The sequence below is a fragment of the Paracoccus sp. J39 genome (assembly GCF_000518925.1).
GTDB lineage: Bacteria > Pseudomonadota > Alphaproteobacteria > Rhodobacterales > Rhodobacteraceae > Paracoccus.
On the sequence record NZ_JAEN01000010.1, the window covers coordinates 1 to 161,948 of the forward strand.

Annotated in this window: 157 protein-coding genes, 2 tRNA genes and 4 pseudogenes; 79 read left to right on the forward strand and 84 right to left on the reverse strand. The window is 68.4% G+C overall.

Translation table 11 applies throughout. The features are described from left to right. From L632_RS0111090 to L632_RS24315, 4 genes and pseudogenes are all read left to right on the forward strand, one after another. Positions 1-297 (forward strand): annotated as a pseudogene (locus tag L632_RS0111090) (hypothetical protein); the annotation flags it as partial. Positions 298-473: 176 nt separating this feature from the next. After that, positions 474-1,340 carry a hypothetical protein gene (locus L632_RS23510; protein ID WP_156933640.1) on the forward strand — a complete coding sequence of 289 codons (867 nt, stop codon included), beginning with the start codon at positions 474-476 and terminating at the stop codon, positions 1,338-1,340. Continuing rightward, positions 1,340-1,633 (forward strand): hypothetical protein, encoded by a 294-nt coding sequence (locus L632_RS24310; protein WP_156933641.1) that lies wholly within the window; start codon positions 1,340-1,342, stop codon positions 1,631-1,633. Before L632_RS23510 ends, L632_RS24310 begins: the two co-directional genes overlap by 1 nt. A gap of 10 nt (positions 1,634-1,643) precedes the next feature. Beyond that, positions 1,644-1,982 carry a hypothetical protein gene (locus L632_RS24315; RefSeq protein ID WP_156933642.1) on the forward strand — a complete coding sequence of 113 codons (339 nt, stop codon included), beginning with the start codon at positions 1,644-1,646 and terminating at the stop codon, positions 1,980-1,982. A gap of 59 nt (positions 1,983-2,041) precedes the next feature. Here the strand turns inward: L632_RS24315 and L632_RS24320 are convergent, their stop codons facing one another. Then, positions 2,042-2,590 carry a hypothetical protein gene (locus tag L632_RS24320; RefSeq protein ID WP_156933643.1) on the reverse strand — a complete coding sequence of 183 codons (549 nt, stop codon included), beginning with the start codon at positions 2,588-2,590 and terminating at the stop codon, positions 2,042-2,044. Positions 2,591-2,593: 3 nt separating this feature from the next. Continuing rightward, entirely contained in the window at positions 2,594-3,118 is a 525-nt protein-coding gene (locus L632_RS24325) for a hypothetical protein (RefSeq protein ID WP_156933644.1), read from the reverse strand. Positions 3,119-3,393: 275 nt separating this feature from the next. Between L632_RS24325 and L632_RS0111105 the strand changes: the two genes are divergently transcribed. Next, positions 3,394-3,798: a hypothetical protein gene (locus L632_RS0111105; protein ID WP_028716813.1), complete on the forward strand. Its 405-nt coding sequence runs from the start codon at positions 3,394-3,396 to the stop codon at positions 3,796-3,798. Positions 3,799-3,862: 64 nt separating this feature from the next. On the opposite strand, the gene L632_RS0111110 is transcribed toward L632_RS0111105, so the two are convergent. From L632_RS0111110 to L632_RS23840, 4 genes are all read right to left on the reverse strand, one after another. After that, positions 3,863-4,234: an H-NS family nucleoid-associated regulatory protein gene (locus tag L632_RS0111110; protein ID WP_051476434.1), complete on the reverse strand. Its 372-nt coding sequence runs from the start codon at positions 4,232-4,234 to the stop codon at positions 3,863-3,865. Between the two features lie 17 nt (positions 4,235-4,251). Continuing rightward, positions 4,252-4,587 carry a DUF3768 domain-containing protein gene (locus L632_RS0111115; RefSeq protein WP_028716815.1) on the reverse strand — a complete coding sequence of 112 codons (336 nt, stop codon included), beginning with the start codon at positions 4,585-4,587 and terminating at the stop codon, positions 4,252-4,254. Beyond that, positions 4,584-4,790, reverse strand: coding sequence for a hypothetical protein (locus L632_RS0111120; protein ID WP_156933645.1), 207 nt, complete (start codon positions 4,788-4,790; stop codon positions 4,584-4,586). Before L632_RS0111120 ends, L632_RS0111115 begins: the two co-directional genes overlap by 4 nt. Positions 4,791-4,891: 101 nt before the next feature. Beyond that, the gene (locus L632_RS23840) at positions 4,892-6,568 is read right to left on the reverse strand and encodes a recombinase family protein (RefSeq protein WP_084648093.1); all 1,677 of its coding nucleotides are present in this window, start codon (positions 6,566-6,568) and stop codon (positions 4,892-4,894) included. A gap of 54 nt (positions 6,569-6,622) precedes the next feature. Between L632_RS23840 and L632_RS22545 the strand changes: the two are divergent. After that, positions 6,623-7,510 (forward strand): annotated as a pseudogene (locus tag L632_RS22545) (YifB family Mg chelatase-like AAA ATPase); the annotation flags it as partial. 586 nt (positions 7,511-8,096) lie between these two features. On the opposite strand, the gene gshB reads toward L632_RS22545, so the two are convergent. The 3 genes from gshB to rsmI all read right to left on the reverse strand — a co-directional run bounded on the left by gshB (position 8,097) and on the right by rsmI (position 10,434). Beyond that, positions 8,097-9,047 carry a glutathione synthase gene (gene gshB / locus L632_RS0111135; protein ID WP_028716817.1) on the reverse strand — a complete coding sequence of 317 codons (951 nt, stop codon included), beginning with the start codon at positions 9,045-9,047 and terminating at the stop codon, positions 8,097-8,099. Positions 9,048-9,115: 68 nt separating this feature from the next. Continuing rightward, a complete protein-coding gene (locus L632_RS0111140; protein ID WP_051416179.1) occupies positions 9,116-9,529 on the reverse strand; it encodes a YraN family protein in 414 nt (137 codons plus the stop codon). After that, positions 9,526-10,434 carry a 16S rRNA (cytidine(1402)-2'-O)-methyltransferase gene (gene rsmI, locus L632_RS0111145; RefSeq protein ID WP_084648094.1) on the reverse strand — a complete coding sequence of 303 codons (909 nt, stop codon included), beginning with the start codon at positions 10,432-10,434 and terminating at the stop codon, positions 9,526-9,528. Before rsmI ends, L632_RS0111140 begins: the two co-directional genes overlap by 4 nt. A 102-nt stretch (positions 10,435-10,536) precedes the next feature. On the opposite strand from rsmI, the gene L632_RS0111150 reads away from it, so the two are divergent. The 3 genes from L632_RS0111150 to murJ are packed head-to-tail and all read left to right on the forward strand — an operon-like array spanning position 10,537 to position 16,107. Next, a complete protein-coding gene (locus L632_RS0111150) occupies positions 10,537-11,739 on the forward strand; it encodes a penicillin-binding protein activator (RefSeq protein WP_036698062.1) in 1,203 nt (400 codons plus the stop codon). A 2-nt stretch (positions 11,740-11,741) separates the two neighbouring features. Next, positions 11,742-14,552 carry a [protein-PII] uridylyltransferase gene (locus L632_RS0111155; RefSeq protein ID WP_028712387.1) on the forward strand — a complete coding sequence of 937 codons (2,811 nt, stop codon included), beginning with the start codon at positions 11,742-11,744 and terminating at the stop codon, positions 14,550-14,552. A 10-nt stretch (positions 14,553-14,562) separates the two neighbouring features. Beyond that, entirely contained in the window at positions 14,563-16,107 is a 1,545-nt protein-coding gene (gene murJ, locus L632_RS0111160; protein WP_028712386.1) for a murein biosynthesis integral membrane protein MurJ, read from the forward strand. Here murJ and L632_RS0111165 read toward each other — a convergent pair. Next, complete coding sequence (locus L632_RS0111165; RefSeq protein WP_028712385.1) at positions 16,098-16,811, reverse strand: rhomboid family intramembrane serine protease; 714 nt, start codon at positions 16,809-16,811, stop codon at positions 16,098-16,100. The genes murJ and L632_RS0111165 overlap by 10 nt on opposite strands. 108 nt (positions 16,812-16,919) lie before the next feature. Between L632_RS0111165 and trpS the strand changes: the two genes are divergently transcribed. Both trpS and bmt read left to right on the forward strand, forming a co-directional pair. After that, the gene (gene trpS, locus L632_RS0111170; RefSeq protein WP_028712384.1) at positions 16,920-17,939 is read left to right on the forward strand and encodes a tryptophan--tRNA ligase; all 1,020 of its coding nucleotides are present in this window, start codon (positions 16,920-16,922) and stop codon (positions 17,937-17,939) included. Between the two features lie 78 nt (positions 17,940-18,017). Continuing rightward, positions 18,018-18,977, forward strand: coding sequence for a betaine--homocysteine S-methyltransferase (gene bmt, locus L632_RS0111175; protein ID WP_028712383.1), 960 nt, complete (start codon positions 18,018-18,020; stop codon positions 18,975-18,977). On the opposite strand, the gene L632_RS0111180 is transcribed toward bmt, so the two are convergent. Beyond that, on the reverse strand, positions 18,978-20,060 hold the full coding sequence (locus tag L632_RS0111180; RefSeq protein ID WP_028716819.1) for a PA0069 family radical SAM protein: 1,083 nt from the start codon (positions 20,058-20,060) through the stop codon (positions 18,978-18,980). Positions 20,061-20,213: 153 nt separating this feature from the next. Here L632_RS0111180 and L632_RS24640 point away from each other — a divergent pair, with 153 nt between their 5' ends. After that, complete coding sequence (locus L632_RS24640; RefSeq protein ID WP_198019324.1) at positions 20,214-20,378, forward strand: hypothetical protein; 165 nt, start codon at positions 20,214-20,216, stop codon at positions 20,376-20,378. A gap of 83 nt (positions 20,379-20,461) precedes the next feature. Here the strand turns inward: L632_RS24640 and L632_RS0111190 are convergent, their stop codons facing one another. The 3 genes from L632_RS0111190 to L632_RS0111200 form a co-directional block, all read right to left on the reverse strand. After that, the gene (locus L632_RS0111190) at positions 20,462-20,698 is read right to left on the reverse strand and encodes a hypothetical protein (RefSeq protein WP_028712381.1); all 237 of its coding nucleotides are present in this window, start codon (positions 20,696-20,698) and stop codon (positions 20,462-20,464) included. Positions 20,699-20,972: 274 nt separating this feature from the next. Further along, the gene (locus tag L632_RS0111195; protein ID WP_028712380.1) at positions 20,973-21,569 is read right to left on the reverse strand and encodes an HNH endonuclease; all 597 of its coding nucleotides are present in this window, start codon (positions 21,567-21,569) and stop codon (positions 20,973-20,975) included. Between the two features lie 134 nt (positions 21,570-21,703). Beyond that, positions 21,704-22,024, reverse strand: coding sequence for a multidrug efflux SMR transporter (locus L632_RS0111200; protein WP_028712379.1), 321 nt, complete (start codon positions 22,022-22,024; stop codon positions 21,704-21,706). 96 nt (positions 22,025-22,120) lie between these two features. Here L632_RS0111200 and L632_RS0111205 point away from each other — a divergent pair, with 96 nt between their 5' ends. Further along, positions 22,121-22,540: a VOC family protein gene (locus L632_RS0111205; protein ID WP_028712378.1), complete on the forward strand. Its 420-nt coding sequence runs from the start codon at positions 22,121-22,123 to the stop codon at positions 22,538-22,540. 201 nt (positions 22,541-22,741) lie between these two features. Here the strand turns inward: L632_RS0111205 and L632_RS0111215 are convergent, their stop codons facing one another. The 3 genes from L632_RS0111215 to L632_RS0111225 are packed head-to-tail and all read right to left on the reverse strand — an operon-like array spanning position 22,742 to position 24,666. Beyond that, positions 22,742-23,401 carry an alpha/beta hydrolase gene (locus tag L632_RS0111215; RefSeq protein WP_028712377.1) on the reverse strand — a complete coding sequence of 220 codons (660 nt, stop codon included), beginning with the start codon at positions 23,399-23,401 and terminating at the stop codon, positions 22,742-22,744. Positions 23,402-23,410: 9 nt separating this feature from the next. Then, entirely contained in the window at positions 23,411-24,034 is a 624-nt protein-coding gene (locus L632_RS0111220) for a DNA-3-methyladenine glycosylase (protein ID WP_028712376.1), read from the reverse strand. Further along, positions 24,034-24,666, reverse strand: coding sequence for a GntR family transcriptional regulator (locus L632_RS0111225; RefSeq protein WP_028712375.1), 633 nt, complete (start codon positions 24,664-24,666; stop codon positions 24,034-24,036). Before L632_RS0111225 ends, L632_RS0111220 begins: the two co-directional genes overlap by 1 nt. 65 nt (positions 24,667-24,731) lie before the next feature. Here L632_RS0111225 and L632_RS22555 point away from each other — a divergent pair, with 65 nt between their 5' ends. The 6 genes from L632_RS22555 to purF all read left to right on the forward strand — a co-directional run bounded on the left by L632_RS22555 (position 24,732) and on the right by purF (position 30,664). Next, the gene (locus tag L632_RS22555; RefSeq protein WP_028712374.1) at positions 24,732-25,418 is read left to right on the forward strand and encodes a pyrimidine 5'-nucleotidase; all 687 of its coding nucleotides are present in this window, start codon (positions 24,732-24,734) and stop codon (positions 25,416-25,418) included. A 41-nt stretch (positions 25,419-25,459) separates the two neighbouring features. Further along, positions 25,460-25,669, forward strand: a complete 210-nt coding sequence (locus L632_RS0111235) for a hypothetical protein (RefSeq protein WP_028712373.1) — start codon at positions 25,460-25,462, stop codon at positions 25,667-25,669. A 13-nt stretch (positions 25,670-25,682) separates the two neighbouring features. Beyond that, positions 25,683-26,873 carry a UbiH/UbiF family hydroxylase gene (locus tag L632_RS0111240; RefSeq protein WP_028716820.1) on the forward strand — a complete coding sequence of 397 codons (1,191 nt, stop codon included), beginning with the start codon at positions 25,683-25,685 and terminating at the stop codon, positions 26,871-26,873. A 146-nt stretch (positions 26,874-27,019) separates the two neighbouring features. Beyond that, positions 27,020-28,384: a DNA repair protein RadA gene (radA, locus tag L632_RS0111245; RefSeq protein WP_028716821.1), complete on the forward strand. Its 1,365-nt coding sequence runs from the start codon at positions 27,020-27,022 to the stop codon at positions 28,382-28,384. A 42-nt stretch (positions 28,385-28,426) separates the two neighbouring features. Next, on the forward strand, positions 28,427-29,032 hold the full coding sequence (locus L632_RS0111250; protein WP_028712370.1) for a CvpA family protein: 606 nt from the start codon (positions 28,427-28,429) through the stop codon (positions 29,030-29,032). 135 nt (positions 29,033-29,167) lie between these two features. Then, on the forward strand, positions 29,168-30,664 hold the full coding sequence (purF, locus tag L632_RS0111255; RefSeq protein WP_156929443.1) for an amidophosphoribosyltransferase: 1,497 nt from the start codon (positions 29,168-29,170) through the stop codon (positions 30,662-30,664). Between the two features lie 87 nt (positions 30,665-30,751). On the opposite strand, the gene L632_RS0111260 is transcribed toward purF, so the two are convergent. Genes L632_RS0111260 through gmk form a run of 3 tightly spaced genes read right to left on the reverse strand, consistent with a single transcriptional unit; the run spans position 30,752 to position 32,957 of the window. After that, a complete protein-coding gene (locus tag L632_RS0111260; RefSeq protein WP_028712368.1) occupies positions 30,752-31,804 on the reverse strand; it encodes an ATP-binding protein in 1,053 nt (350 codons plus the stop codon). Then, positions 31,801-32,328, reverse strand: a complete 528-nt coding sequence (locus L632_RS0111265; protein ID WP_028716822.1) for a gamma carbonic anhydrase family protein — start codon at positions 32,326-32,328, stop codon at positions 31,801-31,803. The genes L632_RS0111260 and L632_RS0111265 overlap by 4 nt, the downstream gene beginning before the upstream one ends. Continuing rightward, complete coding sequence (gene gmk, locus L632_RS0111270; protein WP_028712366.1) at positions 32,325-32,957, reverse strand: guanylate kinase; 633 nt, start codon at positions 32,955-32,957, stop codon at positions 32,325-32,327. The genes L632_RS0111265 and gmk overlap by 4 nt, the downstream gene beginning before the upstream one ends. Positions 32,958-33,143: 186 nt before the next feature. On the opposite strand from gmk, the gene L632_RS0111275 reads away from it, so the two are divergent. After that, positions 33,144-33,920: a PAS domain-containing protein gene (locus L632_RS0111275; RefSeq protein WP_028712365.1), complete on the forward strand. Its 777-nt coding sequence runs from the start codon at positions 33,144-33,146 to the stop codon at positions 33,918-33,920. A 333-nt stretch (positions 33,921-34,253) separates the two neighbouring features. Here the strand turns inward: L632_RS0111275 and L632_RS0111285 are convergent, their stop codons facing one another. Then, the gene (locus tag L632_RS0111285; protein WP_036698095.1) at positions 34,254-35,660 is read right to left on the reverse strand and encodes a class II 3-deoxy-7-phosphoheptulonate synthase; all 1,407 of its coding nucleotides are present in this window, start codon (positions 35,658-35,660) and stop codon (positions 34,254-34,256) included. 117 nt (positions 35,661-35,777) lie between these two features. On the opposite strand from L632_RS0111285, the gene L632_RS0111290 reads away from it, so the two are divergent. From L632_RS0111290 to L632_RS0111315, 6 genes are all read left to right on the forward strand, one after another. Then, positions 35,778-36,791, forward strand: a complete 1,014-nt coding sequence (locus L632_RS0111290) for a GlxA family transcriptional regulator (RefSeq protein ID WP_051416178.1) — start codon at positions 35,778-35,780, stop codon at positions 36,789-36,791. 125 nt (positions 36,792-36,916) lie between these two features. After that, a complete protein-coding gene (locus L632_RS0111295) occupies positions 36,917-38,101 on the forward strand; it encodes an ABC transporter substrate-binding protein (RefSeq protein WP_028712362.1) in 1,185 nt (394 codons plus the stop codon). A gap of 102 nt (positions 38,102-38,203) precedes the next feature. Further along, on the forward strand, positions 38,204-39,082 hold the full coding sequence (locus L632_RS0111300) for an ABC transporter ATP-binding protein (protein WP_036698098.1): 879 nt from the start codon (positions 38,204-38,206) through the stop codon (positions 39,080-39,082). After that, the gene (locus L632_RS0111305; protein ID WP_028712360.1) at positions 39,082-39,792 is read left to right on the forward strand and encodes an ABC transporter ATP-binding protein; all 711 of its coding nucleotides are present in this window, start codon (positions 39,082-39,084) and stop codon (positions 39,790-39,792) included. The genes L632_RS0111300 and L632_RS0111305 overlap by 1 nt, the downstream gene beginning before the upstream one ends. A gap of 2 nt (positions 39,793-39,794) precedes the next feature. Next, the gene (locus tag L632_RS0111310; RefSeq protein WP_028712359.1) at positions 39,795-40,796 is read left to right on the forward strand and encodes a branched-chain amino acid ABC transporter permease; all 1,002 of its coding nucleotides are present in this window, start codon (positions 39,795-39,797) and stop codon (positions 40,794-40,796) included. 15 nt (positions 40,797-40,811) lie between these two features. Beyond that, entirely contained in the window at positions 40,812-42,152 is a 1,341-nt protein-coding gene (locus L632_RS0111315; RefSeq protein WP_028716824.1) for a branched-chain amino acid ABC transporter permease, read from the forward strand. Between the two features lie 81 nt (positions 42,153-42,233). Here L632_RS0111315 and purN read toward each other — a convergent pair whose 3' ends face one another. Then, entirely contained in the window at positions 42,234-42,830 is a 597-nt protein-coding gene (purN, locus tag L632_RS0111320) for a phosphoribosylglycinamide formyltransferase (protein WP_028712357.1), read from the reverse strand. Next, on the reverse strand, positions 42,827-43,873 hold the full coding sequence (purM, locus tag L632_RS0111325; RefSeq protein WP_028712356.1) for a phosphoribosylformylglycinamidine cyclo-ligase: 1,047 nt from the start codon (positions 43,871-43,873) through the stop codon (positions 42,827-42,829). Before purM ends, purN begins: the two co-directional genes overlap by 4 nt. Before the next feature lie 216 nt (positions 43,874-44,089). Between purM and L632_RS0111335 the strand changes: the two genes are divergently transcribed. Further along, on the forward strand, positions 44,090-45,655 hold the full coding sequence (locus tag L632_RS0111335; protein WP_232220968.1) for an SARP family transcriptional regulator: 1,566 nt from the start codon (positions 44,090-44,092) through the stop codon (positions 45,653-45,655). 5 nt (positions 45,656-45,660) lie between these two features. Here L632_RS0111335 and L632_RS0111340 read toward each other — a convergent pair whose 3' ends face one another. From L632_RS0111340 to bhcR, 3 genes are all read right to left on the reverse strand, one after another. Continuing rightward, the gene (locus L632_RS0111340) at positions 45,661-46,413 is read right to left on the reverse strand and encodes a pentapeptide repeat-containing protein (protein WP_028712354.1); all 753 of its coding nucleotides are present in this window, start codon (positions 46,411-46,413) and stop codon (positions 45,661-45,663) included. A gap of 86 nt (positions 46,414-46,499) precedes the next feature. Beyond that, the gene (locus L632_RS0111345; protein ID WP_084637795.1) at positions 46,500-48,173 is read right to left on the reverse strand and encodes a DUF6345 domain-containing protein; all 1,674 of its coding nucleotides are present in this window, start codon (positions 48,171-48,173) and stop codon (positions 46,500-46,502) included. 200 nt (positions 48,174-48,373) lie between these two features. After that, a complete protein-coding gene (gene bhcR / locus L632_RS0111350; protein ID WP_028712352.1) occupies positions 48,374-49,204 on the reverse strand; it encodes an HTH-type transcriptional regulator BhcR in 831 nt (276 codons plus the stop codon). Positions 49,205-49,388: 184 nt separating this feature from the next. Here bhcR and bhcA point away from each other — a divergent pair, with 184 nt between their 5' ends. The 9 genes from bhcA to L632_RS22560 all read left to right on the forward strand — a co-directional run bounded on the left by bhcA (position 49,389) and on the right by L632_RS22560 (position 59,189). Beyond that, complete coding sequence (gene bhcA, locus L632_RS0111355) at positions 49,389-50,579, forward strand: L-aspartate--glyoxylate aminotransferase BhcA (RefSeq protein WP_028716825.1); 1,191 nt, start codon at positions 49,389-49,391, stop codon at positions 50,577-50,579. A 2-nt stretch (positions 50,580-50,581) separates the two neighbouring features. Further along, positions 50,582-51,541, forward strand: a complete 960-nt coding sequence (gene bhcB / locus L632_RS0111360) for a beta-hydroxyaspartate dehydratase BhcB (protein WP_028712350.1) — start codon at positions 50,582-50,584, stop codon at positions 51,539-51,541. Positions 51,542-51,562: 21 nt separating this feature from the next. Continuing rightward, on the forward strand, positions 51,563-52,726 hold the full coding sequence (gene bhcC, locus L632_RS0111365) for a 3-hydroxy-D-aspartate aldolase BhcC (RefSeq protein ID WP_024844790.1): 1,164 nt from the start codon (positions 51,563-51,565) through the stop codon (positions 52,724-52,726). Then, entirely contained in the window at positions 52,726-53,688 is a 963-nt protein-coding gene (gene bhcD / locus L632_RS0111370) for an iminosuccinate reductase BhcD (protein WP_028712349.1), read from the forward strand. The genes bhcC and bhcD overlap by 1 nt, the downstream gene beginning before the upstream one ends. A gap of 41 nt (positions 53,689-53,729) precedes the next feature. Further along, positions 53,730-55,211 carry a nucleobase:cation symporter-2 family protein gene (locus L632_RS0111375; protein ID WP_028716826.1) on the forward strand — a complete coding sequence of 494 codons (1,482 nt, stop codon included), beginning with the start codon at positions 53,730-53,732 and terminating at the stop codon, positions 55,209-55,211. Beyond that, positions 55,211-56,554 (forward strand): 8-oxoguanine deaminase, encoded by a 1,344-nt coding sequence (locus L632_RS0111380; RefSeq protein WP_028712347.1) that lies wholly within the window; start codon positions 55,211-55,213, stop codon positions 56,552-56,554. The genes L632_RS0111375 and L632_RS0111380 overlap by 1 nt, the downstream gene beginning before the upstream one ends. Positions 56,555-56,570: 16 nt before the next feature. Further along, positions 56,571-56,921 carry a hydroxyisourate hydrolase gene (gene uraH, locus L632_RS0111385; protein ID WP_028712346.1) on the forward strand — a complete coding sequence of 117 codons (351 nt, stop codon included), beginning with the start codon at positions 56,571-56,573 and terminating at the stop codon, positions 56,919-56,921. Between the two features lie 205 nt (positions 56,922-57,126). After that, a complete protein-coding gene (locus L632_RS0111390) occupies positions 57,127-58,374 on the forward strand; it encodes a urate hydroxylase PuuD (protein ID WP_028712345.1) in 1,248 nt (415 codons plus the stop codon). Between the two features lie 77 nt (positions 58,375-58,451). Then, positions 58,452-59,189: a class I SAM-dependent methyltransferase gene (locus L632_RS22560; RefSeq protein WP_028712344.1), complete on the forward strand. Its 738-nt coding sequence runs from the start codon at positions 58,452-58,454 to the stop codon at positions 59,187-59,189. Here the strand turns inward: L632_RS22560 and L632_RS0111400 are convergent. After that, the gene (locus tag L632_RS0111400; protein WP_028716827.1) at positions 59,155-60,051 is read right to left on the reverse strand and encodes a LysR family transcriptional regulator; all 897 of its coding nucleotides are present in this window, start codon (positions 60,049-60,051) and stop codon (positions 59,155-59,157) included. The two genes, L632_RS22560 and L632_RS0111400, sit on opposite strands and share 35 nt — an antisense overlap. A gap of 118 nt (positions 60,052-60,169) precedes the next feature. Here L632_RS0111400 and xdhA point away from each other — a divergent pair, with 118 nt between their 5' ends. From xdhA to guaD, 4 genes are read left to right on the forward strand one after another with little or no spacing between them, the layout of a single operon-like run. Beyond that, the gene (gene xdhA, locus L632_RS0111405) at positions 60,170-61,615 is read left to right on the forward strand and encodes a xanthine dehydrogenase small subunit (RefSeq protein ID WP_028712342.1); all 1,446 of its coding nucleotides are present in this window, start codon (positions 60,170-60,172) and stop codon (positions 61,613-61,615) included. After that, a complete protein-coding gene (xdhB, locus tag L632_RS0111410; RefSeq protein WP_028716828.1) occupies positions 61,612-63,924 on the forward strand; it encodes a xanthine dehydrogenase molybdopterin binding subunit in 2,313 nt (770 codons plus the stop codon). The genes xdhA and xdhB overlap by 4 nt, the downstream gene beginning before the upstream one ends. Continuing rightward, complete coding sequence (gene xdhC, locus L632_RS0111415) at positions 63,921-64,664, forward strand: xanthine dehydrogenase accessory protein XdhC (protein ID WP_028716829.1); 744 nt, start codon at positions 63,921-63,923, stop codon at positions 64,662-64,664. The genes xdhB and xdhC overlap by 4 nt, the downstream gene beginning before the upstream one ends. Next, on the forward strand, positions 64,652-65,929 hold the full coding sequence (gene guaD / locus L632_RS0111420; protein ID WP_028712339.1) for a guanine deaminase: 1,278 nt from the start codon (positions 64,652-64,654) through the stop codon (positions 65,927-65,929). Before xdhC ends, guaD begins: the two co-directional genes overlap by 13 nt. 230 nt (positions 65,930-66,159) lie before the next feature. On the opposite strand, the gene L632_RS24330 is transcribed toward guaD, so the two are convergent. Next, entirely contained in the window at positions 66,160-66,324 is a 165-nt protein-coding gene (locus L632_RS24330) for a hypothetical protein (protein ID WP_232215674.1), read from the reverse strand. A 146-nt stretch (positions 66,325-66,470) separates the two neighbouring features. Here L632_RS24330 and L632_RS22565 point away from each other — a divergent pair, with 146 nt between their 5' ends. From L632_RS22565 to L632_RS23845, 4 genes and pseudogenes are all read left to right on the forward strand, one after another. Then, positions 66,471-66,905 (forward strand): hypothetical protein, encoded by a 435-nt coding sequence (locus tag L632_RS22565; protein WP_156929438.1) that lies wholly within the window; start codon positions 66,471-66,473, stop codon positions 66,903-66,905. Between the two features lie 56 nt (positions 66,906-66,961). Continuing rightward, positions 66,962-67,468 (forward strand): copper chaperone PCu(A)C, encoded by a 507-nt coding sequence (locus tag L632_RS22570; protein WP_051416176.1) that lies wholly within the window; start codon positions 66,962-66,964, stop codon positions 67,466-67,468. A 61-nt stretch (positions 67,469-67,529) separates the two neighbouring features. Then, positions 67,530-68,879 carry a PepSY domain-containing protein gene (locus tag L632_RS0111440; RefSeq protein ID WP_028712337.1) on the forward strand — a complete coding sequence of 450 codons (1,350 nt, stop codon included), beginning with the start codon at positions 67,530-67,532 and terminating at the stop codon, positions 68,877-68,879. 308 nt (positions 68,880-69,187) lie between these two features. Continuing rightward, positions 69,188-69,522 (forward strand): annotated as a pseudogene (locus L632_RS23845) (transposase); the annotation flags it as partial. 12 nt (positions 69,523-69,534) lie between these two features. Here L632_RS23845 and L632_RS0111445 read toward each other — a convergent pair. Next, entirely contained in the window at positions 69,535-70,392 is an 858-nt protein-coding gene (locus L632_RS0111445; protein ID WP_028712336.1) for a DUF2189 domain-containing protein, read from the reverse strand. 230 nt (positions 70,393-70,622) lie between these two features. Next, complete coding sequence (locus L632_RS0111450; RefSeq protein WP_156929437.1) at positions 70,623-70,790, reverse strand: hypothetical protein; 168 nt, start codon at positions 70,788-70,790, stop codon at positions 70,623-70,625. Positions 70,791-70,963: 173 nt separating this feature from the next. On the opposite strand from L632_RS0111450, the gene L632_RS24335 reads away from it, so the two are divergent. Further along, the gene (locus L632_RS24335; RefSeq protein WP_156929436.1) at positions 70,964-71,233 is read left to right on the forward strand and encodes a hypothetical protein; all 270 of its coding nucleotides are present in this window, start codon (positions 70,964-70,966) and stop codon (positions 71,231-71,233) included. 201 nt (positions 71,234-71,434) lie between these two features. On the opposite strand, the gene yjfF is transcribed toward L632_RS24335, so the two are convergent. Genes yjfF through araD1 form a run of 8 tightly spaced genes read right to left on the reverse strand, consistent with a single transcriptional unit; the run spans position 71,435 to position 81,146 of the window. Beyond that, on the reverse strand, positions 71,435-72,409 hold the full coding sequence (yjfF, locus tag L632_RS0111455) for a galactofuranose ABC transporter, permease protein YjfF (RefSeq protein WP_028716830.1): 975 nt from the start codon (positions 72,407-72,409) through the stop codon (positions 71,435-71,437). Further along, positions 72,406-73,425, reverse strand: a complete 1,020-nt coding sequence (locus tag L632_RS0111460; protein ID WP_028716831.1) for an ABC transporter permease — start codon at positions 73,423-73,425, stop codon at positions 72,406-72,408. The genes yjfF and L632_RS0111460 overlap by 4 nt, the downstream gene beginning before the upstream one ends. Then, complete coding sequence (locus tag L632_RS0111465) at positions 73,422-74,918, reverse strand: sugar ABC transporter ATP-binding protein (RefSeq protein ID WP_028716832.1); 1,497 nt, start codon at positions 74,916-74,918, stop codon at positions 73,422-73,424. Before L632_RS0111465 ends, L632_RS0111460 begins: the two co-directional genes overlap by 4 nt. 56 nt (positions 74,919-74,974) lie before the next feature. After that, a complete protein-coding gene (gene ytfQ / locus L632_RS0111470; RefSeq protein ID WP_028716833.1) occupies positions 74,975-75,937 on the reverse strand; it encodes a galactofuranose ABC transporter, galactofuranose-binding protein YtfQ in 963 nt (320 codons plus the stop codon). A 41-nt stretch (positions 75,938-75,978) separates the two neighbouring features. Beyond that, positions 75,979-77,487, reverse strand: a complete 1,509-nt coding sequence (locus L632_RS0111475; protein WP_028716834.1) for an aldehyde dehydrogenase (NADP(+)) — start codon at positions 77,485-77,487, stop codon at positions 75,979-75,981. A gap of 10 nt (positions 77,488-77,497) precedes the next feature. Continuing rightward, on the reverse strand, positions 77,498-78,409 hold the full coding sequence (locus L632_RS0111480; RefSeq protein WP_028716835.1) for a Gfo/Idh/MocA family protein: 912 nt from the start codon (positions 78,407-78,409) through the stop codon (positions 77,498-77,500). Then, on the reverse strand, positions 78,409-80,157 hold the full coding sequence (gene araD / locus L632_RS0111485) for an L-arabinonate dehydratase (RefSeq protein ID WP_028712328.1): 1,749 nt from the start codon (positions 80,155-80,157) through the stop codon (positions 78,409-78,411). Before araD ends, L632_RS0111480 begins: the two co-directional genes overlap by 1 nt. Further along, positions 80,157-81,146, reverse strand: coding sequence for an AraD1 family protein (araD1, locus tag L632_RS0111490; RefSeq protein ID WP_028712327.1), 990 nt, complete (start codon positions 81,144-81,146; stop codon positions 80,157-80,159). Before araD1 ends, araD begins: the two co-directional genes overlap by 1 nt. A 145-nt stretch (positions 81,147-81,291) precedes the next feature. On the opposite strand from araD1, the gene L632_RS0111495 reads away from it, so the two are divergent. Further along, positions 81,292-82,245, forward strand: coding sequence for a LysR family transcriptional regulator (locus L632_RS0111495; RefSeq protein WP_028712326.1), 954 nt, complete (start codon positions 81,292-81,294; stop codon positions 82,243-82,245). Between the two features lie 86 nt (positions 82,246-82,331). Here L632_RS0111495 and L632_RS0111500 read toward each other — a convergent pair whose 3' ends face one another. Next, on the reverse strand, positions 82,332-83,720 hold the full coding sequence (locus tag L632_RS0111500; RefSeq protein ID WP_028712325.1) for an L-cystine transporter: 1,389 nt from the start codon (positions 83,718-83,720) through the stop codon (positions 82,332-82,334). 328 nt (positions 83,721-84,048) lie between these two features. Between L632_RS0111500 and L632_RS0111505 the strand changes: the two genes are divergently transcribed. The 6 genes from L632_RS0111505 (at position 84,049) to L632_RS0111530 (ending at position 89,075) form a co-directional block, all read left to right on the forward strand. Then, entirely contained in the window at positions 84,049-84,714 is a 666-nt protein-coding gene (locus L632_RS0111505) for an ankyrin repeat domain-containing protein (RefSeq protein ID WP_028712324.1), read from the forward strand. An 11-nt stretch (positions 84,715-84,725) separates the two neighbouring features. Further along, positions 84,726-85,199 carry a nucleoside deaminase gene (locus L632_RS0111510; protein ID WP_028712323.1) on the forward strand — a complete coding sequence of 158 codons (474 nt, stop codon included), beginning with the start codon at positions 84,726-84,728 and terminating at the stop codon, positions 85,197-85,199. A gap of 2 nt (positions 85,200-85,201) precedes the next feature. After that, positions 85,202-86,419 (forward strand): MFS transporter, encoded by a 1,218-nt coding sequence (locus L632_RS22575; protein WP_036698104.1) that lies wholly within the window; start codon positions 85,202-85,204, stop codon positions 86,417-86,419. Positions 86,420-86,446: 27 nt separating this feature from the next. Beyond that, on the forward strand, positions 86,447-86,872 hold the full coding sequence (locus tag L632_RS0111520) for a heme-binding protein (protein ID WP_028712321.1): 426 nt from the start codon (positions 86,447-86,449) through the stop codon (positions 86,870-86,872). A gap of 160 nt (positions 86,873-87,032) precedes the next feature. Further along, complete coding sequence (locus tag L632_RS0111525; RefSeq protein ID WP_028716837.1) at positions 87,033-87,770, forward strand: sulfite exporter TauE/SafE family protein; 738 nt, start codon at positions 87,033-87,035, stop codon at positions 87,768-87,770. Between the two features lie 66 nt (positions 87,771-87,836). Beyond that, complete coding sequence (locus L632_RS0111530) at positions 87,837-89,075, forward strand: Hsp70 family protein (protein WP_028712319.1); 1,239 nt, start codon at positions 87,837-87,839, stop codon at positions 89,073-89,075. 7 nt (positions 89,076-89,082) lie between these two features. Here L632_RS0111530 and L632_RS0111535 read toward each other — a convergent pair whose 3' ends face one another. The 3 genes from L632_RS0111535 to L632_RS0111545 all read right to left on the reverse strand — a co-directional run bounded on the left by L632_RS0111535 (position 89,083) and on the right by L632_RS0111545 (position 92,871). Further along, a complete protein-coding gene (locus L632_RS0111535) occupies positions 89,083-91,215 on the reverse strand; it encodes a DEAD/DEAH box helicase (protein ID WP_036698106.1) in 2,133 nt (710 codons plus the stop codon). A 147-nt stretch (positions 91,216-91,362) separates the two neighbouring features. Continuing rightward, positions 91,363-91,923, reverse strand: a complete 561-nt coding sequence (locus L632_RS0111540) for a DinB family protein (protein ID WP_028716838.1) — start codon at positions 91,921-91,923, stop codon at positions 91,363-91,365. A gap of 51 nt (positions 91,924-91,974) precedes the next feature. Next, entirely contained in the window at positions 91,975-92,871 is an 897-nt protein-coding gene (locus L632_RS0111545; RefSeq protein ID WP_051476437.1) for a LysR family transcriptional regulator, read from the reverse strand. A gap of 181 nt (positions 92,872-93,052) precedes the next feature. On the opposite strand from L632_RS0111545, the gene L632_RS0111550 reads away from it, so the two are divergent. Continuing rightward, a complete protein-coding gene (locus L632_RS0111550) occupies positions 93,053-94,372 on the forward strand; it encodes a C4-dicarboxylate transporter DctA (protein ID WP_028712315.1) in 1,320 nt (439 codons plus the stop codon). A 102-nt stretch (positions 94,373-94,474) separates the two neighbouring features. On the opposite strand, the gene L632_RS0111555 is transcribed toward L632_RS0111550, so the two are convergent. Continuing rightward, a complete protein-coding gene (locus L632_RS0111555) occupies positions 94,475-95,377 on the reverse strand; it encodes a LysR family transcriptional regulator (RefSeq protein ID WP_028712314.1) in 903 nt (300 codons plus the stop codon). A 102-nt stretch (positions 95,378-95,479) separates the two neighbouring features. Here L632_RS0111555 and L632_RS0111560 point away from each other — a divergent pair, with 102 nt between their 5' ends. Together L632_RS0111560 and L632_RS0111565 are read left to right on the forward strand one after the other, a co-directional pair. Then, positions 95,480-96,499, forward strand: a complete 1,020-nt coding sequence (locus tag L632_RS0111560; RefSeq protein WP_028712313.1) for a YeiH family protein — start codon at positions 95,480-95,482, stop codon at positions 96,497-96,499. A 60-nt stretch (positions 96,500-96,559) separates the two neighbouring features. Continuing rightward, a complete protein-coding gene (locus L632_RS0111565) occupies positions 96,560-97,384 on the forward strand; it encodes a DUF6635 family protein (RefSeq protein ID WP_028712312.1) in 825 nt (274 codons plus the stop codon). A gap of 233 nt (positions 97,385-97,617) precedes the next feature. On the opposite strand, the gene L632_RS0111570 is transcribed toward L632_RS0111565, so the two are convergent. Further along, positions 97,618-98,982 carry an NCS2 family permease gene (locus L632_RS0111570; RefSeq protein WP_198019322.1) on the reverse strand — a complete coding sequence of 455 codons (1,365 nt, stop codon included), beginning with the start codon at positions 98,980-98,982 and terminating at the stop codon, positions 97,618-97,620. 219 nt (positions 98,983-99,201) lie between these two features. Here L632_RS0111570 and puuE point away from each other — a divergent pair, with 219 nt between their 5' ends. Both puuE and L632_RS0111580 read left to right on the forward strand, forming a co-directional pair. Continuing rightward, entirely contained in the window at positions 99,202-100,614 is a 1,413-nt protein-coding gene (gene puuE / locus L632_RS0111575; RefSeq protein ID WP_028712310.1) for an allantoinase PuuE, read from the forward strand. 87 nt (positions 100,615-100,701) lie between these two features. Beyond that, positions 100,702-101,529: a bifunctional allantoicase/(S)-ureidoglycine aminohydrolase gene (locus L632_RS0111580; protein ID WP_028712309.1), complete on the forward strand. Its 828-nt coding sequence runs from the start codon at positions 100,702-100,704 to the stop codon at positions 101,527-101,529. A 76-nt stretch (positions 101,530-101,605) separates the two neighbouring features. Here L632_RS0111580 and alkB read toward each other — a convergent pair whose 3' ends face one another. Next, complete coding sequence (gene alkB, locus L632_RS0111585; RefSeq protein ID WP_232220969.1) at positions 101,606-102,262, reverse strand: DNA oxidative demethylase AlkB; 657 nt, start codon at positions 102,260-102,262, stop codon at positions 101,606-101,608. A 66-nt stretch (positions 102,263-102,328) separates the two neighbouring features. Here alkB and L632_RS0111590 point away from each other — a divergent pair, with 66 nt between their 5' ends. Continuing rightward, the gene (locus tag L632_RS0111590) at positions 102,329-102,946 is read left to right on the forward strand and encodes a DsbA family protein (RefSeq protein ID WP_028712307.1); all 618 of its coding nucleotides are present in this window, start codon (positions 102,329-102,331) and stop codon (positions 102,944-102,946) included. 16 nt (positions 102,947-102,962) lie between these two features. Here L632_RS0111590 and trpB read toward each other — a convergent pair whose 3' ends face one another. The 10 genes from trpB to L632_RS0111640 all read right to left on the reverse strand — a co-directional run bounded on the left by trpB (position 102,963) and on the right by L632_RS0111640 (position 110,435). After that, entirely contained in the window at positions 102,963-104,195 is a 1,233-nt protein-coding gene (gene trpB / locus L632_RS0111595) for a tryptophan synthase subunit beta (RefSeq protein ID WP_028712306.1), read from the reverse strand. Positions 104,196-104,248: 53 nt separating this feature from the next. Further along, positions 104,249-104,701: a GNAT family N-acetyltransferase gene (locus tag L632_RS0111600; RefSeq protein WP_028716840.1), complete on the reverse strand. Its 453-nt coding sequence runs from the start codon at positions 104,699-104,701 to the stop codon at positions 104,249-104,251. Further along, the gene (locus L632_RS0111605) at positions 104,698-105,345 is read right to left on the reverse strand and encodes a phosphoribosylanthranilate isomerase (protein WP_028716841.1); all 648 of its coding nucleotides are present in this window, start codon (positions 105,343-105,345) and stop codon (positions 104,698-104,700) included. Before L632_RS0111605 ends, L632_RS0111600 begins: the two co-directional genes overlap by 4 nt. 4 nt (positions 105,346-105,349) lie before the next feature. Beyond that, positions 105,350-105,751 carry a LapA family protein gene (locus L632_RS0111610; protein ID WP_028716842.1) on the reverse strand — a complete coding sequence of 134 codons (402 nt, stop codon included), beginning with the start codon at positions 105,749-105,751 and terminating at the stop codon, positions 105,350-105,352. A 36-nt stretch (positions 105,752-105,787) separates the two neighbouring features. Beyond that, positions 105,788-106,075: an integration host factor subunit beta gene (gene ihfB / locus L632_RS0111615; RefSeq protein WP_028712302.1), complete on the reverse strand. Its 288-nt coding sequence runs from the start codon at positions 106,073-106,075 to the stop codon at positions 105,788-105,790. Positions 106,076-106,273: 198 nt separating this feature from the next. Then, a complete protein-coding gene (gene rpsA / locus L632_RS0111620) occupies positions 106,274-107,953 on the reverse strand; it encodes a 30S ribosomal protein S1 (RefSeq protein ID WP_028712301.1) in 1,680 nt (559 codons plus the stop codon). A 163-nt stretch (positions 107,954-108,116) separates the two neighbouring features. Continuing rightward, a complete protein-coding gene (locus L632_RS0111625) occupies positions 108,117-109,196 on the reverse strand; it encodes a nitronate monooxygenase family protein (protein WP_028712300.1) in 1,080 nt (359 codons plus the stop codon). Next, on the reverse strand, positions 109,193-109,864 hold the full coding sequence (locus tag L632_RS0111630; RefSeq protein WP_084648096.1) for a d(CMP) kinase: 672 nt from the start codon (positions 109,862-109,864) through the stop codon (positions 109,193-109,195). The genes L632_RS0111625 and L632_RS0111630 overlap by 4 nt, the downstream gene beginning before the upstream one ends. A 74-nt stretch (positions 109,865-109,938) precedes the next feature. Next, positions 109,939-110,014: transfer RNA gene (locus L632_RS0111635), tRNA-Thr, on the reverse strand. Between the two features lie 55 nt (positions 110,015-110,069). Continuing rightward, on the reverse strand, positions 110,070-110,435 hold the full coding sequence (locus L632_RS0111640; protein ID WP_028712298.1) for a response regulator: 366 nt from the start codon (positions 110,433-110,435) through the stop codon (positions 110,070-110,072). A 314-nt stretch (positions 110,436-110,749) separates the two neighbouring features. Here L632_RS0111640 and rpsB point away from each other — a divergent pair, with 314 nt between their 5' ends. Then, positions 110,750-111,535 carry a 30S ribosomal protein S2 gene (rpsB, locus tag L632_RS0111645; RefSeq protein ID WP_084637792.1) on the forward strand — a complete coding sequence of 262 codons (786 nt, stop codon included), beginning with the start codon at positions 110,750-110,752 and terminating at the stop codon, positions 111,533-111,535. Between the two features lie 110 nt (positions 111,536-111,645). Next, positions 111,646-112,557, forward strand: a complete 912-nt coding sequence (gene tsf, locus L632_RS0111650; RefSeq protein WP_028712296.1) for a translation elongation factor Ts — start codon at positions 111,646-111,648, stop codon at positions 112,555-112,557. Positions 112,558-112,646: 89 nt separating this feature from the next. On the opposite strand, the gene L632_RS22580 is transcribed toward tsf, so the two are convergent. Further along, positions 112,647-113,528: a LuxR family transcriptional regulator gene (locus L632_RS22580; RefSeq protein ID WP_084648097.1), complete on the reverse strand. Its 882-nt coding sequence runs from the start codon at positions 113,526-113,528 to the stop codon at positions 112,647-112,649. 316 nt (positions 113,529-113,844) lie between these two features. Here L632_RS22580 and L632_RS0111660 point away from each other — a divergent pair, with 316 nt between their 5' ends. Next, positions 113,845-114,720: a hypothetical protein gene (locus L632_RS0111660; RefSeq protein WP_028716843.1), complete on the forward strand. Its 876-nt coding sequence runs from the start codon at positions 113,845-113,847 to the stop codon at positions 114,718-114,720. Between the two features lie 67 nt (positions 114,721-114,787). Here L632_RS0111660 and L632_RS0111665 read toward each other — a convergent pair whose 3' ends face one another. Next, on the reverse strand, positions 114,788-115,039 hold the full coding sequence (locus L632_RS0111665; protein ID WP_028712294.1) for a DUF2312 domain-containing protein: 252 nt from the start codon (positions 115,037-115,039) through the stop codon (positions 114,788-114,790). Between the two features lie 93 nt (positions 115,040-115,132). Here L632_RS0111665 and L632_RS0111670 point away from each other — a divergent pair, with 93 nt between their 5' ends. The 5 genes and pseudogenes from L632_RS0111670 (at position 115,133) to L632_RS0111695 (ending at position 119,302) form a co-directional block, all read left to right on the forward strand. Then, positions 115,133-115,360 carry a hypothetical protein gene (locus L632_RS0111670; RefSeq protein WP_028716844.1) on the forward strand — a complete coding sequence of 76 codons (228 nt, stop codon included), beginning with the start codon at positions 115,133-115,135 and terminating at the stop codon, positions 115,358-115,360. A 1-nt stretch (position 115,361) separates the two neighbouring features. Continuing rightward, positions 115,362-115,811, forward strand: coding sequence for a D-aminoacyl-tRNA deacylase (dtd, locus tag L632_RS0111675; RefSeq protein WP_028716845.1), 450 nt, complete (start codon positions 115,362-115,364; stop codon positions 115,809-115,811). Positions 115,812-116,032: 221 nt separating this feature from the next. Next, entirely contained in the window at positions 116,033-117,436 is a 1,404-nt protein-coding gene (locus L632_RS0111680) for a DEAD/DEAH box helicase (protein ID WP_230377370.1), read from the forward strand. An 83-nt stretch (positions 117,437-117,519) separates the two neighbouring features. Then, positions 117,520-118,097, forward strand: a pseudogene (locus L632_RS22585) (thymidine kinase). Continuing rightward, on the forward strand, positions 118,094-119,302 hold the full coding sequence (locus L632_RS0111695) for a cytochrome b/b6 domain-containing protein (protein WP_028712289.1): 1,209 nt from the start codon (positions 118,094-118,096) through the stop codon (positions 119,300-119,302). Before L632_RS22585 ends, L632_RS0111695 begins: the two are co-directional and overlap by 4 nt. Before the next feature lie 124 nt (positions 119,303-119,426). Here L632_RS0111695 and ndk read toward each other — a convergent pair whose 3' ends face one another. After that, a complete protein-coding gene (ndk, locus tag L632_RS0111700) occupies positions 119,427-119,849 on the reverse strand; it encodes a nucleoside-diphosphate kinase (protein ID WP_028712288.1) in 423 nt (140 codons plus the stop codon). Positions 119,850-120,014: 165 nt separating this feature from the next. On the opposite strand from ndk, the gene L632_RS0111705 reads away from it, so the two are divergent. The 4 genes from L632_RS0111705 (at position 120,015) to L632_RS0111720 (ending at position 123,661) form a co-directional block, all read left to right on the forward strand. Next, entirely contained in the window at positions 120,015-121,862 is a 1,848-nt protein-coding gene (locus L632_RS0111705) for an ABC-F family ATP-binding cassette domain-containing protein (RefSeq protein ID WP_028716847.1), read from the forward strand. A gap of 101 nt (positions 121,863-121,963) precedes the next feature. Continuing rightward, positions 121,964-122,692 (forward strand): MipA/OmpV family protein, encoded by a 729-nt coding sequence (locus L632_RS0111710; RefSeq protein ID WP_028712286.1) that lies wholly within the window; start codon positions 121,964-121,966, stop codon positions 122,690-122,692. Between the two features lie 64 nt (positions 122,693-122,756). Then, a complete protein-coding gene (locus L632_RS0111715) occupies positions 122,757-123,116 on the forward strand; it encodes an SUF system Fe-S cluster assembly protein (RefSeq protein ID WP_024845409.1) in 360 nt (119 codons plus the stop codon). Continuing rightward, positions 123,113-123,661, forward strand: a complete 549-nt coding sequence (locus tag L632_RS0111720) for a sugar O-acetyltransferase (protein ID WP_028712285.1) — start codon at positions 123,113-123,115, stop codon at positions 123,659-123,661. Before L632_RS0111715 ends, L632_RS0111720 begins: the two co-directional genes overlap by 4 nt. A gap of 9 nt (positions 123,662-123,670) precedes the next feature. Here the strand turns inward: L632_RS0111720 and L632_RS0111725 are convergent, their stop codons facing one another. Beyond that, positions 123,671-124,231, reverse strand: a complete 561-nt coding sequence (locus L632_RS0111725; protein ID WP_036698116.1) for a histidine phosphatase family protein — start codon at positions 124,229-124,231, stop codon at positions 123,671-123,673. Beyond that, positions 124,231-125,091 (reverse strand): oxygen-dependent coproporphyrinogen oxidase, encoded by an 861-nt coding sequence (gene hemF, locus L632_RS0111730; RefSeq protein WP_028712283.1) that lies wholly within the window; start codon positions 125,089-125,091, stop codon positions 124,231-124,233. Before hemF ends, L632_RS0111725 begins: the two co-directional genes overlap by 1 nt. A gap of 80 nt (positions 125,092-125,171) precedes the next feature. Between hemF and L632_RS25110 the strand changes: the two genes are divergently transcribed. Further along, on the forward strand, positions 125,172-125,588 hold the full coding sequence (locus L632_RS25110; RefSeq protein ID WP_028712282.1) for a hypothetical protein: 417 nt from the start codon (positions 125,172-125,174) through the stop codon (positions 125,586-125,588). Here the strand turns inward: L632_RS25110 and L632_RS0111740 are convergent. From L632_RS0111740 to clpS, 3 genes are read right to left on the reverse strand one after another with little or no spacing between them, the layout of a single operon-like run. Continuing rightward, complete coding sequence (locus tag L632_RS0111740) at positions 125,585-126,394, reverse strand: SDR family NAD(P)-dependent oxidoreductase (RefSeq protein WP_028712281.1); 810 nt, start codon at positions 126,392-126,394, stop codon at positions 125,585-125,587. The two genes, L632_RS25110 and L632_RS0111740, sit on opposite strands and share 4 nt — an antisense overlap. Continuing rightward, a complete protein-coding gene (locus L632_RS0111745; protein ID WP_028712280.1) occupies positions 126,391-127,407 on the reverse strand; it encodes a class I SAM-dependent methyltransferase in 1,017 nt (338 codons plus the stop codon). Before L632_RS0111745 ends, L632_RS0111740 begins: the two co-directional genes overlap by 4 nt. A 3-nt stretch (positions 127,408-127,410) precedes the next feature. Beyond that, entirely contained in the window at positions 127,411-127,728 is a 318-nt protein-coding gene (clpS, locus tag L632_RS0111750) for an ATP-dependent Clp protease adapter ClpS (protein ID WP_028712279.1), read from the reverse strand. A gap of 283 nt (positions 127,729-128,011) precedes the next feature. Between clpS and L632_RS0111755 the strand changes: the two genes are divergently transcribed. Continuing rightward, positions 128,012-129,646 (forward strand): D-alanyl-D-alanine carboxypeptidase family protein, encoded by a 1,635-nt coding sequence (locus L632_RS0111755; protein ID WP_232220970.1) that lies wholly within the window; start codon positions 128,012-128,014, stop codon positions 129,644-129,646. Positions 129,647-129,815: 169 nt separating this feature from the next. Here the strand turns inward: L632_RS0111755 and L632_RS0111760 are convergent, their stop codons facing one another. Next, complete coding sequence (locus tag L632_RS0111760; RefSeq protein ID WP_028712277.1) at positions 129,816-130,274, reverse strand: Lrp/AsnC family transcriptional regulator; 459 nt, start codon at positions 130,272-130,274, stop codon at positions 129,816-129,818. Further along, a complete protein-coding gene (locus tag L632_RS0111765) occupies positions 130,271-130,726 on the reverse strand; it encodes an Lrp/AsnC family transcriptional regulator (protein WP_028712276.1) in 456 nt (151 codons plus the stop codon). The genes L632_RS0111760 and L632_RS0111765 overlap by 4 nt, the downstream gene beginning before the upstream one ends. A 127-nt stretch (positions 130,727-130,853) precedes the next feature. Here L632_RS0111765 and ilvC point away from each other — a divergent pair, with 127 nt between their 5' ends. After that, on the forward strand, positions 130,854-131,876 hold the full coding sequence (ilvC, locus tag L632_RS0111770) for a ketol-acid reductoisomerase (protein ID WP_028712275.1): 1,023 nt from the start codon (positions 130,854-130,856) through the stop codon (positions 131,874-131,876). Between the two features lie 800 nt (positions 131,877-132,676). Next, complete coding sequence (locus tag L632_RS0111780) at positions 132,677-134,242, forward strand: CHAD domain-containing protein (RefSeq protein ID WP_232215671.1); 1,566 nt, start codon at positions 132,677-132,679, stop codon at positions 134,240-134,242. Positions 134,243-134,251: 9 nt separating this feature from the next. Here the strand turns inward: L632_RS0111780 and L632_RS0111785 are convergent, their stop codons facing one another. The 9 genes from L632_RS0111785 to L632_RS0111825 all read right to left on the reverse strand — a co-directional run bounded on the left by L632_RS0111785 (position 134,252) and on the right by L632_RS0111825 (position 144,742). Further along, positions 134,252-136,504, reverse strand: a complete 2,253-nt coding sequence (locus L632_RS0111785) for a DNA/RNA non-specific endonuclease (protein WP_028716849.1) — start codon at positions 136,502-136,504, stop codon at positions 134,252-134,254. A 139-nt stretch (positions 136,505-136,643) separates the two neighbouring features. After that, positions 136,644-138,275 carry an acyl-CoA dehydrogenase family protein gene (locus tag L632_RS0111790; RefSeq protein ID WP_028712271.1) on the reverse strand — a complete coding sequence of 544 codons (1,632 nt, stop codon included), beginning with the start codon at positions 138,273-138,275 and terminating at the stop codon, positions 136,644-136,646. A 199-nt stretch (positions 138,276-138,474) separates the two neighbouring features. Next, on the reverse strand, positions 138,475-140,328 hold the full coding sequence (ftsH, locus tag L632_RS0111795; protein WP_028716850.1) for an ATP-dependent zinc metalloprotease FtsH: 1,854 nt from the start codon (positions 140,326-140,328) through the stop codon (positions 138,475-138,477). A gap of 20 nt (positions 140,329-140,348) precedes the next feature. After that, on the reverse strand, positions 140,349-141,725 hold the full coding sequence (locus tag L632_RS0111800) for a DegQ family serine endoprotease (RefSeq protein WP_028716851.1): 1,377 nt from the start codon (positions 141,723-141,725) through the stop codon (positions 140,349-140,351). Positions 141,726-141,823: 98 nt separating this feature from the next. Then, complete coding sequence (locus L632_RS0111805) at positions 141,824-142,189, reverse strand: SPW repeat protein (protein ID WP_028716852.1); 366 nt, start codon at positions 142,187-142,189, stop codon at positions 141,824-141,826. A 102-nt stretch (positions 142,190-142,291) separates the two neighbouring features. Continuing rightward, on the reverse strand, positions 142,292-142,795 hold the full coding sequence (locus tag L632_RS0111810) for an Hsp20/alpha crystallin family protein (protein WP_017998448.1): 504 nt from the start codon (positions 142,793-142,795) through the stop codon (positions 142,292-142,294). Positions 142,796-142,878: 83 nt separating this feature from the next. Further along, on the reverse strand, positions 142,879-143,355 hold the full coding sequence (locus tag L632_RS0111815; protein ID WP_028710893.1) for an Hsp20 family protein: 477 nt from the start codon (positions 143,353-143,355) through the stop codon (positions 142,879-142,881). Positions 143,356-143,780: 425 nt separating this feature from the next. Beyond that, positions 143,781-144,245: a hypothetical protein gene (locus L632_RS0111820; RefSeq protein WP_028713314.1), complete on the reverse strand. Its 465-nt coding sequence runs from the start codon at positions 144,243-144,245 to the stop codon at positions 143,781-143,783. A 420-nt stretch (positions 144,246-144,665) separates the two neighbouring features. Beyond that, positions 144,666-144,742, reverse strand: a tRNA-Arg gene (locus L632_RS0111825). Between the two features lie 97 nt (positions 144,743-144,839). On the opposite strand from L632_RS0111825, the gene L632_RS0111830 reads away from it, so the two are divergent. After that, a complete protein-coding gene (locus tag L632_RS0111830; protein ID WP_028713313.1) occupies positions 144,840-145,859 on the forward strand; it encodes a LacI family DNA-binding transcriptional regulator in 1,020 nt (339 codons plus the stop codon). Between the two features lie 170 nt (positions 145,860-146,029). On the opposite strand, the gene map is transcribed toward L632_RS0111830, so the two are convergent. Beyond that, positions 146,030-146,833: a type I methionyl aminopeptidase gene (gene map, locus L632_RS0111835; protein ID WP_028713312.1), complete on the reverse strand. Its 804-nt coding sequence runs from the start codon at positions 146,831-146,833 to the stop codon at positions 146,030-146,032. Between the two features lie 115 nt (positions 146,834-146,948). Here map and L632_RS0111840 point away from each other — a divergent pair, with 115 nt between their 5' ends. Next, positions 146,949-147,689 (forward strand): molybdopterin-binding protein, encoded by a 741-nt coding sequence (locus L632_RS0111840; RefSeq protein WP_028713311.1) that lies wholly within the window; start codon positions 146,949-146,951, stop codon positions 147,687-147,689. Further along, positions 147,686-148,405 (forward strand): GNAT family N-acetyltransferase, encoded by a 720-nt coding sequence (locus L632_RS0111845; protein WP_028713310.1) that lies wholly within the window; start codon positions 147,686-147,688, stop codon positions 148,403-148,405. Before L632_RS0111840 ends, L632_RS0111845 begins: the two co-directional genes overlap by 4 nt. Positions 148,406-148,438: 33 nt before the next feature. Here L632_RS0111845 and L632_RS0111850 read toward each other — a convergent pair whose 3' ends face one another. The 5 genes from L632_RS0111850 to cls form a co-directional block, all read right to left on the reverse strand. After that, positions 148,439-148,825 (reverse strand): hypothetical protein, encoded by a 387-nt coding sequence (locus L632_RS0111850; protein WP_028716853.1) that lies wholly within the window; start codon positions 148,823-148,825, stop codon positions 148,439-148,441. 14 nt (positions 148,826-148,839) lie between these two features. Further along, on the reverse strand, positions 148,840-149,625 hold the full coding sequence (locus L632_RS0111855; RefSeq protein ID WP_028713308.1) for a DUF6478 family protein: 786 nt from the start codon (positions 149,623-149,625) through the stop codon (positions 148,840-148,842). A gap of 11 nt (positions 149,626-149,636) precedes the next feature. After that, the gene (gene ilvD / locus L632_RS0111860; RefSeq protein ID WP_028713307.1) at positions 149,637-151,370 is read right to left on the reverse strand and encodes a dihydroxy-acid dehydratase; all 1,734 of its coding nucleotides are present in this window, start codon (positions 151,368-151,370) and stop codon (positions 149,637-149,639) included. An 86-nt stretch (positions 151,371-151,456) separates the two neighbouring features. Beyond that, the gene (locus L632_RS0111865; RefSeq protein WP_028713306.1) at positions 151,457-151,780 is read right to left on the reverse strand and encodes a 4a-hydroxytetrahydrobiopterin dehydratase; all 324 of its coding nucleotides are present in this window, start codon (positions 151,778-151,780) and stop codon (positions 151,457-151,459) included. An 11-nt stretch (positions 151,781-151,791) separates the two neighbouring features. Then, positions 151,792-153,195 carry a cardiolipin synthase gene (gene cls / locus L632_RS0111870; protein WP_232215698.1) on the reverse strand — a complete coding sequence of 468 codons (1,404 nt, stop codon included), beginning with the start codon at positions 153,193-153,195 and terminating at the stop codon, positions 151,792-151,794. Between the two features lie 112 nt (positions 153,196-153,307). Here cls and accD point away from each other — a divergent pair, with 112 nt between their 5' ends. Beyond that, positions 153,308-154,240 carry an acetyl-CoA carboxylase, carboxyltransferase subunit beta gene (accD, locus tag L632_RS0111875; RefSeq protein WP_028713304.1) on the forward strand — a complete coding sequence of 311 codons (933 nt, stop codon included), beginning with the start codon at positions 153,308-153,310 and terminating at the stop codon, positions 154,238-154,240. Between the two features lie 16 nt (positions 154,241-154,256). Continuing rightward, on the forward strand, positions 154,257-155,525 hold the full coding sequence (locus L632_RS0111880) for a folylpolyglutamate synthase/dihydrofolate synthase family protein (RefSeq protein WP_084637840.1): 1,269 nt from the start codon (positions 154,257-154,259) through the stop codon (positions 155,523-155,525). 241 nt (positions 155,526-155,766) lie between these two features. Here the strand turns inward: L632_RS0111880 and zapE are convergent, their stop codons facing one another. The 4 genes from zapE to L632_RS0111900 form a co-directional block, all read right to left on the reverse strand. Beyond that, positions 155,767-156,867, reverse strand: coding sequence for a cell division protein ZapE (gene zapE / locus L632_RS0111885; RefSeq protein WP_028713302.1), 1,101 nt, complete (start codon positions 156,865-156,867; stop codon positions 155,767-155,769). A gap of 71 nt (positions 156,868-156,938) precedes the next feature. Continuing rightward, positions 156,939-157,544 (reverse strand): DUF6778 family protein, encoded by a 606-nt coding sequence (locus L632_RS0111890; protein WP_028713301.1) that lies wholly within the window; start codon positions 157,542-157,544, stop codon positions 156,939-156,941. Between the two features lie 283 nt (positions 157,545-157,827). Further along, positions 157,828-159,138 carry an MFS transporter gene (locus L632_RS0111895; RefSeq protein ID WP_028716854.1) on the reverse strand — a complete coding sequence of 437 codons (1,311 nt, stop codon included), beginning with the start codon at positions 159,136-159,138 and terminating at the stop codon, positions 157,828-157,830. Between the two features lie 167 nt (positions 159,139-159,305). Next, entirely contained in the window at positions 159,306-160,559 is a 1,254-nt protein-coding gene (locus L632_RS0111900; protein ID WP_028713299.1) for a hypothetical protein, read from the reverse strand. Positions 160,560-161,948: the final 1,389 nt, after the last annotated feature.

The window sequence follows — 161,948 nt, forward strand, 5'->3', positions numbered from 1 at the left end:
GGGTTAACCAGAGCCCCTGTGACATGGGGAGAGGTGATGGCGGCGATTGCCTATACCGTGGCCTTCGACGGGGTCGAGGCGCGGCTGGTCGAGGTGCAATGCTCGGTTTCGCCGGGCCTGCCGGGATTCGGCATCGTCGGCCTGCCCGACAAATCGGTCAGCGATGACTACGCGCGGACCCTGACCGCCGCAATCGCCCGCCCCGCTGCGCGAGATGAAAGCTCCGCGCGTCGGGCGATTGCTCAACCTGCGCCAATTGGCGTAAACACTAACCGGGCTCCGGTCGCGGCTGGATGAAAGTTCAGGGGCAGGTCACGGAATCCAAGACTAAGCCATGCGCCGTATGCGGTGAACTATTCACCTACAAACGTTCGACAGCGAAAACATGCAGCGACCGTTGCCGAGACGTGGCATTCCGCGCGAGGAAGAACAAGGATGTTCCACAGCATCTCGTCTGCCAAGCAACGAATGTCGTGTTTGACCGCAACACCAAGGGGCGTCCTCGCAAGTATCGCGATGCAGAAACCCAGATCGATCACAAGCGCAAGGTACATCGGGATCGCATCACGCAGGTCAGCCGGTTCCTAGAAGCATGCAACATCACACTTTTCAAAGCCGATATTCGCCAAGGGTTTGCTCTGTTCTACGCAGTCTACGATATCGCCGTGCATTGTTATGCCGCCTCCCCTGAATCGATCCTTTGCGTTCGTGAAATGGTCGAAGACGCGGGCATTGATATCGGCAAGATAAACATCGTTTCCTTGATCCGTAGCGTGATCACCGATCCGGCAAGCCTGTTCCCAGAACGTCAGATCACGTTCGGCAAAGACGAAGACCGATACTTCAATACATGGGCGGAAGCAAAGAAGTTCCAAGGGATCATGAGCGAGGCGAGAAAGCTCAACAAGGCGCGCTTTGTCGATAATGACTGGTCGAATGGAACGCTGGCCGAGATGATCAACGCCTACTGCATCCGCGTTCATGGCGTGAACTCGTACACGGTTGCGCGTCGTATCCGCCAAGGCGGTGTTGTCCCGTTGCTAGTCGGGAGCGTCGATGAGGCCATTGATGAGGTTTACGCTTCGATCATGTGCAAAAACTGGTCTGGCAAGGTCTACCATCGCGGCATCGCAGGAAAATTCCGCGTCCGCTGCGGCGTCGAGCTTGGCCCCGGCAGCCAGCTTTTCAAGCGCAACAGCTATTCGCCGATCATGGCAGAAGATCCCAATGTCAAGATCGACGGCATGATCGATTTGGCGGCCCTAGAGCAGATCAGACGCATGGACGCGATGCCCTTTACGCTTGAACCCGAGACATCCCCTGTGCGGGCTGCTGCGTGATGCCTAAGCATGTGTTTCGAGGGTCCGCTGACGACTTCCAGATTATGTTCCGGAATGTGCGCGGCAAATGGTCCAATGGGTCGAGCGTCAGCTTCCGTGCCGTGGACGGCGGTATCGTGAACTGGTGGCCATCAACTGGCACCGTGAACTTTCAAGGCAAGGAGCCGAGCCGAAGCCGTCTAGAAGCGGTGTTCACCAATGCACCTGAAAAGCCGGTCAAGGTCTCGGTCGTGAAGAAACCGTCAGTTGACCTGGACAAGTTCATTGCCGGTCACTTCGATACTTCGGTATGAGGCGCGATCCATGAACGCACTTCAACTAAGGAAACTGAAAGGCCAGCAGGACAAGATCGAGAACAAGGGTCAACGCGATCAGCATGTGATTGATTTCTACGCAATCAAACGCACTGCAAAACACGAAAGCATTCGCGTGACCATATCTGCTCCCGAACTGGTTGCGTTGCTGCAAGACCCCACAGCATCATTGACGGCGATCAAATCTGTTCTGCATGGTCATGGGGAGTTAGTCGCGGAGACTTTCGACATCAAAGGACGAAATCTCTTATTGGCATCAACCGGCGAGGCGTTCGAACCGTCGAACGTGGAAGCGAGGCGATGCATCAAGCGACTGCTCAAAGCATGAAATGAAAAAGCCCGGTCACGAAACCGGGCTTCGTCGTCATTGCGCAGCGGATCAGTTGATCATTCGGCAGACTTGTCGGCTTCTATGCGAACCAGTGGAAGCGAACTTTTCTCACCTGTCATGGTGAATTTCCCAAACATTTCTTTTCGAAGATCGCTGAGCCAAGGAGCAGCCCTGCCCGTACCATATTTGTATTCTTCTTCCGTTTCCGGGTTCTTGTAGACGCCACCCTTGACTAACTTCAATCCAGCGGCTTCGAACTCCGCAGTTGTTATCGTCGTGGTACTGGCCTGTTTCGAACGAGTTTTCTTAGCCGAACCTTTAGCCGGAAATGAAACGTCACGCTCGTCACTGAACTCTGGGAACACTTCAGCGATATCGACCTCCGCGTCCTTCAGTTCGTTTTCAATCTCCTCTCGAACGCTCTGCACTTCGCCCGAAGGCTTCGGTCTCCGCTCAGGCCATACGTCGAAGACGTCCAAATTCTTTTCTTTGAGCAACGTCATGACTTTTTCGACAGTCGGTCTGATCTTCTCCATCCGCTCCATCTCTGCTTGGAGTCGATCTAGGTCTCGTTGCTTCTTCGCCTTGAGTTCTGCAAAGCTCATTGTTCACCCTCGTTTCGTGATGTTGAAAATTGAAACCGACAAGGCAATTCTTTGGTTGCCAGTGCCTGCTTTGTCTAGTGCGAAATCGGGAAGCGAGTCGATGCTAGGCTCCGTGCCTTCTTCGAACCTGCTCTTCCAGTCGACAACGGCGAAGTAGTGAATGTTGTATGGGTTCACTAAGTTGCTCTTTGCCATCGCGAGAGATTGCGCCTTAGCCCAAGTCATCCACTTCGTCAGCGGCTTCCAGTTCTGTAGATAGTCAACCTCGTAGACAAGGCATGTGGCAGTTGGCGGCTTCTTATCTGCCGGGCGATTGTAAAGATACGGGTCTTTCCGATGTTGCTTGAGCAGCTTCTCGTTTTCTTTGCGTTGGGCGCGGGTGAAAATGCTATCATCGACAAGACCGAACTCGTTTTCGACGCCTTCATGAAGCTTCGGAGCGGGCTTGATGCCAATGATCCTCCTCGGCTCTGGTTTGGTGGGGGTTGGCCCCCATTGGTTAGATTCGAACTCATAGTCATCGTTCACGTGGCAACCTCCGTCATGCTGGCAACCGATAGCATGGGAAGCTGGCATGTAAAGATGCCGATTCGGATGATCTCGACTATCGTAGAACGTGAATCGGGGTTTAGCGCATAAATGCAACACGATTTTCGTTATTGTTTTCAGCAACTTGGACGAGAATCGAGCCGTTTTATTTGAATCAAAGCAGCAGACTGTCAGACCTACTTGCGGGCAATAACTTTCGATATTTATTGTTCGTTCAGCAGCAAAGACGCTGCGGATTAACAAAGGAAATTGAAATGGAAATTTTGGATCGCGTAATCGAAAAACTTGATGAACTGTCCCACGACAGGGATGTGCTAAAGGCGCTGTGGAACGGCGGTTCGGTCGGAAAGATGGTTGAACAGAGTATCATCGCACAGGTGAATGATCACGTCGAAGAAAACAGCCGTTGGTTCGACAAATGGGAATTTCTTAGCGCGGAAATCAGCCCGCGGGCGATTGAATGTGGAATGCTTAAAGCAAGATATCAGTATTACGATCCAGAACGCGGCCTGATTGTCGATGTAACCTTCACCACTCGTGAGAGCTATCGTGCGGCACTTGAAGACATGACGAAGATGTCGTGGGAGGAACTGGTGACATCCGACGAAGATTGGGACGACCTGATGAACGCAGCTTGGAAGCCACGCTCGGCCGCCTAACACCCGACTCGACAGAAGATGAGAAAGCCCCGGTTGCGACACCGGGGCTTCTTGCGTTCTGGGGTCAGGCCAGCTTGATCGTATCCAGATCACCGCCGGCATCGACAAAGGCCGTGACCCAACCCGGACGTTTTCCCCTGCCCGTCCACTCGTTGCCCTTGTCGTCGCGATACTTGATGACCTTCTCGGCCTTGGGCTTTGCCTCGGCTCCTGCCCGGCCCTGTGCTTCGACAGCGAACAGTTCGTGCGCGTCGAACCCCGCTGCCTCGATCAATGCCAGCGCATCCGCTTTTGCCTTGGACCTCGCCTCGGCCTCGGTGAGCCGCAGTGCCTCCGTGACGTTTGCCGCTAGGATGACAAGCTGCGCACGGGTGTAGCCGTCAATCAGTTCGTCGACGGTCGGGGCAATCTTGTTCGGTTCGGTTTTCGTGTTCATGATATGTTCTCCAAAAATCAATATTCGGACGACAGCATGATCGTCAGGACGCGGGTTGTCTGTTCGGGGTCGGATGGGTCTTCGGAGCCGTATTTCAGGTCGTTGTCGAAATAATCGATCTTCCAGAAAATCTTGGTCTGCCGGATCGTCAGAAACCCCATGTCGTGCTCTTGGTAGGGGTCGTTATCCTTGTTGAAGGTGTCGTAGGCTCTGACCGCTGCAACGGCGTCTGCGGCAAGCTGTGGGTCTGCTGCGAGGCCAGACGTGAGCATCACCCTGTTCTTCGGGCCGGGAAGCCAGATGTTGCGCCGCAACTCGTCATTCAGCCCTGCGATCTTCTCAGCGCGGTTCATGCCAGCACCTTGGACATCACCCGGCGCATGCGTTCCATGCCGAACTCTTCAAACGGATCGACAACACGACCGCTGACGAATGCGACCACTTTGGGTTCGCCCTTCGGCTCCAATGTGATGCCGTCAAATTCGAGGTCTTGTTCGATGCGCAGGGTTACGGATTTCCCGTCTATGCGCACCAGCTTCCGCGTCACGTCTTTCATCATGTTCTCCTTGTGTTCCCACAAAGCGAACATAACTTCGGCAGGAGACGCTCGCTAGCATCGGGAGCGTTCAAGTAGTTGTTTTTGAATACTTTTCTGGCTTAGCTGACGATCTCTTCGCCTCGGTCAACATGATACCTAGTCTCAAGCGTCTGGGTGTTCATCTGCAACGTCTGCAAGATCTTCGTCGGATCGGCCCGGTCCACGAGTACAACTTGAATGTCACGGTTCCTCAGCTTGACGCTGAACGATGGGTTCTTGTCGATGGCAGCAGCAACGTCAGCATCCACCCAATCTGGTATCTGTGGCCCGTCTGACTTGATGTCGATCCTTTCGACGAGTGACCGGATTCGATCAGCAAGGGCAAACCTGTTCCCCTCCCCGTTCTGGAACATGCCGATCAGACGGTTCAGTTCCTCGTCGGATACATCTGAACCATTGGCTTGCAGTTGATCCAAGTATGCCTGCCGTGCATCGATTTCTTCTTGAATCTTCTTGTTCTCAGTCGCTAACGCATTCGCCCGTTCCAGCATCATCGTTGCCAGTGCGGGATTCGCTTCAAGTTGCTCGAAGTAGGTTTCGATCTTCTTGGTATTCGACTGGACAGCTTCTTGCCGCGCTCTGATCTCGTCACGCAATTTCTTTGCTTCGTCCGCAACCTTGACGCCCCCGACAAGTGATCGAAGGTCCAAATCCCGCACGAACGTCAAGAAGACCGTTTCGAACTTGGGATAACTCCACGTCCGATTCACGCAGCCCATTCCGTTCTGGCTGTTCGCGCATACGAGATAGCGACCGCCTTTCGGCTCTGGCCCTTTGTCCAGATATCGCATCGTAGCCCCGCAGTATGCGCATTTGGCTAAGCCCGAGAACAGGTTCGAGTAGTTCTTGCCTCTGCGCCCTGCTGCCCCTTGCCTGCGTGATCGCGTCGCAGCTTGTGCAAGGTTGAACGTCACTTCGTCGATGATCTGCGGATAGTAGTTCGGAACAGGATCACCCTCAGGAATGCGCTTCCCATCAACCTTTCGATGCGGCTGATACTCGCCAAGGACAGCACGAGAGCCTAGGATTTTCTTGATCGTCGATTCAGCCCAGTAAGACGTTCTGCCATAGGTCGGAATCTTCTCGCGATTGAAATCTGACGTGATGACCCGAGTGCCCTTGCCGCCAATGCACTCTGCGAAAATGCGTTTGACCGTCAGGACATGAGCATCGATCAGAATGAAATGCGTCCGATCAGATGAAAGCTTCATCCAGTTCGGGCACATCACCGTCAGCTTCTTTTCAGAGGCATTGGCCTTCTTGTTTTTCCATGCGGCCCCGACCCTTTCGGACTTGCGCAATGACTCTTCATGGGCGCGATACATAACGGACAATGAAATGATGAGGTCCGCGAAGTTGCCCGAGTTATCCTTGGAGTAGACCCGACCATCACTGACAGTTACGACATTGATGCCTGCATTGACCACCGATTGTAATTGGCCGAAAGCGGTCCCGACATCTTGACGTGACAATCGGTCCAAGGCTTCGACGAGTAGATATGACCCTGTCTCGATCCTGCCTGACTTCACTGCCTCAAGGAACGTCGCGAGCGCCCCTTCCTTGGCATGTTGTCCCTTGAACGCTGATATGCCTGCGTCCGTCAGATGGAAGTCCGAGACAAGTTCCAGCCCATGTTCTAGGGCATATCTGGCGGAAGCCTCCTGCTGCCGACGCAAGCTGTCGCCGGTCGTTTGGGCGTCCGAAGACCAGCGGACGTAGCTGTATGCCTTGGGCATGGCGTCTCCTGTGTTCAGTCTACATGTGCTTAACTAAACTGAAATTTTATGCCACACAACTTGCTGATGGTCGGCCCGCCCGGAGCCAGCAAGTCCATGCTGGCGACCCGCCTGCCCGGCATCCTGCCGCCGCTGACCCCGCCCGAGGCGCTGGAGACCTCGATCATCCATTCCGTCGCCGGGCTCCTGGCCGAGGGCGGGATTTCGCGCATGGCGCCCTTCCGCCAGCCGCATCACACTGCCTCGATGGCGGCGATGGTGGGCGGCGGCCGCAATGCCCGGCCCGGCCAGGCCAGCCTGGCGCATAATGGCGTGCTGTTTCTCGACGAGTTGCCGGAATTCGAGCGCCGGGTCATCGACGCCCTGCGCGAGCCGATCGAGACCGGCGAGATCCACGTCTCGCGCGCCAATGCCCATATCCGCTACCCGGCGCGCTTCCTGCTGGTCGCCGCCGCCAATCCCTGCCGCTGCGGCGAGATCGCCGACGCTGCGCGCGCCTGTTCCAAGGCGCCGCGCTGCGGATCGGACTATCTGGGCCGGGTCTCGGGGCCGATGATGGACCGCTTCGACCTGCGCATCGAGGTGCCGCAGGTCGCCATCGAGGACCTGGGCCTGCCAGCGACCGGCGAGAGCTCGGCCAGCGTCGCCGAGCGGGTCGCCGCCGCCCGGATGCTCCAGACCGAACGTTTCACCGGCCATCCGTCGGCGCGGGTGAACGCCGACGCCTCGGGCCGTCTGCTCGAGGAGATCGCGCCGCTCGACAGCGAATGCCGGTCGCTGCTGGCCCTGGCGGCCGAGCGGCTGGGCCTGACGCCGCGCGGCTACCACCGCATCCTGCGCAGCGCGAGGACCATTGCCGACCTGGACCGCTCCCCGGCGATCCGCCAGCCGCACCTGGCCGAGGCGCTGTCCTACCGCCTGCCCTTCGGCCGGCCGGATTGAGGGCGTGCCCGCCGGTTCTTCAGGGGCCGGTCGGAGGCCACACGTCTTGTGGCAGAATTCTGGCTACCGATCTGCCTGGGCGATATGACCACCATATCCTCGACCTCCAGATTTTCACTCGCCTGCAGAGGTGTGAGGGCCCGGATTCTTTCGCAGGATGCATTATGCGGAGCCGAGATCTGCGCCAGGCGAACAAGCGCCTTCGTCCGGCGCCTGCCTCGATCACGCCCCTTGCTCCCGTGGCGCGAGGGGATCCACCTCGCCAAGGCGAAACTCTCGACCGCCGGTCGAGGTGATGAAGCCGTTCATAAAATACCGGAAGCACCGCGATACGCACCGAATGTCGCTACCGGTGGAAAAGCGGCCGCTATTTCCCGATGGCCTGACAGCACGGCACTGATCCGCATCCGCATATTGTCAACCGGTGCTGCTGTCTCGCCATCCTGCAGCCGGGAAATATCAGCGCCCCCGGAAGGTGCCGGGAATGCTGCGAAAAGGCCCAGCCACGGAACATTGGCAATCGAGACCTCACCTGCCCGATAGTCCCATCCGCCGCACGCCTTGTCTGCCCGGACGAACCCGGAGGTCAGCCTCGCTCCGCCAGCCGGCGCTCGACCGCCTCCCAGATCAGCGCCGCGGCGTTGACGCCATCGAACCGCTCGAGTTCCTGGATGCCGGTGGGCGAGGTCACGTTGATCTCGGTCAGCCAACCGTCGATCACGTCGATTCCGGTAAAGATCAGCCCCTTCTCGCGCAGGACCGGGCCGATCCGGGCGCAGATCTCGTATTCCCGCTCGGTCAGGCCGATCTTCTCGGGACGGCCGCCGACATGCATGTTGGAGCGCGCCTCGCCCGCGGCCGGGACGCGGTTGATTGCGCCGACCGGCTCGCCATCGACCAGGATGATGCGCTTGTCGCCCCTGACCACCGCGGGCAGGTATTTCTGCGCGATGATCGGCTCGCGGCTGTTGGCCAGGAAGGTTTCGACCAGCGAGGACAGGTTCGGATCGTCGGGCCGCATGTGAAAGATGCCGACCCCGCCATTGCCGTAGAGCGGCTTGAGAATGAAATCGCCATGCCGCTCGCGAAAGGCGCGGATCTGCGCCAGGTCGCGGGTGATCAGCGTCGGTGGCGTCAGCTCGGGAAAATCCAGCACCAGCAGCTTCTCGGGACTGTTGCGCACCCAGAACGGATCGTTGACCACATAGGTCGAGGGATGCAATCGATCCAGCAGGTGGGTGGTGGTGATGTAGCCCATGTCGAAGGGCGGGTCCTGCCGCAGCCAGACCACGTCGAATTCCGACAGGTCGACATCGGCCCAGTCGCCGAAGGTCACGTGATTGCCCGGCTCTCGCCGCAGCGTGACGGGGCGGCCCCGGGCCAGGATCCTGCCCTCGCTATAGCTCAGCCGGTCGGCGGTGTACTGGAACAGCCGGTGCCCCCTCGCCTCGGCCTCGAGCCCCAGCCGGAAGGTGCTGTCACCGTCGATCGAGACCTGCTCGATCGGGTCCATCTGCAGGGCCACGTAAAGACTCATGCCATCATCCCCAGCCTGTTTCGAGCGATCTTGTCGCGCGCGCGGGCCGGGTTTGCAAGCCGCAGCGGTCAGTTCATGCCAAAGGCATTCTCGATGATCTCGACCCGGCCGAGCTGGTCGACCAGCGCGGCATCGAAACGCATCGCGGTCAGCAGGCCCGCGGGCAGGCGCCCGCAATATTCCAGCGCAGCCTGGCAGATCCGGGCGATCTGCCGGCGGCTGATCCGTTCGGCCGCCCGGTCGTGACAATGCGACTTCTTGACCTCGACAAAGGCATATTCCTCATCCTTGCGCAGGATCAAGTCGATTTCGCCGCCCCGGCCGCGCCAACGCTCGGCCAGCACCTCATAGCCGCGCCGGCGATATTCCCGCGCCACCGATTCCTCGGCGAAACGGCCCGCGGCACAGGCGACGGCCCCCCGCCGCGCCCTGACGCCGATGGCCGGAACAGGCGTTCCCTCGGAGATTCTTTCGAACTTCATTCCCGTTCCCTCTTCATCTCCACCGCCAGCGCATAGACCTCGCGCCGGGGCAGACCGAACCGCGCAGCAACCTCTGCCGCCGCCTCTTTCACGGACAGCGTGCCCAGCAGCCCGTCCAGAGCCACGCGCAAGCTGCCCTCATCCGCGACGACGGGTTCGGGACGCCCGAACAGCACCACGACCTCGCCGCGCAATCCTTCCGCAGGGATTCTTTCGACCAGCTCCGCCGCGCTGCCACGCATCACCTCTTCGAACTTCTTGGTCAGTTCCCTGCAGATCACCGTAGACCGATTCGCCTCAGTCTCGCACAAGTTCTCCAACAGTTGCTTAACGCGCCTCGGGCTTTCGAAGGCGATCACCGTCGCGTCGACCTTTTGCCAGCTCTCGATCCATTTCCGGCGCGCGCCGCCGGCGGCCGGGGGAAAGCCGACGAACAGGAAGCGGTCGCTGGGCAGGCCCGAGACCGACAGCGCCGCCAGCGCCGCCGACGGCCCGGGCATCGCGCGAACCGCAAACCCGGCCTCGGCGGCGTCCCGCGCCAGGCGGTAGCCCGGATCGGCGACCAGCGGCGTGCCGGCATCCGAGGCATAGGCCACGCTCTTCCCCTCGCCCAGCGCCGCGAGGATCGCCGGGCATGCCCGGTCGGCATTGTGGTCGTGATAGGCGACGAGCCGCCGGCCGCGCAGCGCGATGCCGTGAATATCCAGCAGATGCCGCAGGTTGCGGGTATCCTCGGCCGCCAGCACATCGGCCGTGTTCAGCACGTCGAGCGCCCGCAGGGTGATGTCGCGCGCCGCCCCGATCGGGGTCGCGACCAGGTAGAGGCCCGGCTCGGGCGCGGCGGCCGAGACGGTCAGGGAAAGCGGCCGCGCGCCCGTCCCGGTTGTGCTGGCGCTGTCCTCCATCGCGGGTCCCTTTCTCTCTGCCGGGCAAGTTGCCATGTCCGGAATATGCCAATAACCTGCCCCCATCAAACCCCCAGCCTCGATCCAACAGGGAATCACGCCATGACCGTCCTGAAAACGATCCGCGGCGCCTTCGACCTGCGCCGTCCGCTGGCGCGCGTCGGAGCTGTCCTTGCCGCCGTGACGCTTGCCGCCTGCCAGCCCATCGAGATGGGGGCCTCGGGCCCGCAGACCGGCCAGAGCATCGACCCGTCGCAGCCGGTGCCGGTGGCGCTGCTGGTGCCGGGGGGCACGGGCAGCGCGGATCTGGACTGGCTGGCGCGCTCGCTGACCAATTCGGCCAGGATGGCGGCCGCAGATGCGCGCGGCGCGACCATCGACCTGCGGATCTACAATGCCGGCTCGGAGCCCGGCACGGCCGTCGCCATGGCCAACCAGGCGGTGGCCGAGGGTGCCAAGATCATCCTGGGCCCGCTTTTCGCCGACAGCGCCAATGCGGTCGGCAATGCCATGGCGCCGCAGGGCGTCAACGTGCTGTCCTTCTCGAACAACACCGACATCGCCGGCGGCAATGTCTTCGTGCTGGGCAACACCTTCGACAACGTCGCCGACCGGCTGGTCAAATACGGCGTCAGGAACGGCAAGCGCCGCATCCTGATGGTGGCCGAGGACGACACTGCCGGCCAGGTCGGCGCCCGCGCCATCCAGCGCGCCATCCAGCGCAACGGCGCCACCCTGGTCGGCACCGCCGTGCATCCGCTATCCAAGCAGGGCATCGACGGCATCGTGCCGAATGTCGCCCAGGCGGCGCTGTCGGGCAATGTCGACGCGGTCTTCCTGACCGCGAACCAGGGCGCGGTGCTGCCCTATCTGACCGACAGGCTGGCCGATGCCGGCGTCACCTCGGCCTCGGTGCAGATGATGGGGCTGACGCGCTGGGACCAGCCCTCGGCCCGGCTGCAGCTGCGCGGCGTGCAGGGCGGCTGGTTCGCCATTCCCGACACCACGCTCAAGGCGCAGTTCGACCAGCGCTACCGCGCCGCCCATGGCGAGACCCCGCACGAGCTGGGCTCGCTGGCCTATGACGGGGTCGCGGCCATCGCGGCGCTGGTGCGGGCGGGCAAGCGCAATGCGCTGACCACCTCGGGCCTGACGCAGAGCGCGGGCTTCGCCGGGGTCTCGGGCGCCTTCCGTCTCAAGCGGGACGGCACCAACGAACGCGCCCTGGCGGTGGCCACGGTGCGGGGCAACCAGGTGGTGGTGCTGGATCCGGCGCCGCGCAGCTTCGGCGGCTTCGGGTTCTGATCTTGAGCGCCAGGGACACCGACACCTTGCCGCAAAGCGCCCCGGCCCTGCCCGGGGCGCATTCGCTGTTCGCCCCCGAAAGCTTCCTGCCCGCGCTGACCGGCGCGCTGGCGGATATCGCCGAGCCGCGCGAGATCCGCGCCCGCACCGTCGCCATCCTGTCCCAGGCGCGCGCGGCCGCCATGGAGGACATCGCGGCCGGCTTCATGTCCCACCCCCGCGCCGCGCGCGAGACGGTGCGCGCCATCGCCAGCCTGACCGACGCCGTCGTGCTGGCGATCCATCACGTCGCGACCACCATCCTGCACCCGCTGCTCAACCCCACCGATGCCGAGCGGCTGGCGGTGCTGGCCATCGGCGGCTATGGCCGGGCCGAGATGGCGCCGCAATCCGACGTGGACCTGCTGTTCCTGACGCCGTGGAAGGTCAGCGGCTGGGCGGAAAGCGTCGTCGAATCCATGCTCTACATGCTGTGGGACCTGAAGCTGAAGATCGGCCAGTCCACGCGCTCGGTCGATGACTGCCTGCGGCTGGGCGCCGGCGACATCACCATCCGCACCAGCCTGCTGGAGCATCGGCTGATCTGCGGGCACGCCACCGCCGCCGAAACCCTGCGCGACCGGCTCTGGTCCGAGCTGTTCGACAAGACCGTCCCCCAGTTCATCGAGGCGAAGCTGGCCGAACGCGCCGAGCGCCACCGCCGCCAGGGCGGGCAGCGCTATGTGCTGGAGCCCAACGTCAAGGAGGGCAAGGGCGGCCTGCGCGACCTGCAGACCCTCTACTGGATCGCCAAATACATCCATCGCGTCGACCGCGCCGTGGAACTAGTCGATCTGGGCTTCTTCACCCGCGACGAGCACCTGACCTTCTGGCAGGCCGAGGATTTCCTTTGGGCCGTGCGCTGCCACCTGCACCTGATCGCCGGCCGGCCGCAGGACCAGCTGACCTTCGACATGCAGGTCGAGGTGGCCAAGCGCATGGGCTATCGCGACCTCGGCGGCCGCCGCGCGGTCGAGATCTTCATGCAGGACTATTTCCTGCACGCCACCAAGGTCGGCGAGCTGACCCGGGTGTTCCTGGTCGCGCTGGAGGCAAGGCACCTTTACAAGGCGCCGATCATGAACCGGCTGTTCCAGCGCCGCCGCCGCGTCCGGGCCGGCTTTCGCGTGGATCGCGGGCGGCTGACCTATGCCGACGAGAAGCAGTTCCTGTCCGATCCGCTGAACATCCTGCGGCTCTTCGAGGAGGCGCTGCGGACCGGCATCCTGATCCATCCCGACGCCATGCGCGCCGTCGCGGCCAATCTGGAGATGATCGACGACCGCATGCGCTCGGACCCCGAGGCGGTGCGCATCTTCCTCGACCTGCTGCTGAAGCACGGCAACCCGGAACGCTCGCTGCGCCGGATGAACGAATTGGGCGTGCTGGCCGCCTTCATCCCGGAATTCGCTCCGGTGGTGGCGATGATGCAGTTCAACGTCTATCACCATTACACGGTGGACGAGCACCTGATCCAATGCGTCGCCGCCCTGGCCGCCATCGAGCGCGGCGAGGATGCCGAGGACCTGCCGGTGGTCAGCAAGATCATGCGGGGCAAGGTGAACCGCCGGGTGATCTACCTTGCCGTGCTGCTGCACGACATCGGCAAGGGCCGGGCCGAGGACCATTCGATCCTGGGCGCGCGGCTGGCGCGGCGCATCTGCACCCGCTTCGGCCTGCCGGCGGACGAGATCGAGACCATCGAATGGCTGATCCGCAACCACCTGCTGATGTCGGACGTGGCGCAGAAACGCGACATCGCCGATCCGCGCACGCTGCGCGACTTTGCGAAGGCGGTGAAGACCACCCGGCGGCTGGACATGCTGCTGGTGCTGACCGTCTGCGACATCCGCGGCGTCGGCCCCGGCACCTGGAACAACTGGAAGGCGATGCTGCTGCGCAAGCTGCACCAGGAAACCAAGGCGGCGCTGGAAAACGGCCTAGAGGAGCTGAACCGCGACAAGCGCACCGGCGAGGCCAAGCGCTCGCTGCGCCACCTGCTGACCGCCAAGGGCTGGGAGCCGAAGGCGATCAAGGCCGAGCTGGGCCGGCATTACGACAATTACTGGCCGGGCCTGCCGACCGAGACGCAATATGTCTTTGCCGAGATGCTGAAGGATCTGGGCGATGACGAGATCCGCACCGACCTGCATCCCGACACCGACCGCGACGCCACCCGCGCCGCCTTCGTGCTGGCCGACCATCCCGGCATCTTCTCGCGCATGGCCGGGGCGCTGGCGCTGGTCGGGGCGAACATCGTCGATGCCCGCACCTATACCACCAAGGACGGTTTCGCGACGGCGGTGTTCTGGCTGCAGGATGCCGACGGCCATCCCTATGCCGCCGACCGGCTGCCGCGCCTGCACACCATGATCCAGCGCACGCTGAAGGGCGAGATCGTCGCGCGCGAGGCGCTGGCCGGCCGCGACAAGCCCCGCAAGCGCGACAGCGCCTTCCGCTTCCCGACGCATATCACCTTCGACAACGAGGGCAGCGACGTCTACACCGTCATCGAGGTCGATACCCGCGACCGTCCCGGCCTGCTCTACGACCTGACGCGCACCCTGGCCGACAACCATATCCAGATCGCCAGCGCGGTGATCGCCACCTTCGGCGCGCAGGTGGTGGACACCTTCTATGTCAAGGACATGTTCGGGCTGAAGCTGCACCAGGCCGGCCGCCGCGAGTCGCTGGAGAAGAAGCTGCGCCAGGCGATCAAGGACGGGGCCGAGCGCGCCGAACGCGCCGGGCGGCCGCTGGGCGGGACGTTCTGAGGGACCGAAGATGCAACCGATCAGACTAATCCGGGGCTTCCTCTCGGTAGGGGCGTGGACTTTGGCCAGCCGCGTCGTGGGCTTCGTCCGCGACGTGATGATCGCCGCCTATCTCGGCACCGGCCCGGTGGCGCAGGCCTATATCGTCGCCTTCACCCTGCCCAACATGTTCCGCCGCTTCTTCGCCGAGGGCGCCTTCAACACCGCCTTCGTGCCGATGTTCGCCAAGCGGCTGGAAAGCGGCGAGAACCCGCGCGGCTTTGCCGAGGAGGCCTTTTCGGGGCTGTTCTCGGTGGTGCTGGTCGTCTCGCTGATCGCGCATCTGGCCATGCCCTGGCTGGTGCTGATGCAGGCCGCGGGCTTCCAGGGCGACGAGCGTTTCGAGCTGGCGGTGATCTATGGCCGCATCTGCTTTCCCTATATCCTGTTCATCTCGCTGACGGCGCTGCTTTCGGGGCTGCTGAACGCCGGCGGGCGCTTCATGGCCGCGGCCGCCGCGCCGGTGCTGATGAACTTCGTCCTGATCGCCGCCATGCTGCTGGCCGACTGGCGGGGCTGGGACATGGGGCTGGCCATGGCCTGGTCCACCCCGGTCTCGGGCATCGCGCAGCTCTTCACCGTCTGGTGGGCGGCAAAGCGCATGGGCTTTCCGCTGCGCCTGCGCCTGCCGCGGCTGACGCCGGACATGCGGCGCCTGCTGGCCGTGGCCGCCCCCGCGGTGCTGGCGGGCGGCGTGGTGCAGGTCAACCTGCTGGTCGGGCGGCAGGTCGGCTCGTTCTTCGACGGCGCCATCGCCTGGCTGACCAATGCCGACCGGCTGTATCAGCTACCGCTGGGGGTGGTGGGCATCGCCATCGGCATCGTGCTCTTGCCCGACATCTCGCGCCGGCTGAAATCCGGCGATACCGGCGGCGGCAGGCACGCCTATAACCGCGCCGCCGAATTCGCGCTGTTCCTGACCGTGCCGGCCGCCGTGGCGCTGGTGGTGATGGCCTATCCGCTGATCTCGGTGCTGTTCCGGCGCGGCGCCTTCCTGAGCGCCGATGTCGGGCCGACCGCCGTGGCGCTGGCGATCTACGGGCTCGGCCTGCCGGCCTTCGTGCTGCAAAAGGTGCTGCAGCCGCTGTATTTCGCCCGCGAGGACACCCGCACCCCGTTCCGCTTCGCGGTCTGGTCCATGGTGGTCAATGCAGTGGTGGCGCTGGGGCTGGCGCCCTTCATCGGCTTTTCCGCCGCCGCATGGGGCACCACCGTCGCCGGCTGGACCATGGCGGCGCAGCTCTGGCGCGGCACGAAAGCCTTTGGCGAGGCGGCCGAGCTCGACGACCGCTTCCGCCACCGCCTGCCCCGCATCTGCGCGGCATCCGCGGTCATGGGCGCGGTGATCTGGGGCCTGATGCTGGCCTTGGGCGACACGCTGGAGCAGCCCGGGACGCGCTATCTGGCGCTGGCCGCGCTGGTCCTGGGCGGCATGGCGGCCTATGGCGCGGCGGCGCTGGTGCTGGGCGCGTTCCGGCCCTCGGACCTGCGTGCGGGCTTGCGGCGTCAGCGCTGACGGATCTGGCGCATCACGCGCCCGATCCCGCCCGGCACCAGCACGAAGGACAGAAGGAAGCCGCAGCAGAAGCCGGCGATCTCGGCGATCCAGGTCAGGCTGCCGTCCTGGAACAGGATGCCGAAGACCAGCTGGAAGGCCAGCAGCATGCCGATCAGGGTGAAGGCGCGCAGGCGGTTCGCGTTCTCCTGCCCCAGCCGCGTCCAGAGCAGGAAGGTGAAGGCACCGACGAAGCCGTAGACCGCCGGATAGCCGCCGATCAGCGCCTGGAACCGGAACTGCGGCAGAAGCCCCGCCGCCAGCGTATAGACCAGCGCCCCCCCGATGGCCGAGCCGAAGAACAGCGCCGCGACCGCCCAAGGCCGGAACTGGTTCGCGATCAGGTTCCCCAGCGCCAGCGTGAAGACGATGACGAACAGCGCATGGGTCAGCGACAGATGCACGAAGGAATAGGTCAGGATGCGCCAGCTCTGGTCCAGCAGGAACACCTTCATCTGCCACAGCCGCAGCACGAATTCGGGGATATAGGCGGTGCGCTCGACCGCGATCTGCCGCATGGCAAGGCCGGCACCCTGCCCGCCGCCGCCGATGAAGCCCATCTGCGCCAGGCCGAACACCGCCTCGCAGGCGATCATCGGCAGGGCGATCATCCAGACCACGGCGGGCACGGGGTTCAGCGGCGATTCATCGTAACCGGGTCGCATCAAGGCTCCTTTCCAGTGGGCTGTTGCGCAAGCCCTCCTTGCGGGCGGTTGCGCCCGACCGGGGCAAGAGGTAAGCCAGCCACCGGGATTTTCCAAGCAGGTAGTGCCATGACCACGAGCTTCGCCAAGCGCATCTTTTCCGGCATCCAGCCCTCGGGCGGGCTGACGCTGGGCAACTATCTGGGCGCGCTGAAACGCTTTGCGGACTATCAGGGCAAGGGGGCCGAGACGATCTATTGCGTCGTGGACCTGCACGCGATCACCGTCTGGCAGGAGCCCGAGAAGCTCAGGCACAACACCCGCGAGGTCGCGGCGGCTTTCATGGCCTCGGGCGTCGATCCCGAGGTCTCGATCCTGTTCAACCAGAGCCAGGTTTCGCAGCATGCGGAGCTCGCCTGGCTGTTCAACACCGTGGCGCGGGTGGGCTGGATGTATCGGATGACCCAGTTCAAGGACAAGGCCGGCAAGAACAGCGAGAATTCCAGCCTCGGCCTTCTGGCCTATCCGTCGCTGATGGCCGCCGACATCCTGGCCTATCACGCCACCGCCGTGCCGGTGGGCGAGGACCAGAAGCAGCATCTGGAGCTGACCCGCGACATCGCCGCCAAGTTCAACCACGATTACGGCGTGGACTTCTTCCCGATCACCGAGCCGATGATCGAGGGCGCGGCCACCCGCGTCATGTCCCTGCGCGACGGCTCCAAGAAGATGTCGAAATCCGATCCCTCGGATGCCAGCCGCATCAACCTGACCGACGATGCCGACGCCATCGCGCAAAAGATCCGCAAGGCGCGCACCGATGCCGACCCGCTGCCGGGATCGATGGACGGCCTGAAGGACCGGCCCGAGGCGAAGAACCTGGTCAACATCTATGCCGCGCTGACCGGCGAGAGCGGCGAGCAGGTGCTGGCGCGGTTCGAGGGCCAGGGCTTTGGCGCCTTCAAGCCCGCGCTGGCCGAGGTGGCAGTCGAAGCCCTGGCGCCGATCACCCGGCGGATGACCGAGTTCATGGCCGACCCGGCCGAGATCGACCGCATCCTCGGCCGCGGCGCCGACCAGGCGCAGGCCATCGCCCAACCGATCGTCGAGCGCACCAAGGACATCATGGGCATGATCCGCTCGCGCTGAGCGGGCCGCAAATGTCCCAATGACTTCCCGGCAGGATGGGCTATGATTCCCCGATCCTGCCGCAGAACGGGAAAGACCATGCCTGACCAGCTGTCGAGGATGCTCGGCGAACGCCCTTGGCTCCTGGCCGACGGGGCGACGGGAACCAATCTCTACAACATGGGGCTGGCGCCGGGACAGGCGCCGGACCTGTGGTGCGAAACCCATCCCGACAAGGTGCGCGAGCTGCACCGGCAGATGATCGCCTCGGGCGCCGACATCATCCTGACCAACAGCTTCGGCGCCAATGCCAGCCGGCTACGGCTGGCCAAGGCCGAGGCCCGCGTCGCCGCGCTGAACCGCGCGGCCGCCCGCCTGGCGCGCGAGGCTGCGGCCGGGACCGGCCGCGCGGTGATCGTCGCCGGCTCGATGGGCCCCATCGGCGAGATCATGGCGCCGATGGGCCGGCTGACCGAGGCCGAGGCGACCGCCATGTTCACCGAACAGGCGCAGGCGCTGAAGGAAGGCGGCGCGGACATCCTGTGGATCGAGACGATCAGCGCCGCCGAGGAGATGCGCGCCGCCTCCAAGGCCGCGCAGGCGGTCGGCATGCCCTGGTGCGGCATGATGAGCTTTGAGCCGGGCGGGCGCAGCATGATGGGGGTGACGCCGCCGCAACTCGCCGCGCTGATCGACCGGCTGCCCTATCCGCCGCTGGCCTATGGCGCGAATTGCGGCACCGGCCCGGCCGAGCTGCTGATGGCGGTGGCGGGTTTCGCCGCCTCGGGCAACGAACGGCCGCTGATCGCCAAGCCGAATGCCGGCGTGCCGCGCTATCAGGACGGCGGGCTGATCTATGACGCGACGCCCGGGGTCATGGCGGAATTCGCCGTGCTGGCCCGCGATCTGGGCGTGCGCGTCATCGGCGGCTGCTGCGGCACCACGCCCGAGCATCTGGCCGCCATGCGCGACGCGCTGGTCGCCGCGCCGCGCGGGCCGCGCCCCTCGCCCGAGCGCATCTCGGCCCGCATCGCCGAAGCCATGGGGCCGGGCGAGTAATCAGAACAGCGACAGCTGGTCCCCCGTCCGGGGCGGCGGGCCGAAGCGGCTGCAATCCAGCACCTCGGCCTCGCGCACCAGCCCCAGCCGCTTGCGGGCCAGCCGGAAGCGCTGGTGCAGCAGCTCGGCCTCGGGCCCCTCGCCGCGCATGCGCTTGCCGAAGCGCGGGTCGTTGTCGCGCCCGCCGCGCATCGCCTGCACCCGCGCCATGACATGCCTCGCCTTGCCGGGATGGTGCCGCTCCAGCCAGTCGCGGAACAGCGGCGCCACCTCCAGCGGCAGGCGGATCGGGATCATGCTGGCGGCGCTGGCCCCGGCATCGCGGGCGGCCTGCATGATGCGCTCCATCTCGTGCTCGGTCAGCACCGGGATCACCGGCGCCACCATGACCCGCACCGGCACGCCGGCCTCGGCCAGCACCCGGATCATCCGCAGCCGGGTCGAGGGCGCGGGCGCCCGCGGCTCCATCTGCCGCGCCAGTTCGGCATCCAGCGTGGTGATCGAGACGCCGGCCATCACCTGCCCCTTGGCCGCCATCGCCCCCAGCAGGTCGACATCGCGCATCACCGTGGCGCCGCGCGTCACCAGGCTCAGCGGATGGTTCCAGTCATGCAGCACCTGCAGGCAGCCGCGCATGATGCCCAGCTTGGCCTCGACGGGCTGGTAGGGGTCGGTATTGGTGCCGAAGGCGATGGGCGCCACCGCATAGCCGCGCCGGCCGATCTCGGCTTCCAGCAATTCGGGAGCGTTGGGCTTGGCGGTGATGCGCGTCTCGAAATCCAGCCCCGGCGACAGGCCCAGATAGGCGTGGCTCGGCCGGGCGAAGCAATAGATGCAGCCGTGCTCGCAGCCGCGATAGGGGTTGATCGAGCGGTCGAAGGAGATATCGGGCGAGGTGTTGCGGGTGATGATCGAGCGCGCCCGCTCCTGCGCGACCTCGGTGCGCAGCAGGCTCTGCTCTTCGGGGATGTCCCAGCCGTCTTCCTCGCGCTCGGCCCGATAGGGCTCGAAGCGCGCGGCAGGGCGCGAGTCGGCGCCGCGGGCGCGCAGGATCTCGTCGGGGTTCCGGGGTGGCAGGCTCATGCCGCCAGGCTAGAACATTTAGCGAACATTTTCCAGATCGCGCAGACGATGCCCCGGCCCGGCCCGATTCATCGGCAACAGCATGCGCAAAACCGCGGCGGGGCCTTTTCCAGCCACGCCGCCGGGACCATATTGAAGGCAACGGAGGATGACATGCCGCTGCCGCATTTCCTGATCCTGATTCTCGCCGTGATCCTGGCCGCAGGGCTGACGATCTGGGCGGCAAGCGCCGTTGGCATCCCGCTGTTCGCGCTGGGTCTTCTGGCGCTTCTGGCCGCCGCGATCGCGCATCTGACGACGCGCGATCACCGAAGCTAGATTCTCCCGCATCCGGCCCGCAAGGTGCGGGCGGCCTGGCGGAAACGGACGGGCGGCATCATCGCCGCCCGACCCGGACTGTCTCAGGCGGCTGCGTCGCCCGGTTTCTCGGCACTGTCCTTGACCGCCGACATGGCCGCTTCCTCCGTCCATGCCCGTCCGCCGGCAGCCGGATCGTGCAACAGGCTCCAGGCCCAGGCGGCGACGCCGGGCACTTGCGGATCGTGGCGGATACGCCCGACCGGCACCTCATTGCGGCAGATCGTCCAGTCGCCAGAGACAGGCTTTCCCTCAACCACGGTCTGAATACGCGTCCACATACGAGATCCTTTCTTGTCTTTCGTGATCGCCCTGCAGGGCCGCCTGTCAGCGGCGGCCATGCGCGCGGACGATAGTCGCTGCGCCGGGCGAAGGGCGGCCCGCCGCATACAGGTCTGGATGTCATCACGCAAACCTGACGGCTTCTTTACCCGGCATTGCCGGCGACTGCAACGATCCGCTGTCATTGTCGTGGCGCGGGCCGGCAATCGCGGGCCCCCCGCCCAGGCTCTGGCGCGAAAAACGCCTGGAAAAGCAGCGTCATGCGCGACCGCGCTAATCCGCGATCAGCTCGGTATCCCAATACAGGAAATCCATCCAGCTTTCGTGCAGATGGTTCGGCGGGAAGCGCCGGCCGATGGCGTGCATCTCTTCGGGCGTGGGTCGGCGCGGCGGGCGGCGCAGCCTCAGGCCCGAATGCTTCAGCGATTTGTTCGCCTTTTTCAGGTTGCAGGGCGAGCAGGCGGCGACGACATTTTCCCAGCTGGTGCCACCCCCGCGCGAGCGCGGCACGACATGGTCGAAGGTCAGCTCGCCCTTGGCGCCGCAATACTGGCAGCAGAATTCGTCCCGCAGAAAAAGATTGAAGCGCGTGAAGGCCACGCGCTTCTGGGGTTTGACGTAATCCTTCAGCACCACGACCGAGGGGATGCGTATGGCGTGGCGCTGGCTTCGCACCACCTCGTCGTATTCGGCGATGATCTGGACCCGGTCCAGGAACACCGCCTTGATCGCCTCCTGCCAGGGCCACAATGACAGCGGGTAGTAGCTGAGCGGCCTGAAATCGGCGTTGAGCACCAGCGCGGGGTGGTGGCGCAAGCAGGACGGCTCGCGCACGAATTGCGTTCGGAATTCGCCATGGTCGTCCAGCATCGGCCCTCGCTTCGCCTTGTCCGGGACGGGTCAGAACATGGCACCGACTATATATCGCGGCTCCGGGCTGACAAGTCCCTGAATATATGCCTGGCGCTCAAATAACCGGGCGGCGTGACAAGGGCGTGACACGTTCAATGCGGCGAGGCGATTTTCATCAGCACCAGCCCGGCGACGATCAGCACCGCCGCGACAAGGCGCAGGGCGTCGGCCGATTCGCCCAGCAGCGCCATCCCCAGCACGAAGGTGCCGACCGCGCCGATGCCCGTCCAGATGACATAGGCGGTGCCCAGCGGAAGCACCTTCATCGACAGCGACAGGAACCAGACGCTGGCCACCATGGCGACCAGGGTGATGGCGGTCGGCCAGGGCCGGGTGAACCCCTCGGACAGTTTCATGGCGAAGGCCCAGACCACTTCGAGTAACCCTGCCACACCCAGATAGATCCATGCCATGCCGCGCCTCCTGTCCTGCAGGCAAGCTGTCGCGCGGGGCGGGGGCAAGGTCAAGCCGGGCTGGCCTGCCTGGCCGATTGCTGGCAGGATGGCGGCATGACCACGCCGCCCAAACTGATCGGCACGCTGGAATCGGCGCTTTACGCCGAGGATCTGGACGAGGCCGCCCGCTTCTGGACCGAAACCATCGGCCTGTCCGAAATCGCCCGCGTCCCCGACCGGCACGTCTTCTTCCGCTGCGGCGCGCAGGTGCTGCTGGTGTTTCGCTCCAGCGCGACCCGGATTCCGCCCAAGCCCGACGCCCGCCTGCCCGTGCCGCCGCATGGCGCCGAGGGGCCGGGGCATTTCTGCATGGCCGCAGAGCCCGGCCTGTTCGACGCCTGGCGCGCGCATCTGGAAGCATCGGGGGTCGAGATCGAGGCGGATTTCATCTGGCCGCAAGGCGGCCGCTCGCTCTATTTCCGCGATCCCGCCGGGAATTCGATCGAGATAGCCGATCCCGCGATCTGGGACTGATCGCGGGCCGGGCGGTCAGCGCCGGGCGCGCACCGCGGCATGTTGCGGCTGACGGGCGAGACGCAGGGCCAGCATGCCGGTCGGAATCAGGGCGATCGCAGTCATCCAGATCAGGGTCATGGGGCCTCTCCTCGTCTCTGTGTCTCTTTAAAAAACGTAGGGGCTGCCGCAGGTTTCGCAAGAGGCCAATCGATCAAACCCTCACGGTTTGGCGGCAAACCGCTCTTTCAGGAAGGCCAGCGCCACGGACAGCCCGTCGGGAGAGATGCCGTGCCCGGTATTCTTCATCACATGGCCGTAGACGGTGAAGCCGGCCTTCTGCAGCGCCTCGCCGGCGATTCCCATGCTTTCGAAGGGCACCGTCGGATCCTGATCGCCATGCACCAGCAGGATCGGCGGCCGGACCCGCGCCTTGTCCAGGTTCTCAGTGTCCAGCAACCGGCCCGAGAAGCCCACGACGCCGGCGATCTCGGCGTCGCGCTGCGGGGCCACGGCCAGCGCCATCATCGTGCCCTGCGAGAAGCCGACCAGCGCCAGCCTGTCCGGCGTCAGCCCCTCATCCGCCAGAACCTTGTCGAGGAAGGCATTGATGTCCTTGAAGGATTGCTCGGCCGAGCTGCGGGCCTGCTCTTCGCTGGAGCCGTCCATCCACGGGATCGGAAACCATTGATAGCCCATCGGGTTGTTCAGGCAGGGCTCGGGCGCGTCCGGGGAATAGAAGGCGGTGCCCGGCAGATGCGGCGCCAGCGGATCGGCCAGGCCCAGCAGGTCGGCCCCGTCGGCGCCGTAGCCATGCAGAAAGACCACCACCGAATCGGGTTTCTGCGGGCCTTTGCGTTCGGATTTCAGTTCGCGCAGCATCTCGTCCCCCTAACGGACGCCCTCGCGCCCCTTTGCGGCCCGGTAATAGGCCCAGAGTGCCCGGGCCGCAACCGCGCGCCAGGGCCGCCAGGGTTCGGCCAGCGCCGTCAGCGCAGCGGGGCCGGGCCGCTCGGGCAAGCCGTAGAGCAGCCGCGCCGCCTCGGCCAGCGCCAGGTCGCCGGCGGCAAAGGCATCGGCGCGGCCGAGCGCGAATTTCAGATAGATCTCGGCGGTCCAGCGGCCGATTCCCGGCAGGGCGGTCAGCCGGGCGATCACTTCCTCGTCGGGCAGGGTCCGCAAGCCCGGCCAGTCGACCCCGGCCGCGACGATGCCGCGCAGGTAGCGGATCTTCGGCCGCGACAGTCCGGCGGCGCGCAGCGTCTCGTCCTCTGCCGCGGCGATCCCGGCCTCGTCGGCCAGCCCCGCCTCGGCCATGCGCGCGCCGATGGCCGCCGCCGCCCGGGTCGAGATCTGCTGCGAGACCAGCGCGTCGCGGATCGCCGGAAAACCCTCGGGCCAGCGCCGCATCGGCAGGGGCAGCAGCGCCGGCAGTTCCCGCGCCCAGACCGGGCAGACCCGGACCAGATGCGCCGCGCCTTCCTCCAGATCGGCGGGGGCGCGGATCTCGCGCATCATTCCTCCTCGTCGGCCAGCCGCGCCTCTTCCTTCAGCCGGGTCTCGAAGGCCATCGAGATATGGTGCCGCAGCGCCTGTTCCGCCGCCGCCCCGTCATGGGCGGCGATGGCGTCGACGATGGCCTGATGCTCGTCCAGCGTCACCACGTCGCGGCCCTGCGCGGCCAGGCTGGTGCGCGCCATCAAGGCCATGCTGCGATGCACCAGGTCCAGCTGCTGCACCAGATAGCGGTTGTGCGAGGCCAGGTGAATCTGGTGGTGAAAGCGGCGGTTCGCCCGCGCCAGGGCCTGCGGGTCGCCCAGGATGGCGCGGTCGTCCTCGACCATGCCGGCCAGCACGCGCACCTCCTCGGGCGTGGCGTGGCGGGCGGCCAGCCGGGCGGCCAGCGCCTCGAGCTCGGCGCGCACGGTGTAAAGCTCGGCCAGCTGGTTGTGGTCCAGCGTGGCGACGATCAGGCTGCGCCCGTCGCGCTTGAGCATGGACTGGGTTTCCAGCCGCTGCAAAGCCTCGCGGACCGGGGTGCGCGAGACGCCGAAACGCTCGGCCAGCTCGGATTCGACCAGCCGGTCGCCGGGGCGATAGATGCCGTTGTCGATGGCGGAAAGGATCAGGGAATAGGCGTCTTTCATGGCGGGCACGATCCCCGCTTGGAACGGCGATTGCAAGCGCCATGCCGCGGGTTTAGGCAGGCGCCATGGATTTTCGTCATGTCTCCACCTGGATCTTCGATCTGGACAACACGCTTTATGCGCCCGAGGTCAGGCTTTTCGCCCAGATCGAGCGGCGCATGACCGCCTATGTCATGCGCGAATTGCGCGTGACCGAGGCGGAGGCCAGCCGGCTGCGCCGCCATTACTGGCGGACGCACGGCACGACGCTGGCCGGGTTGATGGCCGAGCATGGCATCGACCCGCTGCCCTATCTGCGCGACGTCCATGACATCGACTTCACGGTCCTGACCCCGGACCCGGAACTGGCGGCGCTGATCGCCGCCCTGCCCGGCCGCAAGATCGTGCATACCAATGCCGACAGCGCCTATGCGACGCGGGTGCTGGAACATCGCGGGCTGATGGTCTTCGACGCGATCCACGGCGTCGAGGAAGCGGGCTTCCACCCCAAGCCGGATGCGCGCTCTTATGCCGCAGTTCTGGCCGCCGAGGGGTTCGAACCTGCCGGCGCCGCCATGTTCGAGGACGACCCCAGGAACCTCGCCATCCCGCATGAGCTTGGAATGCGGACGATTCTGGTCGGTCCGGGCCGCCACGGCCCGGACGAGCTTGCCGGGGACCAGGACCACGGGCCGCATGTGCATTACCGCACCGGCGACCTGGCCGCCTTCCTGCGCGGGCTTGCCGGAACCGACGGGCCGGTTAAGACTTGAGCTTCCGCCCGACAGGAAAACCGCAAGCCGAGGAACGCGCCATGTCCCAACCGCTCACCCCCGCCGAAGCCGCCGCCCAGGACCGGGCCGAGGCGCGCACCGCGAGAAGCCTTTTCACCTTCGCGCTGCTGGCCGTGGTGCTCTCGGTGGTGGTCCTGGTGCTCTGGGGCCTGCCGGGGCTCAGCCTGATCGCGCTGGCCGCGACGGCGCTGGTCTTCGCCATGCTCGCCGCCTATGCGGCCGGGTTCTAGGCCGGCCCCGACCATGCAGATCGACGATACCGAGGTCCTCGTCTCCGGCGGCGGCATCGCCGGGCTGATCGCGGCCGCCGCCTTCGGCAGCGCCGGGCATCGGGTGGTCTGCGTCGACCCCGCCCCGCCGGTGACCGACGAGGCGGCTGAGGGCTCGGACCTGCGCAGCACCGCCTTCCTGCGCCCCTCGATCGCCGTGCTGCAGGCGGCCGGGCTGTGGGACCGCCTTTCCCCGCATGCCACGGCGCTGCAGGTGATGCGGATCATCGACGCCGGCGGGAAGCTGCCGCAGGCGCGGCTGGCCCGTGACTTCGACGCCGCCGAGATCTCGGACCAGCCCTTCGGCTGGAACCTGCCCAACTGGCTTTTGAAGCGCGAGATCTCGGCCCGCCTCGCCGGGCTGCAGAATGTCCGCTTCCTGCCCGGCACCGGCACGGCGGGGCTGCTGGCCCGCGACAGCGAGGCACTGGCGACGCTGACCGATGGCCGCCGCATCCGCGCGAAGCTGGTGATCGGCGCCGACGGCCGCAACTCGCCAGTCCGCGAATCGCTCGGCATCGGCACCCGCACGCTGCGCTACGGCCAGAAGGCGCTGGCCTTCGCCGTCACCCATGACCGCCCGCACGACAACGTCTCGACCGAAATCCACCGCTCGGGCGGCCCCTTCACGCTGGTGCCGCTGCCCGGCCGGGACGGCAAGCCCAGTTCGGCCGTGGTCTGGATGGAGCGCGGCCCGGAAACTGCCCGGCTGCGCGCCCTGCCCCGCGAGGATTTCGAGGCCGAGCTGAACCGCCGCTCGGCCGGGGTGCTGGGCCGCCTGACCCAGGCGACGCGGCTGACGGAATGGCCGATCATCAGCCAGATCGCCGACCGCTTCACCGGCCCGCGCACGGCGCTGATCGCCGAGGCCGCGCATGTGGTGCCGCCCATCGGCGCGCAGGGGCTGAACATGAGCCTTGCCGATCTCGCCGCCCTGCTCGATCTCTCGGCGGAGGACCCGGGCAGCGCGGAATCGCTCGCCGCCTATGAGCGCCGCCGCCGTCCCGAGGCGCTGGCCCGGCTGTTCGGCATCGACGCGCTGAACCGCGCCAGCATAATCTCGGCCCGGCCGCTGCGCGACCTGCGCGCCGCCGCCCTGGGCGGGCTCTACGCCGTGGCCCCGGTCCGCCGCTTCATGATGCGGGCCGGCCTGGGTGTCAGCTGAGCGGCTTTCTCTGTTTTCCAAATACCCATCTTGCAGCCCAGCCCGGCGCCCGAGTTGATGGAACCGCCGCAGGGGTATTTCAGAAACAGAGAAAGCCCGTCCGGCGCCCCATGGCATCCCCCGCCGCGATCTGCCACATATCCCGCATGGCCAAACCGATCACCGCCTTCACCTGCACCGCCTGCGGCGCCAGCCATCGCAAATGGGCCGGCCGGTGCGACGCCTGCGGCGCCTGGAACACCATCGTCGAGGAAGCGCCGCTTTCCCAGGGCCCCGGGCGCGGCCTCGGCACGCTCAAGGGCAAGCCGATCCCGCTTTCGGGCCTCGCCACGCAGGAGGCGCCGCCGCCGCGCGCCACCTCGGGCATCGCCGAGTTCGATCGGGTGCTGGGCGGCGGGCTGGTGCCCGGCTCGGCGATCCTGGTCGGCGGCGATCCGGGCATCGGCAAGTCCACGCTGCTCTTGCAGGCCGCCGCCGCCTTCGCCCGCGCCGGCCAGCAGGCGATCTATGTCTCGGGCGAGGAAGCCAGCGCCCAGGTCCGGCTGCGCGCGCAGCGCCTGGGCCTCGGCGACGCACCCGTCCGCCTGGGGGCCGAGACCGCCTTGCGCGACATCCTGACCACGCTCGACGCCGAACGGCCGGACGTCGCGGTGATCGACTCGATCCAGACGCTCTGGTCCGACCGGATCGAGGCGGCGCCCGGCTCGGTCGCGCAGGTCCGCGCCGCCGCGCATGAGCTCGTCACCTTCGCCAAGCGCCGCGGCACCGCGGTCATCCTGGTCGGCCATGTCACCAAGGAGGGCCAGATCGCCGGCCCGCGCGTCGTCGAGCACATGGTCGACACCGTGCTGTATTTCGAGGGCGAGCGCGGCCACCAGTTCCGCATCCTGCGCGCCCACAAGAACCGTTTCGGTCCGGCCGACGAGATCGGCGTCTTCGAGATGACCGGCGGCGGGCTCTCCGAAGTCGCCAATCCCTCGGCGCTGTTTCTGTCCGAACGCGGCGAGGCCAGCGCCGGCTCGGCCGTCTTCGCCGGCATCGAGGGCACCCGCCCGGTGCTGACCGAGGTGCAGGCCCTCGTCGCCCCCTCGACATTGGCAAGTCCCCGCCGAACCGTGGTCGGACTCGATGGCGGCCGGGTCTCGACCATCCTCGCCGTGCTCGAGGCGCGCTGTGCCGTTCCCTTCGCCGGCCTTGACGTTTTTCTCAATGTTGCCGGGGGGATGCGCGTCGCCGAGCCTGCAGCCGACCTCGCCATCGCCGCCGCGCTGCTCAGCGCGCGCGAGGACTTCGCGCTGCCGCCCGAAGCCGTGCTTTTCGGCGAGATCAGCCTTTCCGGCGCGTTACGGCCGGTCGCGCAGGCGGAAAACAGGTTGAAAGAGGCGCAGAAACTTGGTTTTTCACGGGCGATCCTGCCGGCGGCCACCAAGGTCGAGGGCATGGCCGCGATGCGGATCGACCGCATCGCGGATCTGACAAGTTTCGTGGGCGAGACATTCGGCGCCGGATGAACTCGTCCCAAGACGCGGGCAATGCCGCGAAAGGGCGTGAAAATGGACGGATTCACCATCATCGACGGCATCGTCGCGGCCGTGATCATCCTCTCGGCGATCCTGGCCTATGCGCGCGGCTTCGTGCGCGAATCGCTGGCGATCCTGGGCTGGATCGGCGCGGCGGTGCTGGCCTTCATCTTCGCGCCGACGGTGCGGCCGATGGTGGCGCAGGTGCCGGGGCTGAACAAGTTCCTGGCCGACAGCTGCGAGCTGGCCACCATCGCCGGCTTCGCCACGGTCTTCGCGCTGGCGCTGGTGCTGTTCTCGATCATCACGCCGCTGTTTTCCTCGGTCGTGCAGCGTTCCGCGCTTGGCGGCGTCGACCAGGGCATGGGGTTCCTGTTCGGCGTGGCGCGCGGCATCCTGCTCGTCGCCATCGCCTTCATCGTCTATGACCGGGTGATGGCCACCCAGCCCGTCGCGGTGGTGGAAAACTCGCGCTCGGCCCAGGTGTTCGAGCGCATGCGCGGCCAGATGGACCAGCAGATCCCGCAGGACGCCCCCGGCTGGGTGGTCAGCCGCTACGAGCAGCTGGTGCGCAGCTGCGGGCCCGTGGGCCAGCCGGTCGATGCCGCGACTCCCGTCCCCGCCACGCCGGCGAACTAGGGCGATATGGCTCTTTTGTGACATAAAATGCGCCCCGCGATGGCGGTGGGGCGTGACTTCGCCGGCCTGACACCCTAGATTGGCGTCGAACGTCCCCTATACCCAGCCCCGGAATAGCCCCAAGAGTCGGTGATGATGCAGCCATTCCTTGCCCATCCCTTCGATTCCGACCGCCTGCACGAAGAATGCGGCGTGTTCGGCGTGATCGGAGTGACGGATGCCGCCAATTTCGTCGCCCTCGGGCTGCACGCCCTGCAGCATCGCGGACAGGAGGCCGGCGGTATCGTCAGCCACGATGCCGAGCAGGGCTTCAACAGCGCCCACCGCTTCGGCTATGTGCGCGACAACTTCACCAAGCAAAGCCTGATGGAGACGCTGCCCGGCTCGCTCGCCATCGGCCATGTGCGCTATTCCACCGCCGGCACCAAGGCGGCGACGGCGATCCGCGACGTGCAGCCCTTCTTCGGCGAATTCGCCATGGGCGGCTGCGCCATCGCCCATAACGGCAACATCACCAACGCCATGGCGCTGCGCCGCGAACTGATCGAGCGCGGCTCGATCTTCCAGTCCAGCAGCGACAGCGAATGCATCATCCACCTGATGGCGCGGTCCATCCAGCGCAACATCCCCGAGCGGATGAAGGACGCGCTGCGCCGGGTCGAGGGCGCCTTTTCGGTCATCGCCATGACCCGCACCAAGCTGATCGGCGTGCGCGACCCCCTGGGCGTGCGGCCGCTGGTGCTGGGCAGGCTGGGCGACGAGGGTTTCGTGCTGGCCTCGGAAACCTGCGCGCTCGACATCATCGGCGCCGAGTTCCTGCGCGAGATCGAGCCGGGCGAGATGGTGGTGATCTCGAAGGGCGAGGTCGAAAGCTCGCGCCCCTTCGGCCCCTCCAAGGGCCGGTTCTGCATCTTCGAGCATGTCTATTTCTCGCGCCCCGATTCGATCATCGGCGGCCGCTCGGTCTATGAGACCCGGCGCCAGATCGGCGTGGAACTGGCGCGCGAGGCCCCGGTCGAGGCCGACCTGGTCTGCCCGGTGCCCGACAGCGGCACCCCCGCCGCCATCGGCTATGCGCATGAAAGCGGCATCCCCTTCGGCATGGGCATCATCCGCAACCAGTATATGGGCCGGACCTTCATCGAGCCGACCGAGCAGATCCGCAACATGGGCGTGCGGCTGAAGCTCAACGTCAACCGGGCGCTGGTCAAGGGCAAGCGCGTGGTGCTGGTGGACGATTCCGTGGTGCGCGGCACGACCAGCCGCAAGATCAAGGACATGATCCTGGACGCCGGCGCGGCCGAGGTGCATTTCCGCATCGCCAGCCCGCCCACCGCCTGGCCCTGCTTCTACGGCGTGGACACGCCCGACCGCGACAAGCTGCTGGCCGCGCAGATGTCCGAGGAAGAGATGCGCGAATGGATCGGCGTCGACAGCCTGGCCTTCGTGTCGCTGGACGGGCTCTATCGCGCCGTGGGCGAGGCAGAGGGCCGCAACAAGTCCTGTCCGCAATATTGCGACGCCTGCTTCTCGGGCGAATATCCGGTGGCGCCCTTCGACCAGCTGGAACGCGGCTTCCGCATGAAATCCGACGGCAACCCGGCGCCGGTCACCGGCCACGCGGCAGAGTGATCCGCGCGCGGCGCTGAAGCCGGGCAGAAAAAAGCCGGGGGTTAGATGCCCCCGGCTTTTTTTCACCCCCGCCCCCGCCTGGCCGGTTCAGATGCGGCCGATCTGCTCGGGCAGGATGACGGTGAAGCGGCTGCCCTGCCCGCGCTCGCTCTCGATGCGCAGCCGGCCGCGATGCCGGTTCACGATATGCTTGACGATGGCAAGGCCCAGCCCGGTGCCGCCCTGCTCGCGCGAGCGGTGGGTATCCACGCGATAGAACCGTTCGGTCAGCCGCGGCAGATGCTGGGGATCGATGCCCTCGCCCCGGTCGGCGACGCAGACCGACCAGGCCGGGCCGCGCAGCACCGGCTCATGCGCCAGACGCTCCAGCGTCACCGTGACGACGCCGCCCGCGCCGCCATATTTCACCGCGTTCTCGATCAGGTTGTGGAACACCTGCACCAGCTGGTCGGCATCGCCCGGCACCGGCACCTTCCCGCCGGCGCCCTGCAGGTCCAGCTGCACCCCGGCCGCGGTGGCGGCAGGGGTCAGCGTCGCAACCACGCCGCCAAGCAGCGCCGCCAGATCGAGGCTCTGCGCCGGCCGGCGGCGCTCGTCCTGTTCGACCCGGCTCAGCGACAGGAGGTCGGCAACCAGCCGGTTCATCCGCCCCGCCTCGCGCTCCATGATGTCGAGAAAGCGGGCGCGCGCCGCGGGATCGTTGCGGGCCGGGCCGCGCAGCGTCTCGATGAAGCCCATCAGCGCGGTCAGCGGTGTGCGCAGCTCGTGGCTGACATTGGCGACGAAATCACGGCGCATCTGCTCGGTCTCCTCGTCGCGCGAACGGTCCTCGATCGCCACCGTGGCGCCGTTGAGCCCGGGCGCCCGCAGCGCCGTCACCGTCACCTCGCAGAACACCCGCCGGTCGGCGGCGCCCAGCGTGGCGGTCAGCGGCGCCCGGTCCTGCCCGGCCAGCACCGCGTCCAGCGCGGCATTGACCTCGGGGTGGCGCAGCACGGTGACGAAGGGCCGCCCGCCCGGCACCGTGCCCAGCAGCGCCTCGGCCGCCTCGTTGGCGCCGATGATGCGCGCATGGCCGTCCACCACCAGCATCGGCACCGGCACGCCGCGAAGCAGCGCATGCAGCCGCGCCTCGATCATTCCGGGAGGGCCTGGGTCAATCCCCGGCGGAAGCGGGCGGCGTTGCGGCTGTAGCCCTCGGCCGATTTCAGCAGCTGCGCCCGCGCCGCCTCGTCCAGTTCGCGCACGATCTTGCCCGGCGCGCCCATGACCAGAGAGCCGGGCGGGATCACCTTGTTCTCGGCGATCAGCGCCCCGGCGCCGATCAGCGAACCGGCGCCGATTCGCGCCCCGTTCAGGATGATCGCGCCCATGCCGATCAGTGCCCCGTCCTCGATGGTGCAGCCGTGCAGGATGGCGCGGTGGCCGATGGTGCAATCGGCGCCGATGGTCAGCGGATAGCCCAGGTCAGTATGGCAGACCGTCAGGTCCTGCACGTTCGTGTTGCGGCCGACGTGGATCTCCTCGTTGTCGCCGCGCAGCACGGCGCCGAACCAGACGCTGGCCCCCGGCTCCAGCACCACCTTGCCCATCAGCTGCGCATCCGGCGCCACCCAGGCGTCCCCGGCGATTTGCGGCGCGATGCCGTCCAGTTCCCAGATCATGCGCTTTCCTCCTCCATGAGCGCGCGGACGAAGGGACCAAGGCCGACCTGCCGGGCGCGGCGCATCCGCTCGGCCCGCAGGATGGTCTTCAGCGCCTCGGCGCTTCGGTCCAGATCGTCGTTGACGATGACGTAGTCGTATTCCGCCCAATGGCTGATCTCGTCGCGGCTCTTGCGCATCCGGCCGGCGATCACCTCGGGCGCGTCCTGCTGGCGCGCGACCAGCCGGCGCTCCAGCTCGGCCAGGCTGGGCGGCAGCACGAAGATCGAGATGACATGCGCGCCAAGGGACGAGGCGCGGATCTGCTGGCCGCCCTGCCAGTCCACGTCGAAAAGCGTGTCGCGACCGGCCCGCATCGCCTCTTCCACCGGGCCGCGCGGCGTGCCGTAGAAATTGCCGAAGACCTCGGCATGTTCCAGCATCTCGCCCGCCTCGACCATGGCGCGGAACTGCGCTGGGGTGCGGAAATAATAGTGCTCGCCCTCGATCTCGCCCGGGCGCGGGCTGCGGGTCGTGGCCGAGACGGAAAAGCGCAGATCGGGGTCCCAGTCCATCAGCCGCCGCGCCAGCGTCGACTTGCCCGCCCCCGAGGGCGAGGACAGGATGACCAGAAGTCCGTTGCGTTCCATCTGCATGCCCTTGCCCCTGCCGTTCCAGCGCCGCCTGAATGGCCTTGCCCGCCAGCCGGGTCAAGCCCCGGGGGAAGCGCCGGGGTTTTTAACCATCGGTAAAGAAATCGCTCGGCAGCGGGAAGCGAAAGGATTAGATTTCCGCCAAGGGTTTGTTGCACGGGTAAGCAGGTAAGGCCGGAACGGATGGCGAAGGACCACGGACAGGACGAGGATTGCGCACGGAAATCCGGCCTGCCCGGGCTTCGGCCCGGCAAGCTTCTGCATCTTGCCGATTACGAGCCGGTCCAGCCCGAACGCATCCTGGGCGAGCTGCGCGGCTATTGGGAAGGGCTGCGCCAGGGCCGCGCCATTCCCGACCGCGCCGATATCGAGCCGCGCGGCATCCGCCGGGCGCTGGACTATGCCTTCATCCTTGAACGCATCGCCCCGGGCGCGGCGCGCTTTCGTCTGGCCGGGCGCCATCTGATCGACCTGATGGGGATGGAGGTGCGCGGCATGCCGCTTTGCGCCTTTCTGAACACAAGTTCGCGCGGGCGGCTGTCGGATGTGCTGGAAAGCGTGTTCCGCGGCCCGCAGATCGCCGAGATGACGCTGGAATCGCCGGCCGGCTACGGCCGCCCGGCGCTGGAGGGGCGGCTGCTGCTCCTGCCGCTGCGCTCGGATCTCGGGGACGTGACGCGGGCGCTTGGCTGCCTGATCGCGCAGGGCCGGTTCGGCGAGGCGCCGCGCCGCTTCGACCTGCTCTCGGATCAGGAATTTCCGGTCATTCCCGGCGCCCGGGTGCTGGAGCCCTCGCCGTCGCGGGCGGGCTTTGCCGAGCCCCCCGCGCCCTGGAGCGGGATTTGCGCATCCAGCCCCTCCGATCCGCCTCCCGATCCGGCCACGCCCGAAGAGCGCCGCGCCCGTTTCCGCATCGTCAGCAGCACCGAGCCGCCGAAGCCGCGCGGACGCCGCTTCTGAACCTTGTTCCTCGGCAGCGGAGAGGCGGGACGCATAGGGTTCCGGACCCGCCGCTTGGGGCGGAGCGGCCGCATGACCCCGCCGCCGCTATCCCCTTTGATCGGGCCCATGTCGCTGCGGCCCTGCCTGCCCCTTCCCGCTGTCCCGAAAACCGTCTCCGGCGGCAAGCGCCCGCAGCCCTGCGGCATGGCGCCGGCCCTTCCGGCGGGGCGCTTCGCCGCCCGTGCCGAAGCGGGATGCCTGCCGCGCACGGGGCAACGCCGCGCCTGAACACCGCGCATGAAAAAGGCGGCGAGGCCGTGGCCCGCCGCCCGTTTCGCCTTTGCCGGCGGATCAGCTCGCCTTGGCGTGCCTGGAACCGTTGACGCGGCGATTGCGCAGTTCTTCGGCCACGAGGAAGGCCAGCTCCAGCGACTGGCTGGCATTCAGACGCGGATCGCAGGCGGTGTGATAGCGGTCCGACAGGTCCTCGTCGGTCACGGCGCGCACGCCGCCGGTGCATTCGGTCACGTCCTTGCCGGTCATCTCGAAATGCACGCCGCCGGGGATGGTGCCCTCGGCGCGATGGACGGCAAAGAACTCGCGCACCTCGCGCAGCACCGAATCGAAGGGCCGGGTCTTGTAGCCCGAGGCCGACTTGATGGTGTTGCCGTGCATCGGGTCGCAGGACCAGACGACATTCGCGCCCTCTTCCTGCACCGCCTTGATCAGGCGCGGCAGGTGGTCGCCGACCGAGCCGGCGCCGAAGCGGGCGATCAGCGTCAGCCGGCCGGCCTCGTTTTCCGGGTTCAGCTTGGCGATCAGCGCCTTGAGATCGCTGTCGGTGATCGAGGGGCCGCATTTCAGCCCGATCGGGTTCTGCACGCCGCGGCAGAATTCGACATGCGCGCCGTCGACCTGGCGGGTGCGGTCGCCGATCCAGATCATGTGGCCCGAGCCGGCGACCGGCAGGCCGGTGGTCGAATCGATGCGGGCCAGCGCCTCTTCGTATTCCAGCAGCAGCGCCTCGTGGCTAGTGTAGAAATCCACCTTGCCGAGGTCATGCGCGGTTTCCGAGGTCACGCCGGCGGCGGCCATGAAGGCCATGGCGTCGCTGATCCGGTCGGCGATGTCGCGATAGCGCGCGGCTTCCTCGCCGCCGGTGAAGTCGCTGATCCAGTTCTGCACCCGGTGGATGTCGGCATAGCCGCCGGTCGAGAAGGCGCGCAGCAGGTTCAGCGAGGCCGCGGCCTGGGTATAGGCCGAAAGCATGCGCTGCGGGTCGGGGATGCGCGCCTTGGGCGTGAAATCGAAGCCGTTGATGATGTCGCCGCGATAGATCGGCAGCTCCTGCTCGCCGATCTTTTCGGTCGGGGCCGAGCGCGGCTTGGCGAACTGGCCCGCCATGCGGCCGACCTTGACCACCGGCAGCTGCGCGCCCCAGGTCAGCACCACGGCCATCTGCAGCATGACCTTGAAGGTGTCGCGGATGTTGTCGGCCGAAAATTCGGCAAAGCTTTCGGCGCAGTCGCCGCCCTGCAGCAGGAAGGCGCGGCCGGCGGCGACCTCGCCCAGCGAGGCCTTCAGGCGGCGCGCCTCGCCGGCAAAGACCAGCGGCGGGTATTTGGCCAGCTGGGCCTCGACCGCCTCCAGCGCGGCCTGGTCGGGATAGTCGGGCATCTGGACGCGCGGATAGGCGCGCCAGCCGCGCTTGTCCCATGCCTTCGCCGGGGTCGCGGAACTGGAATTCGTCGGTGCCATGATCCTATCCTTCATGCAAGCGGTGCCTGCCATATAGAGGGTGCAGAACCAAAGGAAAAGCCTTGCGCGCGCCGCGATTGCCTGCTGATCTGCGCCGAGTTCAGCCGCGCGACCGACATGCCAGAGCCAGATCCAGCCGTCCCCTCCGTTCCGGAGCCGATTCCGGCCCCTTCCGCGTCCCGGCCGCGGCGCTATGTCTTCCTGCTTCTGGAACGGTTCACCATGGCCTCCTTTGCCGCCGCCATCGAGCCGCTGCGGCTGGCGAACCGGCTTGCCGGCCGCGAGCTTTACGAATGGCGGCTGATCGGCGAACAGGCCCAGACCGCCACCTGTTCGAACGGCACGCGCATCCTGCTGGACGGCCCGCTGACCGAAACCCGGCGCGACGATACGGTGCTGGTCTGCGGCGGGCTCGACGTGGGCCGTGCGACGACCCGCTCGGTGCTGGCCTGGCTGCGGCGCGAGGCCCGGCGCGGCACCCGCATCGGCGCGCTCTGCACCGGCACCTGGGTGCTGGCCGAAGCCGGCTTGCTGGACGGCCGCCGCTGCACCATCCATTGGGAAAACCAGGACGGATTCGCCGAGAAATTCCCCGATGTGACCCTGATCCGCACGGTTTTCGTCGAGGACGGCAACCGGCTGACCGCCGCCGGCGGCACGGCCGCCATCGACCTGATGCTGCGCCAGATCGCCCGCGACCACGGCGCCGAACTGGCCAGCCGCGTGGCCGACCAGATGATCCACACCGCCATCCGCTCGGAGGAGGACCACCAGCGCCTTTCGGTCCCGACCCGCATCGGCGCCCGCCATCCCCGGCTGGCGCAGGTCGTCGCCCGCATGGAGGCCAATATCGAGGACCCGATCAGCCCGGCGCGGCTGGCCTCGGAAGCCGGGATGTCGCCGCGCCAGCTGGAGCGGCTGTTCGCGCGCTACCTGGGCCGCTCGCCCAAGCGCTATTACATGGAAATCCGGCTGGAACGCGCCCGCAACCTGCTGCTGCAGACCGAGATGAGCGTGATGGAAATCGCGCTGGCCAGCGGTTTCGCCTCGGCTGCGCATTTCTCGAAATGCTACCGCGCCACCTATGGCTGCACCCCCTATCGCGAGCGCGGCGCGGCGGCGGCGGGCTGAGGGGGTCATTTCGCTGCGGCACGCGGCCGATTTGCCGCTTTCGCCGGTCGCCAATACGCTTTTCTTTTCATCCGCGCGCTTATAACCTGTCAGACAGGACAATGTTCCACTCAGGGAGACGACTGATGAAAAAGCTTCTTCTGGCCAGCGCCGCCGGAGCCTTGCTTGCCGGTGCGGCCGGTGCCGAGGAAATCAAGATGGGCATTTCGCTGGGCCTGACCGGCCCGCTGGAATCGATCTCGCCCGCGATGCAGAAGGGCGCGGAACTGGCGATGAAGGAGGTCTCGGACAGCGGCAAGCTGCTGGACGGTTCGACCATCGTGCCCGTGGTGGCCGACAACACCTGCGCCGACGCCGCCGCCTCGGTGGCCGCGGTCGAACGCCTGGTGACGGCCGAGGGCGTCAAGGGCATCATGGGCGGCATGTGCTCGGGCGAAACCATCGCCTCGCTGGAACGGGTCGGCGTGCCGAACGGCGTGGTGATGATCTCGCCCTCGGCCACCTCGCCGGCGCTTTCGACGATCGACGACAAGGGCTTCTTCTTCCGCACCTCGCCCTCGGACGCGCGCCAGGGCGAAGTCATGGCCGATATCGTGCTGGAGCGCGGCATCAACAGCGTCGCCGTCACCTATACCAACAACGATTACGGCAAGGGCCTCGCCGACAGCTTCGCCGAGGCCTACAAGGCCAAGGGCGGCAGCGTCACCGTGGTCTCGGCCCATGACGACGGCAAGGCCGACTATTCGGCCGAGGTCGCCGCGCTGGCCGCCGCCGGCGGCGATGCGCTGGTCGTGGCCGGCTATGCCGACCAGGGCGGCTCGGGCATCATCCAGGGTTCGCTGGACACCGGCGCCTTCGAAACCTTCGTGCTGCCCGACGGCATGGTGAACAACGTCTTGGTCGAGAAATTCGGCACCCAGCTGGAAACCTCGTTCGGCCAGAACCCCTCGGCCGAGGGCGAAGGGCACGAGAAATTCGACGCGCTGGCCAAGGAAGCCGGTTTCGACGGCACCTCGGCCTATGCCGGCGAATCCTATGACGCCGCCGCGCTGATGCTGCTGGCCATGCAGGCCGCCCAGTCCTCGGACCCCAAGGTCTACAAGGACAAGGTGATGGAAGTCGCCAACGAGCCGGGCGAGAAGATCTATCCGGGCGAGCTGGCCAAGGCGCTTGAACTGCTCGCCGCGGGCCAGGACATCGATTACGTCGGCGCCACCTCGGTCGAGCTGATCGAGCCCGGCGAAAGCGCCGGCGTCTATCGCGAGGTCGACTTCAAGGGCGGCCAGCTGAACGTGGTCGGCTACCGCTAAGGCGGACGGTCGGGAAGGGTCCGGTCCGCCGGGCCCTTTTCCTAATCAAAAGCAATCCCGTAACGGGAATTCTTCATGCAACGCATGAAGCTGGGGAGCGACATGATCCAGGTCCGGGACCTGCACAGGCATTTCGGAGGCTTCCGCGCCGTCGATGGCGCCAGCCTGACGATCGAGAAAGGCTCGATCACCGGTTTGATCGGCCCGAACGGCGCCGGAAAATCCACACTTTTCAACGTGATCGCCGGGGTTCTGAAACCGACCTCCGGCCAAGTCACCATGGCGGGCGAGGACATCACCGGCCTGCCGCCGCACGAACTGTTCCACAAGGGGCTGCTGCGCACTTTCCAGCTGGCGCATGAATTCTCGTCGATGACGGTGCGCGAGAACCTGATGATGGTTCCCGGCGGGCAATGCGGCGAGACGCTGGTCAATACCTGGTTCCGCCGCGGCCGCATCCGCGAGGAAGAGCGCGCGCTTCGCAAGAAGGCCGACGAGGTGCTTGACTTCCTGACCATTTCCCATGTCGCCGATGAAAAGGCCGGCAACCTGTCCGGGGGCCAGAAGAAGCTGCTGGAACTGGGCCGCACCATGATGGTGGACGCGAAGATCGTCTTTCTGGACGAGGTCGGCGCCGGGGTGAACCGCACGCTTCTGGGCACCATCGGCGACGCCATCGTGCGGCTGAACAAGGAACGCGGCTATACCTTCTGCGTGATCGAGCACGACATGGATTTCATCGGCCGGCTCTGCGATCCGGTGATCGTCATGGCGGCGGGCAAGGTGCTGGCCCAGGGCTCGGCCGACAGCATCATGAAGAACGAGGCGGTAATCGAGGCCTATCTGGGCACCGGGCTCAAGAACAAGGTCGCTGCCGAAGTGGCCGAGGAGGCCGCCTTCGGCGAATCGCACGGCGCCCAGCCCGGCCTTGGCGCCGAGGCCGGACGCGGCGGCGACGGCAAACCGGCGGGAGAGCTGTGATGGCAGAGCCCTATCTTTCCGCCACCGCCATGCGCGGCGGCTATGGCAAGGCCGACATCCTGAACGGCTGCACGCTTACCGTAGACAAGGGGCAGATCGCGGTGATCGTCGGCCCGAACGGCGCCGGCAAATCGACGGCGATGAAAGCCGTCTTCGGCATGCTGCACCTGCGCGAAGGCCAGGTCGCGCTGGCCGGCGAGGACATCACCCCTCTCAGCCCGCAGGAACGGGTGCGCAAGGGCATGGGCTTCGTGCCGCAGACCCACAACATCTTCCCGACCATGACGGTCGAGGAAAACCTGGAAATGGGCGCCTTCATCCGCGAGGACGATTACCGCGACACCATGGCCCAAGTCTATGAGCTGTTCCCCGCCGTGGCCGACAAGCGCAAGCAGAATGCGGGCGAGCTTTCCGGCGGCCAGCGCCAGCAGGTCGCCGTCGGCCGGGCGCTGATGACCAGGCCCAGCCTGCTGATGCTGGACGAGCCCACCGCAGGGGTCAGCCCCATCGTCATGGACGAGCTGTTCGACCGCATCATCGAGGTCGCTCGCACCGGGATTTCCATCCTGATGGTCGAGCAGAACGCCCGGCAGGCGCTGGAGATCGCCGATATCGGCTATGTCCTGGTGCAGGGCGCCAACCGCTACACCGACACCGGACAGGCGCTGCTCGCCGACCCCGAGGTCCGCCGCACCTTCCTGGGGGGCTGAAGATGGATATCCTGAACGCCCTCGTGGCCATCCTGAACTTCGTGGTGATCCCCGCCACCGCCTATGGGGCGCAGCTGGCGCTCGGCGCGCTGGGGGTGACGCTGATCTACGGCATCCTGCGCTTTTCCAACTTCGCCCATGGCGACACCATGGCCTTCGGTGCCGCGCTGGTGATCCTGATCACCTGGGGGCTGCAATCCATCGGCGTCGGGCTGGGCCCGCTGCCCACGGCACTGCTGGCCCTGCCCGTCGGCATCGCGCTGACGGCGGTCTTCGTGCTGGGCACCGACCGCGCGGTCTATCGCTTCTATCGCAGCAAACGCTCGGCGCCGATCATCCTGGTCATGGCCTCGGTCGGGGTCATGTTCATCATGAACGGTCTGACCCGGCTGGTGATCGGCGTCGACGAGATCCGCTTCGACGACGGGGCGCGTTTCCTGATCAGCGTGCAGCAGTTCCGCGCCTGGACCGGCCTGTCCGAGGGGCTGTCGCTGCGCGTCAGCCAGGCGCTGACGCTGGTGGTGACGGCGCTGGCCTGCTGGGCGCTGTTCCGCTTCCTGAATCGCTCGCGCGCCGGCAAGGCGATGCGCGCCTATTCCGACAACGAGGATCTGGCGCTGCTTTCCGGCATCGACCCCGAGCGGGTGGTGCGCCTGACCTGGATCATCGCCACCGCGCTGGCGGTGACGGCGGGCACGCTTTACGGCCTGGACAAGTCCTTCAAGGTCTTCAACTATTTCCAGATCCTGCTGCCGATCTTTGCCGCCGCCATCGTGGGGGGGCTCGGCAATCCCCTGGGTGCGGTGGCCGGCGGCTTCATCGTCGCCTTCTCGGAGGTCGCCGTCACCTATCCCTGGCGCAAGATCGCCACCTATCTGGGCTTCGAGCCCCAGGGGCTGCTGCAACTGCTGTCCACCGAATACAAGTTCGCGGTCAGCTTCGTGATCCTGATCGTGGTCCTGCTGTTCCGGCCGACCGGCCTGTTCCGCGGCAAATCCGTCTGAGGAGGGCGTTTATCCATGTCGAATACACGTCAAGCCGAAGCGGTCAGCCCCTGGCGCGCGCCGGTGCTGTTCCTGATCCTGGCCGCGCTGTTCCTGGCCGAGGGCAGCTTTCGCAACGCGCTGTTCTCGGGCAGCTGGAACACGGCGCTGGCCATCCTGAACATGGGGCTGATCTCGGCCGTCATGGCGCTGGGTGTGAGCATGCAATGGGGCTATGCGGGGCTGTTCAACGCCGGCGTCGTCGGCTTCCTGGCGCTTGGCGGGCTGGCGCCGGTGCTGGTCTCGACCGCGCCGGTGCAGGGCGCCTGGGCGGCGGGCGGGCCGCGGCTGATCCTGGCGCTGCTGGTGGGGCTGGGAACGCTGGCGCTGGCGGCGCAGGTGTGGAGGCGCGTCCCGGGGCTTTTGCGCGTGCCCTCGCTGATCGCGGTACTGGTGGTGGGATTCGTGCTCTATCGCTGGCTGTTCGATCCGGCGGTGATGGCGATCGAGGCGAACAATTCCGCCCGTGCCGGCAATATCGGCGGGCTGGGCTGGCCGGTGCTGCTGTCCTGGCCGGTCGGGGCGCTGTTCGCCGCCGCGGCCGCTTGGGGCATCGGCAAGGTGGCGCTGGGGCTGCGCTCGGACTATCTGGCCATCGCCACGCTGGGCATCGGCGAGATCATCGTGGCGGTGATGCGCAACGAGGAATGGCTGTCGCGCGGGGTCAAGAACGTCTCGGGCATCCCGCGCCCGGTGCCCTATGAGCTGAACCTGCAGAGCGATCCCGATTTCGTGGCCCGGGCCGCGGAATGGGGGCTGAGCCCGGCCGTGGCCTCGGGCATCTGGGTCAAGCTGCTCTATGCCGGCCTGTTCGGCGCCGTGCTGCTGGCGCTGATCCTGCTGGCCGAGCTGGCGCTGAAATCGCCCTGGGGCCGGATGATGCGCGCCATCCGCGACAACGAGACCGCCGCCGAGGCCATGGGCAAGGACGTCACCCGCCGCCATCTGCAGATCTTCGTCATCGGCAGCGCGGTGATCGGCCTTGCCGGCGCGATGATGGTCACGCTGGACGGGCTTCTGTCGCCGAACAGCTTCAATCCCCTGCGCTATACCTTCCTGATCTGGGTGATGGTGATCGTCGGCGGCTCGGGCAACAACTGGGGTGCGGCGCTGGGGGCGATCCTGATCTGGTTCCTGTGGATCAAGGCCGAGGTCTGGGGGCCCGAATTCATGCGGCTGGTCACCGGCCCGATGCCGGCGGGCGCCCTGCGCGACCATCTGCTGGGCAGCGCGCCGCATATGCGTTTCATCGCGCTGGGGGTGGTGCTGTTGCTGGTGCTGCGCTTCGCGCCGCGCGGGCTGGTGCCCGAGAAATAGCAGGCGAAGCCGCGGGGGCCTTGCCCCCGCACCCCCAGGGTATTTGGAAAACAGAGAAAGGCGCGGATCCGGGCCTTTCCCTCAGGCCGCAGTCAGGGTGACCGGCCTCTGGTCGCCCAGGGCGAAGCGGCGCAGCACCGCAGGATAGAGCCGGTGTTCCTGCACCAGCACCCGGGCGGCGAGGGTCTCGGCCGTATCGCCGGGCAGGATCGGCACCCGGGCCTGGCCGAGGATCGGGCCGGCGTCAAGCTCGGGCGTGACCAGGTGGACGGTGGCGCCGGCCTCGGCATCGCCGGCCTCGATCGCGCGCCGATGGGTATGCAGGCCGGGATATTTCGGCAAGAGCGAAGGGTGGATGTTCAGCATCCGGCCCTGGAAGCGCCGAACGAAATCCGGGGTGAGGATGCGCATGAAACCGGCGAGGCAAAGGATGTCGGGCTGCGCGGCCAGCAAGGGTTCCAGCAGCGCCGCCTCGAATGCGGCACGGTCGCCGCCGAAGGCGCGGTGGTCGATGGCGAAACTCGGCACGCCCATGGCCTCGGCCCGGGCGAGCCCGGCCGCCTGCGGATCGTTCGAGCCGACGACGACCGGCCGGGCCGGATGGTCGCCGGCCATCGATTCGACCAGCTTGACCATGTTCGAGCCGCCGCCCGAGATCAGGATGGCGACGCGTTTCACCGCAGCCGGCCGCTGTAGCGCACGCCCGCGCCGGGGCTGACATGGCCGAGCCGGATCACCGTTTCGCCCTGCGCCTTCAGCAGCGCCTCGAGTTCGACAGCACGGTCCGCGGTGACGGCCAGGATCATGCCGATGCCGCAGTTGAAGGTCTTGAGCATTTCGGGCGCGGCGATGGAGCCGGCCTCGGCCAGCCAGTCGAAGACCGGCGGCAGGCTGAAGCTGTCGAGATCGACCTCGGCCCCCAGCCCCTCGGGCAGCACGCGCGGCAGGTTCTCGGTGATGCCGCCGCCGGTGATATGCGCCGCGGCATGCACGCCCCCGGCGCGGATCGCCGCAAGCACCGGCCTGACATAGAGCCGGGTCGGCACCAGCAGCGCCTGGCCCAGCGTGCCCGCCGCGAAGGGGGCGGGCGCGTTCCAGTCCAGCCCGGCATGATCCGCCACCTTGCGCACCAGCGAGAAACCGTTGGAATGCACCCCGTCCGAGGCGAGGCCCAGCAGCACGTCGCCATCCGCCACCCCGGCGGGCAGCGCCGTGCCGCGTTCCATGGCGCCGACGGCGAAGCCGGCGAGGTCGAAATCGCCCTTGCCATACATGCCCGGCATCTCGGCCGTCTCGCCGCCGATCAGCGCGCAGCCCGAGCGCCGGCAGCCCTCGGCGATGCCGGTGATGACGCGGGCGGCCTCGTCGACCGAAAGCTTGCCGGTGGCGAAATAGTCGAGGAAGAACAGCGGCTCGGCGCCCTGGCAGACCAGGTCGTTCACGCACATCGCCACCAGGTCGATGCCGAGCCCGTCGAGTTCGCCCGTGTCGATGCCGATGCGCAGCTTGGTGCCGACGCCGTCGGTGGCCGCCACCAGAACCGGGTCCTGGTAGCCGGCGGCGCGCGGATCGAACAGCGCGCCGAAGCCGCCCAGCCCCTCCATCACGCCGGGCCGGCGGGTGGCGGCGGCGGCGGGCTTGATCCGCTCGACCAGCGCATTGCCCGCGTCGATATCCACTCCGGCCTCGGCATAGGACAGGCCGCTTTTGCGCTCGGTCATCTTGGGGTCCCCTTTGCTTTGACGCCCCGATAGCGCAGGCGCGGCGCGCAGGCAATGATCGGCTGCGGCCGCGGCGGGATTCGCCTGCAGGCTGGCGGCCGCATCCCCCTGATCCGGCGCGGCTTCTTGCTGTTCCGGCGGGCTGCGAGGGATTAAGATCGATTTCCAACCCTAACGAGGCCCGCGGCGAATCAAATGCCTGCCATGCTGAGTCTGATGGGAACGGTGCGTCTGCGGGGCGCCGGCGGGGCGGACCTGACCCCCCGCAGCCAGAAGGCGCGTGGCGCGCTGGCGCTGCTGGGCACGGCACCGGACCTGCGGCTCAGCCGCGCCCGTCTGCAGGACCTGCTGTGGAGCGAGCGGGCCAAGCAGCGCGGCTCGGACAGCCTGCGGCAGATGCTGCGGGAATTGCGCGGGGCGCTGGGGCCGGAAAAGGATATCCTGCTGGCCGGCGTGGGCTGGGTGGGGCTGGACCCCGAGCGGCTGCGCATCGACCTGACGCCGGTCTATGACGCCGGCGGCGCGCCGATCGAATTCGCCGCCGATCTGGACATTCCCGACCCGGAATTCGAGACATGGCTGCGCGACATGCGCCTGCGGCTGACGCCGGACAGCGACGGGCCGACCGCGCTGCAGCGGCTTCCCGCCCCGGCCGTGCCGGCCCGAAGCGACGGCGACGCCGCCCCCGGCGATTATGTCGTGGCGCTGCAGCCGGTCGAAAGCAATGACAGCCGCGCCCATGTCATCGGCGAGATGATCCTGAACGAGGCCGCCGCCCGCGCCTGCGAGATGATCCCCGCGGTGCTGGCCGACCGCATCGCCGTCAAGGCTCCGGCGACGGGCACGCAGGTCGGGGCGATCTGCTATTCCGCGGGGGTCGATTGTTCGCTGATGGTGGTGATGCGCGACCTTGCCTCGGGCGCGCGGGGCTGGACGCGGCGCTTCACCATCCGCGCCGCGGACGAGACCGCGACCATGCGCCATGCGGTGGCGCAGATCGCGGTGGCGCTGCTGGACCGGGCGCGGCGCACCGCGCCGCCGGCAAAGGGCCTGACCTTTCCGGTCTGGGACGTGTTCAGCTATTCCCGCGACCGTCTGGAATCCGCCGACCGCATCCTCGCCTCGCTGCCGCAGGAGCGGCAGAGCGGCGTGGCCCTGGCGCTGCGCTCCTATCTGCGCCACACGCTGATCAGCGAGCGGCTGACCCGGGACCCGGCGCGGTGCTCGGAAGAGGCCGAGACCTTCGCGCAGCTGGCCCGCGATCTGGCGCCGGCCAGTCCGGTGGTGCTGGCGGTGGCCTCGCTGTCGGCCTCGTGGCGACGGGACGCGGTGGGCGCGCTGGAGCTGGCCCAGGCCGCCTGCCGCAACGATCCCGACAACGAGCTGGCCTGTCATGCGCTGTCGCAGGCGCTGACCGATGTCGGCCGCGACCTGGAGGCGCTGGAGGCGACCGAGCGCGGCGCCCGCGGCGCCCTGGCCGAGCTGGGCCCGGCCTGCTGGCTGATGCGCCGCGCCATGGTGCAGCTGCGGCTGGGCCGGCTGGGCGATGCCGAAAACTCGGCCGCCGCCGCCTTTGCCTTCGCCACCGACAACCGGCCCTCGCTGCGCTTTCTGGCGGCGCTACGCTATCATCGCGGCGACGAGGCGGGCGCGGCGGACGCGTTGCGGCATCTGCGCCGGATCGAGCCGGATTTCTCGCTGGAGCTGATGGCCGATCCCGATTACCCGGTCGCGGCGCTGCGCATGGCCGGGCTGATGGGGATCACGCGCTCGGGCCTGTGACGCGCTCAGGGCGCCACCATCACCTCGAAGGCGATGGGCGCCCTGCCCTCGCCCGGCTCGACCACCAGCCGGGCGCGGCCCGGGGCGACGGCGCAGAAGGCCAGGACGCAGCGCGGAGCCGGCGGCGCGGCGGGCTGTTCGCCTGGCGGTTCTGCACGCAGCTCTTCGGGCGGTTCGGGGCCGGCAAGGACCGGCGCGCCCTCGATCCGGGCCAGGCCCGGCTGCCGGATGGCGGCCCCGGGAAGGCTGTCCAGATGCATCTCCAGCCGGTCGCCGCAGCGCAGGGACACGGGCTCGGCGGCATGCGCCTCGTGCAGGATGCAGGTCCGGGGCCGGTGCGGCGCCGGATAGCGCAGCGGCGGCGCGCCGGTGGCCATGGCGCGTTGCATGCTGTCGAGCCAGGCGTCGCGCAGCTGCGCGTCGGTCAGGTCGGCCCGGTCCAGCCGCGCCCCGGTCAGGTCGGCGCGCTCCAGCACCGCGCCGCGCAGGTCGGCATCCGACAGGTCGGCCAGCCCCAGGCTTGCCCCCGACAGGTTGGCCTCGCGCAGCCGCGCACCCGCGGCGCGCGCCGACCACAGGCTGGCGCCGCAGAGCTGGGCGCCGGTCAGGTCGGTCCGGGTCAGGTCGGCATAGGACAGGTCCGCCCCCACCAGCGTCATGCCCGACAGGTCCAGCCCGGCCAGATCGGCCCCGGCCAGGCGCAGGCGTCCCGTCGTCGCGATGCGCCGCACGATCTCGGCGCGGGTGTATTCCGCCATCGTCCCCTCGTTACCGCTTCGCGCCGGTCCATGCGGCGGGAGAAGTGCCCGGAGGCGGCTGCCTCCGCCCCCGGGCTACCGGATCGTCAGTCACCCAGGTCAGACTGGATCCAGTAACGCTTGCGAAAGCCGCGCACGCATTCGATCTCGATGCCCTGCCGGGCGACGAGTCGTGCGGTGTTGCTGCGGATTCCGTATCCGATTTCCGTGGTGTCCGGCAGGATGCGCAGGCTGAGCGGCGCCGCCCCGCGCGCCGCAAGGTCGCGCATCAGCCGCGCCGAATGCTGCGCCAGGATGCGCGGGATGGCCTGCGGTTCGGGCTCGGGCAGGCCCTCGGGCCGCGCGGGCGGCGGCGGATCGTCGGGCAGGCCCTGGCGATGGGCGCGCGGGGCCATGCGCTCCGCCACCCGGCGCAGGGTCGATTCGATGCGCAGGACGGTGCCGTCCGGCCGCATGGCCAGCCGCAGGCTGCCGGTTTCGGGGGTCAGGACCGGGATGCCGTCGATCGCCTGGCGGAATTGCACGATGATCTCGTCCAGGTTCTCTTCCGGCGGCTCGTCCGGCCGGCGCAGGCTGGCGGTCGCCGACATGGCCAGCGCGATGCGGTCGAAGACCAGCTCGCTTTCGGTCGGCAGGAAACCGTATCGCCGCAGGGCGCTGCGCGCGCGGGCGATCAGGGCGCGGCGCTGCAGGGGGGTGCGCGGACCCTGCCCCGGCCCGCCGGGTGCAAGCTCCAGCAGGATGCGCCCGTCGGGCCGGCGCTGGAAGCGGACCGGACCCTGACGAACCGACAGGCAGCCCTGCGCGTCGCCCCGCACCAGCGCCGGATCAAGGCCGAGCCGCGACAGAACCTCTTCGGCCAGGGCGTGGTCCCCGGCCACCGGAACCAGCCGCACCGCCGAGAATTCGGCTGGCGGCTCGGCCAGCGCCGGCTCGCGCTGGTAAAGCGCGGCCGGGGCGTGCCAGCGCCAGGCCCAGCATTCCGTCGCGCCGCGCTGCGGCTGGAACCGCCGCTCGGAGAACAGCATGGCCAGCGCCGCCTCGCGCTTGGGCGCGCAGGCGCAGACCACCGGGTTCTGGTCATGCGCCACATCCCAGGCGCCGTCCAGCCAGGCCTGCGCGAAGGACTTGCCCATTTGCCAGTGCTGCCAGAAATTCGCGCCGTAGCGGCCGGAATCCCAGCAACTCGAATCGAAGCCGAACAGCATCCGCAACCCGTGATTGGCCGGGCCCCAACTGCGCAGCGGGCTGTGGCCCGGGCCGACCCGCAGCGACTGGCTGGTGGACCAGAACAGATAGCGCAGCGCACCCGAGCCAAGCCGCATCCGGTCCGAGGTCAGGCAGGCGTCCGTCCCGGCCCAAAGCGCGCCCATCGGCAGGTGAAAGCTGCCGTGCTCGTCCATCCGGCCATGGCCGGCGTGATAGAACACCCGCACCGAATCCATGTCGCGGCCCGGAGCATGTTCCGTCGCCCGCCGGTCATAGATCCAGGATTTCACCGCCGCGTCCCGGCGCCAGAAATCCGGCGTGGCAAAACGATCGACCGCGTCCAGAAAGCCGCCCGCGTCGCGATGCGCGGCATGCAGCGCGCCGGCGGCGCGATAGGTCTCGACGCTGCAGGCGCCATAGAGGCGGCCGCCGGTGCCGTTCCCGCCCTGCCCGGGGGCCTCCTCGGCCGGATCCTGCGGGTCCGGGACAGCCGGGCCCTGCATGGCGCGCGGATCGCGGATCATGCCGAAACGGGGAACGAGATCTTCCATGCCGTGAGCTCCTTGCAGGACACGCGCCGGGGCCCTGGGCACCGGCAAGACGGAGGCGGTAAGCGTCGCGCCTCAAGCTAGGATGGCCGGCGTGAACTGAACGTGAATCTGAGATTAATGAACAAATCGGTCTCGAAACTCCCGGATTTTCCGAAGGATTCTAACGATCCCGGCCTTTCCGGGCAGACGAATCACGTCCTTCAGCCTTCGGCCGCCGGCGGCGCCATGCCAAAGGACAGTTCACGCGCCGCCGCGATCACCGCCTCGGCCATCGCCTCAAGCCGCGCATCCGACATGCGCAATGTCGGCCCCGAGACCGAGATTCCCGCCGCCGCCTCGCCCGCGAAATCGAAGATCGGCGCGGCGATGCAGCGCATGCCGGGGGTGCGCTCCTCGTTGTCCAGCGCATAGCCGCGGGCGCGGATGCGGGCCAGATCGTCCAGCAGCGCCTGCGGGTCGCTCAGCGTCATCGGCGTGAACCGTTCCAGCGCCATCTCGCGGATCATCCGCTTCAGGTCGGCCGGCCGGGCATGGGCCAGGAGCGCCTTGCCGATCCCCGAGGCATGCAGGGCCGAACGCGTGCCGGGCGGAAAGAAGGCGCGGATCGTCTCATGCGTTTCGGCCTGGCTCAAGAACAGCACCGCCTCGCCGTTCAGGATGCCCAGGTTCGCCGTCTCGCCCGTCACCTCCATCAGCCGGCGCAAGAGCGGCCGCGCCCGCTCGACCAGGCCCGAGCGGCGCATGAAGGCCGAGCCGTGGCGGAAGGCGGTCGGCCCGACATGCCAGGCCTGGGTCTGGCTGTCGCTTTCCGCCACGCCGCGCGCCGCCAGCGTCACCAGAACCCGGTGCACGGTCGAGGGCGCCATCTCCAGCCGCTGCGCGATCTCGGTCAGGGTCAGGCCGTTCGACATCGCGATCAGGTCCAGGATGTCCAGCGCCCTGTCCAGCGCCCGGATGCCGCCCGAATCCTCGGCCCCGAACCCGCCGGCGCGGCCCCTCGGACGGCCGCGTTTCCGAATCTGAACCGACATTCAATTTTTCCTTTCGACAACTTCGCGGATTTCTTGAAAGTCCTCATTCCGCTGTGGAAAAGAGCAACCATCTGATTCAACGCCACTTTACGCTATTTTTCCGCGATTGCGAAATATTTTTCAGAAAAATTGCATCGATGGACAGCAAAACGTAGCTTGGTCCACAAGCGCAGGAGGAATTGCCATGACCAGCCAGAACCCGATCTTCATTCCCGGCCCGACCAACATCCCCGAGGAGATGCGCAAGGCCGTCGACATGCCCACCATCGACCACCGCTCGCCGGTGTTCGGGCGCATGCTGCACCCGGCTCTCGAGGGGGTGAAAAAGGTCCTCAAGACCGAAACGGCGCTGGTTTTCCTGTTCCCCTCGACCGGCACCGGCGGCTGGGAAACCGCGATCACCAACACGCTGTCGCCCGGCGACAAGGTGCTGGCGGCGCGCAACGGCATGTTCAGCCATCGCTGGATCGACATGTGCCAGCGCCACGGGCTCGACGTCACCTATGTCGAGACGCCCTGGGGCGAGGGCATCCCGGCCGACCGCTTCGAGGAAATCCTGACCGCCGACAAGGGCCACGAGATCCGCGTCGTGCTGGCCACGCATAACGAGACCGCGACCGGCGTCAAATCCGACATCGCCGCCGTCCGCCGCGCGCTGGACGCGGCCAAGCACCCGGCGCTGCTGTTCGTCGACGGCGTCAGCTCCATCGGCTCGATGGACTTCCGCATGGACGAATGGGGCGTCGACATCGCCGTCACCGGCTCGCAAAAGGGCTTCATGCTGCCGCCGGGCCTGGCCATCGTCGGCTTCTCGCCCAAGGCAATGGAGGCGGTCGAGAGCGCGCGCCTGCCGCGCACCTTCTTCGACATCCGCGACATGGCGACCGGCTATGCCCGCAACGGCTATCCCTACACGCCGCCGGTCGGGCTGATCAACGGGCTGAACCTCAGCTGCGAGCGGCTGCTGGCCGAGGGGCTCGAGAACGTCTTCGCCCGCCATCGCCGCATCGCCGGCGGCGTGCGCGCCGCGGTCGAGGCCTGGGGGCTGAAGCTCTGCGCCGTCCGCCCCGAGCTTTACTCGGACAGCGTCAGCGCCATCCGCGTCCCCGAGGGCTTCGACGCCAACCTGATCGTCAGCCATGCGCTGGAGACCTATGACATGGCCTTCGGCACCGGCCTGGGCCAGGTCGCGGGCAAGGTGTTCCGCATCGGCCACCTGGGCAGCCTGACCGACGCCATGGCGCTGTCCGGCATCGCCACGGCCGAAATGGTGATGGCCGATCTGGGCCTGCCGATCCGGCTGGGCTCGGGCGTCGCCGCCGCGCAGGAACATTACCGCCAGACCACCGCCGCCGCGCAGAAGAAAGCCGCCTGAGGATGAAGGACGCCATGTATATCCCGACCTATGAGGACATGCTGGCCGCGCATGAGCGGATCAAGCCGCATATCCGCCGCACGCCGATCCGCAGCTCGGACTATTTGAACGAGTTGACCGGCGCGCAGCTGTTCTTCAAATGCGAGAACTTCCAGGAGCCGGGGGCCTTCAAGGTCCGCGGCGCCACCAACGCGGTCTTCGGCCTGGACGAGGCGCAGGCGGCCAAGGGCGTCGCCACGCATAGCTCGGGCAACCATGCCTCTTGCCTGTCCTACGCAGCGATGCTGCGCGGCATCCCCTGCAACGTGGTCATGCCGCGCACCGCGCCGCAGGCCAAGAAAGACACGGTGCGCCGCTATGGCGGTGTCATCACCGAATGCGAGCCCTCGACCAGCTCGCGCGAGGAGACCTTCGCCAAGGTGCAGGCCGAGACCGGCGGCGATTTCGTCCATCCCTATAACGATCCGCGCGTGATCGCCGGCCAGGGCACCTGCGCCAAGGAACTGATGGAACAGGTGGACGGGCTGGAAGCGGTCGTGGCCCCCATCGGCGGCGGCGGCATGATCTCGGGCACCTGCCTGACGCTTGCGACGCTGGCGCCCGAGGTCAAGGTGATCGCGGCCGAGCCCGAGCAGGCCGACGACGCCTATCGCAGCTTCAAGGCCGGCCACATCATCGCCGACGACGCGCCCAAGACCATCGCCGACGGGCTCCTGGTGCCGCTGAAGGATCTGACCTGGCATTTCGTCAAGAACCACGTCAGCGAAATCTACACCGCCTCGGATGCCGAGATCGTCGATGCGATGAAGCTGATCTGGAAGCATCTGCGCATCGTGATGGAGCCTTCCAGCGCCGTGCCGCTGGCCACCATCCTGAAGAACCCCGAAGCCTTCGCCGGCAAGCGTGTCGGCATCATCGTCACCGGCGGCAATGTCGATCTCGACAAGCTGCCGTGGAACTGAACCCGAATTGAGGAGAGTGCCATGAACGCGAAAACGGATTTCTCCGGCTACGAGGTCGGCTACGACATTCCCGCCCTGCCCGGCATGGACGAAAGCGAGATCCAGACGCCCTGCCTGATCCTCGACCTGGACGCGCTGGAGCGCAACGTCAGGAAGATGGGCGACTATGCCAAGGCCCACGGCATGCGCCACCGCAGCCACGGCAAGATGCACAAGTCGGTGGACGTGCAGAAGCTGCAGGAGTCGCTGGGCGGCGCCGTCGGCGTCTGCTGCCAGAAGGTCAGCGAGGCCGAGGTCTTTGCCCGCGGCGGCATCAAGGACGTGCTGGTCACCAACGAGGTGCGCGAGCCGGCCAAGATCGACCGCCTGGCCCGGCTGCCCAAGCTGGGCGCCACGGTGACGGTCTGCGTCGATGACCTGGCCAATATCGCCGACCTCTCGGCCGCCGCGCAGCGCCACGGCACCGAGCTCGGCATCTTCGTCGAGATCGATTGCGGCGCCGGCCGCTGCGGCGTGACCACCAAGGAAGCCGTGGTCGAGATCGCCAAGGCCGCCGATGCCGCCCCGAACCTGACCTTCAAGGGCATCCAGGCCTATCAGGGCGCCATGCAGCACATGGACAGCTTCGAGGACCGCAAGGCCAAGCTGGACGCCGCCATCGCCCAGGTGAAGGAAGCCGTCGACGCGCTGGAGGCCGAGGGGCTCAAGCCCGAATTCGTCTCGGGCGGCGGTACGGGGTCCTATTATTTCGAAAGCAATTCGGGCGTTTACAACGAATTGCAATGCGGCAGCTACGCCTTCATGGATGCCGATTATGGCCGCATCCACGATGCCGAGGGCAAGCGCATCGACCAGGGCGAATGGGAGAACGCGCTGTTCATCCTGACCTCGGTGATGAGCCACGCCAAGCCGCATCTGGCGGTGGTCGATGCCGGCCTCAAGGCGCAGTCGGTCGATAGCGGCCTGCCCTTCGTCTATGGCCGCGACGACGTGAAATACATCAAGTGCAGCGACGAGCACGGCGTGGTCGAGGACAAGGACGGCGTCCTGAAGGTCAACGACAAGCTGCGGCTGGTGCCGGGCCATTGCGACCCGACCTGCAACGTCCATGACTGGTATGTCGGCGTGCGGAACGGCAAGGTCGAGACGGTCTGGCCGGTCTCGGCGCGCGGGAAGGGCTACTGATGCTCGTCGTCGCCGAAAAGGAAATCGCGGGTCTGATGACCCCCGAGGCGGCCTTCGAGGCCATCGAGGCGGTCTTCGCCTCGATGGCCCGGCGCAAGGCCTACAACTTTCCCGTGGTGCGCGAGGCCATCGGCCATGAGGACGCGCTCTACGGCTTCAAGGGCGGCTTCGACGCCTCGGCCCTGACGCTGGGGCTGAAGGCCGGCGGCTACTGGCCGAACAACCAGAAGCACAACCTGATCAACCACCAGTCCACCGTGTTCCTGTTCGACCCGGATACCGGCCGGGTCTCGGCGGCGGTGGGCGGCAACCTGCTGACGGCGCTGCGCACGGCGGCGGCCTCGGCCGTGTCGATCAAGTATCTGGCGCCCAAGGGCGCCAAGGTGCTGGGCATGATCGGCGCCGGCCACCAGTCCGCCTTCCAGATGCGGGCGGCGGCCAATGTGCACCGGTTCGAGAAGGTCATCGGCTGGAACCCGCATCCCGAGATGCTGTCGCGCCTTGCCGATACCGCGGCCGAGCTGGGCCTGCCCTTCGAGGCGGTCGAGCTGGACCGGCTCGGCACCGAGGCCGATGTGATCATCTCGATCACCTCGTCCTTCTCGCCCCTCTTGATGGATCAGCACGTCAAGGGCCCGACGCATGTCGCGGCCATGGGCACCGACACCAAGGGCAAGCAGGAGCTGGACCCGGCGCTGGTCGCGCGCGCCCGGGTCTTCACCGACGAGGTCGCGCAGTCGGTCAGCATCGGCGAATGCCAGCACGCCATCGCCTCGGGCCTGATCCGCGAGGATCAGATCGGCGAGATCGGCGCCGTGGTGGCGGGCGACAACCCGGGCCGCGGGGATGCCGAGGTCACGATCTTCGACGGCACCGGCGTCGGGTTGCAGGACCTCGCGGTGGCCAAGGCGGTCGTCGAACTGGCGAAACACAAGGGGGTGGCGCAAGAGGTCGAAATCTGACCCGTGCCGCTCGCGTCCTGAACAAGGGAGGATAAGGACGTATGCAAGCAGTTGAAACCAATCCTGGGTTCGACCCGGTCGAGGAGCGCATCGCCGCCCCTCGGCTGCTGGCCCTGGGCTTCCAGCACGTGCTGGTCATGTATGCCGGCGCCATCGCGGTGCCGCTGATCGTCGGCCGCGCCCTGCAGCTTTCGCCGCAGGACGTGGCCTTTCTGATTTCCGCCGACCTGTTCGTCTGCGGGATCGTCACCATCATCCAAAGCTTCGGCGCCACGCAATGGTTCGGCATCAAGCTGCCGGTGATGATGGGCGTGACCTTCGCCGCCGTCGGCCCCATGGTCGCCATCGCCTCGTCCAACCCCGGTCAGGAAGGCGCGCGGATGATGTTCGGCGCCATCATGGCGGCGGGCCTCATCTCGATCTTCTTCGCTCCGCTGGTCAGCCGGCTCTTGCGCTTCTTTCCCAGCGTCGTCACCGGCACGGTGATCCTGGTGATCGGCGTCAGCCTGATGCCGGTGGGCATCAACTGGATCTTCGGCCTGCCGGCCGGCCCCACGGCGCCGCAGCTGGTCGATCCCGCCGCCCAGGCCTGGCTGGAGGCCGCCCGCGCCACCGGCGACGTCCCGGAAAGCGTCAAGCTGATGCCGACCGTGCCCAACCCGGAATACGCCTCGCTGTCGCGCATCCTGATCGGCATCACCGTGCTGGCGGCGATCCTGGTGATCGCGCGCTACGCCCGGGGCTTCGTCGCCAATATCGCGGTGCTGCTCGGCATCGTCATCGGCGGGCTGCTGGCGGCGGTCATGGGCATGATGCATTTCGACGGCATCGCCGAGGCCGCCTGGTTCGCGCCGATCAAGCCCCTGCATTTCGGCATGCCGATCTTTGACCCGGTGATGATCCTGACCATGCTGCTGGTCATGTTCGTGACCATGATCGAATCGACCGGCATGTTCCTGGCGCTTTCCGACATCTGCGGCCGCAGGATGACGCCCAAGGCGCTGTCGGCCGGGCTGCGCGTGGACGGGCTGGGCACCGCGATCGGCGGGCTGTTCAACACCTTCCCCTATACCTCCTTCAGCCAGAACGTCGGTCTGGTGGGCGTGACCGGCGTGCGCTCGCGCTTCGTCTGCGTGGCGGGCGGCGCGATCATGATCGTGCTGGGCCTGATCCCCAAGATGGGCGCGCTGGTCGAATCGCTGCCGACCACGGTGCTGGGCGGCGCGGGGCTGGTGATGTTCGGCATGGTCGCCGCGACCGGCATCCGCATCCTCTCGACGGTGGACTTCAAGGGCAACAAGCACAACCTGTTCATTGTCGCCGTCTCGCTGGGCCTCGGCATGGTCCCGATGATCGCGCCCGACTTCAACCAGTGGCTGCCGCATTCGCTGCACACGCTGATCCATTCCGGCATCCTGCTGGCCGCCGTGGCCGCCGTGCTGCTGAACTGGTTCTTCAACGGCGCCCCGCATGCCAGCGACGAGGAAATCGCCGCCGCAGCCCACGCCGCCGAGGCGCATTGATGACGAAACGCCTGCTCATCAGGGGCGCCGAAGTGGTGGTCACCATGGACGGCGCCCGGCGCGAGATCGCAGGCGGGGACATCCTGATCGACGGCGGGGTCATCTCCGCCGTCGGCCCGGGTCTTTCCGCCGAAGGCGCCGAGATCGTCGAGGCCGGGGGCTGCGTCGTCACCCCCGGCTTCGTCAACACCCATCACCACCTGTTCCAGACCCTGACCCGCGCCGTGCCTGCCGCGCAGGATGCGGCGCTGTTCGGCTGGCTGCGCACCCTCTATCCGATCTGGGGCCGCATGGGCCCCGAGGATATCCGGCTGTCCACCCGGATCGGCCTGGCCGAACTGGCGCTCTCGGGCTGCACCTGTTCCTCGGACCACCTCTACCTGTTCCCGAACGGCGCCCGGCTCGACGACAGCATCGAGGCCGCCTCGGAAATCGGCATCCGCTTCACCGCCACCCGCGGCGCCATGTCGATCGGCGAGTCCAAGGGCGGCCTGCCCCCCGACGCGCTGGTCGAGGACGAGGCCGCGATCCTGAAGGACAGCGAGCGCCTGGTCGCGGCCTTCCACGATCCGAATCCCGGCGCCATGGTGCAGGTGGGCCTCGCCCCCTGCTCGCCCTTCTCGGTCAGCCGGGAACTCATGCGCGACGCCGCCATCCTCGCCCGCGAGAAAGGCGTGCGGCTGCACACCCATCTGGCGGAAAACGACGAGGACATCGCCTATTCGCTGGAAAACTTCGGCATGCTGCCCGGCGACTATGCCGAAAGCCTGGGCTGGACCGGCGACGATGTCTGGCACGCGCATTGCGTGAAGCTGTCGGAGAAGGAAATCGACCTCTTCGCCCGCACCGGCACCGGGGTCGCGCATTGCCCCTGTTCGAACGCGCGCCTCGCCTCGGGCATCGCCCCGGTGCGCCGGATGCGCGACGCGGGCGTGCCGGTCGGCCTCGGCGTCGACGGCTCGGCCAGCAACGATTGCAGCCATCTGGGACTCGAGGCGCGGCAGGCCATGCTGGTCGCCCGCCTCAAGGACGGCCCCGCCGCCCTCGGCGCCCGCGAGGCGCTGGAGATCGCCACGCTCGGCGGCGCCCGGGTGCTGGGCCGCAGCGATATCGGCGCGCTGGAACCCGGAAAACGCGCCGATCTGGTGCTCTGGGACGTCTCGGAACTGCCGGCCGCCGGCCAATGGGACCCGGTGGCCGCGCTGGTCTTCTGCGCCCCGATCCGCCCGCGCGCGGTCTATGTCGAGGGCCGCGCCGTGGTGCAGGATCACCACCTGCTGACCGCAGACCCGAATCGCCTGAACGAACAGGCCCGCGCCGCCATCGCCCGGCTCGCGGATTGACAAGGAAAGGACGAAAATGCCCGGTTATCTCACCACCCATGTGCTCGACACCGCCAACGGCACGCCCGCGCAGGGCATGCGGATCGAACTCTACCGCCTCGACCCCGAGCGCCGGCTGATCGCCGAGACCGTCACCAACCACGACGGCCGCACCGACAGGCACATCCTGCCCGAGGCGGAATTCCAGACCGGCGAATACGAACTGGTCTTCCATGTCGGCGCCTGGCTCGACGCCCAGGGACATCAGGCGGCCAAGCCCCGCTTCCTCGACCAGGTGCCCTTGCGCTTCGGCATGTCGGAACAGGACCATTACCATGTGCCGCTGCTGATCTCGCCCTACGGCTTCTCGACCTATCGCGGCAGCTGAGCCGCCGGCGCTTTCTCGGTTTTCCAAATACCCTGGGGGTGAAAGGCCCGGCACGGGCCTGAGGGGGCAAAGCCCCCTCTTTTTCGTTTCCGCAGGGCCCGGCAAAAGATTTTCAACGCATCGTTAAGACAGCAAGGGGAAATGCGTGAATACTCGCAACCCCGCGAAGCGGCTAGTCTTTCCCCAGCTAGACAGGAGACAGAACATGTCCGATTTCGCCGTCATGTGGGATTGGCTCGCCTTTGCCATCCGCTGGACGCATGTCGTCACCGCCATCTGCTGGATCGGCTCGTCCTTCTATTTCGTCGCCCTCGACCTGGGGTTGCGCAAGGTGCCCGGCCTGCCGCCCGGCGCGCATGGCGAGGAATGGCAGGTCCATGGCGGCGGCTTCTACCACATCCAGAAATACCTGGTCGCGCCCGAACGGATGCCCGAGCATCTGATCTGGTTCAAATGGGAAAGCTACATGACCTGGATCTCGGGGGCGGCGCTCCTGATGGTCACCTATTGGGTCGGCTCCGAGCTGTTCCTGATCGACCCCGCCAAGATGGATCTGGCGCCCTGGCAGGCCATCCTGATCTCGGCCGGCTCGCTGTCCATCGGCTGGCTCATCTATACCAACCTGTGCAAGTCGAAGCTGGGCGAGACCCCGACCCTGCTGATGCTGATCCTGTTCGCGCTGCTCATGGTCATGGGCTGGGCCTATAACCAGGTCTTCACCGGCCGCGCGGTCATGCTGCATCTGGGCGCCTTCACGGCGACGATCATGACGGCGAACGTGTTCTTCGTCATCATGCCGAACCAGCGCATCGTCGTCGCCGACCTCAAGGCCGGGCGTCCCGCCGATCCGAAATACGGCAAGATCGCCAAGCTGCGCTCGACGCATAACAACTACCTGACCCTGCCGGTCGTCTTCCTGATGCTGTCGAACCACTATCCGCTGTCCTTCGCCACGGAATACAACTGGGTGATCGCGGGGCTGGTCTTCCTGATGGGCGTGACCATCCGGCATTTCTTCAACACCATGCATGCCGGCGGCGGCATGAAGTGGTGGACCTGGGCGGTGACCACCATCCTGTTCATCGTCGTCATGTGGCTCTCGACCGCGCCGATGTTCCGCCAGACGCTGGAGGAATCCGAGGCCCGAGTCCTGACGCCCACGCAGCAGGCCATGGTCGATGCGCCCGGCTGGGACGAGGCCTATGCAGCGGTCATGGGCCGCTGCAGCATGTGCCACGCCCGCGAGCCGGGCTACGAGGGCATCCATACCGCACCCAAGGGCGTCCTGCTGGAGACCCCCGACGACATCACCCGCGCCGCGCGCGAGATCTATATCCAGGCCGGCGTGACCGATGCCATGCCGCCCGCCAATGTCAGCTTCATGGAGCCGCAGGAACGCCAGGCGATCATCGACTGGTATCGTGGCCTGCCCAGGGCCTTTGCGCTGAACTGACCGGCCGTCGCCGCGGGGTTTGCCCATGCCCCGCCGATCGGCTAATACGCTTCTCCGCCGAACCCGGGGAGAAGAGCATGGACAGCAGCAACGGCTGGGAGGCTTCCGCCGAGGCCTGGATCGCCGACATGGGCGAGACCGGCGATTTCTCGCGCCGCCATGTGCTCGACGCGCCGATGCTGGCCCGCATCCGCGGCCGCGGCTTCCGCAACGCGCTGGACGTGGGCTGCGGCGAGGGACGCTTCTGCCGGATGCTCGGCACCGAGGGCATCGCGGCGACCGGCATCGACCCGACCCCCAAGCTGATCGAGACCGCGCGCAGCCGCGACCGCGCCGGCACCTATCTGCAGGCCCGGGCCGAGGCCCTGCCCCTGCCCGATGCCGGATTCGACCTGGTGGTCAGCTACCTGACGCTCATCGACATCGACGACATCCGCGCCGCCATCGCCGAGATGGTGCGCGTCCTGCGTCCGGGCGGCAGCCTGCTGATCGCCAACCTGAACTCCTTCAGCACGGCGGGCGGCTGGAACGGCGATCCCGGCTCGGGCTACCTGATCGACAATTACCTCGAGGAACGCGCGGAATGGGTCAGCTGGCGCGGCATCCTGATCCGCAACTGGCACCGGCCTTTCCATGCCTATATGCAGGTGCTGCTGGCGCAGGGGCTGCGGCTGGTGCATTTCGACGAGCCCGCCCCGCAGGGCGGCGAGCCGCAGCAGGTGGCGCGCTATCGCCGCGCCCCCTATCTGCACGTCATGGAATGGCAGCGGGACGAGGCGGTCAGGCGAACAGACCCCGCACCTCCCGCGCGATGAAATCGGCGAACAGCCGCACCTTCGGGTCCTGCAGGCGGCGATGCGGCGTCAGCACGCCGAATTGCGAGGGAATCGGCGGGTAGTCCGGCAGCACCTCGACCAGCTGCCCCGCGGCCAGATGCTCGGCCACCTCGTAGCGGGGGCGATTGACGATCCCCCTGCCCCCCAGCGCCCAGTTGCTCAGCACGTCGCCGTCGTCGGCGTCGAACTTGCCGTTCACCAGCAGCTTCTGCGGCCCCTCGGGGGTCTGCAGGACCCAGTAATATTCCGGGCTGCGCGGATAGCGCAGCAGCAGGCAGTTATGCGCGGTCAGGTCCTCGGTGCGCTCGGGGCGGCCATGCGCCTCCAGATAGGCCGGGGTCGCCACCAGCACCCGCCGGCATTCCGCGATCCGCCGCCATTTCAGCGCCGAATCCTGCGGCTCGCCCAGGAAGAAGGCCAGGTCGATCCCGTCGGCGATGATGTCCACGTTGCGGTCCGACAGCCGCAGCCGCACCTCGACGCCGGGATATTCGTCGCAGAATTTCGGCACAAGGGGCGCGATCAGCCGCCGCCCCAGGCCCAGGGGCGCCGTCACCCGCAAGGCGCCATGCGGCATGCCGGAAAAGCCCGAGACCACCGCCTCGGCCTCGTCCAGCGTCTCGATCACCCGCCGGGCATTGTCATAGAAGGCCCGCCCCACCTCGGTCGGCACCAGCTTGCGCGTGGTGCGGTTCAGAAGCCGCACCCCGTAGCGCGTCTCCAGGTCCTTGATGCGGTTCGAGGCCACCGCCGGCGACATGCGCAGGTCGCGCCCGCCGGCGGTGATCGAGCCCAGTTCGACCACCCGGACGAAGACCCGCAGACTTTCAAGATATGGCATGGCTTCAACCCGCCTCTTTCAAGGAATCGCTGAAAGTCTTATGCTCAATCCGAGATTTCGCAAAGAGCAATTCGCATCTAGGCTTTTCCCATACCCAGCCATCCCGAGCGAGGACCGAATGGGCCACGAATTGCGCTTTCTTCTGAACAATACCGAGATCCGCCTGACCGAGGCGGGCTCGCGCGACACGCTGCTGGACTTCCTGCGGCTGAACCGCCGCCTGACCGGCACCAAGGAGGGCTGCGCCGAAGGCGATTGCGGCGCCTGCACCGTTCTGGTCGGCCGGCTGCATGAAGGCCGGCTGCATTACGAGCCGATCAACGCCTGCATCCGCTTCCTGGCCTCGTGCCACGGCTGCCATGTCGTCACCGTCGAGCATCTGCGCGGCGCCGATGGCGGGCTGCACCCGGTCCAGGCCGCCATGGTCGAGCATCACGGCAGCCAATGCGGCTTCTGCACGCCGGGCTTCGTCATGGCGCTTTACGGGCTGTGGATGCAGAACCCGCGCCCGGACATGCTGGCGATCGAGACGGCGCTGCAGGGCAACCTGTGCCGCTGCACCGGCTACGAGCCGATCGTGAAGGCCGCCTTCGCCGCCTCGGAAGCCGGCGGGCAGCACATGGACGCGCTGACCGTCGAGCGCGACCGCGTCACCGCCGCCCTGCAAGCCATCCCGGCCGAGCGGGTCGAGGTCTCGCGCGGCGAGGACCGCGCCATCCTGCCGGCCGATGCCGCCGACCTTGCGCAGGTGCTGGCCGAGAATCCCAAGGCGACCATCGTCGCGGGCGCCACGGACGTGGGCCTGTGGGTGACGAAATTCCTGCGCGACATCTCTCCGGCCGTGTTCATCGGCCATCTGCAGGACCTCAAGCGGATCGAACTCGCGGACGGCCGGATCACCATCGGCGCCGGCGTGACCTATACCGAGTTCGAGCCCTTCCTGCGCGAACATTTCCCCGAGGCGGTGGATTACTGGCTGCGCATCGGCGGCTGGCAGGTCAGGAACGCCGGCACCATCGGCGGCAATGTCGCCAACGGCTCGCCCATCGGCGAGACGCCGCCCCTGCTGATCGCGCTGGGGGCCACGCTGCGGCTGCGCAGCGCCGAGGGGACGCGGGAATTGCCCATCGAGGATTACTTCATCGAATACGGCAAGCAGGACCGCCGCCCCGGCGAATTCGTCGAGGCGATCACCGTGCCGCTGAAGGGCGAGGCGAAGATCGCCGCCTACAAGGTCAGCAAGCGCCATCACGCCGACATCACCGCCTCGGCCGCCGCCTTCCGGGTGGAAACCGACGGCGCCACGATCATCGACGCCCGCGTCGCCTTCGGCGGCATGGCCGCGACGCCGAAACGCGCCACCCAGGCCGAGGCGGCGCTGAAGGGCCAGCCCTTCACCGCCGAGACCTTCGAGGCCGCCGCGCGTGCGGTCGCAAACGACTTCCAGCCGCTCAGCGACTGGCGGGCCAGCAAGGAATATCGCCAGCAACTCGCCGCCAACTTCTTCCGCCGCTTCTGGCTTGAACAGCAGGGCGCAGACCACCGCCTGAGGAGGGTCGAATGAAACAGGACGTTTTCGTCAAGGGCGCCGCCCATACCCCCATCATCCACGACTCGGCCGTGAAACATGTCACCGGCCAGGCCGATTACACCGACGACCTGCTGGAGCCGGTCGGCACGCTGCACGCCTATCTGGGCCTTTCCACCGTCGCGCATGGCCGCATCGTCTCGATGGATCTCGACGCGGTGCGCAAGGCCCCCGGCGTGCATCTGGTGCTGACCGCCGCGGACATTCCCGGCCATAACGACATCTCGCCCACCGGGCTGCACGACGAGCCGCTGCTGGCCGAGGACGAGGTGCAGTTCCATGGCCAGCCGATCTTCGCCGTGGTGGCCGAGACCCGCGACCAGGCCCGCCGCGCCTGCCAGCTGGCCCGCGTGGAATACGAGGAACTGCCCTTCGCCATCGACGCCATCTCGGCCCGCGACGCCGGGCTGGGCTATGTGACCAAGCCGCTGAAGCTCAAGCGCGGCGACATGGCCGAAATGGACCGCGCGCCCCGGCGCATGTCCGGCCGGCTGACGGTCGGCGGGCAGGAACATTTCTACCTGGAAAGCCAGATCGCCTTCTCGATCCCCGGCGAAGACGACGAGGTCGTGGTCAACATCTCGACCCAGCATCCCAGCGAGGTGCAGCACATGGTCGCCCATGTGCTGGGCGTGCCCTCGAACGCCGTGGTCGTGAACGTGCGCCGCATGGGCGGCGGCTTCGGCGGCAAGGAATCGCAGATGAACCCCTTCGCCTGCATCTCGGCGCTGGCTGCCAAGAAGCTCAAGCGCGCCGTCAAGCTGCGCCCCGACCGCGACGACGATTTCTCGATCACCGGCAAGCGCCACGATTTCGTCATCGACTACGAGGTGGGCTATGACGAGACCGGCAAGATCCACGCCGTCGATGCCGATTTCTATGCCCGCTGCGGCTTTTCCTCGGACCTCTCCGGGCCGGTGACCGACCGGGCGCTGTTCCATGCCGACAACGCCTATTACTACCCGGCGGTCGAGCTGCGCAGCCATCCGATGAAGACCAACACCTGCTCGAACACCGCCTTCCGCGGCTTCGGCGGCCCGCAGGGCGTGGTCATGGCCGAGCGCATCGTCGAGGACATCGCCTATCAGCTCGGCCGCGACCCGCTGGAGATCCGCAAGCTGAACCTCTACGAGAACGGCCAGCTCACCCCCTATCACCAGGAGGTCGAGGACCAGATCCTGCCGCGCATCTTCGAGGAGCTGGAGGCCAGCAGCGACTATCACGCCCGCCGCCAGGCGGTGCTGGACTGGAACGCGCGCGCCGAAAGCGAGGGCGGCGCGATCCGCAAGGGGATCGCCCTGACCCCGGTCAAGTTCGGCATCAGCTTCACCGCGACCTGGTACAACCAGGCCGGCGCGCTCATCCACATCTATTCCGACGGCTCGATCCACCTGAACCACGGCGGCACCGAGATGGGCCAGGGCCTGAACACCAAGGTCGCGCAGGTGGTGGCCGAGGCGCTGGGGGTCAGCATCGACCGCATCAGGATCACCAAGACCACGACCGAGAAGGTGCCGAACACCTCGGCCACCGCGGCCTCGTCGGGCTCGGACCTGAACGGCATGGCGGCGCTGGACGCCTGCCGGCAATTGATCGAGCGGCTGACCGCCTTCGCCGCCGAGGCCAGGGGCGTGCCGCCCGAACTGGTCAGCATCGGCGAGACGGTGCAGATCGGCAACGAGGAAATGCCCTTCGAGGATTTCATCAACACCGCCTATCTGGCGCGGATCCAGCTGTCGGCCGCGGGCTTCTACAAGACCCCCAAGATCCACTGGAACCGCGACACCGGGCAGGGCCGGCCCTTCTATTACTTCGCCTATGGCGCCGCCTGTTCCGAGGTCTCGGTCGATACGCTGACCGGCGAATATGTCATCGAGCGCGCCGACGTGCTGCATGACGTGGGCCGCAGCCTGAACCCGGCGCTGGACAAGGGCCAGGTCGAGGGCGCCTTCGTGCAGGGCACCGGCTGGCTGACCAGCGAGGAACTCTGGTGGGACCAGAAGGGCCGGCTGCGCACCCACGCCCCCTCGACCTACAAGATCCCGCTGGCCTCGGACCGGCCCAAGGTCTTCAACGTCGCATTGGCCGACTGGTCGGTGAACCGCGAGGCGACGATCAAGCGGTCGAAAGCGGTGGGCGAGCCGCCCTTCATGCTGGGCATCTCGGTCTTCCAGGCGCTGAACATGGCGGTGGCGAGCTTCAACGGCTACCGCGAAAACCCGCGCATCGACGCGCCCGCCACCCCCGAGCGCGTGCTGATGGCCATCGAGCGGCTGCGGCCATGATCCGGGTCGAGATCACCCGCACGCGCGGCTCCTCGCCGCGCGAGAAAGGGGCGGCGATGTTCGTCACCCCCGAGGGACTGACCGGCACCATCGGCGGCGGCCAGCTGGAATATATGGCCATCGACCGCGCCCGGCAGATGCTGGCGCGCGGCGAGACCGCCGCCCGCATGGACGTGCCCCTGGGCCCCGAGATCGGCCAATGCTGCGGCGGAAGGGTCGAGCTTGCCCTGACCCGCGTGGCCGAAGCCCCGGCCGGCCCCGAGCATCCGCAGGTGCTGATCTTCGGCGCCGGCCATGTCGGCCGGGCGCTTGCCAAGGCCCTGGCGCTCCTGCCGCTGCGCGCGGTCCTGATCGACCAGCGCGCAAGCGAACTGGCGCAAGCGACCGGCGAGACCCGCCTGACCCCCCTGCCCGAGGCCGAGATCCGCAACGCGCCCTTCGGCACCAGCCACATCATCGTCACCCATGACCACGCGCTGGACTTCCTGCTGGCGGCCGAGGCGCTGCGCCGCCTGGACGCGCCCTATATCGGCATGATCGGCAGCCGGACAAAACTGGCGCAGTTCCGCCGCTTCGCCCGCGCCCAGGGGCTCGACACCGACCGGCTGACCTGCCCCATCGGCGCCGGCTGGTCGCGCGACAAGCGCCCCGAGGTCATCGCCGCCTTCACCGCCGCCGAGATCATCGGCCGCCTGACCGAAACCGTTTCACCGTTTGAAAAATACTCATGCGACAGCTGATCCGGGGGCGCACGCTCTCCTTCCACGCCGACCCCGCCGAGGTCGAGAACGCCTTCACCTATCACGAGGACGGCGCCGTCATCACCGAGAACGGCAAGATCGCGGCCATCGGCGACTATGCCAGCCTGCGCGACCCCGCCCTGCCGGAGATCGACCACCTGCCGCACCTGATCCTGCCCGGCTTCATCGACACCCATATCCATTTCCCGCAGGTGCAGGTGATCGCCAGCTGGGGGGCGCAGCTGCTCGACTGGCTCAACACCTATACCTTCCCCGAGGAATCGCGCTTCGCCCAGCAGGGCCATGCGCCGCTGATGGCCGAGAAGTTCCTCGACCTGCTGCTTTCGCACGGCACCACCACCGCCGTCGCCTTCTGCTCGGTGCATCCGCAATCGGCCGAGGCGCTGTTCCAGGCCGCCGAGGCGCGGGGCATGGCGATGGTCGCCGGCAAGGTGATGATGGACCGCAATGCCCCCGAGGCGGTTCTGGACACCCCGCAACAGGGCTATGACGACAGCAAGCGGCTGATCGAAACATGGCACGGCCGCGGCCGCCTGCGCTATGCCATCACCCCGCGCTTCGCCATCACCTCGACGCCCGAGCAGATGGAGATGACCGGGCAGCTGGTGCGCGAACATCCCGATTGCCATATCCAGACGCATCTGTCCGAGAACAAGGACGAGATCGCCTTCACCCTCAGCCTCTATCCGCAGGCGCGCGACTATCTCGACATCTACGAGACCTATGGGTTGCTTTCGGATAAGCTGCTGCTCGGCCATTCCATCCACCTGGAACCGCGCGAGATCGCCCGCATGGCCGAGACCGGTTCGCGCGCGGTGTTCTGCCCGACCTCGAACCTGTTCCTGGGCTCGGGCCTTTTCGACGAGGCGGGCCTGCGCGCCGCGGGCGTAGTCAGCGGCATCGCCACCGATGTCGGCGGCGGCACCAGCTACTCGATGCTGCAGACCCTGAACGAGGGCTACAAGATCCTGCAGCTGCGCGGCCAGAAGCTGCATCCCTATGCCGCCTTCCACTGGGTGACACGCGGCAATGCCTTGGCGCTCGGCATGGCCGACCGCATCGGCACGCTCGACCCCGGCAGCGATGCCGACCTGGTGGTGCTCGACAGCCGCGCCACGCCTGCGATGGCGCTGCGCATGGACCGGGCCGAGACCCTGGCCGAAGAGCTTTTCATCCTGCAGATCCTCGGCGACGACCGCGCCATCGCCCAGACCTATGTTGCCGGAAAACCGATGCTCGGGTGAGGTGGGGACTAAGGGTGCCAAAGAAAGGATAAGCATGCGCAAGCGAAAGCAATCGTGTGCGCAAGGCCGTCAAGCGGATTTTCTCCGGCGGGCTGATTTGCACCAGCAGATCGGCCACTTCGCTGCGATCGTAGATGCGCGCGCTGCGGCCCGCCGGGACGATTCCGCGCGCATCAAGGGAAACCGGCAAAGACCCCATATTCCAATGAATCAATGACTTAGAGATACTGTCACCTCCTGGTGGACTGGCCGATGGTCACCACGCGTTCGGGCGCGTCGTCGAACACGAGGGTCTGGCCGCAATTCCCGATGGAAAGCGGATAATCGGTCGCCGGCGCCATGCCCGCCGCAAGACCGCAGATCGCAACAGCGCCGAAACGGCTTCTGAGGGCCATTCTCTGTCTCCGATGAGGGGAAAAACGCTCACCGGCAGCGCGGCCCTGGAAAAGGGCACGCCTCAGCAGCAATATTGCAGGGAAAACTCAGACGTCTGGCGCGCGTGCCGCATCGCGCGCTATAGAGACAGGGGAAAGGGTTTTCGGTGAGCAGAATCGCGCCATCATCTGCACGCGTTCGTCCGGCTTGCGGCCGGGTGCTGGCGCTGCTCATGGTGTTGCCCTTCGTGCTGCTGTCGCTGATGGCGCAAGGCACGATGGTCGCGGCCGGGCCGACGCCGCAAAGCTTCATGGTGGTGCTTTGCGCCGATCACCTGCCGGTCGAGATGGTGCTGGACGATGACGGCAGCGTCATCACGGCCGATGAATACCGCGCCCGGCAGGATGCGCCCATCCCCAAGACGCCGAAGCCGCCCTGCGACTGGTCGGCCCACGCCCAGCCGGTTCTGGAGACGGCGCCCACGGTGCAATCGGCCAAGCCGGATGCACCCCGTCCCGCCGAACCGGCACCCGCCCATGACTTGCGCATCCTGCGCGCGCAGGTGCTGGCGCCCTCGGCCCGGGGGCCGCCCGCCGTCTGATCCTCGCCATCGCCCACTGGGGGCGGTGAACGCAGTTTCAGACACGAGATAGAACCATGAAATCCAGAATTCTGGCCGCCCCGATGCTGGGCGCGCTTTTCCTTGGCTTCCTTGCCGCCTCGGCCTCGGCCGATCCCGTAACGCATGGAGATCTGCTGCTTTCGGACGGCTATGTCCGCGCCATGCCGCCCAATGCGCCGGTGGCAGGCGGCTATGTCACCATCGCCAACAACGGCAGCCAGGACGACCGCCTGGTCGCGGCCCGTTCGCCGCGGGCGGGCGCGGTGCAGATCCACGAGATGACCATGAACGGCGACGTGATGAAGATGCGCGAACTGCCCGATGGCCTGCCGGTCCCGGCGGGCGGCTCGGTCGAGCTGAAGCCCGGCGGCTATCACCTGATGTTCATGCAGGTCGCGGAACCCTTTGCCGAGGGCGAGACCGTCGAGGCGACGCTGGTCTTCGAGAAGGCGGGCGAAATCGCCCTGCCGTTCGCGGTGCGCGCCATGAATGCCGCGCCCGCAGGCCACCAGGGCCACGCCTCGGATCATTCGGGCCATTGAGCGCCCGCTCCCAGCCAATATCGGCCCTGCCTCGGCGGGCCGCCGCATGTGCGAGGACTCCATGTCTGCAATTCCCGATACCGCTCGCCAGGGTGTGGGCGATCTCTATCGCGCCGTCTGGCGCTGGCATTTCTACGCCGGGCTGCTGGTGCTGCCCTTCATGATCACGCTGTCGATCACCGGCGCGATGTATGTCTTCCGCGACGAGATCGATAACTGGTATCACGCCGACCTCAAGCGCGTGCAGGTGCAGGACAGCCAGAGGCTGGCACCGACCGCGCAGGTCGCCTCGGCCCTGGATGCGGTTCCGGGCACGGCGGTCAAATACACCGACCCGGCCGACCCCGGCGCCTCGACCGAGGTCACCGTCAGCACGGATCGCGGCAGGATGGCGGTCTATGTGAACCCCTATAACGGCCTGGTGCTGGGGGCGATGCCGGACCGCACGACCCTGATGTGGACGGTCCGCACGCTGCACAGCTTCAAGTATTTCGGCACCTGGACGCGCTATCTCATCGAGATCGCGGCGGGCTGGTCGATCCTGCTGGTCGGCACCGGCATCTGGCTGTGGTGGCCGCGCGGGCAACAGGGCGGCATCGTCTCGGTCCGGGGCCGGCCGCAGCGGCGGGTATTCTGGCGCGACCTGCATGCGGTGACGGGGCTGTTCGTGGGCTTCTTCATCGTCTTCCTGGCCGTCACGGGCATGCCTTGGTCGGGGGTCTGGGGCGGCAAGGTGAACGAATGGGCCAACGGCAATAATTTCGGCTATCCGAACGGAGTGCGGATGAACGTGCCGATGTCGCAGCAGAAGCTGGATGAGATTGCCAAGACCTCCTGGTCGCTGGAACAGGCGCAGATCCCTGAAAGCCCGGTGCCCGGCGGCACCCCGATCACGCTGGACGATGCGGTCGCGACCTTCGACCGGCTGGGCCTGCATCGCGGCTATGCCGTCGGCCTGCCGCAAAAGCCCGAAGGCGTGTTCAGCGGTTCGGTCTATCCCGACGACCTGAGCCGGCAGCGCGTGGTGCATCTGGACCAGTATGGCGGGCAGCCGCTGCTGGACATGGGCTATGCCGATTACGGCCCGCTGGGGAAATGGCTGGAATGGGGCATCAACACCCATATGGGCCAGACCTTCGGCGTGCTGAACCAGATCATCCTGCTGGCGGCCTGCGCGGCCATCGTGCTGCTGGCGGTCTCGGCCGCGGTGATGTGGTGGAAGCGCAGGCCCTCGGGTTCGCTCGGCGTGCCGCCGCTGCCGCAGGACCGGCGGGTGTTTCGCGGCCTGATCGCGATCCTCGCGGTCGGCGGCGTGATCTTCCCGCTGGTCGGCGCCTCGCTGCTGGTCATGCTGGCGCTGGACATGGCCTATGTCCGGCTGTCGAGGCGTAACCCCGCGGTTGCGGCCTGATCCGCTATCGCCGTGTCCACAGTGACTTCTCCCTCGCGCGGCTCCGATCGGGCTGCGCGAGAAACCCCGCACAAAGATGTGTCATGTCACCCTAGCACTACTTTGGCAGAAGTCTGTTGAGCATTTTTCGCCACTTCCTACGGCAGTGGGGACAGCTGGGCGGCGGCTGGCTGAGCTGGATCAAGATCGTCTTCCTGAGAGCTGGCAGGCTCGGTTGCGGCGGGGCAGCTGGGGCCCTTTTTTCCGACCCGCTGCCTTCAGGCGTCGGGCTTGCAGGAAGGCGAACGCGAGCATGGTCCTAAGCGCATGTGCGCAGCGCAGCTGCGCGCTTTGGCGGCATCCTGGCCGACGCCGGCCATGGCCTGTCTGGCCCGTTCCGGCAGGCGCTCACCGAGCGTGGACTGACCTGGGCCGTGGGCATCCCTCACAAGCAGAAGGTCTACCCGGCCAAGGTTGCCCTGATCTTCCCGGTCGCGGGCGACCGCGCAAGAACCATGTCCCCGATGTCCCATCTCGTCCGGCGCAGGAGATGCTTGAGAAGGCGAAGTGGCAGGCCGTGAGTTGGCGGCGCGGCACGAAAGGCAGGCTCTCAGCCCGGTTCGCTGCCATGCGTGTCCGCGTCGCCGACGGACCGCCGCAGCGCGCCTCGATCAGGCTAGGCCACCGCCCGGCGGTAAAGATGCCATGTCGCATGGCCGAGGATGGGCAGGACGACGATCAGCCCGGCGAACAGCGGGATCATCCCCAGCACCAGCGAAACAGCCACGATCAGCCCCCAGAGGGCTGTCGTCCCCGGATTGCGGCGCGCCACGGCAAGCGAGGTCGCCAGCGCCACCGGCACCCCCACCGGGCGGTCGATCAGCATCGGAAACGACACCAGGCTGACGCAGAGCACCACGGCCGCGAAGACGAAGCCGACAGCGAACCCGGCCAGGATCATCGTCCAGCCCGCGCTGCTGGTGACGGCGTCGCGCAGGAAGACGAGGAGGCTGTCATAGGGCTCGGGTCCGAGGGTGACGGCCCAGATCGCATGGGCGGCGATAAGCCAGAAGGCGAAGATCACCGCAAGAAGGCAGCCCAGCGCCAGCACCGGCCCCAGCACCCGGCCGCTCAGCGTGGCCAGCACCGCGCCCCAATCCGTCTCCTCGCCCCGCTCGCGCCGCCGGCTCATCTCGTAGAGGCCGAGAGCCGCGACCGGCCCGATCAGGGGAAAGCCCGCGGCCAGCGGAAAGAGCAGATGCACCTGTCCGGCGTTGAACGCCCAGGCTGCAAGGACGAAGCCGATCACCGGATAAAGCGCCACCGCGGTGATCACATCGGTGCGGAGCGCGCCGAAATCCTCGACGCCCTTGCGAAGCGCCGCGCGAATGTCGCCCAGGCCGATCTGGTTGACCTCGGGCAGGGCCATCTCGTGGCTGCCGATCCCGTCCACCGCCGCGCCGGCGCCGCGGCCGATGCCGGCGAGCCTCTGCGCGCTCCAGCTGAGCGGGTTTCCAATCGTTTCTCGGTGCATGGCTGCATCCTCCCTTCCTGGAGGGCCCGGAACCGGGCGAGGCGCCAGCCGGAGAACCCGGCTCGCCGCCCGCGAACATGTCGGGCCGAACCGTCCTCGGCCGTCAGTCTAGCAGATGCAGCGTCAGGTTGCACGCCCGGAATCGACGCGATTACGCGCTTCCCGCCCTTGGCCGCGCAGGCCGCCCCACCGGCGGCATCCGCATGCTGCGCCCCGGCTGCCGGGAGAGGTCAGCCCGCCTGGCCGTCCTTCAACGGGTGCTCGACCAGCGCGAACCCCGCCGTGGCGAGGATGATCGCGCGCAGGAGAACCGGTTCTGCCCTCAAACGGTCGCGGCACGAGTGAAGCCTTCGGTGCGCGGCGTCTATCGGCTGGTGGCCGATGGCGGCGAGCGACATGTTCAGCTGCGGGACGGCTTCATGGCCGATGGCGCGGACAAGCAGCAAACGGACAGGCGGGAACGCGCTTTCCTGGCAGCTTGGCCGCAAGGACTATACGGTTTCCATCCTGAAGGCCGCCTTGCCAGCCGTGCCGCATGGACTGGCCGAAAGAGAGAGAGAGGAGAGCCGGGATGCAGATATTCCTCCAGGACAGTCACGCTTATCCGGGCTGTCACGCAAGATTGCCCGCTGATCCACCTGCAGGCGAGATCGACATTGTCCTGTGCTTTGCCGACGGGATCGAGGCGCCAGGCCGCCTCGCCCCATCGGCTGACGGTCTTGGGCTGGAAATCGCAAGCTATCGCACCGCGGCGGGAACCTCGATCCCGCGCAAGACATGGTTGCTGCGGCAGGACGATGCGGGCTGGAAAATAACCGCAAGATGCGCGGACCTCGCATAAGGCAGGTGCCGCATGGCCTCCGCGGCATTGCGCGGCGCGCCGGTATCAGCGCATGCGTGATCACCAGTACCGTTCTCGGCTCCGGTCGGTCGGGACCCCGCCCCCATATCGCCCGACCGAGATGATCGACGGCCTCGACGATGACGGCAAAAGGCCAACCCGCTGCTTGCCTTACACAAGCCGGCCGGACAGCTGCGGCGGTCAGGCGCCCGTGCCTTCCAGCCGCGATTGCGACAGTTTCAGCAGCCCCTTCTGCAGCAGGATGAACACCAGCAGCAGCACGCCGATGACGATCTTCGTCCACCAGCTCGACAGCGTGCCGTCGAAGACGATGTAGGTCTGGATCAGCCCCATGGTCAGCACGCCGACCAGCGTGCCGAACATGTAGCCCGCGCCTCCGGTCAGCAATGTGCCGCCGATCACCACCGCCGCGATGGCGGTCAGCTCCGTTCCCACCGTCGCCAGCGAATAGCCCGAGCCGGTATAGATCGAGAACACGATGCCCGAGAGCCCGGCCATCAGCCCGGAAAAGGCATAGACCAGCATCGTCGTGCGCCCCTGCCGCACGCCCATCAGCCGCGCCGTGGCCTCGCCGCCGCCAAGCGCATAGACGGATGCGCCGAAGCGGGTCTTGTGGGCGACGACCATGCCCGCCAGCACCGTCAGCAGCATGACGACGCCGATCAGCGTCAGCCGGCCCTTGCCGGGCATCAGCCAATAGGCCGATTGCAGGGTCTTGTAGAAGGGATGCGCGATCGGCACCGAGTCGATCGACAGCATATAGGCCGCGCCGCGGGCCAGGAACATGCCGGCCAGCGTGACGATGAAGGCGGGCATGGCCAGCCGGTCGATCAGGAAGCCCATGGCCGCGCCGAAGGCGGTGGTCAGCGCCAGGAGCAGGGCGAAGACGACCAGCGGGTGCAGCGATGTCTCGCGCAGGATCACGGCGATGAAGACGCCGGAAAAGGCGATGACGCTGCCCACCGACAGGTCGATGCCGCCCGACAGGATCACCAGCGTCATGCCGACGGCGACGATGCCCAGATAGGCGTTGTCGGTCAGCAGGTTGCCGATCACCCGCGTCGAAAGGATGTTGGGGAATTGCAGCCAGCACAGCAGATAGGCCAGCAGGAAGATGACGACGGTCGCGTAAAGCGGCAGGGCGCGGGTGTTCATTTCGCGGCTCCTCGGTGCAGCGCGGCCTCGCGGCTGGCACGGTGGCTGTCGCGCCACAGCCGCCATTCCCCGGCGATGCGCGGCGATTGCAGCACCAGGATCACCAGCACCAGCCCGGCCTTGATGACCAGGTTGTATTCGGACGGGAACCCGGCCAACAGGATGCCGGTGTCGATGGTCTGGATGATCAGCGCCCCGATCAGCGAGGCGATGATGGAGAACCGCCCGCCCAGCAGGGAATTGCCGCCGATCACCACGGCGAGGATGGCGTCGAGCTCCAGCCACAGCCCGGCATTGTTGGCGTCGGCGCCGCGGATGTCGGCGGTGACGACGATCCCGGCCAGCGCCGCGCAAAGCCCCGAGACGACATAGACCGCGATCAGCAGCACCGTGGCGTTCACCCCGGCCAGGGCGCTGGCGCGGCGGTTGATGCCGATGGATTCGACCAGCAGGCCAAGCGCGGTGCGCCGCATCAGCGCCGCCATGCCCAGACCGCAGGCCAGCCACAGCCAGGCCGGCACCGGCAGGCCCAAGAGGCTGCCCGAGCCGAAGAAGGCGAAGCCCGCGTCGTTGAAGGTCAGGATGCGGCCTTCGGTGATCAGCTGGGCGATGCCGCGCCCCATGGTCATCAGGATCAGCGTGGCGACGAAGGGCTGGATGCCGACCACGGCGACCAGCAGCCCGTTCCACAGCCCGGCGAGCGCGCCGGCGGCCAGCGCCAAGAGCAGCGCGGGCACCAGCCCCCAGCCGCCGGCCACGGCCGAGGCGGCGACCGCGCCGCAGATCGCCATGGTGGTGCCGACCGACAGGTCGATGCCGCGCGTGGCGATGACCAGCGTCATACCCACCGCCAGCAGCGCCACCGGCGCGCCGCGCTTCAAGACGTCGATCATCGGCCCGACCAGCCGGTCGCCGCTGATGCCGATCTTCAGGAAACCCGGATAGAACACCGTCACCAGCGCCACCAGCAGCGCCAGCGCCACCAGTTGCGGGGCGATGCGCTTCAGCAGGGTCATGCCGCCACCTCCCCGCCGGCGATGGCGCGCATGATCTCGGCCCCGGTCAGGCGCGGCCCCGAAAGCTCCGCGACATGGCGGCGGTCGCGCAGCACGATCACCCGGTCGGCGCTGGCGACCAGCTCGTCGATCTCGCTCGAGACCAGCAGGATCGACATGCCGGCCTGGGTCAGCGCGCGGATCAGGCGCAGGATCTCGGCATGGGCGCCGACGTCGATGCCGCGCGTCGGCTCGTCCAGGATCAGGAAGCGCGGGTTCATCGCCAGCCAGCGGGCAAGGATGGCCTTTTGCTGGTTGCCGCCGGACAGCTCGCCGATAGGCTTTTCCCGGCCCGAGGTGCGGATGTCGAGCCGCTTGATATAGTCGTCGGCGATGCGGTTCTGTTCGCTGCGCGGGATGGGCCGCGCCCAGCCGCGCCGGGCCTGCAGGCCCAGGATGATGTTCTCGCGGATCGACAGTTCGGCGACGATGCCGTCGGTCTTGCGCTCTTCGGGGACGAAGCCGAACCCTTCGGCGATGGCGGCGCGCGGGCTGGACAGGTCCAGCCGGGACTGCGCGTCGCTGGCCTCGCCCGATTGCGCGGGACGCACGCCGAACATCATCTCGGCGCTTTCCGTGCGGCCCGAGCCCAGCAGGCCCGCCAGCCCCACCACCTCGCCCTGCCCCACGGTCAGGTCGAAGGGCTCGACCACGCCGCGCCGGCCGAAGCCGCGGAATTCCAGCAGGGGAGGACGGGCGGCGGCGGTCCGGGCGGCCTGCTCGGCCACCTCATGCTCCAGCGCGCGGCCCAGCATGTGCTCGATCAGCTTCACCCGGTCCAGCTCGGCCGTGCGCTCGGTGACGATCTTGCGGCCGTTCCGCAGCACGGTCACGCGGTCGGTCAGGTCGAACACCTGGTCGAGGAAATGCGACACGAAGACGATGCCCAGGCCGCGCTCGCGCAGCCCCCGCACCACGTCGAAGACCATGCGCACCTCGGCCGCGTCCAGGCTGGCGGTCGGCTCGTCCAGGATCAGCACCTTGCCCGACAGCGCCACGGCGCGGGCGATGGCGACGATCTGCTGGATGGCGACGGAATAGCTGCCCAGGTCGCGGTCCACGTCGATATCCAGGCCATAGGGCCGCAGCGTCTCGCGCGCCCCGGCCCGCAGGGCGCGGCTGTCGATCAGCCCCCAGCGGCGCGGCTCGCGGCCGAACATCAGGTTCTGCGCCACGGTCAGGTTGGGCAGCAGGTTTACCTCTTGATAGACGGTGCCGATGCCCTGCTCCTGCGCCTCGACGGTCGATTGCGGGTCGATCTGCGCGCCGTCCAGGGTGATTGTGCCGCCGTCGCGGCGATAGGCGCCGGTCAGGCATTTGATCAGCGTGGACTTGCCGGCGCCGTTCTCGCCCAGCAGCGCATGGACCTCGCCGGCGGCCAGGTCGAAATCCACCGCGTCGAGCGCCTTCGTTCCCGGGAATGTCTTGGTCAAAGACCGGATGGTCAGCAGCATCGCGCCCCTCCTCGGCTCGGCGCGGGCCGCCGCATGGACGGCCCGGCCGCCGGCTGTCAGTAGCCCAGGCCCTTGCGCCGCTCGTATTCGCCGGCCGGGTCGTCGGCTTGCGTGTAGAGCTTCGACTCGGTCTGCAGGAACTTCGCCGGCTGGGTGCCGTCCTTCCAATAGGCGGCGAGCGCGTCGAAGGCCGGGCCGGCCATGTTCGGCGTCAGCTCGACGGTGGCATTCGCCTCGCCATTGGCCATGGCCTGGAACAGGTCCGGCACACCGTCGATGGACACGACCAGGATGTCGGTGCCCGGCTTCAGCCCGGCCTCCTTGATGGCCTGGATCGCGCCGACCGCCATGTCGTCGTTATGGGCATAGAGCGCGCAGATGTCCTTGCCGCCGTTCTCGGCCTGCAGGAAGCTCTCCATCACCTCCTTGCCCTGGGCGCGGGTGAAGTCGCCGGTCTGGCTGCGCACGATCTTCAGGTTGTCGTGCCCGGCCAGCGCGTTCTCGAAGCCCTTCTTGCGGTCGATGGCGGGGCTGGAACCGGTGGTGCCCTGCAACTCGACGACGCGGCATTCCTTGTCGCCGACGGTATCCACCAGCCATTTGCCCGCGACCTCGCCTTCATGCACCAGGTTCGAGCCGACGGCGGTCAGGTAAAGATCGTCCGAGCTGTCCACCTGCCGGTCCAGAAGCACGACCGGGATCTCGGCCTCCTTGGCCTCTTGCAGCACGGCGTCCCAGCCGGTGGCGACGACCGGGGCGAGCAGGATCGCGTCCACCCCCTGCGCGATGAAGGAGCGGATCGCGGCGATCTGGTTTTCCTGCTTCTGCTGCGCGTCCGAGAATTGCAGCTTCAGGCCGCGTTCCTCGGCCTGGGTCTTGGTCAGCGTGGTCTCGGCCGCGCGCCAGCCGGATTCCGAGCCGATCTGGGAAAAGCCGACGGTTTCGCCCTCGGCCAGCGCGGCCGTGGCCGAGATCGCCAGCGCGGCAGCGGCGGCGGTGCTCATCAGGAATCTGGTCATGGTTTCCTCCCTCAATGACCGTTTTCTACGGGGCTGTCCTCTCAGCCCCGCAAGTCCTCCGGCAGCAGCGCGTCGGGCAGGTTCTGGAAACAGACCGGCCGCAGGAAGCGGCGGATCGCCAGGGTGCCGACGCTGGTGGCGCCGAAATTCGTCGATGCCGGGTAAGGGCCGCCATGCACCATGGCGTCGGCGACCTCGACCCCGGTGGGCCAGCCGTTCGCCAGCACCCGGCCGGCCTTGCGTTCCAAGATCGGCATCAGCCGGCAGGCCAGCGCGGTGTCGCCGGCCTCCATCTGCAAGGTGGCGGTCAGCTGGCCGTCCAGCGCGCGGGCAAGGCCCAGCATCTCGTCCTCCGAACTGGTGGTGACGACAAGGCCGAGCGGGCCGAAGACCTCTTCCCCCAGGGCGTGGCTGTGCAGGAAGTCCCGCGCACTGGTCCGGTAGATGCCGGGCCGCGCATTGCGGCCCCGGCTGTCGCAGGCCAGCACCGGCGCGGCATGGGCTCCGATACGGGCGGCGCCTGCGCGATAGGCCTCGGCGATGCCATCGGTCAGCATGACCTGTTCCGGGGCGTTTGCCAGCGCCTCGGTGGCGGCGGCGGTAAACGTGTCGGCATCCTCGGCGCGCAGCACCAGCAGGCCCGGATTGGTGCAGAACTGCCCCGCGCCCATGGTCAGGCTGGCGGTCCAGTCGCGCGCGATCTGCTGGCCGCGCGCCGCCAGCGCATGGGGAAGCACGAAACAGGGGTTGATGCTGCCGAGTTCGCCGAAGAAGGGGATCGGCTCGGGCCGCGCGGCGCAGAGGTCGTAAAGCGCCCGGCCGCCGCCCAGGCTGCCGGTGAAGCCCACGGCGCGGATCAGCGGGTGCTGCACCAGCGCCGCGCCGACCTCATGCCGGTCGCCGTGGATGAAGCCGAAACTGCCGGCGGGCATGCCGGTGGCGCGGATGGCAGCAAGGATGGCCTCGGCCACGATCTCGCCGGTGCCGGGATGGGCGGGGTGGCCCTTGACCACCACCGGGCAGCCCGCCGCCAGGGCCGAGGCGGTGTCGCCGCCCGCCGTCGAGAACGCCAGCGGGAAGTTCGAGGCGCCGAAGACCGCCACCGGCCCGATGGGACGCTGGATCAGCCGCAAATCCGGGCGCGGCAGCGGCTGGCGGTCCGGCAGCGCCCTGTCGTGGCGGCGGTCGAGGTAATCGCCCTTGCGGATATGATCCGCGAACAGCCGCAACTGGCCCACGGTCCGACCGCGCTCGCCTTGCAGCCGGGCCTTGGGCAGGCCGGTTTCCTGCGTGCCGATGGCGGTGATCGCCTCGGCCCGCGCCTCGATCTCGTCGGCGATGGCGTCGAGGAAAGCCGCGCGGTCGGCGCGCGCGGTCCAGCCATAGGTCCAGAACGCCTCCTCGGCCGCGGCGCAGGCGCGGTCCACCAGATCGACGGTGCCGCTGGCGAAACCATGCGCCGGGCCATGCGCGGGGGCCGAGCGGAATGTCGCCTCGCCCCCGACCCATTCGCCCGCGATCAGATGCTTGCCTTGCGGTGTCCAGTCCATCGGTCTTCCTTCAGAATTCGAATGCGTCCACGGTATTGCGGCTGCCGAGGGTAAAGGCGTCCGCGACCAGCACCATCGGCGACAGGTCCACCTCGGAGGCGCCCCTGCGCACCAGCTCTGCCATGCGCGCGTAAAGCGCCGGGTATTCGCCCATGATGCTGGCCTCGCCCCCTGCCTCGGCCCCGTCGACCTCCAGCACATTGCCGCCCATGCGCAGCGCCAGCCGGCCGGCATCGGTCACGAACTCCATGTCCCAGGTCTGCGGGCCCTGCTGGCGGAAGTCGAAATCCGCCTCGATCCCCTGCGAGAGCCGCAGCCGCGCGGCGATGGGCGCCTGACGGTTCTCGGGGAAGTCCAGCTCGGCGGCGCGCAGATGCACCGGCGCGGGCAGGATATGCGTCAGGATCGACAGCGCGTTGATGCCGGGATCGAAGACCCCCATGCCGCCGGCCGCGAAGATCCAGTCCTGGCCGGGATGCCAGACCCGCACGTCCTCGCGCCAGGTGATCCGGCCGCTCTCGATGCGCCGCCCGGAAAGCCAGCGTCTTGCCGCCGCCACCGCCTGCGCCTCGCGCGAATGCCAGCTGGCGAACAGCGTCACGCCCTGCGCGCGCGCCAGCGCCTGCAGCGCCTGCACCTCGGCCAGCGTGGCGCCCGGCGGCTTTTCCAGCATCACATGGCGCCCCGCCCGCAAGGCCGCCTCGGCCATGGCAAAGCGCGGCACCGGCGGCAGGCAGAGCGAGACCGCAGGGATGTCGGGCCGGGCGGCCAGCATCTCCTCGATGCGGGCGAAGCTCTCGACCCCCTCGATGCCGCCATGGCGCGAGACGCTGGCCGCAAGCGTCCAGTCCGGGGATGAGGAAATCGCCGGAACATGCTGATCCCGCGCGATCTTTCCGATGCCGACAAGAGCGATCTTCATCAGTGGCTGTCCTTTCCGACCGCGCGGCCGCGGCAGCCCCGCAGAAAGTCGAAATCCGCCCCGGTCTCGGCGCCCTCGACATGGTCGTGGAACAGCCGCGCATAGCCCCCCGCCGGCGGCGGCACCGGGTTGCGCCATTCGGCCAGGCGGCGGGCGATCTCGGCATCGGGCACGTCCAGATGCAGCCGCCGGTTCGGCACGTCCAGCTCGATCATGTCGCCGTCGCGCACCACGGCCAGCGGCCCGCCCCGCGCCGCCTCGGGCGAGGCATGCAGCACCACCGTGCCATAGGCGGTGCCCGACATGCGCGCGTCCGAGATCCGCACCATGTCGGTGATGCCCTTCCTCAGAACCTTGGGCGGCAGGCCCATATTGCCGACCTCGGCCATGCCCGGATAGCCGCGCGGGCCGCACATCTTCAGCACCATGACGCAGGTCTCGTCGATGTCCAGCGCCTCGTCGGCGATGCGGGCCTTGTAGTCGTCGATATCCTCGAAGACGACGGCGCGGCCGCGATGCACCAGCAGATGCGGGCTGGCGGCCGAGGGCTTCAGCACCGCCCCGTCCGGCGCCAGATTGCCGCGCAGCACCGCGATGCCGCCCTGTCCGGTCAGCGGCCGGTCGGCGGGCAGGATGACGTCCTCGTTCCAGTTGCGGGCCTCGCGCACCTCATCCCAGATCGTGCGGCCCGAAACGGTCAGCGCCTCGCGGTGAAGCAGCCCCGCCTCGCCCAGTCTTTGAAGAACCACCGGCAAGCCACCGGCATAGAAGAATTCTTCCATCAGGTACTGGCCCGAGGGCATCAGGTTCACGATGGTCGGCACGTCGCGGCCCAGCCGGTCCCAATCGTCCAGCGTCAGCTGGACCCCGACCCGGCCCGCCAGGGCCAGCAGGTGGATGACCGCATTGGTCGAGCCGCCGATGGCGCCGTTGGTGCGGATCGCATTCTCGAAGGCGGCGCGGGTCAGGATGTCGCTGGGCTTCAGGTCGTCCTTGACCATCTGCACGATGCGCCGGCCGGTCAGCTGCGCCATGACGCGGCGGCGCGAGTCCACCGCCGGGATCGCGGCATTCCCGGACAGCGCCATGCCCAGCGCCTCAGCCATCGAGGCCATGGTCGAGGCGGTGCCCATGGTGTTGCAGGTGCCGGATGAGCGGGACATGCTGGCCTCGGCCTCCAGGAACTCCTCCTGCGTCATCTCGCCGGCCTTCACGGCCTCGGAGAATTTCCACAGATGCGTGCCCGAGCCGATGCGCTCGCCCCGGAACCAGCCGTTCAGCATCGGACCGCCGGTGACGACGATCGAGGGGATGTCGGTCGAGGCGGCGCCCATCAGCAGGCTGGGCGTGGTCTTGTCGCATCCGACCAGCAGCACCGCCCCGTCGATGGGCTGGCCGCGCATCGCCTCCTCGACCGCCATGGCGGCAAGGTTGCGATACATCATCGCGGTTGGGCGATAGCTGTTCTCGCTGGCCGAGAACACCGGCACCTCCAGCGGAAAGCCCCCGGCCTCCCAGATGCCGGCCTTAACCTTTTCGGCCAGCTCGCGCAGATGGCCGTTGCAGGGCGTCAGGTCCGACCAGGTGTTCAGGATGCCGATCACCGGCCTTCCGTCAAACAGATCATGAGGATAGCCCTGATTCTTCAACCATCCGCGATGATAGATCGTGTCGCGGGAATTGCCGCCATACCAATGCTGCGAGCGCAGCTTGCGCGGCCAGGGCGCGGGGGTGAAGGGCTTGGTCATCACAGCACCTCGACGCGGATCGGGGCGTCGCCGGGCCGGTCCGGCGCCAGCGGGTTGCGCAGCGGCAGGCCCAGCGCCGGGGACTCGATCTCGAACACATCGCCCGAACGGCAGCGGACGCCGTCGGCAAAGGACAGCGTCGCCGTGCCGAAGAAATGCACGTGCACATCGCCCGGCTGGCGGAACAGCGGGTATTTGAAATGATGGTGCTCCAGATTGGCGATGCTGTGGCTCATGTTCGCCTCGCCCGAAAGGAACGGCCTTTCCCAGAGCACCGCTCCGTCGCGCAGGATGCGGCTGGTGCCCTCGACATGCTGCGGCAGATCGCCCAAGCGCATCTCGGGGCCGAAGCTGGCGGGGCGCAGCTTGGAATGGGCGAGCCAGAGATAGTTGCCGCGCTCGGTCACATGATCCGAGAATTCGTTGCCGAGCGCGAAGCCCAGGCGGAAGGGCGTGCCGTCCGGGCCGATCAGGTAGAGCCCGGCGATCTCGGGCTCCTCGCCCGCGTCCAGCGCGAAGCCGGGCGAGGTCAGCGCCGCACCCGGCGCCGCCACCCCATGCCCGTTGCCCTTGTAGAACCATTCCGGCTGCACGCCGACCGCACCGGGATGCGGCTTGCCGCCCTCCAGCCCCATGCGGAACATCTTCATGCTGTCGGTCAGATCGCCGGCATCGGGGGCGCCATGCATGGCGTCGCGCGTCGCCGCCGAGCCGAGATGCGTGAGCCCGGTGCCGGTCAGGTGCAGATGCGCCGGGTCGGGATGATCCACGGGCGGCAGCACCCGCCCCTCGGCCAGCGCGGCTTCCAGGTCCACCGCCGCGCCGGGGCCGCGGCGCGCGGCCTCTTCGGCCAGGCTGCGGCCGGCGGCGATGGCGGCCAGCGCCAGGGTCCGGGTGCTGTCCGCCCCGGGCACCAGATGCGCGGCTTCGCCGTCGCGCAGCGCGACGGCGCGGCTTCCGTCCGGCAGAAGAAGTTGCGACAAAAACATGGCAGGTCCCCCGCTGCAATCGGTCCGGGCGGCCGGCCCTTGCGCGGCCCGGGCACCACCCGCCTTGATGGCTTGCGATTGATCTAGCCATGAAACGACATGATGGTAAAATTACATCCTTCGCAATCTGCATACCGGAATCGTCATGACCATGCCGCCTGCCCGCCTGATGCTGAAACCCGCGCAGCTGCGGCTGCTTCAGCAGATCGCCGAAACCGGCCAGTTGCAGCTGGCCGCCGAGCGTGTCGGCATGACCCAGCCCGCCGCCTCGCGCATGCTGGCCGAGATCGAGAACCAGGTCGGCGCGCAGCTGTTCCTGCGCCAGCCCAAGGGCATGGAGCCGACCGAGATCGGCCGCGCCGTGCTGCGCCGCGCCCGCGTCATCCTGCGCGAGATGGTCAGCATGGCCTCGGACGTGCAGGCGCTGCGCGAGGGGTTCGGCGGCACGCTGCGGGTGGGCGCGGTGACCGGACCGGCGGTCAGCTATCTCGTCTCGGCCATCCGCGAGATCAAGGAGGGCGCGCCGGATGCCGACATCACCGTCGATGTCATGCCCTCGCGCGAGCTGCTGCAGCATCTGGCGGCGGGAGAGATGGATTTCGTGCTGGCCCGCATCCTGCCGGAATTCGACAGCCGGGATTTCAACATCCTGCCGATGCGGGACGAAAAGGTGGCTTTCCTGGTGCGGGCCAGCCACCCGCTGAGCCGCTCGGCCTCGGTCACGCTGACCGAACTGGCCGGGCAGGAATGGATCATGCAGAGCCGCGGCGCGCCGATCCGCGAGGCCGCCCTGGCGGCCTTTGCCAATGTCGGGCTGGCCGAGCCGCGCAACATCGTGAACAGCCCCTCGCTTCTGCTGACGATCGCCTATCTGGCGCAGGGCGATGCGGTGGCGCCGATGTCGGAGGAGGTCGCCGAATTGCTGATCCGGCCGCCGGTCGGGGCGGGCTTCGCCATGCTGCCGGTGCCGCATGAGATCCGCGTCTCGCCCTATTACCTGCTGGACCTGAAGCGCCGGCCCTTGTCGCCCCTGGCGATGCGGCTGCGCGAGAAGCTGGTGGCGCTGTCGAAAAGTCCGGTGCGGGACGCATTCGGCTGAGGCGGCGACAGCGCGCGCCGCCGCATGAGTATTTGGGAAACGGTGAAAGCCGGCGCCGCGCGGTCGGGCGGCGCCGCGCGCGGTCGTCAGGCGTTCTGCATGCCGCGCTCTTCGCGGCTTTGCAGGATGGCCTTGTCGGTCTGGCCGAGGATCTGCGAGGTGACGGTGCCCGCCGTCATCGAGCCCGAGACGTTCAGCGCCGTGCGGCCCATGTCGATCAGCGGCTCGACCGAGATCAGCAGCGCCACCAGCGTCACCGGCAGCCCCATGGCCGGCAGCACGATCAGCGCCGCCATGGTGGCGCCCCCGCCCACGCCCGCGACCCCGGCCGAGGACAGCGTGACGATGGCCAGCAGCGTCATGATCCAGGCCGGGTCCAGCGGGTTGATGCCGACCGTCGGCGCCACCATCACCGCCAGCATCGCCGGATAGAGCCCGGCGCAGCCGTTCTGGCCGATGGTCGCCCCGAAGGAGGCCGAGAAGGAGGCGATGGTCTGCGGCACGCCGAGGCGGCGGGTCTGGATCTCGACATTGAGCGGGATGGTCGCGGCGCTGGAACGGCTGGAGAAGGCGAAGGTCAGCGCCGGGACGATCTTGCGATAGAAGGTCAGCGGATTCACCCCGGTCAGGCTGAGCAGCACGGCATGCACGACGAACATGATCGCCAGGCCCAGATAGGAGGCGACGACGAACTTGCCCAGGTTCAGGATGTCGGCCGCGTTCGAGGTCGCCGCCATCTTGGTCATCAGCGCCATGACGCCATAGGGGGTCAGCACCATGATCAGCCGCACCAATTGGCTGATCCAGGCTTGCAGGATGTCGATCAGGTTCAGCAGGCTGCGGCCCTTTTCCGGGTCGCGGCGCAGCAGGCGGATGGCGGCGACGCCCAGGAAGGCGGCGAAGACCACCACCGCGATGATCGAGGTCGGGTTGGCCCCCGTCAGGTCGGCGAAGGGGTTCCTGGGGATGAAGGACAGCAGCAGCTGCGGCACCGTCAGGTCGGCGACCCGCGGCGCGTAGCTGGTCTCCAGCGTGGTCAGCCGGGCGGTCTCGGCCGCGCCCTGGGCCAGCCCCTCGGCGGTCAGGCCGAAGGCCAGCGACATCACCACGCCCACGAAGGCCGCGATGGCGGTGGTGGCAAGCAGCGTGCCCAGCGTCAGGACCGAGATCCGGCCAAGCGCCGAGGCGTCGTGCAGCCGCGCCACCGCGCTGAGGATCGCCGCGAAGACCAGCGGCATCACCACCATCTGCAGGAGCTGCACATAGCCGTTGCCGACCACGTTGATCCAGTCGATGGTGGTCTGCAGCGAGGGTGCGTCGTTGCCATAGGCCAGCTGCAGCCCGATCCCGAACAGCGTGCCCAGGATCAGGGCGATGAAGACCCGCACCGACAGCGACATCTGCCCGCCCTGCAGGCGGACCAGCACCACGACCAGTGCGGCAAAGATCAGAAGATTGATGAAAACGGATGCCATTCGCGCATCTCCGGCAATTTCAGGTTGACCCATGAAGCCATATTGCCCGTCCGGCGTATAGGCATGGCGGCGCGGATTTCGCGCGGCCTGCGGGCCATTTCCTCGATAAAGGAAGCAGGCGCGCGCTTCGCAAGCCCCCCGATTCCGGCCTGGCGGCACGATATTCAACGGATTCTTTAGACTGTATTCGGATATCGGGGGTTATTCCCGGCCAGCTGCTGCGATATCGTGCAGGCGGCCCGGCCCTTGCGGGCCATTGCGATCCCTCGTCGCCGCGCAAGGACCGGGCCAGCCCGCACGCGCGCGCCCCGCAATCCGAAGGCAGGCCATGCCCAAGCTTCTCGCCATCCTTTTCGCGTTCCTCATGGGCGCCTCGGCCGGTTCCGGCACGGCAGGGACCCTGCATGAAGCGGCCCTGTTCCGCGCGGCCGCCGAGGGCGACGCCGCGTTGATCCGCGAGTTGCTGGCCCGGGGCGCGCCCGTCGATCCCCGCGATGCCGAGGGGCGCACGCCGCTGCTGGTCGCGACCCATGCCAACCGGGTCGAGGCGGCGCGGGCGCTGATCGAGGCCGGCGCCGACGTGAACGCCAGGGACGCCATCCACGACAGCCCCTATCTTTATGCCGGGGCGCGCGGGCATCTGGAGATTCTCGATCTGACGCTGGCCCAAGGCGCCGATCTCTCCAGCACCAACCGCTTTGGCGGCACGGCGCTGATCCCGGCCGCCGAGCGCGGCCATGTCGGGACCGTCCGCCGCCTGATCGAGGCCGGGGTCGATGTCGATCACGTCAACCGGCTGGGCTGGACCGCGCTGCTGGAGGCGATCCTCCTTGGCGATGGCGGCCCGCGCCAGCAGCAGATCGTCACCCTGCTGATCGAGGCCGGCGCCGACGTGAACCTGCCCGATGGCGAGGGGATCTCGCCCCTGGCCCATGCCCGCCGCATGGGATTCGCGGCGATCGCGGCTCGGCTGGCCGAAGCCGGCGCAAGATGAAAGGAAGGGCGATGTCCGATCAGGCAAGGCATTATCTGGAACAGGCGGTGATGCTGGCGCATCGCAACGTGCAGGCCGGCGGGCGCCCCTTTGGCGCGGTTGTGGTGCGGGGCGGCGAGGTGCTGGCGACCGGCGTCAACGAGACTGTCGCCACCCATGACCCGACGGCCCATGCCGAGCTGGTGGCCCTGCGCGCCGCCGCGCTGCGGCTGGGCTCGCCCGATCTTTCGGGCTGCGCGATCTATGCCAGCGGCCAGCCCTGCCCGATGTGCCTGGCCGCCATGCGGCTGGCCGGCGTGACCGAGGTGCATTTCGCCTATTCGAACCAGGAGGGCGCGCCCTTCGGCCTGTCCACCGCCGCGCTTTACGAGGAGCTGGCGAAGCCGCTGGCCCAGCAGGCGATGACAATCCGCCATCTGCCGGTGCGTCCGCAGGGCGCCGGCGACCTTTACGCCGAGTGGAAGGCGCGGCAGGGCCGGGCGTGACCATGCCGGGCCGGGCGGCGCGGCCGCTGATGCTGGCCGTGGTGGCCATGGTCGGGCTGGCGCTGCGGCCCTTCCTGACCGGGGTCGGCCCCGTCGCGGCGCCGATTTCGGCCGAGACCGGCCTGTCCATGCAGGGCCTGTCGCTGCTGACCCTGCTGCCGGTCCTGCTGATGGGGGCGGGCGCCTTTTTCGGACCGGCGATCCAGGCGCGGCTGGGCGCGAAACGCGCCACCGTGCTGGCGCTGATGGTGCTGAGCCTCGGCTCGGGCCTGCGGCTGGCGGCGCATTCGGCGCTGGAGATGCTGGGCTCGGCCGTGCTGCTGGGCCTGGGCGCGGCGGTGGTGCAGGCGGTGTTCCCGACCATCATCAAGCGCGAATTCCCGCGCGGCATCAACCTGGCCATGGGGCTTTACGCCGCGATGATGATGGGCGGCGGCGCCTTCGGCGCGCAGGCCGCGCCGCTGATCGCCGCATGGTCGGGAAGCTGGCGGCTGGCGCTTGGCTGGCTGGCCCTGCCCGCCGCCCTGACCGCGCTGCTGGTGGCGCTGGCCCTGCCGCGCGAGACCCGCACCCGGGAGGCCGGCGGCAGGGCGGGGCTGGGCCGCTGGCTGCGCCTGCCGCGAGTCTGGCTGCTCATGGCCTGTTTCGGGCTGATCAACGGCGGCTATTCATCCTCGGTGGCCTGGCTTGCGCCCGCCTTCCAGGATCTCGGCTGGCCGGCCGGCGCCAGCGGCGGGCTGCTGGCGGTGCTGGCGGTCGGACAGGCCGTCTCGGCCCTGGCCACGCCGGTCCTGGCCAGCCGCGGCAGCGACCGCCGGCCCTGGCTGGGCGGCTGCATCGCCCTGCAGCTGCTGGGTTTCGCCATGCTGGCCCTGCGCCCCGAAGCGGCCCCGCATGCGATCGCCTTCCTGCTGGGCGCCGGGCTCGGGGGCTGTTTCTCGCTGATGATGATCGTGGCGCTGGACCACCTGCCCGACCCGGCGCAGGCCGGCGCGCTGGCGGCGCTGATGCAGGGCGGCGGCTTCCTGCTGGCGGCGATCCCGCCCTGGATCCTGGCGCTGCTGCACGATCTGACCGGCAGCTTCACCCCCGGCTGGGCGCTGCATCTGGCCGCGGTGCTGGCGGTCGGCGGGCTGACGCTGCGCCTGTCGCCGGCAAGCTATCGCGGCGCCCTGCGCCATCCCGCCCCCCGAGGCGCTGACGCCGCACCGGCCGAGTGAACGATTTCAACAAGGAGGAGGAAAACCATGCTGACCATCACCCGACTGGACCAGGCGGACGCACGCCTGCTGATCGCCGGCGCCGAGGCCCATGCCCGCGAGATCGGCGTGCCCATGTGCATCGCCGTCACCGACGAAAGCGGCCAGCTTCTGGCCTTTTCGCGCATGGATGGCGGCAAGGTGACATCGGCGACCATCGCCATCGACAAGGCCTTCACCGCTGCCGCGGCGCGCAAGGCCACCCATGAATACGGCGCCGCCAGCCAGCCCGGCGCACCGGCCTGGGGGATTTCCTCGGCCATCGGCGGCCGGCTGATGGTGGTGGGCGGCGGGCTGCCGGTCGAGCATGACGGCCAGACCGTCGGCGGCATCGGCGTCTCGTCCGGCACGCCGGCGCAGGACCAGGCGGTGGCGCAGGCCGGCATCGACCACTGGCGGGCGCAGCGCGCCTGATCGCCGGGGGAACGGGCCGGGGATCCCGGCCGTTCCCCGCAGGCCACGGCGGGCGGGCGCAGGCCGGGCCGGGTCTGGACGCCAGGCAGCCTGCCGGATAAGGCAGGCGCGTTCCCTTGCCGCCCGGGCCCGGGGACGCCTCACCTGCCTGCAAGAGATCATGCTGCTCTGGTTCCTGCCCATCGCCGCGGCCGTCTTCGGCGCAGCCATCCTGCGCGGCCTGACCGGCTTCGGCTTCGCCCTGGCGGCGGTGCCGCTGATGTCGCTGATCGTCGAGCCGCGCATGGCGGTGGCCAGCACCATCCTGCTGCAGGTGATGGTCGGCTTTCGCGACCTCATGCATCTGCACGGCAGCTATGACCGGGCCGAGGTGCTGCGGCTGTCGCTGGGCTCGCTGCTGGGCATGCCCTTCGGCATCGCGGCGCTGGCGCTGTTCGATCCCGATGCCGGGCGGCTCGCCATCGCGGCGATCTCGCTGGCCGGGCTGGGCATGATGCTGCGCCAGCCGCATCGCCGCGTGGCCCCGGGCCCCGGCGTGGCGCTGGCGGCCGGGGCGCTGTCGGGCCTGTTCGGCAGCCTCGCCGCCATGCCCGGTCCGCCCGCCGTGGCCTATTTCGTCGCCAGCGGCACCCCGGCCGCGCGGGCGCGGGCCTCGATGATGATCTTCTTCTTCGTCTCGGCGCTGATCACCCTGCCGGGGCTGGCCGTCGCCGGTGCGGTGGAGCTGCGCACGCTGGGGCTCAGCCTGGCGCTGCTGCCGCTGCTGGTCTCGGGCACCTGGGTCGGCGGGCAGCTGTTCAGCCGGCTCGACCCGCGGCATTATCGCGGGCTGGCGCTGGGGGTCATGGCGCTGTCGGCCGGGCTTGCCGGGGCGCGGGCGCTGGCCGGCCTGCTCTGACCCCGGCTTGCGCCGCGCCGCCGGACAGGCTACCAGCCCGGGCTTTGCGAAAAGAAGGCGCAGGAAATGCCAAACGACATGCTCGCCATCGACTTCGGAACCTCGAACTCGGCCGCGGCGATCCTGCAGGACGGACGGCCGCGGCGCCTCGCCATCGAGCCGGGGGCCGAGACCCTGCCCACCGCCGTGTTCTTCTCGGCCCGCGGCGGCGCCATGCGCATCGGCGCGGCGGCGGCCGAGGCGCTGATCGCGGGCGACGAGGGCCGCTACATGCGGGCGCTGAAAAGCGTGCTCGGGACCGGCCTGTTCCACGAATCGCGGCTGATCGCCGGCAAGCGCCGCACCCTCTCCGAGATCGTCGCCGCCTTCCTCGCCACCCTGCGCGAGCGGGCCGAGACGGCGGCCGGACGCCGCTTCCGCCGGGCGCTTTCCGGCCGGCCGGTGCATTTCCACTCGAACGACCCGGCGCGCGACGCGCAGGCCCAGGCCGACCTGCGCGGCTGCTATCTGGCGGCGGGTTTCGACGAGGTCACCTTCCTGCCGGAACCCGAGGCGGCGGCGCTGGCCAGCCACGGCCTTGGCCGGCCGGACGAGATCGGGCTGATCGTCGATATCGGCGGCGGCACCTCGGATTTCTCGGCCTTCCGCAGCCGGGGCGACGGGCTGGACATCCTCGCCAATCACGGCATCCGGCTGGGCGGCACGGATTTCGACCAGCAGGTCTCGCTCAGCCATGCGATGCCGGCGCTGGGTCATGGCGGCGAACTGCGCCGCGCCATGGGGCCGGGGCTGCTGCCGGTGCCGAATGCGATCTATGTCGACCTGGCGACCTGGGCGAAGATCCCCTTCCTCTATGTGCCCGAGACGCGGCGCATGGCCGCCGGGATGGCCCGCATGGCGGTGGACCGCGCCGCCATGGACCGCCTTGTGACGGTGCTGGACGAGGAACTGGGCCACGAGCTGGCCTTCGCGGTCGAGCGCGGCAAGATCACCGCCAATGCCGGCGAGGGCGCGCAGATCGCCATGGGATTCGTCGCGCCGGGGCTGGCGCCGGCGATCTCGCCCGCCTCGCTCGACGCGGCGCTGGCGGGCCATCGCGCCGAGCTTCACGGCGCCGCCGCCGAGACGCTGCGGCTGGCGGGCATCGCGCCGGATCAGGTCGGCAGCATCATCCTGGTCGGCGGCTCCAGCCTGATGGGCCTGGTCGCCGACGAGGCGCTGCGGCTTTGCCCCGGCGCGCAGCTTCTGCGCGCCGGCGCCTTCACCGCCGTGGTGGACGGGCTGGCGCTGGCGACGGCGCGTTGACCGCGCGTTAACGCTTGCCGGTTTTCGGCCCGGTGCGAAACGGCTTGTCGCCGCCCTTGCCCTGCCAGCCGCCCGCGGCCTTGTGCGACTTGAAGCCCGCGGCGCGTTTCGGCCGCGCCTCGGCGCCCTCGCCCCCGACCGGCCGGCCGTCGCGCAACGCGCCATGCGACTTGAAGCCCGCCGATTTCAGGCCCGCACGCGGGCCGGGCTTCGGCGCGGCGGTCTTCTGCGCCTGCTTCTTCTCGCTGCTCCAGCGGGCCTTGCGCGGCGCTTCCGCCGGTTCGGCTTCCGGCGCGGACTCGCGGACGGGCGCGGGACGGGCGGCGCGCGGCTTCACCGCCTCCGGGTCCAGCAGCGCCGGACGCCGGGCCGGCTTGGGCTTCGGCTCGGCCTTCGGCCTGTCCTCGAAGCGCGGCTCCGGCGTTTCGGGCCGCGCGGGGCGCGGCGCCTGGCCGCGATGGGGTTTCTTCTCGCGCGCGGGGGACGCCGCCCCTGCCGTTTCACCGTTTTGCAAATACTCGTGCCGACCGGGCCGCTTGTCGCGCCCGGCGGCAGTCTCGAAAACCGGCTCGCCCTCGATCCGGCGCATGGTCAGGCCGGGCTCCAGCTCGATCCGCTCGCCGAAATTCGGCGCGACGGCGGCGGCGATCTGCACGAAGGTCTGCTCGGTCTTGACCCGGATCGCGCCGATGGCGTCGCGGGTGATGTTGCCCGCCTCGCAGATCTTGGGCAGCAGCCAGCGCGCCTCGGCCCGGCCGGAATGACCGACCGAGAGCAGGAACCAGACCGCCGGGCCGAACTCGCCCCGTTCGCGCGGCGCAGAAGGCGCAGGGCCCACGCTTTCCGACAGCTCCTCGGGCGCCGGGCGCCCCTCGCGCCACAGCCGCACGAAGGCCGATGCGACCCGTTCCGCGCCGAAGCGGTCGAGCAGCGCGGCAGCCAGCCCCGCCTCCTCGCCCGGCGCATCGGCCAGTGCCGGATGATCCAGCATGCGTTCGTCGTCGCGGGCCTGCACCTCGTCGGCCGAGGGCGCCTTGCCCCAGTCCGCGACCAGCTTGGCGCGCTGCAAGAGCCGCTGCGCCCGCTTGTATTCCGCCGAGGGCACGATCAGCACCGAGGTGCCCTTGGCGCCCGCCCGGCCGGTGCGGCCGGAACGGTGCAGCAGCGTGTCGGGATTGGTCGGCAGGTCGGCATGGATCACCAGTTCCAGCCCCGGCAGGTCGATGCCGCGCGCCGCCACGTCGGTGGCGATGCAGACCCGCGCCCTTCCGTCGCGCAGGGCTTGCAGGGCATGGCTGCGTTCCTGCTGGGACAGTTCGCCCGACAGCGCCACGACCTTGAAGCCGCGATTGCCCATGCGCGCCAGCAGGTGGTTCACATTGGCGCGGGTCTTGCAGAAGATGATCGCCCGGCTGGCCTCGTAATAGCGCAGGGTGTTGAAGATCGCGTGCTCGCGGTCGCGGGTGGTCACCGACAGGGCGCGATATTCGATGTCGCCGTGCTGGCGCGCCTCGCCCATCGCCTGGATGCGCAGCGCGTCGCGCTGGAAATCGCGGGCCAGCGCCTCGATGGCCGGCGGCACGGTGGCAGAAAAGAGCAGCGTGCGCCGTTCGGCCGGCGCCGAGCCCAGGATGAATTCCAGATCCTCGCGGAAGCCCAGATCCAGCATCTCGTCCGCCTCGTCCAGCACGCAGGCGCGCAGGCCGGTCAGGTCCAGCGAGCCGCGCTCGATATGGTCGCGCAACCGGCCGGGGGTGCCGACGACGATATGCGCCCCGCGCTCCAGCGCCCGGCGCTCGGTGCGATAGTCCATGCCGCCGACGCAGGTGGCGATGCGCGCGCCCGCCTGCTCGTAAAGCCAGCCCAGCTCGCGCGCCACCTGCAAGGCCAGCTCGCGCGTCGGCGCAATGGCCAGCGCCAGCGGCCGGCCCGCCTCGGGCAGGCTGTCGCCGTCGAGGATGTCGCCGGCCATGGCCAGCCCGAAGGCCACGGTCTTGCCCGAGCCGGTCTGCGCCGAGACCAGCACGTCGCGGCCCCGCGCCTCGGGGGCCAGGGCGGCCTCTTGCACGGAAGTCAGGCTGGCATAGCCCTTGGCCGCCAGCGCCGCGGCCAGAGGCGCGGCAATATCATGTTCGTTCATCTTCTTCGCCAGAAAGGGGATGCGGGGGCGCATCCGGTGAAAGGCACCATTCCCCTTTGCGGCCGGGCCCTCCCAACGGCCCGCCGGCCCGGAACGCGGAGCCAAGCCGCCCGCCTATCCTGTCCCGGCCCGCAAGTCAAAGCGAAACTAGGGCCGCATCAGCTGATCCTCGGTCCAGCCGAGCCGCGCCATGTCCTCGGCCCGCACCGCCGCATCGTCGCCGACGATGAATTCGTCCAGCTGCGGCGGGACCGTGCCGGCCTGCGACAGCAGGCCATGCACCTGCCCGCGGTGATGGGTCTGGTGCTGGAACAGATGCGACAGCAGGTCGTCGCGGCGGTCGTGCTGGACGCGGGCGCCCCGGTCCACCGCCACGATTTCCGCCAGGGCGTCCGGCGTCAGCGCCGCGACCAGCGCCAGCAGGCGGTCGTCCATCCGCACCTGCCATTCGATCAGCCGTGCCAGGTCGGGGCAATCCCGCGCCTCGGCCAGCGCGGCCTCATCAAGCGGCCGGCCCTCCAGCGCGTCGATATAGAAGCGGTCAACCAGCAGGATATGGTTCAGCGTGGCGCGGATCGAGCCGAAGAAGGACGGGCGCGGCGCCTCATAGGCGCCGGGCGGCAGGGCGGCGCAGGCGCGATGCAGCCGGGCATTGGCCAGCCGGTTCATCTGCGCCAGCTTGCGCAGCATGCGCAGCATCAGGGTCATCGGGCACCTCCTGCCGCGATGATGCCGCGCGGCGCCCGCCGGGTCGAGCCTCTAGCGCCGAGGCCCGGCGGGATCGTGGCCCAGGCTGCGGCGGATCTCGGCCAGGAACAGCTGCAGCGCCGGCACCGGGTCGCGATGGTGATAGACGATATAAACCTCGGAGATCGGCGGATCGGGGCGGATCGGCAGGAAGGTCAGCGGTCCCGCCGTCAGCCTGGCGATGCCCGCGGGCACGATGCTGACCCCGAAGCCCGCGACGATCAGGCTGGGGATCGACTGCGCGTCCACCACCTGCTGCGAGACCCGGGGCCGATAGCCCGAGGCGACGATGCAGGCCATGACATAGGCGGCGAAATCGGAACTGTCGGGGCGCAGCACGACATGCTGGTCCTCGCGCAGGTCGTCGATCGAGACGCAGGTGCGCCCGGCCAGCCGGTGGTCGCTGCGCACCAGCGCCACCATCTCCTCGCGCCAGCCGTATTCATGGGCCAGCTCCTCGTCGCGCGGCACCGAACGGTTGAAGCTGACATCGGTGCGCCGGCTCAGCACCTCGGTGATCTGCGTGGCCGGGGTCTGTTCGTGGACGCGCAGGGTGATTCGCGGATGCAGCCGGGCGAAATGCGCCAGAAGCTCGGAGAGGCCCCCGCGCAGGATCGAGCCGGTTGCCCCGATTTCCAGCAAACCGTCCTGGCCCTGCTGGATTTCGCGGATCTCCTGCAGGCTGCGCTCATACTGGTCCAGCATGTTGCGCGCCCTAGGCAGAAACAGCGCGCCGGCCCGCGTCAGCGCCACCTTGCGGCTGGTGCGGTGGATGAGTTCCGCGCCCACCTCGCGCTCAAGTGTCTGGATTTGCGTGCTCAGCGGCGGCTGCGACATGTTCAGTCGCCGGGCGGCGCGGGTGAAGTTCAGCTCTTCGGCCAGGACGACGAAGCAGCGGAGCTGGCGCATTCTCATAGCATCACCGTATAGATCAGCGGTAAATCGATATTAGACACGGATGCAACATTCGCCAACAATCTTGGCATGAGGGGTCAGCCGCGACCGCGCGCCGCCGATGCGAGAGGAGACGCATCCGGAAGCGCGCCGGGCCGCGGCCCGCCCCTTCCGTCACAGGGAGGAACGGAAACACATGCCGAATTGGTCCAGGTCCTTGTTTGGACAGGTTTGCGTGGCGCTGGTGCTGGGGGTCCTCGCCGGCTTCTTCGCGCCGGAATTCGCCGCCAAGATGAAGCCGCTGGGGGACGGGTTCATCAAGCTCATCAAGATGCTGATCCCCGTCATCGTGTTCTGCGTCGTGGTGCATGGCATCGCCGGCGCGGGCGATCTGAAGAAGGTCGGCAAGGTCGGCGTGCGCGCCATCATCTATTTCGAGATCATCACCACCATCGCCCTGGCCTTGGGCATCGCGGTCGCCTATCTGTTCGGCCCCGGCCACGGCATGAACATCGACGTGAGCCAGCTCGATGCCTCGGCGCTGTCGGCCTATGTGGACCGCGCGCATGAAGTCACCAGCGGCGGCACCGTCGACTTCCTGATGAAGCTGATCCCGACCACGATGATCAGCGGCTTCGCCCAGGGCGACATCCTGCAGGTGCTGCTGGTCGCGATCCTGTTCGGCTGCGCCCTGTCGCTGGTGGGCGAACGCGGCAAGCCGCTGCTGCACATGATCGAGCTGACGGGTGACGTCACCTTCAAGGTCATGTATTTCATCGTCCGGCTGGCGCCGCTGGGCGTGTTCGGCGCCATCGCCTTCACCGTCGGGCAATACGGCATCGGCTCGCTGGCGCAGCTGGGCTATCTGGTCGGGCTGTTCTACGTCACCATCGCCATCTTCGTCTTCGTGGTGCTGGGCTTCGTGCTGCGGCTGTCGGGCTTCAGCATCATCAAGCTGCTGCGCTACATGCGCACCGAGGTCGGCATCGTCGCCGGCACCGCCAGCAGCGACGCGGTGCTGCCGCAGACCATGCGCAAGCTGGAGCATCTGGGCATCAAGGACTCGACCGTGGGCCTGGTGGTGCCGACCGGCTATTCCTTCAACCTCGACGCCTTCTCGATCTATCTGACGCTGGCGGCGGTGTTCATCGCCCAGGCGACCAACACGCCGCTGTCCACCACCGACCTGCTGGCCATCCTGGGCGTGGCGCTGGTGACGTCGAAGGGCGCGCACGGGGTGCCGGGCTCGGCCATCGTGATCCTGGCCGCGACGCTGGCCGCGATCCCGGCCATTCCCGCCATCGGGCTGGTGCTGGTGCTGTCGGTGGACTGGTTCATGGGCATCGCCCGGGCGCTGGGGAACTATCTGGGCAATTGCGTGGCCACCGTGGTCGTCGCCTCTTGGGTGGGCGATATCGACCGCGACCGCGCCCGCCGCATCCTCGACGGCGAGGACATGCCGACCCTGGACGTGCTGGACGAGGATGCGCCCATGTCGCAGCCGCAGCACGGGTAACGAGGTCCCTCGCGGATCGGCCGGGACCAGCGCGACGGACCCGGTCGCCCCGCCGAGAAGACGGCCTGCGCCTTCCCTCCCGATGGCGCAGGCCCTTTCATGTCAGGGCAGCCCGGTCGTGAAGCCTTCGTCGGTCAGGATGCCGATCAGCGCCTGCGCGGCCCGTGTGCGGTGGCGCCGCGGATTGGTCAGCAACGAGAACGGCCGCTCGGCCCCCGGCAGCGGCAGGGTGCGGATCCAGCCCGAGGCGGCCGGCCGCGCCACCGCGCGCTGCGACAGCACCGCAAGACACCGGCTGGAGGCGACCGCGCCCAGCACCGCCTCGTTCGAGGGCAGCTCCAGCGCCAGCGGCAGCGCGGAGACGGAAAGCCCCTGCCCGCCCAGCCAGGTCTCGAATTCCGACCGCGTGCCCGAACCCGGCTCGCGCAGCACCCAGCCTTGCGTGGCAAGCTCGGCCGGCGGCAGCGCCTCGCGCCCGGCCCAGGGATGCGCGGCGCCCATGACCAGCACCAGCCGGTCGCGCGCCACCACCTGCCGGTGCAGCTCGCCATGCGCCACCGCCCCTTCGACCAACCCCAGATCGGCGCCGCCCTCCTGCACCGCATCGGCGACCTGGGTGGTGTTGCTGACCGTCAGGCGCAGCTCGATTCCCGGATGCATCTCGCGCAGGGCCACCAACCGCGGCGGCAGCCAGTAGCTGGCGACGGTCTGGCTGGCATGGACCCGCAGCCGGCCGCGCGGCTCGCGCGCCAGATCCTCCAGCACCATCTCGGCGGTCTCGGCCCGGTCCAGCACGGCCCGGGCCTCGGCCATGAAGGCCTCGCCCGTCTCGGTCAGCACGATGCGCCGCCCCACCCGGTCGAAAAGCCGCACGCCATGCCGCGCCTCCAGCGCCGAGACGGCCGCGCTGACCGCCGATTGCGTCAGGTTCAGCGCCTCGGCCGCGCGGGTGACATGCTGGCGCTCGGCCACGGCCAGGAAGATGCGGAGCTGTTCCAGAGTCATGCACCACTCATAAGAAAAACCGAACGGTATGGCAAATACAATGCGATGGATTGAACGTCGTTTCAGGACCATGTTCCACCCCAAAGGCAAAGGAGCACGATCATGTCCTCGACCGACCAGGGCCAGCAAAATTCTCTTGCCGTCGCCGGCTGGCTGGGCGCCACCCTGCCGGGACTGGGGCTGACCCTCGCCATCGCGGTCGCCGCGACGGCGGTGCAGCGGCTCTCGGGCATCCCGGCGCTCAGCCCGCTGGTGGTGGCGATGGTGCTGGGCATGGCGCTGCGCAACCTCTTCGGCACGCCCGCGGCGGCGCGGCCGGGCATCGCCTTCTCGCTGCGCCGGGTGCTGCGCCTTGCCATCGTGCTGCTGGGCTTCCAGCTGACGCTGGAGCAGCTGCGCGCGGTGGGCCTGCCGGGGCTGGCGGTGATCTCGGTGACGCTGGCCGCGACCTTCCTGTTCACCAGATGGGCCGGGCGGGCGCTGGGGGTCGAGGCGCGGCTGGCCGAACTGATCGCGGCCGGCACCTCGGTCTGCGGCGCCTCGGCGGTGATCGCCACCAACACCGTCACCCGCGGCTCGGACGAGGACGTGGCCTATGCCATCGCCTGCGTGACGGTCTTCGGCTCGCTCTCGATGCTGGCCATGCCGCTGCTGGGCGAGATGATGGCGCTGGGGCCGGCGCATTACGGCATCTGGGTCGGCGCCACCGTGCACGAGGTGGCGCAGGTGGTCGGCGCCGGTTTCCAGCACGGGGCCGAGGCCGGGCAGGCCGCCACCGTCGCCAAGCTCAGCCGGGTGATCATGCTGGCGCCGCTGATCCTGGTGCTGGGCGCGCTGGCCCGCCGGGGCGGCAAGGCCGCGCATGGCGCGGCGCCGACGCCCTGGTTCGTGCTCGGCTTCGTCGCGGTGGTGCTGCTGAACAGCGCCCTGCCCCTGCCCGAGGCGCTGCAGGCCGAGGTCGTCGGCCTGACCGCCTTCCTGCTGACCATGGCGCTGGCGGCGATGGGGCTGGAAACCGACATCCGCAAGCTGCGGGCCAAGGGCATCCGGCCGCTGGCGCTCGGCGCGCTGGCCTGGCTGTTCATCTCGACCCTCGGCCTGGGACTGGTGGCGCTGATCTAGGCATTGAGCGCGGGCGCGGCCGCACCTAGATAAGGGGAAACCCCGCCGACCGGAGCCGCGATGCAGCCCGCCGACACCCGCCCGCTGACCCGGCGCGAGACCGAGGTGCGCCGCTTCGTCCGCGCCCGCTACGGGCTGCGCGGCACGCTGGCGCTGCATCGCCACGCCCTCGGCCTCGACCTGCTGCGCGCGCCGGTCAACGTCATGCTGTCGCCGCTGTTCCTGCTGGTGCGGCTGGTCGCGCCGCTGTTGCGGCGAATCGGGCTGGTCCGGGCGGGCGAATGGCTGTCGCGCCGGCAGATCTTCCTGAAATCCGACGTGGCCCAGCGGATCGAGGCGGATCTGGCCGGCTTCCTCGACGATCTGGCGGCAAAGGGCCTGGCCCCAAGGGCGCCGCCCGAGACCGTGGCCCGCGCCGTCTCGGACTATGCCGAGACCCGCAACGCGGTCTCCGAGATCACCACCTCGCTGCTGGTCCTGCTCTCGGGGCTGCTGCTGTTCCACCGCGCGACCCCCGGGGTGATCTCGCTGGCCGGGCCGATCGCGCATCTGCGGGCACAGGCGCAGGCGATCGAGAATTTCGCGCTGGGAAGCTGGGCCGGGCGGATGTGGTACGGCGCCTTCCCGCGCGAGCTTTCCACCCTGGACCTGCTGCTGACCGGCACGGTGCTGGCCATGCTGGCCTCGGTCCTGACCACCTTTGCCGGGCTGGCCGCCGATCCGATCCAGACGGCCGCCGGCATCCACCGCCGCCGCATCATGCGGCTGCTGCGCCGGCTGGACCGTGCTAAGACCGGACCCGGGATTGGTCGCGAACATGTGCTGGCGCGGCTGGGCGACCTTTCCGACGCGGCGCTGAGCCTGTGGCGCAGCTTGAGGGGCTAGAGAGACCCGCCAGCCCCGAGCCGACCGGACCCTTCACGCCAGGCCGTCGATCTGCGGGAACCCGGCCCCTGCCGCCCCAGCCTGTTCCGCGCATCCCCTGCGCGGCGCCTTCCGATGCCGGCCGGGACCCTCCAACCCCAAAGCAATGGGCCCGCCTTTCCGGCGGGCCCTTTCTTTCTTGCCGAAATATCCTCGGGGGGTCCGGGGGGCAGACAGCCCCCCGGCAGCCGCGCTCACTCCATGAAGAAGGCGAAGCGGATGACGAACAGCGCCGCCACCACCCAGGTCGCGGCATGCACCTCGCGCGCGCGCCCGGTCGCCAGCTTGATCGCGGCGTAGCTGACGAAGCCGAAGGCAAGCCCGTTGGCGATGGAATAGGTAAAGGGCATCATCAGCGCCGTCAGCACCGCCGGCGCGCTTTCGGTCACGTCGCTCCACTGGATTTCCTCGAACTCCCGCACCATCAGGCAGGCGACGTAAAGCAGCGCCGGCGCGGTGGCATAGGCCGGGACCGAGCCGGCCAGCGGCGCGAAGAACACCGCCAGCAGGAACAGCCCCGCGACGACCAGCGCCGTCAGCCCGGTGCGCCCGCCCGCCTGCACGCCCGAGGCGCTTTCGACATAGGCGGTGGTCGAGCTGGTGCCCAGCATCGAGCCGGCCAGGATCGCCGTCGAATCCGCCATCAGCGCCCGGCCGAGGTTCTTGTTGGTATGGGTCGGCCCCTCGGTCAGCAACCCGGCGCGCTTGGCCACGCCGATCAGCGTGCCGGTGGCGTCGAAGACCTCGACCAGCACCATGACCAGGATGACGTGGAAGATGCCCACGGTCAGCGCCCCCGCCACGTCGAGCTGCAGGAAGGTCGGCGCGATCGAGGGCGGCATCGAGATCACCCCGCCGAAGGGGCTGGCGCCGATGGCAATGGACACCACCGTGATGACCAGGATGCCGATCAGGATCGAGCCGCGCACCTTCAGCGCGTCCAGCGCCGCGATGATGAAGAAGCCGACGATGGCCAGCAGCGTGCCGGTCTGGGTCAGGTCGCCCAGGCCAACCAGCGTCGCCGGATTGTCCACCACGATGCCCGCGTTCTTCAGCGCGATCAGCCCCAGGAACATGCCGATCCCGGCGGCGATGGCGCTGCGCATGGATGTGGGAATGCCCGCGATCAGCCAGCGCCGGATGCCGGTCACCGACAGGAACAGGAATATCAGGCCCGAGATGAACACCGCCCCCAGCGCCTGCTGCCAGGTGAAGCCCAGCGTGCCGACCACGGTGAAGGCGAAGAAGGCGTTCAGCCCCATGCCCGGCGCCATGCCGATGGGCCAGTTGGCCCAAAGCGCCATGATCGCCGATCCCAGCGCCGCGGCAAGGCAGGTCGCGACGAAGACCGCATTGCGGTCCATGCCGGTCGAGGACAGGATCTCGGGGTTCACGAAGATGATATAGGCCATGGTCAGGAAGGTGGTGATCCCCGCGATCACCTCCGTCCTGATGCTGGTGCCATGGGCCGTCAGGCCGAATTGCTTGTCTAGCACGGTTCCTTCCCCTGGACTGATGCTGGCGCCGCTGGCCGTCAGGCCGGATTGCTTGTCTGGCATGGTTCCTCCCAATTGGCGGTTCGCCCGCCGTGCTGGCCAGAATATGCCCGGGCATCTTCAACGAGAATGCAAGGTATAGCGACAGAGTTTCAACGAGATGTTTATAAACAGGGATTTTCAAGAAAATCTTGGTTCTGTTTATGGCAATTCGCGGGTTGCCTGAATGGGCGGCAGGGTGATGAGTGCTAGTGAGCCAGAAAAGGGAAAGGGAAGCAAGCGATGCGATACAGCCGCGACATGATCGGTTACGGGGCACGGACGCCGGACCCCAAATGGCCCGGGAACGCCCGGATCGCGGTGCAGATCGTCATCAATTACGAGGAAGGCGGCGAGAACAGCATCGAGCATGGCGACGCCGCCTCGGAAGCCTTCCTGTCCGAGATCATCGGCTGCCAGCCCTGGCCGGGCCAGCGGCACTGGAACATGGAATCGATCTACGACTACGGCGCGCGCGCGGGCTTCTGGCGCCTGCACCGGCTGCTGAAGGACGTGCCGGTGACCATCTACGGCGTCGCCACCGCGCTCGAGCGCGCGCCCGAGCAGGTCGCCGCCATGCAGGAGGCCGGCTGGGAGATCGCCACCCACGGCCTGAAATGGATCGACTACCGCGATATCCCGCGCGAGGTCGAGGCCGAGCATATCGCCCGCGCCATCGAACTGCACACCCGCGTCACCGGCGAGCGGCCGCGCGGCTTCTACCAGGGCCGCACCTCGATGAACACCGTGGCCCTGGGCTGCGAGGAGGGCGGCTTCGAATACCTGGCCGACACCATCGCCGACGACCTGCCCTATTGGCATGTCCATAACGGCAAGCCGCAGCTGATGGTGCCCTATACCATGGACGCCAACGACATGCGCTTCTCCTCCGGCCAGGGCTTCGGCACCGGGGTCGAGTTCTTCGACTACCTGCGCGACAGTTTCGACGTGCTCTATGCCGAGGGCGAGGCCGGGGCGCCGAAGATGATGTCCATCGGGCTGCATTGCCGCCTGGCCGGCCGTCCGGGCCGCGCCATCGCGGTGCAGAAATTCATCGAACACGCCCGCAAGCATGAGGGCGTCTGGTTCGCCACCCGGCTCGACATCGCGCGGCATTGGGCCAGGACGCATCCCTACCAGCCGAAGCAGCGCCCCTCGCAGATGGAGCGCGCGGAATTCGTCGAGACATTCGGCGGCGTCTACGAGCATTCCCCCTGGATCGCCGAGCGGGTCTGGGAAGGCGAGATGGGCGCCATCCACGACACTCCGGCCGGGCTGGCGGCGCGCATGGCGCAGGTGTTCCGCAGCGCCTCGGACGAGGAGCGGCTGGGCGTGCTGCGGGCGCACCCGGACCTGGCCGGCAAGCTGGCCGCGGCCAAGCGCCTGACCGCCGACAGCACCGCCGAGCAGGCCAGCGCGGGCCTCGACAGCCTGACCGATGCCGAGCGCGCCGAGTTCGACCGGCTGAACACGGCTTATGTGGAAAAGCACGGCTTCCCCTTCATCATCGCGGTGCGCGACCACGACAAGCCGGGGATCATGGCCGCGATGCGCCGGCGCATCGACAACGACACCGCCACCGAGCGCGCCGAGGCCGAGCGCCAGGTCAGCCGCATCGGCGCGCTGCGCCTGCAGCAGATCCTGGGCGACGCCTGAGCCCCGCCGCCCGCCTGCCGCCATGGCGGGCGGGAACCGCCACAGACGGACCGGGCCAGTGCGATCCCGGCGCAACGGAGACCTGAAATGACCGCCAAGACCCCGACCTATGCCGGGCCCTTCGCCGGCCTGCCGCCGCAGACCGACCTGTCCACCGACACCGCCATCTTCACCGAGGCCTATGCCGTCATTCCCGCCAGCACGATGCGCGACATCGTCACCAGCTTCCTGCCGGGCTGGACGGGGATGCGGATGTGGATGATCGCCCGGCCGCTCTCGGGCTTCGCCGAGACCTTCAGCCAGTATATCGTCGAATTGCAGCCGCAGGGCGGCTCGGACCGGCCCGAGGACGATGCGGGCGTGCAGGCGGCGATCTTCGTCACCGAAGGCGCGCTGAGCCTGACCATCGACGGCCAGGCGCATGAGCTGGAGCCCGGCGGCTTCGCCTATATCCCGGCCGGCATGGCCTGGTCGGTCCGGAACGGCGATGCGACCTCGCGCTTCCACTGGTGGCGCAAGCGCTGGCAGCCGGTGGAAGGGCTGGAAAAGCCCGAGGTGATCATCGCCAACGAGCGCGACATCGCCCCGATCCCGATGCCGGACACCAATGACAGCTGGGCCACCACCCGTTTCATGGATCCGGCGGACCTGCGCCACGACATGCATATCACCATCGTGACCTTCGAGCCGGGCGGCTCGATCCCCTTCGCCGAGACGCATGTGATGGAGCACGGGCTGTTCGTGATCGAGGGCAAGGCGGTCTATCGGCTGAACCGCGACTGGGTCGAGGTCGGCCCCGGCGACTTCATGTGGCTGCGCGCCTTCTGCCCGCAATGCTGCTATGCCGGCGGGCCGGGGAATTTCCGCTATCTGCTTTACAAGGACGTGAACCGGCACGCGCCGATCTGGAAGTAAGGGGGCTCTGCCCCCCGCCGCTGCGCGGCTCCCCCCGGGGTATTTGGAAAACCGAGAAGGCCGGTCAGCGGGCGTGTCAGCGGGCGCGGCGGAAGGTCAGGTTGATGCGGGCGGCGCCGGTCAGCGGGTGCTCCCCCGGCTTCAGGGTCAGGATGCCGTGCCAGTTCAGCCGCGCCGGGCCGCCCCAGACCACCACGTCGCCGTGGGTCAGCGCGTGCTTCGCCACCGGGTCGCCGCGCTGCGGCCCGCCGAACTGGAAGGTCGCCGGCAGGCCCAGCGAGACCGAGACGATGGGCGCGGCCATGTCGGCCTCGTCGCGGTCCTGGTGCAGGCCCATCCTTACCCCCGGCCGATAGCGGTTGATCAGGCAGGCATCGGGCCGGAAGCCGGGGAAGCCGGCCCGGGCGGCGGCTTCTTCCGCCAATTGCCGGAAGCGCGGCGGCATCTCGGGCCAGGGCCGGCCGGTCAGCGGGTCGCGCGGTTCGTAGCGATAGCCGCGGCGGTCGCTGACCCAGCCGAGCGCGCCGCAATTCGTCATCTCGACGCCGATCCTGCGCCCGCCGGGGGTCTGCATCTGGCGGAAGGGCGAGAGCCCGGCGATGCGCGCGACATCATCGAGGAGAGCCGGGTCGGGCGCGAAGCCGCGCAGGATCATGGCGCCGGGACCGAGGGGCTCGTCGCGGCGGGTTCCGAACAGGTCTGGCTCCATGTTGCCCTCCCACGGGATTGTCATGTGCTGCGGCTTGACCTGGGGCCTGACGATGGCTTTCAAGTCGGGTCACAGCAAAGGATTCCTGCCATGCGCCGCCCCCTTGCCGCAATCGTCCTGGCGCTGCTTTGCGCCCTGCCCCTGGTGCCGGTTCAGGCGCAGGATCACGGCGGGCCCGAGGTCGCGGCAATCAAGGAAGCGGTGTTCAACGGCCCCGGCCTGCCGGTGATGGGCAATGAGCGGGGCGATACGGTGCTGGTCGAGTTCTCGGATTACAATTGCGGCTTTTGCCGCAAGAGCGCGCCGGAGGTGGCAGCGCTGCTGCAAGCGGATCCGGGCGTGCGGCTGGTGGTGCATGAGATCCCGATCTTCGGCGAGGGCTCGCGCTTTGCCGCCGAGGCGGCGCTGGCCGCGCAGGCGCAGGGCAAGTATCCCGAGTTTCACCGGGCCCTGATGGCGATGCGCGGCAAGGCCGAGAAGGCCTCGGTGCTGCGCGTCGCCCGCGAGGTCGGGCTGGACGTGGCGCGGCTGCAGCGCGACATGCAGGCGCCCGAGATCACGCAGAGGATCGAGCGCTCGCTGAAACTGGCCGACGAGATCGGGCTGGTCGGCACGCCCAGCTTCATCGCCGGGGACCGGGCGGTGTTCGGCTATCTGGGCAAGGAGGACCTGGCCGAACTGGTGGCCGAGGCGCGCGGCGCGCGATAGCGCGCGCCTTTCGCCCTCAGGTGCGGATGTCGACGCCGAGATGCTTGGCGACGGTGAAGATGTCCTTGTCGCCGCGGCCCGACAGGTTCACCACCATGATGTGATCCTTGGGCAATTCGGGCGCGATCTTGACGACATGGGCCAGCGCATGGCTGGGCTCCAGCGCCGGGATGATGCCTTCCAGCCGGCAGAGGGTCTGGAAGGCCGCCAGCGCCTCGTCATCGGTCACGCTGACATATTCGGCGCGGCCCTGCTCCTTGAGCCAGGCATGTTCCGGGCCGATGCCGGGATAGTCGAGCCCGGCGCTGATCGAATGGCCTTCCAGGATCTGCCCCTCGTCGTCCTGCAGGAGATAGGTGCGGTTTCCGTGCAGCACGCCGGGGCGGCCGCCGGTCAGGCTGGCGCAATGCTGCATGCGCGCGTCGACGCCCTTGCCGCCGGCCTCGACGCCGATGATGCGCACCGAGGGATCGTCGAGGAAGGGGTGGAACAGGCCCATGGCGTTCGAGCCGCCGCCGATCGCCGCGACCACGCTGTCGGGCAGCCGCCCTTCGCCCTCCTGCTCGGCCAGTTGCCGGCGGGTCTCGCGGCCGATGATGCATTGGAAGTCGCGCACCATGGCCGGATAGGGATGCGGGCCGGCCACCGTGCCGATGCAATAGAAGGTATCGCGCACGTTCGTCACCCAGTCGCGCAGCGCGTCGTTCATCGCGTCCTTGAGCGTGCCGCGGCCAGAAGTGACCGGCACCACCTCGGCGCCCAGAAGCCGCATGCGGAAGACGTTTGGCGCCTGGCGCTCGACGTCATGGGCGCCCATGTAGACGATGCATTTCAGCCCGAAGCGGGCGCAGACCGTCGCCGTCGCCACGCCGTGCTGGCCGGCGCCGGTCTCGGCGATGATGCGGGTCTTGCCCATGCGGCGCGCCAGCAGGATCTGGCCCAGCACGTTGTTGATCTTGTGGCTGCCGGTGTGGTTCAGCTCTTCGCGCTTGAGGTAGATCTTCGCGCCGCCCAGTTCCTCGGTCAGGCGCGGGGCGAAATAGAGCGGGCTGGGGCGGCCGACGTAATGCTTCCACAGATCGTCCATTTCGGCCCAGAAGCTCGGGTCGTCCTTGGCGCGGTCGTACTCCGCTTCGAGGTCGAGGATCAGCGGCATCAAGGTCTCGCTGACGAAGCGGCCGCCGAAGATGCCGAAGCGGCCCTGTTCGTCCGGGCCGGTCATGAAGCTGTTGATGAGGTCTTCGGCCATGGCTCTCCTCGCGGCGCGGTCGGAATGAGTATTTGGGAAACGGTGAAAGCCCGTCAGAGGGGTTTCTTATATCCGATATGGGAAGGGGTAAAGCCGAGCCTGTCGTAGAAGCGATGCGCGTCGGCCCGGCTGCGGTTGGTGGTGAATTGCAGAAGCCGGCAGCCGGCGGCGCGGGCGCGCGCCTCGGCATCGCGGATCAGCGCCTCGCCGACGCGCCGGCCGCGCAGGTCGGGACGGACGCGCACCCCCTCGATCTGGGCGCGGCGGGCGGCGGAGAGCGACAGGCCGGAGATGACGGTGATCTGGTAGCAGGCGACCACCTCGTCCCCGATCACCCCGACGATCAACTGGTTGCCCGGTTCCTTCTGCATCGCCTCCCAGGCGGCGAGATAGGGGCCGAGCTCGTCGCCCTCGCGCGCCTGGCCCAGCATATCGTCGCGCAGAAGCGCAAGGACAGCGGGAACCTCGTTGCACCGGGCCTCGCGGAAGGCGACGGCCGCGGTCACAGGACCGGCGCCGTGGCGCGGGCGATGAAGCGGCGGATGCGCTCGGGGTCCTTGACGCCGGGGGCGCTTTCGACGCCGGAGGAGACATCGACCGCCGGCGCGCGGGTCAGGCGGATCGCCTCATGCACGTTCTCGGGGGTCAGGCCGCCGGCGAGCAGCCAGGGCTTGAGGATCTGCCGCCCGGCCAGCAGCCGCCAGTCGAAGGCAAGGCCGTTGCCGCCCGGCAGCACGGCATCCTTCGGCGGCTTGGCGTCGATCAGCAGCATGTCGGCCACGAGGCCGTAGTCCCAGAGCGCATCCAGATCCTGCGCCTCGGCCACGCCCACCGCCTTCATCACCGGCAGGCCGGTGCGCGCCTTGACCTCGGCCACCCGGGCGGGGGTCTCGGCGCCGTGCAGCTGGATCAGGTCCAGCGGCACCCGGGCCAGCACTGCATCCAGCGCCGCGTCATCGGGATTCACGAACAGGCCCACCTTGGCCACGCCCAGCGGCACCTGCGCGGCAAGCTTCGCCGCCGCCTCGGGCAAGACATGGCGCGGTGATTTCGGGAAGAAGACGAAGCCGACATAGCGCGCCCCGGCCCCGACCGCCGCGGCGAGGCCGGCGGCCTCGGTCAGGCCGCAGATCTTGACGGAAACGGCCATGGCATCAGCGCGGCGCGGGCAGCGACGAGCCCGAGCCCGCAGGCGCCGCCGGCTTGCGCGCCGCCTCGTCCAGGATCGCCAGCACGTCGTCGCGCGGCGCGGCATGGGTGCGGCGCAGATCCCCGACTTCGCGCTGCAGCTGCGCGAGGTCATGCGCCCGGCGGCTGGATTCGGCGCGCAGATGCGATTCGCGCAGCCATTCCCAGACCAGCCCGACCAGCACGCCGAAGACCATGGCCAGGAACAGCGCGACAAAGGCCGGCATGGTCAGCGACCAGCGCCCGCCGGCGAACTGGGCCAGGCTTTCCGGCATCAGGCTGATGGTGACGAGATCGCGGTTCGCCGCAGCCAGCAGCATCAGCACGATGGCCAGAATGACGATGAAGAAGATCCGGATCGCGCGCATGCCTTACCCCGCAGAGATTGTCGCCGGCAATCTGGCCTATTCGGCGCCGCCGTTCAACCGCTCGCGCAGGAGCTTGCCGGTCTTGAAGAAGGGCACATGCTTTTCGTCCACGCTGACGGTTTCGCCGGTGCGCGGATTGCGGCCCTGCCGCGCGTCGCGCTTCTTGACCGAGAAGGCGCCGAAACCGCGCAACTCGACCCGGTCGCCGCGGGCCATGGCGTCGATGATCTCCTCGAACACGGTGTTCACGATCCGCTCGACGTCGCGCTGGAACAGGTGCGGGTTTTCCTCGGAGATTTTCTGGATCAGTTCGGATCGGATCATTGCGGTTCCTGTCTGGGTGTTCCAACAAACTCCTGCCGCCCGATCATAGGGCAGACATCGCGGCATTCAATGTCAGAACGCATTCCGGCCGGATTGGTTACCGTGTTTTTCAAGCCTTTATGGTTCAGTCGGCGGAAATGCGCAATGAAAAGCGCCCCCGGATCGCTCCGGGGGCGCAAGGTTCGGCCGATGCGAGGCTCAGCCGCGGCCCTTGAGCGCGGCGCCCAGGATGTCGCCCAGCGAGGCACCCGAATCCGAGCTGCCATACTGTTCGACGGCTTCCTTCTCTTCGGCGATCTCGCGCGCCTTGATCGACAGGCCCAGGCGGCGGGTCTTGGTGTCGATGTTGGTGACGCGGACGTCGACATGGTCGCCGACCTGGAAGCGCTCGGGGCGCTGGTCCTGACGGTCGCGGGCCAGGTCCGAACGACGGATGAAGGACTTCATGCCGTTGTATTCGACCTCGATGCCGCCGTCCTCGATCGCCGTCACGGTGACGGTGATGACCGAGCCGCGCTTCACGCCCTCGACCGCTTCGGCCATGGCGTCGTTTTCCAGCGCCTTGATCGAGAGCGAGATGCGCTCCTTCTCGATGTCGACTTCCTGGACCACGGCCTTCACCACGTCGCCCTTGCGGAAGTCCTGGATGGCTTCCTCGCCGCGGGTGTCCCAGCTGATGTCCGACAGGTGCACCATGCCGTCGATATCGCCTTCCAGGCCGACGAACAGACCGAATTCGGTGATGTTCTTGACCTCGCCCTCGATGACGGTGCCGACCGGATGGGTCTCGGCGAAGACTTCCCACGGGTTGCGCATGGTCTGCTTGAGACCCAGCGAAACGCGGCGCTTGGCCTCGTCGATCTCCAGCACCATAACGTCGACTTCCTGCGAGGTCGAGACGATCTTGCCGGGATGGACGTTCTTCTTGGTCCAGCTCATTTCCGAGACGTGCACCAGGCCCTCGACACCGGCTTCCAGCTCCACGAAGGCGCCGTAATCGGTGATGTTGGTCACGCGGCCGGTATGGACCGAGCCGATCGGGAACTTCGAGGCCACGGTATCCCACGGATCGGCCTGCAGCTGCTTCATGCCCAGGCTGATGCGGTGGGTGTCCTTGTTGATCTTGACGACCTGGACCTTGACGGTCTCGCCGATCGACAGGATCTCGGACGGGTGGTTGACGCGGCGCCAGGCCATGTCGGTGACGTGCAGCAGGCCGTCAACACCGCCCAGATCGACGAAGGCGCCGTATTCGGTGATGTTCTTGACCACGCCCTCGACCGTCTGGCCTTCGGTCAGGTTGGCGATGACCTCGGCGCGCTGTTCGGCGCGGGACTCTTCCAGGATGGCGCGGCGCGACACGACGATATTGCCGCGGCGGCGATCCATCTTGAGGATCTGGAAGGGCTGCTTCAGGCCCATCAGCGGGCCGGCGTCGCGCACGGGGCGGACATCGACCTGACTACCGGGCAGGAAGGCCACGGCGCCGCCCAGGTCGACGGTAAAGCCGCCCTTGACGCGGCCGAAGATGGCGCCTTCGACGCGCTCTTCCGCGGCATAGGCTTTCTCCAGGCGGTCCCAGGCCTCTTCGCGGCGGGCTTTCTCGCGCGAGATGCTGGCCTCGCCGCGGGCGTTCTCGACGCGGTCGAGATAGACCTCGACCTCATCGCCGATGGCGATGGCGGGGGCTTCGCCGGGATTTGCGAATTCCTTGAGATCGACGCGGCCTTCCATCTTGTAGCCGACGTCGATGATGGCCTGGCCCGCCTCGATGGCGATGACCTTGCCCTTGACGACCGAGCCCTCTTCGGGCGTGTCGATGGCGAGGCTTTCGTTCAGGAGGGCCTCGAATTCCTCCATGGTCGCTTTAGCGCACATATAGATCCAGTTTCCTTTTCGATCATTGCTGGCCATGCGGTTGGCTCCGCCGGTCTTTTTGTAGATGCAGGGATAAGCGCATAAGGGTCGCGGCATACGCCCGACCCTGTTGAAGCGGCCCGTTATGGCCCCATCGCTTGCCCTGACGGGCGCGATATAGCCCTCATTCGCCGTTCTGGCAAGCGCCGAGACCGGGGAAATGCGCCCGGATCTCGCGCTCGAGCAGCGCCACAAGCGCGGCCGCGGGCATGGGACGGGCGCGCGGCGCCCCGGTTCCGGCCCATTGCGCCGCGTAATCCGAGCCGCCAGCCACCGCCTGCAGCCGCTTGGCCGCGTCATAGGTGATCGGGTAATCCGGCAGCGGCGGCGCGTCCTCGGCCTCGCCCAGCGCCGTCAGCCGGTTGGCGAGGCCGCGCGCCGGACGGCCGGAAATGGCGCGGGTCATCACCGTGTCGCCCGGCTTCGCATCGGCAAGCCGGGCGCGATAGGCGTCGTTCGCCGCCGATTCCGGACAGGCGACGAAGGCGGTGCCCATCTGCACCGCGGCCGCGCCCGCCCCGAGGCAGCGCGCGGCATCGGCGCCGTCCATGATGCCGCCGGCGGCGACCAGAGGCAGGCCCAGGTCGCGCAACTCGCGCAGCAGCGCCTCGGTCGCAAGCCGGTCGTCGGGGCCGTCGGGATCGAAGATGCCGCGATGCCCCCCGGCCTGGTAGCCCTGGGCGATGATCAGGTCGAGCCCGGCCTCGCGGATCGCCAGCGCCTCGGCCCGAGAGGTCGCGGTGGCGCCCAGGGTGGCGCCGCTGTCGCGCAGCGCGGCGATGTGCCCGGCCGGCGGCAGGCCGAAATGGAAGGTGACCAGCACCGGCCGCGCCGCCAGCACCGCGCGCAGCATCTCCTCATCTTCAAGGAAGCTGCGATAGATCTCCTCGATCCGGGCCGGGGGCTCGGCGCCGAAGCGGCGGAACTCGGGCGCCAGGTAGTCGAGCCAGCCCGCCTCGCGCGCCGGATCGGCCTGGGCGGGGCGGTGGCAGAACAGATTGACGCCATAGCGGTCCGAGCCCAGCCGCCCCTGCGTCTCGGCCATCATCGCCGCGGCCTGGGCCGCCGTGGCGGCGGCCACGCCGATCGAGCCCATCCCCCCTGCCCGGCTGACCTCGGCGGCAAGAAGCGGTGTCGCCGTGCCGGCCATCGGCGCCTGGATCACCGGCACCCGCAGATCGGAAAGCTGGAAACGCCGGTTCATGCCCTTGCCTCCTGCGCGCGGGCCCCTGCCTCCTGCGCGCGGGCGATGGCGTGGGCCACGGCCTCGTCGATGCTCATCTCGGTGGTGTCGAACAGCAGCGCATCCTCGGCCGGGCGCATCGGCGCCACGTCGCGGGCGGCGTCGCGGGCGTCTCGCTCGCGCAGCTCGGCCAGGATGCGCGCCTCGTCGGCGCCCAGTTCCAGCGCCCGGCGGCGGGCGCGGGTCTCGTCGCTGGCGGTGACATAGAGCTTCAGCTCGGCCCCGGGGCAAATCACCGTGCCGATGTCGCGCCCGTCCAGCACCGCGCCCGGCTCGGAGCGGGCAAAGCGGCGCTGGAACTCGACCAGCGCCGCGCGCACCTCGGGGATGGCGGCGACGCGGCTGGCGGCCTGCCCGGCCTCGGCGCTGCGCAGGTCGTCGCGGGCCAGGTCCTCGGGGACCAGCGCGCGGGCGGCGGCGACCGGATCGCCGCCCTTGGCGCCGACCGCGCGATAAAGCAGCCCGGTGTCCAGATGGGCGAAGCCGAAATGCCGGGCAAGCGCCCGCGCGATGGTTCCCTTGCCCGAGGCGGCGGGTCCGTCGATGGCGATGGTGAAGGGCATATCCTCGGGGGTCCTCGGGTTCTGGCGGCGGCGGCCCGGCGCAGACCTCGGTCCGGAGTCGCGCATGCCGGCCCAGCCGCGAATGCACGAGAAACCGTCAAGGATGCCGGCCGGACGGCGGCCCGTCCGCAACTGGATCTTGGTGCCGGTTGCAGGAATCGAACCCGCGACCTTCTGATTACAAATCAGCTGCTCTACCAGCTGAGCTAAACCGGCATCCTGCCCGTTCCGTAGCGCCTCACGGGCGCGGGCGCAAGCTTGGCGTGGCCGGTCAGGCGGTGACGATGCGCACCGTCTCGACCAGCCGGGCGGGGTCGAGCGGATGCGGCAGCCAGCCCGCAGCCCCGGCATTGCGGGCGCGGGTCTTGAGCTCGGGCGCGGCCGAGACCGCCATGACCAGGATCGGGATCGCCCGCAGCCGGTCGTGGCGCCGCACCGCCTCGATGAAGCCGAAACCGTCCAGCTGCGGCATGTTGAGGCCGGTCAGGATGGCGTCCGCCGGACCCGCCTCCAGCGCGGCCAGCCCCTCGGCGCCGTCGGCGGCCCGCCGCACCACCATCCCGGCCGCCTCCAGCATAGCGGCCACCTGCTCGCGCAGTTCGCTGTTGGCATGCTGGACCAGCACCGTCAGCGCCATCTCGGGCCCCTGCCACCACACCGTCGTCGTTCCATGCCGTCCTCCGAATCCGAACCGTTGCTTGCAAGATGGCGCAGAAGAATTAAGCTTCGGTTGACGCGCGTGCCCGAACCACCCGGCGATCCCTCATCCCTGCGGGTTTCTTGCGCGGGCCGGCGCATTTCCCGCCGCCGGGGCTTGCATTCGCGGCGGGAAGGGACTATTTCGCGCGCACTTCACAGGCGGGGTCGGGCCCCGGAGGGAGACATCCTTCGACGGTCCACCGGTTGGGGCTAGCCCCTGAAAGCCCCGCCAAGGCGCAAACCGGAAAGGACATGGACATGGCGCTTCCCGAATTCTCCATGCGTCAGCTGCTTGAAGCTGGCGTTCATTACGGCCACCAGACCCAGCGCTGGAACCCCCGCATGGCCGAGTTCATCTATGGTGAACGCAACGGCATCCACATCGTCGACCTGACCCAGACCGTGCCGATGCTGGACGCGGCGCTGCAGGTCGTGCGCGACACCGTCGCCAAGGGCGGCCGGGTTCTGTTCGTCGGCACCAAGCGCCAGGCCCAGAAGGCCGTGGCCGAGGCCGCCGAGAAATCGGCCCAGTATTACATGAACCACCGCTGGCTGGGCGGCACGCTGACCAACTGGAAGACCGTCTCGCAGTCGATCCAGCGCCTGAAGGCGCTCGACGAGACGCTGTCCTCGGGCGCCGAGGGCCTGACCAAGAAAGAGCGGCTGCAGATGGAGCGCGAGCAGGCCAAGCTGCAGGCCTCGCTGGGCGGCATCCGCGAAATGGGCGGCCTGCCGGACCTGCTGTTCGTCATCGACGTGAACAAGGAAGACCTGGCCATCCTGGAAGCCAAGAAGCTGGGCATCCCGGTCGTCGCCGTGGTCGATACCAACTGCTCGCCCAAGGGCGTCGACTACATCATTCCGGGCAATGACGACGCCGCCCGCGCCATCGCGCTGTATTGCGACCTGGCCTCGCGCGCCGCGCTGGACGGCATGACCGCCCAGATGGGCGCCGCCGGCGTGGACCTGGGCGCGCTGGAAGCCGGCGTCGAGGAAGAGCTGGCCGGCGAGACCGCCGAAGAAGCCGCCCAAGCCTGATTTCGGAGGGGCCCGAGCCCCGGGCCCGGCACTCCGCAAGGGGTTTACGGAACGTTCATCAGGCGGGGATAAACCCCGCCTGACGCATTGAAAAGCAAGGAGACACCCGAATGGCTATCACCGCTGCGATGGTGAAGGACCTGCGCGAGACGACCGGCGCGGGCATGATGGACGCCAAGAAGGCGCTGACCGAAACCGGCGGCGACATGCAAGCCGCCATCGACTGGCTGCGCACCAAGGGCCTGGCGAAAGCCGCCAAGAAGGCCGACCGCGTCGCCGCCGAGGGTCTGATCGGGGTGCAGGTCAAGGCTGGCCGTGGCGTCGCGGTCGAGATCAACTCGGAAACCGACTTCGTCGCCAAGAACGCCGATTTCCAGCAGCTGGTGCGCGAAATCACCGCCGTGGCGCTGGAAACCGCCACCGATGTCGAGGTGCTGCGGGCCACGCATCTGAACGGCAAGCCGGTCGCCGACGTGCTGACCGACGCCATCGCCCGCATCGGCGAGAACATGACCCTGCGCCGGATGCATGCGCTGGAAGGCGATACCGTCGTCTCTTACGTCCATAACGCCGCGGCCGAGGGCCTGGGCAAGATCGGCGTGCTGGTGGCGCTGAAGGGCGATGCCGAGAAGGCGCAGGCGATCGGCAAGCAGTTCGCCATGCATATCGCCGCGACCAACCCGGTCTCGCTGTCGGAAGCCACGCTGGACCCGGCGCTGCTGGCGCGCGAGCTGGAAGTGCAGACCGCCAAGGCCCTGGAAGAGAATGCCGCCTCGGCCAAGCCGAAGCCCGAGGCCGTGATCCAGAACAACATCATCCCCGGCCGGATGAAGAAGTTCGTGGCCGAGAACACGCTGCTGGGCCAGCCCTTCGTGGTCAATCCCGACGTCACCGTCGAGCAGGCCGCGAAAGAAGCCGGCGTCGAGATCACCGGCTATGCCCGGGTGATGGTCGGCGAAGGCATCGAGAAGAAGGAAGAGGATTTCGCCGCCGAGGTCGCCAAGACCCGCGCCGGCGCCTGATCCCGCCCCTGACGCAGAACGAAAGACGCCGGCCCCGCGGGACCGGCGTCTTGCATTGCGCGGCCCGGCTGGCCACGGCGCGGCGGCGGTCAGCCGTCGCTGTTCAGGGCCCGCTGCAGATGCCCGGACGGATGCAGGCCCGGCGCGTGCCAGGGCTCGAGCCGCGCCCCATCCTGCAGCGATGCGGCGGAGGCCCGGGCCACCGGCGAGCGGGGCGCGCCGTGATCGACAAAGATCTGCTTGCGGCTGGTAGCCAGCAGGATGGCCTGCGCCGTGGTCCTTGCCCCCAGCGCCTTGCGCGCCAGGCGCAGATGCTTCTCGACCGTGGCCGGGGTGACGTCCAGCAGCTCGGCGATTTCCTGCGTGGTGCGGCCGACCGAGATGCATTCCAGAACCTCGCGCTGGCGCAGGGTCAGCACGCAGTCGGGCTCGGCATAGGGCAGGCTCGATAGCCGCAGATGCATCAGCCCGCTCACCGCCTCGATCATCCGGCCATGCTGCGACCAGAGCTCGTCGAGCTTGTCCTGCCGCATCCCGATCGGACCGCCGAGGATGATGCCGGCGCGGATGCGCTCGACCCTGTCACCCAGGCCGATGGCATAGCCCGCGACATGGCCGTAGCGCGCGAACAGGTCCAGCGCCCGCTCCTCGCACGGGGTCAGCCGGCCGGCCAGGCGGCGCTGGTGCATCCAGTCCCAGCTTTCGCTTCCCTGGTTGCCGACCAGCCACAGATGCATCGGCAGGCTCTCGACCAGGTCCAGCGAGACCAGCTCATGCCAAAGGTGCGGCGAATAGCTGGACAGCACGAGGCTGTCGTCACGCATCCGGTCGCAAGAAGCCTCGAGTATCCGCACCGCGCGATAGGCAACATTCGGGAAGCCCAGGTCGGTCAGCCGTTCGACATAATGTTGCCAGACGGCCTGCACCGAGCGCGCCGCAAGGATGACCTCCATGTCTTTCAGCACTTCCATGTTTTTACTGCGCTCTTTCCCCAAAAACCCTTTAGAATAAATTGCACCAGCGCCGATGCCTTTGAAATATTATTGCCAATACCCCGGACGGGATCAATGCATCAGGCAGAAATTTGCAAGGTGACGTAAGGTTAACTTATTTAAAGGAAACCTTTCAACAGATTGATCTGGAAAGACATATGGCGATTGCGCAATGACGATGGGGCAAGTCGTCCTAATTGCCGAATCGCATTCCGGCGGCCTGCAAGCAGGTGGTTTTCCTGATCCGGATTGCTGGTTACTGTGCCGCCGGAAACGAGTCGGGAGTTGCGCGCGCATGCAGGTCGTCTTTCATTGCGGGGTTCACGGCACCGATCTTTACCGCATGGTCAAGACACTGTTGCAAAACCGGGACTGGCTGCTGCGCAACGGGGTCGAGCCGGTGACGCCGAACCGCCATCGCGACGTGTTCAACGAGGCGCTGAACGCGCTGAGGGGCGGCCCGGCCACGGCCGAGATGGAGCAGGTCATGCTGGACGCCATCCTGGACCTGGACGATCCGCGCCGCATCATCTGCAGCACGCCCACCTTCCTGGGCAAGGCGGCGCGGGCGATCTCGCCCGAGGGGCTCTATGTCGCGGCGGGCGAGAAGATGGCGGCGCTGGCCAATCTGTTCCCCAGCGCCGAGATCGAGTTCTTCATGGCGCTGAAGAACCCGGCCACGCTGATCCCCTTCATCCTGTCGCAGGAAGGCAGCGGCACCTATGCCGAGCTGATGGACGGGGTCGATCCCGAGGCGCTGCGTTGGGCCCCGGCGATCCGGCGCATCCTGGCCGCCCTGCCCGACCGGCGGCTGGTGGTCTGGTGTCACGAGGACACCTCGCTGATCTGGCCCGAGGTGGTGCGCCGCATCTCGACCATGCCGGCGGACGTGCCGCTCAAGGCCGGGCTGCAGATCCTGGGCGACATCCTGCATCCGGACGGCATCCGCATGATCCGCGACGCGATGGCGCAGGAAGAGCGGCTGACCGTCAGGAGCCGCCGCCGGATCTTTGCCGCCGCGCTGGAGAAATACGCCCTGCCCGAGCAGATCGAGGTGCAGCTGAACCTGCCCGGCTGGACGCAGGACCTGGTGGACCGCATCACCGCCGCCTATGACGCCGACATGGCCGAGATCGCCGCCCTGCCGGGGATCGAGTTCATCACCCCCTGAGCGCATGAAAGCCCGCGCATGAAAAAGGGCCGGTCGCCCGGCCCCCGCTTGCGCGCGCCTCGCGGCGTCAGGCCATGCCGAGCGCGGCCTTGTACATTTCCAGGATCGCCTCTTCCTCGGCGATGTCGTCCTTGTCGCGCTTGCGCAGCGCGATGACCTTGCGCATGACCTTGGTGTCGTAACCGCGCGCCTTGGCCTCGGCCATCAGCTCCTTCTGCTGCTCGGTCACGTCCTTCTTTTCCGCCTCGAGCTGCTCGTATTGCTCGATGAACTGGCGCAGCTCGCCGGCGGCGATGCCATAGGCGTTGTCGTCCTGCATGTTCCGCTCCTTCGGGTTTTGGCGCGGGTCTAGGCGGTCTTGCGGGCGGGTGCAATCGCCGCTAGGCCGTCAGCGGCAGACGGAGGCGAAAACATGACGATCTGGGACGGGCTGATCTGGGGCGGAACCGCGTTGACGGTGGTCGGGCTGGTGGCGCTGGCCTGGTGCATCCTGACCGCTGCGCGGGCCAAGGCGCGGATCAGCGACGATGCCGAGATGCGCGCCGCCATGCGCAAGGTCGTGGCGGTGAACATGGCGGCACTCGCGGCCTCGGTCCTGGGGCTGATGCTGGTCGTCCTTGGCATCATGCTGGGCAAGTGAGATGCGGGCGCTGATCCAGAGGGTCTCGGAAGCCGAGGTCACGGTCGAGGGCCGCAGCATCGGCCGCATCGGGCCGGGCCTTCTGGTCTTGGTCTGCGCCATGCAGGGCGACCCCGACGACGCAGCCGCAAAGCTGGCCGCGCGCGTGGCCAAGCTGCGCATCTTCCGCGACGAGGCCGGCAAGATGAACCGCTCGGTCGTGGACACCGGCGGCGCGGTGCTGGTGGTCAGCCAGTTCACGCTCGCCGCCGACACCCGCACCGGAAACCGCCCCGGATTCTCCACCGCCGAGGCGCCCGAGCGCGGCGAGGCGCTGTATCTGCGCTTTGCCGAGGCGCTGCGCGACCTGGGCCTGCCGGTCGAGACCGGTGCCTTCGGCGCCGACATGAAGGTGTCGCTGGTCAATGACGGCCCGGTTACGATCTGGATGGATTCCGCAGAACGCGCTTGACTTTCGCAGCCCGAACCCTCATTTGCGACAAGTTGCCGCCCGCTGCCGCGTGAGCAGCCGGCGCCCTTGCGCCAAGGTCGGCACCGATTTTCCAGTTTCCCATTCACGCGGGGAGGCTGCGGGCATCACCGTATCCACGCCCGCCCCTCGCAACCAGCCGTGCGCTTTGCACGGCACCAGCCATGCGCGCCGATACGCGGGCGACCTGGCCGAAAGATGTTATGACCAACGAGACCACCCGCCCGAACCGTTCGGGCAATCCCCGCGCCCAGCAAGGCGGCAAGCCGCGTTTCCGCAACGACAAACCCAACACCAACCACCGCCGACACCGTGCAGAGCCGGAGGAGAAATTCATCCGCCGCGCCATCCCCGAGATCGACACCGCCTTCACCCGCATGGGGATCGATGCGCGCGTGGCGATCAACCTGCCGGGCCTGGGCATCGAGACGCCCTCGCCCATCCAGGAAAAATCCATCCCCGGCATCGTCGAGGGCCGCGACCTTCTGGGCCTTGCCCAGACCGGCACCGGCAAGACGGCGGCCTTCGGCCTGCCGATGCTGACCCGGCTGCTGAACATCGGCCGCAAGCCCGAGCCCCGGACCTGCCGCGCCCTGATCCTGGCGCCGACGCGGGAACTCGCGACCCAGATCGCCGAGAACATCGACAACTATGCCGTCGGCACGCCGATCCGGCAGTTCCGCGTCGTCGGCGGCGCCTCGATCAACGTGCAGGTCCAGCGGCTGGAACGCGGCGTCGACGTGCTCATCGCGACGCCGGGCCGGCTGATCGACCTGATCGAGCGCGGCGCCGTGGACCTGTCGCAGACCAAATACCTGGTTCTGGACGAGGCCGACCAGATGCTGGACATCGGCTTCATCCACGCGTTGCGCCGCATCGCCAAGATGCTGCCGCGCGAGCGCCAGACGCTGCTGTTCTCGGCCACCATGCCGAAGCTGATGGAGGAGCTGGCCGACAGCTACCTGAACGATCCGCTGCGCGTGGCGGTGAACCCGCCCGGCCAGGCGGCGGCCAAGATCGACCAGGGCGTGCATTTCGTCAACCAGGGCGACAAGGCGACGCTGCTGGCGGAATACCTGTCCAAGCATGTGGACGAGCTGGCCATCGTCTTCGGCCGCACCAAGCACGGCTCGGAAAAGCTGTCGAAGCTTTTGGAGAAATGGGGCTACAAGGTCGCCGCGATCCACGGCAACAAGAGCCAGGGCCAGCGCGAACGTGCCTTGGCCAGCTTCCGCGCCGGCGACACCAAGGTTCTGGTCGCGACCGACGTGGCGGCGCGCGGCCTCGACATTCCCGAGGTGGCGCATGTCTATAACTACGACCTGCCCAACGTGCCGGAAAACTACGTCCACCGCATCGGCCGCACCGCCCGCGCCGGGCGCGACGGCCGCGCCATCGCCTTCTGCTCGCCCGCCGAGATCGGCGAGCTGCGCGCCATCGAGAAGGCGATGAAGGCCAAGATCGCCGTGGTCGGCGGCGAAGAGCCCTTCGAGGCGGCCAAGATCCGCGAACGCGGCGGCCCGGCGGGCCGCCCGGCGCAAGGCGCGGCGCGCAAGCGCCCGGCCCGGCGCCCCTCGCGCGCACCGAAAACGGCGCAGCGGGCCTGATTCCGCCGCGATACGCGCAAACGTGAGCCGCCGCCATGTCGCGGCGGCTTGCGACCCCCGGCCCGGCCCGGCTATCTCCCGGCATGGCCAAGCTTTATTTTCATTATTCCACGATGAATGCCGGCAAGAGCACGCTCTTGCTGCAGGCGTCCTACAATTATCGCGAACGCGGCATGGCGACGCTGCTTCTGACCGCGGCGCTGGACGACCGCGCCGGCCCCGGCCAGATCGCCAGCCGCATCGGCATCGCCGAATCCGCGCTGGGTTTCACCCCCGAAGCCGATCTTTTCGCCCTGATCGAAGCCCGGGGCCGCGGCGCCGCCTGCATCTTCGTCGACGAGGCGCAGTTCCTGACCGAGGAGCAGGTCTGGCAGCTGGCCCGCGTCGCCGACGACCTTGGCCAGCCGGTGATGTGCTACGGGCTGCGGGTCGATTTCCGCGGCCGGCTGTTCCCCGGCTCGGCGGCGCTGCTGGCGCTGGCCGACGACCTGCGCGAGGTGCGCACCATCTGCCATTGCAGCGCAAGGCCACCATGGTCGTGCGCCAGGACGAACAGGGCCGTGCGTTGCGCGAGGGCGCGCAGGTGCAGATCGGCGGCAATGAAACCTATGTCTCGCTCTGCCGGCGCCATTGGCGCGAAGCGATGGGGGAAATCCGATGAAAGCCAGCAATACCGCCCGCGCCTATGGCTGGGTCGCCCGCATGTTCCACTGGACGGTCGCGGTGCTGATCCTGGCCGCCATCGCCATCGGGCTTTACGCGGACAACCTGCCCGAGGGCGGGGAAACGCAGCTGCAGGCGATCTTCACCGCCTATTCCGTGCACAAGACCGTGGGCATGGCGGCGCTGGCCCTCGCCGCGCTGCGCCTGCTGTGGACGCTGACCCAGCCGAAGCCGCGCCCGCTGCACCCCGAGCGGTGGCTGGAAAGCTTCGGCGCCGAGGTCGTGCATTGGGCGATGTGGATCGGCATGGTCGTCATGCCGCTGTCGGGCTGGCTTCTGCATTCCGCGGCGCCGGGCGGCTTTGCCCGCATCCTCTGGCCCTTCGGCCAGCGCCTGCCCTTCGTTCCCGAGGACGCGGCGCTGTCCGGGCGCTTCGCGGCCTTCCACGAATTCGGCTGGTGGCTGCTGGCCGGGCTGATCCTGCTGCATGTCGCGGGGGCGCTGAAGCACGCGATCATCGACCGCGACGGCACCATGCGCCGCATGGCCGGCAATCCCGAACGGGCGCCCGAGCCCCCGGCCGCGCAGCCCGGCCTCCTGCCGCATGTCCTGGCCGCCCTGGCGGGGCTGGCGGTCTGGGTGGGGGTCGCCTTCATCCCGGCCGACACCCCGGAGGCGCAGGAGACGCCCGCCACCGCATCCGCCCCTGCGGCCGCGGCCGGATCGGGCTGGGCGGTCGAACAGGGCGCTCTGGAGATCGAGGTCATGCAGGCCGGCAATGCGGTCACGGGGCAGTTCGGGCAATGGCAGGCCGATATCGCCTATGACCCTGAGAGCCGGACCGGGCGGGTGGCGGTCGATGTCGACATCGCCTCGCTGACGCTGGGCGCCATCAGCGACGCGGCCAAGGGACCGGATTTCCTGAACGCCGCCGCCCATCCCGCCGCGCGTTTCGAGGCCGAGATCCTGCCTCCCGCGGCCGAGGGTCAGCCGCATGTCGCGCATGGCCGGCTGACCATCGCCGGCCAGACGGTCGAGGCCGATTTGCCCTTCGAGCTGACGCTTCAGGATGATGTGGCGCAGGCCCAAGGGCAGATGCGCGTCGATCGCCGCGATTTCGGCATCGGCGCGGGCTATGCCGATGAAAGCACCGTGGGATTCGGGGTCGAGATCGGGTTCGAGTTGAGCGCGCGGCGGCAATAGGAAAGGCCTCTCGATTGGCCCGCTTTGCTTTGAGTATTTGGGAAACGGTGAAAGCGCGATGTGAGAAAAAGGCCGCCTCGATGGGCGGCCTTTTGCGATGGGTATTTGGGCGAAGACGCCGGGCTCAGCCGACCAGTTCGAGGCCCGAGAAAAAGAAGGCGATCTCGCGCGCCGCAGCTTCGGGGCTGTCCGAGCCGTGGACCGAGTTTTCGCCGACCGAGAGAGCGAATTCCTTGCGGATGGTGCCCTCGTCGGCATTGGCCGGGTTGGTCGCGCCCATGACTTCGCGGTTCTTCAGGATGGCGCCCTCGCCTTCCAGGACCTGCACCACCACCGGCTCGGAGGTCATGAATTCGGTGAGTTCGCCGTAGAAGGGGCGTTCCTTGTGCTCGGCATAGAACTGGCCGGCTTGCGCCAGCGTCAGCTGGATGCGCTTCTGCGCGATGATGCGCAGGCCGGCATCCTCGAACTTGGCGTTGATCTTGCCGGTCAGGTTGCGCTTGGTGGCGTCGGGTTTGATGATCGAAAGCGTGCGTTCGATGGCCATGGGGGTCGTCCTTTTCCTTGTTCCGGCCGCAATGGCCCGGAAATCCGCGCCCCGTTAACACGCGCCGCGGCGCTTGAAAAGCCGGCGCGGCCCCGGCCCGCGCCCTGGCAGGGGCCTTCGATGACGGCATTGACGCCCGCCGCGGCTTGCGCCATGCGGGGGCGCATGCTGCGCATCGACGACATATCCTATTCCATCGCCGGACGGCCGCTGTTCGAGCACGCCTCGGCCACCATCCCGGACGGGCACAAGGTCGGCCTGGTCGGCCCGAACGGCGCCGGCAAGACCACGCTGTTCCGGCTGATCCGGGGAGAGCTGGGCCTTGACGGCGGCGCCATCACCCTGCCGCCCCGCGCCCGCATCGGCGGCGTCGCGCAGGAGGCGCCGGGCACCGCGACCAGCGTGCTGGAGACGGTGCTGGAGGTCGACACCGAACGCGCCGCGCTGCTGGCCGAATCCGCCGATGCCACCGACGCGCATCGCATCGCCGAGATCCAGACCCGGCTGGCCGATATCGACGCCTGGTCGGCCGAGGCGCGGGCCGCGACCATACTGCGCGGCCTCGGCTTCTCGACCGAGGACCAGGCGCGGCCGACCGCCGATTATTCCGGCGGCTGGCGGATGCGGGTGGCGCTGGCCGGGGTGCTGTTCTCGCAGCCCGACCTGCTGCTGCTGGACGAGCCGACCAACTACCTCGACCTGGAAGGCGCGCTGTGGCTGGAAAGCTATCTGCAGCGCTATCCGCATACCGTGATCGTCATCAGCCACGACCGCGACCTGCTGAACCGCGCCGTGGGCCATATCCTGCATCTCGAGGAGCGCAGGCTGGTGCTCTATTCCGGCGGCTACGACACCTTCGCGCGGACCCGGGCCGAGAAACGCGCCTTGCAGGCCGCCGAGGCGAAGAAGCAGGACGCCCGCCGCGCGCATCTGCAAAGCTTCGTCGACCGTTTCCGCGCCAAGGCCACCAAGGCCCGCCAGGCCCAGGCCCGTATCAAGATGCTGGAGAAGATGGAGCCGATCACCGCCCCGGAAGAGGCCAAGTTCCACCGCTTCGGCTTTCCGCAGCCCGACCAGCTGTCGCCGCCCATCATCTCGCTGGACGGGGTGACGGTGGGCTATGACGGGCGGGCGGTGCTGCGGCGGCTGGCGCTGCGCATCGACCAGGACGACCGCATCGCGCTGCTGGGCCGGAACGGCCAGGGCAAGTCTACGCTGTCGAAGCTGCTGGCCGGCCGGCTGGAGGCGATGGAGGGGCGGATCGCGCGATCAAGCAAGCTGCGCATCGGCTATTTCGCCCAGCACCAGGTCGATGAGCTGGAACTGGACGAGACGCCCATCGCCCATGTCCGCCGCCTGCGCCCGGACGAGCCGCCGGCGAAGCTGCGCGCCCGGCTGGCCGGATTCGGATTGATGGAGGCGCAGGCCGAGACCCGGGTGGGCCAGCTCTCGGGCGGGCAGAAGGCGCGGCTGTCCTTGCTGCTGGCCACCATCGACGCGCCGCATCTGCTGATCCTCGACGAACCGACCAACCACCTGGACATCGAGAGCCGCGAGGCGCTGACCGAGGCATTGAACGACTATACCGGCGCCGTGGTGCTGGTCAGCCACGACATGCACCTGCTGAACCTGGTCGCGGACCGGCTGTGGCTGGTCGATCAGGGCGGGGTCAGCCCCTGGCAGGGCGACCTGGACGACTATCGCCGCATGCTGCTGGCCGGCGAGGAAAAGCCCGAGCCGAAAACCGAAGCGAAGCCGGCGCCGAAACGCCCCGCGCGCGAGAAGATCCTGGAGCTGCGCGCCGAGGCCAGGCGCGCCGAGGAGCGGGTCGAGAAGCTGACCGCCATGCTGGAAAAGCTGGACGCCATCATGGCCGATCCCGCGACCTATGACGATGCGCAGAAGGCCGAAGCCTGGGGCCGCAAGCATGCCGAGGCCAGCGAGGCGATGCAGCGCGCGGAAAGCCTGTGGATGGAGGCGCTGGAGCGGCTGGAGGAGGCCGAGCGGGCCTGAACGCAACAGCGGGCCGTCATCCGCGTGAAATCCGTCAGAAGCCGCTTGCCCTGCAACGGGTTTTCGACGCAGGGTCACGCGCAATTCGACAGGGATTCGCCATGATCAGGATAGCCGCGCTCGCGCTTCTCGCCGCCACCGCCCTGACCTCGCCCGCGCTGGGGCAGTCGCTGGGGCGCGAATTCTCGGTCGATGCCGGCCTGGGGCTGAAATACGGGCCGGCATTCATGGGCTCGGACAATCTGGATGCCGCGCCCTGGTTCATCCTGCGCAACGCCGATGCCGACCGCGACCAGCCGGACGGGTTCTCGATCCTGCCCTCGCTGAACTATGTCGGCAAGCGCGACGCCGACGATCACGACGACCTGCGCGGCATGGACGATATCGGCTATGCCGGCGAGATCGGCGTGAAACTGTCCTGGCGCATGGGCGATCTGACCAGCTACGGCGCCATCCGCAAGGGGTTCGGCGGCCATCACGGACTGGTGGGCGAGCTGGGCGCGAAATACCGATTCGAGGCCAGCGACAAGCTGACGCTCTGGACCGGCGCCGAGCTGGGCCTGGGCGACGACGATTTCACCGGCACCTATTTCGGCGTGGCGCCCGGCGAGACCCGCCCCGGCCGATCCGAGCATGATCCGGACGGCGGCGCCTATATCGCCCGCGTCAGCATCGAGGCGCGCTATGAATTCATGCCCGACACGGCGGTGATGGGCCGGCTGAGCTATGGCCGCCTGCTGGGCGACGCCGGCGATTCGCCCCTGGTCGAGACGCGCAGCCAGCCCTCGGTCAGCATCGGCCTGGCACGGCGGCTGAACTTCCGCTTCTAGGCGGCACTGGACCCCGGAAGGCACAAGTCCTATATCATTGCCAAGATTCCACAGGACGCGCCGCATGAGCACCGAAAACCTCAAGGAAGGCGATCCGCTGATCGCGCCCTCGACCACGGATCACCCCCTCTATGATAGTGTGGTCGAGGCCTGCAAGACGGTCTACGACCCCGAAATCCCGGTCAATATCTTCGACCTGGGCCTGATCTACACGATCGACATCAACGATGAGAACGCCGTGCGCATCGTCATGACCCTGACCGCGCCGGGCTGTCCGGTGGCGGGCGAGATGCCCGGCTGGGTCGCCGATGCGGTCGAGCCGCTGCCCGGCGTCAAGCAGGTCGATGTCGAGATGACCTTCCAGCCGCAATGGGGCATGGACATGATGTCCGAAGAGGCCCGCCTGGAGCTCGGCTTCATTTGACCGCGCGCGAGGACATGCTGGCCGGCCTGCCCTATCATCCCGGGGATGGCGAGCTGGTGGCGATGCGCAAGACCGCGCAGGGGCTGATGCGCGACTACAATGCCACCATCATCGGCGACAAGACCCGCGCCCGCACCCTGACCCAGCTGCTGGGCACCTGGAACGGCGCGGTGATCCGCGCCCCCTTCCATGTCGATTACGGCAAGCATATCCATTTCGGCCCGGATTGCTTCGTGAATTACGGCTGTTTCTTCATGGATATCTGCGAAATCCGCATCGGCGCGCGCTGCCAGTTCGGCACCGCCGTGCAATTGCTGACCGAGGACCGGCCGCGCGACCGTGAAAGCCGCGCCCGGGGCGAGGAATGGGGCAAGCCGATCAGCATCGGCGACGATGTCTGGATCGGCGGCGGCGCCGTCGTCCTGCCCGGCATCTCGATCGGCGACGGCGCCATCGTCGGCGCCGGCGCGGTGGTAACCCGGGACGTGGCGCCGGGCGCCACAGTGGTCGGCAACCCGGCCCGGCCGCTGCCGCCGAAGGGCTGAGCGCGCCGCCTAGAAGAAGACCCGGTGCCGGCCGCGGCTGACCAGATGCAGCGCGCCCTGCATGACCGGCATCTCGGGCAGGCGCCGCAGCGGCAGGTCCATCGCCACCAGCCGCAGCATGCGCAGGGTGATGCCATGGGTGACGATCAGCGCCGGCCCGGTCAGATCGTCCAGGAAGGCGCGCACCCGCGCCTCCAACCCGGCGAAATGCTCGCCCCCCGGCGCGCGGTCATACCAGTCCAGCCCGCCGGAGCCGAAGATCGCGGGATGCGTCGCGCGCAACTCCTCCCAAAGCCTGCCGGTGAAATCGCCGATGTCGATCTCGTGCAGCCGTTCGTCTGCGCGGAAGTCCTGCCCACCGAAGACGATGCGCGCCGTCTGCTGCGCCCGCCCGGCGGTGCTGGCATAGCGCGCGACGCCGCGCAGGTCGCGCACCAGCCAAGCCAGCCGGCGCGCCTGCGCCTGCCCCAGCGGCGTCAGCGGCGAATCCAGCCGCCCCTGCATCCGCCCCTGGGCATTCCATTCGGTCTGGCCGTGCCGCATCAGGTAGAGGTCGGGCCAGTCCGGCATCAGACCCATTTCGCCATGGGTGGCAGGCTCATCAGCACCGCCTCGGGATCGTGGCCGGTCGCCAGGCCGAACTTGGTGCCGCGGTCATAGACCAGGTTGTATTCGGCATAGAGGCCGCGATGGATCAGCTGCGCGTCCTTTTCCGCCTCGCCCCAGGGCTGGGCCATGCGCTTTTCGGCCAGGGGCAGGAAGGCCGGCAGGAAAGCCTCGCCCACCGCCCGGGTAAAGGCGAAATCCGCGCGCCAGTCGCCCGTGTTCAGGTCGTCGTAGAAGATGCCGCCGACGCCGCGCGCCCGTCCGCGATGCGGGACAAAGAAATACTCCTCCGCCCAGGCCTTGAAGCGGTCGTAGTAATCCGCGCCATGCGGGGCGCAGGCTGCGCGCAGGGTTTCGTGAAAATGTGCCGTATCCTCGGCGACTTCCAGGCAGGGGTTCAGGTCGGCGCCGCCGCCGAACCACCAGGCGCCGGGGGTCCAGAACATGCGCGTGTTCATGTGGACGGCCGGCGCATGCGGGTTCTGCATATGCGCGACCAGGCTGATGCCCGAGGCCCAGAAGCGCGGGTCGGCCTCGATCCCCGGCACGCCGCGCGCCGCCATGGCCTGCCGGGCCGCGGCGGACAATTCGCCATGCACCGCCGACCAGTTCACGCCGACCTTCTCGAAGACCCGGCCGCCGCGCATCACCGACATCAGCCCGCCGCCGCCATCCTCGCCGCGCTTGGTCTCGCGGATCTCGAACCGGCCGGGCGGGGCCGAGCCGGGGCCGCGATCCTCCAGCGCCTCGAAGGCCGCGACGATGCGGTCGCGCAATTCCCGGAACCAGGCCGCGGCCTCCTGTCGCTCGTCCTGCATTTCCATGGGCTTGCCTCCGGATTCGTGAATTGCCCCGCCAAGGGGACGGGCTTATGCTTCGGTCGAAACAACTAGAGATCCCGGCCATGACCCGCAACATCCTGCTTGCCCTGATGCCTGTCCTGGTTGTCGCGGCCTGCGGAACCCCGCAGGAACAGTGCATCAGCCGCAACACCCGCGAATACCGCACCGTCTCGAACCTGCTGGCCGAGGTCGAGGCCAATCTGGCGCGCGGCTATGCCTGGGAAGAGCGCACCGTGACCCGCACCGAATGGGACGATTGCCGCCATATATGGATCGATCGCGACGGCAATCGCCGGCTGGGCTATCGTCCCTGCCTGCGCGACGTCGTCGATACCGAGCGTTACCGGGTGCCGATCGACCCGGCCGCCGAGACGCGCAAGCGCGACAACCTGCAGGCGCGCAAGCAGGCGCTGATGCCCGCCGCCCGCGCCGCCGTCGATGCCTGCAAGACCGCCTATCCCGAAGAGAAGCGGTCCTAATAGACCCCGGGCGCCAGCGGATCGCCCAGGCTGCGGCCGCCGTCGACGCGCAGGATCTGGCCGGTGACGAAGCTCGATGCCTCGCTGGCCAGGAACTGCACCGTCGAGGCCAGCTCGTCCGCGCCGGCGATGCGGCCCAGCGGCGTCGCCGCCACCATGCGGTCGCGCAGGCCGGGGTCCTCGCGCAGCTTCAGCTGCATGTTGTTCGACATGATGCTGGCGAAGGCCACGCCGTTCACCCGGATGCGCCTGGGCGCCAGCGCCGAGGCCAGCGAGCGCGTGGCCTGCGCCTGCGCCGCGCTGGCGATGGAATAGGCCAGCATCTGCGGCTGCGGCCAGTCGGCGGCCAGCGAGGTCACGTTGACGATGGCGCCGTGTTGCAGCGCATCCTCGTCCTCCTCGCGCACCTGCGCCATCATGCGCCGCGCGACCATCTGCGACAGGCGCAGCCCCGCCATCATGTTCTGGCGCAGCATGTCGCCCAGCAGTTCGTCGTTGACCGTCAGCGGATCGCAGCCCTGCACCATGCGATGCGCGTTGACCAGGATGTCCACCCGGTCGAAGGCGTCGATGGTGGCCGAGACCAGGTTCGCCAGCGTCAGCTTCTGGCCAAGATCGCCGGCGAAGGCCCGCACCGGCCCTTCGCCCGCCGCCTGCTCGCCCAGCTCGGCCATCAGCGCCGCTTCGTCGCTGTCGGCGAACATGACATTGGCTCCCGCCTCCTGGAAATGGCGTGCGATGGCCAGGCCGATGCCACGCGCGGCGCCGGTGACGATGGCGGTCTTGCCCTGGATGGACAGGCTCATCTTTTCCTACCTTTGCTCTGTGGACGGGCGCCGGGACGCCGCGCGCCCGAGGCGGTCAGGATCTTGAACCGCGAATCGCCGCCCAGTTCCGCGACTTCGGCAAAGCATTCCCGCAGCGCCTGCTCATAGGGCAGGTGCCGGTTGGCGACCATCCACAGCCGCCCGGCCCCCGTCAGCAGGCCCGCCGCCGCGCGGATGAAGCCGGCGCCCAGCTTAGGATCGGCCGCGCGCCCCTCGTGGAAGGGCGGGTTCATGACGACGCCGTTCACCGGCTCGGGCAGGCGGAAATCCAGCGCATCCGCCCAATGGAACCGCGCGCGCGGGTCGGTCACGTTGCGCCGCGCGCAGTCCAGCGCCGCCGCATCGGCCTCGACCAGATGCAGCTGCTCGACGCCCGGATGCCTGAGGATCTGGGCCGAAAGCCAGCCCCAGCCCGCGCCGAGGTCGACGATGCGGGTCGGCAGCTTGTCCGGCAGCGCCGCCGCCAGCGCCTGCGAAGCCGGGTCCGGCCCGTCGGCCGAAAACACCCCGGGCCGCGTCACCATGCCCGGGGCGGCCTGATGGTCGCGGGCCGGCCAGTCCTCGGGCAGCCAGCCCCCTCCGGGCAGCGTCACCCGGAAGATCTTGCCGTGGCCGCGCGATTGCACCTCGTCCACCGGGGCAAGGCCGCGCATCTCCTTCAGCACCGCGTCGATGCCGTCGGTCTTCTGCCCGTCGATCCAGAGCGCGGCTCCGGGCGCCAGCCGCTCCGCGGCCTCGGCGATGCGCGCCCGCGCCTCGGCCCGGGCACGGGGCAGGAAGACCACGGCGCCGTCGAAGGCGCCCGAGGGTTCGGTGACGACCTCATGGCCGCGCGCCTGCAGCGCCCGGTGATCGGGATAGAAGCCCTGCACGATCTGCGGCCGGGCAGCGTCGAAAGGGGAAAGGTCGGTCGCCGCGCCGGCGCCGATCAGCAGCCAGCGCCCTTCCGGCGGCGTGCCGCCAAAGACAAGTTCCAGCCGTGATCCAGCCAATTTCTACTCTTTTTCCATGGTGCATTGCAGCGGATGCTGCTGGCGGCGCGCCAGTTCCATGACCTGCGCCACCTTGGTTTCGGCGATCTCGTGCGAGAAGACGCCCACGACGGCCACCCCCTTGCGATGGACCGTCAGCATGATCTCGATCGCCTGGGCATGGCTCATGTTGAACAGCCGCTCAAGCACATGCACGACGAATTCCATCGGGGTGAAATCGTCGTTCAGAAGCAAGACCTTGTACATCGGAGGCCGTTGCGTGCGGGGGCGGGTCTTGACCCCCAGCTCGACCTCTTCGCGGTCCCCGGGTCGGTTCGTCATCTGCGGATTGGTCACGAGGCTTGCAACAGGATATGGACGGTTCTGGGACCGAATATAGAGGCTTTCCCCGCGCTTGATAACCCCCGCCCCCGCCTTCCTGCCGAAAGGCCGCGCAACCTGCGGCAGATTGCGTGGCCGGGGGTGAAAACTTGCAGTTCCCGAACGCCGGAAGCCGTGCTATTGTCATTTTATTAATGAAGGGCCCGCATAATGAACGGGTCCTCAGAGGCAGATAGAGACCGGGACAGTGAGCAGATTCGCCAAGAACGTCCGTTTGGGACTGATGATCCTATTCGCCTGGGCGCTGCCCATGGCGGTGGCCGCCGCCCCTTTCGCAGCCTTCGTCATGGATGCGCGAACCGGGCAGGAAATCTACGCGCAGAACGCGGATACCCGGCTTCATCCGGCCTCGCTGACCAAGATGATGACGCTTTACATGGCTTTCAACGCCATCGAGCGCGGCCAAGTCCGGCTGGACAGCAAGTTCCTGGTCTCCAGCCACGCGGCCGCGCAGCCGCCCTCGCGGCTGGGGCTTAAGCCGGGCCAGCGGATCGAGCTGCGCTACCTGATCCGCGCGGCGGCGGTGAAATCCGCCAATGACGCGGCCACGGTGATCGGCGAAGGGCTGGCCGGGTCCGAGGCGAAATTCGCCGCGCAGATGACCCAGATGGCCCGGGCGCTGGGGATGCGCAATACGAATTTCCGCAACGCCAACGGCCTGACGGCCGAGGGGCATTATTCCACCGCCCGCGACATGACCCTGCTGGGCCGGCGGCTGTTCTACGATTTCCCGCAATATTACTCGATCTTCTCGCGCCGTTCGGCGGATGCGGGCATCGCCACCGTCGCCAGCACCAACAAGCGGTTCCTCGATAGCTACGAAGGCGCGGACGGCATCAAGACCGGCTATACCCGCGCGGCGGGCTTCAACCTGACCGCCTCGGCCAAGCGCGGCTCGAAGCGCATCATCGCCACGGTGATGGGCGGCACCTCGACCGCGCATCGCAACCAGGTGATGGCGCAATTGCTGGACGCCGGCTTCGGAAAGGCCCCCACCCGTGTGCGAGAGGTCAAGCCTGCGCCGCCGCAATACGTGGCCGAGAAGAAGGTGCGCCGCACCGTGCAGGTCGCCCGGACCGAACCGGGCCCGGCGGCGGCGAACGTGCAGCTTTCCGCCTCCGACCGGCCGGTGGCGCGGGCCTCGACCGTCGCGGTGGTGACGCCGGCGGCGATCTCGGCCGCGGTCTCGCGCGCCCAGGCGACGGCGCCCGCCCCCGCCCGCAGCGCCAGCACGTTGACGGCAAGCGCCCGGCCGGCCCGCAAGCCCGGCACCGGCCAGCTGGCCAATGCCGCGATCGATTCCGAACTGCTGGCCCGCGCGGCGCGTCCCGAAGCCCGCCCGGAGGAAGGCGATGCGCCCGAGACCGCGGCGGCGCCGGTCGATGCCGCCCGCCCGATGCCGGCGCCGCGCGGCGACCGGTCGGCCGGCCTGACGACCGCGCCGGCGGCCGGCTCGCCCTCGCTCTTCGTCCAGACCACCCAGCCGCAGCCGGAAAGCATGGCGCTGCTGGCCGCACCCGCCCCGGCGCAGCGGTCGGAAACCGTCATCCTCGCCTCGCTCGAACCCGACGACCAGGCCGCCCCGCAGGCGACCGAGATCGTCTCGCGCGGATCGGGCGCCGGCGGCAAGGGCTGGGGGGTTACGCTGGGCCTGTTCCGCTCGCAGCACGAGGCCGAGCAACTGCTGCTCAAGACCGCGCTGCAGGAAAGCGGCGCGCTCGGCAGCGCGATGAGCCGGGTCGCCAATACCCGGCGCGGCTTCGAGGCGAATTTCGTCGGCATGAGCAAGGAAACCGCCGAGCTCGCCTGCAACCGGATCGCCGCCCGGCATCAGAACTGCCAGGTGATCGGCCCCTGATCCGGCGGACCGGCAGGGGCCCGATACGTTCGGGCCTGAGAGCAAGGCCCCACGGACAAACCGGCCCAGACGGCCCTGCCGGGTGGGATAGGCGAACCGCCTATCGGTCAGCGTGGCCAAGACCCCTGCCCGGCTGGCGGGCAGACGATCCGGCCGCTTCCCCGGCATGCTACAGCGGCCCCGGCCGGCGTTCCTCGGACAGCATGACATTCGCCTCGACCTGGCCGACCCCGGGCAGGGTCATGATGCGGCGGCGCAGGATGCGTTCGAAATCGGCGATGTCGCGGGCATGGATGCGCAGCCGGTAGTCGAACTGGCCCAGCACGTGCTGCACGACCTGCACCTCGGGGATGGCGGTCACCGCGCGCTCGAAATCCTCCAGGCTGACGCGGCCTTTGACCGCCAGCCGGATGCCCAGGAAGACGGTGACACCGAATCCCAGCGCCGCCTCGTCCACGACCACGCGGCGGCCGGCGATCACCCCCGCCTCGGTCAGGCGCCGGATGCGCCGCCAGGTTGCGGGCTGGGTCAGCCCCAGCGCCCGGCCGATCTCGGCCGCGCCGCGGGTGGCATCCTCGGCCAGAAGCCGCAGGATCGCCAGGTCCGTCGCATCGGGCTGAACGCTCACAGCGGCAGCTCCTGCACGTCCTTGATGGTCGAGACCAGCATCAGCGCATCGCTGTCCGCCACATGCGGCAGGGTCAGGATGCTTTCGCGGTAAAGCTGCTGCCAATGCGCCATGTCCCGCGCGATCACCGACAGCCGCAGGTCCACCGAACCCAGGAAGGTCTGGATCTCGGTCACCTCGGGCACGCGGCGGGCGGCGGCGATGAATTCGTCGAAGGCGCGCGGATGGGTCTTGTCCAGCGTGAAGCGCAGGCTGACCTGCACCTCGTAGCCGAGCTTGCGCCAGTCGATGCGGGTCAGGGTGGCGCGGATCACGCCGGTTTCGCGCATCCGCTCCAGCCGCCGCCACAGGCTGGCCGGCGTCACCCCGGCGCGCTCGGCCAGCGCGGCATTCGCGATGTCGGGATCGGCGAGCAGCTGGCGCAGGATGCGGCGGTCGGTGGCGTCGGGCATGATATTTTCACTTTTGTCGTGAATTTCACATTATCATGACGATACATCCACATTAAACGTGAAAAATGCACACATCTCCGGGAAATCGCCTGCTACAAACCCCTCAGCGAAATGGAGGGAGTTTCCGATGCGCGTTTACTATGATCGCGACTGCGATGTGAACCTGATCAAGGACAAGAAGATCGCCATGCTGGGCTATGGCAGCCAAGGCCACGCCCATGCGCTGAACCTGCGCGATTCGGGTGCCAAGAACCTGGTGGTGGCGCTGCGCGAGGGTTCGGCCTCGGCCAAGAAGGCCGAAGCCGAGGGGCTGAAGGTGATGGGCATCGCCGAGGCCGCCGCCTGGGCCGACCTGATCATGTTCACCATGCCCGACGAACTGCAGGCCGAGACCTACAGGAAATACGTGCATGACAACCTGCGCGAAGGCGCCGCCATCGCCTTTGCCCATGGCCTGAACGTGCATTTCGGCCTGATCGAGCCGAAGCCGGGCGTGGACGTGATCATGATGGCGCCGAAGGGCCCCGGCCACACCGTGCGCGGCGAATACACCAAGGGCGGGGGCGTGCCCTGCCTGGTCGCGGTGCATCAGGACGCCACCGGCAAGGCCATGGACATCGGCCTGTCCTATTGCTCGGCCATCGGCGGCGGCCGTTCTGGCATCATCGAGACCAATTTCCGCCAGGAATGCGAAACCGACCTGTTCGGCGAGCAGGCCGTGCTGTGCGGCGGTCTGGTCGAGCTGATCCGCATGGGCTTCGAGACCCTGGTCGAGGCCGGCTACGAGCCGGAAATGGCCTATTTCGAATGCCTGCACGAGGTGAAGCTGATCGTGGACCTGATCTACGAGGGCGGCATCGCCAACATGAACTACTCGATCTCGAACACCGCGGAATACGGCGAATATGTCTCGGGCCCGCGCGTGCTGCCCTATGAAGAGACCAAGGCGCGGATGAAGGCGGTGCTGACCGACATCCAGACCGGCAAGTTCGTACGCGACTTCATGCAGGAGAACGCCGTCGGCCAGCCTTTCTTCAAGGCGACCCGCCGCATCAACGACGAGCACCAGATCGAGAAGGTTGGCGAGAAGCTCCGCGCCATGATGCCCTGGATCTCGAAGGGCAAGATGGTCGACAAGGAGCGCAACTGAGCGCAAAAGGAAAAGCCCCGCGAGAGCGGGGCTTTTTCGTTCGGGAGGGGCCGCGGGCAAGACGCCCCAGCCCTCGGGACCGCGGCAAGGGCACCGTCCTGCTCGCTGATCCAGCGCAGCACGGTCGCGGGCGCGCTGGACAGCCGCGCCTTCTTCACCATCGTCCCTTGCGCGCCGATCACGCGGGTCGCGGTTTTCTCCAGCCATGGGTCCAGCCCGACAAACCGTCTGATCCCAGCGCCCTCCTTCCGGATATGCAGCCGGAATGGCGCCGGCTTGCCCTTGATCCTGCGGACTGCACCCAGCGGGACGCCAAGCAGCCGCGTCATCTATTCCGTTGGTTCGGATACCTTGCGCGTTGCCAGCGGCGGAGAGGAGGATGATCGGCCAGCTGCGGACGCAGCGCCCGATCTTGCGCCAGCTGCGCATGATCCCGATGCGATTGCGGCGCTTGTCGTATCTGACGGCTTTCCTCCGACTCGTCCTGCCTGGGGATGCAACCCGCGTCACAGCCCGTCAGCGAGCAGCGCGGACCCTTGCAAGCGGCTGGGATTGCGGCTCGGACGGCGCGCTTGGTCATGGCGCTCCTCATGACGAACCCGGACGGCCGTGCCCCCGGCCTCGCGATGCACCGCCCGATCTTGCCGGTGCAGGGATGGCTGGCCGGCCGGTGGACGCGGAGCCTCGTTCGCGGCAACGGCCCGTGATCGAGCGGTTGAAACCCGGCTACCGGTCAGCGCCATGACATATTACCTTTACCAAGCACGCCCATAGGGAATGGACGTGAAGGTGACGCGAGCATGATCGACAGGCCCGAAGGCAAACCAACCACCCGCGACGCGGCCGCTTCGCCCGGCAGCGAGCATGGCTATCTGGCCACCCTGAAGGCGAACGGCTTGCCGCCGCGCCGGGCCATCGTTTCCGCCGAAGAGCTGCGGCTGGACCTCGCGGCCGAGGCTTCGGAGACCCTGGCCCGGTCCGATCTGCTGCCGGGCGAGGGCGGCGCGGCTGCGCGGCGCGCGACCTATTTCGACACGCCGGCGCAGGACCTCGCGGCGGCGGGCTTCACGCTGGCGATCCGGCACGCACCGGAAGGCGACCTTCAGATCGTCGAGGCGGCCGGCGCCCCCGCCGGACTTTTCGCCCTGCCCGAATGGCAGCAGCCGGTGGCGGAGGTGCCGGAGCTGGACGATTCCACGCCGGTCCGCGCGCTGCTGGGACGCAAGGCGCAGGATCTCGGCCCGGTCTTTCGCCTGCAGACCCGGCAGCGATGCTGGACCCTCGACTGGGAGGGCGCCACGATCGGCCTGGTGCTGGAACAGGGCCAGGTGACGGCGGGCGACCGCAGCGCGCCGCTTTGCGAGATCGGGCTGGTGTTGCAGCAAGGAGCGCCCCCGGCGCTGTTCTCGCTGGCGCGGCGGCTGGACGAGATCGCGCCGCTGCGCCTGGGCGTGCTGGGCGAGGCCGAGCGCGGCTATCGCCTGCTCGGCCCGGTCCGGAACATGCACAAGGCGGCCCCGGCCGCGCTGACCGGCGACATGACCGCCGCCGAGAGCTTTCGCCAGATCGCCGGCGCCTGCCTGCGGCAGTTCCGGCTGAACGAACCGCTGATCGGGCGCAGCAATCCCGAGGCCGTGCATCAGGCGCGCGTGGCGCTGCGGCGGCTGCGCTCGGCCCTGTCGATCTTCAAGCCGATGCTGCAGGACGACGACGCCGGCCGGCTGAACGAGGAAAGCCGCTGGCTCGCCGGCATGCTGGCCGAGGCGCGCGACCTGGACGTGCTGCGGACGCGCTGCGATGCCGAGGCGCTGCACGCCCGGCTGGAACCGGCGCGCGAGGTGGCCTATGGCCGGGCCGAGACGGCTCTGGCCTCGCGCCGGGCGCGGCGGCTGATGCTCGATCTTGCGGAATATCTGGCCATCGGCCCCTGGCTGGCGCTGCCCTCGGGGGCCGAAATCCGCAATCTAGCCGCGCGGGAATTCGCCGCCTCGGCGCTGGACCGCTTTCGCCGCAAGGTCAAGAAGGAGGGCCGCGACCTGGCCGAGCTGTCGGACGAGGCCCGGCACGAGCTGCGCAAGGACGCCAAGAAACTGCGCTATGCCGCCGAATTCTTCGCGCCGCTGTTCGGGGAAAAACGCCGCAAGCGCCGGGCCGCGCGCTTCCTGGACGCGCTGGAGCAGTTGCAGGACCGCATGGGCGCGCTGAACGATCTGGTCACCGCCCCCGAGCTGATGGAGCGGCTGGGCCTGACCGATGACCCCGAGGCGGCGGCATTGGCCGGATCGGACCGGGACAAGCAGGCGCTGATCGAGGCCGCTGCCGAAGCGCATGACGCCTTTGTCGATGCCCGGCGGTTCTGGCGCTAGGCGCCGGGCTCAGCATCGCTTGCGGCCCTTGCGGCGCGGCGGCGGGGCGCTGCCGGCCAGGGCCGGCGGCTCCAGCGTCAGCGCCGGGGCCGGTTCCGCCGCCCCCGCCCGCACATCGCCGTCGCGAACCGCCGCGGAAAAATCCAGATGCGTCAGCGCCTCGACCTCGCGCGCCGTGGACAGGAATTCCGAAACCCGCGCCAGCTCCTCCTCGTCCTGGAAGGCCTCGGCCCCCATCGCCTCGGGCATCACCTCCAGCACCGGGCGCTGGTCCGCGATCAGCGCGATGGAACGCAGCGCGGTTCCGTCGTTCCAGACCGCGATCTTCCAGAACCGCATCGGCAGCCGCGCGCCGAAGCGATAGACCGGGTCGGCCTCGTCGTCGAAGATCGGGCCGGCGAAGACGCTGATCCTCTGGCGCATGGTCACGGCATTGCGCAGCACATAGGTCTCGACGGCGCGCCAGCGCAGCTTGCCCTTGGCGCCGGGCCGGTCCAGCGCGCTGCCCTGGTTGAAGAACCCCACCTGCGGCGCGGCATTGGTGTAGAAGAAGGTGTCGCGCTCGGCGGCGCGGGCCTCGGCCTCGCTGCCCCAGGCCGGATCGCCGCGCAGGATGATATGGCCCTTCTGGAACATCCGGGCGATGCGCCCGGCCGAGGTCGCGACCGGAAAGCCGGGAACCTGCTGGTTTTCGTAGAAAGGCCGGTTCATCTGCTCTTCCGGCAGGATGCGGCGGTCGGGGCGGAAATCGTCGCTGGCCTCGGCCGATTCGATGCCGAGCTGGGCCAGGGTCGGGTCGACGATGACGGTCTTGTCGGCCCGGTTGACCGCGCGGATCCGGGCGCCGTCGATATTGACGGCGGTGCAGCAGGCCAGCCGGCGCTCGGCATTCATCAGGATCGAGAAATGATGATAGCGCAGCTCGTGCGGATCGTCGCCCTCGGCCGCCAGCTGGTTGCGGGCCAGCCGCCAGGGCAGCGCGCCGGTCTCGGGCAGCGGCACAATATGGCCGGGGATGAAGCCCGGCTCATAGCCGCCCCGGTCGGCGAAATCCTCGGTCCGCCAGGTGGTCGCCTCGGCGCCGGCGGCCGGCGGCACAGGCGCGGCGGAACCGGCAAGCCGCGGCGCGTGCAGGGTGATCTCGATGGGAAAGGTCCAGGTCACCGAGCCCCCTGCCTGGCTCGACCCCGGCGCGGCCGCCATGCGCGGCGCTTGCGGCGGCAGGGCGTCCGGGCCGCGGCCGGCGCCGTCCCAGGCGTCCAGGGCCGCCCGGATCGCCGCGGCATCGGGCGAGGCCGCGTCCGCCCTGCCGCGCAGGTCGGCGACGATGGCGCTGATGCGGATGCCCTCGTTGATCTCGCGCGCCAGCGGCTGGCCGGCCGTGCCCATCACCTCGCGCCACGGCCCGCCCCAGTGATGCAGGGCGATCGGCTCCCATTCGTTGTTGAACACCGGCGAGCCCGAGGAGCCCTGCTCGGTATCGGCGACGTAATGCAGCACCTGCAGCGTCTCGTCGCGGGCGACCAGATGGTTCTCGCGCAGCACCAGCTCCTTGAAGCGGCCGTCGGGATGCTGGATCACATTGGCAATCTCGCCCAGCATGTGCTTGGCGGCGGCGTCCGACAGCGGCAGATGGCCGAATTCCGCCAGATCCCGGTCGCCCTCGCGTCGCCCGCCGACGCCGATCAGCGTATAGTCGAGCCCCTCGATCCCGTCGGTGACGAAGCACAGGTCCGGATCGAAGAGAAAGCCCGAGACCGCCCGCAGCCGCCCGAATGGGTCATGCTCGTAATCGAACTGCACCTGCAGGCGGGCCGCCGCCTCGGGCGAGTCGATCACGTGATGGTTGGTCAGCAGCAGGTTCGGCGCCACCAGAAAGCCGGTGCCCTGCGGCCGGCCGTTCAGGAAGGCGATGCGCCCCACCGCGTCCGCGGCCCGCCGACCGCGCTCCAGAAAGGCCACGCCGACGAAATCCAGCGTCGCGCCCTGGATCGCCTCGGGTCCCGGCGGCTTGCCGCGCGCGGGCGCGGCGGCGGCGCCCGCCGCCGCCATGTCGATGGCGGCCGAAAGCATCATCGCCTCTTCCCGGCTGCCGCCGGTCTTGATCCGCAGCCTTTCGAGGCGGCGCGGCAGGGTGGGTTCCGCGGCAAGCGGATTGCCTTCGGCGATATGGGCCAGCGAGGCCTCGATCTCGGGCCGCGCCCGGCGCAGCCGGTCGCGGACGATGTTCTCGACCTCGGCATGGATGCGCAGATCGACCATATTCCTTCTCCTCCGGCAACCGGCCGTCACGCCGATGCTAGCACGAAAGCCGTGGCTGTCATGTGACCGGCCGCAGGGGGCGAAGGAAGCCGGGCGCCGCACCCGTCCCGTCCCTGCCCTGCCCTGCCCTGCCCTGCCCTCAGGCCTCGGCGGCGGGGAAGCCCTTGGCCAGGATGCGCCCGGCCATCGGCGCGGGAATGGTGCCCGGGGTGCGGCCGCGCTCGCCGTCCAGGCGGGTGCGGACGAAGGCGCCCGCCAGATCCGGCTCTCCATGCAGCAACAGCACGGCGGCGGTCAGCAGCAGGGCGCTGCGCTCGACGAACCAGCGCGCCTCGGCCTCGGGCACGCCGCCCGCCCAGCGGTCGCGATGCGCCGCCAGCGCCGCGTCATAGGCCCGGTCCAGCCCGGCGGCCTGGTCCAGCCGCGCCGCCAGCGCCTCGGCGGCCAGCGGCTCGCGCGCCAGCGTGCGCAAGGCGTCCAGGCAGATGACATTGCCCGAACCTTCCCAGATGCCGTTCAGCGGCGCCTCGCGATAAAGCAGCGGCAGCGGCGTGTCCTCGACATAGCCCATGCCGCCCAGCACCTCCATCGCCTCGGCCACGACCTGCGGGCACAGCTTGTTCGACAGGTATTTCGCCAGCGCCACGCCGATGCGGGCGAAGGCGCGATCCTCGTCGCCCCGCCCGTCGAAGCTGGCGGCGACATGCAGGCCCAGGGCCAGGCTGCCCTGCCAGTCCAGCACCAGATCGGCCAGCACCGAGCGCATCAGCGGCTGGTCGATCAGCCGCCGCTGGAAGGTGCTGCGATGGGCGGTCCAGTGATGCGCCTCGCGCAGCGCCGCCCGCATCAGCCCGGCCGGCGCCATGGCGGTGTCGAGCCGGGTGTGATGGACCATCTCGACGATGGTGCGGATGCCGTCGCCCTCCTCGCCGATCTGCCAGGCCAGGGCGCGCTGGTATTCGATCTCGGCCGAGCCGTTCGAGCGGTTGCCCAGCTTGTCCTTGAGCCGCTGGATGCGGATGGCGTTGCGCCCCTCCTCCAGCCAGCGCGGCACCAGGAAGCAGGTCAGCCCGCGCCCGGTCTGCGCCAGCGTCAGGAATCCGTCCGACATCGGCGCCGAGCAGAACCATTTATGCCCGGTCAGCCGCCAGGCGCCGCCGTCCGGCTCGGCCCGGGTGGTATTGGCGCGCACGTCGGAACCGCCCTGCTTTTCCGTCATCGCCATGCCCAGCAGCGCGCCCTGCTTGTCGCCCAGCGGCCGCACGGCGGGATCGTAGCGCCGCGACAGAAGCGCGGCGCGCCAGTCGCCGGGCAAATCCTGCGCCGCCGAAACCACCGGCACGGCGGCATAGGTCATGGTCAGCGGGCAGCAATGGCCCGGCTCGACCTGGCTGGCCAGATAGACCATCGCGGCATGGGTCAGGTGCCCGGCCGTCCCGCCCTCCCAGGCCACCGAATGGTAGCCCGCGGCAACGGAATCGCGCATGAAGCGGTGCCAGGCGGGATGGAAGCGCAACTCGTCGAGCCGCCTGCCGCCGCTGTCGAACAGGGCAAGCTCGGGCGGGTGGCGGTTGGCGTCGCGCCCCGCCTCGCGCATCTCGGCCCGGCCCAGCAGCGCGCCGTAATGCGCCGGCCATTCGGTCTGCGCGCCGCCGGCCTCGATCATGGCGCGCAGCAGCGGATCGTCGCGCCACAGGTCGCGGTCGCCGGGATCCGCCGGCTGGTTCAGGACCTCATGCGTCCCCAGATCGGCAACGGGGTCGAGATGCATCGCCAGAGCCTCCTTTTTGCGCATCTGTCCGATCCTAGCCCGGAACCGCCGCGCATCGCGAGTCAGCAGAGTCCGGCGCCCGTCATGCCGGACGACATTCGCCACCTCATCGTCGGCGGCGCGCGCGCAATGTCCTGCGCCTGGCCAGAGAGCAGGCATGAGCCGCCCGCCTGCCCCGGCGCCGGATCAGCAAGGCACGTCAGGCCCGGGCCGTCCGGTCCCGGCCTTCGGCGCCCGGGGCGCCCTGCCCGCCGCCGACAAGCGCGGCCATTTCCTGCTCGTCCAGGGTTTCCTTTTCCAGCAGGCGGCGGGCGGTGCGTTCCAGCAGATCGCGGCGCTCCTCCAGCAGGGCGACGGTCCGCCGGAAGGTCTCGTCCACGATGCGGCGCACTTCCTCGTCCACGGCGGCGGCGGTCTCGTCGGAATAGGCGCGCTCCTGCGGGCCATACCAGGGCTGGTCGGTCGCAAGGAAGGACCGCTGGTCCCGCTCCAGCGCGACATGGCCCAGCCGGTCCGACATGCCATAGCGGGTGACGATGGCGCGGGCGATGTCGGTCACCTTGACCAGATCGTCGGCGGCCCCGGTGGACAGATGGCCGAAGACGACATGCTCGGCCGCGCGGCCGCCCAGAAGCACCGCCATCTTGTCGTGCAGTTCCTCGCGCGTCATCAGGAAGCGGTCCTCGGTCGGGCGCTGGATGGTATAGCCCAGGGCGCCGATGCCGCGCGGGATGATCGAGACCTTGTGAACCGGATCGACGCCCGGCAGCGCCATGGCGACCAGGGCATGGCCCATCTCGTGATAGGCGACGATCTCGCGCTCGCGCGGGTTCAGCAGCCGGTTGCGCTTTTCCAGACCGGCGACGATGCGCTCCACGGCGTTGTTGAAATCCTCCATGGTGACGGCATCGGCATTGCGCCGCGTGGCCAGCAGCGTCGCCTCGTTGACCAGGTTGGCCAGATCGGCGCCGGTAAAGCCGGGGGTCAGGGCGGCGATCTTCTCGGGCTCGACATCGGGGCCCAGCCTCGCCTTCTTCAGATGCACGTTCAGGATCTGCACCCGGCCCTGCTTGTCGGGCCGGTCCACCAGCACCTGCCGGTCGAAGCGGCCGGCGCGCAGCAGCGCCGGATCAAGGATCTCGGGGCGGTTCGTGGCCGCCAGCAGCACGAGGCCGGTCGAGGGGTCGAAGCCGTCCAGCTCGACCAGAAGCTGGTTCAGCGTCTGTTCCTTCTCGTCATGGCCGCCGGACATCGGGCCGATGCCGCGGGCGCGGCCAAGCGCGTCCAGCTCGTCGATGAAGATGATGGCCGGGGCCTTGGTGCGGGCCTGCTCGAACAGGTCGCGCACCCGCGCGGCGCCGACGCCCACGAACATCTCGACGAATTCCGAACCCGAGATGGAAAAGAACGGCACCCCCGCCTCGCCCGCGACGGCGCGGGCCAGCAGGGTCTTGCCGGTGCCGGGCGGGCCGACCAGCAGGATGCCCTTGGGCATCCGCCCGCCCAGACGGCCGTAACCCTGCGGGTCGCGCAGGAAATCGACGATCTCCTTCAGCTCGTCCTTGGCCTCGTCCACGCCGGCCACATCCTCGAAGGTGACGCCGGTGTCGGACTGGACATAGACCCTGGCCTTGGACTTGCCGATCTGCATCAGCCCGCCGCCCATGCCCGCGCCCATGCGCCGGATCACGAAGATCCAGATGCCGAGGATCAGCAGGACCGGCACCACCCAGGACAGCAGGTCGCGCAGGAAGGTGCTTTCGATCTGGCCGGTGACGGTGACGCCGTGTTCCTGAAGCTGGCGGGCCAGGTCGGACTCGACCCGGGTGGTGACGAACATCGGGCGGCCGTCCACCGGCTCGATGAAGCGGCCCTGGATGAAGCGGTCGGAAACCGCGACCTCGGAGATCCGGCCTTCGCGCAGATAGGCCTCGAACTGGCTGTAGGGGATCTGCGCGACCTGATTGGCGGCGGTGAAGACATACTGGAATGCCGCCAGGACGAGGAAGGCGGCCACCCAATACCAGATGTTGAATTGCGTCCTGGGGTTCATGTCCATGCCGCCGCTCCTGTTCATCTCGCGACCATGAAAAGACGGTTGCCGTCGCGGATCAGTTCCAGCGCCACGATGGCACGGCGGCCGGCAAGCATGCCACGCAAATCCGCGACCGAGGAAACCGGCGTCCGGTTGACGGCGACGATCATGTCGCCGCGGCGCAGGCCGATCCAGGCCGCAAGGCTGTCCGGCTCGACGCTGTCGACCATGATCCCGGCACCCCCCGCCCGGCGCGCCTCCTCCGCCGAGGCGTTGCGCAGCCGGGCGCCATCCAGCGGCGTGCCGGCGAAATCACCGGAGGAGGTCGCATCGGCGGTGATGGTCAGGGCGACCTCCCGCGCCTCCCCCTCGCGCCTGACCGTTAGGCGGATGGTGCTGCCGACGGGCGTCAGGCCCAGCCGGTTGCGCAGATGCGTGGCGCCCTGCACCGGGGCGCCGTCGACAGCGGTCACCACGTCCCCCGCCTTCAGCCCCGCCTTCTCGGCGGGCGAGCCGGGCTCGACATGCGCGATCACCGCGCCGTGGATGCCGCCCAGCTCCAGCGCCTCGGCCAGGTCGGGCGTCAGGTCGTGCATGCCGATGCCCAGCCTGCCGCGCCGCACCTCGCCGTGCTCGATCAGCTGCCGCATCACCGCGACGGCCATGTTGCTGGGCACCGCGAAGCCGATGCCGATATTGCCGCCCGCCGGGGTCAGGATGGCGGTGTTGATGCCGACCAGCCTGCCGTCCAGCGTCACCAGCGCGCCGCCCGAATTGCCCGGATTGATCGAGGCGTCGGTCTGGATGAAATCCTCGTAGCCCTCGCGGCTGATGCCGCTGCGCCCCAGCGCGCTGACGATGCCCGAGGTCACCGTCTGGCCCAGTCCGAAGGGGTTGCCGATGGCGGCGACGAAATCGCCGACCTGAAGGCGGTCGGAATCGCCGATCTCCAGCGCGACCAGATCCTCGGCCTCGATCCGCAGCAGGGCGATTTCCGTGGCCTGGTCGGCGCCGACGAGCTCGGCCCGGAACTGGCGCCCGTCCTTCAGGGTGACGCTGATCGCGCTGGCCTCGGCGACGACGTGATGGTTGGTCAGCACATAGCCGTTTTCGGCATCGACGATCACGCCGGAGCCGGCGCTCATCTGCCGCCGCATCGGCGGGTCGCGAAGATCGAAGAAGCGGCGGAAATAGGGATCGTTGTAAAGCGGGTTCGATACTGCCGGGGTTTCCGAAACCACCGCGATATTGACCACCGCCGGGGTCACGCGCGACAGCATCGGGGCGATGGTGGGAATACCGCCCCCAGCCTCGGGCATGGGCTGCCCGACAGCCGCTTGGGGCGGCGCGACCAGCGCCAGGATCGTGCACAGCGTGATGACGGCCGCGCGCAGTCGGGGGATTTTCATCGACATCGGCAATCTCCGTTTGATCGGTGGTGATTTCCCTTCTCGCCCGAGACCAGACGGAGAACAAGAAAACGGCCCGGCGGGTTGCCGGGCCGTTCGGGACGTCACGCTGTCGAATAGGGCCGGTCGTCGCCCGACCACAGGCTGACGCCCGCCAGGATCGCGACGACCAGACCGGCGATCACATGCACCCACATCGCCGCCGCGAGGGTCGCGAAGCCCAGGACCCAGGGCGCGATCACCGCCCAGAGGCCAAGGGCGACATTGGCCCATTCCTCAAGCCTGTGGAACGCGAAGAGCGCGGCCAGCGCGATCAGCGTCATCGCGGCCCCGACGAGCCAGGCGTTCCACGCCGCGGCGGTCTCGGCCGCGAAGCCGAGATACCAGGGCGACAGCAGAAGACCGAGACTGGCAACGACATTGGCGATGTCGAATGCCGTCCGGCGATCAAGAGACAGGGATTTCAGCATCGTTCACTCCTCCTTGTCGGTTGCTTGGTGATCCCGTCAATGGACCTTCCCCTGCGGGGGAAGGCTGGATGCGGCGGCGGCGGTTGTCGCCGCCGCGATGGCTCAGCCCTTGATGGCGATGCGCTTGACCTGCGACTGCGCCTTTTCCGTCTTGGGCAGGGTCACGGTCAGCACGCCGTTCCTGAAATGCGCATCGACCTCGTCCTCGCGGATCTCGGCGCCCAGCGGGATACGGCGCTCGAAACGGCCGTAAAAGCGTTCCGAGAATTGCCGGTCCTTATCCTCGACCTCCGAGCGTTTCTCGCCCTTCAGCGTCAGCACGCCGTCATCCAGCAGGACTTCGATGTCCTTCTCGTCAAGGCCCGGCACCTCGGCCGTCACCCTGATCTCCTTCTCGTTGTCGGAGATCTCGACGCTCGGCCAGCCGCCGCCAAAGGCAGGGACCGTGCCGACCGCGGGCAGGCTGAAGCCGCGGAAGACGTCGTCGAACAGCCGGTTCACCTCGCGATGCAGCGACAGGAAGGGATCGCGGTCGCCGTCGCGGAAGGCGGTGGGAAGCTGGTTGCCGCCATTGCGGTTCCAGGGGATCAGATCACGGACATTCATGATTTTCCTCCTTCATGGCAACAGGTTGCCGGAAACGCCGGGCGCTGCCCGGCGGCCGACGGGGATCGTGCGGTGACAGGGCCTCAGGCGGCCTGCTTGCCGGTCTCGACCTGCTGCGGCTGGGATTTGGGCAGGGCCTTGGCCGGGGCGATCTCGATCCGGCGCGGCTTCATCTCTTCGGGGATCTCGCGCCGCAGGTCGATCGTCAGCAGCCCGTTCAGCAGTTCGGCGCCGGTCACCCTGACATGATCGGCGAGTTGGAAGCGCCGGCGGAAGCTGCGCTCGGCAATGCCGCGATGCAGATACTCGCCCTTGTCCTCGCCAGCCTTGCGGCCGGTCACCGTCAGAACGGTCCGTTCCTGCGTGATGGCCAGTTCGTCGGGCGAGAAGCCCGCCACCGCCATGGTGATGCGATAGTCGTCCCCGCCGGTCCTGGCGATGTCATAGGGCGGCCAGTTGTCGACCGTCTCGACCCGGCTTGCCGCTTCCAGCGCGTTCAGCATCCGGTCGAAACCGATGCTCGACCGGTAGAGAGGGGAAAAATCGAAAGTGGTTCTCATAGCCACATCCTCCGTTGAGCAACATGGATACAAGTCTTTCGCCGTGCGGTGCCGTTGCATCCGCCCCGGCATGCCGGCCCCGTTCGAGGCTTCCGGCGATCCACGATTTAGGGCGAGGAAATGGCGGTTCAAGGGGATGAAAGCGCCGCGAATGCGGCCTCTTTCGTGCGCCCGGAAAGCCCCTGTCTGGCTGGCTGATGCGGGCCCGGAGAACCGCCATGCGACTCGGATATCAGGCCGGTTCCGGCAGCCGCCGGTGAGCCGCTGATCGCCTGGAACAGGCGAGGGTCGAGGAGCTGGCATGGGGCTGGCGCCATGCCGACAAGGCCATGATCGGTGCGGGGCATCCCCTGTCAGCCGCGTCGCCGGACGAAGGGTGGCCATCCTTGAGGCAGCCGGGCCGGACCGCCGGGAACAAGTCGGGATCAGTGCCTGAACCTCGGCGAGAGCAGCAGGATCCTCGGCTCTTCCGCCTCGCCATCCCTGGACGGCAAAGGCCGCTCCTCGACATGCGGGCTGCTGGCCTGCAGCACATCAAGCATGTCGGGAAAGCCATGGGCGACATCTGGCATCCCGGCGATCTCATAGGCGCTTTGGCCCAGCCCCGCGTAATGGACGATGGTGCCGCCCCGCCGCGTCAGCCGCGCCGCGAAGAAGGCGCAAGAGATCAGGCATTCGTCCCCGATCTGGCGCGACTCGCCCTTTCCCGCCTGCCTCTGCGCCGCATCCATCAGCCGCACCGTCAGCCGGTCGGGCGCGATGGGACGGTGCATGTAGCGCGCCAGCGTCGAGGCAAGATGAAACTCGAGCTCGGACGACAGGGCGACCTGGCTTTCGCGCATCCCCTCGATCACCAGATCGCGGGCGGCAGAGAGATATGTGTCCGTCATAAAACCCTCGGCATCAGTCTGAACGAAACCCTTTCATAAGGAAAGTTTGGCCCAGCCCCGTCTCAGGTCAAGCCCCTGCACCGATCCGACCTCGCTGAAATCACAGGATATTGCGCGCAATCCTCATGATATCGGCAGCAGGCGGCGTCGACGGTGCTTGTGGCTGACAAGGACCGCGAGTGGTCGTCGGCCTATCGAGCTCGGGGCCCTTGATTGCAGACGCCCGACATGCTTTCGGGACAGTCAGGAAAGCTTTCCGTTGAGCAACCTGTTGATGACGCCAGATGACCCTCAACGGGGCCTGGTCCCGGAAATAAACCGCGTTGTCGCAGACGGATGGGAACAGAAAGTTCCAACTTCCGAGATCAAGTTCCAGAAAGGAGGAAAATAACGCGAGTTATCAGCGCCAAAACAAGGCGATGGTGACCCCGGCAGGATTTGAACCTGCAACCTGCCCCTTAGGAGGGGGCTGCTCTATCCAGTTGAGCCACGGGGCCGTTCTGGCCTCTTTTGCCCTCTGATCAGGAAAATGGCAAGCTTGCCGCGACCGGACGGAAACGATAACGATAACATGATTGCGTCCCGGTAGTTGCGATGAACACGAAAAGATCCCGCCGCCCCCTGACATTGCGCGATGTGTCCGAAGCCTCGGGCGTGTCGGAAATGACCGTCAGCCGCGTGCTGCGCAACCGCGGCGACGTCTCGGCCGCGACGCGCGAGAAGGTGCTGACCGCCGCCCGCACCCTCGGCTATGTCCCGAACAAGATCGCCGGCGGACTGGCCAGCCAGCGCGTGAACCTGGTCGCGGTGGTCATCCCCTCGCTCTCGAACATGGTCTTTCCCGACGTGCTGGGCGGCATCTCGGCCGAGCTCGACGATACCGGGCTGCAGCCGGTGGTGGGGGTGACGAATTACAGCCCCTCGCGCGAGGATGCGGTGCTTTACGACATGCTCAGCTGGCGGCCCTCGGGGGTGATCCTCGCCGGGCTCGAGCACAGCAAGGCCGCGCGGGCCATGCTGGACAATGCCGGACTGCCGGTGGTCGAGATCATGGACGTGGACGGCGCGCCCATCGACACCGCCGTCGGCATCAGCCATCGCCGCGCCGGGGCCGAGATGGCGGACGAGATCCTGGCCGCCGGCTATCGCCGCATCGGCTTCATCGGCACGCACATGCCCGAGGACCATCGCGCCCGCAAGCGGCTGGCCGGTTTCGAGGAACGGCTGGGCGAATATGGCGTGCAGCTGGCGGCGCGGGAATATTACCAGGGCGGCTCGTCGCTGCACAAGGGCCGCGAGCTGACCGAGCGCATCCTGACGCGCGAGCCGGATCTGGATTTCCTGTATTTCTCCAATGACATGATCGGGGCCGGCGGGCTTCTGTGGTGCATGGAAAAGGGCTATGACATCCCCGGCAGGCTGGGGCTTGCGGGCTTCAACGGCGTCGAGCTGCTGGACGGGCTGCCGATGCGGCTGACCACCACGGACGCGCGGCGCATCGATATCGGCCGGCGTGCGGCCCGCATCGTCGCCGGCAAGGAGCCGCGCCCCGAGAACGGCATCATCGCCCTGGCCCCGACCATCATGCCGGGCGAAACGATCCGCAAGCATTGACGCCGCGCCGGCGGGCGGCGATGCGCGGGCATTTCTCGAACGGGGAAACAGGCGCCGCAGCCAGCCTTCGCGCGCCGGCCTGCGCTCTCTCTGTTGCACAAATACCCATACGGCAGCGACGGTTGCGCGGGCGCATGGGTATTTCCGGAACGAAGAAGCCGGGCCGGCGGTCAGCCCAGATCGGGGAAGAACAGGCCCTTGGGCGAAGGCGTGAAGATTTCGCAGCCGTCGGCGGTGACGCCGATCGAATGCTCGAACTGGGCCGAGAGCGACTTGTCGCGGGTGACGGCCGTCCAGTCGTCGGCAAGGATCTTGGTCTCGGGACGGCCCAGGTTCACCATGGGCTCGATGGTGAAGAACATGCCCTCCTCCAGCACCGGACCCTTGCCGGGGCGGCCGAAATGCAGGACGTTCGGCGGCGCGTGGAAGCTGCGGCCGAGGCCGTGGCCGCAGAAGTCGCGCACCACCGACATGCGGTTCGATTCGACATAGGACTGGATCGCCCAGCCGATATCGCCGAAGGTGGCGCCGGGGCGGACGGCCTCGATGCCGCGCATCAGCGCGTCATGGGTGACCTGGATCAGCCGCCGCGCCTTGACGCTGGGCTTGCCCGCCACATACATGCGCGAGCTGTCGCCATACCAGCCGTCCACGATCACCGTCACGTCGATGTTCAGGATGTCGCCCTCGGCCAGGATCTTGTCGCCGGGAATGCCGTGGCAGACGACGTGGTTCACGCTGATGCAGCTGGCATGCTGGTAGCCGCGATAGCCGATCGTGGCGCTGGTGGCGCCCAGTTCCCCGACCCGGTCCCGGATGAAATCGTCAAGCGCGCCGGTGGTGGCGCCGGGCCGCACCAGCGGGCCGACCTCGTCCAGGATCTGCGCCGCGATCAGCCCGGCCGCACGCATGCCCTGGAAGTCCTGCGGTTCGTGGATGCGGATGCCCTCGCGGGTCTGGCGTGCGTCGTTCATGTCGTCCTCGTGATCTCCTGCCTCACAGATAGACCCAAGGCGCCACTTGTTCCAGCCCTGCGCGCCGACCTATACATTTCCCCGAGAGAGCCAGATCGCCAGGAGCAGCGCGCCGATGCAGTCCGACAATCCCACCGCCGCCATTCTCGTCATCGGGGACGAGATCCTGTCCGGCCGCACCCGCGAGGGCAATGCGCATTACCTGTCGCAGGTCCTGAACAGCATCGGCGTCGACCTGCGCGAGATGCGCATCGTCGGCGACGACCACAACCAGATCGTCGCCGCGATCCGGGCGCTGGACGGCTCGCTGGGCGGCGCCTGGGACCTGCTGTTCACCTCGGGCGGCATCGGGCCGACGCATGACGACATCACCGCCGATGCCGTGGCCGCGGCCTTCGGCACCGGCATCGAGATCAACGAGGAGGCCCGGCGCGTCATGGTCGAACGCTGGCAGGCGCGCGGCGTCGAGGTCACCGGCAACCGGCTGCGCATGGCCCGCATCCCGCTGGGGGCGCGGCTGATCCCGAATTCCTATTCCGCCGCGCCGGGTTTCCATATCGGCAACACCTATGTCATGGCCGGCGTGCCCGAGGTGTTCCGCGCCATGGTCGAGGCCGTGGTGCCGGAGCTGCCGACCGGACGGCCCTCGGTCAGCGAGGCGCTGGAGGTGCTGCGCCCGGAATCCGACGTGGCCGACGAGCTGCGGGCGGTGGCCGACGACTTCCCGGACCTGTCGCTGGGCTCCTATCCGTTCCAGCGCGGCCAGCGCTACGGCACCAGCCTGGTGATCCGCGGCCTGGACGGCCAGCGCGTCACCGACGCCATGACCGCCCTGCGCGAAAGGCTTGCGATGTGATTGCCGATCCCGATATCGCCCGCGCCTTCGAGAGCACCTGGCCCGCGGCCGAATATGCCGGGGCGGGCGGCTTTCTGGTCGGACGCGGCCGGGGCGGCGGCGGCCGCGTCAGCTCGGCCCGGGCCGCGCGGCCGGACTGGGACCCGGCCGACATCCCCCGCGCCGAGGCCATCCAGCGCGGCTGGGACGAGCGGCCGATGTTCCGCGTCGCCGACAGCGACGCGGCCCTGGCGCAAGCGCTGGCGGCGCGGGGCTATCGCCACGGCACGCCGACCGCGATCCTGGCCGCCGATTGCGCGGCGCTGACCGCCCGGCCGGTGCCGCCGCTGTCCAGTTTCGAGATCTGGCCGCCGCTCGCCATGCAGCGCGACATCTGGAGCGACGGCAACGTCACCGCCGCCCGGCAGGCGGTGATGGAGCGCGTCGCCCTGCCCAAGACCGCGCTGCTGGGACGGGTGCAGGACCGCGCCGCCGGGGCCGCCTTCGTGGCGCTGGACGGGCCGGTCGCCATGGTCCATGCCATCGAGGTCGTGCCGGCGCTGCGCCGGATGGGCGTGGCGGGCTGGCTGATCCGCATGGCGGCGTCCTGGGCCGAGGCGCAGGGCGCGACCCGCCTGGCGCTGGCGGTCAGCCGCGACAATGCCGGCGCGCTGGCGGTCTATGACCGGCTGGGCTTCGCCGAGCTGGGCGGCTATGGCTATTGGAGCAAGGACTGAGCCGGGCCGCGCGGGGTCTGGCCGCGGCCCCGTTCAGGCCGGTTCCGAGGCCAGGCGGCGCAGCTCTTTCTTGAGCAGTTCCAGCTCGCTGCGCATCAGGCCCAGCTCGGCCAGCAGGTCGGCATCCAGCAGCTCGCCCGCGACCAGCGTCAGGCTGCCCAGATGCAGGGCGCCGGGCTGGGGCGGCTCGCCCTCGTTTCCCTGATCCTCGAGCAGCAGGAAGCTCTGCACCCCGTCCGACAGCCGCTCGGCCGGGATGGCGGCGGCGACGCGCCAGCAGCCTTCGGCCTCGGCGGTGACGCGGGCCTCGGCCACGCGGCTGCCCATATGCACCAGCACCAGCCGGCCCGGCGGGGCGTCGCGATGGATCACGCCCTGCCAGATGCCGCTTTTCAACCCCAGGGATTCAAACTCGTTCATGGGACATTCCTTGGTCAGAACTCGGCCCGCAGATGGCGCGAGAAGAACAGCTCGCGGATCTCGACCGCGTTCATGCGGGGCGATTCGAAGATCAGGTCCAGCCAGATCTTTTCCAGCCGCTTCTCGTTCATCTGGGTATAGGCCAGGTCGAACTCGGCCACCTGCTGGCTGTAATGCCCCGGCTCGAAGCTGTGCAGCTGCAGCGTGACCTCGTCGATATTCGGCCCGTGGCCGATGTTCAGCCGCGCATAGACGTTGATCGCCCGCTCGGCCATGATGCCGGTCTCCAGCCGCAGGATATGGCTGCGGGTCAGGCCCTGCAGCGCGCTGGTCGGCAGATCGATCGACAGCGACAGGAAGCTGCCGGCAAAGCCGAAAACCTCGAGCCTGATGCCGAAGGGCGACAGGTCGGTGGCGCCGGTATTGGCCAGCTGCTCCAGGATCAGCGCGCGTTCGGGACAATCGTGCCAGACCGCCGCGCCGTCGCCCAGCCGGCCGCCATTCTCGGGCCCGGCGACGCCGCGGGGCGAGACCTGGCCGGCCAGGAAGCCCGGCCGCCAGCGCCAGTCGGTGCCGCCCGGCAGGTGCAGCGCGTCCAGCGCCGCGCGCGAGCGCGCCGCGCGGCGGTCGGCCCGGATCAGGAAGCGGTCGAGACTGCCGCGCAGGTCCAGCGCCTCCTCGCGCAGGTGGCGCAGGCGGGCGGGGCCCAGGGTCTCGACCCCCTCGGCCAGCCGGGTCCATTGCCGCAGCGCCCGTTCCCGGGTCTTGCGCTCAAGCCATTTGCGAGGGCGTATTGCCATGCGTCCGCCTGTCACTGATCCATGTAGACATGGGTTTCCGCCGCCGCGCCGGGATGGGTGACGGCGCCGTAGCGGGCCTTCCCGACGAGCTGGGCGTATTTCCACAGCGCGCCCGAAGCATAATCCGTCTTGCGCGGTCCCGGCCATTCCGCGCGGCGCCGCGCCAGTTCCTCGTCGGACAGCGCCACCGAGATCTCGCCCCGGATCGCGTCGATGGTGATGATGTCGCCGTCGCGCAACAGGGCGATGGGGCCGCCATGCGCCGCCTCGGGGCCGACATGGCCGACGCAGAAGCCGCGCGTGGCGCCGGAAAACCGCCCGTCGGTGATCAGCGCCACCTTCTTGCCCATGCCCTGCCCCGACAGCGCCGCCGTGGTCGCCAGCATCTCGCGCATGCCGGGACCGCCGGCCGGGCCCTCGTTGCGGATGACGATCACGCAGCCCTCGGCATAGTCGCGGCGCATCACCGCCTCGAAGGCGTCCTCCTCGCAGTCGAAGACCCGGGCCGGGCCGGTGAAGACCTGGTCCTCGGGCGCCATGCCCGCGACCTTCACGATGGCGCCGTCGGGGGCGAGGTTGCCGCGCAGCCCGACCACGCCGCCGGTGCGGGACAGCGGCGCCGTCACCGGGTGGATGACCTTGCCGTCCGCCTCGCGCGCGATCAGGTCCAGCTCCTCGCCCATGCTGCGGCCCGAGGCGGTCAGGCAATCCTCGTGGATCAGCCCGGCCTTGCGCAGCTCGCGCAGCACCACGGGGACGCCGCCCGCGTCGAACAGGTCCTTGGCGACGTAATCGCCGCCGGGGCGCAGGTTCACGAAATAGGGCGTGTCGCGGAAGATGTCGCAGACGTCGAACAGGTCGAATTCGATCCCGGCCTCATGCGCGATGGCCGGCAGGTGCAGCCCGGCATTGGTCGAGCCGCCGGTGCAGGCCACCACCCGCGCCGCGTTCTCAAGCGCCTTGCGGGTCACCACGTCGCGGGCGCGGATGTTCTTCTCGATCAGCGCCATCACCGCCTCGCCCGAGGCGAGCCCGTACTGGTCGCGCGATTCGTAGGGCGCCGGCGCGCCCGAGCTGTTCAGCAGCGCCAGCCCGATCGCCTCGCTGACGCAGGCCATGGTGTTGGCGGTATACTGCCCGCCGCAGGCCCCGGCCGAGGGGCAGGCGACGCGCTCCAGCAGCTCCAGCTCGGCATCGGGCAGGTTGCCGGCGGCGTGCTGGCCCACCGCCTCGAACACGTCCTGCACCACCACGTCGCGGTCGTGGAAGCGACCGGGCAGGATCGAGCCGCCATAGATGAAGACGCTGGGCACGTTCAGCCGCACCATGGCCATCATCATGCCCGGCAGCGACTTGTCGCAGCCGGCCAGCCCCACCAGCGCGTCATAGCAATGGCCGCGCATGGTCAGCTCGACCGTGTCGGCGATGGCGTCGCGGCTGGCGAGGCTGGCACGCATCCCCTCATGCCCCATGGCGATGCCGTCGGTGACGGTGATGGTGGTGAATTCGCGCGGGCAGCCGCCGCCCTTCTTGACGCCCTGCTTGACCGATTGCGCCTGCCGGTTCAGCGCGATGTTGCAGGGCGCCGCCTCGTTCCAGCAGGTGGCGACGCCGACCCAGGGGGAATGGATCTCCTCCTCGGTGATGCCCATGGCATAGAAGAAGCTGCGCTGCGGCGCGCGGGACGGCCCTTCGGTGACATGGCGGCTCGGCAGAGACGACTTGTCGAAGCGGGTGTTTTTCATGGCGGCATCCTCTGGCTGGATTCTGGATAGGCCCAGCCTGCCGCCGGGGCAAGAGGCTCTGGCCCGCGAGGCCGGCGGCGCGGCCGTCAGCCCGCCGCCGCGTCCAGCCGCGCGGCCATGATCAGGTCGTTCCGCGTCACGCCGCCCGCCGAATGGGTGGAATAGGTGACGCTGGCGAAGCCCCAGCCGAAGGCGATGTCGGGATGGTGATTGGCCGCCTCGGCCTGCCAGGCGGCCAGGTTGGCCAGCTGCGCGGCACGCTTGAAGCTCTTGAAGCGCCATTCGCGGCGGATCGCCTTGCCGTCCTCGGCCAGCCGCCATTCCGGCAGGCCGGCCAAGGCCGCGCGCAACTCGTCCCCGGCCAGCGCCGGCGCACCGTCCACGATCTTTTCCTTGTCCAGTCCGGTCATCGTCTCCTCCGTCACAGGATCGGCGCCGCCAGCGCCAGAAGATTGTTGCGCAGCCGCCGCCAGACCGACCAGCCGCGGATCTCATCCAGCCTCAGCGGGCGGGCGCGCTCGACATAGCTCTGCTGGCGCTCGTCCAGCCGTTCGGTGACGTCGCCGCCCAGGAACAGCATGTTCATCTCGTAATTCAGCTCGAAGCTGCGGCGGTCCATGTTGGCGCTGCCCAGCATCGCCATGCGCCCGTCGACGCTGATGATCTTGGAATGCAGAAGCCCGTCGCGGAACAGCATAAGCTTCACCCCGGCCGAGACCAGCCCGTAATAGAACCCCTCGGAGGTGGCCTGCACCACCAGCGAATCGTTGCGCTCGGGCAGGATCACCGTCACGTCCACGCCGCGCCGCGCCGCCGTGCGGATCGCCGAATCGAGCGAGGCGTCGGGCACGTAATAGGGCGTGGTGATCACCAGCCGCTCGCGCGCCGCATGGATCATCGTCGCCATGCAGTCCGACAGCGAGCCCTGGCGTTCGTCCGGGCCGGTGGCGACGACCTGCGCCACCTCGCCCGGCGCGGTGACCGGGCGGGTCATGCGCAGCATCTCGCCCAGGTCCTCGCCGGTATAGCTCATCCAGTCCTGCAGGAAGACCGCCTGCATCTGCCGCACCACCGGCCCCTCGATGGCCAGGAACACGTCGATCCAGGGCGCGTAGCGCGGCTTGATGGCGAAGGCCCGGTCCGAGCAGTTGCGGCTGCCGGTAAAGCCCAGCACATGGTCGATCACCACGATCTTGCGGTGGTTGCGCAGGTCCATGCGCTGGAAGAGGCCGCCGATCACCGGGATGCTCAGCGGCAGCGCCTCGACGCATTCCACCCCCGCCGCCTTCATCCGCGCCCAGGATTCCGAACGGCCGAAGGCGCGCGAGCCGAAGGCGTCGATGATCGCCCGCACCTTGACGCCGCGCCCGGCAGCGCGGATCGCCGCCTCGGCCACCGCGCGGCCCGAAGGGTCGTCCAGCCAGATATAGAACAGCATGTGCACATGCTCGGTCGCGCCGTCGATGGCCTCGACCAGCGCGGCGATGGCGCTGTCGTCCTCGGGCAGCAGCGCGGCGCGGTTGCCGGCGACGGCGGCAAAGCCGGTCGTGGCGTGATTCGCCTTGATCACGGGGGCGGCGAAATCGGGCAGGACCTTCAGCTCTTCGGGGCTGGGCTGCCACAGGCCCGACAGGTGCGAGCGCACATTGGCCATGGTCTCGACCTCGGCGCTGCGCATGCGGATCTCGCCGAACAGCACATAGGCCAGGATGCCGACCAGCGGCACCAGTTCGATCACCAGGATCCATGACAGCCGGACCGTCGGCTCCAGTCGCGGACGCAGCAGCACGCGCACCGAAACGGCCAGCGCGGCTGCGTAATGCATGAACACAAGGGCTTCGGTCCACATGCCGCCATGAAAGCCCGGACAGCGCGGAATTGCAATTCGGCACCGCTTTGCATATCTGAGCCCCTGAACAGAGCGCAGGGGCCCGCCGATGAACTGGATCACCAATTATGTCCGTCCGCGCATCAATTCGCTGTTCTCGCGCCGCGAGGTGCCCGAGAACCTGTGGACCAAATGCCCGGAATGCGGGACCATGCTGTTCCACCGCGAACTGTCGGACAACCTGAACGTCTGCACGAATTGCGACCATCACCTGGCGATCTCGCCCCGGCTGCGCTTTGCGGCGTTGTTCGACGGCGGCGTCTTCAACGAGGTGAAGGTGCCCGAGCCGGTCGCCGACCCGCTGGGCTTCCGCGACCAGAAGAAATACCCCGACCGCATGAAGGCGGCGCAGAAATCCACCGGCGAGAAAGAGGCGATGCTGGTCGCCGAGGGCGAGATGGGCCGCACCCCCATCGTCGCCGCCGCGCAGGACTTCTCGTTCATGGGCGGCTCGATGGGCATGTATGTCGGCAACGCCATCATCGCCGCGGCCGAGCGCGCGGTGAAGCTGAAGCGGCCGCTGGTGCTGTTCTCGGCCGCCGGCGGCGCGCGCATGCAAGAGGGCATCCTGTCGCTGATGCAGATGCCGCGCACCACCGTCGCCGTCGAGATGCTGAAAGAGGCGCGGCTGCCCTATATCGTCGTGCTGACCCATCCGACGACCGGCGGCGTCACCGCCAGCTACGCCATGCTGGGCGACATCCAGATATCGGAACCGAACGCGCTGATCTGCTTCGCCGGCCCGCGGGTGATCGAGCAGACCATCCGCGAAAAGCTGCCCGAGGGCTTCCAGCGCGCCGAATACCTGCTGGAACACGGCATGCTGGACCGGGTGACGCATCGCAAGAAGCTGCGCGAGGAGCTGATCTCGATCCTGCGCATGCTGGGCGGCTTGCCCGCGCCGGTGGTGGGCGATCTGCCCGCGCCTGGCAACATCGCCCCGCCGCGCGCCGAAGCCGCCGCCGACAGCGCCTCCGCCTGAGCCGGACGACATCGCGATGACCTCCTCCGACGCCATTCTCGCGCGGCTCATGCAGCTGCATCCCAAGGTCATCGACCTGTCGCTGGACCGGATGCACCGCATCCTGGCCGCGCTCGGCCACCCGGAACGCCGCATCCCGCCGGCGATCCACATCGCCGGCACCAATGGCAAGGGCTCGACCCAGGCGATGATCCGCGCCGGGCTGGAATCGGCGGGCCTGCGGGTCCATGCCTATACCTCGCCGCATCTGGCGCAGTTCCACGAACGCATCCGCCTGGCGGGCGAGCTGATCCCCGAGGCGGACCTGGCCGCCGCGCTGGAGGAATGCGAGGCCGCGAATGCCGGCGCGCCGATCACCTTCTTCGAGATCACCACGGCGGCGGCCTTCCTCGCCTTCTCGCGCACGCCCGCCGACTACACGCTGCTGGAGGTCGGCCTCGGCGGCCGGCTGGACGCAACCAATGTGATCGACGACCCGCTGCTGACCGTCATCACCCCGATCAGCATCGACCACACGCAATATCTGGGCGAAACGCTGGCCGAGATCGCCGGCGAAAAGGCCGGCATCCTCAAGCGCCGCGTGCCCTGCATCGTCGGCCCGCAGGAGGCCGTCGCCCGCGAGGCGATCGAGCAGAAGGCCGAGCGGCTCTTCGCGCCGCTGCGCATCGCCCGCCAGGACTGGGACAGCCGGCGCGAGGGCGACGCGCTGATCTATCAGGACGAGCACGGGCTGATGGACCTGCCGCTGCCCGCCCTGCCCGGCCCGCATCAGATCGTGAATGCCGGCACCGCCATCGCCGCGCTGCGCGAACTGGGCTTCGGCCGCATCGAGGCCCGCGCCGCCGTGACCGAGGCGGAATGGCCGGCCCGCATGCAGCGCCTGAGCCGCGGCCCGCTGGTCGAGGCGGCAGAAGGCTGTGAACTCTGGCTCGACGGCGGTCACAACCCGGCGGGCGGCGAGGCGGTGGCGGCGACCCTCGCGGCCATGGCGAAGAAGCCCACGCATCTGGTCTGCGGCATGCTGAACACCAAGGACGTCGCGGGCTACATGCGCCCGCTGGCCGAGGCGGCGCAAAGCCTGACCGCCGTGGCGATCCCGGGCGAGCCGAACACCCTGCCGGCCGAGGACACCGCCGCCGCCGCCGCCTCGGTCGGGCTCGCCGCCACGACCGCGCCCGATGCGCTGGCGGCAGTGCGGCGCCTGGCGGCGGACCAGCCCGGCGCGCGCATCCTGATCTGCGGCTCGCTCTACCTCGCCGGCCAGGTGCTGCGCGAGAACGGCTAGGCCGGCGCCACCTTCGGCGGAGGTCGGGGGCTCTGCCCCCGTCCCTGCGGGACTCCCCCGGGGTATTTGGAAAACGGAGAAAGCCGGGATTTGCCCGGGGCGCCGCCCAAGGCGAACAGGCCCGGTCAAAAACGCCCAGCCCGGAGGCCCGGACAACGGACGGCATCTTCTCTGTTTTCCAAATACCCCGGGGGAGGCCGAAGGCCGGGGGCGGAGCCCCCCTGGACCGCGCATCACGCCGCTAGGCCCGCCCCCAACCGGCATCGCGCATCTCGCGCAGGCGGCTCGCGGTGCGCTCGAACTCGAAGGCGCCCTCGCCCTCGGCGTAAAGCCGCTCGGGCTCGTCCGCGGCGCTGGCGATCAGCCGCACCTTCGCCTCGTAAAGCGCGTCGATCAGCGTCACGAAACGCTTGGCTTCGTTATAGTTCGACTGCGACAGCCGCGGAATCGAGTCGATGAACAGCAGGTCCAGCGCCTCGGCCATGGCCAGGTAATCGGCCGGTCCCAGCGGCTTGCCGCAAAGGTCCCAGAAGCTTGCCCGCCCGATGCGGCCGGCATGCTGCGGGATCTCGACCTCGCGGCCCTTGACCTCCAGCAGCAGCGGCGGGGCCGCCGCGCCGGCGGTTTCCTGCCGCCACAGCGCGTCCATCCGGTCATGCGCCGCGGTGTCGGCGGGGATGAACCAGACCTGCCCGCCCTCGTCGCGGTTCTGGCGGTGATCGGTGGCGCTGGCCAGCTCGACCACCTCCAGCCTCGCGCGGATCAGCGCGATGAAGGGCAGGAACAGCTGGCGGTTGAGGCCGTTCTTGTAAAGATCCTCTGGCACCCGGTTCGAGGTGGTGACGACGGTCACCCCCTCCTCGAACAGCACCTGGAACAGCCGGCCGACGATCATCGCATCGGCGATGTCGGTGATCTGCATCTCGTCGAAGCAGAGCAGCCGCGCCTGCTGCGCCACCGCCAGCGCCACCGGGCGCACGGCGTCCTGCTGGCCGGTCTTGCGCACCCCCTCCAGCGCCGCCTGGATCTCCTGCATGAATTCGTGGAAATGCACCCGACGCTTGGCCGCGACCGGCGCGGCCTCCATCACCAAGTCCATCAGCATGGACTTGCCGCGGCCCACGCCGCCCCAGAGATAGATGCCCCTGACCGCCGGCGCCGGCGGCGGAGCGGCGCCGCGCAGCCGCGACAGCAGGCCCTTTTTCTGCGGCGCCGCGGCGGGCGCGGCCGTCAGGTCCCGCACCAGCCGGTCCAGCACCGGCAGCACGCCGCGCTGCGCCGCATCGGGGGCCAGCCGGCCCGTCGCCACGCGGGCCTCGTAGAGTTCGGATACGCTTGCCATATCCGCCCCCTGCCAAAGAAAGGACCGGCCCGCAAGGGCCGGCCGGAGATTTCCGTCGATTTCGCTAAGGTTCAGCGCCCGCGGCGCTGGAAGCTGCCGCGCGGATCGGGACCGGTGCCCAGCCAGTTCTGCGTCACCAGCGCGATCTGGTTCACGATCTGCACCCGCTGGGTCAGGCCCCGGGCATCCGCCTCGTCCCCGGCGGCGCCGACCAGCGCCGGGAATTCCGCCTTGACCGGCTGCGGCTCGGTCAGTGCGGCGCCGGTGCGGGCATCGAAGACCTGCACGCTGTATTGGATGTTGTGCACGCCGGAATTCTGCAGGTTCTCGCGCACGACGGGGGTGATGGCATGGAACTGGCCCAGCGTGGCCACGATGCGCACGCGGGTCTTGCCGCGCAGGCCGGCGGCGCCCTTCTCGATGCCTTCGCGGAGGATGGCGGCGGCCTGGGCGCGGCGGTCTCCGGCCGGCTCGCCATGCCAGACGATGTCGAAATCGGGGGTGTAGCTGTTTTCCTCGCTGGTGGTCAGGGTCTCGGGCACCGCGACATCGACCGAGGCGACGCGCCAGCTGGCGGTCTGCGCCGGGTCGAGCTGTTCATAGGCGGTTTCCCAGGTGTTCGAGCAGGCGGCAAGGCCAAGCGTCAGGCCAAGCGCCAGAAGGGCGGGTTTCAACATGGAATGGCTCCTCGTTCGGGAAATGAATGACGGGCCGGCCGCGTGGCCGGCGGTTTGGAAATTGCGCCAAGGCCTCTGGCATGATCTTGTTTCTGAAAACGGCTGGATCAGAAAAGCGCCTCCCGCAAGGGACGGGTTGCGCCGCGCCCCGCGACCGGAGGGAATGTCTCCGGTCCGGCGCGAGAGTAATCGTGGATTTCCAATGCGCAAGAGATTCGCTTCGCATGAAGCGGTCTTGGCCGGAAGGGTGTCCGGCCGCATCGCGGGTGACGGCTGCGCGGTTTCAGACGATGGACTGGTTGCGGGTCTCGGCCCGGATGAACAGCGTGCCGATGGCGGCCAGCAGCAGCAGCGCCGCGAAGACGCCGATGGCGACCCCGAAGCCGCGCGCCACCACATAGCCCATGAGCGAGGGCGCCAGCAGCCCGCCCACCCGCGCCACCGCGCTGGCCGTGCCCATGCCGGTGCCGCGCAGGCCGGTCGGGTAAAGCTCGGGCGTATAGGCATAGAGCGCGCCCCAGGTGCCCAGCAGCGCAAAGCTCATCAGCAGCAGCGCGAGGGCGACCAGCCAGGGGCTGACGGCGAGGGTGAAGAGGAAGCAGCCCCCTGCGCTGAGCAGCAGGAAGATCTGCAGGGTGGGCTTCCTGCCCCAGCGTTCCACGCCATGCGCCGCCAGCGCATATCCCGGCAGCTGCGCCAGCGCCATCAGCACCAGGAAGCCATAGCCGCGCACGAAGCCGAAGCCGCCCTTGGCCAGTTCTGCCGGCAGCCAGACGAAGACGCCGTAATAGGACAGCGAGACCAGGAACCAGGCGGCGAAGATGCCCAGGCTGCGGTTGCGCAGCTCGGGGCCGAAAAGCCGCGCCTCGGCGGTGACGGGCGGCGCGGTCAGGCGGGTGCCCGGCGGCAGGGCGCGGGCGCCGTTCGCGGTCAGCACCCGGTCGACGACCGCCCGCGCCCCGGCCTCGTCGCCCTTGCGCAGCAGATACATCGGCGATTCCGGCACCCAGAGCCGCAGCCAGATGCCGATCAGCGCCGGCAGGGCGGCGACGGCGAAGATCCAGCGCCAGGGCTCGGCCGCGCCCGCCAGATGCGCGATCCAGGCGGTCAGGGCGATGGCGATGGTGCCGATGGCCCAGAACCCCTCCAGCCAGACCAGCCAGCGGCCGCGGTTCCGGGGCGGCAGGAATTCGGCCATCATGGCGTAATCCACGGGCAGCGTGCCGCCGACCGCCATGCCGGTCAGGAAGCGCACCAGCATCAGCGACCAGATGTCCGGCGCGAAGACCGAGGCGAGCCCGAAGACCGCGTCGCAGCCCACCGTCAGGAACAGCACGTTGCGCCGTCCCACCCGGTCGGCGATGCGCCCGAACAGCGTCGCCCCCGCGAACATGCCCAGAAAGAACAGCGTCCCGGTCTGCAGGGCCTGCGGCACGGTCAGCCCGAAGCTCGCCGCGATCGAGGCGGCGGTGAAGCCGATGGCGATGACCTGCATCGCGTCCGCCGCCCAGACCAGGCCAAAGATGCCCAGCAGGCGCTGCTGGAAACGGCCCGCGCCGCCCTGGGTCAGGGCCTCGTCGATGGTCAGGTTCATGGCTTTCTCCGCTGATCGGGCTGCGGCGCAGTGTTGCGACGCTCGCCGCCATGTCCACAGGAAAACGCGCCCGGCCGGGCTGTTTCGCGCAAGGTGATGCAGCGCGGACCGCAGGCCGGAGGAAAAAGGGCCGCCCCGAGGGACGGCCCCTTCGCGCGAAGGCCCCGCTAAAGCGCGACCTCGAAGCTTGGCAGCCAGCGTTCCAGCGCGAATTCCATGCCGCCCCAGGACACGGTCCGGGTCAGCGTGCTGCGGATCAGCCCGCGATGCGCGCCATAGCCGCAGCCCGCGGCATCGGTCAGCCTCCGGTAATCGGTCGGGTCGCGCTGCATGGCATAGCGCACCGCCGTGACCGGGCCCGCGACGTCCAGCAGGATGGTCCCACCCGAGACGCCGGCGGCAATGATGGCGCCGCCGCCCGTGACCTCAAGCCCCAGATGCTCCGGATCGCCGCCGTAATCGGCATAAAACCCGGGCGCGATGGTCAGCGCCTCGTCCTCGCGGACCGAGACGGGGATGGCGATCCGGTCGCCCGTCCGCGTGGCGGGGCCGGGCAGCAGGTTCCAGGCCCGGCCCGCCGCGACCTCGGCTGCCGCCCAGGCCCCGACCTCATAGGCGCGGACATATTCGGACCAGAGCTTGTGGACGCCCTTGTCGTCGCTGTTGTCGATCTTGTAGGGGTAAAGCGGCCCGACCAGCACGCCGCCCTTGGCGCGGACGAAATCCAGCTGGTCCAGCTTGCAATGATGCAGGTTCGTCGCCGCGCCCATCATGTAGCCGCCGGTCTGCTGGACGAAAAGCACCGGCGCCTCGGCCTGGCCGGTCCGGCGCCGGACCTGTTCGACCATCTGCCCGCAGGTGACCTCGGCCGCAGCCGACCACCAGCCGCGCGGACGGGCGACATCGGCCTCGCCCTGGTTCAGGAAGATGCGCGGCACCCGGATCGCCTTGCCCTCGGCGGCAAAGACCCGCACGGCCTCGGCCAGCCACAGCTCGGCATTGGCATGGGGCGTGACCACGCCCTCGGCCCCCGAGCCCGGATCGTCGTCCAGGTTCTGGATCGACTGGCCGCCGGCATCGTGGAACTGGAAGGCGACCGCCCCTGCCAGCCCGTCGCGCAGCATGGCGCAGGCCAGGACCGCGCCTTCGGGAACCGAGCCCTGCACCAGCATCGGCCCATATCCCGCCGCAGGGACGGCGGGGTCATAGCCGGCCAGCAGCGGGTTGGCGACATGCGTCACCGCCACGCCATCCGCGCGGCGCAGCCCGGTCAGCATGAGCGCGCCGGGATTGGCGGCGCCGCCGAACACCTCGCGCCACCGCTGGCCGTTCGGCGCGAGATCGGGCCCGAAATTCGCGCCAAGCGCCAGCGACTGGCCGCGGGCCAGCATCAGATCGACGGTATTCCCCGGCGCCGTCACGCCGAGCGAAAATCCGCGATCACCTCTTCGAAACCGGCGGCAAAGGCGCCGCCGGCCGGCCGGGCGAACAGCGCCGCCCGCATCAGCGTGCCGCGGACATACTGGCCGGTGCGGACGGTGACGTAATTCAGCCCCGGCGTGCCGGCCGGGGTTTCCGAGAGCATCGCGCCCGACGGCGTATAGGCGCGGACGCGCTGCGCGGCATTGTCGATCTCGATCCCGACCACGAATTCCTGGCCATAGGGCACGGGGCCAAGCGCGATGGTGCGCGGCGTCCCGTCATGATAGCGCGCCTGCAGCGTGCCGTTGTTGTTGTGAATCGCGAAGGTGCCGCCGCTGGGATTGGCGGCGAAAAGCTGCGCCACGCCCGAGCCGTAGCTGTCGATCACCATGCGCAGCACGATGAAAGCCGCGTCGATGCCGCCGGTGGTCAGCCCGCCCGCCTGCAGCGACCGCCCGTCCTCGAACCGGATCCCGGCCGGGGTCATGGCGATGGCATTGCCCGAACCCGTCGCCGCCAGGTTCCAGCCGCCATTGCCGCCATTCGTCACCCCGGTCACCGCCGCGGCGGTGCCGGCATAGGCCGCGCCCGGGTGCAGGTAGCCCGCGGCCTGCGAGTAATCGATGCTGGTCGCCTGCGGCGCGGCCACCTGCAGCAGCGCCGTCTCGGCCTCCGCCGTTCCCGCCGCATTGCTCCAGCTGACGGCAAGCGCATATTCGCCCGGTTCGGACAGCACCATGCGCAGATCCGGGTCGAGCCGGTCGCGGACCGAGCTGCCGTTCAGGGTCAGGTCCCAGCTCGCCGCCGCCGGGGGCGTGGCCTCGGCCGCGCCCAGATCCAGTGCGATGCTGTCGCCGATCCCGGCGCCTTCGGGCAGGATCCCCGGCTGGCGGGTGACGGCCGGCGCCACGGCCGGCGGCGCGCCCTCGATCAGGGTCACGCCGCGGGCATCCAGCAGCGCGGCCGGCCGACCCCCATGCCAGATGCGCGTCACCCCGTCGAAAAGCGCGCGCTCCAGCGTGCCCTGGATCGCCGGCGGGGACTCGCGCCCGTCCACCACCACGAGGTCGTTGTGGCGCCTCTGGTTTTCCGGCATGGCCTGATAGCTGTCGTAATCGGCGGCGAGGATCAGCCGGGCGAGGCCGGCCTCGCGCGCCGCCTTCAGGTTCTGNGCGCTGGTCTTTTCCAGGTCGCCCAGGGTGATCTCCAGGCCGGAGGCCAGAAACAGCGCCTTCGCCTCGAAGACCTTGGCCACATACTGGTTGTAGCCCTCGATGGTCCAGCTCGTGCCCGCCGTCTCGCCCTCGCCGTTCACGATCAGCGCCAGCGCCCATTCGCCCCGCGCATTCGTGGTCGCCTCGACCTTCTGCGTCACCACCCGCACCCCG

Excerpts from the sequence above, each read along its gene's own strand:
- L632_RS24310 (WP_156933641.1), top strand. The coding sequence starts at position 1,340 with ATGCCTAAGCATGTGTTTCGAGGGTCCGCTGACGACTTCCAGATTATG.
- L632_RS24315 (WP_156933642.1), top strand. The coding sequence starts at position 1,644 with ATGAACGCACTTCAACTAAGGAAACTGAAAGGCCAGCAGGACAAGATC.
- L632_RS24320 (WP_156933643.1), bottom strand. The coding sequence starts at position 2,590 with ATGAGCTTTGCAGAACTCAAGGCGAAGAAGCAACGAGACCTAGATCGA.
- L632_RS0111105 (WP_028716813.1), top strand. The coding sequence starts at position 3,394 with ATGGAAATTTTGGATCGCGTAATCGAAAAACTTGATGAACTGTCCCAC.
- L632_RS0111110 (WP_051476434.1), bottom strand. The coding sequence starts at position 4,234 with ATGAACACGAAAACCGAACCGAACAAGATTGCCCCGACCGTCGACGAA.
- L632_RS0111115 (WP_028716815.1), bottom strand. The coding sequence starts at position 4,587 with ATGAACCGCGCTGAGAAGATCGCAGGGCTGAATGACGAGTTGCGGCGC.
- L632_RS0111120 (WP_156933645.1), bottom strand. The coding sequence starts at position 4,790 with ATGAAAGACGTGACGCGGAAGCTGGTGCGCATAGACGGGAAATCCGTA.
- L632_RS23840 (WP_084648093.1), bottom strand. The coding sequence starts at position 6,568 with ATGCCCAAGGCATACAGCTACGTCCGCTGGTCTTCGGACGCCCAAACG.
- gshB (WP_028716817.1), bottom strand. The coding sequence starts at position 9,047 with ATGAGTCTTTACGTGGCCCTGCAGATGGACCCGATCGAGCAGGTCTCG.
- L632_RS0111140 (WP_051416179.1), bottom strand. The coding sequence starts at position 9,529 with ATGAAGTTCGAAAGAATCTCCGAGGGAACGCCTGTTCCGGCCATCGGC.
- rsmI (WP_084648094.1), bottom strand. The coding sequence starts at position 10,434 with ATGGAGGACAGCGCCAGCACAACCGGGACGGGCGCGCGGCCGCTTTCC.
- L632_RS0111150 (WP_036698062.1), top strand. The coding sequence starts at position 10,537 with ATGACCGTCCTGAAAACGATCCGCGGCGCCTTCGACCTGCGCCGTCCG.
- murJ (WP_028712386.1), top strand. The coding sequence starts at position 14,563 with ATGCAACCGATCAGACTAATCCGGGGCTTCCTCTCGGTAGGGGCGTGG.
- L632_RS0111165 (WP_028712385.1), bottom strand. The coding sequence starts at position 16,811 with ATGCGACCCGGTTACGATGAATCGCCGCTGAACCCCGTGCCCGCCGTG.
- trpS (WP_028712384.1), top strand. The coding sequence starts at position 16,920 with ATGACCACGAGCTTCGCCAAGCGCATCTTTTCCGGCATCCAGCCCTCG.
- bmt (WP_028712383.1), top strand. The coding sequence starts at position 18,018 with ATGCCTGACCAGCTGTCGAGGATGCTCGGCGAACGCCCTTGGCTCCTG.
- L632_RS0111180 (WP_028716819.1), bottom strand. The coding sequence starts at position 20,060 with ATGAGCCTGCCACCCCGGAACCCCGACGAGATCCTGCGCGCCCGCGGC.
- L632_RS24640 (WP_198019324.1), top strand. The coding sequence starts at position 20,214 with ATGCCGCTGCCGCATTTCCTGATCCTGATTCTCGCCGTGATCCTGGCC.
- L632_RS0111190 (WP_028712381.1), bottom strand. The coding sequence starts at position 20,698 with ATGTGGACGCGTATTCAGACCGTGGTTGAGGGAAAGCCTGTCTCTGGC.
- L632_RS0111195 (WP_028712380.1), bottom strand. The coding sequence starts at position 21,569 with ATGCTGGACGACCATGGCGAATTCCGAACGCAATTCGTGCGCGAGCCG.
- L632_RS0111200 (WP_028712379.1), bottom strand. The coding sequence starts at position 22,024 with ATGGCATGGATCTATCTGGGTGTGGCAGGGTTACTCGAAGTGGTCTGG.
- L632_RS0111205 (WP_028712378.1), top strand. The coding sequence starts at position 22,121 with ATGACCACGCCGCCCAAACTGATCGGCACGCTGGAATCGGCGCTTTAC.
- L632_RS0111215 (WP_028712377.1), bottom strand. The coding sequence starts at position 23,401 with ATGCTGCGCGAACTGAAATCCGAACGCAAAGGCCCGCAGAAACCCGAT.
- L632_RS0111220 (WP_028712376.1), bottom strand. The coding sequence starts at position 24,034 with ATGCGCGAGATCCGCGCCCCCGCCGATCTGGAGGAAGGCGCGGCGCAT.
- L632_RS0111225 (WP_028712375.1), bottom strand. The coding sequence starts at position 24,666 with ATGAAAGACGCCTATTCCCTGATCCTTTCCGCCATCGACAACGGCATC.
- L632_RS22555 (WP_028712374.1), top strand. The coding sequence starts at position 24,732 with ATGGATTTTCGTCATGTCTCCACCTGGATCTTCGATCTGGACAACACG.
- L632_RS0111235 (WP_028712373.1), top strand. The coding sequence starts at position 25,460 with ATGTCCCAACCGCTCACCCCCGCCGAAGCCGCCGCCCAGGACCGGGCC.
- L632_RS0111240 (WP_028716820.1), top strand. The coding sequence starts at position 25,683 with ATGCAGATCGACGATACCGAGGTCCTCGTCTCCGGCGGCGGCATCGCC.
- radA (WP_028716821.1), top strand. The coding sequence starts at position 27,020 with ATGGCCAAACCGATCACCGCCTTCACCTGCACCGCCTGCGGCGCCAGC.
- L632_RS0111250 (WP_028712370.1), top strand. The coding sequence starts at position 28,427 with ATGGACGGATTCACCATCATCGACGGCATCGTCGCGGCCGTGATCATC.
- purF (WP_156929443.1), top strand. The coding sequence starts at position 29,168 with ATGCAGCCATTCCTTGCCCATCCCTTCGATTCCGACCGCCTGCACGAA.
- L632_RS0111260 (WP_028712368.1), bottom strand. The coding sequence starts at position 31,804 with ATGATCGAGGCGCGGCTGCATGCGCTGCTTCGCGGCGTGCCGGTGCCG.
- L632_RS0111265 (WP_028716822.1), bottom strand. The coding sequence starts at position 32,328 with ATGATCTGGGAACTGGACGGCATCGCGCCGCAAATCGCCGGGGACGCC.
- gmk (WP_028712366.1), bottom strand. The coding sequence starts at position 32,957 with ATGGAACGCAACGGACTTCTGGTCATCCTGTCCTCGCCCTCGGGGGCG.
- L632_RS0111275 (WP_028712365.1), top strand. The coding sequence starts at position 33,144 with ATGGCGAAGGACCACGGACAGGACGAGGATTGCGCACGGAAATCCGGC.
- L632_RS0111285 (WP_036698095.1), bottom strand. The coding sequence starts at position 35,660 with ATGGCACCGACGAATTCCAGTTCCGCGACCCCGGCGAAGGCATGGGAC.
- L632_RS0111290 (WP_051416178.1), top strand. The coding sequence starts at position 35,778 with ATGCCAGAGCCAGATCCAGCCGTCCCCTCCGTTCCGGAGCCGATTCCG.
- L632_RS0111295 (WP_028712362.1), top strand. The coding sequence starts at position 36,917 with ATGAAAAAGCTTCTTCTGGCCAGCGCCGCCGGAGCCTTGCTTGCCGGT.
- L632_RS0111300 (WP_036698098.1), top strand. The coding sequence starts at position 38,204 with ATGATCCAGGTCCGGGACCTGCACAGGCATTTCGGAGGCTTCCGCGCC.
- L632_RS0111305 (WP_028712360.1), top strand. The coding sequence starts at position 39,082 with ATGGCAGAGCCCTATCTTTCCGCCACCGCCATGCGCGGCGGCTATGGC.
- L632_RS0111310 (WP_028712359.1), top strand. The coding sequence starts at position 39,795 with ATGGATATCCTGAACGCCCTCGTGGCCATCCTGAACTTCGTGGTGATC.
- L632_RS0111315 (WP_028716824.1), top strand. The coding sequence starts at position 40,812 with ATGTCGAATACACGTCAAGCCGAAGCGGTCAGCCCCTGGCGCGCGCCG.
- purM (WP_028712356.1), bottom strand. The coding sequence starts at position 43,873 with ATGACCGAGCGCAAAAGCGGCCTGTCCTATGCCGAGGCCGGAGTGGAT.
- L632_RS0111335 (WP_232220968.1), top strand. The coding sequence starts at position 44,090 with ATGGGAACGGTGCGTCTGCGGGGCGCCGGCGGGGCGGACCTGACCCCC.
- L632_RS0111340 (WP_028712354.1), bottom strand. The coding sequence starts at position 46,413 with ATGGCGGAATACACCCGCGCCGAGATCGTGCGGCGCATCGCGACGACG.
- L632_RS0111345 (WP_084637795.1), bottom strand. The coding sequence starts at position 48,173 with ATGGAAGATCTCGTTCCCCGTTTCGGCATGATCCGCGATCCGCGCGCC.
- bhcR (WP_028712352.1), bottom strand. The coding sequence starts at position 49,204 with ATGTCGGTTCAGATTCGGAAACGCGGCCGTCCGAGGGGCCGCGCCGGC.
- bhcA (WP_028716825.1), top strand. The coding sequence starts at position 49,389 with ATGACCAGCCAGAACCCGATCTTCATTCCCGGCCCGACCAACATCCCC.
- bhcB (WP_028712350.1), top strand. The coding sequence starts at position 50,582 with ATGAAGGACGCCATGTATATCCCGACCTATGAGGACATGCTGGCCGCG.
- bhcC (WP_024844790.1), top strand. The coding sequence starts at position 51,563 with ATGAACGCGAAAACGGATTTCTCCGGCTACGAGGTCGGCTACGACATT.
- bhcD (WP_028712349.1), top strand. The coding sequence starts at position 52,726 with ATGCTCGTCGTCGCCGAAAAGGAAATCGCGGGTCTGATGACCCCCGAG.
- L632_RS0111375 (WP_028716826.1), top strand. The coding sequence starts at position 53,730 with ATGCAAGCAGTTGAAACCAATCCTGGGTTCGACCCGGTCGAGGAGCGC.
- L632_RS0111380 (WP_028712347.1), top strand. The coding sequence starts at position 55,211 with ATGACGAAACGCCTGCTCATCAGGGGCGCCGAAGTGGTGGTCACCATG.
- uraH (WP_028712346.1), top strand. The coding sequence starts at position 56,571 with ATGCCCGGTTATCTCACCACCCATGTGCTCGACACCGCCAACGGCACG.
- L632_RS0111390 (WP_028712345.1), top strand. The coding sequence starts at position 57,127 with ATGTCCGATTTCGCCGTCATGTGGGATTGGCTCGCCTTTGCCATCCGC.
- L632_RS22560 (WP_028712344.1), top strand. The coding sequence starts at position 58,452 with ATGGACAGCAGCAACGGCTGGGAGGCTTCCGCCGAGGCCTGGATCGCC.
- L632_RS0111400 (WP_028716827.1), bottom strand. The coding sequence starts at position 60,051 with ATGCCATATCTTGAAAGTCTGCGGGTCTTCGTCCGGGTGGTCGAACTG.
- xdhA (WP_028712342.1), top strand. The coding sequence starts at position 60,170 with ATGGGCCACGAATTGCGCTTTCTTCTGAACAATACCGAGATCCGCCTG.
- xdhB (WP_028716828.1), top strand. The coding sequence starts at position 61,612 with ATGAAACAGGACGTTTTCGTCAAGGGCGCCGCCCATACCCCCATCATC.
- xdhC (WP_028716829.1), top strand. The coding sequence starts at position 63,921 with ATGATCCGGGTCGAGATCACCCGCACGCGCGGCTCCTCGCCGCGCGAG.
- guaD (WP_028712339.1), top strand. The coding sequence starts at position 64,652 with ATGCGACAGCTGATCCGGGGGCGCACGCTCTCCTTCCACGCCGACCCC.
- L632_RS24330 (WP_232215674.1), bottom strand. The coding sequence starts at position 66,324 with ATGGCCCTCAGAAGCCGTTTCGGCGCTGTTGCGATCTGCGGTCTTGCG.
- L632_RS22570 (WP_051416176.1), top strand. The coding sequence starts at position 66,962 with ATGAAATCCAGAATTCTGGCCGCCCCGATGCTGGGCGCGCTTTTCCTT.
- L632_RS0111440 (WP_028712337.1), top strand. The coding sequence starts at position 67,530 with ATGTCTGCAATTCCCGATACCGCTCGCCAGGGTGTGGGCGATCTCTAT.
- L632_RS0111445 (WP_028712336.1), bottom strand. The coding sequence starts at position 70,392 with ATGCACCGAGAAACGATTGGAAACCCGCTCAGCTGGAGCGCGCAGAGG.
- L632_RS0111450 (WP_156929437.1), bottom strand. The coding sequence starts at position 70,790 with ATGTCGCTCGCCGCCATCGGCCACCAGCCGATAGACGCCGCGCACCGA.
- L632_RS24335 (WP_156929436.1), top strand. The coding sequence starts at position 70,964 with ATGCAGATATTCCTCCAGGACAGTCACGCTTATCCGGGCTGTCACGCA.
- yjfF (WP_028716830.1), bottom strand. The coding sequence starts at position 72,409 with ATGAACACCCGCGCCCTGCCGCTTTACGCGACCGTCGTCATCTTCCTG.
- L632_RS0111460 (WP_028716831.1), bottom strand. The coding sequence starts at position 73,425 with ATGACCCTGCTGAAGCGCATCGCCCCGCAACTGGTGGCGCTGGCGCTG.
- L632_RS0111465 (WP_028716832.1), bottom strand. The coding sequence starts at position 74,918 with ATGCTGCTGACCATCCGGTCTTTGACCAAGACATTCCCGGGAACGAAG.
- ytfQ (WP_028716833.1), bottom strand. The coding sequence starts at position 75,937 with ATGACCAGATTCCTGATGAGCACCGCCGCCGCTGCCGCGCTGGCGATC.
- L632_RS0111475 (WP_028716834.1), bottom strand. The coding sequence starts at position 77,487 with ATGGACTGGACACCGCAAGGCAAGCATCTGATCGCGGGCGAATGGGTC.
- L632_RS0111480 (WP_028716835.1), bottom strand. The coding sequence starts at position 78,409 with ATGAAGATCGCTCTTGTCGGCATCGGAAAGATCGCGCGGGATCAGCAT.
- araD (WP_028712328.1), bottom strand. The coding sequence starts at position 80,157 with ATGACCAAGCCCTTCACCCCCGCGCCCTGGCCGCGCAAGCTGCGCTCG.
- araD1 (WP_028712327.1), bottom strand. The coding sequence starts at position 81,146 with ATGTTTTTGTCGCAACTTCTTCTGCCGGACGGAAGCCGCGCCGTCGCG.
- L632_RS0111495 (WP_028712326.1), top strand. The coding sequence starts at position 81,292 with ATGACCATGCCGCCTGCCCGCCTGATGCTGAAACCCGCGCAGCTGCGG.
- L632_RS0111500 (WP_028712325.1), bottom strand. The coding sequence starts at position 83,720 with ATGGCATCCGTTTTCATCAATCTTCTGATCTTTGCCGCACTGGTCGTG.
- L632_RS0111505 (WP_028712324.1), top strand. The coding sequence starts at position 84,049 with ATGCCCAAGCTTCTCGCCATCCTTTTCGCGTTCCTCATGGGCGCCTCG.
- L632_RS0111510 (WP_028712323.1), top strand. The coding sequence starts at position 84,726 with ATGTCCGATCAGGCAAGGCATTATCTGGAACAGGCGGTGATGCTGGCG.
- L632_RS22575 (WP_036698104.1), top strand. The coding sequence starts at position 85,202 with ATGCCGGGCCGGGCGGCGCGGCCGCTGATGCTGGCCGTGGTGGCCATG.
- L632_RS0111520 (WP_028712321.1), top strand. The coding sequence starts at position 86,447 with ATGCTGACCATCACCCGACTGGACCAGGCGGACGCACGCCTGCTGATC.
- L632_RS0111525 (WP_028716837.1), top strand. The coding sequence starts at position 87,033 with ATGCTGCTCTGGTTCCTGCCCATCGCCGCGGCCGTCTTCGGCGCAGCC.
- L632_RS0111530 (WP_028712319.1), top strand. The coding sequence starts at position 87,837 with ATGCCAAACGACATGCTCGCCATCGACTTCGGAACCTCGAACTCGGCC.
- L632_RS0111535 (WP_036698106.1), bottom strand. The coding sequence starts at position 91,215 with ATGAACGAACATGATATTGCCGCGCCTCTGGCCGCGGCGCTGGCGGCC.
- L632_RS0111540 (WP_028716838.1), bottom strand. The coding sequence starts at position 91,923 with ATGACCCTGATGCTGCGCATGCTGCGCAAGCTGGCGCAGATGAACCGG.
- L632_RS0111545 (WP_051476437.1), bottom strand. The coding sequence starts at position 92,871 with ATGCGCCAGCTCCGCTGCTTCGTCGTCCTGGCCGAAGAGCTGAACTTC.
- L632_RS0111550 (WP_028712315.1), top strand. The coding sequence starts at position 93,053 with ATGCCGAATTGGTCCAGGTCCTTGTTTGGACAGGTTTGCGTGGCGCTG.
- L632_RS0111555 (WP_028712314.1), bottom strand. The coding sequence starts at position 95,377 with ATGACTCTGGAACAGCTCCGCATCTTCCTGGCCGTGGCCGAGCGCCAG.
- L632_RS0111560 (WP_028712313.1), top strand. The coding sequence starts at position 95,480 with ATGTCCTCGACCGACCAGGGCCAGCAAAATTCTCTTGCCGTCGCCGGC.
- L632_RS0111565 (WP_028712312.1), top strand. The coding sequence starts at position 96,560 with ATGCAGCCCGCCGACACCCGCCCGCTGACCCGGCGCGAGACCGAGGTG.
- L632_RS0111570 (WP_198019322.1), bottom strand. The coding sequence starts at position 98,982 with ATGCCAGACAAGCAATCCGGCCTGACGGCCAGCGGCGCCAGCATCAGT.
- puuE (WP_028712310.1), top strand. The coding sequence starts at position 99,202 with ATGCGATACAGCCGCGACATGATCGGTTACGGGGCACGGACGCCGGAC.
- L632_RS0111580 (WP_028712309.1), top strand. The coding sequence starts at position 100,702 with ATGACCGCCAAGACCCCGACCTATGCCGGGCCCTTCGCCGGCCTGCCG.
- alkB (WP_232220969.1), bottom strand. The coding sequence starts at position 102,262 with ATGACAATCCCGTGGGAGGGCAACATGGAGCCAGACCTGTTCGGAACC.
- L632_RS0111590 (WP_028712307.1), top strand. The coding sequence starts at position 102,329 with ATGCGCCGCCCCCTTGCCGCAATCGTCCTGGCGCTGCTTTGCGCCCTG.
- trpB (WP_028712306.1), bottom strand. The coding sequence starts at position 104,195 with ATGGCCGAAGACCTCATCAACAGCTTCATGACCGGCCCGGACGAACAG.
- L632_RS0111605 (WP_028716841.1), bottom strand. The coding sequence starts at position 105,345 with ATGGCCGTTTCCGTCAAGATCTGCGGCCTGACCGAGGCCGCCGGCCTC.
- L632_RS0111610 (WP_028716842.1), bottom strand. The coding sequence starts at position 105,751 with ATGCGCGCGATCCGGATCTTCTTCATCGTCATTCTGGCCATCGTGCTG.
- ihfB (WP_028712302.1), bottom strand. The coding sequence starts at position 106,075 with ATGATCCGATCCGAACTGATCCAGAAAATCTCCGAGGAAAACCCGCAC.
- rpsA (WP_028712301.1), bottom strand. The coding sequence starts at position 107,953 with ATGTGCGCTAAAGCGACCATGGAGGAATTCGAGGCCCTCCTGAACGAA.
- L632_RS0111625 (WP_028712300.1), bottom strand. The coding sequence starts at position 109,196 with ATGAACCGGCGTTTCCAGCTTTCCGATCTGCGGGTGCCGGTGATCCAG.
- L632_RS0111630 (WP_084648096.1), bottom strand. The coding sequence starts at position 109,864 with ATGCGCGACTCCGGACCGAGGTCTGCGCCGGGCCGCCGCCGCCAGAAC.
- L632_RS0111640 (WP_028712298.1), bottom strand. The coding sequence starts at position 110,435 with ATGGCGCTGACGGTGCTGGTCCAGCATGCCAACAGCGAACTGCGCGAG.
- rpsB (WP_084637792.1), top strand. The coding sequence starts at position 110,750 with ATGGACATGGCGCTTCCCGAATTCTCCATGCGTCAGCTGCTTGAAGCT.
- tsf (WP_028712296.1), top strand. The coding sequence starts at position 111,646 with ATGGCTATCACCGCTGCGATGGTGAAGGACCTGCGCGAGACGACCGGC.
- L632_RS22580 (WP_084648097.1), bottom strand. The coding sequence starts at position 113,528 with ATGGAAGTGCTGAAAGACATGGAGGTCATCCTTGCGGCGCGCTCGGTG.
- L632_RS0111660 (WP_028716843.1), top strand. The coding sequence starts at position 113,845 with ATGCAGGTCGTCTTTCATTGCGGGGTTCACGGCACCGATCTTTACCGC.
- L632_RS0111665 (WP_028712294.1), bottom strand. The coding sequence starts at position 115,039 with ATGCAGGACGACAACGCCTATGGCATCGCCGCCGGCGAGCTGCGCCAG.
- L632_RS0111670 (WP_028716844.1), top strand. The coding sequence starts at position 115,133 with ATGACGATCTGGGACGGGCTGATCTGGGGCGGAACCGCGTTGACGGTG.
- dtd (WP_028716845.1), top strand. The coding sequence starts at position 115,362 with ATGCGGGCGCTGATCCAGAGGGTCTCGGAAGCCGAGGTCACGGTCGAG.
- L632_RS0111680 (WP_230377370.1), top strand. The coding sequence starts at position 116,033 with ATGACCAACGAGACCACCCGCCCGAACCGTTCGGGCAATCCCCGCGCC.
- L632_RS0111695 (WP_028712289.1), top strand. The coding sequence starts at position 118,094 with ATGAAAGCCAGCAATACCGCCCGCGCCTATGGCTGGGTCGCCCGCATG.
- ndk (WP_028712288.1), bottom strand. The coding sequence starts at position 119,849 with ATGGCCATCGAACGCACGCTTTCGATCATCAAACCCGACGCCACCAAG.
- L632_RS0111705 (WP_028716847.1), top strand. The coding sequence starts at position 120,015 with ATGCTGCGCATCGACGACATATCCTATTCCATCGCCGGACGGCCGCTG.
- L632_RS0111710 (WP_028712286.1), top strand. The coding sequence starts at position 121,964 with ATGATCAGGATAGCCGCGCTCGCGCTTCTCGCCGCCACCGCCCTGACC.
- L632_RS0111715 (WP_024845409.1), top strand. The coding sequence starts at position 122,757 with ATGAGCACCGAAAACCTCAAGGAAGGCGATCCGCTGATCGCGCCCTCG.
- L632_RS0111725 (WP_036698116.1), bottom strand. The coding sequence starts at position 124,231 with ATGCCGGACTGGCCCGACCTCTACCTGATGCGGCACGGCCAGACCGAA.
- hemF (WP_028712283.1), bottom strand. The coding sequence starts at position 125,091 with ATGGAAATGCAGGACGAGCGACAGGAGGCCGCGGCCTGGTTCCGGGAA.
- L632_RS25110 (WP_028712282.1), top strand. The coding sequence starts at position 125,172 with ATGACCCGCAACATCCTGCTTGCCCTGATGCCTGTCCTGGTTGTCGCG.
- L632_RS0111740 (WP_028712281.1), bottom strand. The coding sequence starts at position 126,394 with ATGAGCCTGTCCATCCAGGGCAAGACCGCCATCGTCACCGGCGCCGCG.
- clpS (WP_028712279.1), bottom strand. The coding sequence starts at position 127,728 with ATGACGAACCGACCCGGGGACCGCGAAGAGGTCGAGCTGGGGGTCAAG.
- L632_RS0111755 (WP_232220970.1), top strand. The coding sequence starts at position 128,012 with ATGATCCTATTCGCCTGGGCGCTGCCCATGGCGGTGGCCGCCGCCCCT.
- L632_RS0111765 (WP_028712276.1), bottom strand. The coding sequence starts at position 130,726 with ATGCCCGACGCCACCGACCGCCGCATCCTGCGCCAGCTGCTCGCCGAT.
- ilvC (WP_028712275.1), top strand. The coding sequence starts at position 130,854 with ATGCGCGTTTACTATGATCGCGACTGCGATGTGAACCTGATCAAGGAC.
- L632_RS0111780 (WP_232215671.1), top strand. The coding sequence starts at position 132,677 with ATGATCGACAGGCCCGAAGGCAAACCAACCACCCGCGACGCGGCCGCT.
- L632_RS0111785 (WP_028716849.1), bottom strand. The coding sequence starts at position 136,504 with ATGGTCGATCTGCGCATCCATGCCGAGGTCGAGAACATCGTCCGCGAC.
- L632_RS0111790 (WP_028712271.1), bottom strand. The coding sequence starts at position 138,275 with ATGCATCTCGACCCCGTTGCCGATCTGGGGACGCATGAGGTCCTGAAC.
- ftsH (WP_028716850.1), bottom strand. The coding sequence starts at position 140,328 with ATGAACCCCAGGACGCAATTCAACATCTGGTATTGGGTGGCCGCCTTC.
- L632_RS0111800 (WP_028716851.1), bottom strand. The coding sequence starts at position 141,725 with ATGTCGATGAAAATCCCCCGACTGCGCGCGGCCGTCATCACGCTGTGC.
- L632_RS0111805 (WP_028716852.1), bottom strand. The coding sequence starts at position 142,189 with ATGCTGAAATCCCTGTCTCTTGATCGCCGGACGGCATTCGACATCGCC.
- L632_RS0111810 (WP_017998448.1), bottom strand. The coding sequence starts at position 142,795 with ATGAATGTCCGTGATCTGATCCCCTGGAACCGCAATGGCGGCAACCAG.
- L632_RS0111815 (WP_028710893.1), bottom strand. The coding sequence starts at position 143,355 with ATGAGAACCACTTTCGATTTTTCCCCTCTCTACCGGTCGAGCATCGGT.
- L632_RS0111820 (WP_028713314.1), bottom strand. The coding sequence starts at position 144,245 with ATGACGGACACATATCTCTCTGCCGCCCGCGATCTGGTGATCGAGGGG.
- L632_RS0111830 (WP_028713313.1), top strand. The coding sequence starts at position 144,840 with ATGAACACGAAAAGATCCCGCCGCCCCCTGACATTGCGCGATGTGTCC.
- map (WP_028713312.1), bottom strand. The coding sequence starts at position 146,833 with ATGAACGACGCACGCCAGACCCGCGAGGGCATCCGCATCCACGAACCG.
- L632_RS0111840 (WP_028713311.1), top strand. The coding sequence starts at position 146,949 with ATGCAGTCCGACAATCCCACCGCCGCCATTCTCGTCATCGGGGACGAG.
- L632_RS0111850 (WP_028716853.1), bottom strand. The coding sequence starts at position 148,825 with ATGAACGAGTTTGAATCCCTGGGGTTGAAAAGCGGCATCTGGCAGGGC.
- L632_RS0111855 (WP_028713308.1), bottom strand. The coding sequence starts at position 149,625 with ATGGCAATACGCCCTCGCAAATGGCTTGAGCGCAAGACCCGGGAACGG.
- ilvD (WP_028713307.1), bottom strand. The coding sequence starts at position 151,370 with ATGAAAAACACCCGCTTCGACAAGTCGTCTCTGCCGAGCCGCCATGTC.
- L632_RS0111865 (WP_028713306.1), bottom strand. The coding sequence starts at position 151,780 with ATGACCGGACTGGACAAGGAAAAGATCGTGGACGGTGCGCCGGCGCTG.
- cls (WP_232215698.1), bottom strand. The coding sequence starts at position 153,195 with ATGCATTACGCAGCCGCGCTGGCCGTTTCGGTGCGCGTGCTGCTGCGT.
- accD (WP_028713304.1), top strand. The coding sequence starts at position 153,308 with ATGAACTGGATCACCAATTATGTCCGTCCGCGCATCAATTCGCTGTTC.
- L632_RS0111880 (WP_084637840.1), top strand. The coding sequence starts at position 154,257 with ATGACCTCCTCCGACGCCATTCTCGCGCGGCTCATGCAGCTGCATCCC.
- zapE (WP_028713302.1), bottom strand. The coding sequence starts at position 156,867 with ATGGCAAGCGTATCCGAACTCTACGAGGCCCGCGTGGCGACGGGCCGG.
- L632_RS0111890 (WP_028713301.1), bottom strand. The coding sequence starts at position 157,544 with ATGTTGAAACCCGCCCTTCTGGCGCTTGGCCTGACGCTTGGCCTTGCC.
- L632_RS0111895 (WP_028716854.1), bottom strand. The coding sequence starts at position 159,138 with ATGAACCTGACCATCGACGAGGCCCTGACCCAGGGCGGCGCGGGCCGT.